Here is a 227,692-nt window from a genome sequence, read left to right as displayed (position 1 = left end):
CAGTGGCCGGGGCAAGGCCAGAACCAGTGGCCGGGCCAGGGCCAGAACCAATGGCCCGGGCAAGGCCAGAACGACGGGCAGGGCCAGCGCCAGCCCCAGGACGACGGTGACTGGTGGTTCACCCACCACTGCCGGGAACTCCACGAATGGTGGCTACCCCGTTGTCAGCGCGACGGCGGCGACATGTGGCACCGCGGCGATCCGCCGTCGCTCTACTGACCCTCACCAGGGGATCTGGCCGTACTCCTGCTCGCCACCCCACAAGTAGCCGTAGAACGTGCCCGTCGGCCCGTCCTCGCCCAGCGTCGCCAGGTGGACGCTGGGCTCCGCGCCCTGCTCGACGGTGCGGAATCCGCTGTTGCCGTTGAGATCTGTCGCGGTATAACCCGGATTGGCGGCGTTCACCTTGATCGCGGTGTCCCGCAACTCCATCGCGTAGAGGACCGTCACCATGCTCACGGCCGTCTTCGAGGAGGTGTAGGGAATCGCCGAAACCATCTGCGACATCGGATTGTTCGGATCCGTGCGCAGCGTCAGCGAGCCGACCTCGCTGGACACGTTGACAATTCGCGCCGACTCCGAACGCCGCAGCAGCGGCAGCAACGCATTGGTGACGGCGAACAGCCCGAACACATTGGTCTCGTACACCCGCCGCAAGGTGCCGAGCGTCCCCGAGGACGCCTTCCCATCCCCCTCCATCCCGCCGGTGATAGCGGCATTGTTGACAAGAACATCCAGCCCACCGAACTCGGCTTCGATGCGTGCCGCAGCCGCATTGACGGATTCCTCGTCGCTGACATCGATCTGGACAAAGTGGGCGTCCGCGCCATCGGCGCGCAGCTTGTCAACGGCAGCCTGCCCAAGTCCGGCATCCCGGGCCCCGACCAAAACGGTCATCCCCCGAGCGGCCAACTGACGTGCGGTCTCATACCCGATGCCTTTGTTGGCCCCGGTGATAAATGCTTTTCTGCTCATGTGAAAAGCATCCCGCCACCACGGTTTCCGCGGGAGGCACAACTTGTACCCCCCAAATCCGGGACATCGGCCCACACTTGAGCCATGGCTGACAGGAGCGAATTAGCGGCCTTTCTGAAGGCTCGGCGTAATCGGCTGACGCCCGGTGATGTCGGCATGCCCGAGGGCTTCAACCGGCGGGCGCCGGGGTTGCGGCGGCAGGAGGTGGCGCAGTTGGCGGGCATCTCGGTCGACTACTACATCCGGATGGAGCAGGCGCGGGGGGCGAAGCCTTCGCGGCAGGTGCTTTCGGCCTTGGCTCGGGCGTTGATGCTTACGGTCGATGAGCGGGAGTACATGTTTCGGGTGGCGGGGGAGCAGCCGCCGTCGACTGCCGGGCCGAATCGGAGTGTGGCGCAGCCTATTCAGGTGATTCTCGATAGTCTCGCCGCGCCCGCGTATGTGGTGGACGCGACCTATGAGGTGCTGGCCTGGAATCGGGCGGCGGGGCCGTTTCTCGGTGATCTCGACGGGGTGCCTGGGAGCGAGCGGAACATGGTGCGGTGGATGTTTCGGGAGGCGGCCGATCATCCGCAGTGGGCGGATGCCGATACCCGGGACTTCGCGCGGGCCGTGGTGGCGGATCTGCGGGCGGCGTGCGCGCGGTATCCGGGGCATCCGGAGTTGTCGGCGCTGGTGACCGAAATGCTGGGCACCGCTCCGCGTTTCGCGGAGATGTGGGCCGCGCACGATGTGCAGGTGCGGCGGACGCATCGAAAGCGGGTGCGGCATCCGGACTTCGGGCCGCTGGACTTCCACTGCCAGGTGCTGCACGTCTCCGATACCGATCAGCGGGTGATCGTCTACTGCGCGACGCCCAATACCCGCACCGCGAGCGTGTTCCAGTCGCTGGCCGGGGTCGCCGACCGCTGAAACACTGCCAACAGTTGTTGGCCAACATGTGTTGACATGGCTGCGACCGGGTCGTATCGTCTATTTCAACAGACGTTGGCCAACAAATGTTGGCAGGATCTCAGGAGTCGTCATGAACACCGTCCCCGCTACCGCCTCGGTTGTCATCGTGGGTGCCGGTCCCGCCGGAATGACCGCGGGCATCGCCCTCGCCGACGCGGGTGTGAACGTGGTGCTGCTCGACAAGCTGGCCGAGGGCGCGAACACCTCCCGTGCGGTGGTCGTGCACGCCCGGACCCTCGAGGTGCTCGAAGGCTTCGGCGTCACCGAGCAGCTGCTCGAGCACGGAATCGTGGTGCCCAACTTCGTGATGCACGACGGCGACCGCGCACTGGCCCACATCTCCTTCGCCGGACTGCCCACCAAGTACCCCTACACCGTGATGATCGGCCAGGAATCTACCGAATCGATCTTGTTGGCGCGCCTCGAGAAGGCGGGCGGACAGGTGTACCGGCACACCGAGGTCACCGCCGTCACCCAGGACGCCGACGGCGTCACCGTCGACTACACCGACGCCGACGGCGCCGCGAATTCGATTCGCGCGGACTGGCTCATCGGCGCGGACGGCATGCACAGCGTGGCCCGCGAGGCCGCGGGCATCGGCTTCACCGGCTCCACCTACCCCGAATCCTTCGTCCTCGCCGACGTCCGCATGACCTGGCCGGACCCGCGTGACGAGGTGTCGCTGCACCTTTCGCCCGAGGGCGTCACCGTGGTCGCGCCGCTGCCCGACCCGCAGCCCAACCGCTACCGCATCGTCGCCACCGTCGCGGACGCCCCCGAACACCAGGACCTGGCCTACGTGCAGGCGCTGGTCGACGCTCGCCGACCGGGTGCGCACGTCAAGGTCGAGGAGATCATCTGGAGCTCGCGCTTCCGGGTGCACCACCGGGTCGCCGACCACTACCGCGCCGGGCGCATTCTGCTTGCGGGCGACGCCGCCCACGTGCACAGCCCCGCCGGCGGTCAGGGCATGAACACCGGCATCCAGGACGCCGCGCTGCTCGGCAGCCTGCTGGCCGCCGTCGTCGCGGGCGCACCCGCCGCCACCCTCGACGAGTACGAAACCACCCGCCGCCCAGTCGCTCTCGGCGTGGTGAAGTTCACCGACCGCGTCACCCGCATGGCCACCCTGCGCCCGCTGCCCGCCCGCATGATCCGCAACCTGGTCATCAGCACCGTGTCCCGCATCCCGGCCTTCCGCCGCACCCTGGCCTACCAGCTCTCGGAGCTCGCGAACCGCTGACCCCGCACGGCGTTGGTCGCTGACCCTGCACCGAGTTAGCGCCGCATCGGCACTCGGCTCGACCTTCGTCATCCCGGCATGCTTTTGGCCGGGATCCACACCTCGAGGTGCTGTCACCGTTCGTGTGGATTCCGGCCAAAAAGCATGCCGGAATGACGGGGGGTGTCGGTACCGATTAAACTGGCCGAGTTGCGGCGGTGGGGCTCGCCGCTCCGGATCGAATTCGGAACAACCGTGGCGCCACCACCAACAGTCCCTACCCAGTAACCCGTTGCGACGGTATTGAGTAGGAGACGTCTGTGACCAGTGAGCTGACCACGTCCGGGAACCCCGAGGTCGGGGCGCCCGTCGACCCCGATATCGATATTCATCAGCCCGAGCAGCGCCGGGAGCTGTCCCGTTCGCACGGCGCGATCCTCGCGGTGATCTCCGTGGGTGGCGCGGTGGGCGCGCTGTCTCGCTACGGGCTCGCGCAACTGTGGCCGACGCCCGCGGGTGGACTCCCGTGGGCGACCTTCGTGACCAATGTGATCGGCTGCTTCCTGATCGGTGTTCTCATGGTCGCCGTCACCGAGATCTGGGTCGCCCATCCCTTGGTGCGCCCGTTCCTCGGGGTCGGCATTCTGGGCGGCTTCACCACCTTCTCCACCTACGCCAACGACACCCGCGCCCTGTTGCGCCCCGACACCGTGGCCACCGCCTTCGCCTACTTCGGTGTCACCCTGGTGTGCGCCCTGCTGGCCACCCTGCTCGCGATCGCCCTGACCCGCTGGGCCTACCGGGCCACCCGCCGCACCGACTCGGAGGCCACCGCATGACGCTGCTGTTCGTGACCCTCGGCGCGATGATCGGCGCCCCGCTGCGCTACCTCACCGACCGTGCCGTGCAGACCCGGCACGACAGCGTGTTCCCCTGGGGCACTTTCACGGTCAATCTGACCGGCTGCCTGGTGCTGGGCGCGATCTCCGGCGCGGCGCTGTCCTCCCCGTGGATGTTGGTGCTGGGCACCGGTTTCTGTGGCGCGCTGACCACGTATTCGACCTTCAGCTACGAGACCATCCGCCTGGCCGAACAGCGTGCCTACCTCTACGCCGGACTCAATATCGTGGTCAGCGTCATCGCGGGACTGGGTGCGACCCTGCTCGCCTACACCACCGCCCAGGCCCTGCTCGGCTGACGGAAAACGCTGCGGCGGTTCGAGATCAGCGCCAGGCGGGGCGCAGCGTGGTCGAGTGATCGAGGGGGCGTTCCGCGCCTCGGGTGGCGTCGACCAGCGTCGGATTGTGGCGGACGTAGACGTTGTAGTAGCCGAGGGCGAGGGCCCCGACGAAGGCCACCAGCAGGTTCGCGACGCCGGAGTGGACCATCGCGACTGTGAAGAAGGTGACCACGACCGCGGCCACGGCCACGCCATCGAGAATCTTCCCGTTCACCGAACTTCTCCTGTTCCGGCCACTGCGACGTGGCCGCTAGCTGTTGCTTCCAGGTGAAAGTAAGGCGAACGTATAGCGCAGGTAAAGCGAATCATCTTGAGATGGGATGATTTTGACGAAATCCGCACGGCTGCGGTGCGAACCTCAGGAGCGCAGCGTGGTGGTGACGGCCTTCGCGGCACCGATGGTGGCCGCGGACAGCTCACCCAGGCGAGATGCCGACAGATTGGTGTCGGGACACGTGACGATGGAGGCGATGACCGACCCGTCCGTCGCGAAGATGGGCGCGGCCACCGACACCACGGCATTGTGATCGGTCAGCTCGTCGGGCAGGTAGTCGATGGTGATGAGGTCGGCGATCATGGCGGACAAGCGATGTCGCAGCGGATCGGTGACGGGGGAGTGGCGCAGCGTCGCCAAAGCCTCGAGCATCGGCGCTGATTCGTCGGCGAGGCGTTCCACGGAGTAGCCCCGGGCGGCGATGGCGTCCAGGACGGCGGTCAGGCGGGGGCGGTGCAAGGGGTCGGCGCCCGCGAGCCAGGTGGCGCGTTCGGATTGCGGTGCCCAGGCGATGAATTCGCGGCAGACCGGCGGGGCGAAGGGCATGCGGCGGGCCGGGCGGATCCAGGGCACCGACGGGGTGCCGATGACCTCGGTGATGACGATGGCGTCGGTCTCGCGTTCGGCCAGGAAGACCGGCACGCGCTGATCGTCGGCGAGGCCGTGCAGGGCGTCGAGGGCCAGCCGGCGCAGCGGGAACGCGGTGTCGGCGCGACGCGCCACGGTCAGCAAACCCAGTCCGAGGCTGTAGTTTCCGTCGCCGTCGCGCACGGTCCAGCCGTCGGCGGTGAGCTGGGTGAGCACGGCGTGCGCGGTGGCGCGGGACATGCCGGTGGCGCGCACGATGCGGGCCAGTGACAGCCGTTCCCCGGTGTGCCGCGACAGCAATTCGATGGCCTGCACCACCCGATGGGTCGGCGGCGAGGCGGCGGAAGCCGGTTCGGTCGCCGTGCCCGGTTCGGAAGCTACTGGGGCGGTGGTGGATTCAGGCAACTCGATCCCTGCTGGTGTCGGTCCCGGCGGCCCGGGTGGTCTCCGGGGAATCGTATCGGTCGGTGTATCCGTCGACCGCATCGGAGTGGTTCGGGTGTGCGGGAATTCGGGCGCGGGTATTGACCGCGGCCCAGGTACCGACCTATCGTCGGTGTCACATAATCGAACAATAGCGTCGAATATTCGACACCGCAAGATCCGGGTGACACCGGGCCGACACGGAGCCGACGACGCGACGAGTGGGTTGAGAAGAGATGCGCGCGGGATATGAGCTGTCGCACCTGAACGCCTTGGAGGCGAAATCGGTGCACATCATTCGGGAGGTGGCGGCCACCTTCGAACGGCCGGTGCTGCTGTTCTCCGGCGGCAAGGACTCCGCGGTCATGCTGGAACTGGCGCGGCGGGCCTTCTGGCCCGCGCCGCTGCCGTTCCCGCTGCTGCACATCGACACCGGGCGCAATTTCGACGAGGTCATCGACTTCCGGGACCGGACCGTGGCCCGGCTGGGCGCGCAGTTGCTGGTCGGCAGTGTGCAGGACGATATCGACGCGGGCCGGGTCACCGAGAAGCCCGGCGAGACACGCAACCGGCTGCAGACCACCACCCTGCTGCGGACCATTCGCGAGCACCGCTTCGACGCCGTCTTCGGCGGGGCGCGCCGCGACGAGGAGAAGGCGCGCGCCAAGGAGCGGGTGTTCAGCTTCCGCGACGAGTACGGGGCCTGGGATCCGCGGGCGCAGCGCCCGGAAGTGTGGAACCTCTACAACGGGCGGCACGCCAAGGGTGAACACATCCGGGTGTTCCCGCTGTCGAACTGGACCGAACTCGACATCTGGGAGTACATCGACCAGGCCGAGGTGGAACTGCCGCCGCTGTACTACGCGCACAACCGCACCGTGGTCGAGCGCGACGGAATGCTGCTGGCCGACAACCGATTCCTGACCTTCGGCCCCGAGGAACAGCGCTTCGAGGCCAGCGTCCGCTTCCGCACCCTCGGCGACGCCGACTGCACCGGCTGCGTGGAATCCACCGCCGCCACCCCGACCGAGGTGATCGCCGAGACCGCGGTCACCCGCCTCACCGAGCGCGGCGCCACCCGCGCCGACGACCGCATCTCCGAGTCCGGCATGGAAGATCGCAAGCGAGAGGGTTACTTCTGATGCGCCGCAACCTTTTGCGCCTGGCCACGGCCGGCAGCGTCGACGACGGCAAGTCGACGCTCATCGGGCGACTGCTGTTCGACTCCAAGAGCCTGTTCAGCGATCAACTGGACGCCATCGAGCGCGCGAGCCTCTCGCGCGGCAATGACGGCCCGGACCTGTCGCTGGTGACCGACGGCCTGCGCGCCGAGCGCGAGCAGGGCATCACCATCGATGTCGCCTACCGCTACTTCGCCACGCCGCGACGGAAATTCATCATCGCCGACACCCCTGGGCACGTGCAGTACACCCGGAACATGGTGACCGGCGCATCTACCGCGGATCTCGCGCTCATCCTGGTCGACGCGCGCAAGGGCGTCTCCGAGCAGACCCGACGCCACGCCTTCCTGTCCTCGCTGCTGGGTGTCGGGCACCTGGTGCTGTGCGTGAACAAGATGGACCTGGTCGACTGGTCCGAGCAGCGGTTCGAGGAGATCCGTTCGGAATTCGCGGCTTTCGCGACCAAGCTGGATGTCGGCGACCTGAGTTTCATCCCGGTCTCGGCGCTGCACGGTGACAATGTGGTGGACCCGTCCACGCACACCGCCGACTGGTATCCGGGCCCGCCGCTGCTGCGGCACCTCGAAGAGGTGCACGTGGCCTCCGACCGCAACCTCATCGACAACCGGCTGCCGGTGCAGTACGTGATCCGGCCGCACGGGGAGAACCAGCGCAGCTACGCGGGGACCGTGGCGGGCGGCATCTTCAAGCCGGGCGACGAGGTGGTCGTGCTGCCCTCGGGGCGCACCAGTCACGTCGCGCAGATCTGGGGTCCGGGCGGCGGCAAGGTCGAGGAGGCGTTCTCCGGGATGGCGGTGTCGCTGACCCTCGACGACGAAATCGATATCGGCCGTGGGGATATGCTCGCCCGGCCCGGCAACCAGCCGCACGCCGACCGCGAGCTCGACGCCATGGTGTGCTGGTTCTCCGACGATGTTCAGCTGCGCGCCGGGAACTCGTACTCCATCCGCACCGCCACGCAGACCTCGAAGATCGAGGTGGCCGAGCTGGACTACCGGCTCGACGTCAACACCCTGCACCGGCAGAGCGACGCGGAAGCCTTGGGGCTCAACGACATCGGCCGCGTCTCTTTGAAGAGCCGTCAGCCGCTGCTGTTCGACCCGTACCGCGAGAACCGCGCCACCGGCAGCTTCATCCTCATCGACGAATCCAGCAATCAGACCGTTGCCGCGGGCATGATCACCGGACGCTCCACCGGCGCACCGCGTGTCGAGCACAAGGCGTCGAATGTGGTGTGGCACAGCAGCGCCGTGGAGCGTGGGCAGCGGATCAGCACCGGCGCGACCGTGTGGCTTACCGGGCTGTCGGGCTCCGGAAAGTCCACCATCGCTGTCGAATTGGAGCGTCAGCTCATCGAGTCAGGGCAGCCGGCCTACTTGCTCGACGGCGACAATCTGCGGCACGGCCTGAACAAGAACCTGGGCTTCACCGACGAGGACCGGCGCGAGAACATCCGCCGGGTCGCCGAGGTGGCGGCGCTGTTCGCGGACGCGGGCGTGGTCGCCATCGTCTCGCTCATCAGCCCGTTCCGCGCCGAGCGACGGGAGGCGCGAAAACTGCACGAGGGCAGGCATCTGCCGTTCCGTGAGGTGTTCGTCGATACGCCCCTCGCGGAGTGCGAACTGCGTGACCCCAAGGGCCTCTACAAGAAGGCTCGCTCCGGCGAGTTGCCCGAATTCACCGGTGTCAGTTCGCCTTACGAGCGGCCGGAGTTCGCCGATCTGACCATCCTCCCCTCGGACGGTACGCCGTCCGAGATCGCCCGTCGAATTCGAGAAGAACTAGGACGATGACACAACCCGATATCGAAAACGCCGAGCTGCCGCTCACCGAGCCGTTCCTCGCGGCCGTCGCCGAGGCCGAGAAGCTCATCGCCTCGGCGGATTTCATTCGCGACCCGCACGACCTGGCGGAGGGGTACGACTACCTGCAGGCCGGTATCGCCGCGGTGCTGCAACTGTCGCGGGCGCACGGGACCTCGCACCCGTACCTGGTCACCGCGACCGGGCCCTACACCAAGATGGGCCTGGACAACCCGGACACGCTGTACTACAGCGCCAATGTCGAGCCGACCGCGGAATACCTGCTCACCGGCGTGCGCGGCAGCACCGTCGATCTGAGCTTCCAGGTGCTCAAGGGCGACTACACCGCCTCCGAGGTGCCCGGCGGTGACGACGCGTTCGACGACCGGCGGTTGCAGATCAACGAGGACGGTAGCTTCCAGTTGCGGTTCGGGCCGCCCAAGGAGAACCCAGGGCCGAACTACTTCGTGCTCCCCGAGGGTGCGTCCATGCTGGCCGTGCGCGAGGTGTACAGCGACTGGGATACCGAGCGCAAGGGCACCATTCGCATCGAGCGCGTCGACACCATCGGCACCGCGCCGGTCGAGGCGGGCGTGGACGTACTGCGCAAGCGGTACCGGGCGGCCGGGCGGATGCTGCTGACCCGGGTGCACACCTGGTTCAACTTCCCGAAGTGGTTCTACTTGAATCTGCCGGTCAACACCTTGACCGAACCGCGGCTCACGCCGGGCGGATTGAGCACGCAGTACTCCTCGGTGGGGCACTTCGAACTCGACGACGATCAGGCGCTGATCATCACCGTGCCGAAATCCGATGCGCCGTATCAGGGTTTCCAGCTCGGCAGCCGCTGGTACATCTCGCTGGACTACGTCAACCATCAGACCTCGCTGAATCATCGGCAGGCGCAGGTGGATCCGGACGGCATGATCCGGATGGTCGTCTCGGCGCGGAATCCGGGCGTCGCCAACTGGATCGAGACCACCGGGCGCAAGCTCGGCATTCTCCAGTTCCGCTGGCAGCGGGTGGACCGGCCGATGACGCCGGAGGACGGGCCGACGATCGAGCTCGTGCCTTTCGACAAAGTGGCTGAACAACTGCCCAACTACGAACACAATCGGATCGACGAGGCCGGATGGCGCGAGCGGATCGCCGCTCGCCAGCGCGCCTTCGCGGAAAGGATGCTGGGATGAGCCGTCTGAAGACGGGGCTGCTGGCCGACAAGGTTGTCGTGGTCAGCGGTATCGGGCCCGGTTTGGGACGCTCCATCGCTTTGGAGGCCGCGGCCGCCGGAGCCAAGGTCGTGCTAGCGGCACGCACCGAATCCAAGCTGAAAGAGGTCGCCGAGGAGATCGCGGCCGAGGGCGGGGCCGAAACCCTCTGTGTGCCCACCGATATCACCGATGAGGCCACCGTTGCCAACCTCGCCAAGCAGACCCTCGAGACCTTCGGCCGGGTCGACGCGCTGATCAACAACGCGTTCAAGGTGCCGTCCATGAAGCCGTTGGCGCGCACCGACTTCGAGCAGATCCGCGAGAGCGTGGACCTCACCGTGCTCGGAAACCTGCGCATGACACAGGCATTCACCGACGCGCTGGCCGAGACCAAGGGCTCGATCGTCATGGTGAACTCCATGGTGCTGCGGCACTCCGAGCCTCGCTACGGCAGCTACAAGATCGCCAAGTCGGCGCTGCTGGCCATGTCGCAGACCCTCGCCACCGAGCTGGGGGAGAAGGGCATTCGCGTCAACAGCGTGCTGCCCGGCTACATCTGGACCGATCAGCTCAAGTGGTACTTCGGCGAGATCGCCAAGAAGTACGGCATCACCGAGGAGCAGGTCTACCAGCAGACCGCGTCCAAGTCCGATCTCAAGCGGCTGCCGCTGCCCGACGAGATCGCGCAGACCATCGTGTTCCTGACCTCGCCGTTCGCCAATGCCATCACGGGGCAGACCATCGACGTCAACTGCGGCGAATACCACGTCTGAGCTAGGAGTTTCACCACCATGACCGGACGTACCAACGTCGGCACCGTCGAGGATCTGCACCACTCGGCGTCGAAGGTCTGCGGGCTCACCGATTTCGGGTCCGACGACTATCTGGAGGCGCTCGGCGTCCTGCTGGAGTCCTACCAGCGCGATGCCGGGCTCACCGAGCTCGGCTCCAAGATGAGCCGGTACTTCCTGCGCGGGGCGCTCGTCGCCCGCGCGCTGAGCGAAGCCTCCTGGGCGGCCAACCCGACCCACACCGAAACCCGCGTCACCAGGCCGATTTTCGTGACCGGCCTGCCCCGCACCGGCACCACCGCCCTGCATCGGCTGCTCGCCGCCGACCCGCAGCATCAGGCACTGGAGATGTGGCTCGCGGACTTCCCGCAGCCGCGGCCGCCGCGCGACACCTGGGCCGACAACCCGGTCTACCAGGCCGTGGACAAGGGCTTCGCGCAGCACCGGATCGAGAATCCGGAATACATGGGCCTGCACTACATGACCGCGGCCGAGCCCGAGGAATGCTGGCAGTTGCTGCGGCAGACGGTGAAATCCATCTCCTACGAGTCGCTGGCCTACCTGCCGACCTACTCGGAGTGGCTGCGCAAGCAGGACTGGACCGACGCCTACGCGCGGCACAAGAAGAACCTGCAACTGATCGGTCTGGGTGACGAGCGGCGCTGGATCCTCAAGAACCCCAGCCACCTCTTCGCCCTCGACTCGCTCATGAAGGTGTACCCGGACGCGCTGATCATCCAGACCCACCGCGATCCGGTCACCATCGTCGGTTCCTCGTGCAGCCTCTCCGAGGCGACCACGCAGGGCTGGTCCACCACCTTCGTCGGCGAGAAGATCGGCTCCTCCCAGCTGGAGCTGTGGTCGCGCGGCCTGCGCGAGTTCAACACGGCCCGGGCGCGATACAACCCGGATCAGTTCCTGGACATCGAGTTCGACGAACTCCGCGCGGATCCGTTCGCCACCGTCGAGAAGATCTACTCCGCCTTCGGTCTCGACTACACCGGCGACGCCCGCTCGGCCATGACCACCCTCGACGAGGAGAGCAAGTCCGGCGATCGCAAACCGGCCCACCGCTACTCGCTCGCCGACTACGGCCTGACCGAGGACCAGGTCCGAGCCGAATTCGAGCTCTGACCGAACTCTCGGACGACCGGTTGCGCCTCGGCGTGACCGGTCGTTGTCGTCTGCACCCGCGGGGCATGATCTAGGTTCGAGGGATGACGGTCGATGCGGACACGGGCGGGGACCAGCGCGGTGGTGGGCCTGCCGGTCGGCTGCGGGAGACATTGGAGTCCTTCGAGCGGCGTGCTGTCGACCTGGACGGGCGCAAGGCGGCCGCGGTCCTGATCGCGATCGCGGATCGTGCGGGGGAACTGGGGATTTGGCTGACGGAGCGGTCGGCGGGGCTGCGGGCGCATGCGGGGCAGTTCGCGTTGCCGGGCGGCAAGCTGGATCCGGGTGAAGATGCGGAGACGGCGGCCTTGCGGGAGTTGCACGAGGAACTGGGGATCGCGCTGCCCCGATCGGCGGTGCTCGGGCTGCTCGACGACTATCCGACTCGTTCCGGGTATGTGATGACCCCGGTGGTGGCCTGGGTCGGGCCGGCCCCGGCCCTGGCCCCCAACCCCGCCGAAGTGGCTGTGGTGCACTGGATCCCGCTCACCACCCTCGATGTGGAACCGCTGTTCATACCGGTCCCGGGTTCGGATCGGTCCGCGGTCAAGCTCCCGATGCTCGGCGGCCACCTGCATGCCCCTACCGCCGCGATCCTCTACCAGTTCCGGGAAGTGGTCCTGCACGGCCGCGCCACCCGCGTCGATCACCTGGATCAGCCCCGGTTCGCCTGGGAGTAATGGTGGGAGACTGGGGCAATGGGGAATCGGTGGGTAGGCGTGACGATCGATTGCGTGAATGTCGAACGGGTGGCAGGCTTTTGGAGTGTGCTGCTGGATCGGCCGCGCGGGCCGTCCGAGCCCGGGTGGGTCTATCTCGGGGAGCCCGGTGACGCGCAGCCTCGGCTGATCTTTCAACCCGTACCCGAACCGAAGGCCGGGAAGGTGCGGTTGCATCTGGATGTGGCCGTGGACGATATCGAGCGGGGGATGGCTCAGGTCGTCGAGCTCGGGGGCCGGTCCACCGGGGAGCGCCACGACTATCCCGAGGGGGTCGTGGTCGTGATGGCCGATCCCGAAGGGCATGAGTTCTGCCTCGTTCAGTACTACTGATTGCCTCCCTACCAGCGAAAACTGTCATTTCCGAATGGAAATGAGGGTCCCCTAACGACACGGTCTTCATTCCAGCTATGGTTAGCATCACCTAACGCCGCACCTGGGCGTTTTGTTGGAAGAAGGACCTGAGATGAACGGACGCTCGAGCGGCAAGTCGCCGGTGCGTAAGACCCTGCTGCGCGCCTCGGCAGTGGGCGCGGCACTGGTGATGGCGGCGGCCTGCAGCAGCACGAAGTCGAACAACGACGACGTGAAGGCGCTCGACGGGAACCATTACGCCCAGGTCAATATCGCCTCCAACAAGGAGTCGGACAAGGCGCAGTTCACCGACAAGAACTTCATCAACGCCTGGGGCATCGCGGACCGGCCCAAGGGCGCGGGCGGCCACTTCTGGGTCGGCGCGGGCGGCTACTCGTTCCAGTTCGTCGGTGACGTCACCCAGTCGCCGGATGCCAAGTACCAGAAGATGTTCCAGGACCCGCTGAAGCTGGTCACCGTCCCGGGCGCGGACTCCATCGCCGACGACGACGGTGACGACTCCGAGGGCAAGGTCACCGGCGTGATCTTCAACCCGGCCCCGATCACCTCCGACATCTTCGCGGTCAAGGATCAGCCGGTCAGCTACGACGGCAAGGACGAGAAGCTCACCGGCTCGGCGCGATTCATCTTCGCCGCCGACTCCGGCAAGATCTCCGGCTGGACCGAGCAGGGCGCGGGCGGTGCCATCGTGCGCCACGACGGCCCGGCCGTCCTCGAATACGACGGCACCGCGGCGGGCATGAAGTTCAAGGGCCTGGCCCTGGACCCGTCCGGCGTCAAGCTGCTGGCCGCCGACTTCGGCAAGGACCCGCAGGTTCGCACCTTCGACAAGGACTGGAAGCTGGTGCCCACCACCGGTTTCGCCAACCCCTTCGCCACCGGTGACGCCGTCGATCCGGCCGACGCCTCGAAGGGCAAGAAGATCAAGGTCGGCGATCCCGCGCCGTTCAATGTCGCCACCATCGGCGACCGCGTCTTCGTCACCTACGCCGTCACCCAGTCCGAGGGCGGCGACCCCAACAAGCTCAAGGCCGGCGAGGAAGACAAGCTCGACAAGAACCAGGAGAAGGACGCGGGCTACCAGGCCAAGAAGGGCCAGGTCGCGGAGTTCGACAAGAACGGCAAGCTGGTTCGCACCCTCGACGCCGACGGTCGACTGAACGCCCCCTGGGCCGTCACCGTCGCCCCGCAGGGCTTCGGCCCGCTCTCGGGCAAGCTGCTCATCGGCAACTTCGGTGGCACGGGCCGCATCCTGGCCCTCGACGACCAGACCGGCAAGTTCGTGGACTACCTGCGTGACGCCGACGGCAAGCCCGCCGAGATCGACGGCCTGTGGGGTCTGATGTTCGGCAATGGCGAGAGCCTCGGCGACGCCAACGCGCTGTACTTCACGGCCGGTCCGAACGATGAGAAGGAAGGGCTGTTCGGCAGCCTTCGTCTGAAGTAAGCGGCCGATCCCGGCTGATCGCGAAAACCTCGGGCCCCGAGCTGATTCCAGCTCGAGGCCCGAGTCGTTCCCGGGTTTGCTGTTGGGGCGCTGTACACCTGCGGTTGGTAGCCTCGCCCGCTGTGAGCATTGGAGAGCAGGCAGGAAACGAGTTCACCTGGATTGCCGCGGGTGAGCCGAGCGCGAGCGAATTGGCACGCATCGAAGCGGAAATCGGGCTGGAGGCAACCGCATTCGAAGCCGCGCTGGCCGAACCGTACTGGCCGATTCTGACGGTTTCGGGCGACGCGGTGATCCTGGCCTTGCGCGCCGGCCGTTATGCGCCGGGCGGCGAGACCGTGGAGCTGACCGATGTCGTGCTGGCGGTCGGGCCGAAATTCCTCGTGACGATCTCCGCGCCGAACGCACCGATCACACAGGAGCTTTCGGCCGGCGTGACCGAGGCCGGGGGCGGGCCGCTGGCGGCGTTCCACGCGGCCACCGACACGGTAGTGGACAGCTACCTCGCGGTGCTGGAGGGTCTGGACCGCGATATCCGGCAGGTCGAGCGGGAAGTGTTCTCGGACGAGCGCGGCAATCCGGTCGAGCGGATCTATCAATTGCGCCGTGCCGTAGCGGAATTGGAGCAGGTGATCAGCCCGCTCGGCGACGAACCGCTGGAACGGTTGGTGCGCCGCAAGATTCCCGCCTGGATGGGGGAGGACGCCTACGGCGCTTGGCTGGCGGCGGCGGGCCTGGGGGAGCTGGATCGACAGGTACGCGGCATGGCGGGGCGCGTGCGCGGGCTGCGGTCGCTGCTGGACAGCATTCTCAGCGCGAACCTTACCCGGGTCGGACTGCAGCAGAACATCGATATGCGGAAGATCTCGGCCTGGGTGGCGATCGCGGCGATACCGACCATGATCGCGGGGATCTACGGCATGAACTTCGAGCACATGCCGGAACTGTCGTGGACCTTCGGCTATCCGTACGCGCTGATTCTGATCGCCACCCTGTGCGGCGTCCTGTACTGGCGGCTCCGCAAGAATGACTGGCTGTAGCACTTCGTGCGGTCCACCTGCGCGAATCTCGGCGGAGTGGAACGATATATCTGTCCGCGGCCGCTCCGATGCACCCCTCGCTGTGCGTTTCTCACCTAGGCTGGTGACTGGTTTGTCCTGATTTTGAGGTGAGGAGCTCGGCATGATCGCTGCGGTCGTCATGGATCTCGACGGGGCCCTGATGGAAGGCGCGGACGCGCTGGTGCACGTCCTCGCCGGTTATGTTCCGGTCGTGGTCGCCACCACCGAGCCCGCGGGCTACGTCGCGGAGCTCACCGATCGGCGGCCCGAGCTGTTCGACCAGGTGTCCAGCATCGTCGTCGGCGATCCCGCGGACGGGCCCGGCGAACTGCTGGAAATCGCGCTCGAATCGCTGGGCATGGCACCGGGAAACGTGGTGGCGCTGCTGAGTTCCACCGCGGGCCTGATGGACGCTCGCGCCCTCGGGATGCGGACGATAGCGCTGCCCGACCCGCGGCATCCGCTGCCGTGGCAGGTGGCCGCGGCGGGGATTCCGATCAGTCCGGCCCCGCACCACGCGGCGGTGTCGCTGCTGCGGGCCTTTCGGACGGAGGGCGTGATTCCGTTGCGCTGGAAGCTCATCCGGCAGCTGCTGCCGGTCTGAGCCGTCAGGGGACCGGTCGCCAGGCGAAGGTGAGAGTGCTCGGGGCGGTTGGGCCGGTGTGGACGGTGGCGCGGGTATCGCGAGACTGCCGGTACCAGCCGGGGAACTGGCCGCGCAGTGGGTCGCGGGAGAACGGCCAGCGGCCACTGATTTCCAGGCGCAGTTGCTCTCCGGCGCGCAGGCGGGTGGCGTGGGGGAGCAGGGCGATGTCGATCGGGACCGGTACCCCGGGGGTGAGTGGCTCGGGCTTGTGGTGGGTGTGGACGGGTTGCAGTGGTGTGGAGAGTGCGGGATCGAGGGTGCGGTGGGCCAGGCGCTGCCAGCCCTTGGTGACCACATCGGCGTTGAAGCCGTAGGAGCCTTCGAAGCAGATCTCCTTGCCGTCGCGGAACTTGCGCAGTACGGCAAAGAGATTCAGGTCCTCGGCGTCGGCCAGTTCCAGCTGTAGGCGCAGGGCGGCGGGGCCGAGGATGTCGAGATCGGTTGGCGCGGTCCAGGTCCAGGCCAGGTGGTCGCGGCGGGTATGGAAAGTACGTTGCGCGGCAGTCGGATCCGGGGTCCTGGCGAGCAGTCCCTCGGTGCGCAGGTGCAGGGTGGCGGTCTCGGTGTCGGTGGGTGGCCATTGGTCGGAGTAGCACACCTGTGCCGGTTCGCGGCCCTCCTCGTGGATCGCGATGCGGACGGCGGGGCGCTCGTCCCAGCCGTTGTCGGCATCCCGTAAGACGTGGTCGAAGAAGCGGATTCGTTCCGCGGTGGCTTCCGGGCCGTAGTAGTGCGACCACTTCCCGTCGCGGTGGGTGTAGAGCCATTTGTGGGGCGAACCGGCGCGACGGAAGGCTTCGAAACTGCCGCGACTGTGCAGGCTGTGGTCGGAGAAAGACGCGCACACCAGCATTGGGACGGTGATCCGTTCGACCGCGGGGGTGTGGTCGGCGTACCAGTCGTCGCGGTCGGGGCGTTGCAGGATCTCGGCGCGAATGTCGTCGGAGACTCTCGTGGTCCGTGCTGTCGCCTTGCTCCAGAAGATGCTGAAACCGTCCTCGCGCACGCCGCCGGGGTAGGCGAAATCGCGGTAGAAGTCGCTGAATCCTTCCCACACGCAGAGTGCGGCCAGATGGGGCGGGCGCAGTGCGGCCACCCGGTACTGGCTCAAGGCCAGATACGACACGCCATCCAGACCGACGCGGCCGGTCGACCAGGGTTGTGCCGCAACCCATTCGATGAGGTCGTAGTAGTCCTGGGCTTCCTGTTCGGTGAACAGGGAGCCGATGCCCTCGCTGGTGCCGCCGCCGCGCAGGTCCGCATTGACCACCACGTAGCCGTGTCGCGTCCACACCTGCGGGTCCGGTGCTTCCCAGCTGGTCAGGTCGCTGAAGCGCACCCGGCTGGGCTGCGGCATTATTCGGTATTGGCCCGAGATGGCGCGACCGTGCCTGCCGCGCAACGGCATTCGGTCCTTGCCGTACGGATGTGCCGACATGATGACCGGATGCGGGCCGGTCGTGTCGGGGTGAAAGACGTTGATGCGCAGTACCGTTCCGTCTCGGACCGGCACGGCTACGTCGTAATCCGCCCGCACCTCCGGCGCGGGGGCGATGTCGACCCCGGGCCGCACCAGGTTGGCGATGCGGCGACCGGCCCGGCGCATCGCATCGGGTCGTCGAATTCGCGCGCTGCCCATCGGTTCCGCCTTCCACTCGTCGGTGATTTCAGCCCACGGTGCGGCACGACAAGGGCTAAGTTCAACGGTGATGAATAAACCGGCACGGGGTCGGCGGTTCGGCGCACCCGACACCCGGCAGGCCATCCTGGAGGTCGCGCGCCGCCGCTTCCTGGCCGAGGGCTACGTGCAGGTGACCATGCGTTCCCTCGCGGCGGACGCGGGCGTGGATGCGGCCCTGATCAGCTATTTCTTCGGCTCCAAGCGCGGTCTCTTTGCCGCCGTCATGACGCTGCCGGAGAATCCCGCCGACCTGCTGGCCGCCGCCCTGCCCGGCGACCCCGCCGGGCTGGCCCGCCGCGTCCTGACCTCGCTCCTCGCCACCTGGGACGACCCCATTCGCGGCCAGGCCATTCGAACCGTGCTCGCCGCGTCCATCCAGGATCCGGACCTGGCTCGCGGCATTCGCGAAATGATCGACCGCGAATTGATCACCGTCCTCGCCGACCATCTCGGCGGCACTCGAGCGCGAGCCCGCGCCGGACTCTTCGCCACCCAGGCCCTCGGCCTGATCCACGCCCGCTACATCCTCCGCCTCGAACCCACCGCCTCCATGCCCACCGATGAATTAATCCGCACCCTCACCCCCGCCTTGACCGCCACCCTGTTCCCAGCACCCCGTCCCCGCCGATGAAAGGCCCCACCGTGACCCCCACCCCCGCCGACCTCATGCGCCGCAACCTCCTCGACGTCTTCAACGAGCCCGACCCCGCCCGCCGCGCCGCCGTCATCGCCGAAACCTATTCCGAAGACGTCATCTGGCACGAACCCGACCGAATCAACTACGGCCGCAAGGAATTCGAGCGCCGAGCCGAAGAGATGCTCGCCGAAACCCCCGGCTGGGTCTTCCGTCCCGCGGGCGTGGCCTCCGAACTCGACGACATCGGCCACCTCGCCTTCGAATACGGCCCCACCGACCAACCCGCCTTGGTCACCGGCATGGACATCGCCCGCACCCGCGACGGCCGCATCACCGAGCTCTACACCCTCATCACCTCGGCCCCCGAACCGTCCTGACGGGCAGGCCGATTAGTTCTCGGCGCGAGCCCCGTCGTAGGAGGTAACCGCGCGGCCGACCTCACACACGAACTGGCAAGGAGCACAACGATGCGCAAGATCACCGCAGGCATGTTCATGTCCCTCGATGGCGTCATCGCCGACCCGCAGGACTGGCACTTCCCGTACTTCAACGAGGAGATGGGGGAGGGGGTGTCGGTGCTGGCCGCCGGTGCGGACACGATGCTGTTCGGGCGGGTGACCTACGACGGGTTCGCCGGGGCGTGGCCCGAGCGGGAGGCCGCCGGCGGGGAGGATGCGGGGTTTGCAAAGGCGCTGGGCGACATGCGCAAGGTCGTGTTCTCGCACGGGCAGGTCGACCTCTCGTGGCGCAATTCCGAACAGCCCCAAGGGGATCTGGTCGAGGTTGTCACCGCGCTGAAGGCCGAGCCGGGCGGCGACATCACCCTGAGCGGCTCGACCTCCATCGTCCAGCAACTGCTGGCCGCCGCCCTGATCGACGAACTACACCTCTTCGTCCACCCGGTCGTTCTCCGCAACGGTGCGATGCGACTCTTCGACGAAGGCACTCCGATTCCCCTGCAACTGCTTTCGGCCACGACCTTCAAGACCGGTGTCCTGCACCTGGTCTACGGCCCCGCCGAGGCTCCCGCACCCGTCGGCTACGACGAGGCGAAGACCCATATCTCCTAATCGAATTCAACACCTGTGAGGGCAGAAGTCGCGGTCCACAGGTTGGCGGCGGTCTCAGTATCGGTCATGTGAGGCATCGGGTTCTCCTGGCAGGGCCGCCCGCGAAGACCGAAAACCTCCGGCCCCCACAGTTGTCCACCGACGACCTCGGGATCCAGCACCGCGCGGACGATGATGCGGGCACCCGCATGCTTGCCGTGCAGCACCGTCCGCGCGGGCAGGCTGTACAGCCGTTGGGCGAGGCTGCGTGAGAACAGTGGTGGCCGCGCCGGAGTCAGTACATCCAGCGCACCACCCGGGTGCGCGACGACGCTGGCGATGTCGGCACCCCGCTCCCGCAGCCGTCGATCCAACTCGAACCCGAACATCATCTGCGCGAGCTTCGACCGCCCATAACTACGCTTCGCCCGGTAATCCCGCTCGGACTGCAGATCATCCAGATCCAGCCGCTCCGACCGCGCCGCGAAACTGCCCACCGTGACAACCCGGCTCCCGGCAGCCAGCACCGGCGCCAGGTGAGCGACCAATGCGAAATGCCCGAGATGGTTTGTCGCGAACATCATTTCGTGCCCTTGGTCGTTCACCCGGCGTTGCGGCTCCGACAGCAGGATCCCCGCATTGAGCACGACCGCATCCAACCGGTCGACCCCGAGGGCATCCACCGTCGCGGGCAGCGAACGCAGATCCGCCAGATCCAATGGCACCTGACGCACTTGCGCCCCCTCGACCCGCGCCCGAATCACTTGCGCGGCCCGTTCCGCCTTGACTCCGTCACGGCACCCAAGCACCACGGTCGCGCCCCTGGCGGCCAGTTGTTCCGCCGCGAAGTACCCGATCCCGGCATTGGCCCCCGTCACCAAAACCGTCTTCCCATCGGCCCGAAGCTCGTTCTCCCAACTCATAGCCCCGAGCCTGTCCCCATCCTCTTGCACCGCGCTCTCACCCGACTGTCGTGACTCCATCGAACACGAGCACGACCAACGTCGCGATCGAGAGCGCGAGGAAAACCACAGCTCCCAACATGTTCCGATCCCCGCTGCGAATATGCGCGCCGATCGCGCCGCAGAAGTAGAGCACCAGCCCGACCGCGGCGGCAATCGCGAAGGGCGGGAACCAGATACCCCCGATGAGCCCGACCGTAGCCGCAATCTGCAGACTCCCGAGCCCGGTGAGCTGCGACGTACTGAGATGGACCGCGTCCGCGAACTCACGAATCCAAGCCGGCCGAACGAACTTCATCACCCCGGACTGAAGCATCGCCACACCGAGCAGAACAGACAGAACCAAAGCTGAAATATGCATGCCGGCAACGCTAAAAGTCCGATAGGTACCTTTTGGTAACCTACGCCCCGTGAGCACCCCCACCGGAACCATGTTCATGTCCGACTGCCCCGCCCGCACCGCCCTTGAAGTAATCGCCAACAAGTGGTCGGTAGTAACCCTCTACGCCCTCCAAGACGGCCCCAAACGCCACACCGAACTCGTAGGGGACTGCCCCCGGTTTGGTTGATTCCTGATCTGTGAGGACTTCGTCCTCGCTGGAAGGATGTCCACCATGCCGAAGCCGTATCCGGAGGAGTTCCGCCGCGATGTCGTCGCGGTCGCCCGCAAGGGCAACGCGCCGATCAAGCAGGTCGCCAAGGATTTCGGGATCTCCGAAGCGTGCCTGCACAACTGGCTCAAACAAGCCGACATCGAGGACGGGAACAAGCCCGGCCTGACCCGCGAAGAGTCCGCGGAGCTGCGCGAGCTGCGCAAACGCACCAAACAGCTGGAACAGGAGAACGAGATCCTGCGCCGGGCCGCGGCGTTCTTCGCCCGCGAGTTGCCCCCAAAATGAGGTTCCCGCTGGTCCTCGAACTGGCCGCCGACGGGTTCCCTGTCGCGGTGATCTGCCGGGTGCTCGGATTCACTCCACAGGCGTTCTACAAGTGGAAGAAAATGCCTGTCTCGCAGCGTGATTGGGACGATGCACATCTGATCGACGCGGCTCGTGACATACACGCCGCCGACCCCGCGTTCGGCTACCGCTTCATTGCCGACGAGCTCGGTGATCGTGGGATCCGTGCAGGTGAGAATCGGGTGCAGCGATTGTGCTCGCAGCAGCGGATCTGGTCGATATTCGCCCGCAAACGCGGGCTCAGCAGACGTGCGGGCCCACCCGTCCATGACGACCTCGTCGCTCGCGAGTTCACCACGGCAGTCCCAAATCGGTTGTGGCTCACCGATATCACCGAACATCGAACCGGTGAAGGGAAGCTCTATCTTTGTGCGATCAAGGATTGCTTTTCCAACCGGATCGTCGGCTACTCGATCGACGAGCGCATGACCGCCGCTCTAGCGGTCGCGGCTCTGCGCAACGCGGTCGCGATCCGCTCACCGGCCGGCACCGTGGTCCACTCGGACAGGGGCAGCCAATTTCGTTCCCGACGATTCGTGCATGCGTTGTCTGCCAACGGATTACGGGGCTCGATGGGACGAGTCGGGGCATGTGGTGACAACGCCGCGATGGAGTCGTTCTTCGCGCTGCTACAACGCAACGTCCTCGACCGCCGGCACTGGGCAACCCGAGAGGAGCTGCGCTTGGCCATCGTCATCTGGATCGAACGGACCTACCACCGCCGTCGACGGCAACGCCGACTCGGCCGCCTGACCCCGATCGAATTTGAGACAATCAATCAGCCCGCACTCGCGGCCTGAAACACCACACCCCGCGAGTCAACCGAACTCGGGGCAGTCCCTAGCCCTCTCCGGCGGCATCTCCCGCAAAGTCCTAACCCAAACCCTCCGCCGCCTCCAATCCAACGGCCTCATCACCCGCCACCGCTACGCAGAAGCACCCCCAAGAGTCGAATACACCCTCACCCCTCTCGGCCGCACCCTCCAAGAACCGATAGCGATGCTGACGGAATGGGCCCAAACCCACGGCGAAGCCCTCATGGACTTCCAAGAATCAACAGCCGCGAATCTGTCGCAGTAGGTCACCCGCGCAGATCGTCATCGAGGAGCGGGCGGAACTGCCTGATCCCGCCGACTCCGGGGACCCTGACGATGGCGACGATATGCCGAATACCTTGGTGTACAAGGGTGTTCGGATCTACATCAACCCCGATAAGGCCCGGCGCCGCAGGGGCGATGAGACCACCGGCCGAGTTGGTTGAGCCTGGCAACGACATCCGCCACTCCACTTTCTCCAATTGCACTGAACCGGAGATGATCTCGCCGACATCGCGTTCGTCATCCCCGTTCATCGAGCACGGCTCACCTCCGATCACCGCCTGTGAGGTGGGCGCGACAAGATCAGGGAGTACTCACTGCGGAATTTTGTCCACTTTCCCTCGCTGACAACTCCCTGATCTCGTGGCTACGGCAGCTGGTCCGCCGCGAGATCAATCTTGGTGAGGGGTGACGGGGTTGGAGGTTTGTGGTGGGGGGTGAGGGCGGCGTAGCGGATTTGGAGGCCGTCGGTGAAGGCGGTTAGGGCTAGGTCGAAGGCTTCGGCGTCTATTTCGTCTGCTTTGGAGCGGAGGAGGTGGGCTTGTTCTAGGTGGGGGTAGCGGTTTTGGTAGATCTGGATGTCGTCTACGAAGCCTCGGGAGAAGGAGCCCATGGTGGCGCCCATGACCAGGTAGCGGGTGGCGGCGCCGATTTTGGTGGCGTCTCGTGGGGGCCAGCCGGCGGCTACTAGGCCGCCGTGGACGGCGTCGGCGTGGCGGAGGTTTTCTTCGCGGGTGCCGGGGCCTGCGGCTAGGTAGGTGACGAAGTTGGGGTGGCGGACCAGGGCGTCGCGGTAGGAGCGGGCCCAGGAGGTGAGGCCGATGCGCCAGTCGCCGGATTCGAAGGCCGAGGTGTCGACTCGGGACATGATGCCGCCGGCGATGTCGTCGAGGACGGCGTCCTTGGTGGGGTAGTGGGTGTAGAGGGAGGCGGCTTGGACGCCTAGTTCGGCGGCCAGTTTGCGCATCGACAGTTCGGCGAGGCCGTCGCGGTCGATCAGGGAGAGGGCGGCCTCGCGGATGCGTTCGCGGCTCAGCAGTGGCACTTTCGGCCTGGCCATCGACGCACCTCCTGCTGTGGCGGAACCCCAGTGATCCCCCGGTGAGGGTCGAACCTATCACCGTTTTCTTGATAACCGAACACTGTTAGGATAGCTTCGAGTAATAAACCTAACAACGTTCGGTTAGGAGCTATCGGCACCATGGACTTCGAACTCGGTGAGTCGCAGCGCGAACTGCGGGACCTGGCCAAGGCTTGGGTGGACAAAGAGGTCGTCCCGTACGCCGCCGCCTGGGATCGGGCCGAAGCGGTCGACACCGCCATTGTCGGAAAGCTCGGCGACATGGGCTTTCTCGGCATCGAGATTCCGGAGGAGTACGGCGGCTCCGGCGGCACGGCGCTCGACTACTGCGTGCTGCTCGAGGAGCTCGGGCGCGGCGATAGTTCGGTGCGTGGCATCGTCTCGGTCTCGCTCGGACTGGTCGGCAAGACCATCAAGACCTACGGCACCGAGGCGCAGAAGCGCGAGTGGCTGCCGCGGTTGTGCGCGGGACAGGCGCTGGGCTGCTTCGGGCTCACCGAACCCGGCACCGGCTCGGATGCGGGCAACCTCACCACCAAAGCCGTTGCGGACGGCGGGGATTGGCTGCTGTCGGGCACCAAGATCTTCATCACCAACGGCACCTGGGCCGACGTCGCCATCATCTTCGCCCGCACCGGCGGCCCCGGCCCGCGCGGCGTGACCGCCTTCCTGGTCCCCACCGACGCGCCCGGCTTCACTCGCACCGAGATCAAGGGCAAGCTGGGCCTGCGCGGCCAGGCCACCGCCGAACTGGTCCTCGATCAGGTGCGCGTCCCGGACACCAACAGGCTCGGCGAGCTCGGCCAGGGCTTCAAGATCGCCATGGCCGCCCTCGACAAGGGCCGCATGGGCGTGGCCGCCGGATGCGTCGGCGTCGCGCGCGGCTGCCTCGAGGCGGCTGTCGAATACGCCGGGCAGCGTGAGCAATTCGGCAAGCCGATCGCCTCCTATCAGCTGGTACAGGAACTGCTCGCCGATATCGCGGTGGACGTCGAGGCCGCGCGCCTGCTCACCTGGCGGGTCGCCGACCTGATCGGCAAGGGCAAGCCGTTCGGCACCGAGGCGTCGGTGGCCAAGCTCTTCGCCAGCGAGGCCGCGGTGAAGGCCGCCAACAATGCCATCCAGGTGTTCGGTGGCTACGGCTACATCGACGAATTCCCGGTCGCCAAGTACCTGCGTGACGCGCGTGTGCTCACGCTCTACGAGGGCACCAGTCAGATCCAGAAACTGCTCATCGGCCGCGCCCTCACCGGCGTGAACGCCTTCAACTAAACCTTCTCACGGACAGGGAGATTCACTCATGTCGAAAGTCGCAGTAGTGACGGGTGCCGCGCGCGGAATCGGCGCGGGAACCGCCGCTCGCCTGGCCGCCGACGGCTTCGCGGTGGCCATCGTCGATCTCGACGAGGCCGCCTGCAAGGACGCCGTGGACGCCATCGTCGCCGCGGGCGGCACGGCGATCGCGGTGGGCTGCAACGTCACCGACGAAGCGCAGGTGCAGGCCGCGTTCGAACGCATTGCCGCGGAACTGGGTTCGGTGGACGTGCTGGTCAACAATGCGGGCGTGCTGCGCGACAACCTGCTGTTCAAGATGTCGGTCGACGACTGGGACCTGGTCATGTCGGTGCATCTCAAGGGCACGTTCCTGTGCTCGCGGGAGGCGCAGAAGTACATGGTGAAGCAGAAGTCGGGCAAGATCGTGAACACCTCGAGCGTGTCTGCGCTCGGTAGTCGCGGCCAGGCCAACTACAGCGCCGCGAAGATGGGCATCCAGGGGCTGACCCGCACGCTCGCAATGGAATTGGGTCCGTTCGGCATCAATGTGAACGCCGTCGCCCCCGGCTTCATCGTCACCGAGATGACCGATGCCACCGCCGCCCGCGTCGGTGTCTCCCCGGAGGAGTTCCGCGCCGAGGCCGCCAAGATCACCCCGCTGCGCCGTGTCGGCGAGCCCGCCGATATCGCGAACGTGGTGTCGTTCCTCGTCTCGGACAACGCTTCGTTCGTGACCGGCCAGACCATTTACGTCGACGGCGGACGCCGCCTCTAACCCGGAGATTCCCCATGCAGAGAACAGTTTTCGACAAGGATCACGAAGCCTTCCGCGAGACCGTGCGCGCCTTCCTCGACGCCGAGGTCGTGCCGGTGTACGACGAGTGGTACGCCGCCGGCATCGCGCCGCGCGAGTTCTATTACAAGCTGGGCGAACTCGGCGTCTTCGGCATCGAGGTACCCGAGGAGTTCGGTGGCGCGGGCATCGAATCCTTCAAGTTCCAGGCCATTCTCATCGAAGAATGCGCCCGCGCCGCGGTATCGCTGGGCGGTTCGGGCGTGCACGTCGGGCTGTGCCTGCCCTACATCTTGAACCTGGCCACCCAGGAGCAGAAGGAGCGCTGGCTACCCGGCTTCGTCGCCGGTGAGACCATGTTCGCCATCGCCATGACCGAGCCCGGCACCGGCTCGGATCTGGCCGGAATGCGCACCACCGCAAAGCTTTCCGGGGATGGCACGCATTACGTGCTGAACGGTTCCAAGACCTTCATCACCGGCGGCGTGCTCGCCGACCGTGTCATCGTTTGCGCCCGCACCGCCGCGCCGACGGAATCCGATCGCCGCCACGGCATCTCGCTGTTCGCCGTGGACACCAAGTCGGCGGGCTACACCGTCGGCCGCAAGCTCGACAAGCTGGGCCTCAAGGTCTCCGACACCGCCGAACTCAACTTCACCGATGTGAAGGTGCCGGTCGAGGATCTGCTGGGCGAGGAGCACAAGGGCTTCTCCTACCTGGGCCAGAACCTGCCGCAGGAGCGCGCCTCCATTGCCGTCGGCGCGTACGCACAGGCCAAGGCCGCCATCCGCTTCGCCAAGGAATACACCAAGCAGCGCAACGTCTTCGGGCAGCCGGTCGCCAGCTTCCAGAACACCAAGTTCGAGCTCGCCGCCTGCCAGGCCGAGGTGGACGCCGCCGAGGCCGTCGTGGACCGCGCCCTGGAAGCCCTCGACCAGGGCACCCTGACCGCCGCCGACGCCGCGTCGGCCAAGCTGTTCTGCACCGAGGTCGCCCACCGCGTCATCGACCGCTGTCTGCAGCTGCACGGCGGGTACGGCTTCATCAACGAGTACCCCATCGCCCGGCTCTACGCCGACAACCGCGTGAACCGAATCTACGGCGGCACCAGCGAAGTCATGAAGATGATCATCGCCAAGGACATGGGTCTCTAGGCCGTCACCCACCCCCGAACAACCCGAGGTCTCAATGAACGCGACTCTCTCCCTGGCCAGCATCCTCGCCGAACCGGCGTGGCGGCGACCCGACCACCTCGCCCTCATCGAGGGTGAGCAACGCATCACCTTCCGCGACCTGTGGCGGCAGGCCCGCGAACAGGCCGGTGCGCTCATCGAACTCGGGGTCCGGCCGGGGGACCGGGTCGCGCTCATGGGACCCAATACCGCCGACTTCCCGCGCGCGTACTTCGCCATCCTCGCGGCGGGCGCGACGGTGGTGCCGGTGCACCTGCTGCTCACCGCCGACGAGGCCGAGTACGTGCTGCGCGACAGCGGTGCCAAGCTCATGATCTGCCATCCGATGGTGGCGGCCGTCGGCAACGAAGCGGCAGGCCGGGTCGGCATCGACTGCGTCAACCCGAAAGAGCTGACCGGAGAAGCGATTCCGGCATATGTGTCGCGCAGCCCGCTCGACACCGCTGTCGTGTTCTACACCAGCGGCACCACCGGTCGGCCCAAGGGCGCGGAGCTCAGCCACCTCAACATGGTCATGTGCGCCACCGTGAACGCCTTCGACGCCAACGAGGTCAAGCGTGAGGATATCGCCCTGGGCGCGCTGCCGCTGTTCCACGTGTTCGGGCAGACCGTCTCGATGAACTCGCACTGGCGACTCGGGGCAACCCTCGTCATGATGCCGAGATTCGATGCGGCGGAAGCACTTCGGCTCATGGTCGCCGAGAACGTCAACACCTTCCACGGCGTGCCGACCATGTATCACGGTCTGCTCGAAGCCGCCAAGGATGCGGAGCAACTCCCGGAACTGCGGCTGTGCATCAGCGGCGGCGCGGCCATGCCGCCGGTCATCATCGAAGAGTTCGAGAAGGTCTTCGGCTCCCACATCCTCGAGGGCTACGGCCTGTCCGAAACCTCGCCCACCGCAACGGTGAACCAGCCGCTGCTCGAACCCAAGATTGGTACCGTCGGGCACCCGGTGTGGGGTGTCGACGTCGAGATCGCCGATCCCGACGCGCGTGACCGCATCGAACTGCTGCCGACCGGCACGATCGGCGAGGTCGTGGTGCGCGGCCACAATGTGTTCAGCGGCTACACCGGTAACCCCGAGGCCACCGCGGAAGTCATGGTGGACGGCTGGTTCCGCACCGGCGACCTCGGCATCAAGGACGAGCAGGGCTACCTGCGCATTGTCGACCGCATCAAGGAAATGATCATCCGCGGCGGCTTCAACGTGTACCCGACCGAGGTCGAGGCCGCGCTGCTGCGACACCCGAACATCGCGCAGGTCGCGATCATCGGCGTGCCCGACGACAACTACGGCGAGGAGATCCTCGCGGTGGTGGTGCCGTCCGGACCACTCACCGCCGAGGAAGTCGTCGACTACGCGAAAGAGCATGTGGCACGGTACAAATACCCGCGCCGCGTCGAGTTCGTCACCGAACTGCCGATGGGGCCCACCCACAAGATCCTCAAGCGAGAACTGAAGCAGCGCTACGCCTGAGCCGGAGGACATCATGATCGACTTCAGCGACTTCGAACAACTGCGCAAGGCCGTCGGCACCGAACTCGGTGTCAGCGACTGGATCACCGTCGACCAGCAGCGCATCAACACGTTCGCCGACGCCACCGACGACCACCAGTGGATCCACGTCGACGCCGAACGCGCCGCCACCGGACCCTACGGGCGCACCATCGCGCACGGCTTCCTCACCCTGTCGCTGACGGTGCCGATGACCGCGCAGGTCATGACCGTCAGCGCCGCCAGCATGGCAATCAACTACGGGCTCAACAAGGTTCGCTTCATCAACCCGGTGCCGGTGGACAGCCGCATCCGAGGCCGCTTCACCCTGGACGCGCTCACCGACATCCCCGGCGGCGTGCAGGCCGTGCGGACGGTGACCGTCGAGATCGAGGGCGTGGACAAGCCCGCCTGCGTCGCCGAGAGCATCGCCCGCTACCTGGCCTGACCCCGTCATTCCGGCGTGCGTTTGGCCGGAATCCACACCCGTGCGTTGGATTCCGGCCAAGAACACGCCGGAATGACGACGGCTACTTGCCCGGACCGAACGGCTCCGCCGCCAGCGGTGCCGCATCCGGAGTCATGGTGGCCACCACCGAGATTCCGGCCGCCTGGAAGTTGGTCAGCGCCCGGGCGATGTGATCGGCCGAGGTGATCAGGATCGCCGCGTGCGCGCCGATCGCGTCCATCAGCTGCGCCGAGAACGCCGCGTTCTGGACCGTCGAATTCGCCTTGGTCTCGGTGTGAATCCGCGCCCGATCGATGCCGTGGTCGACCAGCCAGTCCGCCATGGCATCCGCCTCGGTCACCCCGTTCTGCGGATTGCCGCCGGTCACGATGACCGGGGCTGCGGGCGACAGCAGCGCCGAAACGTACCCGGCATACAGGCGGGCCATGAGTTCCGGACGCATCTGGCCGTCCGGCTCGAGGCCGTAACCCAGCACCACGATCGCGGTGTCCGGGGTGAACAGCGCGGGCAGATTCACGCCGGGCAGATCGACGCCCGGGAAATTCAGCGTCGAGAAGCCCGCGACGGATTGCAGCACATCACTGGACAATCCGGCGAGCGGGTCGATCTGGGTGGGCAATTGCCCCGCGATCGGATCCGCGACCGGAGCCGAATCCGCCTCGGCCGGAAGGACATCCGGTGTGGGTGGGGCGTCGTCGGTCAAGGCCGGGACCGCGTCGGCCCAGGCCGGTGCGGCGCCGGTGGCCAGGGCGATGATCGTCGCTCCCGGTAGCAGCGCCTGCAGTGTCCTGGTACGGACGGTGCTGGTAATCGGTCGATGATGTCGGCCGGTGCTGCGCCGCCGCAGCTCCGGACGAACCCCCTGCCATTGACCGCTGGATGAGATCTTTCGATGTCTGCCTGCGTCGAGCATCGCAACCCCCTAGGTAGCCGGATAGTGACTACCGGTCGGTTCACAATCGTTCTGATTCATGATCGCGCCGGACTCACTCGCTCGGAGGCGATTTCGGGAAATCAAGATTCCCATTCCAGGGGCAGCCGATTCCGGTGACCGGCATCACACCGGAGGCGATGTCACACCCACGCGCCCCGCGTCGTCAACCCGACGAAGGCAACAGAGACCCACACAGAAAAGAGAGAGCAATGACCCGCTTCGCCATCTACGAGAACGAAGTCGCCGCCAAGTTCAACAAGCGCCTCGTCACCGCGGCCCGCGTCATCGACGACTCCACCCTCCCCAAGGCCACCCAGGAACTGGTGAAAATCCGCGCCTCCCAGATCAACTCCTGCGGCATGTGCCTGGATATGCACACCAAGGACGCCGCCCACGCCGGCGAAACCCCCGTCCGCCTGGCCATGGTCGCCGCGTGGAAGGAATCCACCGTCTTCACCGACGCCGAGCGCGCCGCCCTCGCCCTCACCGAGGAAGGCACCCGCCTCGCCGACGCCGCCCCCGGCATCACCGAAGACACCTGGGCTCAGGTCCGCAAGCACTACGACGACGACCAGATCGGCGCACTGATCTCCCTGATCGCGACCATCAACGCGTGGAACCGGCTGAATGTCATCTCCGGCATGCTCGGCGGCGAGTACGTCCCCGGCCAGTGGTAGTCACCCCTGGCGGTTAGCCGAGTGGCACAGTCTGGAGGCGGATTCGGACGAATCCCCTCCGGGATGTGCCACTCGGCTGGGCTAGGCGAAGGCGTCGAGATGGGCGACGCACCAGTCGGCGAAGGTACGCGGTGGGCGGGCGAGTATCTCGGCGACCGTGTCGGTACGTGCACCCATGGTGTCGGCTCGCAGCAGCGCGAAGCCCTCGACGATGGCTGCGGCCAAGCGCGGGGGAGCGCCGTTCGGGTACCGGGCCGCGACCGCCTCCTCCGGGGTGGCGGCCTCCCGAATCTTGATGTCGCGGTCCAGGATTCGCGACAGGATCGCCACTTGGTCGCCGATGGTCAGGGATTCCGGCCCGGTGAGGTGGTAGGACGCGCCGGTATGCCCGGGTTCGGTGAGGCAGCGGGCAGCCACCGCGGCGATATCGGCCGGGTCGATGGGGGCGAAGCGGCCGGGGCCGGAGGGGTCGAGGATGGGGTCGTCGGTGCGGATGCGGGGAGCCCACTCCAACGCGTTCGACATGTAGCCGCCCGGGCGGAGGATCGTGAACGGAATTCCAGTGGCGCGCACCAGGTTCTCGCGCTCGTGATGCCAGCTGCCCATGGCGGGCAAGGGGTCGACGAGAACATGGGCGGAGGAGATCAGGACGATGCGCTGCACTCCCGCTTGCTCTGCGGCGCGCAGGGCGGTGCGGGTGTGGTCCAGGCCGACGCCCGGGACCAGCAGGAACAGCGCGGTGACGCCCTGCATGGCACGGGTGACGGCGGCATCGTCGTCGAGGTCGCCGAGGATCGGTTCGGCGTGTGCGGGTAGGGATTTCGCCCGGTCGGGGTCGCGGACCAGGGCACGGAAATCGACGCCGTCGGCGTCCAGGATGCGGGTGAGTTCGCGGCCGATGTTCCCGGTCGCTCCGGTGAGCAGTAGCATGACTTCTCCAGATCGTTAGCCGTCTACTGAAAAAACGGTAGACGGCTAACGATCGACCGTCAATACCCGAACACACGGAGGTAGCGTGTCTTCCGAAGGCTCAGCCGATTTCCTCGACCTGCACGGCCGCACCTCGAAAGCCTTGCGCGCCTTGGCCGATCGCGACATGCGCCGACTCGGCCTGCACCTCGGCCAGAATCACGTGCTGGCCGTGCTGTGGGACCACGACGGCCGCACCCCGGGCGAAATGGCCGCGGCACTCAACGTCACCACCCCGACCGTCGTCAAGATGGCCACCCGCATGGCCGCCGCGGGCCTGCTCGAACGCCGCCGCGACGACCGCGACAACCGCCTGGTCCGCCTCTGGCTCACCGACCACGGCCGCGAACTCCGCGAACCCGTCGAGTCCGACCGCAAAGCCCTGTCGGACAAGGTCACCGCCGACCTCACCGCCGTGGAGCGCAAACACCTGATGTCGGCGCTGGCGAAGATCCACCATGCCGCCACCGAACTCCTCGGCGGCCCGTCGGACCACACGGACTCGATCCCGGACTGACGCCAGTAGAGTTGGGCGCATGATTACCGCGATTGTGCTGATCTCCGCCGAGCCGGATCGGATTCCCGAGACCGCGCAGGAACTCGCCGACATCAAGGGCGTGGCCGAGGTCTACTCGTGCGCGGGGGACGTGGACCTGATCGCCGTGGTGCGGGTGCGCGACCACGAGGAGATCGCGGATGTGGTCACCGGGCGGATCAACAAGACGCCGGGTGTGCTGCGTACCGCCACCCACATCGCGTTCAAGTCGTACTCGCGCGCCGACGTGGAGGCCGGGTTCTCGATCGGCGAATAGCCGTTGCGAAAGATCAGCTGGTCTGCACCGACGCGCCCAGGGCGGTTCCGGTGTGCCCCGGCTCGATGGTGTGCGTGACGCCGCCCTTGCAGCCGGGGAACAGATACACCCGGGCCCGCAACGCGGTTTCGTTGTCGACATTCAGGCGACGGGGGATGCTGCGGATGGTCACGCAGTCATCGGGCAGGCCGTAGTTGTGGCCGTCCACGTTCAGTGTGCCGTTCACCGCGGTCTCGGTGCGGGCCGAGTGCGCCTCGCTGACCGGGATCCCGATGCCCAGGAACACGACCACGAGGCCGGATAGCACTACCGCATATCGCATGACGAGACTGTAACGCCGCTGTGACCATCGCAGTCACAAAGACACAGGTGAGTGGCCCGAACTCTCAGGACACTCGGAGGAAATTCACTCGAGTAGACAGGAACAGGCAACCATGTTCGTGAAGGTGTGCGGGCTGACCACCGAGGAACAGATCGACTGGGCCGTCGAACTCGGCTACTCCGCCATCGGCGTGGTGGGCACGACCAAGAGCAAGCGCTACGTCGAGGCCGAGCGGGCCCGCGAGCTGGCCGCCTACGCGCGCGGGCGAATTCGCAGTTTCGTGGTGGCCTTCGACAAGAGCGAGGTCGCGGGCGTCATCGACGATTTCGACGTCATCCAGCTCTACAACTGGACCGCGCTGCCGAACCTGGCCTACTGCTCGGCCACCGCGCCCGAACCAGGGCAGGACTGCGAGTACTTCTTCTACGACGCCAGCACCGGATCCGGCGTCTTCGCCGCGTTCCCGGACTGGCTCGAGCAGGTCCCCGGACAGGTCGTGCTGGCCGGGGGATTGAACGCCGACAATGTCGTGGGCGTCATCGAGGCGCACCGGCCCTTCGGTGTCGACGTGTCCAGCTCGGTCGAAATCTCGCCCGGCGTCAAGAGTTTCGACGCCATGCGCGAGTTCATCCAGGCGACGAAGGGTTAGTTCGCGTCCAGCTTGTTGGAGACGGTGACCCAGCGGTCCAGCAGGTTGGACGCCGCACCGGAATCGACGGTCGCCGCCACCCGCTGCAACGCCACCCCGAGCTTGGTGTGCAGATCACCGTCGACGTCCTCGGGGCGCAGTTCGAAGGCCACCAGCGCTGCGGCCGAATTCAACAGCACCGCGTCGCGGACCGGGCCCGGGTCACCGGCGAACATATTGCGGGCGATCACCGCGTTCATCTCCGCGTCGCCGCCCCGCAGCGCGACCGGATCCACCCGCTCGATGCCGAGTTTCGTTGGGTCGATGGTGGTTTCGTGGCTGCGGCCACCCGCGACCACCCACACGTCGGTGGTGTCGGCGGTGGTGATCTCGTCCAGGCCGTCATTGCCGCGCACCACCAGCGCCGAGGCGCCGCGCTCTTTGAACACGCCCGCGATCACTCGCACCAGATCCGGGAACGCGCAGCCGATCAGACCGGACGACGGCTGCGCCGGATTGGTCAGCGGGCCCAGGATATTGAAGACCGTCGGAATGCCGATCTCGCCGCGCGCCTGACTGGCGTAGCGCAGCGACGGATGGAACACCGGCGCGAAGCAGAAACCGATCCCGGTCTGGCGCACGCATTCGGCCACCGACTCCGGGCCCAGCGCGATCTTCACGCCCAGCGCCTCGAGCACATCCGCGCCGCCGCTCTTGGAGGAAGCCGCCCGGTTGCCGTGCTTGATCACCGGAATCCCGCTGGCCGCCACCACGATCGAGGACATGGTGGAGATGTTCACGCTGCCGGACTTGTCGCCGCCGGTGCCGACGATATCCACCGCCGCACCCTCGTGCGGCACCCGCCGCGCGTGCGCGAGCATCCCGCCCGCCAGGCCGTTGAGCTCGGTCGGGGTCGGGCCCTTCATCTTGAGGGCCACGCCGAAGGCCGCGATCTGCGCGGAGGTGGCGTTGTCGGTGAAGATCTCGTTCATCGCCCACGCGGCCTCGTCCAGGGACAGGTCGTTGCCGTCGGTGAGGATGCCGAGAACTTCTCGCCAGCTGCGCGCGCTCATTGCCTTCTCTTCCCGTTGCCGGATATCCGGACACCAGTGTTGTTGGGGAAAGCCTAATCTGCGGGGCTAGTACTTATCGCCCGGACCGGACGCGGGCTGCAGGGCGTCCCAGCCCAGCACGTCGCCGTCGTGACGCTGGGCGATACCGGCCATCCGGGAGCGTTCCTGCGAGCAATGCAGCGCGTCGAGCACCTGAACCCGCTGCAAAACCAGCTTCGCGGGGTCCGAAGCGTCCACCAAGGCAGTGCCATAGCCGATCTGCGTGGCAATGATCTGCACCGCATTCACGCGGTCGGCGGGAACTCGGAGGTGGTGCCGGAGGACTACTGGTTGGTCGGGAGTCCAGTCCATCGCCTTGCCCAGGGCCGCTGAACAGGCTTCGGCGTCATCGAAACTCGACGCGACCACCACCAGATCCGGGCGTGTCGGATCCAGTTCCGTTGTCCCGCTCCGTCCGACCATCCGCCGCCACCACGATTTCGCGCTCATTTCGACCTCTCCACACGGCTCAGCTTCCTCTTACCTGCGCAATCTAGGCTCTGCCGTGACACGCCGAGAGCCCCCGCGAGACGCTCGCTCGCCCTGGGCTTTCCGACACGTACGACGAACTTTCGTACCCCGCTACGCCTGTCGTACTACGACAAGTCATACTTACCGGCGTGACGACCGCAGTAGGGACCCCAGGATCGGCCATTACCCAGCGAGTGCATTCGCTGAACCGGCCCAACATGGTCAGCGTCGGTACCATCATCTGGCTGTCGAGCGAGCTGATGTTCTTCGCGGGCCTGTTCGCCATGTACTTCGTTGCTCGCGCGCAGGCGCACGGCGTCTGGCCGCCGGAGCCGACCGAGCTGAACCTGAAGCTGGCCGTGCCCGTGACCACCGTCCTGGTGCTGTCCTCGTTCACCTGCCAGATGGGCGTCTTCGCCGCCGAGCGCGGTGACGTGTTCGGCCTGCGTCGCTGGTACGTGCTGACCTTCATCATGGGCGCCATCTTCGTCGGCGGTCAGGCCACCGAGTACCACGCGCTCGTCACCGAGGGCACCTCGATCTCCAGCTCTGTGTACGGCTCGGTCTTCTACATCACCACCGGCTTCCACGGTCTGCACGTCATCGGCGGTCTCATCGCCTTCATCTTCCTGCTGGTGCGCACCAAGCTCAGCAAGTTCACCCCGGCGCAGGCCACGGCGGCGATCGTCGTCTCGTACTACTGGCACTTCGTCGACATCGTCTGGATCGGCCTCTTCGCGACGATCTACTTCGTCCGCTAACACCGGACACGCGCCGAGGCCAGCCCGCGTCGGCACCCCAAAACTTGTACAAGTCGGTTCCGTCTACTCCAAAGGGACACAGATGAGTTCATCTCCCCCGTCAGCGCCAGATCCCGAGGGGATCGGCCAGGCCACCAAGGTCCGCAAGCAGCGCCGCATGCGTCGGAAGCTGGTTGGCGGTCTGGTTCTCCTGATGGGCCTCGTCGGAGCCGGCTTCGCGGCGTCCGCCCTGACCCCGACGGCTCAGGTCGCGACCGCGAAAGACGACCAGTCCGCGCTGATCCGCGAGGGCAAGCAGATCTACGACACCTCCTGCGTCACCTGCCACGGCGCCAACCTGCAGGGTGTGCAGGATCGCGGCCCCAGCCTGATCGGCGTCGGTGAGGCCGCGGTCTACTTCCAGGTCTCCACCGGCCGCATGCCGGCCGCCGGCAACGGCGCACAGATCCTGCGCAAGCCCGCCAAGTTCGACGCGCACCAGACCGACGCGCTCGGCGCGTACGTCCAGTCCCAGGGCGGCGGTCCGACCGTGCGCCGCGACGGCGACGGCTCGGTGTCGGAGGAATCCCTCATCGCGGATCGCGACCTCGGCCGCGGTGGCGAGCTGTTCCGGATGAACTGCGCGTCCTGCCACAACTTCACCGGCAAGGGCGGCGCGCTGTCCTCCGGCAAGTTCGCGCCCCCGCTGGAAGAGGCCAGTGAGCAGCAGATCTACCTGGCCATGCTCACCGGCCCGCAGAACATGCCCAAGTTCTCCGACCGGCAGCTGACGCCGGAAGAGAAGCAGGACATCGTCGCGTACATCAAGGACCGGATGGAGACCAAGTCCGAGGGTGGCTACGGCCTCGGCGGCTTCGGTCCCGCCACCGAGGGCCTGGCCATCTGGGTCGTCGGCATCGTGGTCCTGGTCGGTTCCGCGATGTGGATCGGTTCCCGGTCATGAGTGAACAGGAGCGAAACAGCATGGGGGACAACCCCACTGAGCCAACGGACGAGCAGCTCGACGCCATGTCGCGGGACGAGCTGGTCAAGCTCGGCACCGAGCTCGACGGCGTCGACGTCGCCTACCGCGCCCCGCGCTGGCCGGTCCCGGGCACCCGGGCCGAGAAGCGCGCCGAGCGCCGCGTGGCCCTGTGGTTCGCCATCGCCGGCATCTTCGGTGCCGCGCTGATCGGTGTCTACCTGTTCTGGCCCTGGGAGTACAAGGGCCGGCACCAGGACGGCAACGGCATGTACACGCTGACCACCCCGCTCTACGGCATCACGCTCGGCGTCGCCGTGCTGGCCGTGGGCATCGCGGTGGTGCTGATCCGCAAGCACTTCATCCCGGCCGAGATCTCCATCCAGGACCGCCACGACGGCGCGTCCTCGGAGGTCGACCGCCGCACCCTGGTCGCCCAGCTCTCCGATGCGGTCGACACCTCCACCCTGGGGCGCCGCAAGCTCATCACCCGCACCGCGGGCCTGGGCGTCGGCGTGCTCGGCGTGGGCGCGCTGCTGGTCTTCGTCGGCGGCATGATCAAGAACCCGTGGGCCAAGGGCGACAAGTCGCCGCTGTGGGTCTCCGGTTGGACCCCGGACTACCCGGGCGAGACCATCTACCTGCGTCGCGACACCGGCCGCCCCGAGGACATCGTCCTCGTCAAGCCGGAAGACCTCGACGCCGGTGCCATGGAAACCGTCTTCCCCTGGAAGGAATCCTGGCGCGGAGACGAGAAGGCGACCCTGGCGTCGCTGCGCGGAATCCGCAACGCGGTCATGCTGATCCGCCTGCGCACCCAGGATGCCGAGCACGCCATCAAGCGCAAGGGTCAGGAAAGCTTCAACTTCGGCGACTACTTCGCCTACTCGAAGATCTGCACCCACCTCGGTTGCCCGACTTCGCTGTTCGAGCAGCAGACCAACCGGATCCTGTGCCCCTGCCACCAGTCGCAGTTCTCCGCGACCGAATGGGGTAAGCCGGTCTTCGGTCCCGCCGCTCGCGCGCTGCCGCAGCTGCCCATCACCGTCAACGCCGATGGCTACCTGGTCGCCCAGCACGACTTCATCGAGCCCCTCGGCCCGGCCTACTGGGAGCGTCGTTCATGAGCCCTAGCAAAGCGGCCATCCAGGCCAACGAAGTGGACGAGCGCTACCACATGGCGAAGTTCGCCAAGCGCTCGATCAACAAGGTCTTCCCGACCCACTGGTCGTTCCTGCTCGGTGAGATCGCGTTGTACGCGTTCATCATCCTGCTGCTGTCGGGTATCTACCTGACGCTGTACTTCGACCCGTCCATGAGCGAGACCGTCTACCAGGGCGCCTACCAGCCCCTGCGCGGTGTCACCATGTCGCGGGCCTACGAGACCGCGCTCAACATCTCCTTCGAGGTGCGCGGCGGTCTGTTCGTGCGACAGGTGCACCACTGGGCGGCACTGCTTTTCGCGTCGTCGATCATCATCCACCTGTTCCGCATCTTCTTCACCGGCGCGTTCCGCAAGCCGCGTGAGGCCAACTGGGTGATCGGCTCGCTGCTGCTGATCCTGGCCATGTTCGAGGGCTTCTTCGGCTACTCGATCCCGGACGACCTGCTCTCCGGTACCGGTCTGCGCGCCGCCTTCGGTGGTATCACCATGGGTATCCCGGTCATCGGCACCTGGATGCACTGGCTGATCTTCGGCGGTGACTTCCCGGGCACCATCATCATTCCGCGCCTCTACATCGCGCATGTGCTGCTGCTGCCGGGCATCATCCTGGCCCTGATCGCCGCCCACGTGGCGCTGGTCTGGTACCAGAAGCACACCCAGTTCCCCGGACCGGGCCGCACCGAGAAGAACGTCGTCGGCGCCCGCATCATCCCGGTGTTCGCCGCCGACCAGGGCGCGTTCTTCGCCTTCACCCTCGGCGTCGTCGCGATCATGGGTGGCGTCTTCCAGATCAACCCGATCTGGAACCTGGGTCCCTACAACCCGTCTCAGGTCTCCGCGGGTTCGCAGCCGGACTTCTACATGATGTGGACCGACGGCATGGCTCGACTCATGCCGCCGTGGGAGCTGTACCTGGGCCGCTACACGGTCCCGGCACCGTTCTGGGTCGCGCTCATCATGGGTGCCGTCTTCGGTGCGCTGGTCATGTACCCGTGGATCGAGAAGCGCCTCACCGGCGACACCGCTCGCCACAACCTGCTGCAGCGTCCGCGCGACGTGCCGGTCCGCACCGCCATCGGTGCCATGGCCATCGCGTTCTACATGGTGCTGACGCTGGCGTGTGTCAACGACATCCTGTCGCTGAAGTTCGACATCTCGCTGAACGCCACCACCTGGTTCTTCCGCATCGCGCTGCTGCTGGCCCCGCCGCTGGCGTACTTCGTCGCCTACCGGTTCTGCATCGGTCTGCAGCGGTCCGACCGTGCGGTGCTCGAGCACGGCGTGGAAACCGGTGTCATCAAGCGGCTTCCGCACGGTGAGTACATCGAGGTCCACCAGCCGCTGGGCCCGGTCGACTCGCACGGCCACCCGGTCCCGCTCGAGTACCAGGGTGCTCCGGTGCCCAAGAAGATGGTCAAGCTCGGCTCCGCCGGCAAGCCCGGCACCGGCTCCTTCCTGCGCGCCGACCCGGCGTCCGAGCAGGAGCTCAACGTGGCCAACGCCCACGAAGAGGAGCACAACATGCTCCACGCGTTGGAGTCGGCCCAGAACGCGGCCATCTCCGACAAGCACGATCACTGATCGTCGGTACCACCCGAAGGCCCCGAGTCGAATTCGACTCGGGGCCTTCCCCGTTCCGTGCCCGAGACATCCCCTCCGCGCCGCGGGCTGCCCGGATCGGGTAATTCGACGGTACGGCGGCGGGTGGGTGCTCGACGACGGTGATCCGCCGGACAGTCAGAGAAGCGGCAGGTGAGGGGGTCTGCGCGAGAATTCCGGTCCGGACGGGTGACGGGGGTGCAGATCTTTGTTAGCTTCCGAACATGGGTGTCCAGGCTGATCGGCCGCCGGGGGTGCGGCCCGCGGTGGCCACCCGGTACGCGGTGGAGACCGGTCGGGCGCAGGGGATTTCGGTCGCCGAGTGTCTGGGCGGGACCGGGTTGCGGGCGAACGAGCTCGAGCAGCCCGGGGCGGTGGTGCGGGCGGGACAGGAACTGCGGGTGATCCGAAACCTGATCGCCCATGGCGGTGCGGAGGGGGACGGCCGCGCTGCGGGCGGGCCGGGCGGCACGTATCGGGGTGGCGCGCGGGAGCTGGGGGAGGCGACCGGGCGGCGGTACACGCTGACAAGCGCCGGCATCGTGGGATACGCCATGGTGACGAGTCCGACTGTGCGGGACGCCATCCGGCTGCTGCCACGGTACTTCGCGGTGACCTCGGTGCGGTTCGAACCGGTGTTCACGGAGACGGGGGATGGGCTGGTGGTGGCGCTCGGGGACGGCGAGATCGGGAGCTCGGTGCGCGACTTCCTGCTGGCCCGTGATCTGACCGCGGCGCGCGAAGTGGTTTCGGCGCTGGTGTCGCCGCTCGCGCTGGCCGCCCAACCCGAATCCGAGTCCGTCGGTGGCGGATTCACCGTGCCGCACGAGGTGCTCGACCGGCCCGCGCAGGCACCGGACGCGCACACCGGGTTGCTCTGCGTGCAGCAGTGCGAACTGGCGCTGGACCGGCGGCAGCGGCACACCGGCACCGCGGCCCAGGTCCGCCGAATCCTGCTGCACCGACCCGCCGTTCCGCCCGCACCCGCCGAGGTGGCGCAGGAACTCGGCGTCTCCGAGCGGGGCCTGCACAACCGGCTCGCCGCCCAGCACCTCAGCTTTCGCGGTCTCGCCGACCAGATCCGGCAACTACTGGCCGCCGAACTCCTGGATCAGGGCCTGTCCGCGGAGACGGTCGCCCGGATGACGGGTGCCACCACCCGGACCACCCTCGCCCCCGGCTACTCGCGCCGACCCGGCCGATCTGCGGGAGGCACCCACGACATCCCGCGCTAGCGCGGCAACGACTAGCTCTGCGGCGCGGCCGGATTCGGCTTGGTCCACACCAGCGAGTAGCGCCACAGCACGTGGCGTCGGTAGCGGACGCCTGGGAGAACCTCGGCGGCCGTCTGCTGCACCTCGGCGTAGGTCTGCGGCGGCGGCCAAACCACCGGCGACGGATGCGCCCACTGCGCACGGAAGAGCCGGTCCTTGAAGCTGGTGAGCAGGGCCGCGGCCTCCCAGGGCAGATCCGCGGGAGAACTGTTGCGAGCCATGCCGATCAGCGCCAGGGTGCCGCCCGGACGCAGCAACTCCCGCATCCGAACCAAAGCCTTCTCCGCATCCATGTGATGGATGGCCGCGATCGACACGATCCCGTCGAACGCCTCCGGCTCGAACGGATACGCGAGGAAATCCGCCTGCACATACGTGATCTCGTCCGGCGCGGACTGCTCCCGCGCCAACTCGATACTCTTCGGATCCGGATCGATCCCGGTAACAGCGGCCCCCTCCCGCCGAATCCGCCTGGCCAACATCCCTTCCCCGCACCCCACATCCAACACATCCCGCGCCCCGGCCACCGCCTCCCCCAGCAGCCGGTGATATTCGATGTTGTGGTTCCACCGCTCGGAATCAGGCACATCCATCCCGTCATTCTGCCCGCGCCCGCACTTCGACACCCCGCCCTTCAGAACTTCGCACCCCTGGACGGCACGAATCCGCCTCGCGACGAGGCACTTTCGGCACTCGATCCCGGTTGGGCCCGCCGGAAGGTGGCCGACGCGGCCAAGGGCGATGCGGCTAGGTGTGGTGGCAGGGCGAGCTAGGTGTCGTTGGGTGTGCGGGCGGCTTCGGCGCGGGCGAGCCAGTCGAGCCAGGCGCCTGCGCCGCGGTGGGGTTCGGCGTAGCCGTCGGTGGTGCGGACTATGCGGGTGCCGGGTTGTTCGAGCCAGCGGACGAGGAGGCCCGCCTCCTCCGGGAGGGCGCCGCGGAGTGGGGGATAGGACGGGGTGGTGTCGGGCGGTGAGAGGTTGGGTGGGATGACGGTTTCGGCGGAGGCGGCGAGGCGGTCGACGACCGGCATGGGGGAGATGCCGCGGACGGCGGTGCCGGCGGCGGCGAGGCGGGCGTGGCGGATGATCGCGAACTCCCAGCCACCGGCGCCGTCGGGGTGGGCAGCTATCAGTTCGGGGATGGCGGCCAGGGCGGCGAGGCGTTGGGTGCGGCGCAGCGCGCGGACCACTGCCACGGTGCGATCCCGCAGGCGGGCTGCGGCCTCGAAATGTTCTGCGGTGGAGAGGGTTTCGAGTTTGGCGGCGATGGTGTGCAGCAGCGCGTCGTCGAGCCCGGTGAACAGGTCGCGGACCAGGGCCGGAGCTCGTTCGTATTCCTTTATATATAGGGGGCTGTTTTCGGCGCCCGCGGGGCAACCGCCGACCACGGCGGGCGGGCAATCGTGGCGGCCGGTGCGCGGGATGCGGTTCGTACACGTGCGCAAGCCCGCCTGCTCAGCGAGGGTGGCGGCGATCTCCTGGGCGTCGGAGCGGGAGCCGAACGGGCCCAGCGCGTCCCGGGTCGGCGTGCGGGAGACGGCGAAGCGGGGGAAGGGCTCGTCGGTCAGCGTCAGCCACCACGCGCGCTGCGGGAACTTCGAGCGCCGGTTGTAGGGCGGGGTGTGGGCGAGCAGCAGCCGCAGCTCCCGCACCCCGGCCTCCAGACCGTGCGAACACTCCACGTGATCGACCCGGGTTGCCAGCTGCACCATCTCGCGCATGCGCGGCCGGGTGTCGGACCCGGTGAAGTAGTTGCGGACGCGGCGGCGCAGATTCACCGCCGTCCCTATATAGAGGACTTCGTCCGACGGCCCGCGGAACAGGTACACGCCCGGCGTCGCCGGAAGGTCCGCGGCCATCCCACGTTTGGCGCGCTGCCGCCGCGTCACCTCCGGCAGATAGTCCAGCAGCTCGGTGAGACTCTGCACCCCTTGATTGCCGACCCGGGCGATGAGCGCGTGCAGCACGTCCACGGTCGCCTTGGCGTCATCGAGCGCCCGGTGGGTGGGTCGCGTCTCGGCCCCCAGCAGCTGCGCGAGATACCAGAGCTTGGCCGAGGGCGCCTCGTCCTTCGGCAGCACGCGCCGCGCCAGCTGCACGGTGCACAGCGTTTGGAAAGCGGGCCACGGCAATTCGCACCGCGCCGCCGCGGCCTTCAGGAACCCCACATCGAAGCGGGCATTGTGGGCGACCAGCACCGCACCCCGCGCGAACTCCAGGAATCCGGGCAGCACCTGCTCGATGCGCGGGGCGTCCACCACCATGGCGGTGGTGATCCCGGTGATCTGCACGATCTGCGGCGGGATCGCGCACCCGGGATTGACGAGGGTCGCGAACTCGCCGAGCACCTCGCCGCCGCGCACCTTCACCGCGCCGATCTCGGTGATGGAGTCCCCGTCCGGACTGGTGCCGGTGGTCTCGAGGTCGACCACGACGAACGTGGTGTCGTAGAGCGGGGTTTCGAGCTCGTCGAAGGCCAGCTGGGCCGCTGGATCCGATCGCGAAGACACGGACGGCAAGCCTAGGCGTGGGGTCCGACAAGCCGCGCCGGTCGGGGGCCGGTTCGGTCGCCTCGCGGTCCGGCGTGGGTGTGGGGGTGAGGTGCGTGACCCGCTGCCACGTGCGGCCGTGATCTTGCTGAGATTGGACCGGGAAATGTCTGAATTTCCGGTCGAGTGCGGCCGAGATACTCGAGGTGCAATCCCCGAATTGCGGAAATATGCGAGATTGTGGCCGAGGTCACATTAATGCGGATTGTGGATCAATTTTGATGAAGGGGCCGGTTGGTCCGGTTCGCCGCCCGCCGCGTGCTGCCCTGCTGCCCCGCTGTCGGGCGTGTCGCTCGAGCGTGTCGCAGACTCCCAGGTCGGAGCCCATGGCTCTGACCTTGTGTTATTCGGAATCCGTCCAGGTCGCGGGGGCCTTCGGTGGCCGCTTCCTACTCGCCGGTAGCCATTGGGACGCTCTCGCAAAAACGGCCGCTGTTATCGTTTCGTGATTGCTGTGACGTTAGTCGCACCGAAATAGGACCGCGTAACAATTTCGAGTCACGGACCGACCGGCTCGGCTTTACAAAGCACCGTTATGTCCTCGTAATCTTCCTGAGACCTCGCGGAGTCCGACGTACCACCGGGTACGGCGTCGCGGGGCAGATTGGAAGTACCTCACCATGGCGACCACCTCCTCCCAGCGACAGGCCCGGGGCATCAAGCGCACCGCGCGCCGTGCCGCAGCGGCCGGAGCCGTCGGCGCTGCCACGCTGAGTGCGCTGCTGCTGCCCGCGACCCCCGCGATGGCCCAGCCGGTCAACACTCCGGTCGGTGTCTTCGATGTGCCGGATTCGATCCAGCTTCCGGCCATTCCGGGCGTGCCCGCGTCCATCCCGGTGAACATCCCCGAGATCCCGGGCATCGTCACCCCGCAGGGCCCCGGCCCGGCCGCCCCGGCCCCGCAGAACAGCGTGCACCAGGCTGCGGTCGACGCCGCCATGAGCCGCCTGGGTGACCCGTACGTCTACGGCGCCTCCGGCCCGAACGCCTTCGACTGCTCCGGTCTGGTGCAGTGGTCCTACGCACAGGCCGGAATCAGCCTGCCGCGCACCAGCTATGAGCAGGCGAACGCCGGCGCGCCGGTGTCCTACGACGATCTGCAGCCGGGCGACGTGGTGTCGTTCTACGGCGGCAGCCACTCCGGCATCTACATCGGTGACGGCAATGTGGTGCACGCGTCCACCTCCGGTCAGCCGGTGAAGGTCGCCTCGATCGCCTCGATGCCGTTCGCGGGCGCGGTCCGAATCTAGAACCTCCCGCCCTGCTCGAGGGCTGATTTCGAAACGGCGTCCGTAATGGTTCCGTGGCCTGCTGGACACAACCGGTCGCCGTTTCGTAATCTTATCGAGACCTTCTTGACCAGCTCGGGGTAAGAGAACGGGACGACACCAACGGTGGCAGCGCAACAGCGACCTCATCGAACACACAGTCATCATGCGAAACGACTGGTGGGTGGAGCCCTCACGGTAGGCGCGCTCATGGTCGGCACCTACGGCACCCTGGGTCTCGGACCCGCGATGGCCGACCCGGTCTCCGCACCGACAACTGCTGGGGAAGCAGTGCAGCGGCTGATCGACCTGTCGCGGCAATCCGAACAGCTCAATCAGCAGGCGCTCAATGCGCAGGCCGACCTGGACGCCAAGGTCGCCACGCAGACCACCGCGGAGAAGAAGGCCGCCGACGCCACCGCCACGCTCGACGCGGCCAAGGCCGAGATCAGCCGCTACCAACCGGTCGTCGACCGCGCGGCCACCTCCGCCCTGCTCGGCAGCCGCACCAACCGGCTCACCTCGCTACTGGTGAGCAATTCACCGCAGCAGCTGCTCGACCAGATGTCCATCGTGGATCTGGTGGGCGCGCGCACCAGCGAGCAGCTGAGCCAGTACCAGAAGGCCACCGATGCGGCCGCCGCCGCGCAGAACATCGCGACCACCGCCGCCGACGCCGCTCGCGCCGCCAGCACCGCCGCCGACGCGATCCGCACCGACCTGGAATCCAAACGCGCTGCGCTGCAAGGCTCCATGGCCGGTGTCATCGCCGCCTGGGGTCAGCTCTCCGCCGGTGACAAGTCTGCCCTCGCGGGCTCCATGTTCCCGCCCGGCTTCGATCGCGACACCCTGCTCAGGGGCCTGGTCCCCGGCTCCGGCACCAGTGCCTTGGCCGCCGGACTCACCCGCGTCGGCGATCCCTATGTCTGGGGCGCGACCGGTCCCGACCAGTTCGACTGCTCCGGCCTCGTGCAGTGGGCGTTCCATCAGGTCGGCAAGAACGTGCCGCGCACCAGCCAGCAGCAATCCGACTTCGGCACGCCCGTCGCCGAGAAGGATCTGCAGCCCGGCGATATCGTCTTCTTCTATTCCGACATCTCACACGTGGGCATCTACGCCGGCAACGGATTGATGCTGCACGCTTCGACATTCGGCGTTCCCGTGCAGGTCGCGCCGATGGGCTCCACCCCGTTCCATTCGGCGCGCCGGTTCTGACCAGCAGTAACCGCGCATGAGCATGAGGTGGCGATGAGCGCTTTGCGGCGAGTGCGCGGCTGGCTGTCGGCGCGCCGGCGATTCCAGTTCGTGCTCACCCTGGTCATGGTCACCGGCCTGACCGCCGCGTGCGGTGCGCTGCTCATGCTGCCGAACTCGGTGCTGCCGACGCTGCGAGCGGTGGTGCCGAGCCCGGACTCCGGCGGGCTCACCGCCTCGGATCCGCAGGTGCCGGTGGTGAAGCGGACGATGGAGTATTACGGCAAGCCGGTCGCGGAGACGGTGGCCACCGGATCCGATCGGGTCGGAGTGGTGCTCGGGCATGCCGGGCAGCGCGCCGACATCGACACGCTGGCCAACGAACTCGCGGCGGCCACCAACGCCGTGACCTCGTTGTGGGGGCCGCAGTGGAATCAGGCGCCCGTCGTCGTGGTGGCTTCCAGCCCAGCCGAATTCGCCGCCCTCACCCGTGCGGTCGGTGACGTGCCCGCCGAAGTGGCCGCCTCCACCGTCGTCGACCCGGTTCGCCCCGGGGCCGAATTGACCGGTCAGCGTGTGGTTTTCGGTCCGGAGGCCGGTCGCCGCCTGGGCGCGGACGGCCTGCGCTCGGTGCTGCGGCACGAGCTCACCCACATGGCCACCCGCAAGATCACCGTCGACGGCTCCCCATTGTGGATGCTCGAGGGCGCGGCCGAGTACACCGCGCACCGCGGCCTGCACGAGCCCGTCAGCCGGATCGCCCCCACCCTCACCACCCGCGCCCGCACCGGCGACCTCCCCGCGGACCTCCCCACCGACGCCCTGTTCGAACCGGCCAGCGGCCAGGCCTCCCTCGCCTACGAACAGGGTTGGTCGGTCTGCGCTTTCGTCGCCGACCACTACGGCGACCCGAAACTCGTGGACCTCTACCACGTGCTGGCCGCCGGCCCGAAGGACCGCGCCGCCCTCGACACCGCCTTCCGCGATACCCTCGCCACCGGCTACACCGACTTCGTCACCGCCTGGCGCGGCTGGATCTCCACCCGCACCGCCGAAGGCGCATAGAACTCGACCCGCCGGGACTCGGGGTGCGAGGTTTCGGGGTGGGGGGAGTGGCGGGGCTCGGTGCAGTAGGTTTGTCGGCATGGGGCGAACGTTGCTGGTTACCAATGATTTCCCGCCGCGACCGGGTGGGATTCAGTCGTATCTGCATGCGCTCGCGTTAAGGCTGCCCGCCGACGAACTGGTGGTGTACGCGCCGCGGTGGCGGGGGGACAGTCACTGGAAGTTCGATGCCGAGCAGCCGTTTCAGGTGGTGCGGCATCCCACCACGCTGATGCTGCCGACGCCGCTGGTGGCGCGCCGGGCCAAGAAGCTGATGCGTGACGAGCACTGCGATCGGGTGTGGTTCGGGGCGGCCGCGCCGCTGGCGCTGATGTCGCCGGTGCTGCGGCGGGCGGGCGCGGAGCGGATCATCGCCTCCACGCACGGGCACGAGGTCGGCTGGTCGATGCTGCCCGGCGCGCGGCAGGCGCTGCGGGTGATCGGCGATCACACCGATGTCGTCACCTATGTCAGTAAATACACGCGGGGACGGTTCGCGGCCGCGTTCGGTGCCCAGTCGGCGCTCGAATATCTGCCGCCCGCAGTCGATTCCGAGATCTTCAAGCCGGATCCAGCCGCCCGTGCCGAGCTGCGCGCGCGGTATGGGCTGGGGGACCGGCCGACGATTCTGTGCCTGTCGCGGCTGGTGCCGCGCAAGGGACAGGACGCATTGATCGCGGCCATGCCCGAGATTCGCAAGCGCATCGACGGCGCGGTGCTGGTGATCGCGGGCGGCGGACCCTACGAGCAGAAACTCCGCGCCCTGGTCGCGGCCATGGGCGTGTCCGACGACGTGGTGTTCACCGGCCGGGTCCCGTCCAAGGAGCTCGCCGCGCACCACACGCTCGCCGACGTGTTCGCCATGCCGTGCCGCACCCGTGGTTTCGGTCTCGATGTCGAGGGCTTGGGCATCGTCTTCCTGGAAGCCTCGGCCACCGGAGTGCCGGTGGTGGCGGGCAATTCGGGTGGTGCCCCGGAAACCGTGCGCGAGGGCGAGACCGGCCGCGTCGTCAACGGCCGCTCCATCCAGTCGCTCACCGACGCCATCGTGGACATCCTCTCCGACCGCGACACAGCCGCGGCCATGGGCGCGGCCGGTCGCGCCTGGGTGCAGCAGCAGTGGCGCTGGGACCTGATGGGCGAGCGACTACAGGAACTGCTGGCCGGTACCCGGTCGGCGCGGGTCTGAGACGATTCCCGTCCTGCGCTAGGCTCAGCCGCGTGAGCAGTATCCAGGTTGCCGATCAGACCTTCGTCGCCGCGCCGGGTGAGGCCGTGGCCGAGGTGCTGGCCGATCGTGCCCGCTGGCGGAAGTGGTTCCCGGACCTGCAGTTGCAGGTGCGGGAAGACCGCGCCGACAAGGGAATTCGCTGGACCGTCAGCGGTGGCGCGGAAGGCACCATGGAGGTCTGGCTGGAGCCCATGCTGGACGGCGTCGTCATGCACTTCTTCATGCACGCCGAACCGCGCGGCGGCATCGCCGGTCTGTCCGGGCGTGACCTGCTGGCCGTCAACCGGACCCGCCGCGTCGCGGGCAAGGTCATGTCCTTCGAGATCAAGGCCCGGCTCGAGGCCGGACGCAAGGCCGGGGTCGCCCCCGCCGCCGCGCACTGACCGACTGCTCCCGCGCGCCCACACCTCTCCAATGGCTTGAAAGGAAGCGTTGCCGCCCATGGCCGATCGAACTCAGAGGTCGATCGTGATCGACGCCCCCTCGGATCGAGTGATGGCGGTCATCGCCGACCTGGAGTCGTATCCGGAATGGGTCGCCGCGGCCCGCTCGGTCGAAGTGCTGGAGAAGCTCCCCGACGGCCGCGCCCGCACCGCCCGCTTCACCCTCGACGCCGGGGTCGTGAAGGACACCTACACGCTGTCCTACACGTGGCGGCCCGACGGCCGCGCGGTGAGCTGGAGCCTGGTCGCCGGTGACCTGCAGAAGGCGCAGGACGGCACCTACGAACTGATCGCCCTGCCCGACGGCACCACCCAGGTCGTCTACGAGCTGACCGTGGACCTCAACATCCCGATGATCGGCATGTTCAAACGCAAAGCGGAGAAGGTCATCACCGATACCGCCCTCAAGGAACTCAAGAAACGGGTCGAAGGCTGAGTCCCGGCGGTACCGACCGCTCGCCGCGCCCCGCCACCCGCGTCGAGTTGTTCATCGGCAAGGGGGGTGTCGGAAAGACCACGCTGGCGTGCGCGACCGCCCTCGCCTACGCCCGCACCGGCCAGCGCGTCCTGCTGGCCTCCCTCGACCAGGCCCACTCCCTCGGCGACGCCCTGGGTTTCCGTCTGCGCCACGGCGGCAGCACCAAACCCGCCGTCGCCAGCATCCCACTGCCCATGTTCCAGCCTGCGGAGCAGAATTACTCACCGCCTGGATTCGACAGCGTCGCAACAGAATTCGGTGGCCGCGAGCCGGGATTCGGCGGTGTCGAGCATGGACGTGCGACCGCCTGGCAGGCGCAGTCCGTGCCGCGGGGCGATGTGCTCGCTGCCGCCGCGACACTCGATGTGATCGAAGTGGATTCGCTTGCGCTGCTGGAGGATCGGTTCCGGCAGGTGCTGATCATGGCGTCCGGGGCCGGGCATGAGCACGGATTCGACCTGGGGGCATTGGATCCCGCCGAGCTGACCGGGCTGCCCGGGGTGCAGGAACTGTTGGCGCTGTTGGAGATCACGCAGTTCGCCAAGGACGCCCGCTGGGATGTGATCGTGGTGGACTGCCCGCCGTCGGCGGACATGCTGCGCATCGTCACCGCGCCCGACACGGTCCTCGGTTACCTGGAACGGGTCTGGCCCGCGCACTCCCGGACCATGGAGGCGATCGGCACCGACTTCCGTAAGGCCGTGCTGGCGGTGACCATCGAGCAGATCGTGCAGTCGGTCACCGCGGCTCGGGATCTGCTCGTGGATCGGAGCCGCACCGGCGCGCGCCTGGTCACCGCCGCCGAACAGGTGGCGGTCGCGGAGTCGGCGCGGGTGCGTTCGGCGGCCGCGCTGCTGGGTATCCGATTGGATGCCGTGCTGGTGAACAAGGTGCTGCCGGAATTGCCGGACGCCGATCCGGTCGCACCCCCGCATCCGGCGGTGCAGTGGTACTTCAACCGTCGCGGTGAGCAACTCGACGTGGTGACCGAGCTGGGCAAGCGGCTGCGGGATGTTCCGGTGCAGGTCGTGGGGCATGCCGGGGCCGAACCGGTGGGCCTGAGCTCACTGTGCGCTTTGTCCTATGCGGTGGACGCGAGTGGTAACTGGGTGGGATGGCGTCCGATCCCTATGCTTGGCACAGATGCGGACGGTGTGCTGCCCGTCCCCGCCGAGCCGATGGTGCGGCTCGAGTCGGGGGCCGGCGTGCACTCGGTGTTCGCGATGCGCATGCATCTGCCGATCGTCGATCCGTCGACGCTGCGGCTGGGACGAGTGGAGGACGATTTGATCGTGGGAGCGGACGGGGTCCGGCGGCGAATGCGGCTGGCCCCGGTATTGCGGCGGTGTACGGTCGAGGCCGCCGAGCTCGACGGCGACCAGTTGGTCATCCGCTTCCGGCCCGACCCCCAGGTCTGGCCGAAATGACCACCACCCACCCGCGTCCCGGGCACCCCGACGAGAACCTCGGCGAATTCGCCGAGGAACTGCGGCTGCTCGCCGAGGCCGTGCTCGAACGCGTCGAACCGGTGCTGCGCCGCACTGCCTCCGACGGGCGCACCGAATGGAACAGCTGCAGCTGGTGTCCGGTGTGCGCGGCCGCGGCCATCGTGCGCGGCGAACACCATGATGTGGTGGCCGCCATCGCCGAACACGGCACCGCCATCGTCACCGTGCTGCGCGAGGCGCTCGCGGGGGTGCCGGTGGAGCCGGTGATCCCGCCCGAACTGGATCCGGATTCCCCGGAATATCACGCTTGGCATCAGTACGCGCATGCCGCAAACGCTTCCGAGACAACGGATCTGCCGTTCGCCGACGCGGACGAATCCGTGCCGTCGGGCCACGCGCCCGGCCCCGCCGCGAGTCTCGCCGCCGTGTTCACTCGCTTCCTGGCCGGTGCGCAGGGCCGCGCCGCCGCGCGAAACCAGCACGGTGACAATGATTCCGGTGCTCCCGCCGAGGACTCGGAAGACCCCCTGGGGCACGGTCCGGGCGCCGCGCGTCGACCCGCCGCCGCGCAGTCCGACTCGGACCCCGCTGCCGACTCGCGGCCATTCGGGCCGCCGATCGCGTCACCCACCGACGATCCCTCCGGCCGCGCGGCGGGTGCACCCGCCGCCGGTTCTTCCGATGCGCAGGCCACCGGTCCGGCGTCGGGTCGCGCATCGCGGCCGGGAGGTGGTCGGCGCGCCAAGTACGTGCCCATCGACGTGACCATCAAGGCATGAGGGGCGGTGAGGATGTGCCGTTGACCGTAGGAATCGATGTGGGCGGCACGAATATTCGGGCGTCCGTGGTGGACGGGTCGGGCGAGGTGCTCGACACCGTGACCGCCCCGACCCCGCATTCCGCGCGGGCGCTCGAGGACGGTCTGGCCCGCACGGTGCGGGAGTTGTGTGGCCGGCACACCATCAGTGCGGTGGGTCTCGCGGTGGCGGGCTTCGTGGACGAGGACCGCGCCACCGTGCGTTTCGCCCCGCATCTGCCGTGGGAGGACGCCCCGGTCGCGCAGCGGCTCACCGACCGCCTCGGCCTCCCGGTGATCCTCGAGCACGACGCCAATGCGGCGCTGTGGGCGGAATACCGCTTCGGCGCGGCGGCGGGCGGCCGCAATGTCGTGCTGGTCGCCATCGGCACCGGCATCGGCGCGGCACTACTCATCAATGGGCAGCTGTATCGCGGAAGTTTCGGTGTCGCACCGGAACTCGGTCACCTCCAGGTGGTGCCCAACGGGCGCGCCTGCGCCTGCGGCAAGCGCGGCTGCTGGGAAAGGTATTGCAGCGGAACCGCTCTGGTGGACACCGCCATCGAACTGCTGGCCACGGACCCGCAGCGTTCCACCGTGCTGGCCCGCGAATCCGGCCGCGACCCGGGTTCCCTGACCGGCCGCCGGGTGGCGGGCGCGGCGCAGGACGGCGATCCGGTCGCCCTCGAGGTGATGGCCGACTTCGCGCGCTGGCTGGGTCTGGGCCTGGCCTTCGTCAGCGACCTGTTCGACCCGGATCTGATCGTGGTCGCCGGCGGCGTCAGCACCTCGGCCCCGCTGTTCCTCGACGATGCCCGCGAGCACTACGCCGCCTCCATTACCGGTGCCCGCCACCGCCGTCTGGCCCGCATCCGCGTCGCCCAGCTCGGCGAGGCGGCAGGCATGATCGGCGCCGCCGAACTGGCCCGCGCCGTGCTGCCCGCCGGACAGAACGGCATCTCGGCGGCCTCGGCCCACCGCTGACCGGCCGGTTCGCTACTGCCCGGTAATTCCACGGTTCGGGACGAAAGTCCCGACATCGGAGAATCCGCTCACCACCGGTTGGTTACCGAATGGACTCGGCGGTAGGGTAGGCAAGCGAGTGTGGTGGTGCCCGCAATGAGGCCGGTCCCGGGTATCGAAAACAGGGGAAAGGACGCAATGTTCTACTGGCTGCTGAAGTTCGTCTTGGTGGGGCCGCTGATGCACCTGCTCAACCGGCCGCAGGTCGAGGGTGTCGAGAACATTCCTCCGAAGGGCGCGGCCATCCTGGCCGGCAACCATCTGTCGTTCACCGACTGGCTGTTCACCCCGCTGATGAGCCCCCGCCGGATCACCTATCTGGCCAAGGCCGAATACTTCACCACTCCGGGTCTCAAGGGCCGGCTGCAGAAGTTCTTCTTCTCCGGCACCGGCCAGTACCCGATCGACCGGTCCGGTGCGGACGCGGCCGAATCCGCTCTCAACACCGCGCGCACCCTGCTCGGTGAGGGCCGCCTGGTCGGGCTCTACCCGGAAGGCACGCGTTCCCCGGACGGCCGCCTCTACAAGGGCAAGACCGGTGTGGCACGCCTCGCCCTGGAGACCGGAGTACCGGTGATCCCGGTAGCCCTGATCGGCACCGACGAGGTGTGCCCGCCCGGACCGTTCCGCTGGCGCGCCCGCAAGGTCACCGTGAAATTCGGTGCGCCGATCGACTTCTCGCGCTACGAGGGCATGGGCGGCAACCGCTTCGTCGAGCGCGCCGTCACCGACGAGATCATGTACGAGCTCATGCAGATGGGCGATCAGGAGTACGTGGACGTGTACGCCGCGAGCCTGAAGAAGGGCGTCCCCTCGGGCAGCCGCCCCGACGCGGACCGCGTCCCCCAGACGATGGCCGGCTGAGCCTGCCACAGGTGCAAAGGTAAGGCCCCGGGAGACATTGTCTCCCGGGGCCTTTCGTATGAAAGGTGCCGACTGATTTCGCAACGGTCGGGGTAACTCACCGGGTACGGCCAAGATTCGTTCGGCACCTGACCGCCGGCACGGGTGCGAGACTGTCGACGGCTCTCAGCTGCCCGCTAAAGTCGCGGGGAGGCGGAGGAGATCCGGCGGTGCGCCTCGATGGCCTCGAACTTCGCCAGATTGTGCCGGGCGTCCGCGAGCGCGTCGTGCGCGTCCTTCGGGATGGGCGGCAGCGGCGGCCGACCGTGCTGGTCCCAGTGCTGGCGCAGCTCGTTGGTGTAGCGCGGCAGCGCGTTGGGCAGGTCGACCATGGACCCCCACAGCTGGCACAGCGCGACATGGTCGTAAGCCCCGACCCAGGCCCACAGTTCGGGCTCGACGCTGGGCCGCGGCACCAGGAACTTGTAGAGGTCCTCGCGGATGCGTTCGCGGGAGCGCCATAGCGGCGAGGACGGCGGCGGTAGCTTCGGCAGGACGTTGCGCCGCACGAACGGCCCCGCCCGCTCGGGATCGAATTCGGTGGAGACCGCGTAGAACTCGCGTCCGTCCTCGCACACCACCGCCAGCGAGACGAGGTCGATGGTTGTCCCGTCCTCGATGAATTCCGAATCGTAAAAGTACCGCAGTGAGATGGGTCTCTCCTGACCTCGAGCTCGGGGAATGGGTCCGGGCTGATCATACGACCACCGGGTGTGAGCAATCCCAGCCCTGGGTGTGGTCCACCTCATCAAGACCGATCCGTATTCTGAACTCGTGAACTGGACCGTCGACGTACCGATCGATCGCCTGCCGGAACTTCCTCCGCTGCCCGCCGAACTGCGTCGGCGTCTGGATGACGCCCTTGCCCGCCCGGCCCTCCAGCAGCCGTCCTGGGATCCCGAGCAGGCCGCCAAGATGCGCACCGTGCTGGAGTCCGTGCCGCCCATCTGTGTGCCGGCCGAGGTCGAGGAGCTGCGGCTCCGGCTGGCCGAGGTGGCCCGCGGTGAAGCCTTCCTGATGCAGGGCGGCGACTGCGCGGAGACCTTCGCCGACAACACCGAGCCGCACATTCGCGGCAATATCCGCACTCTGCTGCAGATGGCCGTCGTGCTCACCTACGGCGCGAGCCTGCCCGTGGTGAAGGTGGCCCGGATCGCCGGGCAGTACGCCAAACCCCGTTCGTCCGATACCGATTCGCTGGGTCTCACGTCCTACCGCGGCGACATGGTGAACTCGCTGGTCGCCGATGAGGGTCTGCGCGTGCATGATCCGTCGCGGCTGGTGCGCGCCTACGCGAATGCGTCGGCCGCCATGAACCTGGTGCGGGCGCTGACCTCCGCCGGCATGGCCGATCTGCACAAGGTGCACGACTGGAACCGCGAGTTCGTGGCGCAGTCTCCGGCCGGCGCCCGCTACGAGCAGATGGCCGCCGAGATCGATCGCGCGCTGGCGTTCATGAAGGCCTGTCGCGTCAACGATCCCAACCTGTCGACCGCCCGCCTCTACGCCAGCCACGAGGCGCTGGTGCTGGACTACGAGCGGGCCATGCTGCGCCTGAGCGAGCACCCGGTCACCGGCGAGCCGGTGCTCTACGACCTGTCCGCGCACTTCCTGTGGATCGGTGAGCGCACCCGTCAGCTCGACGGCGCGCACGTCGCCCTGGCCGAGCTGATCGCCAACCCGATCGGTCTCAAGATCGGCCCGACCACCACGCCCGAGCAGGCCGTGGAGTACGTCGAGCGCCTGGACCCCAACAACGAGCCCGGCCGCCTGACCCTGGTCGCCCGCATGGGCAACGGCAAGGTCCGCGACGTGCTGCCCCCGATCATCGAGAAGGTGCAGGCCACCGGCCACCAGGTGATCTGGCAGTGCGACCCCATGCACGGCAACACCCACGAGGCCACCACCGGCTACAAGACGCGCCACTTCGACCGCATCGTCGACGAGGTGCAGGGCTTCTTCGAGGTGCACCACGCGCTGGGCACCCACCCGGGCGGCCTGCACATCGAGCTCACCGGTGAGAACGTCACCGAATGCCTCGGTGGCGCGCAGGACATCTCGGATCTGAACCTGGAAGAGCGCTACGAGACGGCGTGCGACCCGCGCCTGAACACCCAGCAGTCCCTCGAACTCGCCTTCCTGGTCGCGGAGATGCTGCGCTAGGAACCCGAGACACAGCAAGAGCCCGGATCGCGAAAGCGGTCCGGGCTCTGTCGTTTCCGAAGTATCGGTTTTAGGGGAGTGCTACGACGGTGATGGTGGAGCCGGGTTCGACGACGTCGCCGGGGGCGGTGCTCTGCGAGACGATGATCGAGTTGTCGTTGCCCGCCAGTTGACGGACGGTGATCGAGAGACCGAGGGCCTGTAGTTTGCTGCGGGCGGTGGAGACGTTGGCGCCCAGCAGGTTCGGCATCTCGATCGCGCTGTTGACGACCAGGACCACGCCGCTGCCGTTTTCGGCGGTGCTGCCCGCGGCCGGGTCGGTGCTGATAACGGAACCGGCTTTGATCTTCGCGTCGAACTGGTCGCGGGTGGAGCTGACGGTCAATCCGGCCTTCTGCAAGGCCGTTCTGGCCTCGTCCTCGGTCTTGCCGCGCACATCGGGCACCTTGACCGGCTGGGATCCCTTGCTGCGGTAGACCTTCACCTGTGCGTTGGCGGGGAGCACGGTGCCGGAGCCCGGATCCACCTTGGCGACAGTGCCTTTCGGTGCGGTACTACCGATCTCGCCGCCGTCCACGGGTGTCAGCCCGGCGTCCTTGATCGCCTTGTTCACCGACGCGACGTCTTGTCCCGCTTGCACATCCGGCACCTTGGGTTTCCCGCTGGAGACCAGGATCGCGACCAGGGAGCCCTTGGTGATGCGGGTCCCGGCGGCCGGATCGGTGCCGACCACATTGCCGACCGGGACGGTATCGGAGGCCTTGTTGCGGGTGTCGGTCTTGAAGCCCGCGGACTGCAGGGTGGCGATCGCCTTGTCGGTGTTCATCCCCGCGATGGACGGCACCGCCGAATATCTCCCGACCCCCAGCCACCAGCCGCCGATGCCCAGCAGCAGAGCCAGCGCGATCACGATGCTCAACCAGATGATGACCTTGCGCCGCGACTTGCCGCGATCCTCGATCAGATCCTGCGGATAGCCCGGGTGGTTGGGTGGTCTGGACGACGGCGGCGCGTATTCGGTCGGATGCTCCGGTGGCATCTCGCGCGCGGCCGTCATGACTCTGGTGTGCTGGGCCTGCGGTTGCACGTATTCGGTCGGCGGGTCTACGGCCATGCGGGTGGTCGGGTCCGCCGCGCCCGGGATGGGTCGCGCGGACGGCTGCGCCGCGGCGGCCTGCGCGACCCGGTACTTCGCGCTGAGATGCTCGGCCGATTCGGTGGGCGCGGGCACCCGGTACTCGGGTAGCTGGAGTTCGCGGGCGATGCGTCGCAGATCCGCCGCCATCTCGGTGGCATTGGCGTAGCGGTGCATGGGTTCGCGCGCGGTGGCGTGCGCGACCAGCTCGTCGATCTCCGGCGGGATGCCGGTGATGAACCGGCTCGGGCTCGGCACGTCCTTCTCGACCCGCTGCAACGCGATGGACAGCGAGTTGTCGCCGGTGAACGGGGTTCGGCCGGTGAGCATTTCGAAGATGAGCACGCCCGCGGAGTACACGTCGCTGCGGGCGTCGGCGGTGCCGCTGGTGACCTGTTCGGGGGACAGGTAGGCGGCGGTGCCGAGGATCACGCTGTCGGAGGTGATCTTGGCCTCGGCGACGGCGCGCACCAGTCCGAAGTCGGCGATCTTCACGTCACCGGTGTCGGAGATGAGCACGTTCTCGGGCTTGATGTCGCGGTGTACCAGCCCGGCCGCGTGCGCCACGCCGATGGCGGCCAGCACCGGTTCGGCTACCGCGCGCACGGCGTGCGGGGGCATGGGTCCGCGTTCGCGCAGCAGTTCGCGCAGGGTGCCGCCCTCGACCAGTTCCATGATGAGGAACGGGTGGTCACCGTCGACCCCTTGGTCGTAGACCGCGACCAGCGACGGGTGCTTGAGCTTGGCCACCGCGCGCGCCTCGAGTTCGAAGCGGGTGAGGAATTGCGGATCGGAGGCGAACTTCGGATCCATCACTTTGATGGCAACCGGTCGGTCCAATCTGGTGTCCACCCCCCGGAACACCATCGACATACCGCCGCGCGCGATCGGCGCGTCGATGCGGTAGCGCCCTTCCAGCATCTGGCCGATCAACTGCAACCCTTCCGATTTTCCGAATGCCGCCCCGCGCGGCTCACCCGATGGTAGTCGCGCCGGGGTGGTATGCGACGGTGGCGACGCGACAGACTACCGTGGTCCGCGTGAGTGCCTTTCCATGCAGCGAAGACGTCCTGCCGGATTCGGTGACCCTGATCCCGCTGCCCGACGTGGCCGAGCAGTTGGGAATGCTGGTCACGCGAGTGCATCAGATGCTGCGCGACCATCAGATAATCGCCGTCCGCCGCGACGGCGTTGCCGGAATCCCCAAGGAGTTCTTCGACTCCGACGGTGCCGTCGCCAAACACGTGACCGGTTTGATCACCGTGATGCGTGACGGCAAGTACACCGACGAGGAAATCCTCGAGTGGGTCTACACCGAGGACGAAACCCTCCCGGGCCGCCCCATCGACGCCATCCACGGGCCGCTGGCCCGCGAGGTGATCCGCCGAGCCGCCGCCGATCCGTTCTGATAAACCGATAGTTCGAAACTCGTCGCGGTCAGTTCCGAAGGGGACCGGCCGCGACGAATTCGCGTGCCGCGACCCGTAAACGACGATGCTGCGGCACCACTGCGCGACGAGCGAATACCGCATAGTCGGCACGCTCGATCTCGTCGAGAATTCCGCTGTAGAGCGTGGCGGCCGTGCGAATGGCCGGCCGCACTCGCGGAGTGAGCAGATCGATACCCGGAATCGCCCGGCGATAAATGCCGCGATTGATCGCGATCAAATGCGTCAGCGCGCGCCGCACCCGAGGATCGGTCACCCCCGAGGCCCGACACTCGAACAACAACTCGGCATCGACTCCGAAGGCCGCCAATTCGTCAGCGGGGAGATACACGCGCCCGCGATCGAGATCCTCGCCGACATCGCGCAGGAAATTGGTGAGCTGGAACGCTTCTCCCAGTGCGGCGGCGGCCGGTTCGGCGTCGGCCACCGGGACCACGGTGCCCAGCACGGGCAGCAGCTGCAATCCGATGGCGGCCGCCGAGCCGCGCATGTACTCGCGCAGGCTCGTCATGGTGGGGTAGCGGTCGCGGTATTGCGGCCCGCCGGGGATGTCCATGCGCATGGAGTCGAGGAACACCCAGAAGTGTTCGGCGGCAATCGAATACCGCCGGATGGTGTCCGACACGGCCAGCAGCACGCGGTCCTGGGGCTCGTCGCGATCCTCGAGCGGTGCGTCGACCAGCCGGGCGCGTAGTTCGTGTTCGATCGAGTCCAGCCGGGCCGCGGACTCCGTCGCCCGCCCGGGTGCGTCGGCGGCGTCGACGATGTCGTCGACCAGCCGCGCGAACGCGTACAGCGCATGCACGGCCGGTCTTCGCTCCGGTTCCAGCAGTCGGGTGGCCAGGAAGTAGGTGCGCCCGTGCGCCGCCGCGATGCGGCGGCAGTCCCGGTAGGCGCGGTCGAGCGGCATGCCGGTCCCGGTCACGCGGGGCCGGGCGCGGCCGCCCCGCCGACCGGGGTGACCGGCGGGTGATGATCGGTATGCGGGTGTGCCGCACGCAGTTTCAGCGGATCCACTGTGCACAGCGACACCGCCGCGACGACCGCGGCGAAGGTGGCCAGCGCGACGTGCACCCAGTTGTAGAGCCCGATCGACCCGTCCGGCTGGAACACCAGCATCAGCCAGGTGCACAGCCCGACCAGGATCTGCAGCGTCCGGGTGGACAGCGCGAACCCGGCGGCCAGCGCCAGCGGCCACGAGTAGTACCAGGGCAGGGCGGCCGGGGACAGGATCACGATGGCCACGAATGCGACGAGAATGCCGAAGACGGCTTCCTTTTCGCTGTTGCGGAAGCGCCACCACGCCCACACCAGGATGCCGACCATGGCGATCTCGCACAGCTTGCGGGTGACGCTCAGCACCGGCCCCATCTGCAGCGGTGTGACCCACGTGGTCATGTGCGCCAGGACGGTCGGCAGCGAGAGCCAGTTGATGATCTTGTTGGAGCCGGACAGTGCCGAGAGCCAGCCGATCTGGTGGTCCTTCAGCCCGGTCATCAATGTCGCGGCCCCGAACACGGCCGCGAAGACCGCCACGCCCAGCGCGCTGATCTTGGCGAAGGTCAGCAGCGGATGTGGCAGATCGCCCTCGTTGCGCGCGGCCCGCCGCTCCCGTTCGTGAATGATCCAGATCCACACCAGGAATGGCAGTGCCACACCGGCGGTCGCCTTCACGGCGACGCCGATGGCGACCACCACGATGCCCGCCACGTGATGGTGTTCGAGGACCAGTGCGATGCCCGCGGCCATCAGGCCGACCATCAGCATCTCGTTGTGCACGCCGCCGATCAGATGGATGAGCACCAGTGGGTTCAGCACCGCCAGCCACAGCGCGGTGGTCGGCTTGCCGCCCAGGTGTTTGGTGAGATGCGGGATGGCCCACACCATCAGCGCCAGACCCGGCAGCATCACCAAACGCAGCGCGATGGTTCCGGCCACCACGTTGTCACCGGTGATCGAGATGATGGCGCGCCCGATCAGCAGGAAGATGGGACCGTACGGCGCGGTGGTGTTGAGCCAGACCGGGCTCACGTTGTCGAGGACCGCGGGGGACAGCGAGTCCAGCTTCGACGGTCCCCACACGTACGGGTTGATGTCGAAGTGCACCATGGCGCCCTGCGCCAGATACGAATACGCGTCGCGGCTGAACATGGGGACCGCGAAAATCAGCGGGAAGATCCAGATGCCGACGATGGCGCGCAGTTCGGCCAGCGTCACATCGGTGCCGGGCTGACGCCCGATCACGATGCGCCCCAGCCGCACCCACGCGGTGATCATGGCGATGACGCCGATCCACACGAACACCGAGGACAGCACCAGTCCGTGCCCGAAGCGCAGCCACGACAGATGCATGGCCTCGAGGAGCGGATCGTTGCGTCGCACGCTGCCCGCGCCGAAGCCGCCGAAGGTGATAAGTAGCGCACCGAAGAATCCGAGCGTGGCCGAGTGACCGGCCGGGCCGCGCACGAAGTCGGCGGCATTGCTCATCCAGCCGTGCGATGCGGGACCGTCGTGTGCGGGCCGCGCGGCCGGGGTGTGCTGCGCGGTGTCCGGAATGAGGACGGCGTCCGTATCGGGGGTCGGCATAGGCGGTTCTTCCCCCCGGAAAGGTCGGCGGCGGCAGCCGCGTAAGGATTGTGGACGCGGGTCAGTCTAGTGCTTGTGCACCGATGCCACCGCCCCGGTGTCACGTGATCCGCTACTGGCATGTCGCACCTCACCGGTGAGGCGCGCAGCGGCTAGTTTGCCCGAAATCAGGACGGTCGGCACGCCGACGCCGGGGACCGTCCCCGAACCCGCCAGCACGACATTCGCGCGGGCCCGCACCAGGTTTCGGGTGCGGAAGGGGCCGGTCTGGCGGAACAGGTGCGCCGCGGAGAACGGGGTCCCGGCGAGCATGCCCTTGGCCCGCCAGGTGCGCGGGGTGTCGACGTGGTCGATGCGGAAGTGCTCTGAAATCCCTTGGTAGCCGCGCTCTTCCAGGGTGTTGAGGAGTTCGCGCAGGTAGAAGGGGGTGAGCTCGTCCCAGGCCAGCGGCGCGGCGGCCAGGTTCGGGCAGGGGGCCAGCAGCGACAGCGGCTCGTAGCGCATGGTCTCGCGCAGGTGCCCGGCCTGGTCGATGTGCTGGTGCGGGCGCTCGAGGTAGAGGCCCGGATCGGTGAGCGCGGGCCGGGTGAGCAGCAGCGAGGGGTCGCTCATCAGCGCCCCGCGGCCGGGCCGGGCCGCGATCTCGGTGAAGGTCCGGTCCCATTCCCGCCCGAAATCGATGGTGTGATGCGCCTGCACCGGCCAGTTCCGGGTCACCTCGACCGGAATGGTGCCGTGCGCCACCACCGCCGACGGGGAAGCCCGCAGTCCGCGCCGATGCCGCAGGCCGAAGCGCGGTAGCGAGCCGAGATCGGCGGTCACCACGACGGCGTCGCAGTCGAAGACGCGACCGTCGGCGGTGCGCACTGCCTCGGCCCGGCGGCCCCGATAGTCGATGCCGATCACCTCGGCGCCCAGCTCGAGGGTGCCGCCCGCCGCGGTGAACGCGCGCGTGAGGGCGGCGGCGATGGCCCGCATCCCGCCCTCGGGGTAGTACACGCCCAGGCAGGTATCCATATAGGGAATGGCCCCGTAGACGCCGAGCGCCTGGTTCGGCGCCATGCCCGCGAACAGCGCCTGGAAGCTGAACAGCCGGGCGACCTGCGAATCCCGCACGATCCGGCCGACTTTCGGCCCGAGCCGTCCGAACGCGCCCAGCCGCACCAGTTTCGCCAGCGCGACCCGCTTCTCGGGAATGCGGACCATGTCCAGCGGAGAGTCGAAGTTGGTGTCCATGAACTGCTTGAACTCGGCGTCGTAGACGCCACGCAGCCAGCCGCGTAGTCGGCGATAGCGCCGGGCGGTCTCGACCCCGCGTTCGCGGTCGAGCTCCTGCGCCATCTCCTCCTCATCGGAGTAGACGCCGATCACCGAGCCGTCCGCGAACCGCGCCCGATACGCCGGTGCCATCTCGAGAATCCGCAGCCCCACCGATTCCCGGGTCTGCCCGACCACCCCGAGCGCCTCGTCGATCAGCTCGGGCAGCGTGAGAATCGTTGCTCCGGAATCGATCTCGTAGTCCGGCCCGCTGTAGGACCCGACCCGCCCGCCGGGCCTATCGTCGCGTTCCAGCACCGTCACCTGCCGCCCGGCCGCCACCAGATGCAGCGCCGCCGCCAGCCCGGACAATCCCGCACCGATCACCACGACCCGATCGGTCGCCCCCGCAACGGTTCTCATGCTTCCTGCCGTGCTCAGTAGGTGCGGGCGGTGGCCGCCAGGGCCATGGCGCGCAGTTGACGTTTCGCGTCCGGGGTCGCGGTGCTGGAGTCCAGGGCGGTCAGCGCCTGGTCGGTCAGCGCGCCGATGCGCTTCTCGACGGCGTCGACCGCGCCGAGATCGATGAGGGCCGTACGCAATTCGGCGACCCGCTCCGGGGTGACGTCGGTGCCGAGGCTGGAGCGGATGAGGTCCGCGACGGGCGGGGCGGCGACGTCGGCGCGCTGCAGGGCCTCGGCGATGAGGACGGTCCGCTTGCCCTCGCGCAGGTCGTCACCGGACGGCTTGCCGGTGACGGCCGGGTCACCGAAGACGCCGAGCAGGTCGTCGCGCAGTTGGAAGGCGATGCCGATGTCGGTGCCGAATTCCCGGTAGGCGGCGATCAGTTCGGGCCCGGCCCCGGCCAGGGCGGCGCCCATGTGCAGCGGTCGTTCAATGGTGTAGGCCGCGGTCTTGTACCGGTTGATGCGCAGCGCCGCCTCGACGGTCTCGTCCCCGGCGGACTCGCCGTGGATGTCGAGCAGCTGCCCGCCCAGCACCTCGGTGCGCATGGCCGCCCACACCGGGGCGAAGCGGGCGGCGGCGTCCGCGGGCAGGCCCGCGTCGCGGGTCATATCGTCGGCCCAGGCCAGCGCGAGGTCGCCGATCAGGATGGCGACGCTCACCCCGTAGTGGTCGGCGTCACCCGCCCAGCGCTGATCCCGGTGCCGCTGTTCGTAATCCACGTGCACGGTGGGGAAGCCGCGCCGGGTGCGCGAGGAGTCGATGATGTCGTCGTGGATGAGCGCGCACGCTTGCACCAGCTCGAGCGCGGAGCACGCGGTGAGCACCGCGTCGGCGTCCGGGTCGTCCGCGGTGCGGCCCGCGCCCAGCCAGCCGGTCCATGCGAAGGACGGCCGGGTGCGCTTGCCGCCGCGGATCACGAAGTCCTCCAGCGCCGCCGCCGCGTCCACGAACACCGGGCCGAGCGGTTCGACGATCGGACCGCGGGTGCGGAAGAAGGCGGTGAGACGGTCCTCCACGGCGGTGACCAGCGAGGGCGCGCCGACCTGTCGGCGGGTGGGGGTACCGGGTCCGGCGGACAGAGGAGCCTCCTTGGTGAGTGCCGCGGGGCTGGCGCATTCGCCTCATGCCCACGCGCGGGGTTCGTCCCGACAATACCCAGCTCCCGCCCACCCCCGGGCATCGGTCATACCGCCGAGCCGGTTCGGTGCGGGTGTGTGTCCGGGGCCACCGGATCGCCGGTTCGGGTCTCACCTGCTGGGATAGCCGCAGGTCGGGGTCCGGGGCCCGGTCGCGCCCCGTAAAATGTCGGCGTGAGTTTCGACAATGTACGGGGATATTCGACCCCTGGCCGAGTTTCCCGCACACCTCATGTGTCCGGAACTCGCTCCGTGGTCCAACAGTTGGGCCCGCGTCCCGACGGGTCGATCCCGTTCTCGGTCGAGTTCAATCCGCCACGTGACGCCGCCGGTGAGGCCCGACTGTGGCGTGCCGCCCGCGAATTCGAGCGGCTGCATCCGGCCTTCGTGTCCATGACCTACGGTGCGGGCGGTTCCACCCGCGACCGGACCATCCGGGTCACCGGTCAGCTGGCGCGCGAAACCACCCTGCTCACGGTCGCGCACCTGACCGCCGTCGATCACTCCGTCGGCGAGCTGCGCTCGATCGTCGGCGCGTACGCGGACTCGGGTATCCGCAATCTGCTGGTGCTGCGCGGCGATCCGCCGGGCGACGTGCTGGGGGACTGGGTCAAGCATCCCGAAGGCGTCGAGTACGCCGAGGACCTGGTCCGCATGGTCCGCGATCTGGGCGACTTCCACGTGGGTGTGGCCTCGTTCCCGCAGGGGCACCCGCGCTCGGACAACCTCGAGGACGACACCCGCTTCCTGGTGTCGAAACTGCGTGCGGGCGCGGAGTATTCGATCACCCAGATGTTCTTCGACCCGGAGCACTATCTGCGCCTGCGGGATCGGGCGCTGGCCTGCGATCCGATCGACGGCGCGAAGCCGATCATTCCGGAGCTGATGCCGATCACCTCACTGCGCACCGTGGAGCGCGCGGTCGAGCTGTCGGGCCGGGAATTGCCCAAGTCGGTGATGGATCGGTTGCTCAAAGCTGCGGGCGACGGTCCGGAGGAGAATCGCGCGGCCGTCCGCGAGGTCGGCATCGAGATCGCCACGGAGATCGGTGAACGGCTCATCGCCGAGGGTGCGCCCTGCCTGCATTTCATCACCCTGAATTTCGCCAAGGCCACCGGCGAAGTGCTGGCGAACCTGGGCTACAGCATGTCCCCGGCGCCGGCGCACGCCTGATCACCTGACCGACTTGCCGGGCTGAATGTCCGGTTCTTGCTGGTCAGCGGAGTAGCGTCCCCCTCGACTCGTGACCTCGAGGGGAGCCACCATGTCCGTGATCCACCACCTCGTCCGTGTCGCAGGCGCATTCGGCGCCTGCGCCGTACTGGCGGCAACCGGCCCGGCAACCCTGGCGGGCCCCGCCACCGCCGCGCCCGCACCACCGACCGGCACCGATCCGGCCATCACCCTCACGGCGGAGGCCGCGTCGGCGTTGGCGGCGATCACCGGCGCGGACCGAAACACCGTGCCCGGCAAGGCGGATACCACCGTTCCCGGTAAGGGCGATGCCGCCGCACCCTCGGACTGGCTGTCGGCCTACGGTCAAACCGTCGACGGACTCCAAGCTTTGGGTATCCAGCCGTTCCTGTTCCCCACCGCCTCGCCCTTCTGCCTCGGCGGCACCACCCTCGGTCTGGCCCCGGCCGTCGCGGGCACCGTCCCCGGTCCGTGGCCGCGCTATGCGGTTTCCATTCCCGGCCTGGATCTTTCGGCCGTGAAGGCGGGGCAGGCCATGTTCGCGTTCGTCCCCTACGGCATCGCCCCCGACAGCACCGACACCACCGGCATGCAGGTGGCCTGGGTCAACCTCAGCACTGGCCGCGGCGGCCTGGTTCCGATGGGCCCGATCAGCCAGGTGCTCAACGCCATGATCCCGCCGCAGGTTCCGAACGAACTGCGCCCCATGGTCGAACAGGCCGTGCGCGACTACTTCACCGCCGCGCTGCCGATCGGCGGCGTGCGTGCGGTCCCGGTCACCACGGGCTCCGGCACGGTGCTGGCGGCCATGTTCGGCACGGTCCGCAATGGCGGCAACACCTGCCTGTTCCTGCCCACCGTCGGGCTCACCGCGGTGCCCTGACCGGTCAGAGTCGGCGGTCCTTCCAGCGCAGCGTGCCTGCGCGATGCGCGCGGTGGGAGCGGGCGGACAGCGCCAGATAGGCGGCAATGGAGAGCGGATGTGCCAGTGCCGCAAGGGCATCCACCGGTGTCGGACGGGTACCGGTCTCCGTCGAGCGGGCCAGCAGTCGGCCGGTCACGGCCGCGCCGTAACCCAGCAGGCCGATCCGCCGCAGCCGTCCCCGGCCGCATACCGCGGCCAGCGGCGGTGCCCAGAACGCCAGCGCCGCAATCGAACCGACCGCGACACTGCCCGCCCGGCCGCCGTAGGCCGACCACAGCCAGCGGGTGTAGCCCTCGGTGAGTTCGGACGTGGTGCGGTACATGCGGGTTTCGGCGAGCGGACCGGCCGCGACCAGCACGGTGGGCCGCCCCGCGCGGCGCAGGACCCGGGCGATGGCCAGATCCTCGGTCACGGTGCCCGCCACGGCGGCATGCCCGCCGATCGCGCGATACGCGGCGGCATCGAAGACCAGGAACTGGCCGCACGCCACGCTCATCGACGGCCGCCGGGTGCGATTGGCCAGCGCGACCGGCAGGGTCGCGGCCCACGACCAGCCCAGCAGCGGCTGCACCAAGTGTTCGGTAGGGGAGACTGCCAGCTGCCGGGGCCACGGGCAGACCAATGCGGCTCCGGTGCGGCGCAATTCGTGCACCGCCGCGGCCAGCGCGTCGGGCGCCAGCCGCACATCGGCGTCGAGGAAGATCAGCACATCGTCTCCGGAGGCGAGGGCGGCCAGGCGGGCACAGGCCGCGGTCTTGCCGGTCCAGCCCGGGGCGGGCTCGATATCGTTGCGGGACAGGAAGAATCGGTCGTCGTCGCCGATGGCGGCCAGCGCGGCCGCCTCGGTGCCGTCGGTGGAGCCGTCATCGAGAATGACGACGCCGAGATCGGAAATGCCTTGCTGGGCACGGAGATCGGCGATCAGGCCCGGGAGTCGATCGGCCTCGTTGCGGGCCGGGATGAGCACGGTGACCGGCTCGGTGACGAGCCCGTCGACCGGTCGTAACTGCCGCACCCCCACGCGATTCGCGAGGGCGGTGACCGCGCCGAGGACGGCGACGGCGCTGCCGAGGGCAGTACCGGCCGTCACCGCCCTCGCCGCGCGAGTCATCGGACCTTGGTGCGATCTCGGCGCAGCCAGCGGGCGGCGCGCACGTAGGCCGGCGGATCCGGGTTCCGGGTCATATACGCCAGCACCGCGACCACCGCGGCCACCGCCAGGGTGATGCCGCCGACGATGCCCGCCCACCCGGCGAAGGAGCGCGTATTCGGGTCGGCGTAGCCGACTTCCGCGCGCAACGTGCTCACCTCACCGGCCGGCAGCTTCCACGACACCTGCGAATCGTTGTCGCGGTTGCCGTTGGTGGTGGCCACGCGGGCCGGGAAGGCGACGGTCATCTGCACGTCGGAACCCTGCGGCGGCAGGCTCTTCAGGTCCACGCGGCCGGACAGGGTGACCAGGTCGCCGGTGCGGCTGAAGGTCAGGTTGAACATGCCGGAGGTCTGATCCGACATGGTGCCCAGCTGCTGCACCTCACCGAAGGTGAGATCGTCGAAATACACCTGGCTGCCGACGTATCCGTCGCGCGCGTACGAGTCGACCCGCACCTTGCTCTGCAGGCCGTCGGGCGCCTTGAGCTGCGGGCCCTTGTCCTTGTCGTTCTGCGGCACGGCCGCCGCGATGATCTGCCCCGACACCCGGTCGTTGGAGGACACACCCATCGACACCTGCACCCGCAGGCACCCGGTCAGCAGTAAAGGCAGGCTCGCGAACAGGACCACGGCCAGCAGCCGCATCCATCCGCGCGGTCGCCGCCGCGATTGCTGGCCTTTCAATGGCGTCTCCGCTGCTGTCGACACGTTCGGACTCGGCTGCACGGCTCACATCGTGCCATGCGCCCCGGCCCGCAGGGTGATTCGACGGGCACCCAGCTCCCGAACCAGCGGAAACCCCAGCACCCCGAGCCCCGCGAACCCGTACAGCGCCGACACCGGCAACCCGAGAAACACCGCATGCGCCAACGCCGACCCCAACCAGGTCCACAAAAACACCCCCACCGGAACAACCCGCGCCGCACCGCTATCCGGAGCCGTCCGATCCCACCACCCCAGCAACCCCGCCATCACCAACGCCACCACAAACCACCCCACATAGTTGGTAACCGGAATCTGCCCCAACCCCGGCAACCCCGCAACACCCGAGCGCCACTCCCACTGCCCATCCGCCACCATCTGCGGATCCAGAAACAAATCCCACCCGACCGCACCGATCGCCGTCAGCACGATGCGTGCGGTGTTCGGCGAAACCCGCCCCGCCACCTCACGACTCACCATCCCCGCGACGATCCACACCGGATACAACCCACCGGTCCAGGCCAGCGGCACCACCACCGGCACCCCGAACACATCCGGCCCCAACCGCCCACTCGCATACGCATAGCAACCGAACGGAAACCCCGTCGCAGTCCCCAGCGCCTCGGCGGCGAGCCCAACCCCCGACAGGATCACCAACAACCCGACCGCCCACCGCACCCCGCGCGTCACCCCGGCATGCACCAAAGCCGTCCCCGCCGAAAGCAACACAACCACCACCGTCACCCGATCCCGCCCCACCCCGTGCGCCAGCGGATACGTGATCTGCACCAGCACCAGCAGAATCGCGGGCACCGCCGAGATCGTCAGGGCGCGTCTTGCCGGCATCATCTGAACCGGCCCGGCCCTGTCGCGGCGGCCGACTCCGTCATTCCGGCATGCCTTTGGCCGGAATCCACGCCGCCCGTGTGGATCCCGGCCAAGAACACGCCGGGATGACCGGGTGTCGTCATCGGCGCCACGGGAGCAGGTGGCGCGGCCGCAAGTCGTGTTCCACCAGCCGGGCGGCGCTGCGGCCGCTCGCTCCCGACACGCCGCCGCCGGGGTGGGTGGAGGCGCCGGTGAGGTAGAGGCCGGGGGCGCCGGGGACTCGCTGGTTGGCGAGTTCGGGGAGGGGGCGCCACATGAACATCTGGTCGATGGACATTTCGACGTGCATGACGTTGCCGCCGAGCAGGCCCATCTCGCGTTCGAGGTCGGCGGGGGTCTGGACGTGGCGCTGGGTGACCGAAGCGGCGAATCCCGGTGCGTGGGCGTCGAGTTCGGCGATGATGCGGTCGGCCTCGCGGTCGGCGTGGTCGGACCACTTCGTGCCGTCGGCCAGGTCGTAGGGGTGCCATTGCGACCACAGCGTGAGCTGGTGTTCGCCCGCCGGGGCGAGGCTCGGGTCCAGGGCGCTGAAGCTCATGGCCAGCACCACGGGTCGCGGCGGCAGGTCACCGGCCAGGGCGGCCCCGTGCGCGCGGCGTAGTTCCCGGCGGTCGGTCACGAGAAGCTGCAGGCCGTGGGCGGATTCGGCCGCTTCGGCACCCGGATAGTGGGGGAGTGCGCTGGTGGCGGCGCGCACCACCATGCCGATGCCCGGGCCCACCCGGATGCGCCGCCGCCAATCGGCGAGCACGGCGGCGTCGAATCCGCCCTGCTCCAACAGGTTCAGGGTGGTGAGAATGTGGCAGCCCGCGATCACGGTGTCCGCGACGATGTTCCGCCCGCTCTCGGTGCGCACCTGCCAGCGTTCGCCGCTGCGCGCGACGGAAACCACGGCGTCCTCGGCGCTCACCACGCCGCCGTCGGATTCCAGCCGCGCGACCAGGGCTTTGCTCAACGATCCGCTGCCGCCGACCGCGCGACCGGGCGGCAGGATGTGCATGAGCGCCGCGAACCCGACCATGGGCGCGGACCCGGGCTCCGACATCGGCGGCCCGGACTGCGCACCGAACCATGCCAGCGCCGCCTTGAGTCGTTCACTGTCGAACAGGCTGTCCAGCAGCGCGTCCCCGCTCTGCATCATTTCCCGCGACAGCGCGCCCCCGCTGGCCCGCCCCGTCGCCCCGGCGGCCTCACGGGGATCCATGCCCCAGAACGACTTCAGCAGATGCCCGCCCGTCGGCGTCCCGGAGAACGCCCGCATCACCCGCACACTGCGCGGCCCCCATACGGTCGCGAATCGCCGATACGCCTCGGCATCCCGCTCCCCACAGGCCGCCGCGATGGACACGCAGGTCCGCTCCAGATCGCGATGGAACACGATCGGGGCCAGGTCACTGCCAGGCGGCGCGGGCGCGAAAGCCCAAGGATCGCAATCGATGTAGCGCAGCCCGAACCGCTCGAGCTCCAACTCTTCGATGATCCCCGTGTGCCGGATCATGATGTGCGCCGAGGATCCGCGATCGACCTGGTGGCCGGGGAACCGTTCGACAGTCGAAACCGCCCCGCCCAACACGGTATCCCGCTCGAGCACCTCGACCCGATGCCCGCCCCGCGCCAGATAACAGGCCGCGACCAGCGCATTGTGCCCGGAGCCGACGACAGCGATGCTCCGGGAGCCGTTCTCGCCCTTGCTCACAGGGGCAGCCGCCGCCCGAGCACCGCGAAGCGGCGAGTATCCCCGGAGAAGATGAAGTGCCGCACCACATCCCCGAACCCCTGCCGCCGATACAGCCGCCAGGCCCGGTTCTCCTCCCGGTCCACCTCGGGCGTGGACAACAGCACGGTGCGCTCGGGCCGGTTCTGCAGTAGCCGGGTGAGCAGGATCTCACCGAGCCCGCGCCCCTGCGCCGCCGGATGCACGTGCAGTTCGGTCAGCTCGAAGTAGTCCGAAAGCAGTTCCCGCGCCGCGTGTTCGGGCCAGCCGGTACGCCGCATGCCGCTGTAGACCTGCTGGTGCCACCACTGATGCGGCGCGCCGTGATACCCGTAGGCGATGGCCACGATGGGCGCGGTCCGCAGGTCCAGCCGTCCGTCGTCGTCGGGCAGTACTGCGGCCACGGCCTGCCAGCCGGGCCGGGTGGTGTGCTCGGTCCACATGGGTGCGCGCTGGTGTTCGGTCCCGCGCGGGTAGTCCATGGCCGCGACGTAGACCGCGAGGGCATCGTGCAGCCGGTGCCGCAGGGTCGCGGCCGACATATCGACCACCACGGGTGCGGGTGTCGGTTTGGGTGTGACTGCGGTCATCGGCTGGACGCAACTCCCCGTTGGCGCGGACAGATGGTTTCGACAGTAGCGCCACGGCGGGCGCCTCAACTTGTCGGTGGGTCTCTCTATATTCAAACCCAAGAGCAACCTTCGAATACCTGTTCGATCTTTCTGTCGGGCGAAATGCCTGATGCGGGACCGCTGTCCTTATAGATACGAATCGGGTGGGCGAGCGGGGAGGTACCCGACATGACCGGGAAAACTGAACGACCGGGCCAGCCCGGCCGCGCCGGCGATCTGCTGCGCAAGGCCTATGGGCTGCTGGCCGAGGCACAGGGGGAGCCGGATCCGGCGGAGCGTTTCCGCATCGCCTACCTCGCGGCCTTGCGCGGGGCAGGGGCGGTGCTGGCCCTCACCGGCGCAGACCGCGCGCCCCGCGCGCGTTCTCGCAACGCCTGGGTCCTGATGCAGCGCGCGGCACCGGAATTCGTGATGTGGGCGGACTACTTCACCGGGCAGTCCGAGACCCGCGCCGCCCTCGAAGCGGGGTTGCCGAGGCCGGTCGATGATCGCCGGGCCGACGAGTTTGCTTCGCGGGTAGGCGCATTCCTGCATGACGTGGCCGATCTGCTGGCCGCGGCGGCCCGATCGCACCCCGGTTCGGGCTGGGTAACGGGAATGCTGGCGTGAGTATCGGCGAGTAGGTGGTCGCGGTCTGATCGAACTCGTATTATTGGTGGCAGACAGCCGCCAAGGTCGGCTATCCGTCGTCTACCCGGAGACGACAGCCACCACCTAGTGCCGGGGGAGGTACCGTGCCACTCTCCGAGCACGAGCAGCGCATGCTCGAACAGATCGAGAGCGCGCTCTATGCTGAGGATCCGAAGTTCGCCTCGACTGTTCGGGGTGGACGGTTACGTTCAGCCACTGGTCGACGCAGACTTCAGGCGGCCGCCCTGTTCGTCCTCGGTCTGTTTCTATTGGTGGCGGGTATCGCCGCGCCGATCAAGCCCGGCGGGTTCCCGATCATCAGTCTGATCGGGTTCATCGTCATGTTCGCGGCCGGCGTGCTGTTGCTGGTCGGTGGCCCCCGTCTCGGTGGGTCGGCGAGTCGCAGCAGTGACGCTCATCCCAGTGCGGGCGGCACCCCCGGTGCCCCACGTGCAAAGCAGCGGAAGCCGGGCGGTTTCTCCGCTCGGATGGAGGACCGTTTCCGTAAGAGGTTCGAACAGGACAGTTGACCTGTCCCGGTCCGGACGGTTGACCTGTCCGGTCCGATCGGCCGATAACTGAAGCTCACGACACGCCGTGGCGCCACACCGATTTCGGGTGTGGCGCCACGGCGTTTCGTGTAGGTGCGCCACCGGCGTGTCGGACTGATCCACGATTCCCCACACCGCCCCACGGGGGTGCCCCACCGGGCCCCACTCGCGCCTGGAATGCCCGCTATCTGCGGGTTTGCTGGCGGTTGTCGCGTGCCTGCCGACGCGCGTCGCGCGTGTCGGGGGAACTGCACGAAATCTCCCCCACCTCGGTGATAGCTGGTGTGACCTGCGAAGTTCGCCAAGCGGGGACCGAGATCACCGACGCTTTCGATTGAAAGTGGGGGAAAGTGGGGTAATGTGGAGCCCGCACTACAGGAGGCCGAACAGTCGAGAGGGTGATCCGGTAGGAGGTGGCGAGGCTTGTTTCTCGGTACCTATACCCCTCGGTTGGACGACAAAGGGCGACTGACGTTGCCTGCGAAGTTCCGGGACGAGCTGGCGGGAGGGTTGATGGTCACGAAGGGACAAGACCACAGCCTTGCCGTGTATCCGAAGGACGAGTTCACCGCGTTAGCGCGGAGAGCCGCGGCGGCATCCCGATCGAACCCGCAGGCCCGAGCATTCGTCCGGGCCTTGGCGGCTTCCAGTGATGAGCAACGTCCGGACGCACAGGGCCGGATCGTGCTGTCGGCCGAACACCGCCGCTACGCCAATCTCTCCAAGGATTGCGTGGTGATCGGCTCGGTCGATTTCCTCGAGATATGGGATAAGACGGCCTGGGATTCCTACCTCGCCGAGCACGAGGAGGATTACTCGCAGGCCAGAGACGAGTCGCTGGGCGGGATCTTCTAGCCGGCGGCGAGGCGAGTGCCCTGCGGCCTCTGCCCGACACCGACCCTGACGTACTTCCCCAACGCCAGGTGCGGTGCTTCGGTCAGAGACCACGGGGCATTCGCTTAATTTTCGAAGGTCGTTCTTGAAGGCGACGGTCGCTCGCGACCCATGTAGCCGTGCGAAATGAACGTGAGGCAGGAATTCCGGGAGGTCCAGGTGCACCGAGGCAGTGACGGTCCCCGCCATGTTCCGGTTCTCCTGCACCGCGCCGATGAAATACTCGGTCCCGCACTGCATTCCGATGGCGCGGTCTATCTGGACTGCACGCTGGGGCTCGGTGGTCATGCCGAGCACTTCCTGCAGACCTACCCGAACATCCGCCTGGTCGGCCTGGACCGCGACACCACCGCGCTGAAGCTGGCGGGGGAGCGACTATCGCCGTTCCAGGATCGGATCACCCTGGTACACACCAGGTATGACGGGATCCCCGACGCGCTCGAGCAGGCCGGGCTGGCCGAAACCGGTTCGGTGCACGCGATCCTGATGGACCTGGGTGTGTCCTCCATGCAGCTGGACGAGGCCGATCGCGGCTTCGCCTACTCCATCGACGCGCCCCTGGACATGCGGATGGACTCCAGCACCGGCCCCACCGCCGCCGACGTGCTCAATACCTACAGCCACGGCGACCTGGCCCGGGTGCTGAAAACCTATGGCGAGGAACGATTCGCGGGCAAGATCGCCTCCGAGATCGTGCGCCGTCGCCAGCGCACCCCGTTCACCACCAGCGCGCAACTGGTGGAAGTGCTCTACGACTCCATTCCCGCCGCGGCCCGGCGCACCGGCGGGCATCCGGCCAAGCGCACCTTCCAGGCGCTGCGGGTGGAGGTGAACAGAGAGCTGGAATCCCTGGAGGCCGCCCTGCCCGCCGCGCTGGACGCGCTGGCCCCGGGCGGACGGATCGTGGTGATGAGCTATCAGTCCCTCGAGGACCGGGTGGTGAAGGTGGAGTTGGCCAAGCGGTCGGCCTCGCGCACCCCGCTGGACCTGCCGGTCGAATTGCCCGGCATGGGACCGGAATTCAAGATCCTGACCCGGGGCGCGGAGAAGGCGACCCAGCAGGAGATCGACGAGAACCCGCGGGCCGCTCCGGTGCGCATGCGGGCGGCGGAACGGATCGCAGGGGAGGACCGGTCGTGAGATTTCGGGGAGAGCCGAGGTTGGCGTACGGCGAGCGATGGCGGTCACGCACCCGCTGGATCGGAGTCGCCCTATGACGATCCAGAAGCAGGCGACGGGCCGGGGGGCGCGTCGCGCGCAGGCCGCCGACGGCGTGAAAAAGGGTGCGGCACAACGGGCCTACGCGCGCCGCCGCAATCGCGAGGGCGGCGGGACCGAGGTCCCGGGCATGCGCCGGGGGCGGCGCAGCGATGCGATGCCGCGCGGGCGGATGTCCTTCGTGGCCACCATCATCGCCCTGCTGGGCTGCGGTTTGGCGCTGACCCTGCTGCTGACCACCCGCGCCACCGAGGACAGCTATCAGCTCGGTGATCAGCGTCGCGCCAATCAGAAACTTTCGGACGAACGTGATGCCCTGCAACGCGAGGTCGCCGCTGCCGATTCGGCTCCCGAATTGGCCCAGCGCGCCGCGGAACTGGGCATGATCCCGGCCAAGGATCCCGCTCGCCTGGTGATCGCCCCGGACGGCCAGGTCATCGTGGTCGGCAATCCGCAGCCCGCGCAGGGCAATCCGGTGCCGCCGCTCAACACCACGCCGCCCGCCGCGACCCAGCCGCCCAAACCCGGCCAGCCGCAAGCCGATCGCGTGGTCCCGGTGACCACCACCCCGGCCGCGCCCGCCGCACCGACCACCCCCGCCGCCACTCCCGTTCCGGCGGCCCCGCTCCCGACGCCGCAGAACCCGCAGGTCCAGGCGAACGGAGCGCCGCGATGACGAACGGGGTTGATCGATGAGTCCTACCCGCGCGGGGCGCGGGCGCGATTCGAACCGGGGACGCAGTACCACCACGCGCAGCCGGACCGGCGCGGGCCGGGCCAGTTCGGGGCCGGGGCGGCAGTCCAGACCGCGGCCCGCTCCGGGGCTGGACTCGAGTACGCGATTCCGGTTCGGGGTGGGCCGGTTGGTCATGCTGGTGGCGCTGGCCGTGGCGGCCATCCAATTGTTGTGGGTGCAGAGTGTTTCCGCGCCGAAGCTGTCGGCGGAGGCGGCGAGTCAGCGGTCGACGACGGTGCCGGATCCGGCCACCCGCGGTGCGATCACGGACCGGTACGGCAAGTCGCTGGCCTTCACGATCGCGGCCAAGCAACTGAGCTTTCGTCCGCTGGTGGTGCGCAAGGATCTCGCGGACGCCTACGAGAAGAATCCGCAGACCGCGCCGAATCCGGACGATCGGCTGGCGGCCATCGCCAAGTACATGCACGAGAAGCTCGGCAACGCGGCGGTGGAGAAGGACATCCTGGCGCAGTTGAAGAGTGACGAGCCGTTCGTCTACCTGGTGCGCAATGTGGATCCGCGGATCGCCGCCGACATCACCCTGAAGTTTCCCGAGATCGGCCAGGACCGCCAGGACATGCGCCAGTATCCCGGGGGATCGTTGGCCGCCAATGTGATCGGCGCGACCGGCTGGGACGGCCACGGTCAGATCGGCCTGGAATCCTCGATGGACGCGCAGCTGGCGGGCACCGACGGCTCGCTCACCTACGACCGCGGCTCCGACGGCGCGGTGATCCCGGGCTCGTGGCGCGACCGTCACCCCGCGGTCAACGGTTCCGGTCTGGAGCTGACCCTGGACTCGGATCTGCAGTACTACGTGCAGCAGCAGGTGCAGCAGGCCAAGGATCTCTCCGGCGCGGGTGCGGCGTCGGCGGTGGTGCTGGATGTGCACACCGGCCAGGTGCTGGCCATGGCCAACGACAACACCTTCAACCCCTCCCTGGACCCGGCCACCTGGGCCACCACCGATCTGGGCAACCCGTCGGTGCAGGAGGTGTTCGAGCCGGGTTCGGTGAACAAGATCGTCACGGCGGCCGCGGCCATCGAGTACGGCGTCACCAATCCCGATGAGGTGCTGGATGTTCCGGGCGCCATCAACATGGGCGGCGTCACCGTGCACGACGCCTGGGTGCACGGCAACGCGCCCTATACGACCACCGGCGTCTTCGGTAAGTCGTCGAATGTGGGCACGCTCATGCTGGCCCAGCGGGTCGGCGAGGACCGCTGGTACGACATGGTGAAGCGCTTCGGCATCGGCCAGCGCACCGGTGTCGGCCTGCCCGGCGAGAGCGCCGGCGTGCTGCCCTCGCGGGATCAGTGGTCGGGCTCCACCTTCGCCAACCTGCCCATCGGACAGGGGCTTTCGATGACGACCCTGCAGATGACCGCCATGTACCAGGCCATCGCCAATGACGGCGTGCGGATTCCGCCGCGCATCGTGAAGGCCCGCATCGCCCCGGACGGCACCCGCACCGAGGAGGAGCCGCCCGACAGCGTCAAGGTGGTGAGCCCGCAGACGGCGCGCACGCTGCGGCAGATGTTCGAGTCGGTGGTGCAGAAGGATCCCAACGGCGGCAACCAGACCGGCACCGGCACCCAGGCCGCCATCGAGGGCTATCAGGTGGCGGGCAAGACCGGCACCGCCCAGCAGGTCGACCCGAAGTGCCACTGCTATTCGGCCGACCGCTACTGGATCACCTTCGCGGGCATGGCGCCCGCCGACAATCCGCGCTACGTGATCGGCATGATGCTGGACGCGCCGGTGCGCAGTTCCGACGGCAGCGGCGGCGGTTCGGCCGCGCCGCTGTTCCACAGCATCGCCTCGTGGCTGCTGCAGCGGGATCGGATTCCGCCGTCGCCGCCCGCCAAACAGCTGGTTCTGCAGGCGAGTTAGAGCAGGGATCGAAGCCTCGATGACCGCACCGTAGAGCGCCGGGTGACCGAACGCCGCCGTGCCGATCGCCCGGCGATCGAACACAGGTAACCTGACACGTCGATCCGGTCCGCCGGACCGTTCTTCTTGTATGACCGCCTTGATAGACCGCCATCGGAGAGGAGCTTCGTGCCCGCGCAGTCCAGCCCGCAGGTACTTCGGCCCGCTGCCCCGGCAGCGACCAGCCTGCGCACGGTGGTGGAGCTCACGGGCGCGAGCAGCGCCGCGGCACCGGAGGGTCTGGCGAATATCCAGGTCACCGGTATCGAGCAGCGCTCCAACGCGGTTCGCGCGGGTGACCTGTTCGCCGGTCTCGCCGGAGGGCACGCGCACGGCGCTCGTTTCGCCGCCGATGCGGTGGAGCGGGGCGCGGTCGCCATCCTCACCGATGCGGCGGGCGCGGAGCTGATCGGCGAGATCGCCGTTCCCGTGCTGGTCCACGACGCGCCGCGGGCCGTGCTCGGCGAGTTGTCCTCGGCCCTTTACGGCCACCCCTCGCGCAAACTCCGCATCGTCGGCATCACCGGCACCTCCGGCAAGACCACCACCTCGTACCTGGTGGAGGCCGGGCTCGCCGCGGCCGGGCTGCGCACCGCGCTCATCGGCACCATCGAGACCCGCATCGGCGGCGTCCGGGTGCCCTCGGCACTGACCACTCCCGAGGCCCCGCAGCTGCACGCCATGTTCGCGCTCATGGTCGAGCAGGGCGTGGACGCGGTCGTCATGGAAGTCTCGAGTCACGCGCTGGCGCTGGGCCGGGTGGATGGGGTGAGCTTCGCGGTCGGCGCGTTCACCAATCTTTCCCAGGACCACCTCGACTTCCACGCCGATTTCGAGGACTACTTCGCCGCCAAGCGCCGCCTGTTCATTCCGGACGGCCCGGACTCCGCCGCCTCGCCGCGGCCATCGGTGGCCGCCGCGGTCTCGGTGATCTGCGTCGACGACGAGTGGGGGCAGCGCCTTGCGGCCGAGATCGGTGACGATCTCACCGATTCGGATCGTCGTCTGATGACCGTGGCGACCCGCGCCGGTGTGGCCGCGGACTGGACGGCCGGTGCCGCGACGGCGGGCGCGGGCGGCACCCAGGAGTTCACCGCGTCGGGGCCGCATGTCAATGTGGATGTGCGCCTGCGGCTTCCGGGTGCGTACAACATCGCCAATGGACTGCTGGCGGTCGCGGTGTGCGCGGCGGCCGGGGTCGAGGCGGAGACTGCCGCTGCGGCGCTCGGTGCGGTCGATGTGCCGGGCCGCATGCAGCGGGTGGATAGGGGTCAGGAGTTTCTGGCCGTGGTGGATTACGCGCACAAGCCCGCCGCGATCGAATCGGTCGTGGCGACCTTGCGCACGTGGTTGGCCGAGCAGGGGACGGGACGTCTGGCGATAGTGGTGGGCGCGGGCGGTGATCGCGATGCCGGCAAGCGGCCCTTGATGGGTGCGGCGGCGGCGCGCGGCAGCGACCTGGCCATCATTACCGACGACAATCCGCGCAGCGAGGACCCGGCGGCGATTCGCGCCGCGGTGCTCGCCGGTGCCGAGCAGGTGCCTGACGCGGAACGCGGTGAGGTCCGGGAGGTGGGGGACCGGGCGGACGCGATCGCCGCCGTCGTCGCTTGGGCGCAGCCCGGCGACGTGGTGCTGATCGCGGGCAAGGGACATGAGACAGGGCAGGAGATTTCAGGAGTGAAGCATCCGTTCGACGACCGCGAGGTACTCGCGGCCGCCCTGTCGGAAAAGACGAGGGACCTGACGCATTCATGATCGAGATGACTTTGCGGGAGATCGCGGAGGTCGTCGGCGGCACGCTGCACGACGCCCCGGACCCCGACGCCAGGGTCACCGGCTCGGCCGAGTTCGATTCGCGCCGAATCGGTTCCGGTGATCTGTTCCTGGCATTACCGGGTGAGCACGCCGACGGCCACGACTTCGCGGCGCGCGCCGTCGCGGCGGGCGCGGTCGCGGTGCTGGCCGCCCGGCCGGTCGGAGTGCCCGCCATCGTGGTGGCGCCCCGCCCCGGTGACACCCACGCCCTGGCGCTCGCGCACGACGCCGACGGATCGGGTGCGGCCGTCCTGGCGGCGCTGGCCAAGCTGGCTCGCGTGAGCGTCGATCGGTTGGTGGCCGCGGGCACCCTGACCGTCGTCGGCGTGACCGGTTCTTCCGGCAAGACCTCCACCAAGGATCTGATCGCCGCCGTGCTCGCGCCGCTGGGATCCGTTGTGGCCCCGCCCGGTTCGTTCAACAACGAGCTCGGCCATCCGTGGACGGCGCTGCGTGCCGACGCGGACACCCGCTTCCTGGTGCTGGAGCTGTCGGCTCGGGGACCGGGACATATCAAGGCGCTCACCGAGATCGCCCCGCCCGGCATCGGCGTCGTGCTCAATGTCGGCACCGCCCACCTGGGTGAGTTCGGCAGCCGCGAGGTCATCGCACAGGCCAAAGGTGAACTCGTCGAGGCACTTCCGGCCTCCGGTCTCGCCGTACTGAACGCCGATGATCACCTGGTCGCCGCGATGGCCGGGCGGACTTCCGCCCGTGTGGTCACCGTCGGGCAGTCCGCCAATGCCGATATCCACGCCACCGACGTCGTCCTCGACGACCGCGCCCGGGCCCGATTCACCTTGCACGCCAAGGGCGAATCCATCGATGTCCAGCTCGCGGTGCACGGTGAGCACCAGGTCGGCAACGCGCTATCCGCAGCCGCTGTCGCCCTCGATCAGGGCGCGGATCTGGCCACCGTCGCGCAGGCGCTCTCCGGCGCGACCGTGGTCTCGGGTCGCCGCATGGACGTGCGCACCCGCGCCGACGGCGTCACCGTCGTCAACGACTCCTACAACGCCAACCCGGATTCGGTGCGGGCCGCGCTCAAGGCGCTGGTCACCATGTCCAAGGCCGGTACCGAACCCCGCGCCAGCTGGGCGGTGCTCGGCGAAATGGCGGAACTGGGCGAGGAATCCGTCCTCGAACACGACAAGATCGGCCGCCTGGTGGTGCGCCTGGATGTGGATCGCCTGGTCGTCGTCGGCCAGGGCCGTCCCGTGCGCGCCCTGTTCCAGGGCGCGGTGCAGGAGGGCTCCTGGGGTGACGAGGCCATCCACGTGCCCGACACCGCGACGGCCATCGCCCTGCTCGACGAGGAATTGGAGCCGGGTGCGGTGATTTTGGTGAAGGGCTCGAACTCCGCGGGCCTGTGGACCGTTGCCGATCATCTGCTCGGTGCGGGCGAGGAGGCCGCGCGATGACCCAGATTCTGTTGTCGGCGGCCATCGCGCTGACCGTCTCCATCCTGCTGACCCCCGTGGTGATCCGCTATTTCGCCAAACAGGGCTTCGGCCAGGAGATCCGGGTCGACGGCCCGGAGAGCCACAAGGCCAAGCGCGGCACCCCCACCATGGGCGGCGTCGCCATCATCATCGGCATGTGGGCCGGTTACCTGGGCTCGCACCTGATCTCGATGACCTACGGGGAGCCGGGGCCGTCGGCCTCGGGTCTGCTGGTCATGGGTCTGGCCACCGCGCTGGGCTTCGTCGGCTTCCTCGACGACCTGATCAAGCTGCGCAAGCAGCGCAATCTGGGTCTCACGGCGGCCGGTAAGTACATCGGTCAGCTCACCTCGGCGGTCGTGTTCGGCGTGCTGGCACTGCAATTCCGCAACAACCACGGCCTCACGCCCGGCGACAAGCATCTGTCCTACACCCGCGACATCAATACGGTGACGCTGTGGCTGCCGTTCTTCCTGGCGTTCGTCTGCCTGATCGTGGTGGCCTGGTCCAATGCGGTGAACCTGACCGACGGCCTGGACGGTCTGGCCGCGGGCTCCATGAGTCTGGTGCTGGGCGCGTACATGATCATCACCTTCTGGCAGTGGCGTAACTCCTGCTCCGCGCATGCGGTCGCGGGCTGCTACCAGGTCCGGGATCCGCTGGATCTGGCCCTGGTGTGCGCCGCGGGCGGCGCGGCCTGCATCGGCTTCCTGTGGTGGAATGCCGCGCCCGCCAAGATCTTCATGGGCGACACCGGTTCGCTGATGCTGGGCGGTCTGCTCGCAGGCCTGTCCATCACCACCCGCACCGAGCTGCTCATGGTCGTGATCGGTGCGCTGTTCGTGGCCGAGACCGCGTCGGTGGTGTTGCAGGTGGCGGTGTTCCGCACCACGCGCAATCGACTGTTCAAGATGGCTCCGTTCCATCACCACTTCGAGCTGAGCGGGTGGGCCGAAACCTCGGTGATCATCCGGTTCTGGTTGCTGGCCGGTATGGCCTCGGCGATCGGACTGGGCCTGTTCTACAGCGAATACCTCTCTGCGGCAGGGTGAGTGAGCAATGTCCGAACATTCTCCGAGGGTCCTGCGTTCACCGGGGCCCATGTTGGAATTCCTGCGCGGTCGTGACGTGCTGGTGGCCGGTTGGGGCGTCTCCGGGCGCTCGCTGATCGAGCCCCTGCAGGACATCGGCGCGCGTCCCGTCGTCACCGACGGCGGCGAGAAGGCCCTGGCGGAGGCCGCTGAACTCGGCCTGGGCACCGCCACCGCCGAGGACCTACTGCAACCCGATGCGATGCAACGCTTCGCGCTGGTGATCACCAGCCCGGGCTGGCGGCCGGACTCGCCGGTACTGGTGTCCGCCGTCACCGAGGGCATCCCGGTGTGGGGCGATGTCGAATTCGCCTGGTGGGTGGATCAAGCCCGCATCTACGGACCGGTCCGCAAGTGGCTGGTGATCACCGGCACCAACGGCAAGACCACCACCACCCAGATGACGCACTCGATTCTGCGTGCGGCCGGGATCGCCTCGGTGGCCTGCGGCAATATCGGCCTGCCCATCCTGGACGCGCTGCGCCGCAGCCCGGGCCCGCAGATCCTGGCGGTGGAACTGTCCTCGTTCCAGCTGCACTGGGCCCCGTCGGTGCGCCCGGAGGCGGGCGTGGTGCTGAATGTGGCCGAGGATCACCTGGATTGGCACGGCGGGCTGGACGCCTATGCCGCCGCCAAGGCGCGCGCGCTGACCGGACGGGTCGGCGTGGTCGGCCTGGACGACGCGGTCGCGGCGTCGCTGGCGCGAAAGTCCAAGGCGCGCCGCACCGTCGGCTTCCGCATCGGCGTCCCCGCCGACGGTGAACTCGGTGTGGTGGACGGCAAGCTGCTCGATCGCGCCTTCACCAAGGCCGCCATCCTGGCCGAGGTCGGCGACATCAGCCCGCAGGGCCCGGCCGGGGTGGCCGACGCGCTCGCCGCGGCCGCGCTCACCCGATCCATCGATGTGGCACCGCAGTTCGTGAAGGAGGGCCTGCAGGAGCACAAGGTCGGCCCGCACCGGGCGGCCCACGTGCGGGAGCTGTCGGGCGTCGAGTTCGTCGACGACTCCAAGGCCACCAACCCGCATGCCGCGCGTTCCTCGATCCTGGCTCACCCCAGCGTGATCTGGGTGGCCGGCGGTCAGCTCAAGGGCGCGGGCGTCGAGGACCTCATCGAGGAGTGCCGCGAACATCTGGTCGCGGCCGTGCTGTTCGGGCAGGACGCGGCGGTGATCGCGGCCGCACTCGCGCGACACGCCCCGGATGTCCCGGTGGTGGAGCTGAATTCGGGGGACGATGCTCGGATGGGTGACCCCTTCACCGAGATCGAGCCCGACGCGGTGATGGCGCGCGCGGTGCGCGTGGCGGCCGGTTTCGCCCATCGCGGCGACACCGTCCTGCTGGCCCCGGCCGCGGCGTCCCTGGACATGTTCGCCGACTACACGCACCGCGGACGGAGTTTCGCGGCCGCCGTGCAGGCCCTGGACGAGAAGGACATCGGGAGAACCGAATGACGACGACGGCGCCTCGGCGGGCCGGGACTGCCGCCCAGCGCATGCGAACCGGATGGTTCGGAGCTTGGCTGGCCCGCCCGCTGGCGTCGTTCCATCTCGTCGTCGCCATCGCGGTGCTGCTGACCGTGCTCGGCCTGGTCATGGTGCTCTCGGCCTCCAGCGTGGAGTCCTATGCCGATGGCAAATCGGCGTATTCGCTGTTCATTCAGCAGACCATGTTCGCCGGTCTGGGCGCGGTGCTGTTCTATATCGCGCTGCGCATCCCCATGCGGGTGATGCGGCGGCTGTCGTTCCCGGTCTTCGCGCTCTCGGTGGTGCTGCTGGTGCTGGTGCTGATCCCCGGCGTCGGCACCGAGGTGCAGGGCTCACGGCGCTGGTTCGACCTCGGGGTCGTCTCGGTGCAGCCCTCGGAGATCGTGAAAATCACACTGGTGGTGTGGGGTTCGCACCTGCTGGCCTCCCGGCAGACCGAAAAGGCCGGGTACAAGGACATTCTCATGCCGCTGGTGCCCGCGGGCCTGCTGGCGTGCTTCCTGGTCGTGCTGGAACCCAACCTCTCCACCACCATCGCGCTGGGCATCGTGCTCACCTCGCTGCTGTGGTTCGGCGGGCTGCCGCTGCGCATGTTCGTGACCATCGCGGTGTCGGGCGGCGTGGCGGCGAGCATCCTCGCGCTCTCGGCCGGGTATCGCTCCGACCGCATGCGCGCGTTCTTCAGCCCCGGCTCGGACCCGCAGGGCATCGGCTATCAGGCCCGGCAGGCCATGTATTCCCTTGCCGACGGCGGGATCTGGGGTCGCGGGCTGGGACAGTCGCGGGCCAAGTGGAGCTATCTGCCCAACGCGCACAACGACTTCATCTTCGCCATCATCGGCGAGGAGCTCGGCTTCCTCGGCTGCGCACTGGTGCTCGGTCTGTTCGCGCTGTTCGTCTACACCGGGCTGCGCATCGCCACCCGGTCGGTGGATCCGTTCATCCGGCTGCTGACCGCCTCGGCCACCACCTGGATCACCGGGCAGGCGCTGATCAATGTCGGCTATGTCGTGGGTTTGCTGCCGGTGACCGGTCTGCAGCTGCCGCTGGTGTCGGCGGGCGGCTCGTCGCTGGCCATCACCCTGCTCATGTTCGGCATCATCGCCAATGCCGCCCGCCACGAGCCCGAGGCGGTGGCGGCGCTGCACGCCGGGCAGGACGGGCGGGTGAGCCGATTGCTGCGGCTGCCCACACCCGAAATGTATTCGCCCGCACGGGCCAAGGCGGCGCGCGCCCGCACCAAGGCGAAGGCCAAGGTCAAGCCGAGTCCGCCGCGGCGCGCGCTACCATCGGGCCGGGACCGGGGTGGCTCGGACCAGTCGTCGCGGCGCTCGATAGATTCGGCGTCGGCCCGGCGCAGCAGTCGTTCCACCCAGGCGTGGCGCGGCACCCGGGCCTGGGAACCCAACTATCCGACCAATCACGCCAGGGAACGGGGTAATTCGAGGTGACAGTGGAGCGGCCGGACAGCGATGCGGCTACCGCGACCGAGCCGATCGCAGCAGCGCACACCGATTTACCCGAACACCTGCGGCGCGTGCACATGATCGGCATCGGCGGCGCCGGTATGTCGGGTATCGCCCGGATTCTGCTGTCGCGCGGCGGCATGGTGTCGGGCTCCGACGCCAAGGAGAGCCGGGGCGTGCTGGCGCTGCGGGCGCGCGGCGCCCAGGTGCGCATCGGCCACGACGCCGGTGCCCTGGATCTGCTGCCCGGCGGGCCGACCGCCGTGGTCACCACCTACGCCGCCATCCCGAAGACCAATCCCGAACTGGTGGAGGCGCATCGGCGCGGGGTGCCGGTGCTGCTGCGCCCGGCCGTGCTGGCCTCGCTCATGGCGGGCCACAAGACGCTGCTGGTCTCGGGCACGCACGGCAAGACCTCGACCACCTCCATGCTGGTGGTGGCGTTGCAGCACTGCGGATTCGACCCGTCCTTCGCGGTCGGCGGCGAGCTCAACGAGGCGGGCACCAACGCGCATCACGGCACCGGTGGCATCTTCGTGGCCGAGGCCGACGAGAGCGACGGGTCGCTGCTGCAGTACGCGCCGGATGTCGCGGTGGTCACCAATATCGAATCCGACCACCTGGACTACTTCGGCACCGACGAGGCGTACGTCCAGGTGTTCGACGACTTCGTGGACCGGCTCGAACCGGGCGGGCGTCTGGTCGTCTGCCTCGACGACCCGGGTTCGCTGGGCCTGGCGCGGCGGTCGGTCGAGAAGCTGGCGGACGATCCGCGCGGCATTCAGGTGATCGGTTACGGCTCCGGCGATTTCGCCGAGTTCGGGGTGCCGGTCGGTGCGCAGTTGCTGTCGTTCGAACCCCGTGATGTCGGTGGTGTCGCGGTCTTCCAGCTGTCCGACGAACCGGCCCCGCGCACGCTGCGGCTGTCGGTGCCCGGCCGTCACATGGCCCTCAACGCGCTCGGCGCGCTGCTGGCCGCCCGCGCGACGGGGGCCGATATGGGCGAGATCATCCAGGGCCTGGAGGGTTTCGGCGGCGTGCACCGTCGCTTCCAGCTCACCGGGCGCGAGAACGGCGTGCGCGTCTTCGACGATTACGCCCACCATCCGACCGAGGTGCGCGCTGTGTTGTCGGCTGCCGCCGAACTGGTCGCCCAGGAGGCCCGCGATGGCGCGCGCTCGCGGCCGGGCCGGGTGATCGTGGTCTTCCAGCCCCACTTGTACAGCCGCACTGCCACTTTCGCGACCGAGTTCGGGGCCGCGCTGTCGCTGGCCGACGAAGTGGTCGTGCTCGATGTGTACGGTGCGCGCGAAGAGCCGCTGCCCGGTGTGAACGGCGCGTTGGTGGCCGGTGCGGTCACCAAACCCGTGCACTACCAACCGGATATGTCGCGGGTCGGCAAGCAGGTGGGTGCACTGGCGCGGCCCGGCGACGTGGTGATCACCATGGGCGCGGGCGATGTGACCATGCTGGGCAGCCAGATCCTCGACGGCCTGCGCGCCCGACCCAGTCACGGGCGGTGAGCACGCATGAGCTCGGGTGGGGGAGTGGACGGGCCGGCGACGCCGGAGCCCGAAGACGACTGGGACGACGAGGATCCGGCCGCATCGGCTGAGCCCGAGGAGATCGTCGAGACCTCCGCGGCCCGGCGTGCCCGGCTGCGACGCGGCCGCGCGCCGCGCGAATCGCGGTTGCGGAATGCGTGGCGGTCGCGGGGCGTCCGTCTCGGGGTGCCCGCCGGTGTGATCGCGCTGATCGCTCTGGGACTGGTCGCCTGGTTCACCCCGTTGCTGGCCGTGCGCACGGTCCGCATCGAGGGCCTGACCGCCATTCCGGAACAACAGGTTCAGGACGCGCTGCAGATGCCCGAGGGCCGTTCGATGCTGCGGCTGGACACCGATGCCCTGGCCGAGCGGGTGTCGCGACTACCCAAGGTCCGTTCGGCGCGCGTGCAGCGCGAATTCCCGTCCACCGTCCAGGTGACCGTGGTCGAGCGCACCCCGGTGCTGTACTTCGACAGCCCGGACGGGACGCACCTGCTCGATTGCGACAGCGTGGAATTCGCCATCGAGCCGCCGGGACCCGGAGTGCCCAAACTCATTACCGACCATCCGGGCGGTTCGGATCCGGTGACCAGGGCCGCGGTCGCGGTGATGTCCGTCATGCCCGTCTCGCTGCGCGATCAGGTCGGCGTGGGAGCGGTTGTGGCCCGCTCGGTTTCGGATATTGCCCTGGAGTTGCGTGATGGGCGTACTGTGCTTTGGGGAGGAACCGTGGACTCGGCGCGCAAGGCGGCGGTGGTCGGACCCCTGCTTTCCCAGCCGGGCAAGGTATTCGATGTTTCGAGTCCGAATCTCGTCACGGTAAAGTGAGCGATACCCATTGGGCCGCCGAAATTTTCGGCGGTTTGCCGGAAGGGCACCATCGGTTCCGATCCAGGACCGGAGGGCAACCGTCCACGATACGATGCTCGGGTGGGTCGGACGAGGCGAATCACACAAGATTCTGACACTCGTTTCGGCGCGCCTGCGCAAGTAACTCGGTGGCTGCGAATACCGTTCGGCACCAGTCGGATACTTGACATAACGCTGAAGCTATGGTTGAGGGTTTATCGGACCGAGACCATTGCGCCGGCATACGGCGAGTAACCGAAGACGACAAGCTGTTTCAGATCGAAGGAAGGCGAGAGCCCATGACGCCCCCGCACAACTACCTTGCTGTGATCAAGGTCGTCGGTATCGGCGGCGGCGGCGTGAATGCCGTCAACCGGATGATCGAACAGGGACTCAAGGGAGTCGAGTTCATCGCCGTCAACACCGACGCGCAGGCGTTGTTGATGTCCGATGCCGACGTCAAGCTCGATGTCGGCCGCGAATTGACCCGCGGCCTCGGTGCCGGTGCGGACCCCGAAGTCGGCCGCAAGGCCGCCGAGGACCACAAGGACGAGATCGAGGAAGTGCTCAAGGGCGCCGACATGGTCTTCGTGACCGCCGGTGAAGGCGGCGGCACCGGCACCGGTGGCGCGCCCGTCGTGGCGGGCATCGCCCGCAAACTCGGCGCACTCACCATCGGCGTTGTGACGCGGCCGTTCTCGTTCGAGGGCAAGCGCCGCAGCAACCAGGCCGAGGCGGGCATCCAGGCCCTGCGCGAGTCCTGCGACACCCTCATCGTCATCCCCAACGACCGCCTGCTGCAGCTGGGCGATGCCGCCGTCAGCCTGATGGACGCCTTCCGCTCCGCGGATGAGGTGCTGCTCAACGGTGTTCAGGGCATTACGGACCTGATCACCACCCCGGGTCTGATCAATGTCGACTTCGCGGACGTCAAGTCGGTCATGTCCGGCGCGGGCAGCGCACTCATGGGCATCGGTTCCGCCCGCGGCGAGGGCCGGTCGGTGAAGGCCGCCGAGTCGGCGATCAATTCGCCGCTGCTGGAAGCCTCCATGGACGGCGCGCACGGCGTGCTGCTCTCGATCGCCGGTGGTTCCGACCTCGGCCTGTTCGAGATCAACGAGGCCGCCTCGCTGGTGCAGGAGGCCGCGCACATCGAGGCCAACATCATCTTCGGTACGGTCATCGACGATTCCCTCGGCGACGAGGTCCGCGTCACGGTGATCGCCGCCGGTTTCGACGGCAGCGGCCCGGCCCGGCGCATCGAACCCGCGGTCAGCCGGTTCGGTAGTGGTACCTCCGGCACCGCCTCGGCCTCGGCCGGATCGGTAAGCCGCACCGGCGAATACAGCTCGACGCGCGCCGCCGAGCCCGCCCGCCCCGCCGAGCCCGCTCCGGCCCCGGTCACCCAGGCCCCGCCCGTGGCCGAGCGCGGCCCCGCGCCGTCCTACAGCCCGCCGCGCCCCACCACGGTGGACCCGACCATCGGCAGCAACGCCCGCAACCACATCCAGCCCCCGGACGCCGATGACGACGATGTCGACGTCCCGTCCTTCATGCGGCGATAAGTCCAAGCGCCCGTAAGGGATTCATCTCACACCGCGCCCGCTCCGATCATGGAGCGGGCGCGGTGGCATTCCGGCGGTGGTGAGTTTCGGGTAGCCCGTCGATGGCTACTACCCTCGATGTCATGACTTCTGCCGCACCGGTCTTTCGAACCCGGCGAGTGACCACCACGCGCACGGGCGGGTTCTCCCAGGCTCCCTACGACTCGTTCAATCTGGGCGATCACGTCGGGGATGATCCGGAGGCGGTGCGGCGCAATCGGGTTCGGCTGGCGGAGAGTCTCGGGCTCGCACCGGATCACCTGGTGTGGATGGAACAGATCCACGGACGCAACGTGGAGATCGTGGATGGCCCGCGTGCCGAGCCGGTGCCTGCCACGGATGCGCTGGTGACCACGCAGCGGGATCTGGCGCTGGTCGTGCTCAGCGCCGACTGCGTGCCGATCCTGTTGTCCGATGACGAGGCGGGCGTGATCGCCGCCGTGCACGCGGGCCGGATCGGGGCGCGGATCGGGATCGTGCCGCGCGTGCTGGAGGCCATGGTGTCGGTGGGCGCCAAGCCCGAGCGCATCGGCGCGTTCCTCGGACCGGCGGCCAGCGGTCGCCAGTACGAGGTGCCCGCCGCCATGCGCGCCGATGTCGAGGCGCATCTACCCGGCAGCGCGACCACGACCGTCAAGGGCACGCCCGGTCTGGATCTGCGCGCGGGCATCCGGCGACAGTTGGAGGCGGCCGGTGTCAGCGGCGTGGCCGTGGATCCCCGATGCACCATCGAGGACAAGACCCTGTTCTCGCACCGGCGCGGCGCGCCGACGGGGCGACTCGCCGGTGTGATTTGGATGTCATCCGAGGGAGTTTCAGAATGACCGAAAGTTTTACCGCCGCACCGGGATCCGATGCGACCCCGGTCACGTCCGGCGCCGGGCGCGCCGCGGAGCTGGAAAGCTCGCTCGCAGCGCTCATCGAGCGAATCGCCGCAGCGTGCCGGGCCGCGGGCCGCGATCCGGGCGAGGTCCGGCTGCTCCCGGTCACCAAGTTCTTCCCCGCCTCGGATATCGAGATCCTCTATCACCTGGGCCGCCGCGAATTCGGTGAGTCCCGCGAGCAGGAGGCCGCGGACAAGGTGGCGCAGCTGGGACACCTGTCCCAGATACGCTGGGAATTCATCGGGCGGCTGCAGCGGAACAAGGCGAAATCCGTTGCACGCTGGGCCGATACCGTCTACTCGGTGGACAGTGACCGGCTCGCGAGCGCCCTCGAGACGGGCACGAAATCGGCCCTGGACGACGGGGTCCGCACCACCCCCTTGCGCGTCCTGCTGCAGGTGTCTCTCGACGCCGATCCGGCCCGCGGCGGTGTCCGCGACGCCGCGCTGCACGCGCTCGCCGATCAGGTCGCCGCCTCGGAATCACTGCAGCTCGCGGGCCTGATGGCGATCCCGCCGTTGGATGTCGAGCCCGATGTCGCATTCGAGCAACTTGCCCGCATCCACGCCGCATTAACGACCGACCACCCCGGCGCGATCGAACTGTCGGCGGGCATGTCCGGCGACTTGGAGTCGGCGGTCCGCCACGGCAGCACGTGCGTGCGTGTCGGTACTGCCCTGATGGGCGCGCGACCGATAACCTCGGCGTAGCAAAGAAACCTCACCAGTCACATTTGAAACATATGCTTGGTGGCTAACGAGGTCTGAGCAGGACAACACCCCAGGCCAACCGGGGCCGAAGGAAGGTCGACCAGATGAGCACGCTGCACAAGTTCAAGGCGTACTTCGGGATGGTTCCGCTCGAGGATTACGAAGACGATTACGTCGACGACCGCGGAGCCGCCCGGAGCGCCGATGAGCGTGGCCAGCGTCGTCCCCGGCCCTACGCCGAACGCGAGCGTGAATACGACCGATACGGCGAGGACCGCTACGACGACGAGCCCGCTTACGAGCCGTCGTACAAGGCCCCCTACAAGCCGGCCTACAGCGCGTCCTCGCGTCGCGACGACTACGCCGACGATGCCCGCGAGCGCGACCACCGCGACCGCTACGACGCCGACGACCGCTACGAGGCGACCCGGCGTCCGACGCGCATCGACACCGCCCCGTCCAGCCGCACCCGGACCGTGGGTGGCAGCGCGCCCATGGTGCGCGGCAGCACTCGCGGCGCGCTCGCGATGGACACCGACGCGGAGCGTCGCATTGAGGATCTGCGGGAGCAGGAGCGCCGGATCGAGGCGGCCCGCCGTCCCCAGATCTTCGAGGACGGAGGCACCTTGTCCAAGATCACGACGCTGCGCCCGCGCACGTACGCGGAGGCGGCCATCATCGGTGAGCGCTTCCGCGACGGCACCCCGGTGATCATGGATCTGGTCGAGATGAGCAACTCCGACGCGCGTCGCCTGGTGGACTTCGCCGCGGGTCTGGCCTTCGCCCTGCGTGGTTCGTTCGACAAGGTCGCCACCAAGGTGTTCCTGCTGTCGCCCGCCGATGTGGACGTCTCCGCCGAGGAGCGCCGCCGCATCGCCGAGAACGGCTTCTACAACCAGAAGTAAGAGCCCACTCTCGGGACTCTCAGGGGCGGGGAACCCCTGGCAGGTGCCGAGAGTCGGGTCGGACCAGAAGTAAACCAAGGCAACGAATTACGTTGTGTCTACGGGGGTTGCGACTTTGTCGCGGGGGAATCTCGGGGGAGTCTTGCGCCCGGCTTGTCGGGTATCTGAGTGTCACGATCTGTGGTGGTGCCGTCCCGACGCCCTTGTGGGGTGCGGTGATACGGCAGCGGCCCAGCTGTGACCGGCGCGATCAGTGTTTCTATTTTGCTGATCATGAGATCTGAGGCAGAGTGGTGCGGTGGCCGTGTTCCCGGTGTTGAACCTCCTGCTGTTCCTCTTCTGGCTGCTGCTGATCAGCCGGGTCATCGTCGAGTTCATCCGCAGCTTTGCGCGAGACTGGCGCCCGACGGGCTTCGTGGTGATCATCCTGGAGATGATCTTCACGGTCACCGACCCCCCGGTGAAACTTCTGAGGCGTTTGATACCCCCAGTGAATCTTGGGGGAATTCGGCTCGATCTGTCCATTATGGTCCTGCTTTTCATCGTCTTCATCTTGATGACGATCACGGGCCAGGCAGGGCAGTCGATAGCTCAGGTGTGACAGAATGGGCCGAAAGAATGCTTGCCCAGATCTACCGCTAGATCTCCATACGAAGCGTGAAGGGATCGTTCCATGCCGCTGACCCCCGCCGATGTGCATAACGTCGCGTTCAGCAAACCGCCGATCGGGAAGCGCGGATACAACGAGGACGAAGTTGACGCCTTCCTCGACCTGGTCGAGCAGGAGCTCTCACGCCTCATCGAGGAAAATGCTGATCTTCGCCAGCGCGTTGCCGAGTTGGACGCGGAACTGGCTGACGCCAAGAAGAATCGGGGCCCCGCGGTCCAGACCGTGAAGCAGCCGATCGCGCCGGAGCCCATCAAGGCCGCTCCCGTCGCGCCCCCGGCCCCGATGCCCGCGCCGGTCCCCGTCGCCCCCATCAAGCAGGACGCGCCCTCCGCGGACGCCAATCTGCAGGCCGCCAAGGTGCTTTCGCTGGCTCAGGAGATGGCCGACCGCCTCACCTCCGACGCCAAGACCGAGGCCGAGCAGCTGCTGGCCAACGCCAGAGCGAACTCGGAGCGACTGGTCAGCGACGCACGGACCCGCTCCGAGGCCATGATCGCCGACGCCCGCCAGAAGGCCGAGGCCATGCTGTCCGATGCGCAGACCCGCTCGGATTCGCAGCTGCGCCAGGCCAAGGAGAAGGCCGACGCCCTGCAGGCCGATGCCGAGCGCAAGCACACCGAGATCATGGCCACCATCACGCAACAGCGCAGCGTGCTGGAGAGCCGCATCGAGCAGCTCAAGACCTTCGAGCGCGAATACCGTGTGCGCCTGAAGTCCTACCTGGAGTCGCAGCTGGAGGAGCTGGAGAACCGTGGCTCTGCGGTCCCGGTCGACGGCGGCGAATTCGGGCAGGACGCGTCCGGCAACGGCGCACTTCTCAAGGGCAGCAAGTAAAGTCGTAACTACGGCCTGCGATGCCGCCTCGTCCCGGGTGTTTGCCCGGGGAATGCGGTGTCGTCGCCAACCTTTCGAGTACTCCGATGGCTGCCGCCGTCGAAGCCCAACGAGGGGGAGGTGCACTTGCTCGTAGTGACGCTCGCGCTCGCTGCCGTGGGCTTCGGCCTGCTGGTGACCGCACTGACCACCGGTTCGGTGATCTGGGCATGGGGCTGCATCATCGTGTGCGTGATCGGCGCGGTGCTGCTGCTCGTCAGTGCGTTGACGCTGCGGACCGAGAACGACGAGGAAGCTTCCTCGTCGTCACGACCCGGCGGTAGACACGCTAAACACTGAGGTGAGCCGAACCGGCAACCTGGAGTTCTGGCGCCTGGGCGGGTCCGCGGAATATCCGCTGGACCCGCCCCGCTAGTATGGGGACAGCTTTACGGCGTTGATCCGGCCATCACCGGGGAGTCTTCGGAAGAACGGCGAGCGCGCTCGCTCAGTAGAACCGAACGGGTGAGCCCGTCACAGCTCACAACGAGAGGCTTGGTCGCACAAGGGTTTTCGCTCCGAACGACCGGGCAAGCGGGGTGGTACCGCGGTAGTGACGCACCTGGCGTCGCCATCGTCCCCGTGCCCACTGTGTTGGCACGAGGAGACGAGAGGCCGCGATGGCGGACGAGAGCAGTACCCGAAACGCATACCCCCGCGTCGAGCTGAGCAAGACGGCCGGTCAGGTGTCCTTCCCTGAGCTGGAGCAGCGGGTCCTCGACTACTGGGCCGCCGACGACACCTTCCGTGCCAGCATCGAGAACCGTTCGCAGGCAGAGGAATTCGTCTTCTACGACGGTCCGCCCTTCGCCAACGGATTGCCGCACTACGGCCATCTGCTCACCGGATACGTCAAGGATTTGATCCCGCGATTTCAGACGATGCGCGGGAAGAAGGTTGATCGACGATTCGGTTGGGATACTCACGGCCTGCCCGCGGAAATCGAAGCTGAGAAGCAGCTCGGTATCACGGACAAATCACAGATCGATGCCATGGGGCTGGCGGAATTCAATGCCGCGTGCAAATCCTCGGTCCTTCGCTACACCAACGAGTGGCGTAACTATGTGACCCGTCAGGCGCGCTGGGTCGACTTCGACAACGACTACAAAACCCTCGACCTCGACTTCATGGAATCGGTCATGTGGGCGTTCAAGTCGTTGTACGACAAGGGCCTGATCTATCAGGGCTTCCGGGTGCTGCCCTACAGCTGGTACGAGCAGACCCCGCTGTCGAATCAGGAAGCCCGCCTGGACGACTCCTACCGGATGCGCCAGGACCCGGCCGTCACCGTCGACATGGTGTTGCAGGTTCCGGCCGACCATCCGCTGCACGCGCTCGACGGCGCGAACGCGCTGATCTGGACCACCACGCCCTGGACCCTGCCGTCCAACCTCGCGATCGCCGTGCACCCGGACGTGACCTACGCGCACATCGAGGGCAAGGACGGCAAGCGGTACGTGCTCGCCGCCGAGCGGGTGTCGCACTACACGCGCGAATTCGGCGAGGAGCCGACGGTGCTGTCCGAGCATTCGGGCGCGGCGCTCGAGGGGCTGCACTACCTGCCGCCGTTCGACTTCTTCCTCGGCCACCCGCGCGCGCACCGTGTGCTCAACGCCGACTACGTGACCACCGACTCCGGCACCGGCATCGTGCACCTCGCGCCCGCCTTCGGTGAGGAGGACATGGACGTCTCGACCGCCAACGGCATCGAGATCGTGCAACCCCTCGATGCGGGCGGCAAGTTCACCTCGATGGTGCCGCCGTACGAGGGCCTGATGGTCTTCGACGCCAACCCGGTCATCATCAAGGACCTCAAGGCCGCCGGAAAGCTGTTGCGGCACGAGACCATCGAGCACTCCTACCCGCACTCGTGGCGGTCGGGCCAGCCGCTGATCTACATGGCGGTGCCGTCCTGGTTCGTGGCGGTGAACAAGGTCAAGGCCCGCATGCTCGAGCTGAACCAGGAGATCACCTGGGTGCCGGAGCATCTGCGTGACGGCCAGTTCGGCAAGTGGGTGGAGAACGCCCGCGACTGGAACATCAGCCGTAACCGCTACTGGGGCGCGCCCATCCCGGTGTGGATCTCGGACGACCCGGAGTATCCGCGGGTGGATGTGTACGGCTCCCTGGATGCGCTGGAACGCGACTTCGGCGTGCGCCCGGACGATCTGCACCGCCCCGGCATCGACGAACTGGTGCGCCCGAATCCCGATGACCCGACCGGGAAGTCGATGATGCGGCGCACGCCCGAGGTGCTGGACTGCTGGTTCGAGTCCGGGTCCATGCCCTTCGCCCAGGTGCACTACCCGTTCGAGAACAAGGAGTGGTTCGAGGGCACCGCCACGGAATCCATTGACGGCTCCGCCGTCGTGTCCGCGCACAGCCCCGGCGATTTCGTCGTCGAGTACAACGGCCAGACCAAGGGCTGGTTCTACAACCTGCACGTGCTGTCCACCGCGCTGTTCGATCGCCCCGCGGTGAAGTCGGTTGTCGCGCACGGCATCGTGCTCGGCGACGACGGCCTGAAGATGTCCAAGTCCAAGGGCAACTACCCGAACGTCAACGAGGTCTTCGACCGCGACGGCTCCGACGCCATGCGCTGGTTCCTGATGGCGTCCCCGGTGCTGCGCGGCGGCAACCTGATCGTCACCGAGCGCGGCATCCGCGAGGGCGTCGGCCAAGCGCTGCGCCCGCTGTGGAACGCGTGGACCTTCCTGCAGCTGTACGCAACTGCGCCGGGCACCTGGCGTACCGACTCGAAGAACGTGCTGGACCAGTACATCCTGGCCAAGCTCGCGCAGACCCGCGACGTGATGACCGACGCCCTCGAGGTGTACGACATCGCCACCGCCTGCGAGGAGCTGCGCACCTTCGCCGACGCGCTCACCAATTGGTATGTGCGCCGGTCGCGTTCGCGCTTCTGGGAAGAGGACCGCGACGCCATCGACACCCTGCACACGGTGCTCGAGGTGACCACGCGACTGGCCGCCCCGCTGCTGCCGCTGCTGTCGGAGGTCATCTACCGGGGTCTCACCGGCGAGCGTTCGGTGCACCTGACCGACTGGCCGACCGCGGAAGAGCTGCCGCACGACGCCGCGCTGGTGTCGGCGATGGACGAGGTCCGCACGGTCTGCTCCACGGTGCTGAGCCTGCGCAAGGCCCAGAACCTGCGGGTGCGCCTGCCGCTCTCGGAGGCCACCGTGGCCGCCGCGGACGCCGAAAGCCTGCGTCCCTTCGTGGATCTCATCGCCGACGAGGTGAACGTCAAGCGCGTCGACCTCACCACCGACGTGGCCGCCCACGGCCGCTTCGAACTCGTGGTGAACGCGCGCGCCGCGGGCCCGCGCATCGGCAAGGAAGTCCAGACGGTCATCAAGGCCGTCAAGGCGGGGGAGTGGAACGAGGCCGCCGACGGCACCGTCACCGCCGCCGGAATCGCCCTGCTCCCCGAGGAATACACCCAGCGCCTGGTCGCCGCCGAACCCGAATCCACCGCCGCCCTGCCCGGCAATGCCGGTCTGGTGGTGCTGAATTCGGTCGTCACCGAGGAACTCGAGGCCGAAGGCTGGGCCCGCGACCTCATCCGCGACCTCCAGGAAACCCGCAAGTCCCTGGGCCTCGACGTCTCCGACCGCATCAATGTCGTCCTCGACATCCCGGCCGACCGTCAGCCCTGGGCCGAAACCCACCGCGCCCTGATCGCCGGCGAAATCCTCGCCACCGCCCTCACTTTCGCCGCCACCGGCGAAGACGCCTCCGAGATCGTCGGCGGCGTGAAGGTCTCGATCACCAAGGCGTGAGCCGATAGTCGGCAGAGTGTGAGCCGATAGTCGACAGGGGCGGAACCGATTCGGTTCCGCCCCTTCGCTTTGCGTCAGGGTCGGGGGCGCAGGCCCTCGAGGACCGGTTCGACGAAGTCGGGGGATTCGAGGATGTCGCCCATGCCGAGCAGGAATCGAATGTAGACCGGGCCGTAGATCATGTTGGTCATGACGAGTGGCGGCAGGTCGTCGCGGATCTGTCCGGCGCTCATGGCGGTCGCGAGGCGGCGAGCGCCGCTCTGCTGGCGGGGTACGACGAATTTCTCGCGCACCAGTTCCATCAGCTTCGCGTCGTTCTGCGCCTCGGCGATGATGCCGCGGTAGACGCAGCCGATGTCGCTGGCGAACATCTGGGTCAGGCCGGTGATCTGGGTCTTCAGGTCGGCGACGATGTCGCCGGTGTCGGGGAAGTCGGTGGTCGTGCCGATGTGGTCGTTGATGGCCTCGAGCGCGATCGCGCCCTTGGAGGGCCACCAGCGGTAGATGGTCTGTTTGCCGACGCCGGCTTTGGCTGCGATGGCCTCGATGGTGAGTTTGCCGTAGCCATTGCGCACGGCCAGCTCGATGGTCGCGTCGAGGATCGCCCGGTGGGACTTGGCGTTGCGGAGTTCGGGATTCGGGGCCGATGCCATGCGTCGATCCTACCTTCAAACGAGACGGAACGTCTCGTCTTGACAGTGGTCGCGAATCGGTCTAACTTCATCAACAAGACGAGACGGACCGTCTCGCTGGAGGATTGGAACTCGGTCGCTAGGAGCGAACAATGACCACCATCGTCACCACCCCCGCCGCTGTCGTCACCGCTCAGGCCACGAATGTCACCGTCGCGAATGTCGCTGCGCCCATGACGGTTCCGTCGGTGCACCGGCGCGCGATCATCACCTGGCTGGCGGTCTACCCGACCATCACCATCGCGCTGGCCCTGCTCGGCCCGGAGATGGGGAGCCTGCCGGTGTTCGTGCGCACCCTGATCCTGACCGCGATCGTCGTGCCGACCTCGGCCTACCTGCTGATCCCGATGCTGACCAAGGCCAACCACCACCTGACCCTGCGGCTGCACCGCTGATTTTCGGCAAACTCGAGAACGCCCGCCCGGCTCCCGGGCGGGCGTTCTCGTATGTGGAGTGATGTGGGTCTCGAGACACGCCAACCCTGGTTCTCTTGTGACGCATGTTGCAGGTGCGATACAACGGCTATTAGCTAGCTATCGATCTTGCTCTTTGCTGTTCCCGCGGTATCGCCGATGAAGGGGCGCGCTCATGGCTCGAAGGCAGCTTCACCGTTTCGGATCCTTAGTGACTACTACCTCGGCCCTGCTTTTGACCGCCGCACTCTGGGCGGGATTCGCACACGCGGACACCGGCTCTTCCTCGGGTTCCGGCTCGGGCTCGGCCTCCGGCAGCGCCAGCGGTTCGGCGTCGGGCAGCGCGAGCGGTTCGGCGCAGATCCCCCTCGCCAGCCCCCGCGCCATGGTCGCGCTCGGTCTGGCCACCACGCAATCCGGCAAGCCCTACCGCTGGGGCGGCACCGGCCCGGACGACTGGGACTGCTCGGGCCTGGTGCAGTGGGCCTTTCGCAGCGTCGGCATCGATATGCCGCGCACCACCTGGCAGCAGGCCGACGCCGGGCTCGAAGTGCCTGTCGGTGCACTGCAACCCGGCGATGTCATCGTCCTCAACGACGACGCCTCCCACGTAGGCATCTACGCGGGAGGCGGCAATATTCTGAACGCGTACGACTGGGGTGTGCCCGTCGGCCTGACTCCGCTGAGCCAGTTCGACATCTACTCCATTCGCCGGTTCTACTGAATCGTCTTACTCGACAACGAGTTCCACGGGGATGTTGCCCCGGGTGGCCTTCGAGTACGGGCACACCTGGTGCGCGGCCTCGACGAGCTCGCGGCCCTTCTCGTTCTGCAGTTCCTCGGGCAGCTCGACGCGCAGCACGACGGAGATGCCGAAACCGGTCTCCTCGTCCTTGTTCAGGCTGACGTCGGCGGTCACCGAGGCATCGCCGAGCGCGACGCCCGCGTTGCGGGCCACGACCTGCAGCGCGCCGGCGAAGCAGGCGGAGTAGCCCACGGCGAACAGCTGCTCGGGGTTGGTGCCGTCACCGCTGCCGCCGGCCTCCTTGGGCTGGGCCAGCTTCAGGTCGAGGTAACCGTCGGAGCTGACCGAGCGGCCCTCGCGGCCGACGGAGGTGGCGGACGAGGTGAAGAGCTTAGCCATTTCGAATCTCCCTAGACAGACTTGTCTGTTCAGTACGTAGCCAGAGTAGACAGGTCTGTCTGCTATCGTCAATACCGAAGTCCCGACCAGGGGGAAGGAGGTGCCAGTCGTGAGCGAAGCCCGTGATCGCCTGCTGGACACCGCGACTCGACTGTTCTATGCCGAGGGCATCCACACCGTCGGCATCGACCGCATCATCGCCGAGGCGGGCATTGCCAAGGCGACCTTCTACCGGCACTTCAAGACCAAGGAAGACCTGGTCGTCGCCTATCTCGTACGCGAATATGCCCGGCAGCGCGAGATTCTCGAGGCTATCCCCGGCGCCGGCGCGGAGTCCATCGTCGGCATCTTCGATCGACTCGGTGAACTGAGCTGCGGGCCGGGCTTCCGCGGCTGCCCGTTCCTCAATGCGGCCGTGGAGTTCCCGAATCCCGATCACGCCGTGCGCCAGGTGGTCGACGACTATCGCGGCTGGTTCCGCGATCTCATGGCCGACCGGCTGCGCGCCGACGGGCGCACCGACGTCGAGGACGCCTCGCGCGTGCTGCTCATGACCCGCGACGGCGTCACCATCAGCGGGGGAGTCGGAGACAACGAGACGGTCCGGGTGGGTATCCGGACCGCCTTGTCGCAGTTGGGTATTCAGTAGGGTCAGACGCCGACCGTCTCCTCGATCTCCTCCTCCGCCTGCTCGGCGGGTTCGGGGACGGCGGCGTGGCGGGGAGCGAGTGCCTTTGCGGCCTGGCGCTTTTCGGCGACGGCCGCGATGGCGATCAGGGCCAGGCCCGCGGCGAACCACAGGATCAGGCTGGTGATCCGGCCGCCGAACCCGACGCTGTCGAAGTAGAGCAGGCTGCGCGCGCCTTCGACGAATCCCGCACCGTTCCAGAAGTGGTGCAGCGTGCCGAAGAAGTCGTTCTGCAGCCACGGGCCGTAGACGCCGCCGGAGCTGGTGAAGTTCAGCATGACGAACAGCACCATCATGGCCAGGGTGGTCCAGCGCTTCAGGAAGGTGTGCGCGCCGATGCCGACGGCCAGGATGCCCGCCGAGTACAGCCACGACATGGCCCAGATGGCGGCGGCGTCATGGTCGACCACGTGGAAGATCGGGCCGGACAGGGCGAGACCGATCAGGCTCACCAGCAGTGAGGTGATCAGACCGAGCAGTGCGCGCACCCGCATGGACAGTCCCGCGCCCGCCGCGCCGATGGCGGCCACGCTGCCGTAGGAGCCGATGCTCAACGCCACCAGGAGGAAGAAGATGCCCTGCGCGGTCGGGTCGCCCGAAGCCGGGGTGGTCACGTCGGTGACGGTCAGCGGCGCGTTCTGCAGGCTCGCGACCTGTCCGAAGACGGCCTCGGCGGCCATGGCCGTGGTGTCGGATCCGGCCTTGGCGACCAGCAATTCGGGCTTCTGCGGATCCGGCACGTATGCGCCCGCCAGATCCCGGTGCCGCAGCTGGCTGATCGCGTCGTCGCGGGTCGGCACGGTGATGACGTCGAGGGCGTCGCCGCCCTTGTCCTTCATGGTCTGCGCCAGCACCTTGACCTGGGCGCTGTCGCCGACGACCGCCACGGCGAGGTGGTTGGGCTCGGGCTGGTGGAATGCGCCCAGGTAGGCCAGGCCCATGCCGAGGCACATGAGCAATGGGGTGAGCAGGTGGGTGACGACGTGCCGGATCTGATGCGAGGCCATGGGTTCGTTCTCCAATAGTTGGTAAATACAACCAAGCGAAGTTGTAGTCTACAACCATGGACACGGATGCCGCATTCCCCGCCCGCGCCGATGCGATCGAGGTCATACAGCGCGAGCTCACCGCCTTCGCCCGCCGTGCCCGCGGCCGCGCCACCGAACTGCATCCGGAACTGTCGTTGGTCGCGTCGAGCATCCTCGACCTGGTGATCGAGCGGGACGGCTGCCTGGCCGCCGACCTGGCCGGGCACTTCCACCTCGACAAGTCGACGGTCAGCCGCCAGGTCGCCGCGTTGGAGAAGGACGGCTACCTGGACCGCGAAGTCGACCCCACCAACCGCCGCAACCTCGTGCTACGCGCGACCGTCGAGGGAAAACGCGTGGCCCGTGCCGCCGCCCGCAGTCGCGCCGCCGCGTTCGCCGACCGCTTCGAGGACTGGGAGGACGCCGACGTCGCCCGTCTCGCCCGATACCTGGTGCGCTACAACGCCGCCGACGAATAACCGGCCCCGTCATCCCGGCGTGCTTGTGGCCGGGATCCACACCGGCAGGCGTTGGATTCCGGCCAAGGACGCGCCGGAATGACGGGTCGCAATGCCGGAATGACCAGGGGCTCAGTTGTTTTCGGGCAGGTCCAGGCCCTTGGCCAGCACCGGCCACGAGTTGCGCAGGTCGTCCTGCCAGTAGCCCCAGGAGTGGGTGCCGGGCTTGGTGATGTCGAAGGTCGCGGGGATTTCCAGCTCTCGCAGACGGGTCTTGAGGTTGCGGGCGCACCAGTCGCTGGCCGCCTCCAGGATGCCGCCGACCAGGATCTGTTGCGGCAGACCGCCGTCGGCGGGGCCGAGGCTGCGCACATCGGCCACATTGTCGTGGCGGCCGGGCAGGCCACTGCCGTTGGAGATGTAGAGCCCCAGTCCCCGCAGCGCCTCGGCGTGCACGTAGGGATCGTTGGCGGCCCACTCCGGATCGTCGCTGGGGCCATACATGTTCACCGGATTACCGCCGCCGATGCTGATCACCAGATCCGCGAACTTCTGCCCGATCGGATCGCTGATCTGCGGGCAGCCGCTGAAGGCGGCCACCGCCGTGTAGAGCCCCGGCGCGGCGATCGGTAGTTGCAGCACCGAGGTGCCCGACATCGACATGCCCGCGATGGCGTGAACCTCGTTGGTGCCCAACGCGGTATCGACGATCGGGGGTAGCTCCTCGGTGAGGAAGGTCTTCCACATCGGCTGGCCCAGTCGAGGATCGGGATTGCGCCAGTCGGTGTAGTAGGTGAACGCGCCGCCGATCGGCATCACCACGTTCACGTTCTTGTCGTCGAAGAACTCGGTGGCGTCGGTATTGCGCTTCCAGGTGGCCGTGTCCTGGCCGCCCCCGGCGCCGTTGAGCAGGTACAGCACCGGCCGCGGCTGCGAGGTGTCGGCGGGGCGCTGCACCTCCACCGTGATGTCGGTGTTCATGGCCGTCGAGTGCACGTGCAGCGTCAGATTCCGCGCGTCGTGGATCTCGAAAGCCTTGATGTTCGAGCCGTCTTCGGCGACCGGCGTCCCGAACAGAGCGACATTGCTCGTGATCGGATCGGGCGGGGCCGCGACGGCCGAACCTGCGGGTACAGCCATGGTGAACGTAGTGACAAGGGAACAACTTGCCGCCGCGAGCAGTGCCGCCCGGGTGCCCAATCCGCCTAGCAAAACCGACCTTCGATCCAGAGGTGCCCCGACCCGATTGCATGATCGTCGAAACATGCCCCCATGTTTCGGGTTTCGACAGTATTGGCGCTGGCATGGTTGTGGCGCAAGGCACTTGTGCGCCGAACTATGCTCCGACCTCGAAGTTTGTGACTACTCACTACTCCGTTACGAGTTGACGCAACAGCGGACCGTACTCCGGATGCGCCAGCGCCGAGGCGAATTGAGCGGTCAGGTAGTCGGCCGGGTTGCCGGTGTCGTACCAGCGACCCTGAATCACCTGGCCGTACACCGGATTCGCGGCGGCGAAGATATTGATCGCATCGGTCAGGTAGACCTCGCCGGTGCGGTGGGTGTACCAGTCGTCGACCTGTTTGCGCAGCTCGGCAATGATGCCCGGGGTGACCACGTAGCCACCGATGGCGGCGAAGGAGGAGGGTGCGTCGGCGGGCTTGGGCTTCTCCTTGAGGCCGCTGATCCGCATCAGCCCCTCGCCGTTGGTCTCCTCGACCACCGGCACGCCGTAGCGCTGCGATTCGGTCGGATCCATCGGCATCAGCGCCAGCACCGGCGCGCCGGTCTTCTCGTAGGCGTTGACAAGCTGCTGGGCGCGCGGCACCTCGGCGACGAAGACGTCGTCGGGCCACAGCACCAGCATGGGCTCGTCGCCCAGGTGGCGGGCGGCGTTCAGCACGGGCGTGCCGTTGCCGTAGGGGCCGTGCTGATCCAGGTAGGTGATGTGCCCGGCGCGGCTGAGCTCGCCGACCTCCTCGACGGCGTCGGCGTAGGCGGCCTTGCCGTCGGCGCGCAGCTGGGCCACCAGTGCGGGGTTGGGGCGGAAGTGGTCCTGGATCAACGACTTTCCACCGCTGACCACGATGGTGATGTCGGTGATGCCGGAGGATACGAGTTCGCGCACCGTGTGTTCGATGACCGGCTTGTCACCCACCGGCAGCATTTCCTTCGGGATCGCTTTGGTCAGCGGCAGCAGCCGCGAGCCGATGCCGGCGGCGGGAATCACGGCCTTGCGAATCGTCATGGCTCGATCATCACACACGTGGCAGCACGTACCTGTCGGTAGCCGCTTGTAGATTTCCCGGTGTGAACACGTCTGCCGACTCCGTCGACCCGGGCATCGTGCCTGGTAGAGGCGATGTCGTGCGGGCGGGGGAGCCGCGGCGGGGAGTGGCGGGCGCGGCGGCGGATTTACGGCAAACTGACAGCCGATCCAGAGATTCGGACGCCGGATCCCGAAGTTCGGGACAGCGTCGCTGGGTCTTGCACATAGATATGGATGCGTTTTTTGCCTCGGTCGAGCAGTTGACCCGCCCGACGCTGCGCGGTCGCCCGGTGCTCGTCGGCGGCATGGGCGGGCGCGGCGTGGTGGCCGGGGCGAGCTACGAGGCGCGGGTTTTCGGGGCGCGTTCGGCCATGCCCATGCATCAGGCGCGGCGGCTGGTCGGCGGCGCTGCGGTGGTGATTCCGCCGCGCGGCGCGGTATACGGGGAGCTCAGCGGGCAAGTATTCGAGGCGATCCGGTCGCGGATCCCGGTGCTGGAGACGCTCTCGTTCGACGAGGCGTTCGGGGAACCGACGGAATTGGTCGGGGCGACACCGGATCGGGTCGAGGAATTCTGCGAGGGGTTGCGGGCGGCGGTGCGCGAGCGGACCGGGCTGGTGGCGTCGGTGGGCGCGGGCAGCGGCAAGCAGCTCGCCAAGATCGCCTCCGGATTGGCCAAACCCGATGGGGTGCGGGTGATTTCAGCGTCCGAGCAGGATCGCTTTCTGTCGGCGCTGCCGGTGCGCAAACTGTGGGGAATCGGCCCGGTCGCCGAAAGTCGTTTGCGCTCACTGGGAATCGAGACGGTCGGGGCGTTCGCGGCATTACCGGAATCCGAAGCGTCCTCGATTCTGGGCGGCAGTCTCGGCGTCGCGCTGCATCGCCTGGCCCGCGGGATCGACGATCGGCCGGTGGCCGAGCGGGCCGAGGCCAAGCAGATCAGCGCCGAAACCACCTATGAGACCGACATTCTCACCCTGGCCCAGCTGCGCCCGGCCATCGACGCCATGGCGGTGTCGGCGCATCGGCGGCTGGGCGCTGACGGGCGGGCCGCGCGCACGGTGGTGTTGAAGCTCAAGCGGACCGATATGAGCATCCTCACCCGATCCTCGACGCTGCCCTATGCCACCGAGGATTTGGCCACGCTCACCGCGGCCGCGCAACGCTCGGCCCTGGATCCGGCCGAGATCGGGCCGATTCGCCTGGTGGGCGTGGGTTTCGCGGGTTTGTCCGAGATTCGTCAGGAGTCCCTGTTCCCCGAATTGGATCAGACGGTCGATGTGGGCAGCGCGGTCTCCGAGGAGCCCGCCTTCGCGGCACCGGAGGCTCCGGAAGCGGTGGTACCACCCGCAACTCGCTCCTACGCCGTCGGAATCTGGTACCCCGGACTCGATGTCGAGCACGCCGAGTACGGGCACGGCTGGGTGCAGGGCGCGGGCCACGGCGTGGTGACGGTCCGCTTCGAAACCCGTTCGACGGGACCGGGTCCGGCGCGCACCTTCGCCGCCGAGGACCCGGAACTACGCCGCGCGGATCCCCTCGCCAGCCTGCGTTGATGCGTATGAGGAATATTTGCGCGAATTATGAGGATTCGGCCTGAAAATGCCGCGCCATCGCGCAGGGAGACCGTTTCCGAGACGCGGCGTTGGTAGTGTCGGCCCTCGTGCAGCGGCGCCGGTCGGGTGTAGCTGTCACATTGTCGAACGGACCTACTCGAACGCAAAGGACGAGCAGTTGAAGTTTCAGAAGACTGGACGCATCGCGGTCGCCGCTCTGGCCGTCGTGACCGTACTCGGGCTGTCGGCGTGTGGCAGCGGCGACAAGACCACCACGAAGACGACCGCCAAGACCACCACCTCCCAGGCCGCGCAGACCAGCTACCCGCCGGCGCCGACCGCGGCGGACCTCAACACCCAGCTGCAGAAGGCCCTCGACCCGAGCGTGCCGGACTCCGAGAAGCTGGACATGATGCAGGGCGTCCAGGCCGACCCGAGCCTGCCCAACCGCTTGGCCGAGGCCTACAAGCAGAACAACGCCACCATCACCGTCACCAACGTGACCGATCTCGGCAACGGCACCCTCACCGCCGACGCGCAGATCGCCGTCAACGGCGGCGCGCCGCAGCAGGCGGTCGTCCCGTTCGTGGCCGAGGACGGCAAGTGGAAGGTCCAGAAGGAGTGGATCTGCAACGCCCTCTCGCTGGCCAACCAGACCTCCCCGGCCTGCAGCTAGTTCATCGGGTGCCGGCCCGGCCTCCAGTGTGAGGTCGGGCCGGGACAGCCGGTGGGGCAAGGGATCTCGTCAAGAAGCCGTCGAAATCCATCAGGACGGTGTTAATTCCCCGTCGCCTGTCTGTCGCGTGAAGTTCTCTCGCTGTCAATGTCGTTCTTCCGTCCGATGGCGAAAGGGCAACAGTGGCAACGAGAGTCGGCGCGAACCCGGGCAAGCTGCGCGGTGCCGCGGGGCGGATGCGCGAGCTGGAGGACCGGGTCAACGGTGTCCTCGCCGCGCTGGAGAATTCGCTGTCGGCCAGAGGTGCTGCCTGGGGCGACGACAGCTACGGCAGCACTTTCGCCGACGGTGCGCAGGGGTACACCGCGGCGCATGCCAATCTGCACGACGGAATCCGCAATATGGCAACGACTCTCGGGTCGTATGCCGACGGCCAGGACGAGGCCGCGACAACACTCGAGCAGATGGACCACGCCAACGCGCGCCGGTACCGGCGGTAGACGGGCCGGTGTCCATCGACATTCCGGGCGAACTGCAGTGGCTGGGCTGGGTCGCCGGCTCGGCCTGGCCGCAGGGCGACGAGGACAAGATGTGGGGGATCGCCGAGGACTGGCGTCATGCCGCCCGGCAGTTGCGCGATCTGCTGCCGGAGCTGGAGGCCGCGAAGCAGGCCACCGAGGACGCCTATCCGTGGGGTGACGGTCTCGAGGCCATGACCTCCGCGTTGAACAAGCTCGATTCCGGACCGCAATCCTTCGAAGCGCTGGCAGAAATCCTCGATCAGGTCGCGGGCGCGGCCGACGGCCTCGGCACCGAGATCGAGTACACGAAGATCATGGTCCTGTCCTCGCTCGCGATGCTCGCCGTGGAAATCGCCCTGGCATGGTGTTTCCCGCCCACCGCGCCCGCCGAGGAGGCCGCCGCCACGGTGTGGACGCGGCTGGCCGTACGACTGCTGGGCGAACGCGCGGTCTCCGCCATCGCCCGCTACGCCGAGCAACTGGGTGTCGCCGCCGTCGCCCGATTCCTCGCGAAACACGTTGTCATGAGCACGGTCCTGGGCACCGGCCAAGACGTCGCCATCCAAGGCCTGCAAATCGCCGAGGGCCATCGCAAGAGCATGGACTGGGACCGTGTCGGTATGACCGCCCTCACCGCAGCCGGCGCCGGCGCGGCAGGCGGCCCCGCCGGCGAAATCCTCGGCAAGGCCGGCAGCCATCTCCCCTTCGCGGGCAACCGTTTCGGCAATGCCGCCCGCGGCGCCCTCGTAGGCACCGGCGCAGGCATCGCCGGCGCCTTCGCCTCCTGGGGCGTCGGCGGCCTCCCCACCCTCCTGACCAAAGGCACCACCGACGGCTGGACCTGGGACCCCCGCCTCCTCACCAGCGCCACCTCGTTCGGCGTCCTCACCGGCGGCTCGAAAGGCTTCCGCCTCCCCACCGAAAGCAGTGTCCACCCAACCGCTTTCGAAGCCCCAACGGGCGCGCGCACGACCATGCCCACCGGTGGCGACGGCAGCGCCCCGCCACCCCACCCGACCCCGGAGGCCCCATCACATCCTTCGGCCACGCCCGATCCCGCCGGAACCCAACACCCCCAAGCCGCGCCCGAGCCGACTTCGCATGGCGGGGGCCCTGCGGGAGCAGAGTCGACGTCGCGCCCCGGTGGTTCGGCTGGGGCGGAGGCGAATTCACGTGCCGGGAGTCCGGCAGCGGCGGAGTCCGGCTCGCGTGCCGGAAACTCCTCCGGCGTCGAGACGACCGGGCGCGGCGCGAATCCCGCAACCAGCGAACCTGGTTCGCGCCCGAGCGTCGATCCCAGCAACCCGTCACGCCCGGCAACCGGCGGCCCTGTCGCCGAATCACGCTCGGGCGCGCCCGGCAGTGGCGACGGTAGTGCCCCGGTCCCGGTAGGGAAGCCGGAGCAGGTGAATCCCGTCGAGCATCCCGCCCAAGCCTCGGCGGGCGGCGACGGTCGTACCGGCGCCGAACCGGTGGCCGGGCACGAGCCGGGCGGGAATCCGGCGGCCGGGTCGCGCAGCCCGGCTGAGACCGCGCTGGATTCGGTTCGGGGCCATGTGCGTTCGCTGGGGGTTGATCCGGAGGGGATGAGCCCCGAGCAGCTGCGGCGGGCCGGGATGAACGCGGTGGTCCGAAGGCTGTCCGAACTCGAGGGCGAATACGAGCAGCTGAACCAGCGCGGGCTGGGGCCTGCGGAGCATTTCGCGATCAAGGCACAACTCGATCAGCGCATGCAGGATCTACTCGGCACCCGCAAGCAATTGACCGACGACTTCGGCCGCTACCGCGACGCGGCCGCCGCCCCACCCCGTCCTGGGCCGGAACCCCCACGGGCCGTGGATCCCCGGCAGACTCCAGCCTCGCCCGAGCCGACCGCGGCAACGTCGAAGCCCGAGACGGCGGCCGGGTCGGTGCCGGAATCGCTTCGGGAGCAAATGCGTTCGCTCGGAGTCGATCCCGACGGATTGAATCCGGAGCAGCTGAAGCGGGCCGGGCTGGAGGCTGTCGTCCGGCGGATGTCGGAACTGGACGGCGACTACGGTCGGCTCATCGACGATTTCGGCCGGTTCACCGAGAAATTCGACGGTGAAGCGGGCGCCTCGACGCACGGCGAGGAATCGACCACGCCGAAACAGCCGACGGAAGGCGAAAATTCGGAAGCACCCCGGCGACCCACTCAGGCCCTGGATCCCCGATTGACGTGGCGTCTGCCGGTGGAAGGCGAGGGCTCGACGCCGCAACCGCAGCGACCCGCCGGTCAGGTGGATCCGCGACTGGCCTGGCGGCTGCCCGCCGAAGGCGAGGAATCGACGCCGGAGTCGCCCGGTCCCGTGCGCGGGCCGGATCCGCGGCTGGCGTGGCGATTGCCTGTCGAGGGCGAAGGTGCGACCTCCGAGCTGGGCGGTTCTCACCAGATGCAGGATCCGAGACTGACGTGGCGGCTGCCTCCGGAAGGAGAGAGTCCGGCGCCGGTGTCGGGCGGTCACGGTCCGGGGCCGGATCCGCGGTTGGGGTGGCGGCTGCCTCCGGGGGGAGAGGATCCGACTCTCGAGCTGCCGCGGCAGCATCACGACGAGGATCCGCCGGATACGACGTCGATGATTCCCTATACGCCGCGCTACTTCTCGATCCCGCCGATCCCGGAGTACACCGCGCCCGCGCCGCCGCCGGACAGTGTCTGGGAACCCGACCACCCGCCCGCGCCGGCACCTCCGCCGCATCCGCCGAACCCCGAGCCCCCACACCCACCGGGGCATGGCCACGGCCCGGGCAACGGGCACGGGTCGGGTCACGGGCACAGCCCTGGGCACGGGTCGGGTCACGTGGACAACCCCGGGCGCGGGCGTGGACCTGGTGAGCGTGGGCACAACCCTGGGCACGGTCGCGGACCCGGTGCGCCTGGGCACCACCCTGGAAGTGGTTCTGGGCATGGCGGCGGACACGGCCATGAAGGCGGGGGTGCGAGTCGGGCGGGGCAGGGGCCTGACGGGTCCGGGCTGCCGCCGGAGGAGTGAGTTCTCTCGATCGGCATGACCGAACCGGGCACCGGTTCGGCACCGCTTCGGCCACCGAGCGCGGGTGGCGTACTGCGGGAGGTGGCTGTCCCGTTCGTGGGCGAGGACAGGCGGTGGGAGGTCGGGGACGGCCGGTGGGAGGTTCGGGAGGTGGATTTGCCATGCCCTCTCCCGGGCCGATCGGACCTCCCCGGCCTGCGGATGGTGCCGAGGTGACGGGTCCGGCATCCGGTGGTGGGGTGCCGGGTCGCTAGTCTCTTGGCGCTTGATCATGAGTTCCGCTTAGGATCGGCGGTCGTGACCGACGTGTTGGAGAAGGCGGGGCAGGATTCCGCCGGGAGTGCTGGTGCTGAACCCGAGAGACGAATTTCAGGGGGATGGGCCCGGCCGCTCGCTCTGATCGCCGGATTGGTGGCCGTCGTGGCCGCGCTGGCTGTGCCGCTGCTGCCTGTGAAAGTCGATCACACCACTCTGGCTTGGCCGCAGGGCAATTCGACGCAGAGCATCGAGTCTCCGCTGGTGTCGTACGCGCCCCTGACCTTCGATGCCACCATCCCGTGTTCGGCCGTGACGCAGCTGGGTGCGAAGGGCGGCACGCTGGCCGCGACCGCGCCCAACGGTGCGCCGGATCTCGAACGGTACGGATTCGTGGCGCGGGTCACGGCCGCCTCTACCACCGACGGGGTGACCACGCCGGGCAAGTTGGAGGCGATCACCCACCACAAGACGTTGGTGAGTATCCCCACCGATCAGCTGCCCGCGGGCTGCGCTCTCACCGTGCACTCCGATATGACGGGCACCACGGCCACGCTGACCGGTTCCAGCGTCGCCCCGGTCACCCTCGACGGTGACTATCGGCCGCAGCTGGTCGGCGTCTACAGCGATCTGAGCGTCTCCGACGGCACCACGGTCACCGCGCAGGTCGACAGCCGCTTCACGTCCACGCCGAGCACGGTCAAGCGCATCGCCATCTGGACGGCGATCCTCGGCACCTTGGTCGCGCTGTTCGCGTTGTTCCGCCTCGATCGCCTCGACGGGCGTCGCAGCCGCCGCTTCCTGCCGCAGCACTGGTGGAGCTTCAAGCCGGTCGACGCTGTCGTGCTGGGGACTTTGATCCTGTGGCATTTCATCGGCGCGACCACCTCCGACGACGGCTACCAGTACGGCATGGGCCGCGCGTCGATCCACGCCGGTTACATGGCCAACTACTTCGGTTACTTCGGCGTCCCCGAAACCCCCGTCGGCACACCGTATTACGATCTGATCGGCCACATGGCCCAGATCAGCGCGGCCAGCCCGTGGATGCGCCTGCCGGCGCTGCTGTCGGGCATCGCGATCTGGCTGGTGCTCAGCCGCGAGGTGATTCCCCGGCTGGGCGCGCGTATCCGCCGCGACCGGATCGCGGTGTGGACCGGTGCGCTGGGCTTCCTGGTGATCTGGCTGCCCTACAACAACGGCCTGCGCCCGGAACCACTGGTGGCGCTGGGAGTTTTGCTGACCTGGGTGTCGGTGGAACGTGCCATCGCGACCGGTCGGTTGCTGCCCTACGGCATCGCCATCGCGATCGGCGCGTTCAGCTGTACCGTCGGCCCGTCCGGCATCATCTGTTTCGCGCCCCTGCTGGCCGGCATCCGGCCGATCTGGCGCATTCTCAACAGGCGCGCAACGGCTTTGGGTAAGCCGACCGCGCCCGGCGCGAGCGCTCTCACCGTCCTGAAGGCGCGTTTCGGCTCGTACCTGAGTCTTTCGGCCCCGCTGGCGGCGGCCGGTGCGGTGGTGCTGGCGATCATGTTCTGTGATCAGCCGCTCTCGTCCATGTTCGAGATGAGCCGGGTGCACACGGCCGTCGGCCCGGACGTGCACTGGGACGGCGAATACATTCGCTACCAGTACCTGTTCATGCCCACCATCGACGGTTCGCTGGCGCGCCGCTTCGGCATGCTCGCCTTCTGGATCGGGCTGCTGGTGTGCGTATTCGTCCTGCTGCGCAAGGGCGGCCGGATTCCATTCACCGCGCCGGGGCCGGTGCGCCGCGTGCTGGGCACGGGCGTCGGCATGATGCTGCTGATGATGTTCACGCCCACCAAGTGGACACACCACAACGGCATCTACGCCGGAATCGCCGGTGTGGTCGCGGTTTTGGCCGCGGTGGCCGTCGGTCCGCGAGTCATGCGGTCCCCGCGTAACCGGGCCTTGTTCGCCGCGGTGATCGCCTTCGCGCTCGCGGTGAGCTTCTCCAGCATCAACGGCTGGTGGTACGTCTCGAACTGGTCGATCTCGTGGAACGACAAGTCGGTCGTGATCGCCGGTATCGGCGTCGACAAGATCCTGCTGGTGGTCACGGCGGGCCTGCTCGCCCTGGCCGCCTGGTTCCACGTGCGCGCGCCCGAACAGCCCGGCCCGCACCGGATCTCGAAGCTGGGCTGGCGTTTCGTCGCCCTGCCGCCGCTGACCATCGCGGCCGCGTTCATGGTGCTGTTCGAGGTGGCCTCGCTGGCCAAGGGCGCGATCGCGCAGTATCCCGCGTACTCGCTGGCCCGCTCGAATGTGGATGCGGTGCTGGGCAAGACGTGCGGGATGGCCAATGACGTACGGGTGGAAGAGCATCCGAACGCGGGCATGCTGAAGCCGGTCAACGGTGACGTGCAGGGCACCTTCACCGCCGACGCGCCCGGCTTCTCACCCAAGGGCGTGGCCACCGACCTGCGCGCCGACGACGAGGCCGACAACGGCGGCAACGTCTCCGCCGCCGTCAGCGGCCGCTCCAGCGGTACGGTCGATGGAACCACCACCGCGCCACTGCCTTTCGGCCTGGACGCGGACACCCCGATGCTGGGCAGCTACAACAGCACCGAGGCGGTCTCGACGCTGACCACCGGCTGGTACACGCTGCCCGCGCAGCGCGACAGCTCCGGCATCGTGGCGATCGCGGCGGCCGGGCGTATTCGCTCGGTGGACAAGGACGGCATCGTGACGCCCGGTCAGCGGGTGGAGATCGAGTACGGGGTGTCCGGTGCCGACGGTTCTTTCGAACCGCAGGGCCGCATCACGCCCATCGATATCGGTCCCGCGCCGACCTGGCGCAACCTGCGGGTGCCGATGAACCAGATTCCGGCGTCCGCCACCGCGATTCGCGTGCTGGCCGAGGATCGCGACAGCGATCCCAAGCAGTGGGTGGCGCTCACCCCGCCGCGCATTCCGCAGACGGTCACGCTGCAGGACTTCGTCGGCAAGACCAAGCCGGTACTGCTGGATTGGGAAGTGGGCCTGCAGTTCCCGTGCCAGCGGCCCTTCGATCACCTCGACGGCATCGCCGAGGTGCCCGACTACCGCATCCTGCCCGACCGGGGCGGCGCGGCCATGACCACGCTGTGGCAGAGCCACGACGGTGGTGGCGCGCTCGGCTGGAGCTCGATGTTGTTGCGGCCCGTCACGTATGCGACCTATCTCGTCAACGATCCGCGCCGGGACTGGGGTGAGCTGCAGAAGCTGGAGCGCATCGACGCTTCGGCGCAGACCGCGAAGCCGGTCGTGACCACCGACAGTCACACCGGTCTGTGGAATCCGGGTCCGATCAATGTGACCGGCTGGCAGTAGGTTCCAGGGCGAGAAATGATTCAGCCCCCGTCTCCTCGCGGAGACGGGGGCTCTCGTCATTCCGGCGTGTTCTTGGCCGGAATCCAGGAAAACTGTTGGTGCATAGCGGGTGTGGATCCCGGCCAAAAGCGCGCCGGGATGACTGGGGTGGCTTTACGGTCCGGCCGCGCCGCGCAGCTTGCGGACCTGGGCAGCGGTCATGGCGGTGAGCTGCGCTGGATCCGGTTCCTTGGCGTCGGAGAGGGTGATCTGCACGACCGTCGAGCCGACCAGGGTGATGCTCACATCCGTGTAGAGCGTGAGTCCGTCACTGGTGGTACGCACTTGGAAGGCGGTCGACCCGTCCCCGTCCTGCGGCTGATTCAACCCGCCGAGCCGGAAGTCGACCTTGGTGTTGTCGGCGTCCTTGCCGGAGTACTTCGTGCACCCCTGCAACAGTCCCTGCACGGTGGAGAAGGCTTGTGCCGCCCCGCCGTTCGGGTAGGACGCGGCATCGATGTCCACGGACGCGAAATTCTGGCCCCCGAACTGGGCCGCCGCCTGCGCGGCCGCTCCCGGGGCTTGAGTGGCGATGGCCGCCAGCACATTCGAGCACTGCGCGGGATCGGTCTTCGCGCCCGCGCCGCCCGTATTCCCCGGCGGCGGATCGTCCAGCGCCGTGAACCCCGCGGGCAACGCCGCGGCATCCAGCAGCAGCGAGCGCAGCACGTATTGATTCGGCACCGTCTGATCCGGAACCGCTGCACCCCCGGGCGTTTGGGTCGGCTTCACCGTCGGCCCGAGACTCGGCAGGGCGGGCGCGGAATCCTTGTGGCTGCCGCACGCGGTGACGGTCAGCGCCAGCACGCCCAGCAGCAGCGCGCCTCGCGTCACGCCCCCCACTGCACCTCCGTGCGCAGGGTCTGGCGCAGCGTCACCGCGCTGTGCGGGTCGCGGTAGGTCTGATTGCCGCCCACTTCCACGGTGCCGGAAACCGGCAGCGGCAGACCGAGATCCACGCCGATGGTGCCGGTGCCGTGCATGAGGTAGTCGACGATCTCCAGCTGGCCCGCCTCGTTGGGCAGATGCCAGACGGTGGATTTCGGGGTCTGCGTGACATTCAATTCGATGGTCAGCAGGTTGCCGTCGCGGGCGGTGAGCGTCGCGGTGGTGACCTGTTCGAGCGGCACACTGCCGGAAACCTGTTGCCGCACCGTCCACACCGCGCCCACCCCGACCGGCTCCTGCGGGAACGCGATCGACTGGTACACGGCCTGATAGAACGCCTGCTCCAGGGCGGCGCGCGCGGTATCGGGGGTCGACGGCTTGGGCGCCAGCTTCAACGCCGTGATCGCGCCCAGTTCACTCACATCGAAACCGACCCGGGAGCCGTCGGCGGGCAGCAGCGCCTTCGCCAGGTTCGGATCGGGGGAGGTGACATTGCCGATGGTCAGCTCCACGCCGTCGGTGCCGGCCTGCGCGCTGAGCGGAATGGTCATCGCGGGCGGGGAGATATCGCGCAGCGCCTGATTGTTGATCTGCTGCTCGACATGATGATCGGTGCTGAGCGTGACCTGCTGCGTGGTGCCCGCTTCCAGGGTGCGCCGCAGCGGCGAACGGGGTTCCGCGCCCGGATCGACGACGGTGGTGGTCACCGCCTCGATGGGCATGGTGACCTCTTTGTTGAAGCCCACCGGCTCGGTGTTGTCGGATTCGACGGTGCGCTCGCCGGGCGCGCTGCAGCCGACGCCGAACGCGGTCAGGGTCATCGCGAGTACCAGCATCAACACCCCCGAGCGCGTGGTGCGCGCACCCGGTCGCCGCGGTGGACGCGGCGGGCCGGAACAGGGTGCGGTGGCGTTCGCCGAGCTGGGGGATGAAGACAACACCGTCACGTCGAACAGGTTACGGCGCGTACCTGAAAAACAGCTGGGATCACGAGCGGGCGGCAGGGCGGTTTCGGGGATGAGGAATGATGTCAGGGTGAGTACCGAGCGGCCGCCCGAATCCGGCGCAGAGGAATCAGACCCGAAGCCAGCGTCCGAAGGCGTGTCCGCGTCCCAGCCGTTGCGCTTGCGCACCCTGCTGATCATCGCCGCGGTGTTGCTCGGACTGGACCTGCTGACCAAGACCATCGTCGTCGCGACCATGACGCCCGGCAAGCCGATCTATCTGATCGGGGACTGGGCGCGACTGTCGTTGATCCGCAATCCGGGTGCCGCGTTCTCCATGGCCACCGGCATGACCTGGCTGCTGACCCTGGTCGCCGCGGCTGTCGTGATCGGTGTCATCCGCATCGGCCGCACCCTGCGCTCGCTGCCGTGGGCCATCGGTCTGGGCATGGTGCTCGGTGGCGCGCTCGGCAATCTGGTCGACCGGTTGTTCCGCGCGCCGGGACCGCTGCAGGGCCATGTGGTGGATTTCGTCGCGGTCGGCTGGTGGCCGGTATTCAATGTGGCCGATTCGTCGATCGTGTGTGGGGCCATTCTGCTGGTGGCCTTGACGGTGTTCGGCTTCGAACCCGATGGCACGCGCATGCACCGGCAGCAGGAAGCAACGACCGCCGAGGGGGAGACAGCGTGAGGGAAACTCGCAGTATGCCGGTGCCGGACGGTTTGGACGGCATGCGTGTCGATGCCGGACTGTCGCGGTTGCTGGGCCTGTCGCGCACCGCGGTGGTCTCGATGACCGAGGACGGCAGCGTGCAGATCGACGGCGTCGCGGTCGGAAAATCGGATCGGCTCAATGCCGGCGCCTGGCTGGAGGTCGAATTCCCCGAGCCCAAGCGCGAACTCACCGTCGAGGCGACTCCGGTGGACGGGATGAAGATCCTCTACGCCGACGACGACATCGTGGCGGTCGACAAACCCGTTGGCGTGGCGGCGCATACCGGTGTCGGCTGGACCGGGCCGACCGTGGTTGGCGGGCTGGCGGCCATGGGCTACCGCATCTCCACCTCGGGAGCCCATGAGCGGCAGGGCATCGTGCACCGCCTCGACGTGGGCACCTCGGGTGTCATGGTGGTGGCGCAGTCCGAGCACGCGTACACCCAGCTCAAGCGGGCGTTCAAGTACCGGACCGTGGAGAAGCGCTATCACGCGCTGGTGCAGGGACATCCGGATCCGTCGAGCGGCACCATCGACGCGCCGATCGGACGCGCGCGCGGCAACGACTGGAAGTTCGCGGTCGTCGCGGACGGCCGCCCCTCGGTCACCCACTACGACACCGTCGAGGCGTTCCAGTCGGCGAGCCTGCTCGACATCCACCTGGAAACCGGTCGCACCCACCAGATCCGCGTGCACTTCTCTGCGGTGCGCCACCCCTGCTGCGGTGACCTCACCTACGGCGCGGACCCGCGCCTGGCCGAGCGCCTCGGCCTGGAACGCCAGTGGCTGCATGCCCGCCAGCTCGGTTTCAACCATCCGGCCGACGGCCGGTGGGTCGAGATCACCAGTGAGTACCCCGCCGACCTGGAACACGCACTCGACGTCCTGCGCGCACACTGATCGGATCCTGGAGTGGATGCACCGACGCTGCGCCGCGCCGGAATCGCGGTCGCCGCAGTACTTTTCGTCGTCCTGATCGTCGTCCTGGGCCGGGCCATCCCGCCCCGGGCGGCGATCATCTCCACCGACCGGCTGGGCCCGGAAAGCGGTGAGCCGGTAGCGGATTACCTCTCATCGGCGCGAACATCCCTGGCAGGCAACGACTCCGACAACCACTGGGCCCTGCTCTCCTTCACCACCGGCGTCACCGCCGACCGCATCCCCGAACTCACCGGCGGCCTGCGCATCTCGGAAGTCGCCTACCACGTCCCCGTCGATCGGGTGGCCACCCCCATCATCACCATCGGCGTCCCCGCAGGCCCCGAGGTGGCAGTCGCCTCGGTGAAAGCGGCCGCCGCCCAGGTGGAATCGACCCAAACCTTCGACGACCGCTCCACCCGCATCAAGAACCTGGTCGCCACCCGCCTACGCGCGAACTGCCCCTGCGTAGTCGGCATCGTCCTCCAGGGACCCCTCGTGAAATTGCGAGATATCGCTGCCCTCCAGGGAATTCGTGCGGTGCAGGCGCTGCCCGCCGATGCGTCGGCGGGTGTGTTCGCCGTATCCCCGCTGCTGCCGGAACAACTCGACACCGCCAGCCCCGCCCCCGACGACGGCCCGGTCCCGGACAACTGACCTGCGTCGGGCCCGGGCTGCCGGGGGTTACTTGTTCCGCGATGCCCAAGCGTCGAGGAACATTTCGTGCAGCGGCCGCGGCGGCAGGATGCTCGAGAACGGCCCGCGGATGCCGTTGCCGGTGAGGTCGCCGTGGAATTCGGCCAGGTGCGGCGACAGTTTCGAGGTTTCCACGGGGAGATGCGGTTGCGATGCCTGCTCACTCCATGGCCCGGGGATGAAGGCAGTCCGTCCGGCACGGGCGCGCTGTTCCGTCACGACCAGGCCGCGCTCGACGAGCTGGGCTTGGGCCTTCTTGTGCCGGGCGGGAGTCCAATGGTTCCAGCGGCGCACAGTGCGGTCGGTCGGCCGGGCGAGGGTGAGCAACTGCAGGTAGAGCGCGGCGGCGTCCGGAGTGGTCGCGGTCGTCGCCGAAACCTGCTCGACCAGTTCGGGAACACTCTGCCGGGGATCGGCCTCGAATTGCCCCGGGGCCACCGGCGTGGTGCGGGCCCGCTCGAGCATGCGGGCCAGCCCGGTCGTCAGTACCTCTTCCCGGTGGATCGCGCTGGTCAGCTTGTCCAACCCGTGGTCCGCGCAGGTACGCAGGGTGCGGGCAAGCAGGTCCCGGTCGAAAAGTCCGGCCGGACGCAGGAACACGGTGTGATAGGGGTCCGCCGCGTCCGAGATCACGAGCCCGTTGTCGAAGACGACCCGCCCCGTCGGTGCGGCCGCGTACGCGTCGGGGCCGAACAGTTCGGGCGCATGGTCGATCCAACCAAGGGAGATCAACAGATCCGGGGCCCGCAGCCGGTCCTGGAGTCGGAGATACAGGTCGCCGATGCCGCTGACGCCCGGATCGGCCACGGGTCTCTCGGTGAGCGCCCAGGCGAGCGCGGTGGCCAGTTCCCGGTGGGGATTCCAGCGGCCATAGTTGAGCCGCCGCAGCGGATCCCGCCGATACACCTGGAGATGCTCGTACTGGTCCGGTATCAGCACGCAACGCATGTCCTCGGTCGCGAGGTCCGATGCGCTCGGATGCGACAGTGCCAGTGCGAAACCCGTGCCCAGGCCCGTCACGGCCGCGAGTTCGGCGGTCACATCCTCGGGGACATGGATGCGTCGGCCGACCAGCTCGTTCCATGTCGCGGCCATCCGCTCGGCAGCGGCGAGATCGCCTTCCGCGGTCCACAATTCGCGGACGTCCTCGGGCATGCCCGAGGCCAGCAGACGGCGGCGACCCGCCCAGCCCAGCTGCTTGGTCAGGCGCTCGGCCAGTTCGGCGACCTCGCGGTCGGCACGGTACGGCTTGGTACGCAGCATCTTCCGGTGCGCGTCGTACATGTCGGAGAATCCGCCACCGAAGTGGCAGCGCCGGGGCAGACCGTCCAGCACGAGCCGGGCGATCGCCTCGCGGGCCCCGGTGCGTTCGATGAACAGCTGGACCGCGGGCTCGCCGGGAGTACGAGGGCCGTTGCGGTCCAGCAGATCCAGCAGTTGCCGCAGGCGAGCGGCGTCGTCGCGGGTGATGGTCACGGTCCGGCTGTCCGCGGCGTCGGAGGGCTGCGCGGCCGCGGCGGGTTGCAGGAAGGTCTGCCCGTAGCGCAGCGTGTGGTCGCCGCCGTCGAGACTCGTGAAACCCATCCTCCACTCGCCCGGCTGGGCGAAAGGCTGTGCGGCCCAGGTACTCAGCAGGGCCGTCAGCGCGGCGCGCTGCGCGTCGGGGGTGCGGGAGTTGATCGCGCGCCAGGCGACGGCGTCGATGCTGCCGAGCAGCGGTGTCCAGTCGATCGGGGGTGCGGGCGGGCTCATGCGGCGCAGGGTCTCGTCGATGTCCCCGGCCAGGAAGCGGCCGTCGGCGGCGAGTGCGGTGATGGTCGCGGGCTGCACGGTGGGACGCGTGTTACCGGGTTGATCGAGCAGACCGAGCAGGGCCGGGAGAAGTTCGGAGTCGGGTGCCGTCCTGGGCGGGGTGACGAGGGCCCCGGATCGAATCGTCGCCACGCGCTGAGAGATTCGCTCGCGGGCCTCGACCAGTCGGCGAGCCCGGTTGGCTTGTTCACGCACATCGGCGGCGAGTCCGGGATCTGTGATGTCAGACGGAACGACGGTGTCGGTGAGCAGGGCGCGCACGGTCGTCTCGTCGAGGTCGCGTAGCGCTCGCGAGCCCGCGGCGTCACGCGGGGTCAGGAAGTGCCAGAACGCGGGCGGTGGGAAGGCCGATGCGCGCTGGGGTTCGGTCGGCACCTCCCACAGCGGACTTTCGTTGTGGTGGGCGCGGATCGCGGTGAACTCGGCGGTGCTCGGCGGCGAGCCGTAAGTCATCAGCAGGTCGGCTCCGCCCTCTGGGTATCGGACGATGCCCCAGGGGGAGTTCGAGAGGACCCCGCCCGGGTGGGTGGCGCGGCGGCCGTCGATGCCTTCGAGGACGTAGTTCGTTCGTTCCCTACGGTCGCGCAGTATCCGGAATCCGGTCATGCCCGCGGTCGAGCCGAGCGGTGTGGAGCCGACATCCGACGGCAGGCGAGCGTAAGACTGCAGGTCGTTGACCAGGTGCTTGCCGGTTGGTATCGGGAAGTCGGTGAAAAATTCGGGCGGAGAGCCCAATTCGGCCCGAACACCGGTGGCGGGATCGATCTCCGCCCAGAACTCCAGTCCGTCGCGATAGCCCTCGAGACTCCACACCCGGGTACCGTCGCTGATCTGGTAGCGGTACTCGCCGACGCCGTGGCGGTCGCCGGAGCGCAGGATCCGCTGACCGTCGTGTCGGCCGTCCGGTGTGGCGAACTGATACCCGAGGCCGCCGGAATACGTGCCGCGCCATCCGGCCATGCCGTAGAACTCGGTGGGCGAGAACGACTCTCCAGGTTTGCTCGTCCAGAATGCTTGCTCGGCATACCATTTGGCGGCACTGTGGCCGACCAGGAAGTCGCCGGCGGCGTAGAACACGACATGCGAGTGTGTATCGGCGGGGAGGGTGAACTCGGTGCGATCCACCGTGCCGTGCGGGCCGATGACCACGGCCCGATCGGTGCTGTAGAGGGTGAGCAACGGCCAGGTCGCCGTCATGCCCCGCACCCGCCCCAGTTCGGCGCGGGCGGCTTCCCATGCGGGCCAGTGGAATTCGTTGGGCAAGCCCGCCCGGAGGGTGCGCAGCAGCGGACCGGTGCCGTCGAGCACGGCAAGTGCCTCCTCGATCCCGTCGAGCGCCTGGGCGGTCGGCAGGTCGAGCAGCCCGTCGAGTGTGGTGAGAGCCTGTTCCGCGTCGAGCAGGCCGCCGCCCGCGACCCGCTCGATGAGGGCGATGATCCGGGTGTGCACCGACCACGCGATGCCGGGGTTGGCAGGCAACCGTGCAATGGCGGTACTGCGGGTCTCACGGTCGGAGTGCACGATGCCTTCCAACTTGGGGCCCAGTACCGGGTCGGCCGCCAAGGCGATCAGATCGCGGCGGGACTTGTTGCCCCAGAATTGAATTCCGCCATGGCTCGGGCCCACCACGCCGACCCCGGCGGCCAGCAATGCGTCGGCGAGATCGGCATCGAGGTGGACGTGGCCGAAGCGGCCGTGGGTCATGGCGACCGGCCTCCCGGATTCCTTGAGCCGAGGCCTGATCCGCTCGATCATGTCGAACAGTTCCGGGGGCATCTGCTGTGCGGTGACGCCACCGTAGGGCACTTCGATATGGCAGTACGTAAAGAAGAAACGGCTGATCCAGTCCGCGAGCCCGGCGCGGGGCGTGAGGCCGCCGTCGGCCAAGGCGTCGATTGCGCCGACCGCGTCGAGCATGCGGATCAGGGCGGCGCCGTCGGTGGTGGTCGCGGGGAACAACTCCAGCAGGGGTGCGGCATCGTCGGGTTTGGCGTGGGCGAATACCTTCGCGGCACCCTCGAGTAAGCCATCCGGCACCCGCTGCGAAGTGCAGGCTCCGAGGACATCGCGCAATACCCGGGCGTCCTCCTCGGTTCCGAGTCCTGCCGCCTTGGCCGAGGCTCGTACCCGCCGGTGCAGATCCGCGCCCAATGCCGCACCACCTTCCGCCAATGCCACGAGCAGCCGGACGAATTCGTGGTGAGCGTCGTGTGGCGATCCCAGGGTGCTCAGCCAACCCTGATACACCGCGACCTCATTGACCGGCAGTGCGCCCGCGCGAGCGAACAGCAGGGTGTTCTCCCGGTGGTAATCCACCAGCACCGGCAGCGAATGCTCGCGCTCGGCGGCGCGCGCCCGCCCGTAGGCGCTGACCGCGGCGGTTCGGTACCGCGTATCCCGATGCGAGGCAGGGGCGTTCGCGCTCAACCAGTGGCCGACCATGTCCCACAGCCAGGGCCGATGCCGCTCGGGCAGTCTCTTTGCCCGCCAGCCGATCTCATCGACGAAAGCGCCTGGTTTGGATGCTTTCCGGAAGCCCGCGATCAGCAGGTCCACCAGTTCGTCGGCGTCGGCCGTCGCCCCGGGATCGAACTGCCGTACCCAATCCAAGTAGAGCTTCGAGTTCAGCGGATCGGAGGGCGGCAAGATCGACATGCGGCGAATTGTGGCAGAGGGCGGTGACATCGCGACGTTTGTCACAGCTCGCCGGCGATCGCTTCCCGTATGTTCGGTGGGGTCATGGTGATCTTTCTGTTGGCGCTGGTGGGGTTCGCATTCCTGGACTCGCTGGACGTGCTGCTGGTCGGTGTCACGACGGCCGTCGTGTACGACAGCCGCCTGGGCCGACGGTCACCGGTGCCCGGGGCATTGAGCTTTCTGGCGGGGGTGTTTGCGGTCACCACCGCGTTCGGGATCACCTTCGTGTTGGGTCTGCGGTTTCTCACCGATCTGGTGAGTTTCGATATCACCCCTACGGTGCGGTACTGGGCGGAACTGCTCGTCGGTGTGGTGCTGCTGGTGCTCGGGGGCCTGCGGGTATCGAAAAGCGATGGGGCGGCCGCTGTTCCGGAATGGGCGCTGCGGGCGCGCCGAAAACCCTTGCTGCTCGGTCTTGCCGGAGTCGCCATCGGCCTGGGCCAAGCCCCCACCGCCGTCCCTTACCTAGCGGGCCTGGCCATGATCTCGGCCCGCGACCCGCACCCGCCACTGTGGCCACTGATCATCGTGGCCTACTGCCTGATTGCCCTCTTGCCCCCGGTACTCGTACTGATCACCTCAACCTTGCGATCCACGCGTGCACGCCGGTTCTATCGCGGACTGGTGCGGTCCCTGAAGCGTTTCGGCCCCATGTCCGTCCGCGTGCTGCTGGTACTCGCCGGGATCGTCCTGATCGGTGATGCCCTGTATCACCATGCCGCGCTCTAATTCTCGGTTCCTCGGACGATTGCCAGCAGTGTGGAGTGGGTGCTGGGGTCGGCGGCGGCGATCAGGCCGTGCGGGGCGGTGTGCAGCGGTTGGCCGACAAGCCCGGTCATGACGCAACCCGCTGCCTGGCAGACGGCGATCCCGGCGGTGAAGTGCACGTCGTCGCGGAGATCCCGATCCACGACATAGGCGGATCGGCGGCCAGCTGCGACCCAGGCCAGGGCCAGGGAAGTCGACAGGACTCGCGGGTAGAAGGCTGACGTGAAGGCGGGGTCGTCGATCAGGCGACCGGGGGAGAACCAGTTGCTGAAGGGGGACGGGTTGTCCGCGTCGATCTCGACCAGGCGGCTGTCGGACCGGGGCCGCAGCGGGTGATCGGTGCCGCCTCGGCGGACGGCGGCGGTGGTGCCGTCGGTCCAGAAGGTCTCGGCGGCAAAAGGATCGGCCACTGCCGCGGCTGTGACGGTATCGCCGTTACGTAGCGCGACGTTCACGGCGACCAGGGGAGTGTCGGCGGCGAAGTTCCGGGTGCCGCAGAGTGGATCGATCAACCAGACTCGGTCGGACGGGGTGCCGGTCGTGCCGGATTCCTCCGCGAGAAACCGATCGGTCGGCCGGGCGCCACGGAGGATCTCCAGGATCGTCTGTTCGGCGGCCAGATCCGCCTGGGTCGCGAAATCATCTCCCTCCTTGGCGAATCGAGTTACCGGAGAGTGGAATTGACTGCGGATCACCGCAGCCGCGGCGTCGGCGGCTCGGATGGCCAGGGCGGCATCGGATTCGGTCACATCGGCCACGATACGGCAGATCGAGGGGTGCGAAGTTTAATTCCCTTGGCATACTGGACATTTCGGGTTCCGGGCCGTTGAATTCAGCGGTAAAATTGGCGTATGAATTCGAAGGGGGAAACACTCGACAACTGCGGCACCATCGCCCTGGTGGCCGCGGTGCAAGACTTCTCGAATGCCGTCCTGCATGGCAACCTCGCAACTCTCTCCGACGCTGAATTCGTGGATATGCTGCGCGATTTGGAAGCCTGCAAACGTCAACTGTCCGCGCTGGATTCACAACTGGTCATCGGTATCGGTGAGCGTGGCCTTGCCCAGTCCAGCGGTGCCGGTTCGCTGAAGGAGTTCATGCGCCAGACCCTGGGCCTGTCGCGTTACGACGCGGCGCAGCGCGTGAAGATCGCCGAAGCATGCGGGGAATTCCTCTCCGGCAACGGCACGCCGCGTCCGATCACCCTGTCGGCGACCGCGGAAGCGTATGAGGCGGGCGCGATCTCGCAAAACCATGTCCGCAACATCGTGGACGTCATGAAGCACCTGCCCGCCGACATCGCCCCCGAGGCCTACGCCGAGACCGAGCAGCATTTGGTCGAGCACAGCCTGACCGGCGCCCCGGACGACCTCCCCAAGATGGGCCGCGAAATCCTCGCCCGCCTGGACCCCGAAGGCACGGTGATCTCCGACGCCGACCGTCGCCGCCGCCGCGGCATCACAATCGCCCGCCCGGGCGTAGACGGCATGTCGAAGATCGACGGCTGGCTGACCCCGGAACTGCGCGCCTACCTGGACGCCTTCCTCGCCAAGTACGCCCGCCCCGGCATGTGCAACCTCGACGACGCCGAGCCGCTCGCCTTGTCGGTCACGTCGATCGACTCCAAGGTCCTCGACGACGCTGCTCGCCGCGACCGCCGCGATGCTGGTCAGCGCACCCACGACGCCCTCTACGCCCTGCTGCAGCCCGCCGCCCCCGCGGTCGCTGGCAAGCGTGCCACCGCTGCGACCGGTGTCCCGGCTGACTCGGTCGCCTCATGCGGCGTCCCGGCTGCCTCATGCGGCGTCCCGGCTGGCCTGGCGGGCGTGGTCGGTGAGTCTGCTGCTCCGGCTACAGTCATCGGCGAGTCCGTTGCTACGGCAGCCGGTTTCGGTCAGCACCGTGGTCTCAAGACTCAGGTCATCCTGACGATGAGCCTGGCCGACCTCGAGCGTGGTGCGGGCGTGGCGTCCACCGCCACCGGCGGGCACGTCTCGATCAACGAGGCGTTGAAGATGGCGGCGGGTACTCGCCCGGTGCTGGCAGTGCTTGATCCACAGGGCATCCCGTTGTTCCTGGGTAAGAGCCAGCGTCTCGCGAGCCCCGGCCAGCGTTTGGCGTTGATTGCCCGTGACAAGGGCTGCACGCGTCCGGGTTGCGATGCGCCTGCCTCGATGTGCGCGGCGCATCACATCACAGACTGGGCCGAGGGTGGTCCGACCGATCTGTCGAATCTTGCTCTGGCGTGCGATCACTGCCACGCGTTGGTCAATGATTCCGCCGATGGTTGGAAGACCGTGGTGATGGGTAAGGATTCCGGCTTCTCGGGCCGCTGCGGCTGGATCGCCCCCAAGCATGTTGATCCGTCCGGCACGGCGAAGGTGAACCAGCGTCATCACGTGGCTGGGTTGGTTGCGGCTGCGGTGGATTCCAGTTGCCAGCAGTGGGGTTCACGGGTGGCGTGAGTCTCGGGCGGCGGATGTACAGCTGGCGTTCGCAGGGCAGGGGAGGTGTGGTGGCGTCGCCTGCCCTACCGGACTTGGGCTGACGCCGGGCCGCCTACCGTCACCCGCCGATCCCAGCCCTCGGACTGCACGCATCACCTTCTCGAGACAAGACCCAAAGAACCAAAAACCCAAAGAACCAGAAGCCCAGAGACTCACGACAAGCCGGATCTCTCCACCCTGCGTCGCAAGCCTTCTCGAATGTTCTTTGACAACTCCATAGAGCCCTGACCCTCCGCCCGGCGCTCGAAAGCCTCCACCGGCCAGCAGATCCGGAACGCGGCCAGACCACCGCGCTGATCGCCCGCCCCGCCCGCCCACCCACCGTGCCTGCACGCGCCGCCGCCTGCGAGCGGATCCGGAAACGCGGCTACGCCGCCCGCCCGAGCCCGCCAGCCGGTGCGCAAACGCGGCTACGCCGCCTACCCGCGCCTCCTGTATCTGTCTCGCACAGATTTGTTCTTGTTGTTCTTGCTTTTCGTTCTTGTTCTTTGACAGCCACCCCGAGCCGATGCACGGCCGAGCCGTGAGGTGGCTGGGACCGCCGGTCAGCGAGCCCAACCCAGCCCCGTCCTATCTCCTTCTCCTGGCGTCTTTTGTCTTTTCCGCTTTTCTTCTTTTGGCTTTTGTCCGTCAGCGCTGAGCCGGACGAAGCTGAGCGATGGCGCGAACGTCTTGGTCTACGGCGAACCAGAGGGTGACCGCATCGCCCTGGCGCTCGGTGTGAATGTCGAGGGCCTCGCCGTATTGAATGGGCTTGTTGTACTCGAGCACGAAACGGTGCGGCCCCTCAATGAGGTCGCTTGTATCAGCGGTGAATTCGTGAACCGCATGCCAGTAAGCGGTGTTGGTGATGTGCTGAAAGTGATCGGTATCCGTGCGCCGCAACGGGAATCGTGAACCAGTCACACTAGGAAGAGGAGCGTCGAGCCACTGCCGCCAGCGCAGCCGGTGGTCATCGGTGGTCGTGCACATGAGCTCGAAGAACTCGTCGGCTACCCGCGACGGACTCATCGTGTCCTTGTTCATGTGGATCCAGAAGCCTTCGGTCTCGACGAGCCCGCCGGTGTCGGAGTCGATGCGGGCGCGCATGGTGCACCAGCGCGGGGAGATGCCCGAGCACCAGCGGCGGATGCGGAGTTGGGTGGGCCAGGTGATGGGCTGCAGGACGTCGATGACGGTGCGGCGGACTATCCAGTGCGGGTGGGACTCGAGGGCGCCGGTGTGGGCGAGATGGTCGACGCCCGCGTCCTGGAGGTGGCGGGCGATGCCGTCGATGCGGAGGTGCTGGTTCTCGTCCATGTCGACGGTGCCCAGGCGGCGGGTGACGTCGAAGATGTGTCCGCTGGTGGGGACGGGGGCGAGGGGCAGGGTCAGGGGATGTGGTGCGGTGGGGCTGGGGCGGTCTACGAGTTGGTTCATCATCGGCAGAACCTCCGGAAATCATCCGAGTGGCGGGAGGGTGTGCACAGAACGATCGCGGCGGCGACGGTGATACGGGATACGGGACTGCGCCGGGAGTGGTTCGAGCGTAGTGCAGAACCCGTAAAGACGACGGCTGGCCGAGTCGGCGTGCCCGCCGGTTGAGTAACGTCGTGGTAGATCGATGTGACGCATCGGAGCGGAAGAGGCGAGCACAGATGGAATTGACGCCGGAGCAGGCCGATCGGGCCGCCGGGGTATTGCTGGGCACGGCGGCGGGGGACGCGCTGGGCGCCGGCTACGAGTTCACGCATCCGGGACCGGACGCGGAGATCGGGATGGTGGGTGGCGGGGGGTTCATGTGGGCTCCGGGGGAGTGGACCGACGACACCGCCATGGCCATTGCGGTGGCCCGGGCCGCCACGCAGGTCGGCGACATCTGTAGCCCGGAGGGGCTGGATGCGGTGGCCGCCGAATTCGTCGCCTGGTGGGATTCAGGGCCGAAGGACATCGGCAATCAGACGCGGCAGGTGCTCGAGCATCGGGATGTCGGTGGGCGTGCCATGCAGATGCGCGCGCACGATCTGACCGGTCTCAAGGCGGGCAACGGGTCGCTCATGCGCACGGCCCCGGTGGCCCTCGTCTATCTCGACGACTACGAGAAGTGCGGCAAGGCAGCCAAACTCGTCAGCTCGCTGACCCACTACGACATGCAGGCCATGCAGGCCTGCAAACTCTGGACCCTGGCCATCCGCCACGCGATCATCCACGGCACCTACGACGGGCTCCGCGAGGCGCTGTCGCAAGTCGACACCGGCTTCTGGGAACCCCTGCTGGACAAGGCCGAACACGGCACTCCCGCCGATTTCGCCAACAACGGCTGGGTCGTGCACGCGCTGCAGACCGCCTGGTGGGCCATCTCCCACGCCGAAACCCTGCCCGGCGCACTGGAACTGGCCGTGCGCGCCGGTGGCGACACCGATACGACCGCCGCCATCGCGGGTGGCCTGCTCGGGGCGCGCTGGGGAGCGTCGGCCGTGCCGGAGGAGTGGCAGTCGATGTTGCACGGGTACCCGGGCTACCGCGCCGGGGATCTGCGAGCGCTCACCCGGCAGATCACCGACCGCTGAGTTACTCAGTCCGGCAGGCGAACTACCCCGTCCAGATACCGGCGGCAGCGGCCGGTGAGGCGGACTCGGTCGTTGGAGAGGGCGCAGCGCAACGCCCCGCCTCGGCGGCTGAGCTGCCGGGCGGTGAGGGTGGTGCGGCCGAGTTCGCGGCTCCACAGGGGAGTGAGTTGGGCGTGGGCGGAACCGGTGACCGGGTCTTCCGGAATGCCTTGGCCGGGGGCGAAGACTCGGGAGACGAAGTCGACCTCGTCGCCTTCGGCGGTGAGGATGGCGGCGCGGTTCATGCTCGGGAAGGCGGAGAAGTTCGGGCGGGAGCCGCGGACTTCTTGTTCGCCGGTGACGAACAGGACGACGTCGGTGCCCTCGAAGGCGCGCAGCGGGCGCACGCCGAGGGCTTGGGCGAGGCGGTGCGGAACCTCCTCGTGCACATCGATTTCCACCGAGGACACCGACGGCAGGTCCAGCACCAGGTCGTCGCGGTCGCGGTCGACGCGTAACCAGCCGCTGCGGGTGTAGAAGTGGACGCGGTCCGCGCCGGGGTGCATGTCGTCGAGGATTTGCGCGGCGGCGGCCATGGTGGCGTGGCCGCACAGGTCGACCTCCACGGTCGGGGTGAACCAGCGCAGGTGGAAGGCGGGTGAGTTGTCCGGCGGCGCACCCGCTTCCGGCGGCAGGGCCGAAGTGTAGAAGGCGGTCTCGGCGAGATTGTTCTCCTCGGCTAGCCGCTGCAACAGCACATCCGGCAACCAGGACAGCAACGGCATGACTGCCGCGGGGTTACCGGAGAATGGGGCGTCGGCGAACGCGTCGAGCTGATGCAGCAGGACCTCCATGGCGCACAAGGTACCTGCGAATTCGGTTACTGCCCAGAAGGGCTGACCCTCCGGCGAGCCAAACCATGCGACCAGTTTGGAATCTGGGAGAACGGCAACGGCGGCGCACCTCGTGGTGCGCCGCCGTTGCTCCGGAATAGTTGCGAATCAGGCGTTTTCGGCCGACTCCTGCCGCGTGTGCGGCGACTCGCCGAGGAACTTGGCGCTGAGCCACCAGGCCACCTCGACCAAGACGACGCCGATCGCGCCGCAGATGATCGCCGAGGTAGTCAGGGCGACGTTCGACGGATCGAGTTTGAAGAAGTGACGGGTGAAGGGGACGGCGAACAGGATCAGGTATCCCGCAACGGAACCCGCTACCAGGAGGATCTTCCACCAGTTCCACGGGCGGGCGACGATGGCGAGGACCCAGACCGCGACGATCAGCAGGGTGATGAGGGCGGTGGTGCCCGCTTGGATCTTGGCGGTTTCTCCGGCATCCGGTCCCTTGTAGGCGATCAGGTAGGAGATGAAGGTCATGACGCCGATGACCGATCCCGACGGCACCGCCAATCGCATGACGCGGCCGACGAATCCGCTGCGGGCGCGCTCGTTGTTGGGGGCGAGTGAGAGGATGAAGGCGGGGATGCCGATGGTGAACCAGGCGGCGATCGTCACGTGCCGGGGTAGGAACGGATAGCCGATCGCCTTGTAGCTGAAGATCTGCGATCCGATGCCCGCGATGCCGACGAGGAACGCCAGCACCACCGAGTACACGGTCTTGGTGAGGAACAGGTTGGAGACGCGCTCGATATTGCCGATCACCCGGCGGCCCTCACCGACCACGTAGGGCAGGGTGGCGAACCTGTTGTCCAGCAGCACGATCTGCGCCACCGACCGGGTGGCGGGGCTACCCGAACCCATGGCGACACCGATGTCGGCGTCCTTCAACGCGAGCACGTCGTTGACGCCGTCACCGGTCATGGCGACGGTGTGCCCGCGCGACTGCAACGCCGCGACCATGGCGCGCTTCTGATCCGGCCGTACCCGCCCGAAGACGGTCTGCTGGTCGAGCACGTCGGCCAGTTCGTTCTGATCCTCCGGCAGCTTGCGCGCGTCGACCGGATGATCCCCGCCAGCCATGCCCAGCGAGGTGGCGACCGCACCGACGGAGACCGCGTTGTCACCGGAAATGACCTTGGTGGAGACGTTTTGGGACGCGAAGTACTCCAGGGTTTCCTTGGCGTCCGGTCGGACCTTCTGTTCGAGCACGACCAGCGCGGCGGGGGTCACCGTGCCTGGCGCGTCCGGGGCGTCGACCGGGCGGTCGGCGCGGGCGAGCAACAGCACCCGCAGCCCCTTCGCGCCGATTTCCTGTGCGGTGGAGGCGATTTCGGAATCCGGGTCGAGCAGGACATCGGGTGCGCCGATGAGCCAATTGCCGTGCTCGCCGTAGGACATGCCCGACCACTTCTTGGCCGAGGAGAACGGCGCGACCCCGGTGGACTGCCAGCCGGGTGCCTCCGGCAGGGCTTCCTTGATAGCCAGCATGCTCGCGTTCGGCCGCGGGTCATCACCGGCCAGTGCGGCGAGGACGTGTCGCAGCTGCTGGATATCGTCGGGAGCTGCCCCGTTCCCGGCCGCGTGTTCCGTCCCGCCGATGTCGCTCGCGGGCCGAATTTCAGCGAGCCGCATGCCGTTCTCGGTGAGCGTGCCGGTCTTGTCGGCGCACACCACATCCACCCGGGCCAGCCCCTCGATGGCGGGCAGTTCCTGCACCAGGCACTTGCGCGCACCGAGTCGGACCACGCCGACCGCGAAGGCGATGGAGGTCATCAGCACCAGGCCCTCGGGCACCATCGGCACCAGCGCGGCCACCATGCCGTTGACCGCGGGCCGCCAGGATTCCTTGGAGGACACCAGCTGGTTGTAGATGGACAGCAGTCCCGCCGGAATCAGCAGGTAGGTAATGACTTTCAGGATGGTGTCGATGCCGCTGCGCAGTTCCGACTTCACCAGTGTGAACTTGCTGGCCTCGTCGGCGAGTTTGGCCGCGTAGGCGTCCTTGCCGACCTTGGTGGCCCGGTATGCGCCGCTGCCGGACACCACGAAGCTGCCCGACATGATCGGTCCGCCAACGGTTTTGTCGATCGGGTCGGCCTCACCGGTGAGCAGTGATTCGTCGACCTCGAGCAGTTCGGATTCGACGACCTCGCCGTCCACCACGATCTGATCGCCGGGCCCGAGCTCGATGATGTCGTCGAGCACGATCTCCTGCGGGGCGATGGCCACCGCACCGCCCTCGCGCCGCACCACGGGCTTGGCCTGTCCGACGATGGCCAGCTTGTCGAGCGTCTGCTTGGCCCGGACTTCCTGGATGATGCCGACCGCGCTGTTGGCGATGATCAGCAGTCCGAACATCCCGTCGATGATCGACCCGGTCGCCAGCACCAGAATGAACAACACACCCAGGATGGCGTTGATCCGGGTGAAGACGTTCGCCTTGACGATGTCGCGGACCGATCGACTGGCCCGCTCCGGCACGTCATTGGTGAGCCCGTCCCGCCGCCGCTGCTCGACCTCGGCGGAGGTGAGTCCCAGCGCGGGTGGGCTGGGTGGACTAGCTGCCTGCGCAGTAATCGACATGCCCTCCACAGTAAAGGGCGATCAAAGAAACTGGTCCGTAGCTGCCCGTCACGCGCCGGACCAGGTGTGAGGATCATCCGATGTATTGACTGTCGTGACGTTTGTTGCGCGGGCTAACGTAATCGGGTGGCCGAAGCACCCGGAAACTCAGACGCAGCGGTCGATACGGCTCGGCCCGGACGGTCGACGGGACGTGCGAGCACCCGCGACAGCGGCATCGCCTTCGGCATCGGGGCCTATTTCATCTGGGGACTCTTCCCGGCCTTCTTCGGCCTGCTCTCCTTCGCGGGCGCGGGGGAGGTGCTGGCCGAGCGGATCCTGTGGACGCTGGTCGTCTCTATGCTGGCGCTGCTGATCACCGGGCGGATCGGGGAGCTGCGACGCATCGACGCCCGCACCTGGCGTCTGGCGGCGGTGGCCTCGCTGGCGATCTCGATGAACTGGGGCGCGTATGTGTACGGGGTCATCTCGCATCATGTGGTCGAGTGCGCGCTCGGCTATTTCATCAACCCGCTGGTGACAGTGGCCTTCGGCGTCCTCATCTTTCGTGAGAAGCTGCGGGCGCCGCAGTGGGTGGCGCTCGGGCTGGGCGCGGCTGCGGTCATCGTGATCACCGTCGACTACGGGCGGCCGCCGTGGATCGCGTTGATCCTGGCCTGTTCGTTCGCGACCTACGGCCTGGTCAAGAAGGTGATCCGGCTGGATGCGCTGCCCGGCTTGGCCGCAGAAGGTCTTGCCGCCGCGCCTTTCGCGCTGATCGCGGTCATCGTCATCGCGGTCACCGGCAACGCGACCTTCGGATCCAGTGGCGCGCACACCGCTCTGCTCATGTCGACCGGCCCGGTCACGCTGGTCCCGCTGGTGTTGTTCGCGCTGGCCGCTCCGCGAGTTCCGTTGTCCACCATGGGAATCCTGCAATACCTCACGCCCGGACTGCAGCTGGCCTGGGGTGTCGCCGTCGGCCACGAGCCCATGCCAACCTCCCGTTGGGCCGGATTCGCCCTGATCTGGCTGGCATTGGCCATCTTCACCGGCGACGCCTTGCGGCGATCGCGCCGGAAGGCCGTGGCGGTCGCTGCGGAATAGGCGAAACCGCACACCCCTCATGCGATGTGCGGTTCCACCGGGGCCGGTCAGGGCTTGCGTGCGCCCTGGGCCTTCTCCACGAATTCGTTGGTGTAGGTCGCGTTCAGATCGATGCGGTCCTGCACCGGCGACACATTGCGTGAGTACTGCCCCAGAATGCGCAGGACGTTCTCCGCGCCTTCGCGTTTCATCAGCCCGTCACCGTTGAACATGCTGATCGAATCGGTGATTGACTTGACGTAGAGCTTCGGATCACCGCCCGCGTACTGCGACGGCATCTTGGCCGCGATCTCCTCCGGCGTGTGGGTCTTGATCCACTGCAGCGTCTGTACGAACGAGTTCGCCAGCTTCTGCACGATGTCGGGATGCGCGGTGACGGTCTCGCAGCGCATGTACAGCGAGGCGGCGGGGTAGAGGCCGCCGAGCGCCGCCCGGGTGCCCTGCTCATTGCGCATGTCCAGCAGGATCTTCGCGTCACCGGTGCTGACCATCTTGGCGACGGTCGGATCGGTGGTCATGCCCGCGTCGATGCCGTTGTGGTTCATGCCCGCGATGAAGGTCTGTCCGGCACCGACTTTCACCCGCGTGTAGTCGGAGGTCTTCAGTCCGGCCTGCCCGGCGAGGGCCTGGGTGAGGAAGTCGGTGGAGGAGCCCAGCGAGGTGACACCCAGATTGCGACCCTTGAAGTCCGCGGGCGACTTGATCGACTCGGCGTCGTGCTTGGAGACCAGCTCTACTTCGCCTGGGACGTCGGCGAATTGGACCACGGTCTTCAGGCACTGATCCTTGGCCTGCAGGTCGATGGTGTGATCGTAGAAGCCGACCACGGCCTGCACGTCGCCGGTGAGCAGCGCGGTCTCGGCGGTCGCGCCGGACTGCTCGCCCAGCAGTTGGACGTCGATATCGTTGGCCTTGAAGAAGCCCAGCTTCTCGGTGAGCATGGCCGGGAGATAGATGACCTTCTCCAGGCCGCCCACCATGATGGTGATCTGCGGCCGCCCGTTCTTGGCGGGAATGGTGCGCGAGTCGCGGCAGCCGGTCACCAGCAGCAGCGAACTGATCGCCAGCAGGATGACGGCAATATGCTTGCGGTACTTCATGCTCAGATCCCGCCGTGGCCCGCGGACGCCTGCGACGGACGCCATTTCAGCAGCCGGTTCTCCGCGATGCCGATCAGCCACTCGGCGACCAGCGCCACCACGGTGATGATGATCATGCCCGCGTAGATGCCCGCGGCGTCGAAGGTGCCCTGCGCATTGCTGATCAACAGGCCCAAACCCTTGCTGGCCCCGGCGTATTCACCGACCACCGCGCCGATCAGCGCGAAGCCGAACGCGGTGTGCAGCGAGGACAGGATCCAGGTGGTGGCGCTGGGCAGCACGATGGAGCCGAGCACCTGGCGGCGGCTGGCGCCCAGGATGCGGGCATTGTTGATGACATTGCCGTCCACCTCGCGGGCGCCGGTGAAGGCGTTGAAGAACACCGCGAAGAACACCAGCACCACGACCGTCGCCACCTTGGACTGCAGGCCCAGGCCGAACCAGATGATGAACAGCGAGGCCAGCACGATGCGCGGAACCGCGTTGAGCGCCTTGATGAACGGGGCCAGCACATCCGCCCAGTAGCGGGAGCGACCCAGCAGCACACCCAGCACGACACCGGCGACGGTGCCGATCACGAAGCCGAGGACGGCCTCCTGCACGGTCGTGTACAGCTGCAGCCAGATGGAGCCGAATTGCGTGCCCTGGCTGAACCATTCGACCAGGCGATCCCAGATGAGGGACGGCTTGGAGTAGAAGAACGGGTCGATCCAGTAGGTGGCGGTCAGTTCCCACGCGCCGAGCCATAGGACCACGATCAGGGCGCGCAGGCCCCAAGTCCGGATCTTGTTCTTGCGCGCATTCGAGCGGACCCGGGCGAGGATCTGCTCCTCGGTCTCCACCTCGAATTCCGGTGACGTAGCGGCGGTTTCCTTCAATACATCAAGCGACACGAGTCGCCCCCTTCGAGCGAGCCGCCTCGACCTGATCGCGCAGCGTTTCCCAGATTTCCTTGTAGAGGTCGCGGAACTCCTCGGTGAGCCGCACCTCCTCGACATTGCGTGGGCGGTCCAGGGTGACCTTGAAGTCGCCGCAGACGGTGGCGGGGGAGGCGGTCATGACGACGACCCGATCGGCGAGGGCGATGGCCTCTTCCAGATCGTGGGTCACGAAGATGACCGCGGCGTTCGTGCCCGACCACACGCGCAGCAGTTCGTCCTGCATGAGCTGGCGGGTCTGCACGTCGAGCGCGCTGAAAGGCTCGTCCATGAGAATGATCTCGGGATCGTTGACCAGCGTCTGCGCCAGCGACACCCGCTTGCGCATACCGCCGGAGAGCTGATGCGGGTAGTAGTTCTCGAACCCGGCCAGCCCGACCGTGCGCACCCAGCGGGCCGCCTGCTCGCGGGCCGCGGCCTTGGGCACGCCGCGGAACTTGGGGCCCAGCGCCACATTGTCGATGACCGACTTCCACGGCAGCACCGCGTCCTGCTGGAACATGTAGCCGACACCGTCGGGGATACCGCGAACGTCGCTGCCGCGCACCAGGGTTCGACCGGCCGACGCGGGCTCCAGGCCGGAGACCAGCGACAGCGTGGTGGACTTACCGCATCCGGTGGGGCCGACGACGGCGACGAATTCGCCTGCGGCAACCGTGAAATTGAGATCGCGCACCGCGGTGTGGATGCCGCCGTTGTTGCCGGGGAACCGCTTGGTCGCACCGCGCAGTTCGATCAGAGGCGCGTCGTTGTGCCGGACTGGCGGCTCGCCGCGACCTGTGGTCGTTGTGCTCATTACTGCTCCTGTTTCCAGTGCCGCTGCTGCGGCGTTGGACAGAAGTTACGTGGGCCGGGTCACACTCCATCCAGTTGTGCGCGCAAGTCACACAACTGATGATTCGCCCGTTTTGCGCATTCTGCTCATGTGTTTGCGGAGGGTTGTCTACACTGTCGCCCGTGCTTTCGCTCGGCCCCCGCTCCGTCCGGCTCCGGACCCAGATCCTGCTGCTGCAGATCGCCGTGGTGGGCTTGGCGCTCGGATTGGCCTTCGGCGTCTTCGCCTATGTCAGCGGGCAGCGGCTCTCCGGTGAGTACGGCCAGCGGGCCCTGGCCATCGCCCGCACCGTCGCCTCCGACCCGGAGGTCCGCGCCGAGGTCGCGCGCTACGCCGGGACCCCGCTGAAACCGGGACCGCAGCTGAAGGACGAACTCGCGCGCGGCGATCTCGAGCACCTCGCCGACGATGCCCGCCTGCGCACCGACGCGTTGTTCGTGGTGATCACCGACGACGCCGGGCTGCGGCTCGCGCATCCGGACCACGACCGCCTCGGCGAAATGGTCAGCACTGATCCGTCGAAGGCGCTGGGTGGCACCGAATACGTCATCCAGGAGCACGGCACGCTGGGGGAGTCGGTGCGCGCCAAGGTGCCGGTCTTCGCGCCCAATGGCGAGTCCGTGGTCGGTGAAGTGTCCGTGGGTATTTCGACCGCGGCCGTGCGCGACCAACTGCTCAACGACTTGCGCCGCGCGGGCCTGCTGATCGGCGGCGCGCTGCTGGCCGGTATCGCCGGATCGGTTTTGCTGGCTCGTCGCTGGCATGGCCTGACCCTCGGCCTGGAGCCTTCGGATCTGGCCGACCTGGTCCGCGAACAGGACGCCGTCCTGCACGGCATCGGTGAGGGCGTGGTCGCCGTCGACGCGAAATGGCGCATCACCGTCGTCAACGACGAGGCCCGCCGCCTGCTCGCCATCGACCCCGCCCCCGGCAGTGAACTCGACGCCATCGGCCTGACTCCCCGTGTCCTGCAAGCCTTCCGGGACGCCGACGGTATCCCGGTACAGGCGGCCGTCGAGGACCGCATCGTGGTGGTCACCGCCCGCTCGGTGGCCCGGGACGGCCGCTCCCTCGGTGCGGTCCTCTCCGTCCGCGACCGCACCGACGTCGAATCCCTCACCCGCCAACTGGATGCCGTGTCCACCATGAGCACCGTCCTGCGCGCCCAACGCCACGAATTCGCCAACCGCCTCCACCTCCTCTCCGGCCTCCTCCACACCGGCCGCCCCGACGAGGCCACCCACTACCTCGAAGAACTCCTCGGCTCCGGCCCTCTGGGCGCGGCCCTCCCCGGCATCGACACCATCCGAGACCCCTACCTCCAAGCCTTCCTCTCCGCCAAGGCCGCCCACGCCCGCGAACAAGGCGTCCACCTCCGCCTCGGCCCCAACACCTGGGTAGACGCGAATCTCGCCGCCCCCGTAGACGTCACGACAGTCCTCGGCAACCTCATCGACAACGCCATCGACGCTGCCGCGGCAGGCGGGGCCGAATCTGCTCCCCGTCATTCCGGCGTGCATTTGGCCGGAATCCACCCGGCGAGTGTGGATCCCGGCCAAACGCACGCCGGGATGACGAGTGAGGCCGCCGGGACTACTGGTGAGACTGGCGGGACGGCTCTCGGTGGACTCGGGCCTGTGGTCGAGGTGGAGTTGGTGCGGGAGGGGGAGACGTTGCATATCGCGGTGGTGGACAGTGGTGCGGGGATCGAGGCCGAGTTGGTGGATTCGGTGTTCTCCGAGGGGGTTTCGACCAAGTCCGGCGGCGGTGTGGGTGGTCGCGGGCTGGGGCTGGCGTTGTCGCGGCAGGTTGCCCGGGCGCGGGATGGGGATGTGCGGCTGGCGGATCCCGGGGGCGCGGTGGGGGCTGAAAAGAGCTTGCGGGGAGCGGAATTCATTGCCCGGATGCCGGGTGTTTTGACGGAGGAGGAGCCCGCGTGGGCGGAGGAGAGTTGAGCGTGTTGGTCGTCGATGATGACTTTCGCGTGGCGAACATGCATGCCGGGATTGTTTCGGCGTTGCCGGGATTCACGGTGGCGGCGACGGTGAACAGTGTGGCCGCCGCGCGGGCCGCCATCGGCGAGCAGAGTTTCGATCTGGCGTTGGTGGACGTGTATCTGCCGGACGGGTCGGGGGTGGATCTGGTGCGGGAGATGCGGTTCGACGCCATGATGCTTACCGCCGCAACGGAATCGGCGACCATTCGGGCGGCGCTGTCGGCCGGGGCGCTCGGGTATCTGGTGAAGCCGTTCGACCATGCCGCGCTGGCCGCCCGCCTGGCGGGCTATGCCCGCTACCGCCGACTGCTGGCCGTCCCGGAGGTGACGGCCGGTGACGTGGACGCGGCGCTGGCCGCACTGCGCCCGGCGGTGGCTCCGGCAGGGGCTGCGGTCACAGGTGGTTCGGCGGCGGCCTCGCCGACCAAAGATCTTGTACTGCAAGCTGTTCGCGCGTCCGACGCCCCCATGTCGGCTGCCCAGATCTCTGCGGCCATCGGGATCTCCCGCGCCACCGCGCAGCGCTACCTGGCAACCCTGGTCGGCGTGGGAGACCTACGCATGCAACTGCGCTACGGCAGCACCGGCCGCCCGGAACAGGAGTACTCCGCGCCCCGCCGCGCCTGAGTGCGCGGCAGCGCTCAGATGCCGCCGCCGATGCACGTGCCGTCGCTGAACTGCCGCCCGGCCAACGTGCACGCCAGCTGGTCGAGCGAACGGGCCAGCCCGGCGGAACCGGTCTGCATGAGGATGGTCTGAATCAGGCTGACGCCGTACGAGGCGGCAGATCCGGCCGAGACGGAACCGGAGTCGACGACGGGTGCGGTCGTGACCGCGAAGGTCGACGGCGCCGGATCCGCCGCCGCCGTGCCGCCCATCGCGAGCGTGGCGCAGAGAGCCGTGGCAGCGGCAGCGGAGTAGAGGTATGTGCGCATCATGAACTGTCCTCTGGGGTATCGAATCTATTGAATCCCCGACGATTCGGCACAGTACGTGGGTTGACAGGTGAACGACTGCCCCGAGTTCCTGGGGCCGCTATCCCAGGGGCAGGCTCGCGATCCGAACGCGATGGCCGGGACCTGAGCGGAGGGTGTGACGGTTCGCACAGGATGCTTGGCGAATTCGCGGCGGGTTGGTTAACGTCGATGGCGTGACGGTGCTCCTGTTGGCCGACTTGTACCGGTCCAGGGTCGGGATCGTCACGAGTACAGGAGAATTCCTATTTCTATCCAGTTCAACCACACCATTGTTGCGAGCAAGGACAATCGAGTTTCCGCCGAATTCTGGGCGGACATTCTCGGGGTGGAGGTGGGCAAGCCGTACGGGCCGTTCATTCCGATCACCGTCGGCAATGGCGTCACCTTCGACTTCGCCCCGATGCCACCGGGTTTCGAGGGCGAACCGCAGCCCCAGCACTACGCCTTCCTGGTGTCCGAGGACGAATTCGATGCGGCCTACGACAAGATCAAAAGGTATGGGTTGACCTATTGGGCCGATCCGCGGCAGCAGGGCGTCAATCAGATCAACCACAATGACGGCGGGCGGGGGATCTATTTTCTCGACCCTGTTGGTCACTATATGGAGCTGATCACCGTGCCGTATGGTGGCTGGCCTCAATAGGTTTCACGCGGAAACCGCGACGCCCAGTGACAGGGCCGCGATGAACTTGGGCCCGCTCTCGTAGAAGCGGTCGATATCGCGGATCTCGAATCCCGCGGCCTCGATCAGCCCGCGAATATCGCGGTTGAGGTGGCAGCCGCCGGCCATGGCCTTCTGTACGGGGTTCAGCCGGTTCTGCCACTTCACCACACCGGGATCCGGTGCGAGGCCGTGCTCGACGAAATGAAAAGTGCCGCCGGGCACCAGTACTCGGCGTACTTCGCCGAGCGCGGTCTCGACGTCCGGGATGGTGCACAGCGTCCAGGTGGACAGGGCCGAGTCGAAGCTGTTGTCCTCGAACGGCAAATGCTGCCCGTCCAGCCCGGATCGTTCCACCGGCACCGTCGAGGCGGCCACTCGCTCGGCCGCCATCCGCCAGCCGAGGTCGGCCGGTTCCACGGCGCTCACCGATTTCACCGTGTCCGGATAGAACGGCACATTGCGCCCGGACCCGAACCCGATCTCGACCACGCGCCCGTGCAGGTCGGCGCAGACCCGTTTGCGGTCGCGATTCAACATTTTCGAGCCGCACGACAGGTCGACGATCCTGGGCAGCACCCGGTCTTCGTAAATTCCCACCCCACCACTCTCGCAAGCGAAACGCCCGTGCGCCACGTGCAATCGGTCAGTGTGTCGACCCGAACGAGCTCAGTGTGTCGGCGGGAAACGCTGGGTCAGCCAGTCGGTCACGAACGTGAGCACCTGCGGGTCGATGGTGGTCTCGATCTTGGCGTACTCGGACGGGGCACCGGTGTCCGCGGGCTGCATCAGGTGGTTGAGGCCGTCGAAGACATGCACGGTCGCATCGGGATCGGAGGCGAGCAGGGTGCGGGCGGGCCCCTCGTTCTGGGCCGAGGGCACCTGCAAATCCTTGGTCCCGTAGAACGCGAGCACCGGCACCCGCAGCGCGGACAGGGCGGGCGCGGGATCGTAGGTGACCAGGGCGGCCATGTACGGCGTGACCAGCTCGTCGATCGCGGCATCGGTGAGTTTGCGCTCGGCGGGCAGGGTGTCGTTGTGCTGGTGCGCGAACTGCTTGGCGGCGGCCAGATCTCCGCTGCGGATGATGGTGTCGAGGCTGTCGACGAAGGCGACCTGTTCGTCGATCTGCTCCTGGGTCGCGCCGCCCGCGGCCATGATCAGCTTGTTCTGCTCGGTGAGGATGTCGTAGCCGGGGACCGCCGGTCCGGCCATCAGGATTTCGAAGGCGACGCCATTGTCGGGGCGCATGGCGTACAGCGGTGCGAGGTAGCCGCCCTCACTGTGACCCAGCAAACCGATCCGTTTGCTGTCGATCTCGGAACGACCGTGCAGGAAGGTGATTCCCGCGGCGATATCGTCGGTCAGGTCCTGGTAGCTGGCGGTGTCCAGCTTGCCGCCGGTCTTGCCGATGCCGCGCTTGTCGGTCCGCAGCACCGCGTAGCCCGCCCGCGTGAAAGTATCCGCGAGCAGCAGGAACGGCTTGTGATCCAGGATCTCCTCATTGCGGTCGTTGGGGCCGCTGCCGTTGATCAGCACCACGGTCGGGAACGGCCCGCCGGTGTTCGGCTCGGTGAGCGTGCCCGCGATGGTGATGTCACCGCTGGGATAGCTGACGTCCTCGGACTTGTACGGGTACGGCGGTTTCGGCTCCTGCGGCCGCGCCGGACCCTCGACCTTGCCGCGGCTCAGGTTCAACGGGAAGCTCTTGCCCGACTGCGTGAACTGGCCCTTGATGCTGTCGGAACCCTTGTCGTACTTGCCCTGATACGACGGATCACCGGGCACCTTCGCCAGCGCCCAGGCGACATTGTCGTCGCCGGTGTGCACGCCGCTGAGCTGCGCGTCCACCACCCCCTGCGCCGGAATGGTGATGGTGGCCCGATCGGCTCCGGTGAACGTGACACCCAGCGCGATCGGCTTGTCCGGGATCTCGATGCTGCCGCGCCAATCGCCGGTCACCCCCGCGGGCGGCGAATCGTGTTTCGGCGACGAGCATCCGGCCACCACCAGGGCGACCACAACGAACACGGCTGGCAGCAACGACCGCGGCGTACGCATGCGCCCCAGCCTACGCAGCATGATCGCGGACACGCCGGAACCCGCGGCGATCTCGGTAAACCCCGTCGCGGTAACGCCCGGGTCTCCACCCGGACACTCGAAATAACCACTGGGCCAACGGGAATAACTCTGTCGGTGTCGTCATTGCCCCGCTGGCCGGGTGGCTCGTACCGTGGGTGGGTGAGCAATGTCGCTTCCGCCCCGCTGTCGGGCAGTCCGGGATCCGGGCTCGTGGATCTCCCCACCTCGGTGGGCGGATACGCCGCCGCCGAATTCGGTCCGCTGGTACGGACTTTCGCGCGGATGACGGGAGGCCACCCGGGAGCGGGCGGGGCGCTCACCGTGCATCTGCGCGGGGAACCGCTGGTCGAGATGTGGACCGGCGAGGCGGCGCCCGGGCGGGCCTGGGACGCCGACACCGGCTCCATCATCTTCTCCGCCACCAAAGGCATTGCGGCCACCGTCATCCACCGGCTCGCCGACCGCGGGCTGATCGACTACGACGCGCCCGTCGCCCACTATTGGCCCGAATTCGCCGCCAACGGCAAGGGGCGAATCACGGTGCGGGAGGTGCTGTCCCATCGCGCGGGCCTCTACGGGCTGCCCGCCATCGCCCGCGGGCTCGACGATGTCCTCGATCACCGCATGATGGAGGACCATCTGGCGGCCGCGAAACCCGATCACCTGCTGGGCATTCCGACCTATCATGCCCTGACCTTCGGCTGGCTGCTGGCGGGGTTGGCGCGATCGGTCACCGGGCGCGGCATGGCGGAGTTGTTCCGCAGCGAGATCGCCGAGCCGCTGGGCGCGGAGGGCATCCACCTGGGTCGGCCGCCGGCCGGGTCGCCCACCAGTGCGGCTGTGCTGCAGGGCAACAAGCTCTCGATGGTCGGCACCAACTACATCTCACTCGTGCTGGGGCACGCCTATTCGCTGCCCGGCGCACTCGGTGCGGCCGCTCGCGCGCTGTTCCTGCCCGGCCTCGATCAGCTGCTCGAGGGTGATCCGCCGCCGATTCTGCAGACCGAACTGGGTGCGGGCAACGGCGTCTGCACCGCGACCGGGCTGGCCACCATGTACGGGGCGCTCGCCAACGAGGGCATGCATCGGGGCTACCGGTTCCTGTCGCCGGAGACCATCGCGGCCATGCGGCACGTCGAGACCTACCGTCTCGATCACGCCCTGTTCTACATCCCGATGATGTGGCACATGGGTTATCACTCCCTGCCGGTTCCGGGGGCCCGCGCGGGCTTCGGACACATCGGTTTGGGCGGATCGTTCGGCTGGGCCGATCCGCGCACGGGACTGTCGGTCGGATTCGTGCACAACCGTCTCGGAATCGGGGCGGCGAGTCTGGACCAGATCGCGTCGGCATGGGTGCTGCCGCTGGTGGTGCGGGGCGCTCACGCGGCGCGTCGCACCACTACCCATGTCGAGCCCGCGGCCGCGTAACGCACCCGTCATCCCGGCATGTTTTTGGCCGGGATCCAGCGTTGGATTCCGGCCAAAAGCACGCCGGAATGACGAATCGGGGTGACCTGCACCACGACACGCTGAGCCCGCCACGCCGGTGTCCTGGGACTGTCCCGCGTGCCTTCGAAACCTGTCATGGGTGGCGCTTAGTATGTCTGGGTGTCAGCCTCGTCGGGATCATTCGTCCATCTCCACAACCACACCGAGTACTCGATGCTCGACGGCGCGGCGAAGATCACGCCCTTGTTCAAAGAGGCGACCAGGCTGGGCATGACCGCCGTCGGCATGTCCGACCACGGCAATATGTACGGTGCGTCCGAGTTCTACAACTCCGCCAAGAAGCAGGGCATCAAGCCCATCATCGGCATCGAGGCGTACATCGCACCGGAGTCCCGGTTCAACACCAAGCGCGTGCTGTGGGGCGACCCGTCGCAGAAGAGCGATGACGTCTCCGGTTCGGGTTCCTACACCCACATGACGATGGTCGCGGAGAACGCGACCGGTCTGCGCAACCTGTTCAAGCTCTCCTCGCTGGCCTCGATCGAGGGCCAGCTCGGCAAGTGGGCCCGCATGGACGCCGACATCATCGCCGAGCACGCCGAGGGCATCATCGCCACCACCGGCTGCCCCTCGGGCGAGGTGCAGACCCGACTGCGCCTGGGCCACGAGCGCGAGGCCCTCGAAGCCGCGGCCAAGTGGCAGGAGATCTTCGGTCCCGAGAATTTCTTCCTCGAGATCATGGACCACGGGCTGTCCATCGAACGCCGGGTGCGCGAGGGCCTGATCAATGTCGGCAAGCAGCTGGGCATTCCGCCGCTGGCCACCAACGACTGCCACTACGTGCACGAACACGACGCGGGCAATCACGAAGCGCTGCTGTGCATTCAGACCGGCAAGACGCTGTCGGACCCGACCCGCTTCAAGTTCGACGGCTCCGGCTACTACCTGAAGTCCGCCGAGGAGATGCGCGCCATCTGGGACGCGGAAGTCCCCGGCGCCTGCGACAACACGGTACTGATCGGCGAACGCGTCCAGTCCTACGACGACGTCTGGGAGCACCGCGACCGGATGCCGATCTTCCCGGTGCCCGAGGGCGAGACCCAGGGCAGCTGGCTGCGCAAGGAGGTCCTGAAGGGCCTGGATCGGCGCTTCCCCAACGGTGTTCCGGGCGACTACCTCACGCGCGCCGATTACGAGATCGGCGTCATCAACGAAATGGGCTTCCCGGCCTACTTCCTCATCGTCGCCGACCTCATCACCTACGCCCGCTCGGTCGGCATCAACGTCGGCCCGGGTCGTGGTTCGGCGGCCGGTTCACTGGTCGCCTATTCGATGGGCATCACCAATATCGACCCGATCCCGCACGGTCTGCTGTTCGAGCGATTCCTCAATCCCGAGCGCGTGTCCATGCCCGATATCGATATCGACTTCGACGATCGCCGCCGCGGTGAAATGGTCCGCTACGCCACCGAGAAGTGGGGTACCGACCGCGTTGCCCAGGTGATCACCTTCGGTACGATTAAAACCAAGGCGGCGCTGAAGGACTCGGCGCGCGTGCAGTTCGGCCAGCCGGGTTTCGCTATCGCGGACCAGATTTCGAAGGCGCTGCCGCCGCCGATCATGGCCAAGGACATTCCGCTGTCGGGCATCATGGATCCCGAGCACGAGCGGTATAAGGAAGCCGCGGAAGTTCGCGAGCTCATCAATACCAATCCGGATGTCAACAAGATCTACGAAACCGCGCGCGGGCTCGAAGGTCTGATCCGTAATGCCGGTGTGCACGCGTGTGCCGTCATTATGTCGTCCGAGCCGCTGACCGACGCGATCCCGGTGTGGAAGCGCGCGCAGGACGGCGCGATCATCACCGGCTGGGATTACCCGTCGTGTGAGGCCATCGGCCTGTTGAAGATGGACTTCCTGGGTCTGCGCAACCTCACGGTCATCGGTGACGCGCTGGTCAATATCAAGAACAACCGCGGCATCGAACTCGACCTCGACACGCTGCCGCTGGAAGACCCGGCCACCTACGAATTGCTCGCCCGCGGTGACACCCTCGGCGTGTTCCAGCTCGATGGTGGCGCCATGCGAGATCTGCTGCGCCGCATGATCCCCACCGGCTTCGAGGACATCGTCGCCGTGCTCGCGCTGTATCGCCCCGGCCCCATGGGCATGAACGCGCACAACGATTACGCGGACCGTAAGAACGCGCGCCAAGAGGTGAAGCCGATTCACCCGGAGCTCGAGGAGCCGCTGAAGGAAATCCTGCGTGATACCTACGGCCTGATCGTGTATCAGGAGCAGATCATGCAGATCGCGCAGAAGGTGGCCGGGTATTCGCTCGGTCGAGCCGATATTCTGCGCCGCGCCATGGGTAAGAAGAAGGCGTCGATCCTGGAAGCCGAATACGAGGGCTTCGAGGAAGGCATGGTGCAGAACGGCTTCTCCAAGCCCGCCGTGAAGGCGTTGTGGGACACCATTCTTCCGTTCGCCGGTTACGCGTTCAACAAATCGCATGCCGCCGGATACGGTCTGGTGTCGTTCTGGACCGCGTACCTGAAGGCGAATTACCCCGCCGAATACATGGCGGGTCTGCTGACTTCCGTCGGTGACGACAAGGACAAGGCCGCCGTCTATCTGGCCGACTGCCGTCGCCTGGGCATTCAGGTGCTGCCGCCCGATGTGAACGAGTCCGAACTCGAATTCGCTTCCGTGGGCCACGATATTCGTTTCGGTATGGGCGCGGTACGCAATGTCGGCGCGAACGTCGTCGCGTCGATCATTCAAGCGCGTAAGGAGAAGTCGAAGTTCACCGACTTCTCCGACTATCTGAACAAGATCGACGCCGTCGCCTGCACCAAGAAGGTCACCGAATCTCTCATCAAGGCAGGCGCTTTCGACTCGCTCGACCATCCCCGCAAGGGCCTGATGCTGGTGCACTCCGACGCCATCGACGCGTGCATGTCCACCAAGAAGGCCGAGGCCATCGGCCAGTTCGACCTCTTCGGTGGCCTGGACGAAGGCGACGACTCGATCGCCAGCGTCTTCAATGTGAAGGTCCCCGACGAGGAATGGGAGACCAAGCACAAGCTCGCCCTGGAGCGGGAAATGCTGGGCCTCTACGTGTCCGGGCATCCGCTCAACGGCGTCGAGCACGTGCTGTCCGCGCAGTCGGACACCAATATTCCGACCATCCTCGAGGGTGATATCAAGGACGGCGCGCAGGTCACCATCGGCGGTATTTTCGCCAATGTGACGCGGCGCGTGAACAAGAACGGCCTGCCCTGGGCCTCGGCGCAGCTCGAGGATCTCACCGGTGGCATCGAGGTGCTGTTCTTCCCGCAGTCCTACTCGGTGTACGGCATGGATGTCACCGAGGACGCCATCGTGCTGGTCAAGGCCCGCGTCAGCGCGCGTGACGACCGCATTTCGCTGATCGCCAACGACCTTGTGGTGCCGGACCTTTCGTCCATCGGCGTCGACAAGCCGGTGGCGGTGGTGATCCCGACGCGGCTGTGCACGCCGGACAAGATCGGCGAGCTCAAGCGCGTCCTCAACCGGCACCCCGGCACCGCCGACGTCCACATCAAACATGTCGGCTCCCGCGACCGCACCACCCTGCTCAAGGTCGCCGACAACCTCCGGGTCTCCCCGTCCTCGGCGCTCATGGGCGACCTGAAGGCGCTGCTCGGCCCGGGCTGCCTGGGCAACTGAGGCCGGGCCGGTCCGCCTCGAGCGGACCGGCGGGTCGCCGCCTCCCCGATCTCGGGGGCCGACCGCAGTAGGGTGCGGATCATGGTGGGTGTGCTGCGAATTCGCCGGTTCGGGCCGCTGCTGGCCGCAGTGCTGCTCGCGGCCTCCACCGCCTGTGGGCACAGCGGGCCGGATTCGGTCGTCACCACCTCGGCTCCGGTGGCGGCGGTGAGCGCACCGTCGGCCGCGGCGGTGGTCTCGGTGCGCGACGGCACTCTGCGACTGAACGATCAGCCGTGGTGGCCCGCCGGATTCAACGGGCCGCAGCTCACCACCGACTATTCGATCAACTACGGCTGCGGGGCCGAGGTGGATCTGGACGCCTACTTCCGCAAACTGCCCTCGCACGCCCTCACCCGGTTCTCCATGTTCCAGGCGCTGGCGGTGAACAAGAACACCGGCCGGATCGACTTCACCGCCGCCGACCGGGTTTTCGCGGCGGCCGAGAAATACGGGCAACTGGTGCTGCCGGTGCTGGGCGCGCAGACCGGTGACTGCAGTGACGAGATCTTCAAACAGCGGCAGTGGTACGTGGACGGGTGGAAGCAGCTCACCCTGGTACCGGGCCGCGCGGTCATGAGCTTTCAGGACTGGGTACACACTGCCGTCGACCGCTGGCGCAGCTCACCGGTGGTGGCGGGCTGGGAGCTGATGGGCGAACCCGAACCCAGCGTCTGCCGCGGCACCCAGTGCGATCTGCGATTCCGCACCTGCCCCAAGGATTCTCCGCAGGTACTGCGCACCTTCATGGACGAGGCAGGCAAGATCGTGCGCGCCCTGGACCCGCAGCGCCTGATCTACGCCGGCTACGTCGGCGGCAGCCAATGCGGCATCGCCGGCGACGCCTTCGCCTACGTCAGCGCCTCCCCGAACATCGACGTCGTCGAGTACCACGACTACGACGAAGACGCGGTCATCCTCCCCGGCGGCCCCACCCACGGCCTGGCCCGCCGCCTCGACCAGTCCCGCACTCTCGCAAAACCCCTCCTGGTAGCCGAGATCGGCGAATACGCCGGCTCCTGCCTGGGCCTCGACGAGCGCCGCGACCTCATGGACCATCGCATCTCGGGTCAGCGTGCCGCAGGTACGGCGGGTGCACTGATCTGGGCCTTCGTCCCGGATCCTCGGCTGGACGAATGCACCTACGACGTAGGCCCCGACGACCCGCTCTGGGGTCTGGTAGCAACAGACACCACCCTCGGCTGAATGCGTTGGTGCGGGTGCCTTCTCGGCGTTCGGCTGTCAGGATGCAGGCTGATCGAAGGGGAAGGCTGGCTGATGGTCGCTGAATTGTGTTCTTTCACCGTTCATATCGATACTGGGCGGTGGAGTGGGACGGTGCTCAGCTCGGTGGATCTGGTTGTGCCCGCCGGGCAGATCACCGCGGTGCTCGGTGGGCCCGGGGCGGGGAAGTCGATGATCGCTCGTGCGCTGGCAGGGGAGTTGCCGACCACGGCGCAATGCCGGGGAAAGATTCTGGTCGACGGCAAGCGGGTCGGGTACGTTCCGCAGGATGGTGTGACGGTGTTCGCCCCTGACAAGGCGGTAGGAGCCCAGTTGCGCGCATGGGAAGAACGTCACCGCGAGTGGAGCGTCGAGCGTGCCTGTGCGGCAGCGTATTACCCTGCCGACGCCCTCGCTCTGCTTCCCCATCAGAACTCCGGCGGGCAAATTCAGCGCGCCGCGCTTGCCGCGGCATTGTTGGCGGCGCCGGACCTCCTCATTGTCGACGGACCGACCAACTCCCTCGATGCGGGCACCGCCTACGGGGTGTGGAAATCATTGCGCGAGTTGGCCGACTCCGGTGTCGGTGTTCTCGCGATCAGCAACGAGGTGCGACTACTGATCACCGGAGCCTTCGCCGACCGGATGGTGCTCATGCACGAGGGGTGCGTCCTGGCAGCGGGATCGACTACCCACCTGCTGGAGTCGAACCCCATCGTGCAAGCGCTCTTCCGAGCCGGCTGACCGAATATCGACGGCTCCGTCAACGGTTTCGGTCGCTGGATGCGGGTGCCTGGAAGCCGCCGATCTTCTCCTCCAGGAGTTCGGCCAGGCGTAGTGGGGTGCGGTCCTCGAACATCGGGCCGATGAGTTGCACCCCTACCGGGAGGCCCTCGGGGGAGTGGCCCGCGGGGATGGCGGTGGCGGGTAGGCCGGGCATGGTGGCCATTCCGGCCCAGACGAATTGGTCGAAGTAGGGGTGGGGGATGCCGTCGATGTCGAGGTGGCGGTCTTCGAGACCGCCGTTGTGGTTGTGCGGGAAGGCGGGGGTGGGCGTGATGGGGCAGACCACGGCATCGAACTCGGCGAAGAGTTGCCGCCAGCCTTGGCGGTGGAGTTCGCGGCGGTTGTTCGCCTCGACCCAGCCGCGGTGGCTGAGCACCATGCTGCGTAGGCGCGCCGCATCGAGACTCCGGTCATCGGCGTTCAGGGCGGCGGCCTGGGTTCGCAGCTGTTCGTAGACGTCGACGGGAAGACTGCTGGCCGCGTTCGACAGCATCAGTTGCATGTAGAGCGATGCCGCTCCGATCGGATCGGGTAGTAGCGGACTGTGGCGTTCGACCCGGGCGCCAGAGTCGACGAGCGCGTCGCCGACCCGGTTCACGCCCGCTCGCACGGCCGATCCGGTCGGAATGAGCGGGTGATCCTCGAGGACGAGCACTCGGAAGTCCGACAGTCGTTCGTGGCGCGCGGGCGGTAGCGCGACGTCGTAGGCGACGCCGTGGGTCAGCGGGTCCGGTCCGGCCATGACGTCGAGCAGCAGCGTGAGGTCGCGGGCGGTGCGCGCCATCGGGCCGACGACAGCGAGATCGAGATCGATCGGCAGGGCCGGGCTGGGCGGCGCGACCATGCCGCGGGTCGGCGCCAGTCCGAGTGTCGGCTTGTGCGCGTAGATTCCGCAGAAATGCGCGGGGGTGCGCAGCGACCCGGCGAGGTCGGAGCCCAGCGACAGCGCCCCAAATCCGGCCGCCAGCGCCGCCGCCGAGCCGCCGGAGGATCCCCCCGACGTCCGGTCGTGATCCCACGGATTATTGGTGGTGCCGTAGATCTCGTTGAAGCTCTGGATATCTCGCAGCATCACCGGCACATTGGTCTTCCCGAGAATCACCGCACCGGCCGCCTTCAACCGCGCCACCTGCACCGCGTCCGCGCTCGGCACATAGTCCGCGTACTCCGGCATGCCCCAGGTCGTCGGCAGCCCCACCATGTCGTAGGACTCCTTGACCGTCACCGGAATCCCGAGCAGCGCCCGCTCCTCACCCCGGGCGCGCACCCGATCGGCCTCGTGTGCGGCGGCCCGAGCCCCCTCGAAATCCCGCACGCAGATCGCGTTGATCGCCTTGTCCGCCCGCTCGATCCGAGCGATCGCCTCCTCGGTCAGTTCCACCGATGTCACCGCACCGGCCCGCAACGCCGCCAACATTTCCTCAGCCGACCGAAGATTCCATTCCATGAATCCGACGTTATTGCCCCACTTCGAAAGCCATAAAATGTCGTCTCACACAACGCGAAAGTCGATCACCCAACCCGCATCGGCGAATTCACGCCCTCGAACCGTCCCCAGAGCTTCCCCACTCCAGGTCAGGGCCCTGCCGGCGTGTCAGCGCACTCGGCGCGAGCCATGAAATGCCGCCCTGCACAACGGGATAGATGTCTCAATCCCCATGGCGTATCTTTCTCAGCTCGCGGCAGCCAGCACCCGCCACACCTTCCTGGACCGCGAACGCGGCTGCGGAGTCGCCCGGGGAGCCGCATGCTCGATGCGCCGCCGCGCCTCGGGGGCGGTGATCCGCAGCAGATCACTCAGGAGGTCCGCGGTGTCCTCGTAGCCGGTGTCGGCGGCCAGCCCCCGGCGCTCGGCCTCGGCCACGGCCGCCCGCATCACCGCATCCAGCCGCCGCCGATGCCGCTCGGTCTCGACAAGGGTCCGCAGCAAATCGACATCGGCCACTCCCGGCCATCCCCGCACCGGTCCATCCGCTGCCAGCGCGATCGAATGTGTCTTCACGCGCCTAGCGTACCCCATCGGTAGAACGTATGTTCGATAACCGGCTTCGCCGCCAAGACGTGTCAGGAGGAGTGGCAGATCCGGCCCCGGCCCGGCCGAAAGATCGACCCCAAGACATCCGGGTGAGTGTTTGGGAGTATGTCGGCGAAGCGCAAAGCTCGCCCCGCGGAAAGAGATTCGTCCGCGCCCTAGGAAGCAGTCAGGTTGATATGAGCGAAGAGCCGACCACCATCGAACTCGACGAGGCCGCCTTCACCGGACCGCCCAAGACCCTGACCGGCGGTCTGGTCAAAGCCCTGCGGCCACGTCAGTGGGTGAAGAACGTACTGGTGCTGGCCGCGCCGCTGGCCGCGGGCACGATTCCGGGTACCGACACCTTCGCCATCTCCGATCTCACCCGCGACCTGAACATCGGTATCGCGTTCGTGGTGTTCTGCCTGGCAGCGTCGGGCATCTACCTGGTCAACGACTCGCTCGACGTGGAAGCCGACCGGGCGCATCCGACCAAACGCTTCCGTCCGATCGCCGCCGGGGTGGTTCCGGTGCGGCTGGCCTACGCGCTGTCGGTGGTGCTGCTGACCGCCTCGATCCTGATCTCGTTCGTGGCGACCTGGCAACTGGCCGTGGTGATGGCCGCCTACGTCGGCATCCAGTTGGCCTACTGCTTCGGTCTCAAGCATCAGGCGGTCCTCGACATCAGCATCGTGTCATCGGGCTTCCTGCTGCGCGCGGTGGCCGGTGGCGCGGCGGCGAATATTCATCTGTCGCAATGGTTCTTGCTGATCGCGGCCTTCGGTTCGCTGTTCATGGCCGCGGGCAAGCGCTATGCCGAGTTGAAGATCGCGCTGGACACCGGCGCCAAGATTCGTCAGTCGTTGCAGTACTACACGCCCACCTATCTCCGTTTCGTCTGGACCTTGTCGGGCGCGGCGGTCGTGGTCTTCTACGGCCTGTGGGCTTTCGAGCCCGACCACAAGGGCAACCCGTGGTTCGCAATCTCGATGATTCCCTTCACCATCGCCATCCTGCGTTATGCGGTCGACGTCGATGGTGCCGGAGCCGGTGAACCCGAAGAGATCGTGTTGGGCGACCGCACTCTGCAGTCATTGGCCCTCGCCTGTGTCGCCACAACCGGCGTTGCCGTCTACCTCACCTGAAGTGAACCGCTGCGCGGTCAGCTGCCGATTACTCGGTAGAGGCGCCAGTTGGGTTGGCCTGCGCCGTCGTTGGGGATTTCCAGGTCGAGGGTGGCGATTTGGGCGCCGTTTTCGTACATGGTGGGGTAGCGGCGGTTGATGGCGTCGGAGGTGCCGCGGCCGGTGTTGGGGACGGCGAGGATGTATTTGGCGCCGCGGTCGGCGGGGCGGTTGAGGATGCGGATGAAGTCCTGGTCGGAGGGGATGACGAAGCGGTCCGGCTGGGCGGAGGCGGCCAGGACGGCGAAGCCGTAGACGGTGTCCATGAGGACCGCGCCGGGTGGGAGGTGCAGGGCGTCGAGGTAGTTGGCGAGTTTGCGTTCGGTGGAGAAGGTCGCGGCGATGCGGGCCTGGTCGAAGTACTTGTCGCTCACGTTGTTCGGGTCGGGGAAGAGGACCGCGCGCAGCGGATACTCCTGGACGGCCATGAGCTGGCTGTTCATTCCCGCCGCCGTCGCGGGCAGGGAGATGATCAGCAGCAGGGCGGCGGCCGCCGCGCCGAGCATCGGGATCAGCTCGCGTCGTCGGCCGGACGGCTGCGAAACAGCCTTCGCCGCAGCCGGTTCCGGCTCGACGCACTCGGCGTACTTGCCCGGCCGATGGCTGGGGGGACAGCCTCGGGCGGCCGGAATCAGCAGCGCCAGGATGGCGGTCAGCGGGATCGCCGCCACATAGAAGCGCAGGAAGGCGAAGGTGGAGCCGCTGGCGAAACTCAGCGCCTGGAAGCCGAGTACCGCCCCGCACAACAGGATCGGCACCGCCACCTGCGCGTCGCGCCGACGCCAGCCCAGGGCGGCGGCGAGCGGCAGCAACAACGGCAGCACCGGCGCGAGGATCAGCGTGGCCCCCAGTGAGTACTGCACCGCGTCCAGCGGCTTGCCCGCCGCCGCCCCGGACTGCTCGAGAATCGCGGAGTTGCCGTACTGCGAGGTGAACTGCTGGAACGCCTGCCCGGTGATCAGCCAGCTGGTCGCCGCCCACACCACGAAGGCCAGCACCACCGGCGCGCTCACCACCACCAGATCCATTGCCGCCCCGGCGAATCGCTGCTCGGTGCGCCGCCGATAGGTGATCGTGAACACCAGCAGAGCCGCCACCCCGGCCGGGGCCAGCGCGTCGTAGCGGGTGAGATAGCCCAGCCCCAGCGCGATTCCGGCCGCCACCAGATCGTGCACGCCGTCGGTGCGCGTCCAGCGCATGAGCCGCCGCATCGCCCAGCACAGGCAGAACAGGAACAGCGCCTCGCTCATCCCGTTGCCGCCGTAGAACACCACCATCGGGTTGAGCGCGAAAACCACTGTCACCACGGCACACAACCAGCGCGGTGCGTCCCGGTCGGTGCCGATGCCCCAGATCATGGTGACCGCACCCGCCATGAACAGGGCGGTCATCACGACCCCGGACAGCCCCCAGCGGGTGATGGCCGGGAACCACCCGGACAACGCCACGAACGGCAACTGCGCCAGCGAACTCAACGGCGTGAACACGAACCCGATGGCCGACAGATGCGGGTCCCGGCTGAACAGCGCCGACTGGGTGGCCGACACCCGGCTGAGCGCATCGCCCATCAGATCCGCGCGCCCGGCGGCCACGAACGCGCCGGTCGCCAGGTACAGCAGGGCCGACCCGGCGAAGATCAGGCGCGGTATCCGGTTCACGACTTGTCCTCCGAGGTGGTGCCCAGCCCGTGAAAGGTCTTCTCCCAGTAGGACGGATTGCGCAGCAACTGCCAGCACCCCTTGCTCGCGGCGATTGCCATGAGCAGCCAGTACGCGGGCGACAGCAGGCACGCCACCAGCAGATCGGGCCGATCGTTCTCCCGGCACGACAGCAGGTTCATGTACACCGTCGCCGCATTGCCCAGCACCAGCGCCAGCAGCGCGGGGTAGTAGACCCCGGCCGGGAACACCTTCTCGATCACCTGCGGCTGCCCGAAAATCCAAGCGAGCGTGACGAACCAGAACAGCAGGTTCAGGCACGCGATGATCGGCGTCCCCGCCAGAAACAGCGTGAACCGCAGAAAGCTGACCGGACCGATCTTGCGCCACAGGGTGATCGGTCGCCGCGCATGCACCAGCCAGCTCTGCAGATACCCCTTGTACCAGCGCGAGCGCTGCCGCACCCAGTTGATGGGATCCGGATTCGCCTCTTCCAATGTCGTGGAATCGATGACGGCCGTGGAGTATCCGCGCGCCGCGATGCGCACCCCCAGATCCGCGTCCTCGGTCACGTTGTACGGATCCCACGCCCCGATGGCCGTCAGCACATTGCGCCGGAAGTGATTCGAGGTGCCGCCCAACGGAATCGGTGCGGCCGAGCGCATCAGCCCCGGCAGCAGGAAGCTGAACCACAGCCCGTAATCCATGGTGAACCAGGCGGTCAGCAGATTCTGCCGGGCATTGTGGAACGACAGCTTGGCCTGGATGCACACCACCGAGCGCGGCAGCCGCCGGAAGGCCGCCACCACCCGCCGCAGCTGCAGCGGATCGGGAATGTCTTCGGCGTCGTAGATGGTGACGATATCGCCTGTCGCGGCATGCAATCCGTAGTTGCACGCCTTCGGCTTGGTGCGCGGATCGGCCGCGGGCACCAGCACGATGGTGATGTGCTCGCTGCCCGCCTCCCCGATCCCGGCGGCGTGGGCGGCGTCGATGGTGGGGGAGTCGTCCTCCTCCAGCAGTAGCAGCGCCTGCATGCGGTCGCGCGGATAGTCCAGGCCGTTGAGCGCGGCGATCAAGTCGCCCACCACTTCCGGCTCCCCGTAGGCGGGGACGAGAATCGTGTAGGGCGGCAACTGCTCATCGGGCAGCGCGCGTGCGGTCTCGTCGTCGACGGTGAGAATCGCGTCGCGCGACATGCCCCGGGTGAAGATGAGTATTCGGTCGATCATGACCGCGCTGTAGCCGAGCGTGCACGCCGCCATCACCACGACCAGCGTCACCATGGGCGCGAACACCAGGCAGACCACGGTGATCGCCGCCGCCGCGAGCAGCGTATTGCGTTGCCACGGCAGGAAAGCCACCGAGGCCGACGCCATCGGATCGTTCTCGCGCAGCCCGTGCACCGCCGTGTGCAGCGCGTGCGCCCGCTCGGCTTCCGTTGCCAGTCCCGGCAGTTCGGTCATTCGCCCGCTCCGATCCGCACGATCTCCCGGGCCACCGTGGTGAGCATGTCTCGGTCCTTGTACTCGGAATCCGGGTCGCCCTCGGCGGATTCCGGGTTCAGGACCACCGCGTTGCCGCGCAGGATCTGATGCATCTGGTTGTCCAGCAGCTGGGTCACCGACGGTTCGGGCTGCGGGAACAGCGCGTCGGGCAGATGATTATCCGCGGCGATGAGGCTGATCCGCTGGTAGTCGCCGCCCTCGCCCTTCCAGGTCCAGGTCAGCCAGGTCCAGCTCAGCAATTGCCGGTCGTCGACGACGGTATTGAGCCGCGCCTGCACCCCGTGCCCGAGATCGATGCGTTCCGGCGGGCTGATGCGCGGCTGTTCCAGCCGATACATGGTGAACTCGCGATAGTTGTCGAGCCCGTGCAGGGTCTTGGTGGTGACGATGTCGACCGCGATCCGTCGCCGCCGGGATTCCTTGTCCCAGGCCGGATTTCCGCGCACGGCCTGCCAGCTCTGCCGGGTCCAGGAATTCCCGCGACCGAAATACTTGGGGGCCCACGGGTAGACGCGCTCGCCGGTCAACTGCCAGCCGGGCGCGACCGCGGGCGAATCGGCCAGCCGCAGCCCGGCGATCTGCGGCGCGTGGACCACGTACTCCTCGGGCACCGGGATGAGCGCCAGCAGCGCGGCCGCGATCACCGCGGTCAACGCCGCGGCGCGGGAGCGGGACGCGGTCGGCGGCAGGAACGGCCGATCCAGCGGTCGGAGGCTGGTCCAACGCCGATGGTCCAGATACATGACGGTGGTCGCCGTATACGCGCCGAGCAGCGACGGGATCAGTTGATAGGCGATCAGTGGCGCGTGCGGGAACCAGACCGCCATCACCGCCAGCAGCACCCCGCCCGCCACCAACGCCACCAGCCCGCCCGCCAGTGCCCGCCCGCGGGTGCGTCCCGCCCCGATGGCCGCCGCGGCGGCGGCCGGAATCAACATCACCGCGCCGTCCGCGATCCGGTTGCCGCCGAGCGAGGCCACCGCCAGCCGATAGGGCATCGGCACGACGGTCAGCAGCATCAACAACCCGACCGGCCAGAACCGGAACACCGGCCGCAACCCGAACATCAGCACGCTGACGCTGATCGCGAAGAAGGTGGCGGCCAACAGGTCCAGATGCAGCGCCTCGTATTCGTAGGGGTAGCGCAACACCAGCAGCCCGATCAGCAGCGCGGTGGCCACCAGCCCGATCAACCCCACGATGATGTCGGTCTGCCGGTCGTAGATGGGCAGTTCCGGGCGGCGGCGCAACGCCATGCCGATCGTCGCCAGCACCGCCAGCACCGGTAGCGCGAAGACATAACCGATGTCCGAGCCCTGCTGGACGTCCTCGATCAGTTCGCGCCACAGGTTCCAGAAGGCGCCGACGGTGCAGCCGACCACGATCAGCAGCCGGACCGCGATGAGCCACGGCACCGTCCGCGCCGGGCCTCGGGTGTCCTTCTCGGCGCTCATGGCCGGGTCAGCGGGAACGCCGCCGCTGCAACAGGATCGCGACCGCCCCGAGCGCGCCCACCGCCAGCGCGATCCCGCCCGCGAGCGCAATCCGGCGCGCCAGCGGGATCTCGGTGTCGGTGGCGCCGCGGGCCGCCGCCTCCTCGGGTGTGCCCGCGAGTGGATCGAAGAGCTCCGGCTCCCGATCGCCCACCTGCAACAGCACCGGACCGGCCAGCCGGAAGGATCGATCGGGATCGGCGGTCAGCCAGGTCAGCAGACGATCCAGGTTCTGCGGGGCCGCGGTGGAAGTGGCCACCACCACGATGCGCTTGCCGGTCCACGTCGCTTGCAGCGAGCCGAAGTTCAGCGGCGGGCGCAGATCGATCTTCGTCTCCAGCTCCGCGTCGTCGCCGTAGACGGTGAGCGTCTCACCGCTGCGTGACAACGGCAGCGTGATCGACTGCGGCACGTCGCCGTCCGCCGCGATCAGCACGGCGGGCAGGGTCGAGCGGACCGCGTCGTCGAAGCTCACCAGTTCCGGCCGCAGTGGCACCGAGGTGAGCCGCTGCACCGCGATCAGCACCTGCGCGGCCCGCACGGTATCGGCGAATCCCGGTGTCTTCAAACCGATCTGGACCCGAGGCAGCAGCGCCTGCGGCACCGAGCCCAGGCCGCCCGGCACCGGCGGCGTGGCCGGATCGCTGTGCACCGCGCCCTCGGGATCGATGGTCAGCGTGACCGGCTGCTCCAGCCCACAGCCGTGGGTCAGGCCCGCCTGCTGCAGGGTTACCGACACCGTGGTGAATCGGGTCAGCAGCGTGTTCGGGATGTCGACCCACTGATCGAACTGCCCCGAGGAGGTCACCGGCCAGGCGGCCAGCTGCCGGTCCCCGACGGTCACGGCGAGCTGGCCGTTGAGCGTGTCCGGCAGCGGAGTGTGGTTGCCGTACAGGTTGATTCGCACATTCTTCGACGGCCGGCCCAGCCGGGTCATGTCGACGGTGAAGTCGATGCGCACGTACCCGATGGCGGTCGCGCTGAGCCGGTTCTGACCGAGTTCGGCCAGCGTCGTGGTCTCCGGCGCCAGCTGCGGGGCGGCGGGCAGGCCCAGCACGGTGGCCGAGGTGCCCAGCGCCGCCTTGGCGAGATCGCTGGTGAGCAAACGCATCTGGGTCGGCAGCGCCTTCGCGTCGCCGGAGACGGTCAGGACCGGTGCGGGGCCGGTGGTGAGCCGCACCCCGGCGTCGGCGTCCTCGCGCACCACGATCTGGCGTTCCAGGAAGGCGGGCGGATGATCGGGTGCCGTGGCCCCGCTCGCGAGCGGCCGGATATCGACCGCGACAGGCTGATTCGCGTAGCGCGCGGTCACCGCCGTGGCCAGCGACAGCACGGCCGCGCTCTCGGTGGTCGACGGCGTGGCCGGGGTGTACACGGTCAGCCGGTTCAGCACCGGCGGCAGGAACTCCGCCACCGTCGCCGGCTGCGCCTCCTCGCCGGCGTAGATCACCGCGGCATCGGTCAGCGTGAGCGGCTGCCCCTGCCAATCCTCCGGGCAGATACCGGCTTCCGGCAGCAGCGCCGAGGTCAGCGTGACATTCGCGGCCGTGCCCTGGATCTTGGCCCCGGCCAGCGAGATCCGGATCGGCGCGCGCGGATCCTGCGGCAGCCCCACCCGATCCAGCAGCCGCTGGTCCGAACGGGCCTCGAGGGTGCCGCGTGCCAGAGTCGGCGGCAACTGCACGGTGCCGGTGATCGCGGTCGGCGCGAGACCGGGCAGCAGCGGCAGCGTGAGCGTGACTTCGTGCTCGCGGCCGGGGAATTGCAGCGACTTGCCCAGTCCCAGGCTCTGCAGCGCGATCGGATGATCCCCGGGGTCGGCGTTCGCGGCGGCCAGGTCGGACCCGAATCCGACCGGCAGCGACGCCATCCCGGGCAACGACAGCACCCCGACCGGCAGCGACAGGGTCGCCACCGCGAGCACGGCCGTGGCGGCGCAGCGGCCGGACCACCTGCGGGACATGAACGTGCGAGGGATCATGCGGAGGCTCCCAGGGCGGGGGTCAGGCCATGACGATGGCGCGGAGCCCGGTGCGTGTCCGGACCGGGTTACAACCAGGTGGGGTCGCCGAAAACCGCACCGCTGTCATCGGTTTCGGCGGATTTGGCGTAGATGTAGGTGTACTGCCGGATGGAGACCGGCCCGGCGCACTGGTTCACCGCGATGTGGAAGTCGCGAATGATGATCTGAACCTGCTTGCCCGGGATGAGGTCCTTGTCGGCGACGGCGATGTCCTTCACCTCGCCCGGTGCGAGGTTGACGCTCATCGGCACCTGGATATTGGGTCCGATGATCTGCAGTGCGGGACTCTGCGAGAGATTGCCGCTGGGCACGTACACCTGGGGGATCGCCCCGAGGTTGCCGTTGGGCAGGGTGACCGAGCAGCCGACGTGATAGCCGGTCTTGAGCTGGCCACCGGCAATGCCGTCGACCCGGGCGTAGGACATATTGCTGACCATCGCCTCGCGGGTGGTGCCGACCTGGTTCAGCGGCGCGATGCGGTTGATGACCTCGTCGCGATTGCCGACGGTGAAGCTGCCGAAGGTGGACTGATAGGTGCGCTCGTGCGGGGCGAGCGTGACGATGTCGGCGTGGGCGGGCTGTGCACAACCCAGGGCCGCACCGACAGCCAGCAGGAAAACGCCCGGAGTGGACAACCGCATGCGAATAAAACTAATAGACGAACCGCATGAATCGCCCGAATGACACGGACCAGTGGGTTCTTATCGGTGCTGGGCCATGGCAAGCAGCCAGCGCAACGCCGCCACGGTGGCCGCGCCCAGCACGGCGACCTGCACCGAACCGGTGATCAGAGCGAGCATCAGGCAGACCACCACACCGGCGAACAAGGCTTCGAGCTTGTAGACCGGCCACGCCGTTCCGGCGATGTCCACGGTGGCGCGCGCGGAGGCCCGCTCGGTGTCCGTAGGGTTAACCACTGCCATACGGTCAGGGTAGGCGGGGACCTAAAGTTCGGTCAACCGAAAACTGATGTCGGGAACAACACATCGACGGGGATGGTTGAGCACGTCATGCCACTAATCGGAGAGTACGAACCCAGCCCGTCCGACTGGGCCCGAGAGCAGGCCGAGCAGTACGAGAACTCGCAGGGCGCCGAGGCGAACCTGCTGCGCGGCGTCCCGATCATTCTGCTCACCAGCCGCGGCAACAAGTCCGGCAAGCTGCGCAAGACCCCGCTCATGCGGGTCGAGCACGACGGTGAGTACGCGATCGTCGCCTCCCGCGGCGGCGCGCCCTCGCATCCCGTCTGGTACCACAACATCGTGTCTGACCCGCACGTCGAACTGCGGGATCGGGCCGTGGTCAAGGACTACGACGCCCGCGAGGTCACCGGCGACGAGAAGGATCTCTGGTGGAAGCGCGCCGTCGAGGTCTGGCCCGACTACGCCGAGTACCAGAAGAAGACCGATCGTCAGATTCCGGTCTTCGTCCTGAGTCCGCGCGATTGACCGTCGCCCGCCGTGCGCCGGGAAGCGCGGCGGTCGATAGAAAAATGCCCCGGTCACCGTGTGGCCGGGGCATTTTCGCGGTTGTACACCTACCGGCGAACCGGTATTGCTGCGTCAGAGGCGGGTCAGGGCAGGACCTGCGGGACGACATCGGGGGCGATCGCGCCGGTGGCCAGGCCGACCACCGTGCCGATGAGACCCCAGTTGATCGCGCCCGACAGCGCGGCGCTGCCGACCGCCGCGGAACCGATGCCGGGAATGATGAGGAGCGGGGAGGTCAGCAGCGCGCCGACACCCGCACCGGCCGCGGCGCCGATGCCCGCGCCCGCGGCGGCACCGTTGGCCAGCGGGTCGTGGTTCTGGGCGTCGGGGTTGGTGGCCACCGGCTCCAACGCGACCGGCTCGGCCGAGGCGGTGGCGGTGCCCGCGGCGATGCCGAGGGTGATGGCGGCGGCGGTCAGCGTAATGGCAACGGGCTTACGGAAATTCATCAGGTTTTCGACTTTCTGGCCTAGGTTCTCGAGCATTTCGACGCTAACTAGGCGTTTGCTGACTTCGCAAAGCGGAGGCCGGGCCTCCTGCCATTTAACTGGTCAGATGACCAGTTGGCGGGCCTGGTGTTAGCTCGCTCACCCAACCCGCTTGCCAGCAAATCGGACTATTCGTACCGGAATCGGGCGGTGCCGCCGGTGCCGTGCTCGCTCCCAGCTAGCATGTTCGGGTGTCTGATCCGCTTGCTGTCGCAGAGAAAGTGTCCACTCCGCTGCCCGAATTGTCGGCGGATGAGATCGATGCCGCGGCCAAGCGAATTTCGGACATTATCGAGCCGACACCGCTGCAACGGAATCCGCGGCTGTCGGCGCTCACCGGGGCCGAGGTCTACCTCAAGCGCGAGGACCTCACCGCCGTGCGCTCCTACAAGATTCGCGGCGCCTACAACCTCATGGTGCAGCTGACCGAGGCCGAGAAGTCCGCCGGCGTGGTCACCGCCAGCGCCGGAAATCACGCCCAGGGCGTGGCTTTCGCCTGCCGGGCCATGGGCGTGCGCGGCCGCATCTACGTGCCGACCACCACCCCGAAGCAGAAGCGCGACCGAATCCGCGTGCACGGCGGCGAATTCGTGGAACTCATCGCCGTCGGTGACACCTACGACGCGGCCGCCGCGGCCGCCGCCGACGATGTCGCCCGCACCGGGGCGACCATGGTCCCGCCCTTCGACGATCCGCGCACCGCGGCCGGTCAGGGCACCATCGCCGCGGAATTCCTCGAACAGCTCGGCCGCCAGCCCGATCTGGTGGTGGTGCCCGTCGGCGGTGGCGGCTGCCTCGCCGGTGTCGCCACCTATCTGCGGGAGCGGTCGCCGCAGACCGCGCTGCTCGCGGCCGAACCCACCGGCGCGGCCTCCATGACCGCCGCACTGGTGGCGGGTGGCCCGGTGACCCTGCCCGAGATCGATCCGTTCGTCGACGGCGCGGCCGTGCGTCGCATCGGCGGGGTCGGGTATCAGGCGGTGGTGCGCTTCGGTGGCGCGGTCCGCTCGCATGCCTCGCTGCCGCTGCTCACCAGCACGCAAACCCGTACCGGCGCAGGTTCATTCCGCATGCTGCAGGTGGACGAGGGTGCGATCTGCACCGCCATGCTGGAGCTGTACCAGAACGAGGGCATCGTCGCCGAACCGGCGGGCGCGCTCGCGACCGCCGCGCTGGCGGAGATCGACGTCGAGCCCGGCTCGACGGTGGTGGTGCTGCTCTCGGGCGGCAACAACGACGTCTCCCGCTACGGCGAGGTCATCGAGCGCTCGCTGGTGCATCAGGGACTGAAACACTATTTCCTGGTGGACTTTCCGCAGGAGCCCGGTGCGCTGCGTCGCTTCCTCGACGAGGTCCTCGGCCCCGACGACGACATCACCGTGTTCGAGTACGTCAAGCGCAACAACCGTGAAACCGGTGCGGCGCTGGTCGGTATCGAACTGGGTACCCCGTCGGGCCTCGAGCCGCTGCTCGAGCGGATGGACAAGGCCCCGATCCAGTGCGAGCGCCTCGACCCCAAGTCGCCCGCGTACCGCTACCTGACGTAAGGCGTTGGATCCCAGCCAAAAGCACGCTGGGATGACGGACGACCCCGTCCTTCGTGACGGACGACCCCCGTCATTCCGGCGTGCTTTTGGCCGGAATCCACACTTCGCGAGGCGGTTTCAGGCGTACAGCAAATATCCCGCCGCCGAGGTGTGGATGATCTGTGGCTCGCCGAGTTTGCGGTCGAGCCGCGTGATCACCTCGTCGATGGCGGCCGCAGAGGTGGGGTCGCTGCAGAAGGCGGCGATCTCGGCCGGGGTGACCAGCGTGCCCGCCCGGGCGGCGAGCAGTTCCAGCGCGCAGAACTCACGGGTGGTCATGGTCAGCAACACCCCGCTGCGCCGCACCCGGCGGCGGAGCCGGTCGACGACCAGGTCCCCGATGGTGAGCACCGGCGTGGACTGGGTGCGCCGCGGCGCGCACAGGGCGCGGACGCGGGCGGCCAGTTCGCTCAGTGAGAAGGGTTTGGCCAGATAGTCGTCCGCACCACCGGCGTAGCTCTCGCTGCGGGTGAGGGCGCTGTCGCGCGCGGTGATCAATAGGGCAGGTGTGCGATTACCCGATTCCCGTTGCCGCCGAACCAGATCCAGCCCGTCGCCGTCGGGTAACCCGCGATCCACGATCAGGCAATCGTAGAGCCGCACCCCGCACTGCTGTCCGGCGTCGGCGAGGTTGCGGGTCAGATCGACGATGAATCCGGCGCCGCGCAGTCCGTCCGCGACCCGTTCACCCAGCTGCTCGTCGTCCTCGCACACCAGGACCCATACGGTGCGAGTGACCGCTTCATCGTCGGACATACACCTACGGTGCCATAGTGATCGTGAACGATTTATGAGCGATCGTGCAGCGACCGCGCGGTGTTAACAGTGCCGAGCCGGGTACTTATAGGGGCACGCGTCGGAGTTAACGGCCGCGAGTGCCGCGGTCGATAATCGGGTAGTTCACTACGCGTGAAACCGAACGGTCAGAACGGGAGGCTGGCGTTCATGAAAAGGCTGGTGGTGTGCTGCGACGGCACCTGGAAGGCCGAGTCGAGCACGACGGTGTCGAACATCGTCAAGATCGCGGAAACGGTCAAGCTGACCGGGGCGGACCGGGAGGGGAAGTCCGTCGGTCAGCGGATTTACTACGTATCGGGACCCGGATCACGCGGGTTCATGTCCGACAAGCTGATGGGCGGCGCGTTCGGCCTCGGCCTGGAGGCCAATCTGTCGGCGGCCTACTGGCAGCTGGCGCTGAACTGGGAACCCGGCGACGAGATCTTCATCTTCGGGTTCAGCCGGGGCGCGTACACCGCGCGCAGTCTGGCCGGCATGATCAACCGCCTCGGAATCCTGAAGTACGACGCCATGATTCACGGCAAGTACCCGAAGGTGCTGGAGATCTACCAGACCCGCAAGAAGCATCCGGACGACCCGGACCCGCCCGAGTGGGCCGAATTCCGCGCCGAATACTGCTACCCGGAGCGACCGACCATCAACTTCCTCGGGGTCTTCGACACCGTCGGCGCGATGGGCGTGCCCGGGCTGACCGCGTGGAAGCACCGCTTCCACGATGTGCGGCTGTCGAAGATCGTGTTGTGCGCGCGGCAGGCCCTCGCCATCGATGAGCGGCGGCGGGAGTTCGCGCCCTGCCTGTGGGAGATCCCGGCCGATCAGAAGGAACTGTTCAACCGACCCGACCGGGTCAAGCAGGTCTGGTTCGAGGGCGTGCACAGCGATATCGGCGGCGGCTACGCCGACTGCGGCCTGTCCGACATCACGCTGCGCTGGATGATCGCCGAGGCCGAGGCCGAGGGGCTGACCTTCGACCACGATCGCCTCGACACGCTGCTGCAGGGTTGCCCGTTCGATGCCAGTCATTTGCACGATTCGCTGAGTCCCGGCTTCCGGGTGCTGAATTTCGTTCGGCTGGCCGGGAATTGGCGCAGTCCGCGCTTCTACTGGGATTCCTGGCGCAAGCTGCTGCAGCCGGAGGATCAGGACAGCTTCCTGGCCGCGACGGTGCTGGATCGAAAGGACTACCGCCCGGCCAATGTTCGCCGCTGGAGCGAGGCCGCGCACGGACCGGTGCCGCCGGATCTGGTCGAGCCCATCGATGAGGTTCCGCTGCCGACGCCGGACGCGCGAGTGCTCTCGAGCTGACGGCCATGCTGATTTCCTCCTACCGGACTGTCGTCGCGGCGCTATCCTCGCATCGGCGGACTCCGGGAGGAGGTGCGCGCACAGTGGTCGCTTCCGAGCTGGTCGCGGGGTCGGTTTTCGCCGGATATGTCATCGAGCGCCGGTTGGGTGCGGGCGGGATGGGCACGGTCTATCTGGCCCGCCATCAGGTGCTGGACATGCCGGTCGCGTTGAAGGTGCTGACGCCCATGGTGACCGGCACCTCCGGCAGCGCGCAGTTCCGCCGCGAGGCGCAGCTGGTGGCCAACCTGGCGCACCCGAACATCGTGGACGTCAAGGACTTCGGCGACGAACGCGGCACGCTGTGGATGGCCATGCAGTACGTCCCCGGTGGCGATTTGGCCGATCTCATCGAGGAGAACCCGCACGGCATCGACCCCGACCGTGCGGTGCGCATGATCGCCGCGGTCGCCGACGCCCTCGACTACGCCCACGCCCAACAGGTCATCCACCGGGACGTGAAGCCCGCCAATATCTTCCGCACCACCGGCACCGGCGGCGCCGACTGGATCCTGATCGGCGACTTCGGCATCGCCCGCAGCCTCGCCGCCGAGGACACCCTCACCGCCAGCGGCCGCTGGGCCTTCTCCCAGCCCTACGCCCCACCCGAACAACGCATAGGCCGCCCGGTAGGCCCCCGCGCGGACGTCCACGCCCTCGCGGTCACCCTCTACCAGCTCCTGACCGGCGACCTCCCCGCCGAACTCCCCATCCCCACAACCGATCCCAAGCTTTCCGCCCCGATGGCTCGCGTGTTGGCCAAGGCCACCGCCTGGAGCATGTCCGACCGCCACGCCTCCTGCGGTGACCTCGCCGCCGCCGCGACCCGCGCCCTGCGCACCCACGGCCGCACCGACGGCGCGGTCGCCCGCATCACCTCCGGCCGCGACCGGGTGGCCGCGGTGGTGCGGACCCGCGGGACCAAGCGGCGCGTCGTGACCCTCGCCGCGGCGACCGCGGGAGTGCTGGCCGCCGCGATCGCCGGTGTCCTGTACTGGAATTCCGGTTCGAACGCGGGCGGCGTCGATCCTGCCCCGGCCGCGTCCATCACCGCCCGCTGCCTGTACACGACCACGGTCTCGGTGGCGCCCGACGCCCACGCCGTCGTCCCCGCGACCGGCACCGGCAGCCGCCACTGCATCCTCTCGCTCAAGGACGCCGCCCAAGGCCCCCTAGAGGGCGTAAAAGCCCTCCAATCCGCCCTCCGCACCTGCTACAACACCCAAATCACCGACACCGACGGCATTTTCGGCACCGACACCAAACAAGCCATCCTCACCGTCCAACAACAACACTCCGTCAAACAGGACGGCGTCTTCGGCCCCCAGACGTCGAATGCCATGACCTGGCCCGTGTACGCCGCCGACAACACTGTGCAACCGCCCTGCCGCACCATCCCGCGCTGAACGCGCGGGGGTCAGCGGACAAGGAGGGCTACGGGGAGGCGGGCGAAGAGTTTCTCCAGGCGGGCTCGGCCGGAGAAGGTGTGGCCGGTGAGGCGGTCGGTCCAGTGGCCTTGGGGGAGGTCGATGACGGTGTCGGCCCAGCCGCCTGCCTCGTCGAGGCGAATGCTGTGGCGGGTGGCGGCGACGATGACCTCGGGGGTTTCGCCGGTGCGGCCGCGGGCGTAGGAGATGAGGTGGGCGGCGCGGTCGCCGGAGGCGAACAACGGGGTGTAGGTGCCGCCGACGAAGCAGTCGGGGCGTTCGCGGCGCAGCCAGAGGGCGTAGGCGGCGATCCACATCTTGACCGCGCCGGAGGCGTCGAGATCGGGTGTGCCGGTGAGGGATTGCAGCAGCAGGGTGCGGTGGGTGAAGTCGACGGGGCGGCGGTTGTCGGGGTCGACGAGGGAGTCCTCCCAGAGTTCGCAACCCTGGTAGATGTCGGGGATGCCGGGGCCGCACAGTTGCAGCAGCTTCTGCGACAGCGAGTCGGTCCAGGCGTGGGTGGCCAGGTCGTTGACGAACTCGCCGAGTTCCGCGCCGACCGGCCCGTCCAGGACGCTGTCGATCCAGCGGTGCACCGCCGTCTCGAACTCGACATCCGGTTCCTCCCACGAGGATTGGGTTCCGGCCTCACGAACGGCCTTCTCCGCGAACTGATGCAGCCGCTCCCGCAGCCCGGGCACCGCGGCGGCCGTGCGCCCGTCGGCGGGCCAGACACCGAACATGTTCTGCAGCAGGAACAGTGTGGTCGCCCCGTCGGGTCCGGGCGCGATCTCCTCCCAGGTGCTGACCGACCTCGCCCAGATATCGGGCACCTGCGACAGCATCCCGATGCGGGCGCGCACATCCTCGCCGCGCTTGGTGTCGTGGGTGGACAGCGTCGTCATGGTGGCGGGCCAGCGGGCCGCGCGTTCGGCATTGGCGAGATGGAATTCGACGACCGAGCGGCTGAACCGGGCCGGATCCGCGCCCATCTCCTGCAGCGACACCAGCCGCGCCGCGCGGTAGAACATGGTGTCCTCCACGGCTTTCGCGGTCATCGCCCCGCCCACCTGGTGGAAGCGGGTGGCGGCCTCGCCGCCGACGGACAGCGCGGTGACCAGCACCTGCAGCGGCGCGGTGAGCTCGGCATTGCGCCGCGCCACATCGGCGACGACCGCGCCGATCATCCCGGCCAGCGGCGCGTAGTCGGTGCGGTACACCGGCATGTAGGACAGCACCTCGATGGCGGAGTTGGTGAGCGCCATGGTGTCGAAGGCGTCCGCGCGCGCATCGCGTTTGACCGCCGCGACCAGTCGCCGCACCTCCGGCACCAGCATGGTCTCCGCGACCGCGCGCCGAATCCGGTGCTCCTGCTCCACGAACCACGCCCGGTCACTGCCGTGCCCGGTGAACTGCCGCGACAGCTCGGTCAACTGCTTCTCGCCGTCGGGATCGATGAGCACGCCCCCGAGTTCGGCGAGCGCGTCGTACCCGGTGGTGCCGTCGATGGGCAGGGTGGCGTCGAGGGGTTCGCGCTCGGCGAGCACCTTCTCCACCAGCAGCAGCCGCTGCGGCCCGATCAGCTGCCGCAGTCGCCGCAGATACTCGCCGGGCTGAGCCAGTCCGTCCGGATGATCCACGCGCACACCGTCGATCAGGTCGTGCTCACACCACGCGGCCAGTTCGCGGTGGGTGGCCTCGAAGACCGCGGGCTCCTCCTGCCGGATGGCGGCCAGCCCGCCGACGGTGAAGTAGCGCCGGTACCCGCACAGCCCCGACTTCCAGTTGACCAGCCGATAGTGCTGCTTGTCGTGGATGCGCAGCGCGTTCTCGCCATCGGTGCCCGGCGCGATCGGGAACCGCATATCGTGCAGCGCCAGCATGGGTTCGGCCCCGGAGCGGTCCACCGTCAGCGCGGCCGGATCGTTCTCCCCGGCCAGCACCGGCAGCGCGATGCGCCCGCCCGCGCCGTTGCCCGGCGTCCAGTCGATGTCGAACCAGGTGGCGTACTGGGATTCCTTGCCCAGCCGCAGCACATCCCACCACCACGCGTTCTGCTGTGGATCCGCGACGCCCACGTGATTGGGCACCAGATCGATGATCAACCCCATGCCGCGGCTGCGCACCTCGTCGGCGAGGGCCTTGAGTCCGGTGGGGCCGCCGAGTCCGGCCGCGACCGCGGTGGGATCGGTGACGTCGTAGCCGTGGGTGGAGCCGCGCGCCGCCGTCATGACGGGCGACAGGTACAGATGCGAAATGCCCAGCTGCTGCAGGTATTCGGCGATACCGCGCGCGTCGGCGAAGGTGAGCGCGTCGGGCCGCAACTGCAGGCGGTAGGTGCTGCGCACGGGCGTCTGCCGGGCGATGGGTCCGGTGTGGTGTTCGGGCGAGCTGGTCATGGCGCTATCGATCATGCCGTACGGCGCAGCACGAGCAGACAGCGTGCGGGCACTTGCACGGTGGCGGCGGCGGGGCGGAGGGTCTTCTCGGCGGGATCGCCGGTGGCCGTGGAGCAATCCAGGACGGTTGACCAGGCATTGCCGTAGCTCGCGGCGGGGAGTGTGAAATCGAGCTCTTCGTCATGAGCGTTGAAACACAGCAGGAACGAATCGTCGGTGACGGGCTCACCGCGCGGCCCGGGCTCGCGGATGCCGTCGCCGTTGAGGAAGACGGTGAGCGAGCGCGCGAAGGTGGTCATCCAATCGGCATCGGTCATCTCGGTGCCGCCCGGCGTGAACCAGGCGATGTCGCCGAGCCCCTGGGCGTCCGGGGCCGGATCGAAGAAGCGGCGCCGCCGGAAGATCGGGTGCGCGCGCCGCAATGCGACCGTGCGCGTGGTGAATTCGAGCAGATCGGCATGGGTGTGCATGAGGGTCCAGTCCATCCACGACAGCGGTGAATCCTGACAGTAGGCATTGTTGTTGCCCTGCTGGGTGCGGCCGAATTCGTCGCCGTGCAACAGCATGGGCGTGCCTTGCGAGAGCATCAGGGTGGCGAGCAGATTGCGGGCCTGGCGGGCGCGCAGGGCCAGGATTTCGGGATCGTCCGTGGGCCCTTCGACGCCGCAGTTCCAGGAGCGGTTGTAGTTCTCGCCGTCGCGATTGTCCTCACCGTTGGCCGTGTTGTGTTTCTCGTTGTAGGACACCAGATCCGCGAGCGTGAACCCGTCGTGCGCGGTCACGAAATTGATGCTCGCGCTGGGCCGCCGCCCGGTAGCTTCGTACAGATCCGAGGAGCCGGTGAGCCGGGAGGCGAACTCGCCCAGCGTCGCCGGTTGCCCGCGCCAGTAATCCCGCACGGTGTCACGGTATTTGCCGTTCCATTCCGTCCAGGCGACCGGGAAATTGCCGACCTGATACCCGCCCTCGCCGACATCCCAGGGTTCGGCGATCAGTTTCACCTGACTGACCACCGGGTCCTGCTGCACCATGTCGAAAAAGGTGGAAAGCCGGTCGACGTCATGCAATTCGCGTGCGAGGGTGGCGGCCAGGTCGAAGCGGAAGCCGTCCACGTGCATATCGAGCACCCAGTAGCGCAGCGAATCCATGATCAGCTGCAGGGCGTGCGGATGCGCCATGTTGAAGCTGTTGCCGGTGCCGGTGTAATCCATGTAATGCTGCGGATCATCGTCCACCAGACGGTAATACGCGGCATTGTCGATGCCCCGGAAACTCAGCGTCGGACCGAATTCATTGCCCTCGGCGGTGTGGTTGTAGACCACGTCGAGAATGACCTCGATATCGGCAGCATGGAAGGCGCGCACCATGGCCTTGAATTCGTTCACGCCGGAGGCGGGCGCGCTGTCGGCCGCATACCCGCGATGGGGCGCGAAATAGCCGAAACTGTTGTAGCCCCAATAGTTCCGAAGTCCACGATCGAGCAGGATCCGGTCGTCGAGGAACTGATGGACGGGCATGAGCTCGATCGCGGTCACGCCCAGCGCTTGCAGGTGCTCGATGATCGCCGGATGCGCCATGCCGGAGAAGGTCCCGCGCAGCGGCGGCGGCACCTCGGGATGGGTGAACGTCATGCCCTTCACATGCGCCTCGTAGAGCACCGTCTCGTGATACGGCCGCCGCGGCGCACGATCCCCGGCCCAGTCGAAATACGGGTTGATCACCACCCCGGTCATGGTGTGCCCGAGTGAATTCTGCCCGTAGTTGTAGGGCGCGGAGTCGGTCCCGAAATCGCCCTCGAACGCCTTGCCGTACGGGTCGAGCAGCAGCTTGCTGGGATCGCATCGCAACCCCTTGGCGGGATCGAAACGCCCGTGCACCCGGAACCCGTACCGCTGTCCCGGCCCGATACCGGGCAGGTAGGCATGCCACACATACCCGTCCACCTCGTCCAGCGGTATCCGCGTCTCGCGGTGGTCCTCGCCGATCAGGCACAGTTCCACGCGCCGGGCGACCTCGGAGAACACCGAGAAGTTCGTCCCGGCGCCGTCGTAGGTCGCGCCGAGCGGGTAGGCGGTTCCCGGCCACACGCCGAGCGCGGTGGAGCCGGGGGTCGCGGGAGCCATGCCCCGACCCTATCGAGCCCGTCCGAGCGCCGGTCAGAGTCCCCTGCACCAGGTCTGCCCGACCAGATCGACGCCGAAGCTGTGGTGCGGATTCGATTCCACGAGTTCGAAACCCGCGCGCTCGTACAGGTGCCGCGCCGAGGTCAGGATGCTGTTGGTCCACAGCACCATCTCGGTGTATCCGACGTCGGCGGCGAAGCGCAGGCATTCGTCCACCAGGGCGCTGCCCACGCCGAGCCCGCGCGCCGACGGTTCGACCAGCAGCAGCCGCAGCCGCGCGGTGCTGTCGTCCTCGCGCATGCAGTAGACGCAGCCGACCGGGCTGCCCTCGTATTCGGCGATCCAGGCCCGTTCCCGCTGCGGGTCATGGGAATTCAGCCAGTCGGCGACGATCTTGGCGGCCAGCGCCTCGTACTCGCCGTTCCAGCCGAACTCCTCGGCGTAGAGCTCGGCATTGCGGCGGATCACCCAGCCGTGGTCGCCGGGCCGGGGTTCGCGCAGCACCACGGCGGCCGGATCGGCTTCGGTCTCGGTATCGAGAATCTGCTCGATGGTCCGCATGGCCCCGACCAGCCGGGTGCGCACGACGGGGGAGCGGTCCCCGAGCAGACCCCCGATCTGCTCGTCGGTGCGCTGATCCAGGACGTCGAAGGCCGCGCGGCCGAGGCCGGTCAGCTCGACGATCTGCCGCCGGCCGTCGGCATCGGACCGCCGCCGGGTCACCAGCCCGCGCTCCTCGAATCGGGCCAGAATCCGGCTCAGATACCCGGCGTCCAGATCCAGCGCCAGCCGTAGATCGACCACCTCGGCGGCCCCGAAGTTGGCCAGCTCGAACAGGATCCGGCCCTCGGTGAGCGAATATTCGGTGCCCAGCATCCCGCCCTGCAGGACGCCGATGATGCGGGTGTAGCGCCGGTTGAAGGCGCGGACGGCGGCAATGTGATGCGCCTCGATCAGCTTCTCTGCGGTGCTCGTCGCACCCTCGGCAGAGTTGGTCGTCATGACGACTCCAATCCTTTGACCGAGTCAAAGAATACGCCGGACGGGCCGTGGCAGACAGGGTTCGTGGTAACTTGAACACCGTTCAAGCCCGCTCCTCGTAAGGACTTCCTGTGGCATTGACCGGTACCGAGATCGCCGCCCTGGACGCGGCGCACGTGTGGCATCCCTACGGCGGATTTCCCGCCGGGACCGAACCGCTCATCGTGGCGTCGGCGTCCGGGACCCGGCTCACCCTCGCCGACGGGCGCGAGTTGGTGGACGGGATGAGCTCGTGGTGGGCCGCGGTGCACGGGTATCGGCACCCGGTGCTCGACGCGGCGCTGATCGCGCAGGCCGGGAAGATGAGTCACGTGATGTTCGGGGGGCTCACCCACGAACCGGCGGTGCGGCTGTCGCAACTGCTGGTCGAGCTCACGCCCGAGGGGCTGGACAAGGTCTTCCTCTGCGACTCCGGGTCGGTGTCGGTCGAGGTCGCGGTGAAGATGTGCCTGCAATACCAGCGGGCCATCGGGCGGCCGGAGAAGCATCGGCTGATGACCTGGCGCGGCGGGTATCACGGGGACACCTTCACGCCCATGAGCGTGTGCGACCCCGAGGGCGGGATGCACTCGCTGTGGACGGATGTTCTCGTACCCCAGGTGTTCACCAGCGCGCCGCCGGAAGAGTATGTGCCCGAGTATGTTTCGGAGCTGGAGCGAGTGATCGCCGAGCACGCGCACGAACTGGCCGCGGTCATCGTGGAACCGGTCGTGCAGGGCGCGGGCGGCATGCGCTTCCATGATCCGCGCTACCTGGCCGATCTGCGGCGGCTGTGCGACGAGCACGGCGTGCTGCTGGTCTTCGACGAAATCGCCACCGGATTCGGCCGCACCGGAACGCTTTTCGCGGCCGAGCAGGCCGGGGTCCGGCCCGATGTGATGTGCGTCGGCAAGGCGCTCACCGGCGGATACATGACCCTCGCCGCAGCCCTGTGCACTACCGAGATCGCGGAGACCCTGAGCCGCGAGCACGGCGGGCTCATGCACGGGCCGACGTTCATGGGCAATCCCCTGGCCTGCGCGGTCGCGGTGGCCTCGATCGAACTGCTGCTCTCGCGCGACTGGCAGGCCGAGGTGCGCGGTATCGAGGCCGAACTGTGCACGGGCCTCGCCCCTGCGCGTGAGCTCCCCGGGGTCGCGGATGTCCGGATTCGTGGTGCCATCGGCGTCATCCAGTTGAACCATCCGGTGGATATGCGCAAGACCACGCACGCCGCGGTCGAGGCCGGAGTATGGCTGCGTCCTTTCCGCGATCTCATCTATTGCATGCCGCCGTTCATCAGCACCCCCGGGGACGTCCGTCGCATCACTACCGCCATGTGCGCCGCCGCGGCGGTCTGACCGGCGGTTTCACACCGCCCGGAAAATACCTCTGAAACAGAGCTACCAATACCTCTGAGGCAGAGCTATCGTTGCGGTCATGCCGGAGAACCGTCGGCGCACCGCCGAGGACCACGCCGAATTGATGACCCTGCTGTTCGGGTCGATGGGTCGGTTGCGCCGTCAGGTCGGCCGCCTCGCCGGGCGGTCCTTCGACGAACCGGGCCTGTCCGGCACCCAGTCGGAATTCCTGCGCCTGGTCGGGCGACGGCCCGGTATCTCGGTGAAAGAGGCTGCCGCGGAACTGGGTTCGGCCGCCAACAGCGTTTCGACGCTCGTCACCGAACTGGTCAAGGCGGGCCTGCTGGTGCGCGAACCCGATCCGCGCGACCGCCGCACCATGCGCTTGTCGTTGACCCCCGACGCCCAGCACCTCGCCGACGAGACCCGCCGCCACCGGCACGCGGTCGTCGCCGAGGCCCTCGACCAGCTCACCGAAACCGAACGCGCGCAATTGCGGAACGGGCTGGCGGCCATGACCCGCTTGACCGACCTGCTGCACGAGCGCGAGCACTCCCGGGGAGACAACCGATGACCAGCGTGCCCGCCGTCGAATGCGTCGGCCTCACCCATCACTACGGAAACACCGCCGTGGTCGACGATTTCGACATGACCATCGCGCGCGGTGAGGTGTTCGGGCTGCTCGGACCCAACGGGGCGGGGAAGTCCACCACCATCCGGCTGCTCACCACGCTCATGCCCATCCAGTCCGGCACGGTCCGCGTATTCGGGCTCGATGTGTCGACCCAGGCCGCCGACGTCCGCTACAACCTCGGCTATGTGCCGCAACAGCTCTCGATCGAGGCCGGGCTCACCGGACGGCAGAACGTGGCCTGGTTCGCGCGGCTGTTCGACGTGCCGCGCAACGAGCGCGCCGAGCGGGTCGACGAGGTACTCGACGCCATGCACCTGCTGGACGTGGCGGATCGCCTGGCGGGCAGCTACTCCGGCGGCATGATCCGCCGCCTGGAACTGGCGCAGGCGCTGGTCAACCGGCCCGCATTGCTGGTGCTCGACGAGCCCACGGTCGGCCTGGATCCCATTGCGCGCGACAGCGTCTGGGAGCGGGTCGCGCACATGCGCGCCGAATACGGCACCACCGTGCTGCTCACCACCCACTACATGGCCGAGGCCGACGCGCTCTGCGATCGAATCGCGCTGCTGCACAAGGGCGTGCTGCGCGCCACCGGCTCACCCGCCGAACTGAAGGCCGGAATCGGTCCCGGGGCGACCCTCGAGGATGTCTTCCGGCAGGCCGCGGGGGAGGGGCTCGACGATGTCACCGAAGGGAACCTGCGCAATGTCCGAAGTACTCGCCGGTCGGCCCGGCGCATGGGCTGACACCCCATTCACGCCGGTCCTGGCCCCGCGCGGCTGGGGCCGCGTGCCCCGATTGGCCTCGCGGATCGGCACTTTCGCGCTGGTGGAGATCCAGAAGCTGCGCCACGATCAGACCGAGGTCTTGACCCGCGCGATCCAGCCGGTGCTGTGGATGGTGATCTTCGGGACCACCTTCTCGCGGCTGCACACGCTGCCCACCGGGTCGGTGCCCTACCTGGACTTCCTCGCACCCGGCGTGATCGCGCAGTCGGCGCTGTTCATCGCGATCTTCTACGGCATCCAGATCATCTGGGATCGCGACGCCGGGATTCTCACCAAACTGCTCGTCACCCCGACCCCGCGCGCGGCGCTCATTACCGGAAAGTGTTTCGCCGCAGGGGTTCGCGCCATCGCCCAGATCCTGGTGATCGTGATCGTCGCGTTGCTCATGGGCGTCGGGCTCACCGACAATCCGCTGCGCCTGCTCGCCACCGTCCCCGCGGTATTCCTCGGGACGGCGTTCTTCGCCTGCCTGTCCATGACCATCGCCGGGCTGGTGCAGGCCCGCGATCGGCTGATGGGTATCGGCCAGGCGATCACCATGCCGCTGTTCTTCGCGTCCAACGCGCTGTATCCGGTCGATCTGATGCCGGGCTGGCTGCGGGTGGTCAGCCACATCAATCCGCTCAGCTACGAGGTGGACGCGTTGCGCGGCTTGCTGATCGGTACTCCGGCAAGTCTCTGGCTCGACTTCGGCGTGCTCACCGGGGCGGCAGCGCTCAGCGTCGCAACGGCCTCGGCCCTGCTGGGCCGTCTGGTCCGGTAGTCGATCGCGGTTGTCGGCCACCGGCGTGGTGTTCCACTCGCTCGCGGCGAGTCCCTAGCGGTTAGCTCGTTTTTCGCGCACTTTGTCTGATTTGTCGCTGTCGGACAGGACTTCCCAGACCTTGAACACGCAGTGATATTCGTCGGACCAGCCGCGGGCGATCAACATGAAGGTGTCACCGTCGCGCAGGATCGTGCGCCGACTGATCAACCTCGGATGATCGGGAATGAATTTCGAAACGAGGTCCGGGAGCTTCGCGAGGGCTTGTTCGCGGGTTCCCACCACCTCGGTGAGGATCTTCGGACTCCAAGTTTTGCTCTCTCCGAAGCCGGTCGTCTGCTCGACCACTATTGCCCATCGTGGCATCGCGCAGCCTCCTTACGATCCCCAGCATAGTCCCGCTCACCGACACCCATGGCCTCCTGAACGGCGTTCAAGTATGCTTCCGAGCTGTGACTGCCGATCCCTTGAGCTGGCTCGACACCCGCGCCGCCGAGCGCGTGGACGCCGGACTGCGTCGCGCGCTGTGCGCCCGCACCCCCGAGCAGGCGAGCATCGACCTGGCCTCCAACGACTACCTCGGGCTGGTGCGCCACCCGGAGGTGATCGCGGGAGCCATTGCCGCGGTACAGCGCTGGGGCACCGGGGCGACCGGGTCCCGGCTGGTCACCGGAACCACCGCCGAGCACGAACAGCTCGAGAGCGAACTCGCCGAATTCGTGGGGGCGGAAGCCGGATTGGTGTTCGCCTCCGGCTACGCGGCCAACCTGGGCGCGGTCACCGCGCTGGCCGGGCGTGGGGCGCTGGTGGTTTCGGATGCCGGCAGCCACGCTTCGCTGGTGGATGCCTGCCGGTTGTCGCGGGCCCGCGTGGAGATCGCACCGCATCGCGATCCGGCGGCCGTGGATCGGCTGCTGTCGCAGCGTCGCGAGGAGCGGGCGCTGGTGCTGACCGACTCCGTGTTCAGTGCGGACGGTGACCTCGCGCCGCTGGCCGAACTGCATCGGGTGACACGCGCCAATGGCGCGGTGCTCGTCGTCGACGAGGCGCACGGGCTGGGGGTGCGCGGTGACGGCGGGCGCGGGCTGGTCCAGGAATGCGGGCTGGCCGGTGAGCCGGACCTCGTGATCACCGCGACACTCTCCAAAGCCTTTGCCGCCCAAGGTGGCGTGGTGCTCGCCAGTGAGCGCGTGCGTGCGCACCTCATCGATACGGCTCGCACGTTCATTTTCGACACCGGTCTCGCGCCCGCGGCCGTCGGCGCGGCCCGCGCCGCCCTCGGGCTGCTGCGCCGCGATCCGGCCATGGCCCAGCGGGTGCTGGACCGGGCCGCGGATCTGGCGCGCATCGCCGGTGTCGGGCAACCGGATTCGGCGGTCGTCTCGGTGGTTCTCGGTGAGGCTCAGGTCGCCTACGACGCCGCGCAGGCGTGCATCGCGCGCGGGCTCTCGGTCGGCTGCTTCCGGCCGCCGTCGGTCCCCGAAGGCACCTCGCGGCTGCGCTTGACCGCGCGCGCCGACCTCAGCCCGGGCGAACTCACGACCATCGCAACGATTCTCACCGAGGTCCTCGCCGAAGCCCGTGCCCGCGAGGTGATCCCGGCGTGACCCGGCTGTTGTTTGTCACCGGCACCTCCACCGATGTCGGCAAGACCATCGTCACCGCCGCGCTGGCCGCTGCGGCCCGCGCGGCCGGGCTGAACGTCGCGGTCTGCAAGCCCGCTCAAACCGGTGTAGCCCCGGGCGAACCCGGTGATCTGGCGGTCATCACCGAGCTGAGCGGTGTCACCCGGACCCTCGAACTCGCGCGCTATCCGGAGCCACTGGCCCCGGACACCGCCGCTCGGCGCAGTGGGCACCCGCTGCTCACGCTGTCCGAAACCGTCGCCGGGATCGAGTCCTGCGCCGACGCCGACCTGGTTCTGGTCGAGGGCGCGGGTGGTCTCCTCGTGCGCATCGGCGACTTCACCCTGCTCGACCTGGCTCAGAAGCTCAGTGCCCCGGTGCTCTTGGTCGCGGCGGCCGGTCTCGGCACCCTCAACCACAGTGAGCTCACCACGCGGACGCTGGCCGCGGCGGGAGTCGAATGCGCGGGCTTGGTGATCGGCTCCTGGCCCGCCGAACCCGACCTGGCGTCCGAATGCAACCGCACCGATCTGCCCGCCGTCACCGGTGTGGATCTGGTCGGCTCGCTGCCGGCGGGCGCGGGTGCCTGGCCCGCGGCCGATTTCGCGGCCGCCGCCTCGGCCTGGTTCGACCCGGACTGGTCGGCCACCTACCTACGACGCTGAACCTGTATCGGGACGGAAGAATTCGCGCAAGGTGGTCGCGACCGTCGTGAAATCGTCGGGATGGTGGGCCAGCCCGGGCAGCACGGTGAGCCGTGAATTCGGCAGGGCCGCATCGAGTTTCTCCATGCTCTCCAGCCCGTACCGATCGCTGGCCGAACCCGCCAGTAAAAGGGCCGGAGTGGTCGTCTCCGACCAGCGAGCCGGGTCCGGATCCATCGCGGCGAGGCATTCGAGGTCGGCGATCAACCCGGACGCGCGATGGGCCATGGCCGCGCCCATCGCACGCAGGATGCGATCCGGAGTCGGCGGATCGGTGATGGCCCGGAAGAACTCGGTGACCGCCGCGGCGGGATCACCGACGACGAGTTCGCGGGCTCGGTCCAGGGTCGGCCGTAGCGGGCCGCCCGCGAACGCCAGCGGTGCTTCGTAGAGAGCGAATCGCCGGATATTCGGGACACCCGCGGCGAGCGCCTCCAGGGTGACCAGACCGCCCGCCGAATGCCCGAACACGAAGCTCGGGCCGTCCTGGAGGGCGAGTACCGCCGCCAAGTCCTCCGCGTGCCGCGCGAAAGTGCGTGGGCCCGTGCTGCTTCCGCTGGGTTCGTAGTCGCGTCGAGCGACCAGGACCACTGTGAAATCGGTGGCGAGTAGCTCGGCCAGCTGCTGGTACATCTCCGTGGTCACCAACGCGCCGTGCACGATCACCAGCGGCGGTCCCTCACCGAGGGTATGGAAGACGATGCGCGTGCCATCGGCCGAAGTGACGCTGTCGGTTTTTGTCCGCATACCCCTATCGTGCCCGCCGCCAACCTTTTACGCGGGGCCGAAGGCGCGTTTGAGCAGGGTGTGCAGGTGGGCTTGGTCCTCGTCGGAGAGCCTGTCGAGTCCGTCTCGGGTGGTGTGCATCTTCGCGTGGATCGCGTCGGTGAGCTGCTGGCCCTCGGCCGTGATGACGAGGTTGGTGACGCGGCGATCCGAGGCGCTGGGCTCGCGGCGAACGAGGCCGCGCTTCTCCAGTCGGTCGATGATGCCGGTCACGTTGGAGGCGTCGCAGGCCATGATCTCGGCCAGCGCGCGCATGGCGACCGGGCCGCGGCGCAATACGACCAGGGCCTTGCCTTGGCTCGCGGTGAGGTTCTCACTGGCCGCCGCGACGGTGAAGTCCCCGTAGTAGACGCCGAAAGACAGCCACAGCGCCTCCATGAGCCGCGCGGTGTCGACGTGGGGAGCTTCGGTCATGACAGCCAGCCTATCCGCAGAAACTTGACTATCTCAAATATTCACCACTAGCGTCTGCATGTATTGCTTGAAGTTCTCAACCATCTACGTTGGCAAGTAACCATGAGGAGCTACCAGTGACCGTCGCCTCCGACACCTCCCGCGCAGCTCAGCTGCTGTCACGGCCCGTCGTGCTGAACGGACTGACCGTTCCGAACCGCATCGTCATGGCCCCGATGACGCGCATGTTCTCTCCCGGCGGCATCCCCGGCGACGATGTGCGGTCCTACTATGCGCGGCGAGCCGCGGCGGGCGTCGGCCTGATCGTCACCGAAGGCACCTACGTCGGCCACGACTCCGCGGGCCAGAGCGATCGGGTGCCGCGCTTCCACGGCGAGGATCAGCTGGCGGGCTGGGCCAAGGTGGTCGCGGACGTGCACGCCGCGGGCGGCACGATCGTGCCGCAGCTGTGGCACATCGGCATGGTTCGCGAGCAGGGTCAGGCGCCCGTCCCCGACGCCCCCGCGGTCGGCCCCTCCGGCATCCGCGTCGACGGCACCGAACCCACCGGCAAGGCGATGACCCAGGCCGACCTCGACGACGTCATCGCCGCCTTCGCCGAAGCCGCCGCGGACGCCGAGCGCATCGGCTTCGACGGCATCGAACTGCACGGCGCCCACGGCTACCTCCTCGACCAGTTCCTGTGGTCGCACACCAACCGCCGAACCGATTCCTACGGAGGCGATTCCGTCGCCCGCACCCAGTTCGCCGCCGAAATCGTCGCGGCCGTCCGCGCGGTCGTCTCGCCCACCTTCCCGGTGATCTTCCGCTACTCCCAGTGGAAGCAGGAGGCCTACAACGCCCGCCTCGCCGAAACCCCGCAAGAACTCGAAGCCATCCTCGCCCCCCTCGCCGACGCCGGCGTCGACGCCTTCCACGCCTCCACCCGCCGCTACTGGCTCCCGGAATTCGAAGACTCCGACCTCAACCTCGCCGGCTGGACCAAAAAACTCACCGGCAAAACAACAATCACCGTCGGCTCGGTAGGCCTCGACGGCGACTTCCTCCGAGCCTTCACCGGCCAAGGCGCCCCCCTAGGCAACCTCGACAACCTCCTAGACCGCCTCGAACGCGACGAATTCGACCTCGTAGCCGTAGGCCGAGCCCTCCTCCAGGACCCCGACTGGGCCGCCAAAGTCCTCGCAGGCCACACCGACGCCCTCCAGCCCTACGACGCAGCAGCCCTGAACACCCTGAGCTAGCGCCGCATTCCTCCCGAACAAGGTCAGGGAGTACTCACTGCGGAAATTCGCCCGATTTCCCGCACTGAGTACTCCCTGACCTTGTTGTCACGGTATGGGCATAGCGCAGCTCAGGATGCTTTGCGGTCTTCGTCGTGCTCGTGATTGGCGATGACGGCGAGGAGCTCCCGTACCCAGGCGGGTCGTTGTTCGCCGGTGTCTGCCTCGGCTAGGTCGCGCTCGATCAGGGATCGGATGTAGACCGACTGATTCATGCCGAGTTGTTTGGCACGACGCTTGCACGCCTGGTCGAGTTCGTAGGGCATCTTGATGGAGCGAGGAACCAGCACCGGTTCGGCGTCGGGGCCGACGACGATTCCGTGATCGGCTTCCGTCGTCGTCTCATCGGTGAACTCGAGACGGTCGACCATCGCGGCCACGTCGTCAGCGGTCATGTTGTCGAACGGGTCAGTCATCGTGGCTCGCCTCCCATTTCTCGAATTCGGCGGTCTGACTGTGATCGAGGTAGCGGGCTGCATAGACCTCGATGTCTTGGTCTCGTGGACGGGCATACACCGCGAGCGGAGTGCCGCTGTCGGTGCGGCCCCAGATCACGAAGGTCGTCAACCCGGTGGCCGGATCGGTGGCGGTCCGGAACCACACCGAGCGCTTCACGGTGATCCACGCGTCGATGAGGTCGAACACGTCGTCGGGATGAATCCCGGCGCGTTCCAGCATCCTCGCCAATGCCCAATACCATTCAATCGCCACCCATTGAGACTACCCACGAGACTACCGCAGGTGGGGCGCTTCGCGCCTGATGGATGGCTGAGGCCAGCGAGTTTTCAGTGCGGAAGGTGGTGCGGTTCGGCTCATGAATTCCTAACGGGCTGGCGGGGATGCTTTTCGTATGGATGAGTCGGGGGTTGCGCATGTGTTGCGGCGGACTACTTTTGGGCCGTTTCCGGGGCGGGTTGAGGGTTTCGCGGGGCGGGGGGATGGTGCGGTGATCGATGCGGTGCTTGCGGCGGAACCGTTGGTGTTGGGTACGCCGGTGTTCGATGAGGAGGTTGAGGCGGGGGCGGAGGGGCCGGTGGGGTTGTGGGTCAAAGGGATGGGGGATTCTCGGGCGGGGGTGCACGAGAAGATGGTGTGGTTTTGGCATGGGCATTTCACGTCCAGTCACGACAAGGTGGAGACGTGGGGGTTGATGTGGGGGCAGCATCTGGTGATTCGGGAGCATGCGCTGGGGAATTTTCGGGAGTTGGCGCGGGCGGTGACGGTGGATGGGGCCATGTTGCAGTGGCTGGATGGGGCGGGGTCGCGGGCGGAGGCGCCCAATGAGAATCATGGGCGGGAACTTATGGAGCTGTTCACCATTGGGCGGGGGAGTTATACGCAGGGGGATGTGAAGGCGGCGGCGGTGGCGTTGTCGGGGTGGAGTGTCGACGACGAAAAGGTGGCTTTCGATTCGGAGGCGGGGAATCGGGTGGCAGTGGAATTGCTGGGGCGGCAGGTTGTTTCGGCGCAGGATGCGGTCGATGTGTTGTGTGATCGGCCGGAGTGCGCGCGGTTCATTGCCGCGAAGTTGCATCGGTTTCTGGTCGGGACGGTGGCGTCGGAGCAGCGGGTGAGCGAGTTGGCGGCGGTGTTCACGCAGGCGCGGTTGGAGATTCGGCCACTGGTGGAGGCGATACTGCGGGATCCGTCGTTCATGGCGGCGGTGTATGCGCGGCCGCGGTATCCGGTGGAATGGGTGACCGCAGCTTTCGCAGTATTCGGAATCAATGATGCGGTCAAGGCTTTCGAGTTGATGACCGCGCTCGGGCAGTCGCCGTTCTATCCACCGAATGTGGCGGGCTGGCCGCCGGGGGATCGGTGGATCACGCCGGGCACCGTGGTCGCGCGGGCGGGATTGGCCGTCGAAGCGCCCGTGCTCGACGAGATCGCCGGTGCGCACGATCCGGTCGCAGCGGTGTTCAGGCGCGCAGCCATCTACGACCCGACGCCCCGAACCCGAACCGCTGCTACGGATTTGGCCTTCGAACTGCGCCGGGAACCGCAGCGCGCGGCCGCGGCCCTGCTCGCATTGGCGATCACCGCACCGGAATTCACGCTGGCATGAGCACGACAGACCTGAAGCGCCGCAGGTTCCTGCAGGCCGGACTCGCCACCGGTGCGGTCGCCGTGATCGGCGGAGCGGCCGGTTATCGGCTGCTGAATGCGCCCTCGTCCCCGTCGTTCTGGCATCCGCCCGCCCCGATCCGGGCCGCCGCCCTCACCGACCGCAAGCTGCTGGTCATCGAAATGGCCGGGGGCAGTGACGGTTTGTCGATGACCGTGCCCTACACCGACTCCCGCTATCGAGACCTGCGGCGGCACACCGCCATCGCCGCCGAACAGGTGCACGCCATCGGCGACCGCCTAGGCCTGCATCCGCACCTGAAGCAGCTCGCAGCCGCCGGTGTGTCGGTGGTGCCGGGCGTCGGCACCGCCAAACCAGACCTCTCGCATTTCGAAATGCAGCACCGCTGGCAGACCGGCGATCCCGAGGGCAGAGCCCGCACCGAAACCGGCTTCCTAGGCCGCCTGTGCGATCATCTCGGCGATCCGACCGCCCCCGCCGTCGGGGTCGCCTTGGGCGTCGGCCCCTCGCCGGCCCTGGCCTGCGAGCGCGTCACCACCCTGTCGGTGGATCATGGAACCGAGGGCCTGTTCCCGGTTTTCGAGGACGACAATGTCCGCGCCGCCTGGCTCGCGGCCCAGCGCGCCATGGCTCACCCCGACCGCGCCGATGCCCCGGCCTTCGCAAGGGCCCGGGCGGGAAGCGCGGCGGCCCTGCGCTTCTCGGATGTCGCGGCCACCCTCTCCCCGGCCGCCGACGGCTACCCCGAGACCGACCTCGGCGTCCAATTACGGCTCGCCGCACGGCTGCTCGCCGACGACAACCACGGCCTGCGCATCGTGCACGTCCCCATGGGCGCCGATTTCGACACCCACACCGCCCATCCCGACCGCTACGCACAACTCATGACCGACATCGACGATTCACTCGCCGCCTTCCGCCGCGACCTGACCGCCCGCGGCATCGCCGACCGTGTCCTCATCGCCGCCTACAGCGAATTCGGCCGCCGCGTCCCCGACAACGACTCCGCGGGCCTCGACCACGGCGCGGCCGGAACAGCCCTGCTACTGGGCCCGACCAACCCCGGCATCTTCGGCGAACCCCCCTCCCTGCGCACCCTCGACGCCGACGACAACCTCCGTGCCACCGTCGATATGACCGAGTTCTACGCAACCATTGCCGAAAGCTGGTTCGGTATCCCCGCCACCGACGTCCTCCCCGGCACACCACGCCCACTACCCGGGGTGGTTGCCGTCTGAGGGTTGAAGCGCGCCGCCATCGCTGGGAACTCCGGCGGGACAAGGTATTCGGGGGCGTGCCAGGCGCGGGAGGATGGCGCAGGATCGGAGGGGTGTTTGCTTGGGTGCCCGCGATGGGGTTCGAGGTGGCGGCGTGGGATGCGCCGGGGCCGGTGGAGCAGCAGTTGTACGAGGCCATTGTTGCCGGGGACTGCCATACGTATCTGGAGATCCTGTCCGAGAACGAGCTTTTGCACGGACAGCCGGAGGGGGTGAGCTCGTCGGGGGAGTTTCGCGGAACCTATTGGGAGCCACTGCTTCAGGCGGAGTGTCTCGCCTTTCAGACCCTCGGGATGTATCGGGAGTTCGCGAGCGACAAGGTTTATGTCAGGGCCGACCTCGGCTCGCTCGCGGCGAATTGGCCCGAGTCGATCGGGTGGCTCGCGATCAACCCGGGTACGCCCTGTGCCGCGTTCTTCGGCACCGCGCCGGTCTACCGCGCACTCTGGCCGAGGCGCTCCTGACTCGGGCAGGTCCTCATCGAATCCTCATCGGAGGTTCGGGAGACTGCGGGGGTGGGCGCGGCGGGTGTTGTAATGGGACAGGTGCGGGTACTCGTGTGCGAGGACGACAGGGATCTCGGCGACGAGGTCGCGGCCGGTTTGCGGGCGGCGGGGTTCGCCGTCGACCTGGCCCGGGACTATGCCGATGCCGACCTGAAGATCGCGGTCAATACCTACGACTGTCTGGTCATCGATCGCGGGTTGCCCGACGGTGACGGGCTGGACCTGGTGCGGGCGCAGCGCGACTCCGGTCAGCGCACCCCGGTGTTGATGTTGACCGCTCGCGACGCCCTGGCCGACCGCCTCGACGGGTTCGCGCAGGGCGCCGACGACTATGTGGTGAAGCCCTTCGCCATGGATGAGCTTGCCGCGCGGGTACAGGCATTGTGCCGTCGCCGGGAATTGCCCGCCGCGACCCGGACCGTGGTCGGGACGCTCACGGTGGATCGCCCGCGCCGGCGCGTGCACCGTGCGGGCACGCTGCTCACCTTGACTCCCAAGGAATTCGGCGTGCTGGAGCTGCTGGCCGCGCGCGCCGGGTCGGTGGTGACGCGCGCCGAGCTGATCGAATGCTGCTGGGACGAAATGGCCGAGCCCGCCTCGAATGTCGTCGATGTGGTGGTCGCGCAGCTGCGGCGCAAACTCGGTGAGCCGCCGTTGATCGATACCGTGCGCGGCGTCGGATTCACCATCGCGCCATGAGCATCCGGCAGCGGCTCACCCGGTCGCCGCGACCATCCGGATCGCCCGCGCAGGGCGGTCCGTCGAGCGCGCGTCCCACCACACCCGGGCGGCTGCGCCGGACCCGCTGGCTGCTGACCGCCCTGTTCACCGGCTTGACCGCGATCTGCCTGATCGTGCTCGGATCGCTCGCGGCCTCCATCGACGCGCATTCCCGCGACCGCGAGCTGGACGCCGGGATCGACCGCGTGGTGACCGGTCTCGCGCGCGAGGTCTATTGGACCGAGGACGGCACCGTCGATCTGGAGACCGTGCGCGCCGACGAGGATCTCGTCGGCGGCCCGGACCCGGTCGTGGTGCTGGTGCGCGATGCGAACAACGCGTGGCAGGAACCGTTCGTGCACAGGCGATCCGGACTACCCGCCGTCCTGACCGGCCTCGCCCAGGACGCCACCGCATCGGAGGAAACCCAGTGGCACACCCTGATCGACCGTGACGGGGACCGGGTGCGGCTGGCGGTCGCCCCGGTGTACGACAACGACGGCACGATCGGCGCCATGGTGGTCGCGGGCGCCGACCCCGCACCCGGCGACAGCGACCACCACCGCCTGCTGCTGGCCCTGTGGGGTGGCGGCGCGGCACTGGTGGTGCTGGCGGGCTTGGCCGGACACCTGTTGTCCGGCGCGAGCATGCGCCCGGCACTGCGCATGCTCGATCAGCAGGAGCGCTTCCTGTCCGAGGCCTCGCACGAATTGCGCACGCCCCTGGCGACTTTGCGCCTCTACCTGGATGCCGCGCTGCGCGATCCCGCGGAGACCCGCCGCGCCGTCACCGACGCCCGTTCGCTCACCGACCGAATGGGCCGCATGGTCGCCGGGCTGCTGGCCCGCACCCGCGCCGAAACCGGTGTGGGCGAACTGGATCGGCAACGGCTGTACCTGGATCAACTGGTGGAGGGCGTGGCCGCGGAGTGCGGCGGCGAGGTGTCGGTGGTGACGGAACCGACCGCGGTGCGCGCGGACCCGGATCTGCTGGCGCTGGCCGTGCGCAACCTGATCGACAACGCGCTCGTGCACGGCGGCACACCCGTCGAGGTGCGGGTCGCGGCCGGACAGGTGATGGTGCGCGATCACGGACCCGGCCTGGATCCCGAACTCGCCGACCCGTTCCGGCGTGGCGCGGTCGGCGCGCGGGGCCAGCACGGCATCGGGCTGTCGCTGGTGCGCTGGGTGGCCGAGGTCCATTCCGGTTCCGTCACACTGGATCCCGCGCCGGGCGGCGGCACCCTGGCCACGCTGTCGCTGCCCGAAGCGCCCGAGGACTCGCCGAACATCACGTGAACCTGTCGTGATCTTCATCACATCGAGCGTAGGGTGGCGCCGTGCCCTCCACCCGAGTAGAAAAGTTCGTCGGTGCCCCGCGTTCGAATGTCTTCCGGGCGCTCCTGGATGCGCGTTCGGTCCGAACGTGGATGGTCCCCGACGGAATGACAAGCCGCGTCCACGAATTCGACGCCCGCGTCGGCGGCCGCTTCCGCATCTCGCTGACCTACGACCTGCCCAACTCGACCGGTAAGACGACCGCGCACACCGACACCTTCCACGGTGTCTTCGCCCGCGTCGTCCCCGACCGCGAGGTGGTACAGACCGTCGAATTCGAAACCGAGGACCCGGATCTGTGTGGCGAAATGACCGTCACCTACACCCTCGACGACGCCCCCGGCGGCACCCGCGTCACCGCCCGGCACGACAATCTGCCGCCCGGACTGTCCCCGACCGACAATGAAGTCGGGTTCCGTATGTCGCTGGCCAAACTCGCCGGACTGACCGAGCACGCCGCCCGGCACTGACCCCCACCCCGCCTCTCGGCCGGAATCGATTCGGTTCCGGCCGAATTCATGCCCGAGTGGACTCCTCCACGCGCAGGTGACAGCAGCCGTACCAGGAGATGGCCACCAGGACAAGCCTGGATGAAACGCCGGAAATTCGTACAGTTGATTGGTATGGCCCTGCCGGGTTTCCCGAATCCGTCCGGAGTCGCCGAGTACGACGATCGGCGGCGTCGCGATCGGCTGCGCTCGACCCGGACCGGTGCGGGGTGGGTGCGGTGGCGCAGAACCCGTCTGATGTTGCTGCGGCTGAGCCTGATTCCGCTGGTCACCCTGGGTGCGTTCGCCGAATACCTGGGTGCGGACGTGTTGCCCGAACAGGATCGGCTGGCCCGCACCGAACCCGCGGTGCTGCCCATCGCGGGACCCTCGGACCCGCAGGCGGGCGATACCGCCGTCTTCGATCTGGTCGGCCTGGGCGTGCTGGACGCCACCGACACCGCCCGCGCCCTGCCGTCGCTGCGTCAACTCGGGTCGGTGTGGGCGGTGCGCTACGACCAGACCGGTATCGACACCAAGGTCATCGCGGACCTGATCGTGAAGGTCACCGACGCCGCCAAGGTGTCGAATGTGGTGCTGGCCGGGCACAGCATGGGCGGGGTGATCGCGCTGGAGATCGCCAAGCACCTGCACACCGGCAGCGCCAAACGGGTGCGCGCGGTGATTCTGGACTGCACGCCGGTCGACCTCGACGCGGTCCGGCCCGAGAGCCGCGACCAGGGCGAGGAGATGCTGCGCTGGATGGGCTGGGTGCCCGGGGCGCGCGAGAGCCGACTGCTGCGGCTGATCGTGGAAACCTATGCGCGCCATGATCGTTTCGTGGGCGGCCGGTACGTGATCCGGGGCGCGGAGTTCCGCTCGGCCATCGAGGATGTGCTGCGCGACAAGATCCTCAACACCGACGCCGCCAGCAACGGGCTGATCGAGGCGCAGTTCAAGGCGATCGTGGCGGGCGGCGCGGTGGACGATCTGCGGGCACTGGCCAAGCCCGCCGCGGGCAAACCGCGCCCGGCCATCGTGTTCATTCGCCCGCACAATCCCTACGACGACCCGATCGTGGATGTGACGTACTCGCACAAGGTGCTCATCGACCAGGTCGGCGGAGTGGACGGGACACTGCTGGTGGTGACCACGCACACCACCGGGCACGCCAATCCGATCGAGCGGCCGCAGGAATACAACACGGTGATCGCCAACCAGGTGGTGCCGTTCGTGCGGCAGATCCAGCACGACGAGTCGACGGTGGTCTACGTCGGCCGCTGACCGCGCCGGCCCGTCAGCGCACGGTGTCGTCGGAGGCGGGGTGAATCCCCGACTGCGGCACCAGATTCCAGCGTTCCAGCTGTGCCCGCACCTGTTCGGCGGCGTCGATGTTCAACGGCCCGCTCGTCCACAACGCGTACGGCAGGTTCAGGAACCGCCCCTCGGTGACGGCCCGCAGATTCTGGATGCCCGGCTTGCCGCGCAGCAGATCCACCTTCTGCTGGAACGTCTGCGGCGGATAGTCCACGAACACGATGGCATCCGGATCCGCGGCCGCCACCCGCTCCCACGACACCGCCGTCCAGGTGTCGTCCACATCGTCCAGCGCGTTCCAAGCCCCCGCTGCCTCCAGAATCGCCTGCGGCGCACCGAATTTCCCACTCGACATGATGGTGTCGGAAGCACTGTCGAACACGAACACGGTCGGCCGCTTCGCCGCCTGCGGTGCCGATAGCAGCGCCGACAGCCGCCGATCCAGATCGCTGTTCACCTGCGTCGCCTTGTCGACGCGTCCGGTGATCGCCCCCAGCGCGGTGAGATCGGTGCGCAATGCCGTCCACGCATCCACCACACCCCGCTCACCATCGGGCCGTCGGCAACTCTCGGTCAGCACATACGGCGCGACCCCCGCCGCCCGCAACGACTCCGGCGTCAGATTCGCCGCCTCCGAGTACCCGTAATTCCACCCCGCCACCATCACATCCGGCCGCTGCGCGAGCACGGTCTCCCGCGAAGGATAATCCGGCGCAACAGAATTCAACTTGTCGACCGCATCCCCATAATGCTTCCGCAGCGTCTCCGCATCCCGCTTCAAACTCGACACGGCCACCGTCTGCTCCTGCGCCCCCAACGCCAGCACCATCGAAATCAGATTCCCGTCATTGACGAACATCCGCTGCGCAGGCGACGGAAACTTGCTCTCCACCCCACAATTCCGCACCGCCAGATTCCCCGACGCCGCCTGCGGCGACCCACACGCCGCCACTGCCCCGAGCGCGGCAACGACAGCCAGCGGCCGCACCCACCGCGCTAGCCGGGCGGGGGAAGAAATCGTGCTCAAGACAGTGCCTTTCGTCCGGTGATGATCAAATGGGTGCCGCCCGCATCCGGGTCCGGCACCCGATGCGCCCGCACGCCGAAGACTTCGTCGAGGATCTCCGGCCGCAACGCCGTCTCGGGCGGTTCGAGCGAGTAGGCCCGGCCTTGGTCGACCACCAGCACGCGATCGCAATACCGATCCGCCAACGCCAGATTGTGCAAACTCATCACCACGGTCCGAGTCAATTCCCGTGCCAAAACCAGCAATTCGAGCTGATGCGTAATGTCCAGATGATTGGTCGGCTCATCCAGCAACAACACCGGCGTCTTCTGCGCCAACGCCCGAGCCAACAGCACCCGCTGCCGCTCCCCACCCGAGAGCCTGCTCACTGGCCGCGGCGCGAACCCCGCCAGATCCACCTGTCGCAGCGCCGCTTCCACGACCGCCCGCTCATCCGGCCCGCCCGCACCCCACGGCGGCAGATACGGTGTCCGTCCCAACGCCACCAACTCGCCCACCAGCAGATCCTCCGGTGGCTGCTCGTTCTGCCCGACCAGCCCGACCAACCGGGCCCGCTCCCGCGCCGGAACCTGGTGCAGTGCACGACCATCCACCGTGACCGAGCCGGATATCGGCCTGATCAGCCCGGCCAGCGTCCGCAACAATGTCGTCTTCCCGGCCCCGTTGGGCCCGACGATCCCCACCGTTTCCCCGGGCCGAACCGTGAACGCGACACCTTCGAGTACGGTCCGTCGACCGGCAGCGCAACTCAGCTCCGACACCTCGAGCGTCCCTCCACCGGAGACGACGGATAGGTCCGTCATGCGGCGCCGAAGGTGTAGCGGCGGCGGCCCATGAGGAGGAGGAAGGCGGGGGCGCCGATGAGGCCGGTGAGGACGCCGACCGGGATTTCGGTGGGGCGGACCAGGACTCGGGTGGCGGTGTCGGCCACGACGAGGAACAGTGCGCCGCACAGGGCGCTGGCGGGGAGGAGGATGCGATGGCGAGGGCCGACCACGAGGCGAGCCGCGTGGGGAACCACCAGGCCGACGAAGCCGATGCCGCCGGAGACGGCGACGAGGATGCCCACCAGGACCGCCAGCAGGATGAACAGGGCAATGCGTAGCTCGCGCACCGGGACTCCGATGGAGGCGGCGGCGTCGGAGCCGAGGTTGAGGGCGTCGAGCCAGTTCGAGGCGAGGAGTAGGGCCGTGAGGGCGGCCGCTACCACGCAGGCGGGCAACAGGATTCGGGTCCAGTCCGCGCCGGAGAGGCTGCCGAGCAGCCAGAACAGCACCGATTGGGCGGCCGAGGGGTCGGCGCTGCGGAAGATCAGGTAGCTGCTGAAGGCCGCGAACGCGGAGGCCAGCACCGTGCCCGTGAGCACCAAACGCAGTGGGGTGAGGCCGCCTTGGGCGATGGCGATCAGGAAGACGGCTGCGGCGGCGAGCAGTGCGCCGGTGAGCGCGCCTGCCGACAGCGCCCACAGTCCGGCCCCGGCGAACATGCCGGAGGTGATGACCGCCGCCGCTCCGACTCCCGCGCCGGAGGAGACGCCGAGCAGGTAGGGGTCGGCGAGGGGGTTGCGGACCAGGGTTTGCATGGCCGCTCCGGCCACGGCCAGCCCCGCGCCGACGATGGCCGCGAGAATCGTTCGCGGCACCCGCAATTGCCAGACGATGGTGTCGAGCCCGAGGTTTGCCGGTGCGCCGCCGGTGATTCGCTGGCGCAGCACGTCGAGCACATCCGCGACGGGAATGGTCTGCGCTCCGAATCCGGTGGCGACGATCATGGCCGCGCACAGCAGGATTCCCAGCACGGGCAGGGCGAGCGATGTCCGCGCACGGCTCATCGCGGTGGCTCCTCGGGCAAAACGCGGCCTCTCCAGAGAACTGCGCGGCGGGGGAGGTCTGACTCGTACCGGTCACCCGGTACTCACAGTGGCGCGACCGCTCCGGATTCTCACCGGATTCCCGCACCCGCCGTCGATGACCGGACGGACTCTACCGTTCGGAAATATCGGGATGCGGAGCGGCCGGGCGTGCGCGTATGTTGCCGGGCATGATCCGAGTGCGCGTCGCGGCGGCCGTGATCGCCGCTTTCGTCCTGTTGCTCACCGGCATGCTGTGGCAAACCACCGACGGCGGTGCGCAATTCGTCTGGTTCACCGACAGCGTCTATCCCTAGCCCTGCCGGGCTAACGGACGCGGGTGCCGAGCAGGTGCCGGATGCCGCTGACGAACAACTGCAGGCCGAAATCGAAGCGAGCGGTCGCGTCGGTGGTGTCGTAGAGCGGCGAATGCTCTTCCGCCAGTGCCCCGACCGAATCCATCTGGATGCGGGACTGCTCGTCGACGGTCTGGCCGAGCACGTAGTACAGCAGCGTGTACGCCGACAGATCGGCTTCCTCGCGCGTCATTCCCGCCCGAATCGCGGCGCTGGCCAGCCGTTCCCGCCCCTTGCTGGTGGTGAGCCGGGAAGCGTAGGTGGCCGAGACCAATTCGGCCCCGTCCCGATAGGCGAGCAGACATTCCCGCAGCCGATGCGCCAATTCGGTGATCTGCTTGGACCATTCGTCGGCGACGACCGCCTCGTCCATGGGGGCGAGGATGCGGTCGCCGACCGCGCCGAGCAGGGCCTGCTTGTTGGGGAAGTGCCAGTACAGCGCCCCCGGCTGGACGTGCAGCGAGGTCGCCAAGCGGCGCATGGTCAGATCCGCCAGTCCGTACTGGTCGAGAATGGCGATGGCCCCGTCGACCACGTCCGTGCGATGGAGTTGCACTGAAAAACCCGACCCTCTCGTGTTCCCGCTCACGTTCCGGACTGCTAGCCTACCCTGAACACCGTTCAAGTTGGTCGGCCACACGCGGCCGGACGAAGGGAAGCGCGCGGACATGACCCAGGCAGCCGTCACCACCGAAGCTGTTACCACAGCAGGCGATGACATTCTCGCCATCGCCCGCGAGCAGGTGCTCGAGCGCGGAATCGGCCTCACCCAGGACCAGACCCTCGAGGTGCTGCAGCTCGGCGACGACCGGCTCGAGGAGCTGCTCGGTCTCGCGCACGACGTCCGCATGAAGTGGTGCGGTCCCGAGGTCGAGGTCGAGGGCATCATCTCGCTCAAGACCGGCGGCTGCCCCGAGGACTGCCACTTCTGTTCGCAGTCCGGCCTTTTCCAGTCCCCGGTGCGCGCCGCGTGGCTCGACATCCCCTCGCTCGTCGAGGCCGCCAAGCAGACCGCCAAGACCGGCGCGACCGAATTCTGCATCGTGGCCGCCGTGCGCGGACCCGACGAGCGCCTGATGGCGCAGGTCGCCGCGGGCGTGGAGGCCATCCGCAACGAGGTCGACATCCAGGTCGCCTGCTCGCTGGGCATGCTCAACCAGGAGCAGGTCGATCAGCTCGCCGCCATGGGCGTGCACCGCTACAACCACAACCTCGAGACCGCGCGCTCGCACTTCCCGAACGTGGTCACCACCCACTCCTACGACGAGCGCTGGGACACCCTGCGCATGGTCCGCGAGGCTGGCATGGAGGTGTGCTCCGGCGGCATCCTCGGCATGGGCGAATCCCTGGAGCAGCGCGCCGAATTCGCCGCGCAGCTGGCCGAGCTGGAGCCCGACGAGGTGCCGCTGAACTTCCTCAACCCGCGCCCGGGCACCCCCTTCGGTGACCTCGAGGTGCTCCCGGCCGCCGACGCCCTGCGCGCCGTCGCCGCCTTCCGGCTCGCGCTGCCGCGCACCATCCTGCGTTTCGCGGGCGGCCGTGAGATCACCCTCGGTGATCTGGGTGCCAAGCAGGGCATTCTGGGCGGCATCAATGCCGTCATCGTCGGCAACTACCTGACCACCCTGGGTCGCCCCGCCGAGTCGGACATCGATCTGCTCAGCGAGCTCAAGATGCCGATCAAGGCGCTCAACGAATCCTTCTGAGCCAGCCGCGAAACCCTCTGATACGGGCGGGCCTTGGAAAACCGGTACCGTAGCGGTACGGTCTCCGAGGCCATTGCCGTCGTCTCCCTAGACACGAAGGATCCATCGAGGTGATCGTGGACATCGAGGAGCGCTACAACCCATTCACGGGTAAGCGGATCGTTCCGGGGCTGGAGGATTCCGTCCCGACCGCAGCGGCCCTGGGCCTGGAACCCCCGCGCTTCTGCGAACAGTGCGGACGCCGCATGATCGTGCAGGTCAGTCCCGACGGCTGGTGGGCCAAGTGCTCGCGCCACGGGGTGCTCGACTCCACGAGCCTGGAACACCGCTAGTGGCAACCACACTCACCGCCGAGCCGGGCGGGCTACGCGTCGACATCGTGCGACGGGAAGTACGCGCGGCGGCGGTGGTGTTGGTCGCCCTCGCCGCGGTCGGCGCGGTCGCCGGGGTGGTGTGGGCGTACCTGGCGCCCGCCGAACAGCTGCTGGTGGTCGAACCCGACCGCGGCACCGCCCTGACCGGCGAGAGCATGCACCGCTTCGATGCCTTGGCCATCTTCGTGCTGATCGGCATCGTGGTCGGTGTCCTCGGCACGGCCGCCGTGTGGCGCTGGCGTAAGGTCCGCGGCCCGATTCTGGTGTGCGGCATCCTTTTCGGCTCCCTGCTGGGGGCTTTCCTGACGAAAGTCGTTGGCGAGGCGCTGGCCGAGCAACTGCACACCCGGCCCAAGCATCCCGCCGTGCACACCATCGTGGAGTTCGCGCCCTCGGTGGAGGGGTGGGCCGCGCTGGTCGCGCAGCCTCTTGCCGCCGCGGTCGTGGTGCTGCTGCTCACCGCGCTGAGCACCTCCGACGATCTCGGCACCGGCGAATACCTGCCCTTCGGCGGCCGCCGCCCCGAACCCGACATCGTCGCGCCGCCGCAATACGGTTCCGAGATCAGCTTCGGCCCGTATCCCGGCTCGAACGCCGGCACCCAGTTCACGCCGCGAGATCCCGTGGTGCCCTTCGAAGATCCCGACTCTGCCCGCTGAGATCTCGACACCGCCCGCTGACGGTCGGCAATATTCACTGGAACTCGGTGGTTATACCCCCTAGCGTGTTCGCGTCACGAACACTTCACCCGGGGGGACCCCATGAAGACCACACCCGCCGACCGCGGCGTGCCCGCACCGGCGGAACGCCCGGATCTCGCCGCCTGGCGGCAACGCCACGAGCTCCGCAGATCCAATGCCGCCCAGCCGATTCCGAACGGTCGCCGCTACAACCGCACCACCAAGCACCGCAATCGCGACGCCGACCGCTGAGAGCTCAGTGGTGGGTGTCGGGCACCTGGAAACCGAAACGCTCGGCCAGAGCGTGCACATCGGCCAGGTCCTTCGGGGCGGGTGGGTAGGCCGTCTTGAACGTGAACATCCATTGCGCGGCAATGCAGTTCACCTTCTCCCCGGCAATAGTTCCGGTGCCGGTCAGCGACTGCGCCGGATACGCGATGCCGTAGATGACGGTGCCCTCCGCGTCGTGGTCGAACACATGGACGTCGACCGCCGCATCATCGCCCCGCCGCACCACATAGTTCCACTCCGTTTCCTCCGGCCGCGGGTCCGCGAGATAGCCCATCGCCGTGAGGATTTCACGCAGCCGCGCCGCGTCCCCGCGCCGCACGGCCACATCCAGATCCCCGTGTTCGCGCGTCTGCTCGCCCAGTAGCGCGTCGACACACCAGCCGCCGTCGATCCAGATCGTGACACCGTCGCGCTCGCAGGCCCGGTGCAGATCCAGCACATCGCTCGCCTCCATCCGACCACTTCACCAGACCCGCGCCGCCTCGGCGATGAATTCGGGCGCGCGGCATCGTCCTATCGGATATGACCAAGCCGATGTGTAGTGCCCTGCTCACCGTCGCCGTGCCCGTGACCGACCAGGACCGGGCCAAGGACCTGTTCGAATCGCTCGGATTGAAGACGCGCCTCGACGCCGAGCTGCAACCGGGATTCCGCTGGCTGGAGCTGGAATTCCCGGACGGCGCGGCCTCCCTGTCCCTGGTGCAGGCGGGCCCGCAGCTGCCGTCGGGCATCGACACCGGCATCCGCCTGGCCACCCCGGATGCCCGTGCCGCCCACGCCTCCCTCACCGCCCGCGGCCTCCCGGTCGGCGATCTCCTCGACTGGAAGACCGCCCCCTTGATGTTCAGCTTCCGCGACGAGGACGGAAACCGCTTCTACGTCACCCAGATCGACCCCGCCTAGCCGGTCTGCCCCGGCGTAGGTCATGCCCGCTCGGGATAGGGTGGCCACACCCGGCGGCGACACTCGAGGGGGAGACATGCAGGTTCGGACTTCACATCCGATCGTGGACGCCGTGTTGGAACGGCATCGCGGTGAGATCGGGGATGCGATGCCGGTGTACCGCAATCATGTGTTGCGGGCGTTGAACTATCAGCAGTTGCTATTGGGTGAGCCCGTACCGGATGTCGCCGCGTTGGCGTGGGCCCTCCATGACATCGGGGTCTGGACGGCGGGGACCTGGGATTATCTGGAACCCTCAGCGGAGCTGGTCGCGGTGCACGCGGGGGAGTTCGGGATCGAAGACGTCGAGGCCGCGCGGCGGATGGTGCTGGACCATCATCGGCTGCGGGGTGTCGGCGACCGGCTGGTCGAAACTTTCCGGATCGCCGACCGTATCGATGCCAGCAGGGGGTTGCTGCGCGCGACGGTGACCCGGGACGAGGTGAAAGCGGTTGTCGCGCAACTGCCTTACCTGGGATTTCATGCGTTCCTCGCTCGCACAGGCACGGCCTGGGCGCTCAGACACCCGACCAACCCGCTGCCCATGATGCGCTGGTAGCCGGTCGGCGCTGGTGGCAGGTCAGCTCCGCGCGACCCGCCACAGGCGGATGGTGCCGTCGTGACTGCCGCTGGCGATCAGTGTGCCGTCGGGGCTGAAGCGGACCGATGACACTCGATCGGTGTGGCCGGTCAGCGGTTGCCCGATTCGGCTGCGGGACTTCACATCCCACAGGCGGACGGTGTTGTCCACGCCGCCCGAGACGATCTGCTTGCCGTCCGGGCTGAAGGCGACCGCGGACACCGCGCCGACGTGTCCGGTCAGCGGTCCTAGGGGCTGGCGGCTGCGCACATCCCACAGTCGCGCGGTGGTGTCCAGGCTGCTGGTCGCCAGCAGCGTCCCGTCGGGACTGAAGGCGATCGACACCACCTCGCCGAGATGCCCGGCGAAATCGGCCGGAATCCATTGGCGGGTCACGGTATTCCACAGCCGCACCCGGCTGTCGATGCTCGCGCCCTGACTGGCGGCCAGCAGCATGCCGTCCGGGCTGAAGGCCAAGGCGGCGGTCGCGAGGCCGCTGTCGAGCTGCTGCCCGTCGAGTTGCCGGGTCCGCACGTTCCACAGCTGGGCCGCCGGGCTGCTGGTCACGCGCCGGCCGACGGCCAGCAGTGCCCCGTCGGGGCTGAAGGCGGCGGCTTCGATTCCTGTGCAGGCGCCCGGGTTCAGTGGCGGCCCGTCCGGTTGGCGTGCGTTGACGTCCCACAACTGGGTCGTCCAATCCCCTTTGCCGCCACCCGCGGTCGCGAGCAGGGTGCCGTCGGGGCTGAAGGCGAGGGCATGCACGGCGTGCCCGGTGGCGAGGGCCTCACCGGCGGGCTTGCGGGTGCCCACATCCCAGAGCCGCACCGACTGGTCGAAACTGCCCGAGGCCAGTTGCGTCCCGTCGGGGCTGAAGGCCACGGCCTGGACCACATCGCCGTGACCGGCGAGCACGGTGTCCAGGGTCGCGGACGTGGACGGTGCGGGGCCGTCGGACGAGCCGCCGCCGGAGTCGAGTTGGGCTACGGCCGTGGCGACTACGGCCGCGGTGACGGGGACGGTGATCACACCGCCGATCAGCAATGAGCGGCGGCTGATCCGCCGGTTACCCGCCGCCGCAACCGGGGAGTCCGTCGTGTCGCTCTTAGGCTTGGTGTCGGTGGCGTTCTTCGGCGCGGACCCGGTAGTGCGTTTCGGCTTGGTCCCGTTGGTGGATGCCGGTGCGGGCGACGGGTTTTCGGGCGGGGGAGTGGGACGCCGCAGCGTGCCGGTCGTGCCGCGCATGCCGAGCGCGCGCTGCGCGGCCTCGGCGAGATCCGTGCAGGTCGGATAGCGGTCGCCCGGATCCTTGGCCAGCGAGGTGACGATCACCGTGTCCAGACCCCGCGGCAGATCCGGTCGCCGGGTCGTCGTCAGCGGGGCCGGTTGCCCCAGGTGCGCGGCGATGACGGCGGCCTGGCTGCTGCGCGGGAACGGCGGTGAGCCGGTGAGCAATTGATAGAAGGTGCAGCCCAGCGAGTAGATGTCGGCGCGATGGTCGGTGGGCCGCTGATCGGTGAAACGTTCCGGGGCCGTGTACGCCAGCGACGCGACCACACCCGAATGCGTGGTGGTGTCGTCGAGGGTGCGGGCGATCCCGAAATCGGTGAGCAGCGCGCGTTCTCCGACCCGCGGATCGTGCTCGATCAACAGATTCGCCGGTTTCACGTCCCGGTGCAGCACGCCCTTGCTGTGCGCGTAATCCAGCGCGTGGGCGGCATCGGTGATCAGCCGGATCGCCTGCTGCACCGGCAATCCGTCGGGCCACGGCGTCAGCAGCGAGGTCGCGTCACCACCGTCGATGTGCCGCATGGCCAGCCACAACGCCGGATCCTGCGGGCTGCTGCGATCGTAGATGGGAATGATATTGGGGTGATCGAGCTCGACGGCCAGGATCGATTCGCGCTCGAACGCCATCCGCGCCTTGGGATCCGCAGCCAGGTCGTCATTGAGCACCTTCAGCGCCACTCGGCGGTTCATGCGCGGATGCCGCGCCAGATACACCGCCCCCATGCCGCCGATGCCGAGCATTCGCTCGACGGTGTACCCGGCAAATATCTCCCCCGCCCGCAACACCGGAACTTCGAACCTTCCCTAGCCTCGTCCGGCACTTCAGGATCCAGTGCGGCACAACGGGAAATGTAACCCAGCATTCATGACCGCGCGACCCGATCCCGGCATAACGGTCATGGTGACGATGGCGACACCGCTCAGCTGGGCGGACGCAACGCGGCGAATTCGTCGGTGACCCGGATTTCGGAGTCGGTGAAGCGGTAGACGGCGGCGGGGCGCCCGCCCGCGCGGCCGGGGGAGGCGGTCGCCCCGGTGGGGGTGATCACCTTGCGGCGGGACAGGACTCGTTGCAGGTTGGTGGTGTCGACGTCGTATCCCAGGGCGGCGCAGTAGATTTCACGCAGCGTGGACATGGTGAAGGTGGCGGGGGCCAGGCCGAAGGCGATATTGGTGTAGGACAGCTTGGCGGCCAGGCGGTTTCGGGCGTGGCGCACGACGGTGCCGTGGTCGAAGGACATGCTGGGCAGGTCCGAGACGGGATGCCAGCGGGTGTCGTGCGGGACGACCGGTTCGGCGGTCATCGGGACCAGGCCCAGATAGGCCGAGGCGATGCGGCGGTCGCCGGGCACCCGGTCGGGATCGCTGAAGACCCACACCTGTTCGAGGTGGGTGAGTTCGCGAACATCGACCTTCTCGGCGAGCTGCCGGGCCGCCGAGGTGTCGAGGTCCTCGTTCTCGCGCAACCGGCCGCCGGGCAGCGACCAGGTACCGATCGCGGGTTCCAGGGCGCGTTCCCACAGCAGTACCGCGAGTTCGGTGCGATGACCGGGCGGGCAGCGGTCGGAAACGGCAATCCCACCCACGCTAGTGCTCTCACCTGCACGTTTGGTGTCGGGGAAGCGACGAACCTGGAACACGGCGGTGAGCGTTTCGTGGATGGTGCTACGATGGGCCACGTTTTCGATCCTAAGTCGAAAACCGGTTGGATGCGAATCGGCGAGGTGGCCGGTCGCAGGAGATGAAGGAGCCATCCCATGGCTGCAGCAACGGGCGCGACACTGACGCTGACCGAACGCATCGCGGACGGTCCGTCGGGATTCACCGGCGTGGACGCCTCCCCCGAATGGGCTGCCGAGATCAAGCGGCTGGCGCGCGAGCGCAATGCCACGATCCTGGCGCACAACTATCAGCTGCCCGAGATCCAGGACATCGCGGATCACGTGGGCGACTCCCTGGCCCTGTCCCGCATCGCCGCGGAAGCCCCCGAGGACACCATCGTGTTCTGCGGCGTGCACTTCATGGCCGAGACCGCGAAGATCCTCAGCCCCGAGAAGACCGTGCTCATCCCGGACCAGCGCGCGGGCTGTTCGCTGGCCGACTCCATCACCGCCGAGGATCTGCGCGCCTGGAAGGCCGAGTACCCGGACGCCGTGGTGGTCTCCTACGTGAACACCACCGCCGCGGTGAAGGCGCTGACCGACATCTGCTGCACCTCCTCCAACGCGGTCGACGTGGTTGCCTCGATCGATCCGGACCGGGAGGTGCTGTTCCTGCCGGACCAGTTCCTGGGCGCGCACGTCAAGCGCATCACCGGCCGCGAGAACATGCACATCTGGATGGGCGAGTGCCACGTGCACGCGGGCATCAACGGTGACGAGCTCAACGAGCAGGCCCGTACCCACCCGGACGCGGAGCTGTTCGTGCACCCCGAATGTGGTTGCGCCACTTCGGCTCTCTACCTGGCGGGCGCGGGCGAGTTCCCGGCCGACCGGGTGCACATCCTCTCCACCGGCGGCATGATCGACGCCGCGAAGGCTGCCAAGTCGAACCAGGTTCTGGTCGCCACCGAGGTCGGCATGCTGCACCAGCTGCGGAAGGCCGCCCCCGGCATCGACTTCCAGGCCGTCAACGACCGCGCCTCCTGCCAGTACATGAAGATGATCACCCCCGCCGCCCTGCTCCGCTGCCTGGTGGAGAACCGCGACGAGGTCCACGTCGATCTCGAAACCGCTGCCCTGGCTCGCAATTCGGTGCAGCGCATGATCGAGATCGGCAACCCCGGCGGCGGCGAATAGCTCCCGCCTTCCCCCGTCAGGGGAGGGATGAACAATGGTGAATACATCGATTTCCATCACCTGGGAAGCCGAAGCCGACCTCGTGGTCGTGGGTGGTGGAGTGGCGGGATTGACCGCCGCCCGCACCGCCTCGCTGCGCGGTCTGCGGGTGCTGACCCTCAGCAAGGGCGGACCCACCGACACCTCGACCCAGTACGCGCAGGGCGGCATCGCCGTCGTTGCGCCGCACGGGGATTCGGTGGAATCGCACGTCCAGGACACGGTGATCGCCGGGGCCGGACTGTGTGACGCCGACGCGGTGCGCTCCATCGTCGAGGGCGGGCAGCACGCGGTCGCGGCCTTGACCGACCTGGGCGCGGTCTTCGACCACGGTCGCGACGGCGAGGTTTCGCGCACCCGCGAGGGCGGGCACAGCACGCGGCGCATCATCCACGCGGGCGGCGACGCCACCGGCGCGGAGGTGCAGCGCGCACTCAACGCCGCCGGGCTCCCGGTGCTCTTCGGGGCGGCCGTCCTCGACATCGTGACCGGACCCGAGGGTGTGCGCGGCGTGATCGCGGTGTCGGACCAGGGTTTCGGCATCGTGCACGCGCCCGCCGTGCTGCTGGCCACGGGCGGTCTCGGCCAGCTCTACGCGTGCAGCACCAACCCCGCCGGGGCCACCGCCGACGGCATCGCGCTCGCCCTGCGGGCCGGGGCGCTGGTGTCGGATCTCGAATTCCTGCAGTTCCACCCGACCGTGCTGTTCACGCCCGGCGGCCTCGGCCGGCGCCCGCTGATCAGCGAGGCCGTGCGCGGCGAGGGTGCGATTCTGGTGGATTCCGAAGGCAATTCGGTAACCGCGGGCGTGCACCCGCGGGGCGATCTGGCCCCGCGCGATGTGGTCTCCCGGGCCATCGCGGCGCGCATGAGCGAACTCGGCACCGACCACGTGTACCTCGACGGTCGCGCGATCGACGGTTTCGCGCAACGCTTCCCGACCATCACCGCCTCCTGCCTGGCCGCCGGGATCGACCCCACCGTCGACCTGATCCCGGTCGCGCCCGCCGCCCACTACCAGTGCGGCGGCATCCGCACCGATCCGTCGGGCCGAACCACCGTCCCCGGGCTTTATGCCGCGGGCGAAGTGGCGCGGACCGGTTTGCACGGTGCGAACCGCCTCGCCTCCAACAGCCTGCTCGAGGGCCTGGTGGTCGGCGAACGCGTCGGCGTGGCGGCGGCCGAACGCCAGGGCATGTCGGCTCCGATCACCGAGGTCGGCCCGCTGCGATTCCCCCGCGCGGACCGAAAGCTGTTGCAGGAACTGATGACCGAACACGCCGCGGTGGTCCGCGACGGGGACGGCCTCCGGGCCGCCATCCTCCGCATGGTCGGCCTCATTGCCGACAATGCTGCCCCGGACATCACCGTCGAATGGGCGGTGAACTGCCCGGCCAGCGACGGCGGTACCGGTGCGTGGTCGGATTCGGCGGCGGCGATCGTTCGCGAGTTGGAGGATTCGGCGCTCACCCTCACCGCGCGGGCACTGCTCGTCGCGGCGGCGGCGCGGACCGAGACCCGCGGTTGCCACACCCGCTCGGATTGCCCTGAGCCACAGGAGGAGTTGCGGCGCAGCACCGCGGTCCGGCTCGGCTCCGACGGGCGGCCGAAGCTGGTGGCCGAGGGCATCGAGTTGGGACAACCGTGGGGGCAGGTCGCCGCGGGCACAAGACAAGTCATCGAAGAAGGAGTGCTGTCATGACCCTCGATGCTGGACTCGATCGCGACGAGGTGATCGCGCTCATCCGTAAGGCCCTCGAGGAGGATCTGCGGTACGGGCCCGATATCACCACCATGGCCACGGTGCCCGCGGACGCTGTTGCCAAGGCGGACATGGCTTCTCGGCAGCCGGGGACGGTGGCCGGGCTCGACGTCGGGCTGCTGGTGCTCGACGAGGTGATCGGGGCGGGGAATTACGAGGTCACCGCTCGGGTCGCCGATGGGACCCGGGTGCAGCCGGGGGACAAGGTGCTGAGCCTGGTCGCGCCGACGCGCGGACTGCTCACCGCCGAGCGGACCATGCTGAACCTGGTGTGCCACCTGTCCGGAATCGCCACGGCGACCGCGCAGTGGGCCGACGCGGTGGCGGGCACGAACTGCCGGATTCGCGACAGCCGCAAGACACTTCCGGGGCTGCGGGCACTGCAGAAGTACGCGGTGCGAGTCGGTGGCGGCGTGAATCACCGCATGGGCCTCGGGGATGCCGCATTGATCAAGGACAACCACGTGGTGGCCGCGGGCTCGGTGGTAGCCGCGCTGCGGGCCGTGCGGGAACTGAATCCCGACATCGAGTGCGAGGTCGAAGTGGACAGCCTCGAACAGCTCGACGCCGTGCTCGGCGAAGACGTCGAACTCGTTCTGCTGGACAACTTCCCGCTGTGGGCCACGCAGGCGGCCGTGCAGCGCCGCAATACTCGGTCGCCGCGCACCAAACTCGAGTCCTCGGGCGGACTTTCGCTCGATATGGCGGCCGACTATGCGGGCACCGGCGTGGATTATTTCGCCGTCGGCGCGCTCACACATTCGGTCCGGGTGCTGGATCTCGGACTCGATATGTGAGTGGTGTAATTCGTCCCCGGCGTGCCACTCGGCCGGGGACGAATCGCCTGCTCAGTGCCGGTAAATCGGCTGCTCAGCGCCGATACACCGGCGGGTCGACCAGCCAGCCGACGCCACCGCATCCCGTGCACAGAATCGCCGACCCGTTCGGGGTGTAGCCCGCGGAACCGGTGCCTTCGCACCAGGCGCAGTAACGCCAGCCCCGATTCGGGTGGACGGTGTCGAGCAGAATATTGAGGAACCCTTGAATCGCCATGCAGAGTGAATCTCCTCGCTAGGCATCAAACGTCCCAAGAATGCGGCACGCGGCCAGTCACTGTCCAGCAAAAGCCAGAGGGCTTTACACACCGAATTCGTGTGGGTCCAAGTGCAATACCTGACAAGCCTCGCGAATCACCGTCATCGCGTGTGCGTCGAGTTCGCCGTCGATTCGCCCGACCAGCAGACCGATCGACACCACTGCGCTCGCCTGCTCGGGATATTCGGTGGCCTTGGCGATCTGCGCCATCGCATACGCGTGCCCGAACGCCGGATCCATGATCAGCCGGGCGCAATTGTCCTCGAACAGATTTCGCAACGCGTCGGTGGACAAACGCCGCAGTACGTCGTGCGCACCGGCCATCTGCGCGACCCGCATGCGCGCCGCCGGATCGATGCGGCCGTCGATCGCAGAGAGCACCGCGCACATGCCCATCGCGGCATCGCGGAACGCCTCGCCCCACGGCTCGCTGCCGGGCGCGGGCGGCAGACCCGTCGAATCGGGGTGCGGGGACTCGGGATCGGTGACGGTGGGGGTGGATGCCGGGGAGACCAGCCGATTCGAGAACGCCATGACACACTCCGAAAACTCGCCGAACCCGTGGACCTCCCCAAGTCCGAGTCCGGATCGTGCGAACAACAATTCCGACAGTAACACCCCTACCGCCCGGCAGGGCCGCAGAAATTCTCCGAATACTCGTGCACAGCAACCACACAGAGTGCCCGCAGTCGGATGATGACCGACCGCGGAGCGCCGCGGATCAGGCGGTGAGCTCACGTTCCAACGGTGTGCGGAAGCGGGGAATGGCGCGCACGTCGCCGTAGAAGGCGTGCATCCGCTCGGCTTCGACATCGATGGCTTGTTCGGCCTCGGAGCCGACATCCTCGAGCAGCCGGGTGACGATCTCCCCGTCCGATCGCTGCGCCCAACCGCCGACAATGCGGCCCTCCCACCAGATGGTCGGGCCGATATTGCCATTGCGGTCGAACAGGGCGGGCTGATGCGGGCCCAGATACCACTCGCGCGACTGCCAGCCCATCGGCGTGGGGTCGAGCGCGGGCAGCAGGGCCGCCCACGGTGCGGGTGCGGGCGTGGGTTCCAGATCGTCGGCCAGGACCAGGCCGGTCGCACCGCCGAGATCCACCTCCGCGGTATCGACCAGCGCGAGGGTCTTGCGGACCTCGCCCAGCGTCCAACCGGTCCACCATTTGAGGTCCGACAGCGGTGCGGGGCCGAAGGCGCGCAACCACTTCCGGACCAGCTCGGCGCGGGCCTCCTCGATCGGCGGGGCCGAAATCCCTTCCGGCAGCCAGGATTCGATGGGAGCCCAGGTGTATTGGCTACTGGCCCAACTGCCATTGGGGCGGCCGCGCACGATCCTGCCCTCGCAGCCCAGCGCCACCAGGATCCAGGTGGTGATGTTGGTCGGCTTGGAGTACGGCTTGCCGGGAGCGGTGTCGACCTGGGTGCGCAGCCGCGGTACGTCCTTGCTCAATTGCGCTCCCGTCGCGGAGCCGCGCGCGAGCAGGGCCGCGTGCGTCTCCCGCTCGACGTCGTTCCACCAGGCGTGCAGGTTGCCGTCCACCACGTTCTGCTGCTCGAGGTAGCGGCCGTAGTTCTTGCGCTGCTTGTGTGCCAGCCCGTCCGCGATGGCGGACTGCAGCACCGGCAGCAGTTCCAGCGGGGCGACGAACATGGTGCGGCGCATGGCCAGCAGCCGCAGCAGCGTCCGATCGTCGTAGAGCGCCTTCTCCAGATGCCCGGGCTCGATGCCGATGCCGCGCGCCGCGACCGACAGGTACACGGTGGCCGGATCGGTGGCGTGCAGCACGACCATCGACCGCACGATCGGCTCGACCTCCCCGGTGCGCGCCTCGACGGCCAGCCGGTGCCGCACTCCGAGTCGAGCCCGCCGCTCCGCGGTATCCATCGAACGCATGGGCGAATCCTAGCCTCCGGCACACGAATCCACACGACTCCCGGTGTGTGCGTCCCGGTGCGGCGTGGGTACCCGGTCGGGCCGCGCCCACGTGCAACGATGCGAATCGTGGGTGGTCGCAGACGAAGAGCACGGGTGATCGGTACGGTCGCGGGCCTGCTCGCGGCGACGATGATTGCGGCACCGGCTGTTTCGAGCGCCGCACCGGAGGGGGCGTCGATGCCTTCGAACGGGGTGTCGATGCGCCCGGTGACTTTGACCGTGGACGGGGAGGCCGCTACCGGCCGCGTCTACGAACCCGACGGCGGCGCACGCGCGCTCATCGTTGCGGTGCACGGGCATGACGGCAGTGCGAGCGACTTCCCCGATTACATGGCCTCGATCGTGCGCGCCACGGGTGCGGCACTGGTGACCATGGATCAGCGCTCCGATGCCAGCGTCTGGCGGACGGGGGAGTGGAACGTGTGGGCCGGGTGGCGCGACACCGTCGCCGCGACCCAGTGGTATCGCGGTGAACACCCCGGTATCGGTCCCACCGTCCTGTGGGGTTGGAGTCAGGGCGGCGTCACCAGCGGCCTCGCCGCCATTTATGCGCCGCCGGGCACCTACGACTACTGGGTGGACACCTTCGGTCACGCCGGTGACGTCACCGCCTGGATGGAAGCCGATCTCGCGGGCCGCACCATCCGCACCGAAATCGAACGCGACGCAGGCAACTGCACTCCCTTCACCTGCCCGCAGGCGTACATCGACCGATCTCCGGTTCTGCTCGCCAATCGCATCGGCGTCCGCCACACCATCCTGTTGCACGGCACCGCCGACCCGTTGGTCCCTTACACGTCGTCGCTGGAAATGCGGGCCGCCCTGACCCTCGCAGGCAAACCGACTTCCCTGTACACCGTCGTCACCGGCCGAGACCTGCAAGGCAACATCGTCCCCGGCGACCACGGCATCAACCCCGTCTTCTTCGAATCCGGCTGCGCGGTCCAACGCCTCCTCCTCGGCACCGAACCCCTCGCCGGCAACTCCGACTACTACATCGACATCGCCGCCGGCGTAGACACCGCCCCACCCGCCCCACCGAACGCCAAGTGCGCGGCCTAACTCCGCCGACCTGACGGCTCCCCTGTGATCCTGGTCATCAACCTCCTAACAGTTACTGCTCAGCAACCTATAGAAGTGGTGTTGCCAGAGCAGTTTCCAAGCCGTCTCCGCAGGAGGACCCCATGAAGCGTCGCGCAGCCCTACTGACCGCAGCGGTAACCACCGCCCTGGTAGCCCCCCTCCTCACCACGGCAACCGCCTCCGCCGACACCTGGCAGCCCTTCCCCGGCATCTCCATCCCCCTCCCCGACGGCCTCTTCCGAGGCCTCCCCGGCGTCATCCCCACCCCACCCCCCACCCCCGCCCACACCGAAGGTGCCCCCTGCGAAGGCGACGGCCACTGGGTCCACCTAGACGGCGGCAACGCCGCCCACTACGGCACCGACTGGCTCTGCGCCCACAACTGACCCCCGCCGAGGTCATGACGCTCCCCGGAAACCGGCCGCGCGCCTGAGCATCTGACTAGACGGATCCCGCCGCTGACACCTCAGTCGGTCGGGGGTATTGCCTCCTCGATTTCGGCGAGACCGACCAGTCGGGAGCCCTCCAGCATCGACAGTCGTAGGCCTGGCGTAATCGGCGGCCAAAGGTCGGGGACGAGGGGGTGGAGGCGGACCATCGCCTCCTCTCCTGGAGCAAGGGTCCTTCCCGTCTCGAGTGTCAGTGGAGCGTCGTGATGGTCCGGATGAAAATCCGGTGGAAACGCCCAATGTGCTCGATAGCCGGAACGGATCGGCGTGCGCCGACCCTCTTCCGAGATCGGGAGTAGCAATCGCGCGCGGATGTAGCCGCGTGCGGGCTCGGTTGCCGTCCAGCGATCGTGCTCGTGATCAGGATCCATGCAGTGATTGTCGGGGGTGTCCGTCAGTCGATGCTGATTGCGTCGACGATGTTGAGGTGGGCGGCTCGGAAGGCTGGGGGGATGGAGCCGAGGAGGCTTAAGGCCAGTGCGGCGAGGGTGAATACGAGGAGGATGGGGGTGGGGCGGAAGTGGACGTCTATGCCGAGGGTGTCGGTGGCCAGGAGGGAATAGAAGTATTGGTCGGTTAGGCCGAGGAGGACGCCTAGGGCGGCGCCGATGAGGCCGATGGCCGTGGCTTCGGCTAGGACCATGCGGAGGGCGAAGCGGCGGCTGGAGCCGACGGCTCGGAGGATGCCCAGTTCTCGGCGGCGTTCCAGGAGGGCGAGGGTGAGGGTGTTGAGGAGGGCCATGGCGGCGATGAAAGCCACGATTACCAGCATGACTCGGGAGAGGACCAGGCCCTCTTGCATGGCTCGGCTGATGCCGTCGAGGGCGGCGGGGCCGGAGTAGACGTGGATTTCGGGTGGGATGGCGGCTCGGAGGGCGGAGATCAGGTGGGTGCGATCGACTCCGGGGGCGGCATCGATTTGCAGGGTGGTGGAGCCGGGGCGGGCGAACCAGTCGCGCATGAGGGTGAGGCTGATGGCGGCGGTGCCGCCGAGGGCGGAGAAGTAGGACACGGTGGCCAGGACACGGGTGCGTTTCTCGCCTGCGGGGGTTTGCATGGCCAGTTCGTCGCCGCGCGAAACATGCAGGGAGCGAGCGAGATCCCGGGAGAGGACGATGCCCTCGCCTGCGGCTACGCGGCGCTGGGTGTCGGCGTCGAGCGCTCGGAACAGCGAGTAGTCGCTGCCTGGATCCACGCCGTAGACAACGGCTTTCGTGCCCGCCACGGTGGCGAAGGCCATCTGCCCCTGGACGATGCGCCCGATCCCGGGCACGGCTTCGACTCGGCGCACCACCTCATCGGGCAGCAGCGTGGTAGGCGTCATGTCCTCGGCGGACATGCTCACCCAGGCGTCGCAGTCGCCGAGAGAGGCGAAAGTGTCCCGGGCCGAACGGGTTGCGTCCGCGTTCGCGCCGGTGATGGTGATCGTCATCCCGACCGCGATGGTCACCGTCATGAGCGTCGCCCAGACCCGCCGCGGCGCGCGGTCGACGTTCACCCCGGCCAGCACCCCGGCCGGACCGAGCCGCCGCGCCACACCCGCCGCCGCCCGCACGATCGGCCCGGCGAGGGCGAAAGCCAGCAGAATCTCCGCGGCGAACGCGAAACCCAGTGCGGCCGCGGCGAACAGACCCAGATGCGCGCGCTGGATGACCACCGCCACCACGGCCAGCGCCAGGCCCGCCGCCGCACCCGCGAACCGCAGCCGCCGCGACACCACATCGGCGCGGGACACCCCGACCGGGGCCAGCGCCTCGACCGGTGACACCCGGTACACCTGCCGCGCCGCCACCGCCGAGGCAGCCACATTGGTCAGCGTCGCCGCCGCGACCGCCACCGGAATCGCATAGCCCGGCAGGATGTATTGCAGTCGCGCATCCATCATCTGGGTGAACGCGCCCGGCAGCAGCCCAATCGCGTACCGGCCGACGAAGACACCCAGCACCGCACCGAGCAGCCCACCGATCAACCCGAGCGTGACGGCTTCCGCAATCACATCTCGCACGATGGTCTGCCGCCGCGCACCGATGGCCCGCAGCATGGAGATCACCGGCCGCCGCCCTGCCAGCGCCATGCTCATGGTGTTGTAGATCAGGAACGCCGACACCACGAACGCCAGTCCCGCGCCCATGGACGCGATGAACCGCACCATGACCACGCCGTTATTGCTCTGCGCCGCCCGCGCGAGCGGGGTGTCGACCAGCGCCCGCCCGGCCACCACGGCCGTGACCGCCGACTTCAATTGCGCGATATCGGTATTCGGCTTGGCGACGATCAGCACCGAATCCAGTTGCCCCACCCGGTCGGTGAGCTGCTGCGCCACCGGCAGCGGCGCGACCAGATAATGCCCGCCGTTGATCCCGGACAACTGCTTACCCGAGAGCACGGCCGCGATCGTCACCTGATGCGGACCCAGCTGGACCCGCTGCCCCTTGGTGAATCCCGTTGCGGGCCCGGCCAGCACCCCGTTCGGCACGCCGAGCAGATCCGCCACCTCGTTGCCTTGCACCGCGCCTTTCAGATCGCTGCCCAGCGCCGCGCTCGACCCGTCCACGCCCAACACCAGCAACCGATCCGCATCCGGCCCGGCGCTGGCCCGCAGCATGGGCACGGCCGCCGTCACTCCCGGCACCGCCGCCACGTCGGCGCGCACCTGCTGCGGGAATCCGGCGTCGGTGACCCCCGAGATCTCCAGTGCCGCAGTGCCGGACAGCCCGGCCGCCAGCCGCGTCACCGACCCGGTCAACGAGCCCGAGATGCCGATGACAGCGACCAGGAAGGCCGAGCACACGGTGAGTACGACGATCGACGCTACGGTCCGCCCCCAGTGCGTGGTGAACTCGCGAATGGTGAACAGCCGCAGCCGGTCCAGCAGCGCGATCATGAATCAACGCTAGGTTCCGCGCCGACCGGTGTCCACCCCTGCCTGGTCCCGTCTCAGACATTAGGCTGCGGAGGAATCACGCGCGGTGAGACGAGGAGTGGCGCATGAAGGTCGTGGTGGCCGGGGCGACAGGGGCGATCGGACGACCGCTGGTCACCGCCCTGCGCAGGTCGGGACATCAGGTGTACGCGCTGACCCGCGGCGGACGCGGTGCGGAGATCGCCCGCTCGCTCGGCGCGACCCCGCTGGTGGCGAATGTCATGGACCGCTCGGACCTGATGCGCGCCACCGAACGCCTCACCGCCGACGCGGTGATCCACCAGCTCACCGCCTACCGGCATTCCCCGCCCACCCACTATCACGCGCCGGGCCTGTTGCGCACCAATGCGTTACGCGAGGTCGGCAGCAAACACCTGGTCGAGCTGGCCCAGCGGACCGGGGCGCGCCGGTATCTCACCCAGTCGCTGATTCTCGGCTACGGCCTCCGCGATCACGGCCCGAACCCGGTCACCGAGCAGGAACCGTTCGGCCGTATCCCCGGCGATGTCAACGACGCCGTCATCGCCGCGCTGCACGAGGCCGAGGCCAGCGCCTGGCGCGCACCCGGTATCGACGGAATCGCCTTGCGCTACGGCCTGTTCTACGGTCCGGGCGCATCGGACACCTTCGTCCGGGCGCTGCGCCATGGAGTACTGCCGCTGCCCAACACGGTGACCGGCCACATCGGTTTCGTCCACATCGAGGACGCCGCCGCCGCGACCGTCGCGGCGCTGGAACGCGGCGTGGCGGGACAGGCGTACAACATCGTCGACGACGAACCCGTCACCTGGGGCGCGATGTTCGACGCCATGGCGCAGACCATCGGCGCGCGCCCGCCGCGCCGACTCCCGGCGCGACTGGTGCGCATGGCCTCGCCGCTGGCCGCCGCCCAGATGCTGGATCTCTCCATCCGGGTCTCCAATGCCAAGGCCCGCGCCGAACTGGGCTGGCAGCCCACCTATCCCAGCTACCGCGAGGGACTGCCCACGCTGGTGAGCCCGGCCCGCTGAGCATGCCGTCCCGCTGCGCCGGTGTGCCCCGCCCGGAACACTTTCGCGCCCGCAGGAGTTGATCATCGCGACAAAGACCGACAGGAAGGCAGCGATGACGACACCGGCGGACCCCACCTACACCTGGCTGGGCGAGGAACTCGACCTCGACGCCTACCTGGCCCGGATCGGATTCACCGGTGCGCGCACCCCCACACTGGCCACCCTGCGCGAACTGGTCCGCGCCCACAACACGACGATCCCGTTCGAGAATCTGGAGGTGATTCTCGGCCGCGGCGTCCCCCTGGACCTGGAATCGCTGCAGGACAAGATGATCCGGCGGCGGCGCGGCGGCTACTGCTACGAGAACGTCGGCCTGTTCGCCGCGGTGCTGGAGCGCTTCGGTTTCGAGTTCACCGCCATGTCCGGCCGCGTCACCCGGGGCGCGACGAATCTGCGCCCGGCCACGCACGCACTGCTGCGGGTCCGCGCCGAGGATCGGATCTGGCTGTGCGACGTGGGTTTCGGGTGGGGACCGCTGGAACCGGTCGAGTTGGTCGCGGATCGCGGTGAATTCAATGTGGGCGCATGGCGTTTCAGATTGGAGCGGGTGCTCGACGCGGTCGGCGGTGAGCTGTGGACGCTGTACCAGTTCGGGGCAGACGGCTTCGTCGACCGCTACACCTTCGCCACCACGCCGCAGTACCGCATCGATCTCGCGGTCGGCAACCACTATGTCGCCACCTCGACCCGATCCCCGTTCACCATACGGCCGTTCGTGCAGCGCTTCCATACCGACGTGCATCACCAGCTGGACGGCACCACCTGGACCACCAGCTACCCGGATGGCGCGCAGGAGGTGCGTGAGTTGGAGGTGGCCGACCTACCGAAGGTGCTCGCCGAGGTTTTCGACGTCGATCTCGACGAAGCGGACGCCGCGCAACTACTCCGCGCCGAGTGGCCGTTGGCTCGAGCGGCGTCGGATTCCGTGAAAAGTAGCTGAACCTCGTCGGTGTGCGGGAGCAAACACACACCAAACCAATTGGTCTATGCCTCGTCATAGATGCACCCCGACCAGGGATTTCCGGTATCCGGTCACACAGCTGTTGCTCAGGTGCGGCGCAGATCTCACCGAGATCTCGCTCATATCTCACGCTGACGTCGGCGATCCGCCCATAGCCCGCTACACTCGTGCGGGGAAACGCGCGGGCAACCGCGCAGTCAAACAGTCGTCTCGGAGAACCACGGAGTAGTGCCATCGAAACCGGCCAAGTGATCGCAGGGCACTACCGCCTGGTCGAACGGATTGGTAGCGGCGGCACAGGTGTCGTCTGGCGAGCCGTGGACCAACGGCTCGAACGTTCCGTGGCGGTCAAGCAGATCATCACGCAGCCGAGCCTGTCCGACGCGGACAAGGACATCGTTCGGCAGCGCGCGGCGCGTGAAGCCCGCAATGCGGCCCGCTTCCAGCACCCCAATGCCATTGTCGTGTTCGACATCACCGAGCACGAGGGTGACCCGTGCCTGGTGATGGAATATCTGCCGTCGCAGAGCCTCGCGGTGGTGCTGTCCGCATCGGGCACGTTGCCACTGCCACAGGTCGCCCGCATCGGCGAACATGTGGCAAGCGCGCTCATCGCCGCGCATCGCGCCGGGATCGTGCACCGCGACGTCAAGCCGGGCAACATCCTGCTCGGCGACAACGGGGCGGTGAAGATCACCGACTTCGGCATCGCCAAGTCCAAGGGCGACGTCACGCTCACGGCCACCGGTCTCATCTCCGGCACCGCCGCCTACCTCGCCCCCGAGGTTGCGCGTGGCGCCGAGCCGACCCCGGCCGCGGACGTCTTCGCCTTGGGCGCCACCCTCTTTCACGCGCTCGAGGGTGAACCGCCCTACGGCACCAATCCGAATCCGCTGGCGCTGCTGTACGCGGCCGCCAACGGTCAGATCAGCGAGCCGCGCAATGCCGGACCGCTCTCGGATCTGCTGTTGTCGCTGTTGAGCTTCGAGCCGGAGGACCGGCCGAGCATGCTCGACGTACGCGACATCATGGCCGAATTCGCCGAGCTCGGCCCGGACGCCGAGGCAACTCGCGTCATGGCCGCGCGCCGCTCGGGCCCGGCGACCCCGGCCCCGACCGCGGGCCCGCGCAACGCTCCGCGCCAGGCCCGGCAGATGGATCGGCGGGCCTCGGCCAATGCCGACATTCCGACCGGAGCCATGAGTCAGGCACAGCTGCTGGAGACCCCGCCGCCGCGCCCGTCCATGAACGGCGGCCCGCCGACGCGCAATCATCCTGCGCCGCAAGCGGATTACTACGACGACGAAGAGAGTGGCGGCTCCAAGAAGAAGCTGCTGTGGATCGCGCTGGTCGCGGTCGTCGTGGTGGCGGGTGGCATCGTGTTCGGGTTGCTGAACGGCTCGGGGTCGAACTCCGACTCGGGTAGCGGTGGCAACTCCACCTCGGCCAAGCCTTCGGTCTCGTCGAGCTCCACCAAGGGCGTGCCGTCCGGCCTCGGCCAGACCAAGAGCGCCGGTGTCGTCAGCTTCGACGCCGCCGTGGACGCAGTGTCCTCCTTCTGGGACGACGTCACCTACACCCGCTACGCCGACGCCTGGAAGCTGCTGACCCCGGCCGCCCAGCAGGTCTACGGCAATCAGCAAGCGTTCCAGATGTATTGGACGCAGAACCCGGTCCTGAAGTACTCGAGCATCCGCGGTGCCAACGGCGGCGGCACGGTCAACCCCGACGGTTCGGTCGACATCGTCCTGGATTCGCTGCAGACCAAGAACGGCGGCAGCAAGTCGGTCAGCACGCGCGTCATCGACGCCGGCGGCGGCAGCCTCCAGATCGACAGCGACACCAAGTAATCACGCCACTCCACGAGCGCCGCACTCCAATCCCGGTGCGGCGCTCGTGTTTTCTCAGCGGTGGTCGGCGGTGGTGAGGGAGCCGAGCAGGCGGAGGGCGTCGGCGCTCGGGGAGTCGGGTTCCACGTGGTGGGCGACGAGGGCCTGGTCGGGATCGTCGGGGAGGCGGAAGGTTTCGAAGCCCAGTTCTACGCGGCCGACTATCGGGTGGCGGTAGACGTACTGGCCGTGGGTTTTGTCCTTGATTTCGTGGAGGTTCCAGAGGCGGGCGAAATCGGGGCTATGGGTGTTCAAATCCTCGATGAGGGTGGCGATTTCGCAGTCGCCGGGGTTGCGGGCGGCATCCAGGCGCAGGTAGGCGACGACGTCGGCGGCCTTGGCGGGCCAGTCCTCGTAGAGGTCGCGCATGCCGTCGTCGAGGAAGACGAGGCGGGCCAGGTTGCGTTCGTGCGGAGGAAGCGCGCCGAAATCGGTGATCAGGGCCGCCGCCAGGCTGTTCCAGGCCAGCACGCTGACGCCGCGGCCGACGATGTAGGCGGGCACGTCGTGGGCGGCCGCGAGCAGGCGGCGCAGACCGGGACGGACCTCCTGCGCGGCGGGCGGTTCGTCGCCCGACCAGGGGCGGGCCAGGCGGTAGAAGTGGTCGCGCTCAACCTGATTCAGCCGTAGCGCCCGCGCCACCGCGTCCAACACCGACTCCGAGAACTGCAGGCTGCGCCCCTGCTCCAGGCGCACATAGTGATCCACGCTGACCCCGGCCAGCAGCGCCAGCTCCTCGCGGCGCAGGCCCGGAACTCGTCGGCGCGCACCGTGATCGACCAGACCCACCTCGTGCGGGCTGAGCCGGGCGCGGCGGGAGCGCAGGAATTCACCGAGTTCGGCGCGACGGTCCAAGGTCATGCTCCGATTAAACAAGCTCCCCGCGAATTCCATCCCTGGTCATGGCGTGCCCAGGCAGACGCCGCACTGTTTACCCCGCTCGGCGGCGACGAATGTAGTGCTCAACGCCGCAACGGACGGCGAAAATATACGAGGAGCACACAATGACCTCCCTACCCACCGCACAGCTCGGCACCACCGACATGCACATCAGCCGGATCGGATTCGGCGCGTGGGCGGTCGGCGGCGCGGGCTGGCGTTACACCTGGGGTCAGCAGGACGACGCCAATTCCATCGCCACCATCCGCAAGGCCGTCGAGGCCGGGGTGAACTGGATCGACACCGCCGCCGTCTACGGACTCGGCCACTCCGAGGAAGTCGTCGGCAAGGCCATCGCCGGTCTGTCGGAGGCCGATCGGCCGTTCGTGTTCACCAAGGCCGGACTGGTCTGGGACGAGAACGACCGCGCCGCCGCACCCAAGCGGATCATGGCCGCCGACAGCGTCCGCCGCGAGGTCGAAGACTCGCTGCGCCGCTTGGAAGTCGAGCGCATCGACCTGTACCAGGTGCACTGGCCCGACACCGGCGCCTCCCTGGACTTCGCCGATCCCGACGGCGTCGACCCGGCACTGGCCACCCCGCTCGCCGAGTACTGGCAGACCATGGCCGACCTGGTGCAGGAGGGCAAGGTGCGCGCCATCGGCCTGTCCAATCACGATGTGCCGCAACTGGAGATCGCCGAATCCATCGCCCACGTGGACGCGATCCAGCCGCAGTTCTCGCTGCTCAAGCGGCAGTCGGCGGACGAATTGGCCTGGGCCGCAGCCCATCACACCGGCGGCATCATCTACCAGCCGCAGCACTCCGGCCTGCTGACCGGCACCTTCTCCGCCGAACGCGTCGCCGCGCTGCCGGATGACGACTGGCGCAAGGGTTTCCCGGAGTTCACCACCGAACTCGACCGCAACCTGGCGCTGGTGGAGGCGCTGCGGCCGATCGCGGCGGCGCACGGCACCACCGTGTCCGCGGTCGCCATCGCCTGGACGCTGACCTGGCCCGGCGTCACCGGCGCCATCGTCGGCGCCCGCAGCCCCGAGCAGATCGACGGCTGGATCGACGCCGCCGCACTGCGATTGACCCCCGCCGACCTCGACGCCATCGCCGCCGCCCTGCGCGCCACCGGCGCGGGCGAGGGCCCGATCGGGCGCTGATCCGACCTGCTGTTCACTCCGAATACCGTTCCCCACCCGGCAATTTCGACAGCAATCTCGAGGAGAATCACCATGACCCTGCACGTCGTCGCCGAACTGCGCGCCACCGCCGGCCAGGAAGATCGCCTGCGCACCGCCCTGGAAGCCATGATCGAACCGTCCCTGGCCGAGCCCGGCGCCATCTCCTACCAGCCCTTCGTCAACCCCAACGACCCGGCGCACATGGTCGTCGTGGAGGAATGGCAGGACGCCGACGCCCTCGAAAAGCACTTCACCACCGAGCACTTCCAGCACATCGCCGGAGTTCTCGAGGGCATCCTCGCCGAACCCATGATCATCAAGCGAACCGTCACCGAATAGGCCGATCGCCCACCCGATCCTCGCGCCCCCGCGGTCATCGCCGCGGGGGCGCGGTCGTGCAGGGGTCAACGGACGCTGGGCAATGGATCCGTGCTGGGGTCGGGGACACAGTGCCCTGGGCGGTGATCACAGGTAGTGTCGAGCGCATGGTCTTGCGGATTCGGTCGACAGCGCTGCTCGTGGGCGCGCTCGTCGTCTCCGTGTGGGCCGTTCTGTATCTCTCCGCTGCCACTCCGAACTCGCTGCTCGTACTGGGTGCGGCCGCCCTGGTCGCGGTCACCGCCGCCCTGCTCTCCGCGCGTGGACCGCTACGCGCGGCCAAGACGCACACCGGTCCGGCAGAAGCCGCCGGACAGCGTCGCCGGGGCGCGTTCCTGCGGCAGAGCAATCCCGACAGTCCGGGGCGTCCGCGCCCCCGAGCACCGGGCATCCTCGCGGCCTGACCGCCTCCGGTGCTGTCGCACCGGTGTGTCCGGCAGGCCTCTTCGCATCCGAATCCTTTTCGCCCGCACTCGATGTGCGGGCGCTGCGCAGCGAGGTACGCCATGCTCGATTTCATCTATTACCCCGTGTCCGCCGTCTTGTGGCTGTGGCACACCGCCTTCGCGTCGATCCTGGGCGCGACCAGTGGTCTGGCCTGGGTGCTGGCCATCGTCTTCCTGGTCATGACCCTGCGCGCGCTGCTGTTCAAGCCGTTCGTGGCGCAGTTGAAGTTCTCCCGCGCGCTCGCCGAGATGCAGCCGCAAGTGCAGGAGATCAAGCGCAAGCATGCCGGTGACCGGGAGAAGCAGGCGCTGGCTATTCAGGAGTTGCAGAAGGAGTCCGGCGTCAATGTGCTGACCGGGTTCCTGCCCATCATCGGGCAGACCATGGTCTTCATCGGGCTCTACCACGTGCTGCGCTCCTTCCAGCCCGGCCACACCGAGAACTACGTGTTCGGTGCCGGTCAGGTGCAGTCCTTCCTGAACGCGAAGCTTTTCGGCGCACCTCTGGCCGACACCCTCGCCCACGCCGGATCGAACACCACCGCCGTTGCCGCCGTGGCGATTCCGCTCATGATTATCGCGGCAGTGGCCACCCACTTCACCGCCCGCGCCGCCGTGGCCCGCCAACCCCAGCCCGCCGACGGCGCCGCCGCGAGCCAGGCCCGCATCATGAACATGCTCTCGCAGTGGGTGTTCCCCGCCGGAGTCCTGCTGTTCGGCCCGTTCATGCCGATCGCCATCCTGCTCTACTTCGTCACCCAGAACGCCTGGACCTTCGGCCAGCAACACCTGGTCGCCACCCGCTACGGGCAGGACGCCACGAAGGGCACCGTCTGAAACATCTCCCGCCACAGGGCTTCGCCGATCCGTTCGCCGGTGGCGGCGCACAACCGTGCCGCCACCGGCGCCGGATCGGCGAACCACAGCACGGAGGTCTGATCCCCGACGGCGAACACCCGCGACTCGTCGCGCGGCGGGAAGAACACGAACCAACTCCAGCCCACCGGCGCCGACAGCGGCCCGCTCGCGGTCGAAATCCCTTCCGGGGCACCGATATCCCACAGTCGTGCGGTGCGGTCGTCGCCACCGGAGACCAGCCGCCGCCCGGTCCGATCCAGGTCCAGGGTGCGCACCGCCCCGACGTGCGCCCGCACCGACGCGGCCGGGCGCGCCGGATCGGCGACCTGCCAGACCCGGAGCATCCCCGCGTCGTCACCCGCGAACAGCCGGGTGCCGTCCGGGGTGAAACGCAGCACCTCGACATTCGCGCCGCCCGCGTCCACCGCGCGGTGAACGGGACGCCGGGGATCGGTCAAATCCCACAGGTGAATTCGAGCCAGGTCGTCGGCGGCGGCGACGAGTGTGCCCGACGGCGCGATCGCGGCCGTCCGCAATTCGCGGTCCGATCCCGACAGCGGCGCGCCGATCGGTCGTGGCGACGCGGGATCCGTGACATCCCACACCCGCAGCGTGCCGCCCGCCCCACCACCGATCAGCCGATCCCCGCGCGGACCGAAAACCAGGACGTCCCCGACACTTCCGGGCAGCACAGGCCCGAACAGGCGCGGCCGCGAGGGCTCGCGCACATCCCACAACCGCACCCCTGCGGCCACCAGCCCGCCGCCTGCGTTCTCGCCCCCCGCCACCCCGCCTTGGCCGTTCCCGGCGACCGTGCCCTCGCCGCCGGTGGCAACACCGTTCCCGCCGCCGCCCGAAGTATCGCCCGCATCGCTCCCTGCGCCGGCGGACTCGCCGCCGGTGGGAGCGGTAATGGCCATCACGCCTTCGCCGCCGGTGGCGAGCACGCCGCCGTCCGGGCGTAGCGCGACTCGGACGCCCACCCGATCCTGCGGTCCGGCGGGGATCTCGCTCAGCGGCCGTGCCCGTCGCGGATCGTCGACTTGCCACAGCTGGACTCGGCCGTCGCGCGATCCGGCGGCCAGCAGCCCGCCATCACGGGCCAGCGCGGCGTCGGTGAGCCCGCTGCCGAAGAGCATCGGCACATGCACCAGCGGCGTGTGCCAGACCACCACGTGCCCGTCCGCGCCCGCGGTCACCGAGCGGGTGTCGGAGATCAGGGCGAGCGGGCCCATGGCACCGGCACTGCCCTGAATGACCAGCCCGGTCGGCAGCACCCGCCCGGGCTCGCGGGTGTCCCACACCCGTAGCGCCCCATCGGATTCGGCGGCCACCAGCGCCTCGCCGTCGTGCGCGAAGGCCAGTCCGAGGATCGGCACCCGCCGTTCGTGCTCCTTCTCGATCGCCCGCGGCGCGGACGGTTCCCGGACATCCCAGGTGAGCAGCGCGCCGTCCGCGGTTCCGGCCGCCAGCAGGCCGCCGGGTTCCAGCGCCAGCGCCCCCACCCGGCCGGGCACCGCCAATCCGGCTCCGGCGGCGGTCATCCCACCGTCCGGGGCCGGTGACCACAGCCGCACCATCGCGTCATCTCCCGCGCTGGCCAGCAGCACCGGAGCGCCGGGATCGATGCCGGGCGGGCCCGACCCGGACGGATCGGCTCCTCCGGAAGGGGTTTCGGCGTCCAGCGGACCGGGTGGGCCGGCCGGTGGTGCGGGGGAGCCCGCGCCGGGCGGCGTTGCTCGGGTGTGATCGGTTCCAGCGGCAGGGTTTTCGGTGGTCGACGGGAGGAGCGCGTCCGGGTCGTCGAGGGTGTCGCCGTGCGGGACGGGATCGGTGGAGAGGGCGATGGCGCGGATCGGGCCGGTGTGCGCCGGGGTCGCGGTGATTCGCCGGATCGAGTGCGGCACGGAGACATCGAGGGTGGTGAGGACGCCGGTGGCATCGGCCACGACCAGGGCGTGCGCGCCGGGGAGGAAGCGAACGGCGGTCGCGGGCGCGCCGAGGTCGAAGACGCCGAGCGGCCGCGGATCAGGCGGCCGGGTGATATCCCACAGCCGGACGGTGCCGTCCTGGCCCGCGCTGACCAGGGTGTCGCCCGCCGGGGCGAACACGACGCCCGTCACCCGGTCGCGGTGGCCGGTGAGCGGGCCGCCCACGGCGGTGATCGCCCGCACATCGGACAGATCCCACAGCCGGACGGTGCCGTCGCCGCCACCGCTGGCCGCCAGTCGACGCGCGGGCGCGGCGGCTAGGCTCGCGACCGGTCCGGCATGCGCCTCGGCGGACACCAGATTCAGTGGAAGGCTCTGTGCCGCCAGCAGTCTCGCCTGGGCGGCCGGGTCACGGCTGTTCATCCGATAGCCCGCCAACGCCAATTGCACCGACAGGCCCGGATCGATCTGTTCCAGGCGCTGGGACGCGCCGATGATTTCACCGAGCCATGCGCCCCGGCGTTCCTCGGCCACCGTCGTGCGGCCGACCAGCACGGCCGCCGTCAGGACCACTGCCAGCACGGTCAGTGCGGCGATTCCGGCCTGCCAGGCGCGGCGGCGGCGAACCCGGCGGCGATGGTGAATCGTGGACTCGGACAGGAATTCCCGGGCCAGGCGGTTGGGGGTGGCGGTGCGGCGCAGCCAGGTGTTGGCGTCCTCGAGGCGGGTGCGGGAGTAGAGCAGGCGGGGTGGTCGCTGCTGGCGTGCCCATTCGCGGGCGTCGGCCTCGATGCGCGGGCGCAGGGCCGCGAATTCTCTTTCCTCGCTGATCCATTCGCTCATCCGCGGCCAGGCGGTCAGCATCAGGTCGTGGACGAGTTCGATGCGGTCCTTGTGCCGCACCACGATCTGGTTGCGGATCAGCCAGGCGATGACGCCACGGGTGATGTCGGGGTCTTCGGCCTCGTCGATGAGGACCTCGGGCGACAGGCGATCGCGCTGGGTCGAGATCGGTCCGATGAACGTCAGGGCCAGGACGATGTGGCGGACGGCGACCTGTTCGCGCTCACCGAGGCGGCCCCACAGTAATTCGCAGCCCTTCGCGAAAGCGGTGTGCATACCGCCGGTTTCGCGGTACGCGTCGAGGGTGAGGGTGCGGCCGTGCCGATGCTGCCAGGTTTCCCACAGCACATAGGAGAACATCGGCAGCCGCAGCGGACTGTGCGCGTCCAACGGCTCGAGGTCGCGCAGCACCACCTCGATCAGACTGTCCTCCACCTTCAACCCGGTGACGGCGGCGGGCCGCGTGATCGCCTCGCGCAGTTCGGCATCCGTCATCGGATCCAGCAGCACCGACGGATTCCGCAGCGCGGCCGCGGTCACCGGATGAGCGCGGAGTTCCGTGAGAAACCCACTGTCACAGGCCAAGACGACGGCGGCCCGCGGTTCGGCGTCGTGTCGCGCCACCTCCGCGAGCTCGGTCAGGAACCGATCGGCCATCTCCGGCGTGCAGCGGGTGAACAGCCGATGCCCCTTGTCCACAAGAACCAGCCGCGGTCCGGGGTCTTCATCGCCCAGTTCGGCGAGAGCGGCCGCCACCGACTCACCCGGCGCCACCACCACCGGCACCCGCCCGCGTGGATCGGCCCGCACCCCGGCCGCCAGCAGCGAAGACTTGCCGACCCCGCGACCACCGAGCAACACCACCACGGCGGGTTCGGCGCCGGCCTCGGCGGCCTCGATCAGATCCCACAATCGCCGCAATGCCGCCGTCCGTCCGAAGAACAGATCCGCGTCCTGCGGGCGGTAGGACGCCAGCCCGCGATACGGGATGCGACCGCTGTCCACGGTCTCCTTGGCCGCCTTCGCCGCCTGCCAATCCGCCTGCCAGCGGCCCGGATCCAGCAGCGTCGGATCGGCGTCGGGCTGCGTCGGGCGCTGCTTGGCCTCCCGGATCAAGACCTCCAGCACCGGGACGACGGCGTCGAAGCTGGCCGGGGTGCGATTGCCGCGCCGCCAATCGCTGATGCGCTGCGCGGTGATCGGGGTGCCGCCCGGACGCAGCCGGGTATTGGCCGTGCGGATCACCTGCTTCACCGGCGGCGCGCCCGCCGCCGCGAACAGCGCGGTCAGGCGGGCGGCGAAGACGGCGCGCCCGTCCGACCCGCCGGCGTCGGCGGGATCGGCGGGCTTCGCGTCGCGCTCCCGCAATCGCGCCTACCGACGCAATCCGGGACCGGCGACCGGCGCGGCCGGAGCCGTCGGCCCGGCCGGACGCGCGGGCGCGGCAGGGGATTCGGGCGCGACCGTGGAATCGGCGAAAACCGTGGAGCAGGACAACCGCATACCCTCCACCGATGTGTCGAGCGCGTGCAGTGACCGCTGGACCGAATCGACCGTCTGCTGCGGCGGACTCGACCCGTCGACGGCCTGGGCGAGTTGCGTCAAAGCGTCGTGCAGCGCGGCTCCGGCAGCGGCGACGGCCGTGAAGGCCCGCCGGGGCAGCGGCTCGGTCATCGTAACCGCCGCGGTGCCCAGATCCCGGTCGACCAGCGCCGACAGGCGTGCCGCCGCTTGCACGCGCTGTTCGACCTCGCCGACGTCACCGTGTTCGGAGGCGGGTCCGATGCCGTTCAATTCCGCCGACAGCGACCGGAAGGTGTCCTGCAGGCCGCCGATCACCCGGCCGCCGCTGGCGCAGTCGGCGGTATCGGGATCGGCGGCAGGCTTTTCGGCCCCGGGGTGGGAACAGCCCGTCAGGGCGGCGACGGTCATCGCGCAACCAACGATGACCGTCGCCACCTGCCGTCCCGTGCTACCCGACATGTGACAGCCCTGTCAGCACGGCATCCTGCACGGCGGGCAGGAATCCCAGGTTCGCGGCCAGCGCCAGGCCGACGCCGAGCCGCATGCCACGATGCCGATTCCACCAGCCCACCGGGCCGCGCCGCGGTCGGTGGCAGCGTTCGCGGGTCTCGGCCTCCGTGGCGTTCTCCTCGTAGTAGCCGAAAGCCACCGGGGCGGACCGTGTGTCGAGCAGGCCGCCGAGCGGATCGGTGACGCCCGTACTGCTGAACCGGGTCTCGATCATGGCGTACTCCTCACTGCGAGAGGTGGATTCAGGCGATGGCCGCGGTCCACGGCTGCATCAGGGCGTCGTGCACCTCCTGCGTGTAGCGGCCGCGGCCGACCAGATCGCTCAGCACCGCCGCCGTCACGGCCTGACTGACCGCGGTCAGCGTGCCGATCGAGCCCAGCGACTGCAGCAGCCCTGCCAGCTCACCGCCCGTCGACGGTGTCGCCGACACCGCCTGCCCCACAATCAATCCCGCCACCTGCACGTTGCGGGACCGGCCGAACTCCTTGGCCGTCTCGCTCGCGATGCGCAGTGGCTGCGGGTCCGTCGACGGCTGCCCCAGACTCGACAACAGCCCGCCCAGCCCGTCCGCGCCACCGGTGAACGCACTCATGCTGTCCTGCATGCGCTTACCCGCCTCGGCGTTCATCCGCTCCCGCTCCTCGGCGGTGAGCTGCGCGGCCCGCTCCACGATCCGCAGCACCGTGGCCCACTGCGGGCCGTAGAGGTACTCCAGGTGCAGTGCGGGATCGATGGCGTTGAACGGGATGGTGGCGTCATTGGTTTCGATACTCATGGCGATCTCCTTCGAGTGATGGGATTCCATTGGGGGAGAGCAGTATTCGAAATGTGTCAGACTCCGACCGAAACCAGTCGTCGAGAGTCGCTGTCCCGCAACCCGTCGGCCGCCTCGCCCCCGACCAGCGGGATCTCGGCATGCGCGACAGGCGCGGCAGCAGGCTGATTCGCGGGCGCGAGCAACTTCATCAGCCCGGCGATCACCTGATCCAGGCTCGCCGTATCGGTAATGCCGTCCAGGAACTGCGTCCCGGTAGCGGCGGCCCCGCCACCGGTGGCACCCGGCGCCATGACCCCGCGAATCGCGGAGATGATGTACGACCGGAACCCCGGATCCAGCAGCAGCAACAGCGGCGTGAGTACCAGCGCCAGCAGCGCCGTCGCACCACCGGCCGCGACCACGGCCAGGACCGGCAGGGCGAGTGCCAGGAACGCGCCGACGGGGATGCCGACCAGCAGCAGCGCGAGCAATGCCACCGCCGCCAGGCCGACCAGGGCCAGTGGAATGCCGATGCCCAGCAGCGGGATTCCGATGAACGCGGCGATGGCCGCGCCCACGGCCAGCACCGGCACCGCCACCGCTGCGGCGGCGAGAGCGGCCGCGCCGAGAGCCGCCAGGGCCAGGAGCGGCAATACCAGCGCGGCCAATGCCGCTAGCGCGGCCAGCACCACCGGGATTCCGATGGCCAGCACCGGGATTGCGATGGCTGCCGCGATCGCCGCGCCGATGGCCAGGACCGGGATCGCCACCACGGCTGCGACGACGGCCGCCGTGCCGAGCGCGGCCAGGGCCAGGAGCGGCAATGCCACGGCGGCCAGGACCGGCAAAGCCACCACGGCCAGTGCGGCGAGTGCGGCCAGACCCAGCGGAACCAGAACGAGCGCCGCTGTCAAAGCCAGGACCGCGGCGGCGGAGAAGTCGAGGATCGAGCTCGCCAGCCAGGCCACGAGCACGAGACCCGTTGCGCCCGTCCACAGTCCGCCGAACAGCACCGATGCGAACAGCGGCACCGCGAAGAGGCCGAACGCGCTGACGCCCACTGCTACCGCGGCCACGATCAGTCCGGCCAGCAGGAACGGGGACCAGAGAGCCGCTGCCGCCAGCGCGAGGATGGGTGAGAGCGCGGTGGACAGGATCGGGGCGAACGGGCCCACGATCAGGAACGGCAGCGAGAACACCACGGCCAGTGCCAGTGCCGCGATACCGACCGGCAGCATGGCCGCGGTCAGGGCCAATGTGACGGCCAGGGTCGCGATCGCTCCGGCAATGCCCACCGCGGCCAGGCCGATGAATCCGGCGAGGCCGACCACGCCGATCGCCGCCAGTGCCGCGATCGTCGCCGCGATGGCGATCGGAATCGCGACCAAGGCGAAGGGCGGGAACAGCAGCGAAGCGTAGACGAAGGTGCCGATGATCAGCATGGCGATGAGCGCGGGCGCGATACCGCTGGCCACGGTCAGCACTCCGACCAGGCCCAGGAGCAGGCCGGACACGATCGCGGTGCCACCGATCCCGCCGAGCACGATCAACAGCTGCGCGCCCAGCAGCAACGGCAACGCCAGCAGGGCGAGCGGCGGATTGATCAGGATCAGGGCGAAGAGCGCCAGGCTCAGCATCACGAAGCTGACCACGTTCACCGCCAGGCCACCGGCGATGATCGCGGCCACCACCGCCAGCGCGACGCCGATGGCACCGGCAGTCAGCGCCACCACCGGGGCGAAGGTGAATACGAAATCGAGTGCGGCCAAACCCATCACGGCCGCCGACACGATCGCCGCGAACGCGATCAGCGCGGGCAGCACGAACGGAATCGTGTACGGCATCAGGAACATGAGCAGCCCGCCGAGGATCACCGTGACCGACGCCCAGGTGACCGCGAGGCTCAGCAGCGCGGTCGTGGCGAAGCCCAGCAGCAGCCCGCCGACACCCACCGCGCCGAACAGGAACACCAGCCCGAGCGCGGCGGGCAGCGCCACCAGCAGCGCCAGGAACACCGGGGCCAGGATCGGGCCGATGATCGGCAGCGCGAAAACCAATGCGAAGGTGGCGATCAGGCCCAGCACGGTCGCGACCACCGGCGCGACAACACCGGCCGCGATCAGGATCAGCCCGGCGGCCGCACCGAGGCCCCAGAGCGCCACCACGGCAGCCAGTTTCACCGCGATCGCCGCCAAAGACAGTGCCAGCAGTGCGATCACGGCCGTGGATCCGACCGCGGTCAGTGCGATCAGTCCGGTGAGGAACAGTGCGCCGATGGCGATCGCGGAGGCCAGCCCGACCGCGCCGAAGATGATCAGCGCCGCGGCCCCGAGAATCGCGAAGACCGGCAGGAAGATCAGGCCGAACGGCGTGAACAGCGACGCCACCGACAGCACCGCCAGCAGTGCGGTAGCCGCGAGGAAGGTGAGCCCGAGTGTGCCGAATACCAAGGCCGCCAAGCCGATCGAGCCGAACACCAAGGTACCGAGGGCGATCACCGAGAATGCGATCGGCGCGATGATCAGACCCAGGAACGGGAACAACACCGTGGCCACCAGCCCGGCCGCCAGGGTCGCCGCGAGAATCGCGATCATCGCGCCGCCGCCCAACGCCAGGAAGGTCATCGCCAGCGCGATACCGCCCGCCACGACGACCGCGAACGCGGCCACGCCGAGCGTCAGGATCACCGGGGCCAGCACCTGGAAGGCGATGAACGCCACCGGAAGCGCCACCAGCAGCACCGGAATCGCGATAATGGCCAGCACCACGAACACCGGAATCGCCAGCACCGCGAGAATGATGCCGCCGATCACCAGCGCGCCGATCACGAAAGGCGCGGCCACGATCGCCGCCAGCACCACGATCGCGCCTATGCCGATCGCGCCGATGGCCAGCGCACCGGCGAACAGCAGCGGCGCAATGGCGAACAGTGCCACGATCGGCAACGCGAGCAACGGCAGTGCGGCATCACGGCGCACACCGGTGCCCATGAGCATGGACCGCAGCTCGTGCAGCAGCGGTGCGGCAGCCGCACCCGGATCCGAGATCAGGCCGAGTACCGGCGTCAGGAACCCGAGCATCGGGGCCAGCCCACCCATGGCGGGGGCGGCGAACCCGAGCACGGCCGCACCGAGTGCATCCAGTCCGGTGGCCGGATTCGCCACCAGATTCCGCACGCTCTCCGCGAGCTGCTGCAGCGGATCCCCGCTGCCGACGGTCTGTCCCAGAATCGGATTCAGCATCTCCCGCAGCCCCTGCGCCGGATCGGCAGCGTCCTGCGGGAATCCGAACAGGGCGCGGCCCCGGTTGATCAGCTCCGCCACCGGGTCCTCGCCCAGGTCTTGGCGTCGCGACCCGGCGCCTTCGAGGGCCCGACTGACGAACGCCAGCAGATCCTCCACCGGCTGCCGCAGCGGTCCCGACGGGAAGGTCTGATCGGCCCAGGACCCCAACTGCCCCAGGTCGATTCGCGACCCGACCACCTGCGCGGCCACCTCGGCGAGCTGCGCGACCGGCGAGGACGCGGGACCCAGCAGTCCGGCAGCCTGCGTCGGCCCGCTACCGGGAATCATCGACTCCCCGGCGACCGGACCACCGGAAGCCGGTGCGGCCCCGGGTGATTGTGTGGGCGGCGTGAACAGGTCCCGCAGTTGGCTCAGTCCCGGCTGTGCGGGAGTCCCGGCGGGTGCGCCACCCAGCGCGTTCACCGCCTGATCGATCACGTTCTGCGCGGCCGGACCCAGATTCTGGCCCAGCGCACCGAGATCCGGCACCGGCACCCCGAGTCCTTGCGCGGTCGCGCCCAGATCCTGCACGGCCGCACCGATATTCGGCCCCGCACCGTTACCCAGGTCCTGCGCGGCGGCACCGAGTCCCGGGATCGCGTCACCGAGGCTCTGCAGTCCGGCCCCGATCTCCGGCGGCACCGGCACCCCGAGCGGATTCACGGGCTGCTGAGAATCACCGATCGCGGGCCGCGTCCCGATATCGATCGGCGGCAGCGGCAGCACCGGACCCTGAGCGGTGGCCTGGCCGGTGCCCACCATGACGGTGGCCAGCGAGGCGAACGCGGCCGCGGCGTACAGGCCGCGCCGGGAGCGCTTGCATTCCTTGATTTGCCGGGCGGCGCGCTTGGTCGTCCGGGCTCGAACCAGTGATGCTGACATGGAAGAACCTTTCGATCGACGGTGGGCAGGGCGAGATCAGACCGGGCCGGTTTCGCCGTCCGCGCAGTCGGCCTCCGAGACGCCGCCCTCGGTCCCGAGGGTCGTGCCGATGCGGACGTGGTCGAGGCCGCCGAGATCGCGGCAACGGATGAAGGCGTGCTGTCCCGCACCCGAACCGGGCGGGCAGGTGAGGGTGGTGCGATTCGGTACCGAGTTATCGGTGACGCACTCGGCGGGAGCCGGGTCGGCGGTTGCCCTGTTCGTGACCGGCATTCCGAGTACCGAGCCGAGGACGCAGGCGCCCAAGGCCGCGAAAATCACGAGCTTGCCGATGAAATCCATGTGCTGATAGTCCGGATCGGCGAAATGCCCGGTCAACGTGACCCAGGCGACAAAATGGCCGTTTCCGCAGCTCCGGTACCTGTTACACGTTGTCCGCTGCGGATTCTTTTTTCGGGGTATTTACCGTGGGAGGGATTGACATTCGAGTGTCGAATCTATTCGGGCAAATGACCAGCAAATATTATGACCAACTATGAATCGCAGCAGCCGGAAAGTCGCCGGAGCGACCGGGCAACGCCGCCTTGTCAATCCGATGTCCGTGGGCGCGGTCATCGTCATCGTCGCCCTCATCGCGGTCATCACCGCCAACTTCGTGCACAAGCACAACGACAAGCAGGAGGCCGTCGCGGCGGTCGCCCCGCCCGCGGTGTTCACCCCGGACGGCCGCCTGCACTTCGGCACCGGCGACACCCTCGTCACGGTCATCACCGACTTCCAGTGCCCGATCTGCCATCAGTTCGAGACGACCACCGGACCCACCCTCACCGACCTGGTGAACAGCGGCCAGGTGTCCGCCGACTACGACACCGTGGCCGTGCTCGACGGCCTGTCCAAGGACAACTACTCCTCGCGGGCCGCGAACGCGGGAGTCTGCGTGGCCGTGGCGAACAAGGACGCCTGGCTGGACTTCAGCAAACGACTCTTCGAGAACCAGCCCGCCGAGAACGGACCCGGTCTCACCGACGACCGACTGATCCAGATCGCCGCCGACGCCGGAGTCACCGGCCCGGACCTCGCCGACTGCGTGCATTCGAGTCGCTACGCCGGATTCGTGAAGTCCCACAGTCGCCAGGCCATCACCGCCGGTCTGACCCATGTTCCCGTGGTGAAGGTCGGTGACGTCACCCTGGAAAACCTCACCCCCGACGGCTTACGCGCCGCTATCGCGCGCGCGACCTCGGCCGCGAAGTAAAGCGCTGGCGGCGACCCGATAGGCTGGTACCTGGTCGCAAGCAGTTTCGACTGTGTCGCGGACCCTTCGAAATCAGCACAGACAAAGGACTTCAGAGCGCTATGACTAGCCGCATCGAGCTCGCCCGCGAGGACCTCCGCGGACGTACTCCCACTGCTGCCGAACTGCGCGCGGCGCTGCCGCGTGGGGGCGTCGACGTGGACTCGGTGCTGCATCATGTGCAGCCGGTCGTGGAGGCGATCCGCGATCGCGGCGTCGAGGCCGCGCAGGAATACAGCCTGCGGTTCGACGGTGTGGCGCCCGCCTCGGTGCGTGTGCCCGCCGCCGAACTGGACAAGGCTCTGGCCGAGCTGGATCCGGCCGTGCGCACCGCCCTCGAGGTCGCCATCGAGCGCACCCGCAAGGTGCACAACGATCAGCGCCGCACCGACAAGACCACCCAGGTGGTGCCCGGCGGCACCGTCACCGAGCGGTGGATTCCGGTCGAGCGGGTCGGGCTGTACGTGCCGGGCGGCAATGCCGTCTACCCGTCCTCGGTCGTGATGAATGTGGTTCCGGCGCAGGCCGCGGGCGTGGACTCGCTGGTCGTCGCCTCCCCGCCGCAGGCCCAGTTCGACGGCCTGCCGCACCCGACCATCCTGGCCGCGGCCAAGCTGCTGGGCGTCGAGGAGGTGTGGGCGGTCGGCGGTGCGCAGGCCGTGGCGCTGCTGTCCTACGGCGGTACCGACACCGACGGCGCGCAGCTGGAACCGGTCGACATGATCACCGGGCCGGGCAATATCTACGTGACCGCCGCCAAGCGGCTGTGCCGCGGCCTGGTCGGCATCGACGCCGAGGCCGGGCCCACCGAGATCGCGATCCTGGCCGACGCCACCGCCGATCCCGTGCACGTGGCCGCCGATCTGATCTCGCAGGCCGAGCACGATGTGCTGGCCGCCAGCGTGCTGGTGACCGACAGCGTCGAGCTCGCCGACGCCGTGGATGCCGCGCTGACCGCGCAGATGGCCGTGGTCAAGCACCACGACCGGGTCACGGAAGCCTTGTCCGGCAAGCAGTCCGGCACCGTGCTCGTCGACGACATCGCCCAGGGCCTGCGGGTGGTCAACGCCTATGCGGCCGAGCACCTGGAGATCCAGACCGCCGACGCGTCCGCGGTCGCGGCCCAGGTGCGTTCCGCCGGAGCGGTTTTCGTCGGTGCCTGGTCACCGGTGTCGCTGGGCGACTACTGCGCCGGTTCCAACCACGTCCTGCCGACCGCCGGATGTGCCCGGCACTCTTCGGGTTTGAGCGTGCAGACCTTCCTGCGCGGCATCCACGTCGTGGAGTACTCCGAAGCGGCCCTGAAGGATGTCGCCGGACACGTGGTGGCCCTGGCCAATGCCGAGGACCTGCCCGCGCACGGCCAGGCCGTGCAGGCGCGATTCGGAGAGCTGGCGTGAGTGCTGTGACCGTTCCCGGATCGAATATTTCTCTCGACGATCTGCCGCTGCGGGACAACCTGCGCGGCAAGAGCCCTTACGGCGCACCGCAATTGACGGTGCCCGTACAGCTCAACACCAACGAGAACCCGCACCCGCCGAGTCAGGCGCTCGTCGACGATGTCGCCGAGTCCGTGCGCGCGGCGGCGGCCGACCTGCACCGCTACCCGGATCGGGACGCGGTCGCCCTGCGCACCGACCTGGCCGAATACCTGACCCGGCAGACCGGCGTCGCGGTGGACGTGGCGAATGTGTGGGCCGCCAACGGTTCCAACGAGATCCTGCAGCAGCTGCTGCAGGCGTTCGGCGGACCCGGCCGCAGCGCACTGGGTTTCGTGCCCTCCTACTCGATGCACCCGATCATCTCCGAGGGCATCGACACCGAGTGGATCGAGGCCAAGCGCAACGGCGACTTCTCCCTCGACATCGACTACGCGGTCATGTCGGTGGGGGAAAAGAAGCCCGACGTGGTCTTCGTGACCAGCCCTAACAATCCGACGGGGCACAGCATCCCGATCCCGGATCTGGAGCGCATCCTCGAGGCCGCGCCCGGCATCGTCGTGGTCGACGAGGCGTATGGCGAATTCTCTTCCGCGCCTTCGGCGATCAGCCTGATCGACAAGTATCCGAGCAAGCTGGTGGTCAGCCGCACCATGTCGAAGGCGTTCGCCTTCGCGGGCGGGCGGCTGGGCTACCTGGTGGCCGCACCCGCGGTCATCGACGCCATGCTGCTGGTGCGGCTGCCGTACCACCTGTCGGTGGTCACCCAGGCCGCCGCGCGGGCGGCCCTGCGGCACGCCGACGAAACCCTGGGCAGCGTCCACGAATTGGCGTCCCAGCGTGATCGCGTGATGGCGGCCTTGACCGAGCTCGGCTACGACGTCATCCCGTCCGACGCCAACTTCGTGCTGTTCGGCCGTTTCGCCGACGCGGCGCGCGCCTGGCAGCACTACCTCGACGAGGGCGTGCTCATCCGCGATGTCGGCATCCCCGGCTATCTGCGCACCACCATCGGCCTGGCCGCCGAGAACGATGAATTCCTGCGCGTCAGCGCGAAACTGGCGTCCGAGGAGCTGATCGCCCGATGACCACCGACCGTCCCGCCGATCGCATTGCCCGCGTCGAGCGCACCACCCGCGAGTCCAGCATCGTGGTGGAGCTCAACCTCGACGGCTCCGGCAAGACCGACATCTCCACCGGCGTCCCGTTCTACGACCACATGCTGACCGCCTTCGGCCAGCACGGCAGCTTCGACCTCACCGTCCAGGCCAAGGGCGATATCGAGATCGAGGCCCACCACACCGTCGAGGACACCGCCATCGTCATCGGCCAGGCACTGGGTCAGGCCCTGGGCGACAAGAAGGGCATCCGCCGCTTCGGCGACTGCTTCAT

215 protein-coding genes and 1 riboswitch (2 of these 216 only partly in view) are annotated in these 227,692 nt (G+C 68.1%); of the genes, 135 read left to right on the top strand and 80 right to left on the bottom strand.

The features are described from left to right. On the top strand, positions 1 to 219 hold the 3' portion of the coding sequence (locus tag ACYVN4_RS37825) for a hypothetical protein (RefSeq protein WP_460727758.1). 165 nt of this gene lie to the left of the window's left edge; 219 of the gene's 384 nt are visible here — the last part of the coding sequence; its start codon lies off the left edge, out of view; it ends in the stop codon at positions 217 to 219. A gap of 3 nt (positions 220 to 222) precedes the next feature. On the opposite strand, the gene ACYVN4_RS37820 is transcribed toward ACYVN4_RS37825, so the two are convergent. Further along, positions 223 to 975 carry an SDR family oxidoreductase gene (locus ACYVN4_RS37820; protein ID WP_460727756.1) on the bottom strand — a complete coding sequence of 251 codons (753 nt, stop codon included), beginning with the start codon at positions 973 to 975 and terminating at the stop codon, positions 223 to 225. An 84-nt stretch (positions 976 to 1,059) separates the two neighbouring features. Here ACYVN4_RS37820 and ACYVN4_RS37815 point away from each other — a divergent pair, with 84 nt between their 5' ends. The 4 genes from ACYVN4_RS37815 to crcB (ACYVN4_RS37800) all read left to right on the top strand — a co-directional run bounded on the left by ACYVN4_RS37815 (position 1,060) and on the right by crcB (ACYVN4_RS37800) (position 4,349). Continuing rightward, positions 1,060 to 1,887, top strand: a complete 828-nt coding sequence (locus ACYVN4_RS37815; protein ID WP_460727754.1) for a helix-turn-helix transcriptional regulator — start codon at positions 1,060 to 1,062, stop codon at positions 1,885 to 1,887. A 112-nt stretch (positions 1,888 to 1,999) separates the two neighbouring features. Beyond that, positions 2,000 to 3,172 carry an FAD-dependent oxidoreductase gene (locus ACYVN4_RS37810; RefSeq protein WP_460727752.1) on the top strand — a complete coding sequence of 391 codons (1,173 nt, stop codon included), beginning with the start codon at positions 2,000 to 2,002 and terminating at the stop codon, positions 3,170 to 3,172. A gap of 299 nt (positions 3,173 to 3,471) precedes the next feature. Continuing rightward, a complete protein-coding gene (gene crcB / locus ACYVN4_RS37805; protein WP_460727750.1) occupies positions 3,472 to 3,990 on the top strand; it encodes a fluoride efflux transporter CrcB in 519 nt (172 codons plus the stop codon). Continuing rightward, complete coding sequence (gene crcB, locus ACYVN4_RS37800) at positions 3,987 to 4,349, top strand: fluoride efflux transporter CrcB (protein WP_460727749.1); 363 nt, start codon at positions 3,987 to 3,989, stop codon at positions 4,347 to 4,349. Before crcB (ACYVN4_RS37805) ends, crcB (ACYVN4_RS37800) begins: the two co-directional genes overlap by 4 nt. Before the next feature lie 25 nt (positions 4,350 to 4,374). On the opposite strand, the gene ACYVN4_RS37795 is transcribed toward crcB (ACYVN4_RS37800), so the two are convergent. Further along, entirely contained in the window at positions 4,375 to 4,605 is a 231-nt protein-coding gene (locus tag ACYVN4_RS37795) for a hypothetical protein (RefSeq protein WP_460727747.1), read from the bottom strand. A gap of 144 nt (positions 4,606 to 4,749) precedes the next feature. Next, complete coding sequence (locus ACYVN4_RS37790) at positions 4,750 to 5,658, bottom strand: helix-turn-helix domain-containing protein (RefSeq protein ID WP_460727745.1); 909 nt, start codon at positions 5,656 to 5,658, stop codon at positions 4,750 to 4,752. A gap of 254 nt (positions 5,659 to 5,912) precedes the next feature. Here ACYVN4_RS37790 and cysD point away from each other — a divergent pair, with 254 nt between their 5' ends. The 10 genes from cysD (at position 5,913) to ACYVN4_RS37740 (ending at position 16,061) form a co-directional block, all read left to right on the top strand. Then, positions 5,913 to 6,818, top strand: coding sequence for a sulfate adenylyltransferase subunit CysD (cysD, locus tag ACYVN4_RS37785; protein ID WP_460727743.1), 906 nt, complete (start codon positions 5,913 to 5,915; stop codon positions 6,816 to 6,818). Continuing rightward, entirely contained in the window at positions 6,818 to 8,671 is a 1,854-nt protein-coding gene (gene cysC / locus ACYVN4_RS37780; protein ID WP_460727741.1) for an adenylyl-sulfate kinase, read from the top strand. Before cysD ends, cysC begins: the two co-directional genes overlap by 1 nt. Further along, the gene (locus ACYVN4_RS37775; protein WP_460727739.1) at positions 8,668 to 9,870 is read left to right on the top strand and encodes a hypothetical protein; all 1,203 of its coding nucleotides are present in this window, start codon (positions 8,668 to 8,670) and stop codon (positions 9,868 to 9,870) included. Before cysC ends, ACYVN4_RS37775 begins: the two co-directional genes overlap by 4 nt. Then, positions 9,867 to 10,664 carry an SDR family oxidoreductase gene (locus ACYVN4_RS37770; RefSeq protein ID WP_460727737.1) on the top strand — a complete coding sequence of 266 codons (798 nt, stop codon included), beginning with the start codon at positions 9,867 to 9,869 and terminating at the stop codon, positions 10,662 to 10,664. Before ACYVN4_RS37775 ends, ACYVN4_RS37770 begins: the two co-directional genes overlap by 4 nt. Positions 10,665 to 10,682: 18 nt before the next feature. Further along, positions 10,683 to 11,816, top strand: coding sequence for a sulfotransferase family protein (locus ACYVN4_RS37765; RefSeq protein WP_460727735.1), 1,134 nt, complete (start codon positions 10,683 to 10,685; stop codon positions 11,814 to 11,816). A gap of 83 nt (positions 11,817 to 11,899) precedes the next feature. Further along, positions 11,900 to 12,535, top strand: coding sequence for an NUDIX hydrolase (locus ACYVN4_RS37760; RefSeq protein WP_460727733.1), 636 nt, complete (start codon positions 11,900 to 11,902; stop codon positions 12,533 to 12,535). Between the two features lie 39 nt (positions 12,536 to 12,574). Beyond that, complete coding sequence (locus tag ACYVN4_RS37755) at positions 12,575 to 12,907, top strand: VOC family protein (RefSeq protein ID WP_460727731.1); 333 nt, start codon at positions 12,575 to 12,577, stop codon at positions 12,905 to 12,907. 133 nt (positions 12,908 to 13,040) lie between these two features. After that, positions 13,041 to 14,396 carry a TIGR03118 family protein gene (locus ACYVN4_RS37750; RefSeq protein ID WP_460727729.1) on the top strand — a complete coding sequence of 452 codons (1,356 nt, stop codon included), beginning with the start codon at positions 13,041 to 13,043 and terminating at the stop codon, positions 14,394 to 14,396. Between the two features lie 122 nt (positions 14,397 to 14,518). Beyond that, positions 14,519 to 15,436: a magnesium and cobalt transport protein CorA gene (locus ACYVN4_RS37745; RefSeq protein ID WP_460727727.1), complete on the top strand. Its 918-nt coding sequence runs from the start codon at positions 14,519 to 14,521 to the stop codon at positions 15,434 to 15,436. Between the two features lie 142 nt (positions 15,437 to 15,578). Then, positions 15,579 to 16,061, top strand: a complete 483-nt coding sequence (locus ACYVN4_RS37740) for an HAD family hydrolase (protein ID WP_460727725.1) — start codon at positions 15,579 to 15,581, stop codon at positions 16,059 to 16,061. A gap of 4 nt (positions 16,062 to 16,065) precedes the next feature. On the opposite strand, the gene ACYVN4_RS37735 is transcribed toward ACYVN4_RS37740, so the two are convergent. Beyond that, complete coding sequence (locus tag ACYVN4_RS37735; RefSeq protein ID WP_460727723.1) at positions 16,066 to 17,742, bottom strand: CocE/NonD family hydrolase; 1,677 nt, start codon at positions 17,740 to 17,742, stop codon at positions 16,066 to 16,068. Positions 17,743 to 17,812: 70 nt separating this feature from the next. Between ACYVN4_RS37735 and ACYVN4_RS37730 the strand changes: the two genes are divergently transcribed. The 3 genes from ACYVN4_RS37730 (at position 17,813) to ACYVN4_RS37720 (ending at position 19,491) form a co-directional block, all read left to right on the top strand. Next, entirely contained in the window at positions 17,813 to 18,415 is a 603-nt protein-coding gene (locus ACYVN4_RS37730; RefSeq protein WP_460727721.1) for a TetR/AcrR family transcriptional regulator, read from the top strand. An 11-nt stretch (positions 18,416 to 18,426) separates the two neighbouring features. Beyond that, entirely contained in the window at positions 18,427 to 18,798 is a 372-nt protein-coding gene (locus ACYVN4_RS37725; RefSeq protein WP_460727719.1) for a nuclear transport factor 2 family protein, read from the top strand. 90 nt (positions 18,799 to 18,888) lie between these two features. After that, a complete protein-coding gene (locus ACYVN4_RS37720; RefSeq protein WP_460727717.1) occupies positions 18,889 to 19,491 on the top strand; it encodes a dihydrofolate reductase family protein in 603 nt (200 codons plus the stop codon). On the opposite strand, the gene ACYVN4_RS37715 is transcribed toward ACYVN4_RS37720, so the two are convergent. Further along, positions 19,488 to 20,393 carry an SDR family NAD(P)-dependent oxidoreductase gene (locus ACYVN4_RS37715; protein ID WP_460727715.1) on the bottom strand — a complete coding sequence of 302 codons (906 nt, stop codon included), beginning with the start codon at positions 20,391 to 20,393 and terminating at the stop codon, positions 19,488 to 19,490. The genes ACYVN4_RS37720 and ACYVN4_RS37715 overlap by 4 nt on opposite strands. 37 nt (positions 20,394 to 20,430) lie before the next feature. After that, the gene (locus ACYVN4_RS37710) at positions 20,431 to 20,856 is read right to left on the bottom strand and encodes a DoxX family protein (protein WP_460727713.1); all 426 of its coding nucleotides are present in this window, start codon (positions 20,854 to 20,856) and stop codon (positions 20,431 to 20,433) included. Between ACYVN4_RS37710 and ACYVN4_RS37705 the strand changes: the two genes are divergently transcribed. The 3 genes from ACYVN4_RS37705 to ACYVN4_RS37695 all read left to right on the top strand — a co-directional run bounded on the left by ACYVN4_RS37705 (position 20,843) and on the right by ACYVN4_RS37695 (position 22,471). Further along, positions 20,843 to 21,001, top strand: coding sequence for a winged helix-turn-helix transcriptional regulator (locus ACYVN4_RS37705; protein WP_460727711.1), 159 nt, complete (start codon positions 20,843 to 20,845; stop codon positions 20,999 to 21,001). The genes ACYVN4_RS37710 and ACYVN4_RS37705 overlap by 14 nt on opposite strands. Before the next feature lie 45 nt (positions 21,002 to 21,046). Beyond that, a protein-coding gene (locus ACYVN4_RS37700) for an IS3 family transposase (protein WP_460727709.1) occupies positions 21,047 to 22,191 on the top strand; the annotation gives its coding sequence in 2 pieces (ribosomal slippage) (positions 21,047 to 21,320 and positions 21,320 to 22,191; 1,146 coding nt in all). Then, a complete protein-coding gene (locus ACYVN4_RS37695) occupies positions 22,157 to 22,471 on the top strand; it encodes a winged helix-turn-helix transcriptional regulator (protein ID WP_460727707.1) in 315 nt (104 codons plus the stop codon). The genes ACYVN4_RS37700 and ACYVN4_RS37695 overlap by 35 nt, the downstream gene beginning before the upstream one ends. Before the next feature lies 1 nt (position 22,472). Here ACYVN4_RS37695 and ACYVN4_RS37690 read toward each other — a convergent pair whose 3' ends face one another. Both ACYVN4_RS37690 and ACYVN4_RS37685 read right to left on the bottom strand, forming a co-directional pair. Beyond that, complete coding sequence (locus ACYVN4_RS37690; protein ID WP_460727705.1) at positions 22,473 to 22,742, bottom strand: hypothetical protein; 270 nt, start codon at positions 22,740 to 22,742, stop codon at positions 22,473 to 22,475. Positions 22,743 to 22,855: 113 nt separating this feature from the next. Then, a complete protein-coding gene (locus ACYVN4_RS37685; protein WP_460727703.1) occupies positions 22,856 to 23,548 on the bottom strand; it encodes a TetR/AcrR family transcriptional regulator in 693 nt (230 codons plus the stop codon). Positions 23,549 to 23,689: 141 nt separating this feature from the next. Between ACYVN4_RS37685 and ACYVN4_RS37680 the strand changes: the two genes are divergently transcribed. The 5 genes from ACYVN4_RS37680 to ACYVN4_RS37660 are packed head-to-tail and all read left to right on the top strand — an operon-like array spanning position 23,690 to position 28,776. After that, on the top strand, positions 23,690 to 24,841 hold the full coding sequence (locus ACYVN4_RS37680; RefSeq protein WP_460727701.1) for an acyl-CoA dehydrogenase family protein: 1,152 nt from the start codon (positions 23,690 to 23,692) through the stop codon (positions 24,839 to 24,841). Between the two features lie 28 nt (positions 24,842 to 24,869). Then, positions 24,870 to 25,619: a 3-oxoacyl-ACP reductase FabG gene (gene fabG, locus ACYVN4_RS37675; RefSeq protein WP_460727699.1), complete on the top strand. Its 750-nt coding sequence runs from the start codon at positions 24,870 to 24,872 to the stop codon at positions 25,617 to 25,619. A 14-nt stretch (positions 25,620 to 25,633) separates the two neighbouring features. Next, positions 25,634 to 26,791: an acyl-CoA dehydrogenase family protein gene (locus ACYVN4_RS37670; protein WP_460727697.1), complete on the top strand. Its 1,158-nt coding sequence runs from the start codon at positions 25,634 to 25,636 to the stop codon at positions 26,789 to 26,791. Between the two features lie 34 nt (positions 26,792 to 26,825). Then, entirely contained in the window at positions 26,826 to 28,310 is a 1,485-nt protein-coding gene (locus tag ACYVN4_RS37665) for a long-chain-fatty-acid--CoA ligase (RefSeq protein WP_460727695.1), read from the top strand. Between the two features lie 13 nt (positions 28,311 to 28,323). After that, complete coding sequence (locus ACYVN4_RS37660) at positions 28,324 to 28,776, top strand: MaoC family dehydratase (protein WP_460727693.1); 453 nt, start codon at positions 28,324 to 28,326, stop codon at positions 28,774 to 28,776. Between the two features lie 82 nt (positions 28,777 to 28,858). On the opposite strand, the gene ACYVN4_RS37655 is transcribed toward ACYVN4_RS37660, so the two are convergent. After that, positions 28,859 to 29,710: a YdcF family protein gene (locus ACYVN4_RS37655; protein WP_460727691.1), complete on the bottom strand. Its 852-nt coding sequence runs from the start codon at positions 29,708 to 29,710 to the stop codon at positions 28,859 to 28,861. A gap of 230 nt (positions 29,711 to 29,940) precedes the next feature. On the opposite strand from ACYVN4_RS37655, the gene ACYVN4_RS37650 reads away from it, so the two are divergent. Then, a complete protein-coding gene (locus tag ACYVN4_RS37650) occupies positions 29,941 to 30,408 on the top strand; it encodes a carboxymuconolactone decarboxylase family protein (protein ID WP_460727689.1) in 468 nt (155 codons plus the stop codon). A gap of 81 nt (positions 30,409 to 30,489) precedes the next feature. Here ACYVN4_RS37650 and ACYVN4_RS37645 read toward each other — a convergent pair whose 3' ends face one another. Then, on the bottom strand, positions 30,490 to 31,338 hold the full coding sequence (locus tag ACYVN4_RS37645) for an NAD(P)H-binding protein (protein ID WP_460727688.1): 849 nt from the start codon (positions 31,336 to 31,338) through the stop codon (positions 30,490 to 30,492). 85 nt (positions 31,339 to 31,423) lie between these two features. On the opposite strand from ACYVN4_RS37645, the gene ACYVN4_RS37640 reads away from it, so the two are divergent. Together ACYVN4_RS37640 and ACYVN4_RS37635 are read left to right on the top strand one after the other, a co-directional pair. Beyond that, on the top strand, positions 31,424 to 31,894 hold the full coding sequence (locus ACYVN4_RS37640; protein WP_460727687.1) for a MarR family winged helix-turn-helix transcriptional regulator: 471 nt from the start codon (positions 31,424 to 31,426) through the stop codon (positions 31,892 to 31,894). A gap of 19 nt (positions 31,895 to 31,913) precedes the next feature. Beyond that, positions 31,914 to 32,189 (top strand): Lrp/AsnC family transcriptional regulator, encoded by a 276-nt coding sequence (locus ACYVN4_RS37635; RefSeq protein ID WP_040856541.1) that lies wholly within the window; start codon positions 31,914 to 31,916, stop codon positions 32,187 to 32,189. Positions 32,190 to 32,202: 13 nt separating this feature from the next. On the opposite strand, the gene ACYVN4_RS37630 is transcribed toward ACYVN4_RS37635, so the two are convergent. Next, entirely contained in the window at positions 32,203 to 32,511 is a 309-nt protein-coding gene (locus ACYVN4_RS37630) for a hypothetical protein (RefSeq protein ID WP_460727685.1), read from the bottom strand. Positions 32,512 to 32,623: 112 nt separating this feature from the next. On the opposite strand from ACYVN4_RS37630, the gene ACYVN4_RS37625 reads away from it, so the two are divergent. Next, positions 32,624 to 33,160 carry a phosphoribosylanthranilate isomerase gene (locus ACYVN4_RS37625; RefSeq protein WP_460727683.1) on the top strand — a complete coding sequence of 179 codons (537 nt, stop codon included), beginning with the start codon at positions 32,624 to 32,626 and terminating at the stop codon, positions 33,158 to 33,160. Here the strand turns inward: ACYVN4_RS37625 and trpD are convergent. Then, on the bottom strand, positions 33,157 to 34,212 hold the full coding sequence (trpD, locus tag ACYVN4_RS37620; RefSeq protein ID WP_460727681.1) for an anthranilate phosphoribosyltransferase: 1,056 nt from the start codon (positions 34,210 to 34,212) through the stop codon (positions 33,157 to 33,159). The two genes, ACYVN4_RS37625 and trpD, sit on opposite strands and share 4 nt — an antisense overlap. 66 nt (positions 34,213 to 34,278) lie before the next feature. Beyond that, a complete protein-coding gene (locus tag ACYVN4_RS37615; RefSeq protein WP_460727679.1) occupies positions 34,279 to 34,701 on the bottom strand; it encodes a hypothetical protein in 423 nt (140 codons plus the stop codon). A 170-nt stretch (positions 34,702 to 34,871) separates the two neighbouring features. Here ACYVN4_RS37615 and ctaE point away from each other — a divergent pair, with 170 nt between their 5' ends. The 5 genes from ctaE to ACYVN4_RS37590 all read left to right on the top strand — a co-directional run bounded on the left by ctaE (position 34,872) and on the right by ACYVN4_RS37590 (position 40,443). Next, a complete protein-coding gene (ctaE, locus tag ACYVN4_RS37610; RefSeq protein ID WP_379364187.1) occupies positions 34,872 to 35,483 on the top strand; it encodes an aa3-type cytochrome oxidase subunit III in 612 nt (203 codons plus the stop codon). 82 nt (positions 35,484 to 35,565) lie between these two features. Further along, positions 35,566 to 36,426, top strand: a complete 861-nt coding sequence (gene qcrC, locus ACYVN4_RS37605; RefSeq protein ID WP_460727677.1) for a cytochrome bc1 complex diheme cytochrome c subunit — start codon at positions 35,566 to 35,568, stop codon at positions 36,424 to 36,426. Then, positions 36,423 to 37,571 (top strand): cytochrome bc1 complex Rieske iron-sulfur subunit, encoded by a 1,149-nt coding sequence (qcrA, locus tag ACYVN4_RS37600; RefSeq protein ID WP_460727675.1) that lies wholly within the window; start codon positions 36,423 to 36,425, stop codon positions 37,569 to 37,571. The genes qcrC and qcrA overlap by 4 nt, the downstream gene beginning before the upstream one ends. After that, on the top strand, positions 37,568 to 39,190 hold the full coding sequence (gene qcrB, locus ACYVN4_RS37595; protein ID WP_460727673.1) for a cytochrome bc1 complex cytochrome b subunit: 1,623 nt from the start codon (positions 37,568 to 37,570) through the stop codon (positions 39,188 to 39,190). The genes qcrA and qcrB overlap by 4 nt, the downstream gene beginning before the upstream one ends. A 242-nt stretch (positions 39,191 to 39,432) precedes the next feature. Further along, positions 39,433 to 40,443 carry an AraC family transcriptional regulator ligand-binding domain-containing protein gene (locus ACYVN4_RS37590; protein WP_460727671.1) on the top strand — a complete coding sequence of 337 codons (1,011 nt, stop codon included), beginning with the start codon at positions 39,433 to 39,435 and terminating at the stop codon, positions 40,441 to 40,443. Positions 40,444 to 40,454: 11 nt separating this feature from the next. Here ACYVN4_RS37590 and ACYVN4_RS37585 read toward each other — a convergent pair whose 3' ends face one another. Further along, entirely contained in the window at positions 40,455 to 41,075 is a 621-nt protein-coding gene (locus ACYVN4_RS37585) for a class I SAM-dependent methyltransferase (protein ID WP_460727669.1), read from the bottom strand. Positions 41,076 to 41,251: 176 nt separating this feature from the next. Next, on the bottom strand, positions 41,252 to 42,991 hold the full coding sequence (locus ACYVN4_RS37580; RefSeq protein WP_460727667.1) for a DEDD exonuclease domain-containing protein: 1,740 nt from the start codon (positions 42,989 to 42,991) through the stop codon (positions 41,252 to 41,254). A 659-nt stretch (positions 42,992 to 43,650) separates the two neighbouring features. On the opposite strand from ACYVN4_RS37580, the gene ACYVN4_RS37575 reads away from it, so the two are divergent. The 10 genes from ACYVN4_RS37575 to ACYVN4_RS37530 all read left to right on the top strand — a co-directional run bounded on the left by ACYVN4_RS37575 (position 43,651) and on the right by ACYVN4_RS37530 (position 52,879). Beyond that, positions 43,651 to 44,280 carry a C40 family peptidase gene (locus tag ACYVN4_RS37575; protein WP_460727665.1) on the top strand — a complete coding sequence of 210 codons (630 nt, stop codon included), beginning with the start codon at positions 43,651 to 43,653 and terminating at the stop codon, positions 44,278 to 44,280. Between the two features lie 228 nt (positions 44,281 to 44,508). Further along, positions 44,509 to 45,513 carry an NlpC/P60 family protein gene (locus tag ACYVN4_RS37570; protein ID WP_460727944.1) on the top strand — a complete coding sequence of 335 codons (1,005 nt, stop codon included), beginning with the start codon at positions 44,509 to 44,511 and terminating at the stop codon, positions 45,511 to 45,513. 33 nt (positions 45,514 to 45,546) lie between these two features. Beyond that, a complete protein-coding gene (locus ACYVN4_RS37565) occupies positions 45,547 to 46,557 on the top strand; it encodes a peptidase MA family metallohydrolase (protein ID WP_460727663.1) in 1,011 nt (336 codons plus the stop codon). Between the two features lie 79 nt (positions 46,558 to 46,636). Then, positions 46,637 to 47,785 carry a glycosyltransferase family 4 protein gene (locus tag ACYVN4_RS37560; protein ID WP_379364209.1) on the top strand — a complete coding sequence of 383 codons (1,149 nt, stop codon included), beginning with the start codon at positions 46,637 to 46,639 and terminating at the stop codon, positions 47,783 to 47,785. Positions 47,786 to 47,817: 32 nt separating this feature from the next. Beyond that, entirely contained in the window at positions 47,818 to 48,210 is a 393-nt protein-coding gene (locus tag ACYVN4_RS37555) for a polyketide cyclase / dehydrase and lipid transport (protein WP_460727661.1), read from the top strand. Positions 48,211 to 48,268: 58 nt separating this feature from the next. Next, positions 48,269 to 48,706, top strand: a complete 438-nt coding sequence (locus tag ACYVN4_RS37550) for an SRPBCC family protein (protein ID WP_379364213.1) — start codon at positions 48,269 to 48,271, stop codon at positions 48,704 to 48,706. A 47-nt stretch (positions 48,707 to 48,753) separates the two neighbouring features. Then, positions 48,754 to 50,175, top strand: coding sequence for an ArsA family ATPase (locus tag ACYVN4_RS37545; protein WP_460727659.1), 1,422 nt, complete (start codon positions 48,754 to 48,756; stop codon positions 50,173 to 50,175). Continuing rightward, complete coding sequence (locus ACYVN4_RS37540) at positions 50,172 to 50,975, top strand: hypothetical protein (protein ID WP_460727657.1); 804 nt, start codon at positions 50,172 to 50,174, stop codon at positions 50,973 to 50,975. Before ACYVN4_RS37545 ends, ACYVN4_RS37540 begins: the two co-directional genes overlap by 4 nt. Next, positions 50,972 to 51,976: an ROK family glucokinase gene (locus ACYVN4_RS37535; protein WP_460727655.1), complete on the top strand. Its 1,005-nt coding sequence runs from the start codon at positions 50,972 to 50,974 to the stop codon at positions 51,974 to 51,976. Before ACYVN4_RS37540 ends, ACYVN4_RS37535 begins: the two co-directional genes overlap by 4 nt. 177 nt (positions 51,977 to 52,153) lie before the next feature. Continuing rightward, positions 52,154 to 52,879 carry a lysophospholipid acyltransferase family protein gene (locus tag ACYVN4_RS37530; RefSeq protein WP_379364219.1) on the top strand — a complete coding sequence of 242 codons (726 nt, stop codon included), beginning with the start codon at positions 52,154 to 52,156 and terminating at the stop codon, positions 52,877 to 52,879. A gap of 176 nt (positions 52,880 to 53,055) precedes the next feature. Here the strand turns inward: ACYVN4_RS37530 and ACYVN4_RS37525 are convergent, their stop codons facing one another. Next, positions 53,056 to 53,565, bottom strand: a complete 510-nt coding sequence (locus tag ACYVN4_RS37525) for a polyadenylate-specific 3'-exoribonuclease AS (RefSeq protein ID WP_460727942.1) — start codon at positions 53,563 to 53,565, stop codon at positions 53,056 to 53,058. A 127-nt stretch (positions 53,566 to 53,692) separates the two neighbouring features. On the opposite strand from ACYVN4_RS37525, the gene ACYVN4_RS37520 reads away from it, so the two are divergent. Further along, entirely contained in the window at positions 53,693 to 55,081 is a 1,389-nt protein-coding gene (locus ACYVN4_RS37520) for a class II 3-deoxy-7-phosphoheptulonate synthase (RefSeq protein WP_460727653.1), read from the top strand. 70 nt (positions 55,082 to 55,151) lie between these two features. On the opposite strand, the gene pknB is transcribed toward ACYVN4_RS37520, so the two are convergent. Continuing rightward, a complete protein-coding gene (gene pknB, locus ACYVN4_RS37515) occupies positions 55,152 to 57,149 on the bottom strand; it encodes a Stk1 family PASTA domain-containing Ser/Thr kinase (protein WP_460727651.1) in 1,998 nt (665 codons plus the stop codon). A gap of 107 nt (positions 57,150 to 57,256) precedes the next feature. Here pknB and ACYVN4_RS37510 point away from each other — a divergent pair, with 107 nt between their 5' ends. Continuing rightward, positions 57,257 to 57,625, top strand: a complete 369-nt coding sequence (locus ACYVN4_RS37510) for an Rv2175c family DNA-binding protein (protein ID WP_460727649.1) — start codon at positions 57,257 to 57,259, stop codon at positions 57,623 to 57,625. 28 nt (positions 57,626 to 57,653) lie between these two features. Here the strand turns inward: ACYVN4_RS37510 and ACYVN4_RS37505 are convergent, their stop codons facing one another. From ACYVN4_RS37505 to ACYVN4_RS37490, 4 genes are all read right to left on the bottom strand, one after another. Further along, on the bottom strand, positions 57,654 to 58,574 hold the full coding sequence (locus ACYVN4_RS37505) for a phytoene/squalene synthase family protein (RefSeq protein ID WP_460727647.1): 921 nt from the start codon (positions 58,572 to 58,574) through the stop codon (positions 57,654 to 57,656). Between the two features lie 11 nt (positions 58,575 to 58,585). Beyond that, positions 58,586 to 60,250 (bottom strand): alpha-(1->6)-mannopyranosyltransferase A, encoded by a 1,665-nt coding sequence (locus ACYVN4_RS37500; RefSeq protein ID WP_460727645.1) that lies wholly within the window; start codon positions 60,248 to 60,250, stop codon positions 58,586 to 58,588. Between the two features lie 66 nt (positions 60,251 to 60,316). Beyond that, on the bottom strand, positions 60,317 to 61,930 hold the full coding sequence (crtI, locus tag ACYVN4_RS37495; protein ID WP_460727643.1) for a phytoene desaturase family protein: 1,614 nt from the start codon (positions 61,928 to 61,930) through the stop codon (positions 60,317 to 60,319). A 14-nt stretch (positions 61,931 to 61,944) separates the two neighbouring features. Beyond that, positions 61,945 to 63,054, bottom strand: a complete 1,110-nt coding sequence (locus ACYVN4_RS37490; protein WP_460727941.1) for a polyprenyl synthetase family protein — start codon at positions 63,052 to 63,054, stop codon at positions 61,945 to 61,947. Between the two features lie 231 nt (positions 63,055 to 63,285). On the opposite strand from ACYVN4_RS37490, the gene ACYVN4_RS37485 reads away from it, so the two are divergent. Both ACYVN4_RS37485 and ACYVN4_RS37480 read left to right on the top strand, forming a co-directional pair. Continuing rightward, positions 63,286 to 64,284, top strand: coding sequence for a methylenetetrahydrofolate reductase (locus ACYVN4_RS37485; protein WP_460727641.1), 999 nt, complete (start codon positions 63,286 to 63,288; stop codon positions 64,282 to 64,284). A 91-nt stretch (positions 64,285 to 64,375) separates the two neighbouring features. After that, positions 64,376 to 65,188: a hypothetical protein gene (locus ACYVN4_RS37480; protein ID WP_460727639.1), complete on the top strand. Its 813-nt coding sequence runs from the start codon at positions 64,376 to 64,378 to the stop codon at positions 65,186 to 65,188. 4 nt (positions 65,189 to 65,192) lie between these two features. On the opposite strand, the gene ACYVN4_RS37475 is transcribed toward ACYVN4_RS37480, so the two are convergent. The 5 genes from ACYVN4_RS37475 to ACYVN4_RS37455 form a co-directional block, all read right to left on the bottom strand. Continuing rightward, entirely contained in the window at positions 65,193 to 66,341 is a 1,149-nt protein-coding gene (locus tag ACYVN4_RS37475) for a glycosyltransferase family 2 protein (RefSeq protein WP_460727637.1), read from the bottom strand. Further along, entirely contained in the window at positions 66,338 to 67,027 is a 690-nt protein-coding gene (locus ACYVN4_RS37470; protein ID WP_460727939.1) for an LppM family (lipo)protein, read from the bottom strand. The genes ACYVN4_RS37475 and ACYVN4_RS37470 overlap by 4 nt, the downstream gene beginning before the upstream one ends. Before the next feature lie 84 nt (positions 67,028 to 67,111). Further along, positions 67,112 to 67,930 (bottom strand): carotenoid biosynthesis protein, encoded by an 819-nt coding sequence (locus tag ACYVN4_RS37465; RefSeq protein ID WP_460727635.1) that lies wholly within the window; start codon positions 67,928 to 67,930, stop codon positions 67,112 to 67,114. A 121-nt stretch (positions 67,931 to 68,051) separates the two neighbouring features. Continuing rightward, positions 68,052 to 69,668, bottom strand: a complete 1,617-nt coding sequence (locus tag ACYVN4_RS37460; RefSeq protein ID WP_460727633.1) for a phytoene desaturase family protein — start codon at positions 69,666 to 69,668, stop codon at positions 68,052 to 68,054. Continuing rightward, positions 69,665 to 70,276: a GNAT family N-acetyltransferase gene (locus ACYVN4_RS37455; RefSeq protein ID WP_460727631.1), complete on the bottom strand. Its 612-nt coding sequence runs from the start codon at positions 70,274 to 70,276 to the stop codon at positions 69,665 to 69,667. The genes ACYVN4_RS37460 and ACYVN4_RS37455 overlap by 4 nt, the downstream gene beginning before the upstream one ends. Before the next feature lie 210 nt (positions 70,277 to 70,486). Here ACYVN4_RS37455 and ACYVN4_RS37450 point away from each other — a divergent pair, with 210 nt between their 5' ends. The 21 genes from ACYVN4_RS37450 (at position 70,487) to ileS (ending at position 95,422) form a co-directional block, all read left to right on the top strand. After that, complete coding sequence (locus ACYVN4_RS37450) at positions 70,487 to 70,927, top strand: SAV_6107 family HEPN domain-containing protein (protein WP_460727629.1); 441 nt, start codon at positions 70,487 to 70,489, stop codon at positions 70,925 to 70,927. Positions 70,928 to 71,052: 125 nt separating this feature from the next. Beyond that, positions 71,053 to 71,478, top strand: coding sequence for a DUF3040 domain-containing protein (locus tag ACYVN4_RS37445; protein ID WP_460727627.1), 426 nt, complete (start codon positions 71,053 to 71,055; stop codon positions 71,476 to 71,478). 444 nt (positions 71,479 to 71,922) lie between these two features. Next, positions 71,923 to 72,354, top strand: a complete 432-nt coding sequence (gene mraZ, locus ACYVN4_RS37440) for a division/cell wall cluster transcriptional repressor MraZ (protein ID WP_379364248.1) — start codon at positions 71,923 to 71,925, stop codon at positions 72,352 to 72,354. A gap of 165 nt (positions 72,355 to 72,519) precedes the next feature. Further along, positions 72,520 to 73,533 (top strand): 16S rRNA (cytosine(1402)-N(4))-methyltransferase RsmH, encoded by a 1,014-nt coding sequence (gene rsmH, locus ACYVN4_RS37435; RefSeq protein ID WP_460727625.1) that lies wholly within the window; start codon positions 72,520 to 72,522, stop codon positions 73,531 to 73,533. Between the two features lie 73 nt (positions 73,534 to 73,606). Continuing rightward, positions 73,607 to 74,287, top strand: coding sequence for a hypothetical protein (locus ACYVN4_RS37430; RefSeq protein ID WP_460727623.1), 681 nt, complete (start codon positions 73,607 to 73,609; stop codon positions 74,285 to 74,287). A 16-nt stretch (positions 74,288 to 74,303) separates the two neighbouring features. Further along, on the top strand, positions 74,304 to 76,241 hold the full coding sequence (locus ACYVN4_RS37425) for a peptidoglycan D,D-transpeptidase FtsI family protein (protein WP_460727621.1): 1,938 nt from the start codon (positions 74,304 to 74,306) through the stop codon (positions 76,239 to 76,241). A 168-nt stretch (positions 76,242 to 76,409) separates the two neighbouring features. Further along, positions 76,410 to 78,038 (top strand): UDP-N-acetylmuramoyl-L-alanyl-D-glutamate--2,6-diaminopimelate ligase, encoded by a 1,629-nt coding sequence (locus tag ACYVN4_RS37420; RefSeq protein ID WP_460727618.1) that lies wholly within the window; start codon positions 76,410 to 76,412, stop codon positions 78,036 to 78,038. Further along, complete coding sequence (locus tag ACYVN4_RS37415; protein WP_460727616.1) at positions 78,035 to 79,519, top strand: UDP-N-acetylmuramoyl-tripeptide--D-alanyl-D-alanine ligase; 1,485 nt, start codon at positions 78,035 to 78,037, stop codon at positions 79,517 to 79,519. Before ACYVN4_RS37420 ends, ACYVN4_RS37415 begins: the two co-directional genes overlap by 4 nt. Beyond that, a complete protein-coding gene (gene mraY / locus ACYVN4_RS37410; RefSeq protein ID WP_379364260.1) occupies positions 79,516 to 80,592 on the top strand; it encodes a phospho-N-acetylmuramoyl-pentapeptide-transferase in 1,077 nt (358 codons plus the stop codon). The genes ACYVN4_RS37415 and mraY overlap by 4 nt, the downstream gene beginning before the upstream one ends. A 49-nt stretch (positions 80,593 to 80,641) precedes the next feature. Next, positions 80,642 to 82,084 (top strand): UDP-N-acetylmuramoyl-L-alanine--D-glutamate ligase, encoded by a 1,443-nt coding sequence (murD, locus tag ACYVN4_RS37405; RefSeq protein ID WP_460727614.1) that lies wholly within the window; start codon positions 80,642 to 80,644, stop codon positions 82,082 to 82,084. Beyond that, on the top strand, positions 82,081 to 83,568 hold the full coding sequence (gene ftsW / locus ACYVN4_RS37400) for a putative lipid II flippase FtsW (RefSeq protein WP_460727612.1): 1,488 nt from the start codon (positions 82,081 to 82,083) through the stop codon (positions 83,566 to 83,568). The genes murD and ftsW overlap by 4 nt, the downstream gene beginning before the upstream one ends. A gap of 92 nt (positions 83,569 to 83,660) precedes the next feature. Further along, positions 83,661 to 85,106, top strand: coding sequence for a UDP-N-acetylmuramate--L-alanine ligase (gene murC, locus ACYVN4_RS37395; RefSeq protein WP_460727937.1), 1,446 nt, complete (start codon positions 83,661 to 83,663; stop codon positions 85,104 to 85,106). A gap of 6 nt (positions 85,107 to 85,112) precedes the next feature. Continuing rightward, positions 85,113 to 85,955, top strand: a complete 843-nt coding sequence (locus tag ACYVN4_RS37390) for a cell division protein FtsQ/DivIB (protein WP_460727610.1) — start codon at positions 85,113 to 85,115, stop codon at positions 85,953 to 85,955. 320 nt (positions 85,956 to 86,275) lie between these two features. Next, a complete protein-coding gene (ftsZ, locus tag ACYVN4_RS37385; RefSeq protein WP_460727608.1) occupies positions 86,276 to 87,541 on the top strand; it encodes a cell division protein FtsZ in 1,266 nt (421 codons plus the stop codon). A 122-nt stretch (positions 87,542 to 87,663) separates the two neighbouring features. Beyond that, entirely contained in the window at positions 87,664 to 88,404 is a 741-nt protein-coding gene (gene pgeF, locus ACYVN4_RS37380) for a peptidoglycan editing factor PgeF (RefSeq protein WP_460727606.1), read from the top strand. Then, positions 88,401 to 89,174: a YggS family pyridoxal phosphate-dependent enzyme gene (locus ACYVN4_RS37375; RefSeq protein ID WP_460727604.1), complete on the top strand. Its 774-nt coding sequence runs from the start codon at positions 88,401 to 88,403 to the stop codon at positions 89,172 to 89,174. The genes pgeF and ACYVN4_RS37375 overlap by 4 nt, the downstream gene beginning before the upstream one ends. Before the next feature lie 104 nt (positions 89,175 to 89,278). Then, positions 89,279 to 90,079, top strand: coding sequence for a cell division protein SepF (sepF, locus tag ACYVN4_RS37370; RefSeq protein WP_379364272.1), 801 nt, complete (start codon positions 89,279 to 89,281; stop codon positions 90,077 to 90,079). Between the two features lie 298 nt (positions 90,080 to 90,377). Further along, positions 90,378 to 90,680 carry a YggT family protein gene (locus ACYVN4_RS37365; RefSeq protein ID WP_379364274.1) on the top strand — a complete coding sequence of 101 codons (303 nt, stop codon included), beginning with the start codon at positions 90,378 to 90,380 and terminating at the stop codon, positions 90,678 to 90,680. Positions 90,681 to 90,752: 72 nt separating this feature from the next. Continuing rightward, positions 90,753 to 91,583 (top strand): DivIVA-like cell division protein Wag31, encoded by an 831-nt coding sequence (gene wag31 / locus ACYVN4_RS37360; RefSeq protein ID WP_460727601.1) that lies wholly within the window; start codon positions 90,753 to 90,755, stop codon positions 91,581 to 91,583. 126 nt (positions 91,584 to 91,709) lie between these two features. Further along, on the top strand, positions 91,710 to 91,922 hold the full coding sequence (locus ACYVN4_RS37355) for a hypothetical protein (RefSeq protein ID WP_460727935.1): 213 nt from the start codon (positions 91,710 to 91,712) through the stop codon (positions 91,920 to 91,922). A 320-nt stretch (positions 91,923 to 92,242) separates the two neighbouring features. Beyond that, positions 92,243 to 95,422 carry an isoleucine--tRNA ligase gene (ileS, locus tag ACYVN4_RS37350; RefSeq protein WP_460727599.1) on the top strand — a complete coding sequence of 1,060 codons (3,180 nt, stop codon included), beginning with the start codon at positions 92,243 to 92,245 and terminating at the stop codon, positions 95,420 to 95,422. Between the two features lie 74 nt (positions 95,423 to 95,496). Here ileS and ACYVN4_RS37345 read toward each other — a convergent pair whose 3' ends face one another. Next, positions 95,497 to 96,075, bottom strand: a complete 579-nt coding sequence (locus ACYVN4_RS37345) for a TetR/AcrR family transcriptional regulator (RefSeq protein ID WP_460727597.1) — start codon at positions 96,073 to 96,075, stop codon at positions 95,497 to 95,499. 131 nt (positions 96,076 to 96,206) lie between these two features. Here ACYVN4_RS37345 and ACYVN4_RS37340 point away from each other — a divergent pair, with 131 nt between their 5' ends. Further along, positions 96,207 to 96,509, top strand: coding sequence for a hypothetical protein (locus tag ACYVN4_RS37340; RefSeq protein WP_460727595.1), 303 nt, complete (start codon positions 96,207 to 96,209; stop codon positions 96,507 to 96,509). A gap of 229 nt (positions 96,510 to 96,738) precedes the next feature. Next, positions 96,739 to 97,251 (top strand): NlpC/P60 family protein, encoded by a 513-nt coding sequence (locus ACYVN4_RS37335; protein ID WP_460727593.1) that lies wholly within the window; start codon positions 96,739 to 96,741, stop codon positions 97,249 to 97,251. A gap of 6 nt (positions 97,252 to 97,257) precedes the next feature. On the opposite strand, the gene ACYVN4_RS37330 is transcribed toward ACYVN4_RS37335, so the two are convergent. Then, positions 97,258 to 97,671: an organic hydroperoxide resistance protein gene (locus ACYVN4_RS37330; RefSeq protein WP_452395309.1), complete on the bottom strand. Its 414-nt coding sequence runs from the start codon at positions 97,669 to 97,671 to the stop codon at positions 97,258 to 97,260. A gap of 109 nt (positions 97,672 to 97,780) precedes the next feature. Between ACYVN4_RS37330 and ACYVN4_RS37325 the strand changes: the two genes are divergently transcribed. Then, positions 97,781 to 98,320 carry a TetR/AcrR family transcriptional regulator gene (locus ACYVN4_RS37325; RefSeq protein WP_460727591.1) on the top strand — a complete coding sequence of 180 codons (540 nt, stop codon included), beginning with the start codon at positions 97,781 to 97,783 and terminating at the stop codon, positions 98,318 to 98,320. 2 nt (positions 98,321 to 98,322) lie between these two features. Here ACYVN4_RS37325 and ACYVN4_RS37320 read toward each other — a convergent pair whose 3' ends face one another. Continuing rightward, entirely contained in the window at positions 98,323 to 99,366 is a 1,044-nt protein-coding gene (locus tag ACYVN4_RS37320; protein WP_460727589.1) for a hypothetical protein, read from the bottom strand. A 56-nt stretch (positions 99,367 to 99,422) separates the two neighbouring features. Between ACYVN4_RS37320 and ACYVN4_RS37315 the strand changes: the two genes are divergently transcribed. Further along, positions 99,423 to 99,866 carry a MarR family winged helix-turn-helix transcriptional regulator gene (locus ACYVN4_RS37315; RefSeq protein ID WP_460727587.1) on the top strand — a complete coding sequence of 148 codons (444 nt, stop codon included), beginning with the start codon at positions 99,423 to 99,425 and terminating at the stop codon, positions 99,864 to 99,866. 111 nt (positions 99,867 to 99,977) lie between these two features. Here ACYVN4_RS37315 and ACYVN4_RS37310 read toward each other — a convergent pair whose 3' ends face one another. Beyond that, entirely contained in the window at positions 99,978 to 100,985 is a 1,008-nt protein-coding gene (locus ACYVN4_RS37310; RefSeq protein WP_460727585.1) for an alpha/beta hydrolase, read from the bottom strand. 229 nt (positions 100,986 to 101,214) lie between these two features. Next, positions 101,215 to 102,093 carry a UTP--glucose-1-phosphate uridylyltransferase gene (locus ACYVN4_RS37305; RefSeq protein WP_460727583.1) on the bottom strand — a complete coding sequence of 293 codons (879 nt, stop codon included), beginning with the start codon at positions 102,091 to 102,093 and terminating at the stop codon, positions 101,215 to 101,217. A gap of 251 nt (positions 102,094 to 102,344) precedes the next feature. Between ACYVN4_RS37305 and ACYVN4_RS37300 the strand changes: the two genes are divergently transcribed. The 5 genes from ACYVN4_RS37300 (at position 102,345) to ACYVN4_RS37280 (ending at position 111,478) form a co-directional block, all read left to right on the top strand. Beyond that, on the top strand, positions 102,345 to 103,670 hold the full coding sequence (locus ACYVN4_RS37300) for a DNA polymerase IV (RefSeq protein ID WP_460727581.1): 1,326 nt from the start codon (positions 102,345 to 102,347) through the stop codon (positions 103,668 to 103,670). 178 nt (positions 103,671 to 103,848) lie between these two features. Beyond that, entirely contained in the window at positions 103,849 to 104,346 is a 498-nt protein-coding gene (locus ACYVN4_RS37295) for a hypothetical protein (RefSeq protein ID WP_460727580.1), read from the top strand. A gap of 182 nt (positions 104,347 to 104,528) precedes the next feature. Continuing rightward, positions 104,529 to 104,846 carry a WXG100 family type VII secretion target gene (locus ACYVN4_RS37290; protein ID WP_460727578.1) on the top strand — a complete coding sequence of 106 codons (318 nt, stop codon included), beginning with the start codon at positions 104,529 to 104,531 and terminating at the stop codon, positions 104,844 to 104,846. Between the two features lie 8 nt (positions 104,847 to 104,854). Continuing rightward, positions 104,855 to 107,881, top strand: a complete 3,027-nt coding sequence (locus ACYVN4_RS37285) for a WXG100-like domain-containing protein (protein WP_460727577.1) — start codon at positions 104,855 to 104,857, stop codon at positions 107,879 to 107,881. A 297-nt stretch (positions 107,882 to 108,178) separates the two neighbouring features. After that, the gene (locus ACYVN4_RS37280) at positions 108,179 to 111,478 is read left to right on the top strand and encodes an arabinosyltransferase domain-containing protein (protein WP_460727575.1); all 3,300 of its coding nucleotides are present in this window, start codon (positions 108,179 to 108,181) and stop codon (positions 111,476 to 111,478) included. A 153-nt stretch (positions 111,479 to 111,631) separates the two neighbouring features. Here the strand turns inward: ACYVN4_RS37280 and ACYVN4_RS37275 are convergent, their stop codons facing one another. Both ACYVN4_RS37275 and ACYVN4_RS37270 read right to left on the bottom strand, forming a co-directional pair. Further along, positions 111,632 to 112,351, bottom strand: coding sequence for a hypothetical protein (locus tag ACYVN4_RS37275; protein WP_460727573.1), 720 nt, complete (start codon positions 112,349 to 112,351; stop codon positions 111,632 to 111,634). Further along, on the bottom strand, positions 112,348 to 113,352 hold the full coding sequence (locus ACYVN4_RS37270; protein ID WP_460727571.1) for a hypothetical protein: 1,005 nt from the start codon (positions 113,350 to 113,352) through the stop codon (positions 112,348 to 112,350). Before ACYVN4_RS37270 ends, ACYVN4_RS37275 begins: the two co-directional genes overlap by 4 nt. A gap of 70 nt (positions 113,353 to 113,422) precedes the next feature. Between ACYVN4_RS37270 and lspA the strand changes: the two genes are divergently transcribed. From lspA to ACYVN4_RS37255, 3 genes are read left to right on the top strand one after another with little or no spacing between them, the layout of a single operon-like run. Beyond that, positions 113,423 to 114,040: a signal peptidase II gene (gene lspA, locus ACYVN4_RS37265; protein WP_460727569.1), complete on the top strand. Its 618-nt coding sequence runs from the start codon at positions 113,423 to 113,425 to the stop codon at positions 114,038 to 114,040. Continuing rightward, positions 114,037 to 114,963: an RluA family pseudouridine synthase gene (locus ACYVN4_RS37260; RefSeq protein ID WP_460727567.1), complete on the top strand. Its 927-nt coding sequence runs from the start codon at positions 114,037 to 114,039 to the stop codon at positions 114,961 to 114,963. The genes lspA and ACYVN4_RS37260 overlap by 4 nt, the downstream gene beginning before the upstream one ends. Positions 114,964 to 114,975: 12 nt before the next feature. Next, the gene (locus ACYVN4_RS37255; protein ID WP_460727565.1) at positions 114,976 to 115,638 is read left to right on the top strand and encodes a hypothetical protein; all 663 of its coding nucleotides are present in this window, start codon (positions 114,976 to 114,978) and stop codon (positions 115,636 to 115,638) included. 27 nt (positions 115,639 to 115,665) lie between these two features. On the opposite strand, the gene ACYVN4_RS37250 is transcribed toward ACYVN4_RS37255, so the two are convergent. Further along, the gene (locus ACYVN4_RS37250; protein WP_460727563.1) at positions 115,666 to 120,144 is read right to left on the bottom strand and encodes a hypothetical protein; all 4,479 of its coding nucleotides are present in this window, start codon (positions 120,142 to 120,144) and stop codon (positions 115,666 to 115,668) included. Positions 120,145 to 120,228: 84 nt separating this feature from the next. Here ACYVN4_RS37250 and ACYVN4_RS37245 point away from each other — a divergent pair, with 84 nt between their 5' ends. Further along, positions 120,229 to 120,915 (top strand): GAP family protein, encoded by a 687-nt coding sequence (locus tag ACYVN4_RS37245; RefSeq protein WP_460727561.1) that lies wholly within the window; start codon positions 120,229 to 120,231, stop codon positions 120,913 to 120,915. On the opposite strand, the gene ACYVN4_RS37240 is transcribed toward ACYVN4_RS37245, so the two are convergent. After that, a complete protein-coding gene (locus ACYVN4_RS37240) occupies positions 120,912 to 121,703 on the bottom strand; it encodes an inositol monophosphatase family protein (RefSeq protein ID WP_460727559.1) in 792 nt (263 codons plus the stop codon). The two genes, ACYVN4_RS37245 and ACYVN4_RS37240, sit on opposite strands and share 4 nt — an antisense overlap. A 102-nt stretch (positions 121,704 to 121,805) precedes the next feature. On the opposite strand from ACYVN4_RS37240, the gene ACYVN4_RS37235 reads away from it, so the two are divergent. After that, positions 121,806 to 123,419 carry an HNH endonuclease signature motif containing protein gene (locus ACYVN4_RS37235; protein WP_460727557.1) on the top strand — a complete coding sequence of 538 codons (1,614 nt, stop codon included), beginning with the start codon at positions 121,806 to 121,808 and terminating at the stop codon, positions 123,417 to 123,419. A gap of 672 nt (positions 123,420 to 124,091) precedes the next feature. Here ACYVN4_RS37235 and ACYVN4_RS37230 read toward each other — a convergent pair. Then, positions 124,092 to 124,883 (bottom strand): acyl-[acyl-carrier-protein] thioesterase, encoded by a 792-nt coding sequence (locus ACYVN4_RS37230; protein ID WP_460727555.1) that lies wholly within the window; start codon positions 124,881 to 124,883, stop codon positions 124,092 to 124,094. 215 nt (positions 124,884 to 125,098) lie between these two features. Here ACYVN4_RS37230 and ACYVN4_RS37225 point away from each other — a divergent pair, with 215 nt between their 5' ends. Continuing rightward, complete coding sequence (locus tag ACYVN4_RS37225) at positions 125,099 to 126,010, top strand: ADP-ribosylglycohydrolase family protein (protein WP_460727554.1); 912 nt, start codon at positions 125,099 to 125,101, stop codon at positions 126,008 to 126,010. Between the two features lie 5 nt (positions 126,011 to 126,015). Here the strand turns inward: ACYVN4_RS37225 and ACYVN4_RS37220 are convergent, their stop codons facing one another. Together ACYVN4_RS37220 and ACYVN4_RS37215 are read right to left on the bottom strand one after the other, a co-directional pair. Continuing rightward, the gene (locus tag ACYVN4_RS37220; protein ID WP_460727552.1) at positions 126,016 to 126,843 is read right to left on the bottom strand and encodes a PhzF family phenazine biosynthesis protein; all 828 of its coding nucleotides are present in this window, start codon (positions 126,841 to 126,843) and stop codon (positions 126,016 to 126,018) included. A gap of 147 nt (positions 126,844 to 126,990) precedes the next feature. Further along, positions 126,991 to 129,468, bottom strand: coding sequence for a cation-translocating P-type ATPase (locus tag ACYVN4_RS37215; protein ID WP_460727550.1), 2,478 nt, complete (start codon positions 129,466 to 129,468; stop codon positions 126,991 to 126,993). A gap of 216 nt (positions 129,469 to 129,684) precedes the next feature. Here ACYVN4_RS37215 and rarD point away from each other — a divergent pair, with 216 nt between their 5' ends. Further along, a complete protein-coding gene (gene rarD / locus ACYVN4_RS37210) occupies positions 129,685 to 130,554 on the top strand; it encodes an EamA family transporter RarD (protein WP_460727933.1) in 870 nt (289 codons plus the stop codon). A 47-nt stretch (positions 130,555 to 130,601) separates the two neighbouring features. Here rarD and ACYVN4_RS37205 read toward each other — a convergent pair whose 3' ends face one another. Genes ACYVN4_RS37205 through ACYVN4_RS37195 form a run of 3 tightly spaced genes read right to left on the bottom strand, consistent with a single transcriptional unit; the run spans position 130,602 to position 133,388 of the window. Beyond that, complete coding sequence (locus ACYVN4_RS37205; RefSeq protein WP_460727548.1) at positions 130,602 to 131,654, bottom strand: ABC transporter substrate-binding protein; 1,053 nt, start codon at positions 131,652 to 131,654, stop codon at positions 130,602 to 130,604. A gap of 2 nt (positions 131,655 to 131,656) precedes the next feature. After that, on the bottom strand, positions 131,657 to 132,547 hold the full coding sequence (locus tag ACYVN4_RS37200) for an ABC transporter permease (RefSeq protein WP_460727546.1): 891 nt from the start codon (positions 132,545 to 132,547) through the stop codon (positions 131,657 to 131,659). Further along, positions 132,537 to 133,388 (bottom strand): ABC transporter ATP-binding protein, encoded by an 852-nt coding sequence (locus tag ACYVN4_RS37195; RefSeq protein WP_460727544.1) that lies wholly within the window; start codon positions 133,386 to 133,388, stop codon positions 132,537 to 132,539. Before ACYVN4_RS37195 ends, ACYVN4_RS37200 begins: the two co-directional genes overlap by 11 nt. 161 nt (positions 133,389 to 133,549) lie before the next feature. Here ACYVN4_RS37195 and ACYVN4_RS37190 point away from each other — a divergent pair, with 161 nt between their 5' ends. Continuing rightward, the gene (locus ACYVN4_RS37190) at positions 133,550 to 135,382 is read left to right on the top strand and encodes an ATP-binding protein (protein ID WP_460727542.1); all 1,833 of its coding nucleotides are present in this window, start codon (positions 133,550 to 133,552) and stop codon (positions 135,380 to 135,382) included. Continuing rightward, the gene (locus tag ACYVN4_RS37185) at positions 135,364 to 136,050 is read left to right on the top strand and encodes a response regulator (RefSeq protein WP_460727540.1); all 687 of its coding nucleotides are present in this window, start codon (positions 135,364 to 135,366) and stop codon (positions 136,048 to 136,050) included. The genes ACYVN4_RS37190 and ACYVN4_RS37185 overlap by 19 nt, the downstream gene beginning before the upstream one ends. Positions 136,051 to 136,064: 14 nt before the next feature. On the opposite strand, the gene ACYVN4_RS37180 is transcribed toward ACYVN4_RS37185, so the two are convergent. Continuing rightward, entirely contained in the window at positions 136,065 to 136,361 is a 297-nt protein-coding gene (locus tag ACYVN4_RS37180; protein ID WP_460727538.1) for a hypothetical protein, read from the bottom strand. 283 nt (positions 136,362 to 136,644) lie between these two features. On the opposite strand from ACYVN4_RS37180, the gene ACYVN4_RS37175 reads away from it, so the two are divergent. Then, positions 136,645 to 137,043 (top strand): VOC family protein, encoded by a 399-nt coding sequence (locus tag ACYVN4_RS37175; RefSeq protein ID WP_460727931.1) that lies wholly within the window; start codon positions 136,645 to 136,647, stop codon positions 137,041 to 137,043. 3 nt (positions 137,044 to 137,046) lie between these two features. On the opposite strand, the gene ACYVN4_RS37170 is transcribed toward ACYVN4_RS37175, so the two are convergent. Then, positions 137,047 to 137,661: a class I SAM-dependent methyltransferase gene (locus ACYVN4_RS37170; protein WP_460727536.1), complete on the bottom strand. Its 615-nt coding sequence runs from the start codon at positions 137,659 to 137,661 to the stop codon at positions 137,047 to 137,049. Positions 137,662 to 137,730: 69 nt separating this feature from the next. Continuing rightward, complete coding sequence (locus ACYVN4_RS37165) at positions 137,731 to 139,122, bottom strand: alpha/beta hydrolase family protein (RefSeq protein ID WP_460727534.1); 1,392 nt, start codon at positions 139,120 to 139,122, stop codon at positions 137,731 to 137,733. 180 nt (positions 139,123 to 139,302) lie between these two features. On the opposite strand from ACYVN4_RS37165, the gene ACYVN4_RS37160 reads away from it, so the two are divergent. From ACYVN4_RS37160 to ACYVN4_RS37145, 4 genes are all read left to right on the top strand, one after another. Next, positions 139,303 to 140,574, top strand: a complete 1,272-nt coding sequence (locus ACYVN4_RS37160) for a serine hydrolase domain-containing protein (RefSeq protein ID WP_460727532.1) — start codon at positions 139,303 to 139,305, stop codon at positions 140,572 to 140,574. 180 nt (positions 140,575 to 140,754) lie between these two features. Then, positions 140,755 to 144,306, top strand: coding sequence for a DNA polymerase III subunit alpha (dnaE, locus tag ACYVN4_RS37155; RefSeq protein WP_460727530.1), 3,552 nt, complete (start codon positions 140,755 to 140,757; stop codon positions 144,304 to 144,306). An 81-nt stretch (positions 144,307 to 144,387) separates the two neighbouring features. Then, complete coding sequence (locus ACYVN4_RS37150) at positions 144,388 to 145,551, top strand: glycoside hydrolase family 5 protein (RefSeq protein WP_460727528.1); 1,164 nt, start codon at positions 144,388 to 144,390, stop codon at positions 145,549 to 145,551. A 132-nt stretch (positions 145,552 to 145,683) separates the two neighbouring features. Then, positions 145,684 to 146,313: an ATP-binding cassette domain-containing protein gene (locus ACYVN4_RS37145; RefSeq protein ID WP_460727526.1), complete on the top strand. Its 630-nt coding sequence runs from the start codon at positions 145,684 to 145,686 to the stop codon at positions 146,311 to 146,313. Positions 146,314 to 146,332: 19 nt separating this feature from the next. Here the strand turns inward: ACYVN4_RS37145 and ACYVN4_RS37140 are convergent, their stop codons facing one another. Both ACYVN4_RS37140 and ACYVN4_RS37135 read right to left on the bottom strand, forming a co-directional pair. Continuing rightward, positions 146,333 to 147,802 (bottom strand): amidase, encoded by a 1,470-nt coding sequence (locus tag ACYVN4_RS37140; RefSeq protein ID WP_460727524.1) that lies wholly within the window; start codon positions 147,800 to 147,802, stop codon positions 146,333 to 146,335. Positions 147,803 to 148,027: 225 nt separating this feature from the next. Further along, on the bottom strand, positions 148,028 to 148,357 hold the full coding sequence (locus ACYVN4_RS37135; RefSeq protein ID WP_460727522.1) for a DUF222 domain-containing protein: 330 nt from the start codon (positions 148,355 to 148,357) through the stop codon (positions 148,028 to 148,030). Positions 148,358 to 148,566: 209 nt separating this feature from the next. Between ACYVN4_RS37135 and ACYVN4_RS37130 the strand changes: the two genes are divergently transcribed. Beyond that, entirely contained in the window at positions 148,567 to 149,514 is a 948-nt protein-coding gene (locus tag ACYVN4_RS37130; RefSeq protein WP_460727520.1) for a decaprenyl-phosphate phosphoribosyltransferase, read from the top strand. A 17-nt stretch (positions 149,515 to 149,531) separates the two neighbouring features. Here the strand turns inward: ACYVN4_RS37130 and ACYVN4_RS37125 are convergent, their stop codons facing one another. The 6 genes from ACYVN4_RS37125 to ACYVN4_RS37100 all read right to left on the bottom strand — a co-directional run bounded on the left by ACYVN4_RS37125 (position 149,532) and on the right by ACYVN4_RS37100 (position 157,158). Beyond that, a complete protein-coding gene (locus ACYVN4_RS37125) occupies positions 149,532 to 151,211 on the bottom strand; it encodes an ArnT family glycosyltransferase (RefSeq protein ID WP_460727518.1) in 1,680 nt (559 codons plus the stop codon). Further along, positions 151,208 to 152,677, bottom strand: coding sequence for a glycosyltransferase (locus ACYVN4_RS37120; protein WP_460727516.1), 1,470 nt, complete (start codon positions 152,675 to 152,677; stop codon positions 151,208 to 151,210). The genes ACYVN4_RS37125 and ACYVN4_RS37120 overlap by 4 nt, the downstream gene beginning before the upstream one ends. Continuing rightward, positions 152,674 to 154,173 carry a hypothetical protein gene (locus ACYVN4_RS37115; RefSeq protein ID WP_460727514.1) on the bottom strand — a complete coding sequence of 500 codons (1,500 nt, stop codon included), beginning with the start codon at positions 154,171 to 154,173 and terminating at the stop codon, positions 152,674 to 152,676. Before ACYVN4_RS37115 ends, ACYVN4_RS37120 begins: the two co-directional genes overlap by 4 nt. A gap of 7 nt (positions 154,174 to 154,180) precedes the next feature. Beyond that, positions 154,181 to 156,193 (bottom strand): hypothetical protein, encoded by a 2,013-nt coding sequence (locus ACYVN4_RS37110; protein ID WP_460727512.1) that lies wholly within the window; start codon positions 156,191 to 156,193, stop codon positions 154,181 to 154,183. A 68-nt stretch (positions 156,194 to 156,261) separates the two neighbouring features. Next, entirely contained in the window at positions 156,262 to 156,876 is a 615-nt protein-coding gene (locus ACYVN4_RS37105; RefSeq protein ID WP_460727510.1) for an MspA family porin, read from the bottom strand. Positions 156,877 to 156,936: 60 nt separating this feature from the next. Then, positions 156,937 to 157,158, bottom strand: a complete 222-nt coding sequence (locus ACYVN4_RS37100) for a hypothetical protein (protein ID WP_460727508.1) — start codon at positions 157,156 to 157,158, stop codon at positions 156,937 to 156,939. Positions 157,159 to 157,245: 87 nt separating this feature from the next. Between ACYVN4_RS37100 and ACYVN4_RS37095 the strand changes: the two genes are divergently transcribed. Then, positions 157,246 to 157,683 carry a nitroreductase family deazaflavin-dependent oxidoreductase gene (locus ACYVN4_RS37095; protein ID WP_460727506.1) on the top strand — a complete coding sequence of 146 codons (438 nt, stop codon included), beginning with the start codon at positions 157,246 to 157,248 and terminating at the stop codon, positions 157,681 to 157,683. A gap of 125 nt (positions 157,684 to 157,808) precedes the next feature. Here ACYVN4_RS37095 and ACYVN4_RS37090 read toward each other — a convergent pair whose 3' ends face one another. Then, positions 157,809 to 158,210 carry a hypothetical protein gene (locus ACYVN4_RS37090; RefSeq protein WP_460727504.1) on the bottom strand — a complete coding sequence of 134 codons (402 nt, stop codon included), beginning with the start codon at positions 158,208 to 158,210 and terminating at the stop codon, positions 157,809 to 157,811. A gap of 194 nt (positions 158,211 to 158,404) precedes the next feature. Here ACYVN4_RS37090 and ilvA point away from each other — a divergent pair, with 194 nt between their 5' ends. Beyond that, complete coding sequence (ilvA, locus tag ACYVN4_RS37085; RefSeq protein WP_460727502.1) at positions 158,405 to 159,760, top strand: threonine ammonia-lyase IlvA; 1,356 nt, start codon at positions 158,405 to 158,407, stop codon at positions 159,758 to 159,760. Positions 159,761 to 159,877: 117 nt separating this feature from the next. Here the strand turns inward: ilvA and ACYVN4_RS37080 are convergent, their stop codons facing one another. Further along, complete coding sequence (locus tag ACYVN4_RS37080) at positions 159,878 to 160,555, bottom strand: response regulator transcription factor (protein ID WP_460727500.1); 678 nt, start codon at positions 160,553 to 160,555, stop codon at positions 159,878 to 159,880. A 189-nt stretch (positions 160,556 to 160,744) separates the two neighbouring features. Here ACYVN4_RS37080 and ACYVN4_RS37075 point away from each other — a divergent pair, with 189 nt between their 5' ends. Together ACYVN4_RS37075 and ACYVN4_RS37070 are read left to right on the top strand one after the other, a co-directional pair. Next, on the top strand, positions 160,745 to 161,902 hold the full coding sequence (locus ACYVN4_RS37075) for a DUF2235 domain-containing protein (protein ID WP_460727498.1): 1,158 nt from the start codon (positions 160,745 to 160,747) through the stop codon (positions 161,900 to 161,902). A gap of 83 nt (positions 161,903 to 161,985) precedes the next feature. Beyond that, complete coding sequence (locus ACYVN4_RS37070) at positions 161,986 to 163,347, top strand: serine/threonine-protein kinase (protein WP_460727496.1); 1,362 nt, start codon at positions 161,986 to 161,988, stop codon at positions 163,345 to 163,347. An 11-nt stretch (positions 163,348 to 163,358) separates the two neighbouring features. Here ACYVN4_RS37070 and treY read toward each other — a convergent pair whose 3' ends face one another. The 3 genes from treY to ACYVN4_RS37055 are packed head-to-tail and all read right to left on the bottom strand — an operon-like array spanning position 163,359 to position 168,892. Further along, positions 163,359 to 165,767, bottom strand: a complete 2,409-nt coding sequence (gene treY, locus ACYVN4_RS37065; RefSeq protein ID WP_460727494.1) for a malto-oligosyltrehalose synthase — start codon at positions 165,765 to 165,767, stop codon at positions 163,359 to 163,361. Between the two features lie 11 nt (positions 165,768 to 165,778). Continuing rightward, the gene (gene glgX / locus ACYVN4_RS37060; protein ID WP_460727492.1) at positions 165,779 to 167,890 is read right to left on the bottom strand and encodes a glycogen debranching protein GlgX; all 2,112 of its coding nucleotides are present in this window, start codon (positions 167,888 to 167,890) and stop codon (positions 165,779 to 165,781) included. A gap of 33 nt (positions 167,891 to 167,923) precedes the next feature. Continuing rightward, on the bottom strand, positions 167,924 to 168,892 hold the full coding sequence (locus tag ACYVN4_RS37055; protein WP_460727490.1) for a bifunctional helix-turn-helix transcriptional regulator/GNAT family N-acetyltransferase: 969 nt from the start codon (positions 168,890 to 168,892) through the stop codon (positions 167,924 to 167,926). Between the two features lie 110 nt (positions 168,893 to 169,002). On the opposite strand from ACYVN4_RS37055, the gene ACYVN4_RS37050 reads away from it, so the two are divergent. From ACYVN4_RS37050 to ACYVN4_RS37035, 4 genes are all read left to right on the top strand, one after another. Next, the gene (locus ACYVN4_RS37050; protein WP_460727488.1) at positions 169,003 to 170,271 is read left to right on the top strand and encodes an adenosylmethionine--8-amino-7-oxononanoate transaminase; all 1,269 of its coding nucleotides are present in this window, start codon (positions 169,003 to 169,005) and stop codon (positions 170,269 to 170,271) included. A gap of 79 nt (positions 170,272 to 170,350) precedes the next feature. Beyond that, a complete protein-coding gene (locus tag ACYVN4_RS37045; RefSeq protein ID WP_460727486.1) occupies positions 170,351 to 170,845 on the top strand; it encodes a MarR family winged helix-turn-helix transcriptional regulator in 495 nt (164 codons plus the stop codon). Next, positions 170,842 to 171,651 carry an ABC transporter ATP-binding protein gene (locus ACYVN4_RS37040; RefSeq protein WP_460727484.1) on the top strand — a complete coding sequence of 270 codons (810 nt, stop codon included), beginning with the start codon at positions 170,842 to 170,844 and terminating at the stop codon, positions 171,649 to 171,651. Before ACYVN4_RS37045 ends, ACYVN4_RS37040 begins: the two co-directional genes overlap by 4 nt. Beyond that, the gene (locus ACYVN4_RS37035; protein ID WP_460727482.1) at positions 171,611 to 172,456 is read left to right on the top strand and encodes an ABC transporter permease; all 846 of its coding nucleotides are present in this window, start codon (positions 171,611 to 171,613) and stop codon (positions 172,454 to 172,456) included. The genes ACYVN4_RS37040 and ACYVN4_RS37035 overlap by 41 nt, the downstream gene beginning before the upstream one ends. A gap of 54 nt (positions 172,457 to 172,510) precedes the next feature. Here ACYVN4_RS37035 and ACYVN4_RS37030 read toward each other — a convergent pair whose 3' ends face one another. Beyond that, positions 172,511 to 172,804, bottom strand: a complete 294-nt coding sequence (locus ACYVN4_RS37030; protein ID WP_460727480.1) for a hypothetical protein — start codon at positions 172,802 to 172,804, stop codon at positions 172,511 to 172,513. A gap of 104 nt (positions 172,805 to 172,908) precedes the next feature. Between ACYVN4_RS37030 and ACYVN4_RS37025 the strand changes: the two genes are divergently transcribed. Further along, positions 172,909 to 174,063, top strand: coding sequence for an 8-amino-7-oxononanoate synthase (locus ACYVN4_RS37025; RefSeq protein WP_460727478.1), 1,155 nt, complete (start codon positions 172,909 to 172,911; stop codon positions 174,061 to 174,063). Next, positions 174,060 to 174,746, top strand: a complete 687-nt coding sequence (gene bioD / locus ACYVN4_RS37020) for a dethiobiotin synthase (RefSeq protein ID WP_460727476.1) — start codon at positions 174,060 to 174,062, stop codon at positions 174,744 to 174,746. Before ACYVN4_RS37025 ends, bioD begins: the two co-directional genes overlap by 4 nt. Here the strand turns inward: bioD and ACYVN4_RS37015 are convergent. Continuing rightward, a complete protein-coding gene (locus tag ACYVN4_RS37015; RefSeq protein WP_460727474.1) occupies positions 174,735 to 175,532 on the bottom strand; it encodes an alpha/beta fold hydrolase in 798 nt (265 codons plus the stop codon). The two genes, bioD and ACYVN4_RS37015, sit on opposite strands and share 12 nt — an antisense overlap. 27 nt (positions 175,533 to 175,559) lie before the next feature. Beyond that, positions 175,560 to 175,985 carry a MarR family winged helix-turn-helix transcriptional regulator gene (locus tag ACYVN4_RS37010; RefSeq protein WP_460727472.1) on the bottom strand — a complete coding sequence of 142 codons (426 nt, stop codon included), beginning with the start codon at positions 175,983 to 175,985 and terminating at the stop codon, positions 175,560 to 175,562. A 116-nt stretch (positions 175,986 to 176,101) separates the two neighbouring features. Between ACYVN4_RS37010 and ACYVN4_RS37005 the strand changes: the two genes are divergently transcribed. After that, complete coding sequence (locus ACYVN4_RS37005) at positions 176,102 to 177,226, top strand: NADH:flavin oxidoreductase (RefSeq protein WP_460727470.1); 1,125 nt, start codon at positions 176,102 to 176,104, stop codon at positions 177,224 to 177,226. Between the two features lie 110 nt (positions 177,227 to 177,336). On the opposite strand, the gene ACYVN4_RS37000 is transcribed toward ACYVN4_RS37005, so the two are convergent. After that, on the bottom strand, positions 177,337 to 177,681 hold the full coding sequence (locus tag ACYVN4_RS37000; protein ID WP_460727468.1) for a hypothetical protein: 345 nt from the start codon (positions 177,679 to 177,681) through the stop codon (positions 177,337 to 177,339). Then, positions 177,674 to 177,976, bottom strand: coding sequence for a hypothetical protein (locus tag ACYVN4_RS36995; protein WP_460727466.1), 303 nt, complete (start codon positions 177,974 to 177,976; stop codon positions 177,674 to 177,676). The genes ACYVN4_RS37000 and ACYVN4_RS36995 overlap by 8 nt, the downstream gene beginning before the upstream one ends. 139 nt (positions 177,977 to 178,115) lie before the next feature. Between ACYVN4_RS36995 and ACYVN4_RS36990 the strand changes: the two genes are divergently transcribed. From ACYVN4_RS36990 to ACYVN4_RS36960, 7 genes are all read left to right on the top strand, one after another. Continuing rightward, complete coding sequence (locus tag ACYVN4_RS36990; RefSeq protein WP_460727465.1) at positions 178,116 to 179,330, top strand: DUF1800 domain-containing protein; 1,215 nt, start codon at positions 178,116 to 178,118, stop codon at positions 179,328 to 179,330. Next, a complete protein-coding gene (locus ACYVN4_RS36985) occupies positions 179,327 to 180,589 on the top strand; it encodes a DUF1501 domain-containing protein (protein WP_460727463.1) in 1,263 nt (420 codons plus the stop codon). The genes ACYVN4_RS36990 and ACYVN4_RS36985 overlap by 4 nt, the downstream gene beginning before the upstream one ends. 113 nt (positions 180,590 to 180,702) lie before the next feature. Beyond that, positions 180,703 to 181,092, top strand: coding sequence for a hypothetical protein (locus ACYVN4_RS36980; RefSeq protein WP_460727461.1), 390 nt, complete (start codon positions 180,703 to 180,705; stop codon positions 181,090 to 181,092). A 72-nt stretch (positions 181,093 to 181,164) separates the two neighbouring features. After that, a complete protein-coding gene (locus ACYVN4_RS36975) occupies positions 181,165 to 181,833 on the top strand; it encodes a response regulator transcription factor (protein WP_460727459.1) in 669 nt (222 codons plus the stop codon). Next, positions 181,830 to 183,152 carry a sensor histidine kinase gene (locus tag ACYVN4_RS36970; RefSeq protein WP_460727457.1) on the top strand — a complete coding sequence of 441 codons (1,323 nt, stop codon included), beginning with the start codon at positions 181,830 to 181,832 and terminating at the stop codon, positions 183,150 to 183,152. Before ACYVN4_RS36975 ends, ACYVN4_RS36970 begins: the two co-directional genes overlap by 4 nt. A gap of 41 nt (positions 183,153 to 183,193) precedes the next feature. Then, positions 183,194 to 183,661: an SRPBCC family protein gene (locus ACYVN4_RS36965; RefSeq protein ID WP_460727455.1), complete on the top strand. Its 468-nt coding sequence runs from the start codon at positions 183,194 to 183,196 to the stop codon at positions 183,659 to 183,661. 153 nt (positions 183,662 to 183,814) lie between these two features. Beyond that, entirely contained in the window at positions 183,815 to 184,963 is a 1,149-nt protein-coding gene (locus ACYVN4_RS36960) for an alpha/beta fold hydrolase (RefSeq protein WP_460727453.1), read from the top strand. 13 nt (positions 184,964 to 184,976) lie between these two features. Here ACYVN4_RS36960 and ACYVN4_RS36955 read toward each other — a convergent pair whose 3' ends face one another. The 3 genes from ACYVN4_RS36955 to ACYVN4_RS36945 all read right to left on the bottom strand — a co-directional run bounded on the left by ACYVN4_RS36955 (position 184,977) and on the right by ACYVN4_RS36945 (position 187,854). After that, entirely contained in the window at positions 184,977 to 185,888 is a 912-nt protein-coding gene (locus ACYVN4_RS36955) for an ABC transporter substrate-binding protein (RefSeq protein ID WP_460727451.1), read from the bottom strand. 131 nt (positions 185,889 to 186,019) lie between these two features. Continuing rightward, positions 186,020 to 186,826, bottom strand: coding sequence for an ABC transporter ATP-binding protein (locus tag ACYVN4_RS36950; RefSeq protein WP_460727449.1), 807 nt, complete (start codon positions 186,824 to 186,826; stop codon positions 186,020 to 186,022). Continuing rightward, positions 186,823 to 187,854 carry a FecCD family ABC transporter permease gene (locus ACYVN4_RS36945; protein ID WP_460727447.1) on the bottom strand — a complete coding sequence of 344 codons (1,032 nt, stop codon included), beginning with the start codon at positions 187,852 to 187,854 and terminating at the stop codon, positions 186,823 to 186,825. Before ACYVN4_RS36945 ends, ACYVN4_RS36950 begins: the two co-directional genes overlap by 4 nt. A gap of 52 nt (positions 187,855 to 187,906) precedes the next feature. After that, positions 187,907 to 188,023, bottom strand: a riboswitch (cobalamin riboswitch). Between the two features lie 40 nt (positions 188,024 to 188,063). Between ACYVN4_RS36945 and ACYVN4_RS36940 the strand changes: the two genes are divergently transcribed. After that, positions 188,064 to 188,189, top strand: a complete 126-nt coding sequence (locus ACYVN4_RS36940; RefSeq protein ID WP_460727445.1) for a hypothetical protein — start codon at positions 188,064 to 188,066, stop codon at positions 188,187 to 188,189. Between the two features lie 10 nt (positions 188,190 to 188,199). Here the strand turns inward: ACYVN4_RS36940 and ACYVN4_RS36935 are convergent, their stop codons facing one another. Then, positions 188,200 to 188,784 (bottom strand): TetR/AcrR family transcriptional regulator C-terminal domain-containing protein, encoded by a 585-nt coding sequence (locus tag ACYVN4_RS36935; protein WP_460727443.1) that lies wholly within the window; start codon positions 188,782 to 188,784, stop codon positions 188,200 to 188,202. 112 nt (positions 188,785 to 188,896) lie between these two features. Between ACYVN4_RS36935 and bioB the strand changes: the two genes are divergently transcribed. The 4 genes from bioB to ACYVN4_RS36915 all read left to right on the top strand — a co-directional run bounded on the left by bioB (position 188,897) and on the right by ACYVN4_RS36915 (position 191,240). Further along, complete coding sequence (gene bioB, locus ACYVN4_RS36930; RefSeq protein WP_460727441.1) at positions 188,897 to 189,934, top strand: biotin synthase BioB; 1,038 nt, start codon at positions 188,897 to 188,899, stop codon at positions 189,932 to 189,934. 116 nt (positions 189,935 to 190,050) lie between these two features. Then, positions 190,051 to 190,266, top strand: coding sequence for a biotin synthase auxiliary protein BsaP (gene bsaP / locus ACYVN4_RS36925; protein ID WP_379366010.1), 216 nt, complete (start codon positions 190,051 to 190,053; stop codon positions 190,264 to 190,266). Continuing rightward, positions 190,266 to 190,967, top strand: coding sequence for a DUF2567 domain-containing protein (locus ACYVN4_RS36920; protein WP_460727439.1), 702 nt, complete (start codon positions 190,266 to 190,268; stop codon positions 190,965 to 190,967). The genes bsaP and ACYVN4_RS36920 overlap by 1 nt, the downstream gene beginning before the upstream one ends. Before the next feature lie 102 nt (positions 190,968 to 191,069). After that, positions 191,070 to 191,240, top strand: coding sequence for a hypothetical protein (locus tag ACYVN4_RS36915; protein WP_460727437.1), 171 nt, complete (start codon positions 191,070 to 191,072; stop codon positions 191,238 to 191,240). 4 nt (positions 191,241 to 191,244) lie between these two features. On the opposite strand, the gene ACYVN4_RS36910 is transcribed toward ACYVN4_RS36915, so the two are convergent. Further along, positions 191,245 to 191,733, bottom strand: a complete 489-nt coding sequence (locus ACYVN4_RS36910) for a nucleotidyltransferase domain-containing protein (protein ID WP_460727435.1) — start codon at positions 191,731 to 191,733, stop codon at positions 191,245 to 191,247. Between the two features lie 68 nt (positions 191,734 to 191,801). On the opposite strand from ACYVN4_RS36910, the gene ACYVN4_RS36905 reads away from it, so the two are divergent. Beyond that, on the top strand, positions 191,802 to 192,182 hold the full coding sequence (locus ACYVN4_RS36905; RefSeq protein ID WP_460727433.1) for a VOC family protein: 381 nt from the start codon (positions 191,802 to 191,804) through the stop codon (positions 192,180 to 192,182). Between the two features lie 76 nt (positions 192,183 to 192,258). Beyond that, positions 192,259 to 192,780, top strand: a complete 522-nt coding sequence (locus ACYVN4_RS36900) for a hypothetical protein (protein WP_460727431.1) — start codon at positions 192,259 to 192,261, stop codon at positions 192,778 to 192,780. A gap of 21 nt (positions 192,781 to 192,801) precedes the next feature. On the opposite strand, the gene ACYVN4_RS36895 is transcribed toward ACYVN4_RS36900, so the two are convergent. Then, complete coding sequence (locus ACYVN4_RS36895; RefSeq protein ID WP_460727429.1) at positions 192,802 to 194,874, bottom strand: WD40 repeat domain-containing serine/threonine protein kinase; 2,073 nt, start codon at positions 194,872 to 194,874, stop codon at positions 192,802 to 192,804. Between the two features lie 134 nt (positions 194,875 to 195,008). After that, positions 195,009 to 195,767 carry an NUDIX hydrolase gene (locus ACYVN4_RS36890; RefSeq protein WP_460727427.1) on the bottom strand — a complete coding sequence of 253 codons (759 nt, stop codon included), beginning with the start codon at positions 195,765 to 195,767 and terminating at the stop codon, positions 195,009 to 195,011. A gap of 78 nt (positions 195,768 to 195,845) precedes the next feature. On the opposite strand from ACYVN4_RS36890, the gene nadA reads away from it, so the two are divergent. Genes nadA through nadC form a run of 3 tightly spaced genes read left to right on the top strand, consistent with a single transcriptional unit; the run spans position 195,846 to position 199,484 of the window. After that, positions 195,846 to 196,886: a quinolinate synthase NadA gene (gene nadA / locus ACYVN4_RS36885; protein ID WP_460727425.1), complete on the top strand. Its 1,041-nt coding sequence runs from the start codon at positions 195,846 to 195,848 to the stop codon at positions 196,884 to 196,886. Positions 196,887 to 196,920: 34 nt separating this feature from the next. Further along, on the top strand, positions 196,921 to 198,627 hold the full coding sequence (locus ACYVN4_RS36880) for an L-aspartate oxidase (protein WP_460727423.1): 1,707 nt from the start codon (positions 196,921 to 196,923) through the stop codon (positions 198,625 to 198,627). After that, positions 198,624 to 199,484, top strand: coding sequence for a carboxylating nicotinate-nucleotide diphosphorylase (gene nadC, locus ACYVN4_RS36875; RefSeq protein WP_460727421.1), 861 nt, complete (start codon positions 198,624 to 198,626; stop codon positions 199,482 to 199,484). Before ACYVN4_RS36880 ends, nadC begins: the two co-directional genes overlap by 4 nt. Positions 199,485 to 199,557: 73 nt before the next feature. Here the strand turns inward: nadC and ACYVN4_RS36870 are convergent, their stop codons facing one another. The 3 genes from ACYVN4_RS36870 to ACYVN4_RS36860 form a co-directional block, all read right to left on the bottom strand. Next, positions 199,558 to 199,740: a hypothetical protein gene (locus ACYVN4_RS36870; protein WP_452399593.1), complete on the bottom strand. Its 183-nt coding sequence runs from the start codon at positions 199,738 to 199,740 to the stop codon at positions 199,558 to 199,560. 84 nt (positions 199,741 to 199,824) lie between these two features. Beyond that, positions 199,825 to 200,316, bottom strand: a complete 492-nt coding sequence (locus ACYVN4_RS36865) for a tellurite resistance TerB family protein (protein WP_460727419.1) — start codon at positions 200,314 to 200,316, stop codon at positions 199,825 to 199,827. Positions 200,317 to 200,503: 187 nt separating this feature from the next. Next, positions 200,504 to 201,682 (bottom strand): winged helix DNA-binding domain-containing protein, encoded by a 1,179-nt coding sequence (locus tag ACYVN4_RS36860; protein WP_460727417.1) that lies wholly within the window; start codon positions 201,680 to 201,682, stop codon positions 200,504 to 200,506. A gap of 219 nt (positions 201,683 to 201,901) precedes the next feature. Between ACYVN4_RS36860 and ACYVN4_RS36855 the strand changes: the two genes are divergently transcribed. After that, positions 201,902 to 202,786 carry an alpha/beta hydrolase family protein gene (locus ACYVN4_RS36855; protein ID WP_460727415.1) on the top strand — a complete coding sequence of 295 codons (885 nt, stop codon included), beginning with the start codon at positions 201,902 to 201,904 and terminating at the stop codon, positions 202,784 to 202,786. A 122-nt stretch (positions 202,787 to 202,908) separates the two neighbouring features. After that, positions 202,909 to 203,193, top strand: coding sequence for a hypothetical protein (locus ACYVN4_RS36850; RefSeq protein WP_460727413.1), 285 nt, complete (start codon positions 202,909 to 202,911; stop codon positions 203,191 to 203,193). 457 nt (positions 203,194 to 203,650) lie between these two features. On the opposite strand, the gene ACYVN4_RS36845 is transcribed toward ACYVN4_RS36850, so the two are convergent. Beyond that, a complete protein-coding gene (locus ACYVN4_RS36845) occupies positions 203,651 to 206,140 on the bottom strand; it encodes an ABC transporter permease (protein WP_460727411.1) in 2,490 nt (829 codons plus the stop codon). A gap of 104 nt (positions 206,141 to 206,244) precedes the next feature. On the opposite strand from ACYVN4_RS36845, the gene ACYVN4_RS36840 reads away from it, so the two are divergent. From ACYVN4_RS36840 to ACYVN4_RS36830, 3 genes are all read left to right on the top strand, one after another. Further along, positions 206,245 to 207,189 carry an NAD-dependent epimerase/dehydratase family protein gene (locus ACYVN4_RS36840; RefSeq protein ID WP_460727409.1) on the top strand — a complete coding sequence of 315 codons (945 nt, stop codon included), beginning with the start codon at positions 206,245 to 206,247 and terminating at the stop codon, positions 207,187 to 207,189. A 94-nt stretch (positions 207,190 to 207,283) separates the two neighbouring features. Next, on the top strand, positions 207,284 to 208,171 hold the full coding sequence (locus tag ACYVN4_RS36835; RefSeq protein WP_460727407.1) for an arylamine N-acetyltransferase family protein: 888 nt from the start codon (positions 207,284 to 207,286) through the stop codon (positions 208,169 to 208,171). 338 nt (positions 208,172 to 208,509) lie between these two features. Continuing rightward, a complete protein-coding gene (locus ACYVN4_RS36830) occupies positions 208,510 to 210,042 on the top strand; it encodes a serine/threonine-protein kinase (protein ID WP_460727405.1) in 1,533 nt (510 codons plus the stop codon). Between the two features lie 54 nt (positions 210,043 to 210,096). Here ACYVN4_RS36830 and ACYVN4_RS36825 read toward each other — a convergent pair whose 3' ends face one another. After that, complete coding sequence (locus ACYVN4_RS36825) at positions 210,097 to 210,942, bottom strand: helix-turn-helix transcriptional regulator (protein ID WP_460727403.1); 846 nt, start codon at positions 210,940 to 210,942, stop codon at positions 210,097 to 210,099. A 143-nt stretch (positions 210,943 to 211,085) separates the two neighbouring features. On the opposite strand from ACYVN4_RS36825, the gene ACYVN4_RS36820 reads away from it, so the two are divergent. The 4 genes from ACYVN4_RS36820 (at position 211,086) to yidC (ending at position 213,814) form a co-directional block, all read left to right on the top strand. Beyond that, positions 211,086 to 212,132 (top strand): aldo/keto reductase, encoded by a 1,047-nt coding sequence (locus ACYVN4_RS36820; protein WP_460727401.1) that lies wholly within the window; start codon positions 211,086 to 211,088, stop codon positions 212,130 to 212,132. Between the two features lie 72 nt (positions 212,133 to 212,204). Next, positions 212,205 to 212,492: a putative quinol monooxygenase gene (locus ACYVN4_RS36815; protein WP_460727399.1), complete on the top strand. Its 288-nt coding sequence runs from the start codon at positions 212,205 to 212,207 to the stop codon at positions 212,490 to 212,492. A gap of 146 nt (positions 212,493 to 212,638) precedes the next feature. Beyond that, on the top strand, positions 212,639 to 212,935 hold the full coding sequence (locus tag ACYVN4_RS36810) for a DUF6412 domain-containing protein (protein WP_460727397.1): 297 nt from the start codon (positions 212,639 to 212,641) through the stop codon (positions 212,933 to 212,935). A gap of 102 nt (positions 212,936 to 213,037) precedes the next feature. Beyond that, the gene (yidC, locus tag ACYVN4_RS36805; protein WP_460727395.1) at positions 213,038 to 213,814 is read left to right on the top strand and encodes a membrane protein insertase YidC; all 777 of its coding nucleotides are present in this window, start codon (positions 213,038 to 213,040) and stop codon (positions 213,812 to 213,814) included. Here yidC and ACYVN4_RS36800 read toward each other — a convergent pair. Genes ACYVN4_RS36800 through ACYVN4_RS36775 form a run of 6 tightly spaced genes read right to left on the bottom strand, consistent with a single transcriptional unit; the run spans position 213,781 to position 223,945 of the window. Further along, a complete protein-coding gene (locus ACYVN4_RS36800) occupies positions 213,781 to 217,977 on the bottom strand; it encodes an nSTAND1 domain-containing NTPase (protein WP_460727393.1) in 4,197 nt (1,398 codons plus the stop codon). The genes yidC and ACYVN4_RS36800 overlap by 34 nt on opposite strands. A 6-nt stretch (positions 217,978 to 217,983) precedes the next feature. Then, positions 217,984 to 218,592: a hypothetical protein gene (locus ACYVN4_RS36795; RefSeq protein ID WP_460727391.1), complete on the bottom strand. Its 609-nt coding sequence runs from the start codon at positions 218,590 to 218,592 to the stop codon at positions 217,984 to 217,986. Then, positions 218,582 to 218,857 (bottom strand): hypothetical protein, encoded by a 276-nt coding sequence (locus ACYVN4_RS36790; protein WP_460727389.1) that lies wholly within the window; start codon positions 218,855 to 218,857, stop codon positions 218,582 to 218,584. The genes ACYVN4_RS36795 and ACYVN4_RS36790 overlap by 11 nt, the downstream gene beginning before the upstream one ends. Before the next feature lie 28 nt (positions 218,858 to 218,885). Further along, positions 218,886 to 219,419 (bottom strand): hypothetical protein, encoded by a 534-nt coding sequence (locus ACYVN4_RS36785; RefSeq protein ID WP_460727387.1) that lies wholly within the window; start codon positions 219,417 to 219,419, stop codon positions 218,886 to 218,888. A gap of 56 nt (positions 219,420 to 219,475) precedes the next feature. After that, positions 219,476 to 223,567: a hypothetical protein gene (locus ACYVN4_RS36780; RefSeq protein WP_460727385.1), complete on the bottom strand. Its 4,092-nt coding sequence runs from the start codon at positions 223,565 to 223,567 to the stop codon at positions 219,476 to 219,478. A 36-nt stretch (positions 223,568 to 223,603) separates the two neighbouring features. Beyond that, entirely contained in the window at positions 223,604 to 223,945 is a 342-nt protein-coding gene (locus ACYVN4_RS36775; protein ID WP_460727383.1) for a hypothetical protein, read from the bottom strand. Between the two features lie 157 nt (positions 223,946 to 224,102). On the opposite strand from ACYVN4_RS36775, the gene ACYVN4_RS36770 reads away from it, so the two are divergent. From ACYVN4_RS36770 to hisB, 4 genes are all read left to right on the top strand, one after another. Beyond that, positions 224,103 to 224,822, top strand: coding sequence for a DsbA family protein (locus ACYVN4_RS36770; RefSeq protein ID WP_460727381.1), 720 nt, complete (start codon positions 224,103 to 224,105; stop codon positions 224,820 to 224,822). Positions 224,823 to 224,923: 101 nt separating this feature from the next. Next, positions 224,924 to 226,261: a histidinol dehydrogenase gene (gene hisD, locus ACYVN4_RS36765; RefSeq protein ID WP_460727379.1), complete on the top strand. Its 1,338-nt coding sequence runs from the start codon at positions 224,924 to 224,926 to the stop codon at positions 226,259 to 226,261. Then, the gene (locus ACYVN4_RS36760; protein WP_460727377.1) at positions 226,258 to 227,388 is read left to right on the top strand and encodes a histidinol-phosphate transaminase; all 1,131 of its coding nucleotides are present in this window, start codon (positions 226,258 to 226,260) and stop codon (positions 227,386 to 227,388) included. The genes hisD and ACYVN4_RS36760 overlap by 4 nt, the downstream gene beginning before the upstream one ends. Continuing rightward, positions 227,385 to 227,692, top strand: the beginning of a protein-coding gene (gene hisB, locus ACYVN4_RS36755; protein ID WP_460727375.1) for an imidazoleglycerol-phosphate dehydratase HisB. The gene runs 325 nt beyond the window's last position; 308 of the gene's 633 nt are visible here — the first part of the coding sequence; its start codon is at positions 227,385 to 227,387; the stop codon falls past the right edge of the window. The genes ACYVN4_RS36760 and hisB overlap by 4 nt, the downstream gene beginning before the upstream one ends.

Source organism: Nocardia heshunensis (genome assembly GCF_054782115.1).
Note: the sequence above shows the minus strand (reverse complement) of the source record. Positions and strands in the feature narration are given on the sequence as shown.

Coding starts and splice junctions, on each gene's coding strand:
- ACYVN4_RS37820 (WP_460727756.1), bottom strand. CDS start 975: ATGAGCAGAAAAGCATTTATCACCGGGGCCAACAAAGGCATCGGGTAT.
- ACYVN4_RS37815 (WP_460727754.1), top strand. CDS start 1,060: ATGGCTGACAGGAGCGAATTAGCGGCCTTTCTGAAGGCTCGGCGTAAT.
- ACYVN4_RS37810 (WP_460727752.1), top strand. CDS start 2,000: ATGAACACCGTCCCCGCTACCGCCTCGGTTGTCATCGTGGGTGCCGGT.
- crcB (WP_460727749.1), top strand. CDS start 3,987: ATGACGCTGCTGTTCGTGACCCTCGGCGCGATGATCGGCGCCCCGCTG.
- cysD (WP_460727743.1), top strand. CDS start 5,913: ATGCGCGCGGGATATGAGCTGTCGCACCTGAACGCCTTGGAGGCGAAA.
- cysC (WP_460727741.1), top strand. CDS start 6,818: ATGCGCCGCAACCTTTTGCGCCTGGCCACGGCCGGCAGCGTCGACGAC.
- ACYVN4_RS37775 (WP_460727739.1), top strand. CDS start 8,668: ATGACACAACCCGATATCGAAAACGCCGAGCTGCCGCTCACCGAGCCG.
- ACYVN4_RS37770 (WP_460727737.1), top strand. CDS start 9,867: ATGAGCCGTCTGAAGACGGGGCTGCTGGCCGACAAGGTTGTCGTGGTC.
- ACYVN4_RS37765 (WP_460727735.1), top strand. CDS start 10,683: ATGACCGGACGTACCAACGTCGGCACCGTCGAGGATCTGCACCACTCG.
- ACYVN4_RS37760 (WP_460727733.1), top strand. CDS start 11,900: ATGACGGTCGATGCGGACACGGGCGGGGACCAGCGCGGTGGTGGGCCT.
- ACYVN4_RS37750 (WP_460727729.1), top strand. CDS start 13,041: ATGAACGGACGCTCGAGCGGCAAGTCGCCGGTGCGTAAGACCCTGCTG.
- ACYVN4_RS37740 (WP_460727725.1), top strand. CDS start 15,579: ATGATCGCTGCGGTCGTCATGGATCTCGACGGGGCCCTGATGGAAGGC.
- ACYVN4_RS37735 (WP_460727723.1), bottom strand. CDS start 17,742: ATGGGCAGCGCGCGAATTCGACGACCCGATGCGATGCGCCGGGCCGGT.
- ACYVN4_RS37730 (WP_460727721.1), top strand. CDS start 17,813: ATGAATAAACCGGCACGGGGTCGGCGGTTCGGCGCACCCGACACCCGG.
- ACYVN4_RS37720 (WP_460727717.1), top strand. CDS start 18,889: ATGCGCAAGATCACCGCAGGCATGTTCATGTCCCTCGATGGCGTCATC.
- ACYVN4_RS37715 (WP_460727715.1), bottom strand. CDS start 20,393: ATGAGTTGGGAGAACGAGCTTCGGGCCGATGGGAAGACGGTTTTGGTG.
- ACYVN4_RS37690 (WP_460727705.1), bottom strand. CDS start 22,742: ATGAACGGGGATGACGAACGCGATGTCGGCGAGATCATCTCCGGTTCA.
- ACYVN4_RS37685 (WP_460727703.1), bottom strand. CDS start 23,548: ATGGCCAGGCCGAAAGTGCCACTGCTGAGCCGCGAACGCATCCGCGAG.
- ACYVN4_RS37680 (WP_460727701.1), top strand. CDS start 23,690: ATGGACTTCGAACTCGGTGAGTCGCAGCGCGAACTGCGGGACCTGGCC.
- fabG (WP_460727699.1), top strand. CDS start 24,870: ATGTCGAAAGTCGCAGTAGTGACGGGTGCCGCGCGCGGAATCGGCGCG.
- ACYVN4_RS37670 (WP_460727697.1), top strand. CDS start 25,634: ATGCAGAGAACAGTTTTCGACAAGGATCACGAAGCCTTCCGCGAGACC.
- ACYVN4_RS37665 (WP_460727695.1), top strand. CDS start 26,826: ATGAACGCGACTCTCTCCCTGGCCAGCATCCTCGCCGAACCGGCGTGG.
- ACYVN4_RS37660 (WP_460727693.1), top strand. CDS start 28,324: ATGATCGACTTCAGCGACTTCGAACAACTGCGCAAGGCCGTCGGCACC.
- ACYVN4_RS37655 (WP_460727691.1), bottom strand. CDS start 29,710: ATGCTCGACGCAGGCAGACATCGAAAGATCTCATCCAGCGGTCAATGG.
- ACYVN4_RS37650 (WP_460727689.1), top strand. CDS start 29,941: ATGACCCGCTTCGCCATCTACGAGAACGAAGTCGCCGCCAAGTTCAAC.
- ACYVN4_RS37645 (WP_460727688.1), bottom strand. CDS start 31,338: ATGCTACTGCTCACCGGAGCGACCGGGAACATCGGCCGCGAACTCACC.
- ACYVN4_RS37635 (WP_040856541.1), top strand. CDS start 31,914: ATGATTACCGCGATTGTGCTGATCTCCGCCGAGCCGGATCGGATTCCC.
- ACYVN4_RS37630 (WP_460727685.1), bottom strand. CDS start 32,511: ATGCGATATGCGGTAGTGCTATCCGGCCTCGTGGTCGTGTTCCTGGGC.
- ACYVN4_RS37625 (WP_460727683.1), top strand. CDS start 32,624: ATGTTCGTGAAGGTGTGCGGGCTGACCACCGAGGAACAGATCGACTGG.
- trpD (WP_460727681.1), bottom strand. CDS start 34,212: ATGAGCGCGCGCAGCTGGCGAGAAGTTCTCGGCATCCTCACCGACGGC.
- ACYVN4_RS37615 (WP_460727679.1), bottom strand. CDS start 34,701: ATGAGCGCGAAATCGTGGTGGCGGCGGATGGTCGGACGGAGCGGGACA.
- qcrC (WP_460727677.1), top strand. CDS start 35,566: ATGAGTTCATCTCCCCCGTCAGCGCCAGATCCCGAGGGGATCGGCCAG.
- qcrA (WP_460727675.1), top strand. CDS start 36,423: ATGAGTGAACAGGAGCGAAACAGCATGGGGGACAACCCCACTGAGCCA.
- qcrB (WP_460727673.1), top strand. CDS start 37,568: ATGAGCCCTAGCAAAGCGGCCATCCAGGCCAACGAAGTGGACGAGCGC.
- ACYVN4_RS37590 (WP_460727671.1), top strand. CDS start 39,433: ATGGGTGTCCAGGCTGATCGGCCGCCGGGGGTGCGGCCCGCGGTGGCC.
- ACYVN4_RS37585 (WP_460727669.1), bottom strand. CDS start 41,075: ATGGATGTGCCTGATTCCGAGCGGTGGAACCACAACATCGAATATCAC.
- ACYVN4_RS37575 (WP_460727665.1), top strand. CDS start 43,651: ATGGCGACCACCTCCTCCCAGCGACAGGCCCGGGGCATCAAGCGCACC.
- ACYVN4_RS37570 (WP_460727944.1), top strand. CDS start 44,509: ATGGTCGGCACCTACGGCACCCTGGGTCTCGGACCCGCGATGGCCGAC.
- ACYVN4_RS37565 (WP_460727663.1), top strand. CDS start 45,547: ATGAGCGCTTTGCGGCGAGTGCGCGGCTGGCTGTCGGCGCGCCGGCGA.
- ACYVN4_RS37560 (WP_379364209.1), top strand. CDS start 46,637: ATGGGGCGAACGTTGCTGGTTACCAATGATTTCCCGCCGCGACCGGGT.
- ACYVN4_RS37550 (WP_379364213.1), top strand. CDS start 48,269: ATGGCCGATCGAACTCAGAGGTCGATCGTGATCGACGCCCCCTCGGAT.
- ACYVN4_RS37540 (WP_460727657.1), top strand. CDS start 50,172: ATGACCACCACCCACCCGCGTCCCGGGCACCCCGACGAGAACCTCGGC.
- ACYVN4_RS37535 (WP_460727655.1), top strand. CDS start 50,972: ATGAGGGGCGGTGAGGATGTGCCGTTGACCGTAGGAATCGATGTGGGC.
- ACYVN4_RS37530 (WP_379364219.1), top strand. CDS start 52,154: ATGTTCTACTGGCTGCTGAAGTTCGTCTTGGTGGGGCCGCTGATGCAC.
- ACYVN4_RS37505 (WP_460727647.1), bottom strand. CDS start 58,574: ATGCCGCTCGACCGCGCCTACCGGGACTGCCGCCGCATCGCGGCGGCG.
- ACYVN4_RS37500 (WP_460727645.1), bottom strand. CDS start 60,250: ATGCCGACCCCCGATACGGACGCCGTCCTCATTCCGGACACCGCGCAG.
- crtI (WP_460727643.1), bottom strand. CDS start 61,930: ATGAGAACCGTTGCGGGGGCGACCGATCGGGTCGTGGTGATCGGTGCG.
- ACYVN4_RS37480 (WP_460727639.1), top strand. CDS start 64,376: ATGTCCGTGATCCACCACCTCGTCCGTGTCGCAGGCGCATTCGGCGCC.
- ACYVN4_RS37475 (WP_460727637.1), bottom strand. CDS start 66,341: ATGACTCGCGCGGCGAGGGCGGTGACGGCCGGTACTGCCCTCGGCAGC.
- ACYVN4_RS37470 (WP_460727939.1), bottom strand. CDS start 67,027: ATGCGGCTGCTGGCCGTGGTCCTGTTCGCGAGCCTGCCTTTACTGCTG.
- ACYVN4_RS37465 (WP_460727635.1), bottom strand. CDS start 67,930: ATGCCGGCAAGACGCGCCCTGACGATCTCGGCGGTGCCCGCGATTCTG.
- ACYVN4_RS37455 (WP_460727631.1), bottom strand. CDS start 70,276: ATGACCGCAGTCACACCCAAACCGACACCCGCACCCGTGGTGGTCGAT.
- ACYVN4_RS37450 (WP_460727629.1), top strand. CDS start 70,487: ATGACCGGGAAAACTGAACGACCGGGCCAGCCCGGCCGCGCCGGCGAT.
- rsmH (WP_460727625.1), top strand. CDS start 72,520: ATGAACGTGAGGCAGGAATTCCGGGAGGTCCAGGTGCACCGAGGCAGT.
- ACYVN4_RS37430 (WP_460727623.1), top strand. CDS start 73,607: ATGACGATCCAGAAGCAGGCGACGGGCCGGGGGGCGCGTCGCGCGCAG.
- ACYVN4_RS37425 (WP_460727621.1), top strand. CDS start 74,304: ATGAGTCCTACCCGCGCGGGGCGCGGGCGCGATTCGAACCGGGGACGC.
- ACYVN4_RS37415 (WP_460727616.1), top strand. CDS start 78,035: ATGATCGAGATGACTTTGCGGGAGATCGCGGAGGTCGTCGGCGGCACG.
- mraY (WP_379364260.1), top strand. CDS start 79,516: ATGACCCAGATTCTGTTGTCGGCGGCCATCGCGCTGACCGTCTCCATC.
- murD (WP_460727614.1), top strand. CDS start 80,642: ATGTTGGAATTCCTGCGCGGTCGTGACGTGCTGGTGGCCGGTTGGGGC.
- ftsW (WP_460727612.1), top strand. CDS start 82,081: ATGACGACGACGGCGCCTCGGCGGGCCGGGACTGCCGCCCAGCGCATG.
- murC (WP_460727937.1), top strand. CDS start 83,661: ATGATCGGCATCGGCGGCGCCGGTATGTCGGGTATCGCCCGGATTCTG.
- ACYVN4_RS37390 (WP_460727610.1), top strand. CDS start 85,113: ATGAGCTCGGGTGGGGGAGTGGACGGGCCGGCGACGCCGGAGCCCGAA.
- ftsZ (WP_460727608.1), top strand. CDS start 86,276: ATGACGCCCCCGCACAACTACCTTGCTGTGATCAAGGTCGTCGGTATC.
- pgeF (WP_460727606.1), top strand. CDS start 87,664: ATGACTTCTGCCGCACCGGTCTTTCGAACCCGGCGAGTGACCACCACG.
- ACYVN4_RS37375 (WP_460727604.1), top strand. CDS start 88,401: ATGACCGAAAGTTTTACCGCCGCACCGGGATCCGATGCGACCCCGGTC.
- sepF (WP_379364272.1), top strand. CDS start 89,279: ATGAGCACGCTGCACAAGTTCAAGGCGTACTTCGGGATGGTTCCGCTC.
- wag31 (WP_460727601.1), top strand. CDS start 90,753: ATGCCGCTGACCCCCGCCGATGTGCATAACGTCGCGTTCAGCAAACCG.
- ileS (WP_460727599.1), top strand. CDS start 92,243: ATGGCGGACGAGAGCAGTACCCGAAACGCATACCCCCGCGTCGAGCTG.
- ACYVN4_RS37345 (WP_460727597.1), bottom strand. CDS start 96,075: ATGGCATCGGCCCCGAATCCCGAACTCCGCAACGCCAAGTCCCACCGG.
- ACYVN4_RS37340 (WP_460727595.1), top strand. CDS start 96,207: ATGACCACCATCGTCACCACCCCCGCCGCTGTCGTCACCGCTCAGGCC.
- ACYVN4_RS37330 (WP_452395309.1), bottom strand. CDS start 97,671: ATGGCTAAGCTCTTCACCTCGTCCGCCACCTCCGTCGGCCGCGAGGGC.
- ACYVN4_RS37320 (WP_460727589.1), bottom strand. CDS start 99,366: ATGGCCTCGCATCAGATCCGGCACGTCGTCACCCACCTGCTCACCCCA.
- ACYVN4_RS37315 (WP_460727587.1), top strand. CDS start 99,423: ATGGACACGGATGCCGCATTCCCCGCCCGCGCCGATGCGATCGAGGTC.
- ACYVN4_RS37310 (WP_460727585.1), bottom strand. CDS start 100,985: ATGGCTGTACCCGCAGGTTCGGCCGTCGCGGCCCCGCCCGATCCGATC.
- ACYVN4_RS37305 (WP_460727583.1), bottom strand. CDS start 102,093: ATGACGATTCGCAAGGCCGTGATTCCCGCCGCCGGCATCGGCTCGCGG.
- ACYVN4_RS37300 (WP_460727581.1), top strand. CDS start 102,345: ATGGATGCGTTTTTTGCCTCGGTCGAGCAGTTGACCCGCCCGACGCTG.
- lspA (WP_460727569.1), top strand. CDS start 113,423: ATGAGGAATGATGTCAGGGTGAGTACCGAGCGGCCGCCCGAATCCGGC.
- ACYVN4_RS37250 (WP_460727563.1), bottom strand. CDS start 120,144: ATGTCGATCTTGCCGCCCTCCGATCCGCTGAACTCGAAGCTCTACTTG.
- ACYVN4_RS37245 (WP_460727561.1), top strand. CDS start 120,229: ATGGTGATCTTTCTGTTGGCGCTGGTGGGGTTCGCATTCCTGGACTCG.
- ACYVN4_RS37235 (WP_460727557.1), top strand. CDS start 121,806: ATGAATTCGAAGGGGGAAACACTCGACAACTGCGGCACCATCGCCCTG.
- ACYVN4_RS37230 (WP_460727555.1), bottom strand. CDS start 124,883: ATGATGAACCAACTCGTAGACCGCCCCAGCCCCACCGCACCACATCCC.
- ACYVN4_RS37225 (WP_460727554.1), top strand. CDS start 125,099: ATGGAATTGACGCCGGAGCAGGCCGATCGGGCCGCCGGGGTATTGCTG.
- ACYVN4_RS37220 (WP_460727552.1), bottom strand. CDS start 126,843: ATGGAGGTCCTGCTGCATCAGCTCGACGCGTTCGCCGACGCCCCATTC.
- ACYVN4_RS37215 (WP_460727550.1), bottom strand. CDS start 129,468: ATGTCGATTACTGCGCAGGCAGCTAGTCCACCCAGCCCACCCGCGCTG.
- ACYVN4_RS37205 (WP_460727548.1), bottom strand. CDS start 131,654: ATGAAGTACCGCAAGCATATTGCCGTCATCCTGCTGGCGATCAGTTCG.
- ACYVN4_RS37195 (WP_460727544.1), bottom strand. CDS start 133,388: ATGAGCACAACGACCACAGGTCGCGGCGAGCCGCCAGTCCGGCACAAC.
- ACYVN4_RS37180 (WP_460727538.1), bottom strand. CDS start 136,361: ATGATGCGCACATACCTCTACTCCGCTGCCGCTGCCACGGCTCTCTGC.
- ACYVN4_RS37165 (WP_460727534.1), bottom strand. CDS start 139,122: ATGCGTACGCCGCGGTCGTTGCTGCCAGCCGTGTTCGTTGTGGTCGCC.
- ACYVN4_RS37150 (WP_460727528.1), top strand. CDS start 144,388: ATGGTGGGTGTGCTGCGAATTCGCCGGTTCGGGCCGCTGCTGGCCGCA.
- ACYVN4_RS37140 (WP_460727524.1), bottom strand. CDS start 147,802: ATGGAATGGAATCTTCGGTCGGCTGAGGAAATGTTGGCGGCGTTGCGG.
- ACYVN4_RS37130 (WP_460727520.1), top strand. CDS start 148,567: ATGAGCGAAGAGCCGACCACCATCGAACTCGACGAGGCCGCCTTCACC.
- ACYVN4_RS37120 (WP_460727516.1), bottom strand. CDS start 152,677: ATGACCGAACTGCCGGGACTGGCAACGGAAGCCGAGCGGGCGCACGCG.
- ACYVN4_RS37115 (WP_460727514.1), bottom strand. CDS start 154,173: ATGAGCGCCGAGAAGGACACCCGAGGCCCGGCGCGGACGGTGCCGTGG.
- ACYVN4_RS37110 (WP_460727512.1), bottom strand. CDS start 156,193: ATGATCCCTCGCACGTTCATGTCCCGCAGGTGGTCCGGCCGCTGCGCC.
- ACYVN4_RS37105 (WP_460727510.1), bottom strand. CDS start 156,876: ATGCGGTTGTCCACTCCGGGCGTTTTCCTGCTGGCTGTCGGTGCGGCC.
- ACYVN4_RS37100 (WP_460727508.1), bottom strand. CDS start 157,158: ATGGCAGTGGTTAACCCTACGGACACCGAGCGGGCCTCCGCGCGCGCC.
- ACYVN4_RS37095 (WP_460727506.1), top strand. CDS start 157,246: ATGCCACTAATCGGAGAGTACGAACCCAGCCCGTCCGACTGGGCCCGA.
- ACYVN4_RS37090 (WP_460727504.1), bottom strand. CDS start 158,210: ATGCTCGAGAACCTAGGCCAGAAAGTCGAAAACCTGATGAATTTCCGT.
- ACYVN4_RS37080 (WP_460727500.1), bottom strand. CDS start 160,555: ATGTCCGACGATGAAGCGGTCACTCGCACCGTATGGGTCCTGGTGTGC.
- ACYVN4_RS37075 (WP_460727498.1), top strand. CDS start 160,745: ATGAAAAGGCTGGTGGTGTGCTGCGACGGCACCTGGAAGGCCGAGTCG.
- treY (WP_460727494.1), bottom strand. CDS start 165,767: ATGACCAGCTCGCCCGAACACCACACCGGACCCATCGCCCGGCAGACG.
- glgX (WP_460727492.1), bottom strand. CDS start 167,890: ATGGCTCCCGCGACCCCCGGCTCCACCGCGCTCGGCGTGTGGCCGGGA.
- ACYVN4_RS37055 (WP_460727490.1), bottom strand. CDS start 168,892: ATGACGACCAACTCTGCCGAGGGTGCGACGAGCACCGCAGAGAAGCTG.
- ACYVN4_RS37045 (WP_460727486.1), top strand. CDS start 170,351: ATGCCGGAGAACCGTCGGCGCACCGCCGAGGACCACGCCGAATTGATG.
- ACYVN4_RS37040 (WP_460727484.1), top strand. CDS start 170,842: ATGACCAGCGTGCCCGCCGTCGAATGCGTCGGCCTCACCCATCACTAC.
- ACYVN4_RS37035 (WP_460727482.1), top strand. CDS start 171,611: ATGTCCGAAGTACTCGCCGGTCGGCCCGGCGCATGGGCTGACACCCCA.
- ACYVN4_RS37015 (WP_460727474.1), bottom strand. CDS start 175,532: ATGCGGACAAAAACCGACAGCGTCACTTCGGCCGATGGCACGCGCATC.
- ACYVN4_RS37010 (WP_460727472.1), bottom strand. CDS start 175,985: ATGACCGAAGCTCCCCACGTCGACACCGCGCGGCTCATGGAGGCGCTG.
- ACYVN4_RS37000 (WP_460727468.1), bottom strand. CDS start 177,681: ATGACTGACCCGTTCGACAACATGACCGCTGACGACGTGGCCGCGATG.
- ACYVN4_RS36990 (WP_460727465.1), top strand. CDS start 178,116: ATGGATGAGTCGGGGGTTGCGCATGTGTTGCGGCGGACTACTTTTGGG.
- ACYVN4_RS36985 (WP_460727463.1), top strand. CDS start 179,327: ATGAGCACGACAGACCTGAAGCGCCGCAGGTTCCTGCAGGCCGGACTC.
- ACYVN4_RS36980 (WP_460727461.1), top strand. CDS start 180,703: ATGGGGTTCGAGGTGGCGGCGTGGGATGCGCCGGGGCCGGTGGAGCAG.
- ACYVN4_RS36975 (WP_460727459.1), top strand. CDS start 181,165: ATGGGACAGGTGCGGGTACTCGTGTGCGAGGACGACAGGGATCTCGGC.
- ACYVN4_RS36970 (WP_460727457.1), top strand. CDS start 181,830: ATGAGCATCCGGCAGCGGCTCACCCGGTCGCCGCGACCATCCGGATCG.
- ACYVN4_RS36960 (WP_460727453.1), top strand. CDS start 183,815: ATGGCCCTGCCGGGTTTCCCGAATCCGTCCGGAGTCGCCGAGTACGAC.
- ACYVN4_RS36950 (WP_460727449.1), bottom strand. CDS start 186,826: ATGACGGACCTATCCGTCGTCTCCGGTGGAGGGACGCTCGAGGTGTCG.
- ACYVN4_RS36945 (WP_460727447.1), bottom strand. CDS start 187,854: ATGAGCCGTGCGCGGACATCGCTCGCCCTGCCCGTGCTGGGAATCCTG.
- ACYVN4_RS36940 (WP_460727445.1), top strand. CDS start 188,064: ATGATCCGAGTGCGCGTCGCGGCGGCCGTGATCGCCGCTTTCGTCCTG.
- bioB (WP_460727441.1), top strand. CDS start 188,897: ATGACCCAGGCAGCCGTCACCACCGAAGCTGTTACCACAGCAGGCGAT.
- ACYVN4_RS36915 (WP_460727437.1), top strand. CDS start 191,070: ATGAAGACCACACCCGCCGACCGCGGCGTGCCCGCACCGGCGGAACGC.
- ACYVN4_RS36910 (WP_460727435.1), bottom strand. CDS start 191,733: ATGGAGGCGAGCGATGTGCTGGATCTGCACCGGGCCTGCGAGCGCGAC.
- ACYVN4_RS36905 (WP_460727433.1), top strand. CDS start 191,802: ATGACCAAGCCGATGTGTAGTGCCCTGCTCACCGTCGCCGTGCCCGTG.
- ACYVN4_RS36900 (WP_460727431.1), top strand. CDS start 192,259: ATGCAGGTTCGGACTTCACATCCGATCGTGGACGCCGTGTTGGAACGG.
- nadA (WP_460727425.1), top strand. CDS start 195,846: ATGGCTGCAGCAACGGGCGCGACACTGACGCTGACCGAACGCATCGCG.
- ACYVN4_RS36880 (WP_460727423.1), top strand. CDS start 196,921: ATGGTGAATACATCGATTTCCATCACCTGGGAAGCCGAAGCCGACCTC.
- nadC (WP_460727421.1), top strand. CDS start 198,624: ATGACCCTCGATGCTGGACTCGATCGCGACGAGGTGATCGCGCTCATC.
- ACYVN4_RS36870 (WP_452399593.1), bottom strand. CDS start 199,740: ATGGCGATTCAAGGGTTCCTCAATATTCTGCTCGACACCGTCCACCCG.
- ACYVN4_RS36865 (WP_460727419.1), bottom strand. CDS start 200,316: ATGGCGTTCTCGAATCGGCTGGTCTCCCCGGCATCCACCCCCACCGTC.
- ACYVN4_RS36860 (WP_460727417.1), bottom strand. CDS start 201,682: ATGCGTTCGATGGATACCGCGGAGCGGCGGGCTCGACTCGGAGTGCGG.
- ACYVN4_RS36855 (WP_460727415.1), top strand. CDS start 201,902: ATGCCTTCGAACGGGGTGTCGATGCGCCCGGTGACTTTGACCGTGGAC.
- ACYVN4_RS36850 (WP_460727413.1), top strand. CDS start 202,909: ATGAAGCGTCGCGCAGCCCTACTGACCGCAGCGGTAACCACCGCCCTG.
- ACYVN4_RS36845 (WP_460727411.1), bottom strand. CDS start 206,140: ATGATCGCGCTGCTGGACCGGCTGCGGCTGTTCACCATTCGCGAGTTC.
- ACYVN4_RS36840 (WP_460727409.1), top strand. CDS start 206,245: ATGAAGGTCGTGGTGGCCGGGGCGACAGGGGCGATCGGACGACCGCTG.
- ACYVN4_RS36835 (WP_460727407.1), top strand. CDS start 207,284: ATGACGACACCGGCGGACCCCACCTACACCTGGCTGGGCGAGGAACTC.
- ACYVN4_RS36825 (WP_460727403.1), bottom strand. CDS start 210,942: ATGACCTTGGACCGTCGCGCCGAACTCGGTGAATTCCTGCGCTCCCGC.
- ACYVN4_RS36820 (WP_460727401.1), top strand. CDS start 211,086: ATGACCTCCCTACCCACCGCACAGCTCGGCACCACCGACATGCACATC.
- ACYVN4_RS36815 (WP_460727399.1), top strand. CDS start 212,205: ATGACCCTGCACGTCGTCGCCGAACTGCGCGCCACCGCCGGCCAGGAA.
- ACYVN4_RS36810 (WP_460727397.1), top strand. CDS start 212,639: ATGGTCTTGCGGATTCGGTCGACAGCGCTGCTCGTGGGCGCGCTCGTC.
- yidC (WP_460727395.1), top strand. CDS start 213,038: ATGCTCGATTTCATCTATTACCCCGTGTCCGCCGTCTTGTGGCTGTGG.
- ACYVN4_RS36795 (WP_460727391.1), bottom strand. CDS start 218,592: ATGTCGGGTAGCACGGGACGGCAGGTGGCGACGGTCATCGTTGGTTGC.
- ACYVN4_RS36790 (WP_460727389.1), bottom strand. CDS start 218,857: ATGATCGAGACCCGGTTCAGCAGTACGGGCGTCACCGATCCGCTCGGC.
- ACYVN4_RS36785 (WP_460727387.1), bottom strand. CDS start 219,419: ATGAGTATCGAAACCAATGACGCCACCATCCCGTTCAACGCCATCGAT.
- ACYVN4_RS36780 (WP_460727385.1), bottom strand. CDS start 223,567: ATGTCAGCATCACTGGTTCGAGCCCGGACGACCAAGCGCGCCGCCCGG.
- ACYVN4_RS36770 (WP_460727381.1), top strand. CDS start 224,103: ATGAATCGCAGCAGCCGGAAAGTCGCCGGAGCGACCGGGCAACGCCGC.
- hisD (WP_460727379.1), top strand. CDS start 224,924: ATGACTAGCCGCATCGAGCTCGCCCGCGAGGACCTCCGCGGACGTACT.